This is a genomic window from Kitasatospora sp. NPDC086009 (assembly GCF_044540385.1).
Classification (GTDB): domain Bacteria; phylum Actinomycetota; class Actinomycetes; order Streptomycetales; family Streptomycetaceae; genus Kitasatospora.
In genome coordinates this window covers 7,366-238,051 of the sequence record NZ_JBITSA010000008.1, presented here as the reverse complement: position 1 = coordinate 238,051, position 230,686 = coordinate 7,366, and the positions used below count along the sequence as shown (strand labels likewise).

Here is a 230,686-nt window from a genome sequence, read left to right as displayed (position 1 = left end):
CCCGTCCGCTCCCTGCTCCGCGACGACAGCGGCCGCCCGGACGTCCGGCGCGGCGGACAGCACCGACTCGATCTCGTCGAGTTCGATCCGGACGCCCGAGATCTTGACCTGCCGGTCGAACCGGCCGACGAATTCGAGCGCGCCGTCCGGTCGGGTCCGCGCCCTGTCGCCGGTCCGGTACCACCGCCGCGGCACGGCACCGGCCTCCTCGACGAACCGCTCCCCGGTCTGCTCCGGCAGGCGGAAGTAGCCCGCGGCGACGCAGGGACCGCCGACCCACAGTTCGCCGACCTCGCCCGGTGCCACCGCGAAGCCGTCGTCGCCGACGACCCGGACGGACGCGTGGCGCAGTGGCCGCCCGATCGGGATCGCGGTGGACCGGGCCTCCTCCGGCGTCACCTCGTGCGTGGTGGCCCAGACCGTCGCCTCCGTCGGGCCGTACATGTTGTGGACCCGGATGCCCGGGAGGGCGGTCACCAGGCGCCGGGCGAGTCCCACCGGGAGCACCTCACCGCCGACGTGGAGCGCGCGCAGGTGCCGCAGGGACAGCAGGGCCTCCTCGGACGACGCGATCGCCGAAAGGAGCGAGGGGGTCGCCTGGAACAGCGTCGGCCGAAAGCGCCGCACCAGGCTCGGCAGACCGTCGTCACCGGGCGAGTCGAGCCGGTCCACCATCCTGGCCGGGCTCACGACGGTGGCTCCGCCGCGGGTGAGCGGCCAGAAGAGCTCCATGACCGCGATGTCGAACGCGACACTCGTCACGGCGAGGAACGTGTCGTCGAACGGGCTGCCGTAGGCCGTGTCGAGCGCGTCGAACAGCGCGGCCACGTTGGCGTGGGTGACCACGACGCCCTTGGGCCGACCGGTGGACCCGGACGTGTGGATGACGTAGGCGGGGTCCTGGGGGGAAGGCGAGGGCAGCACGATCTCGGCGAGGCCCGGTTCGGCCCGGCGCGGCGTGACCTCGACCGCGTGGACGTCGAACTCCCGCCCCCCGCCGTCCGTGACGAGGAGCGCGAGGTCGGCGTCCTCGACGACGGTCCGCCGGCGCTCGACCGGATAGCCCGGATCGAGGGGGACGTAGGCGGCCCCGGCGGCGGACACGCCGAGCAGGGCCACCACCAGGTCGACGCCCCGCTCGACCATGACGCCGACCCGGTCGCCCGGCCCGGCCCCCCGGGCGACGAGCCGGCGTCCCAGGGCCTCGGCCGCCAGCGCCAGTTCCGCGAAGGTGAGCGTGGTCGTCCGGTCGGACACGGCGGGCCTCGTCGGGTGGTCCAGCGCCACCGCCCTGACCTGGCCGAACAGGGCGGGCGTCACCGTGCCGATCCGAACGCGAGCAGCCGGGACACGCCTTCGCGGTCGTTCATCAGCCCCTCGTGGCTGTAGTCCGAGGAGAGCATCAGCCAGCAGGAGCCGATCCGCCGCGCGGTGCGGACCTGTTGCGTCCCCGGGAAGTACAGGTCGTCCGCGGCTGCCACGGCGTAGACGGGCACGGTGTTCCTCCCCAACTGGTCGAGGTCGTAGAGACTGGTCCATCCGGTGTACCGGGCGAGTTCGTCGGCCACCTCGGCGAACGGCGCCAGCGCGGCGAACTGACGGAACATCCACGGGAAGAACACCTCGCCGTAGAAGTGGAACGGACGGGCCCCGGCGGCGAACGCCGGCTCGTCCGCGTAGAGCCGGTCGGCGGCCCACCCGGTGGCGCGTCCGGGGTGTCCGTAGGTGTACTCCTGCAGGTAGAAGAGCGGGGAGTCGACCAGGTACGTCGCCGCCGCGACCGCGGCCAGGAAGTCCTCGGTGAGGTGGTCGCCGTCCCAGGCGCCCTGGAGGAGGTCGTGGACCGCGGCCATCCCGCCGGCGAAGCCGAACTTCAGACCGAGGAACCGGAACCGCTCGGGCGACAGCCGCTCTCCCGTCGGCAGCAGCACCTCGTGGTCGCCGAGGTGGTCGACGATCCGGTCGACGAGCCCCGCGTCCCCGGGATAGCGCCGGTAGTACTCGGCGTTCTTCCTCCTGCTCATCACCAAGGTGTCTCGCAGCAGGTCCTCGGCCGTGCTGACCGGGCCCAGGAGCCCGCTGGAGATGAACACCCGGTCGACGCACTCCGGGGAGAGGGAGAGGTAGGTCAGGGCGATGGAGCCGCCGTAGCTCTCCCCGAACAGCGTCCAGGCCGGGACCCGCAGCACCCGCTCCCGCAGGAACTCCGCGTCCCGGACGACGGCGTCCGCGCGGTAGCACCGGAGCCGCTCCAGCGCCTCGGCCGGCGTCATGCCCGCGATGGTGGCGGCGGTCACCGGCGAGCTGCGGCCGCCGCCGCGCTGGTCCAGCAGCACCACCCGGTACCGGTCCAGGGCGGCGTCCAGCCAGGCGGGGATCCTGGCGCGCGGATCGGGGCACTGTCCGCCGGGGCCGCCCTGGAGGAAGAGCAGGTACGGCAGGTCGCGGTCCACCGCGGCGCGGCGCACCACCGTCCTGGCGAACAGCTCGATCGACGGGCCGGCCGGGTCGTCGTGGTCGACCGGGACCTCGAAGCGGTGGTCCTCGACCACGACCTCGTCGTGCTCCCGGTCCGCACCGGTCGGCGCGGAGAAGGCCAGGATGTTGCGGACCGTGGGGTTGCGGCGCAGCCGGTGGCCGTCGACGCGCCTGCCCGTGCGGTCCGTCCACGCCGCGCAGGCCGTCGTCAGGAGCAGCGACGTCACCCCCAGGTGGGTGAGGTCCTCGTCGGGATCGAGGTCGGCCCGGGCCAGCTCCGCCGTGAACAGCCGCAGCAGGAAGTCGAGGTCGCCGATCGGTTCGTCGCCGGGCGGTTCGCCGCCGGGCGGTTCGCCGCCGGGCGCCGCCCCGGTCTCCGGGGACGACGGCGCGGACGCCGTCTCGGCGGCCAGCCGTTCGAGCGCGGCCCGGTCCGTCTTCCCGTTGGGCAGCACCGGCAGCGTGTCGACGAACACGAACCGCGTCGGGACCGCCTCGGGCGGCAGGACGGCCCCGAGGTGTGCCCGCAGCCGGGCGGTCACGTCCGCCGTGGTGTCCCGCTCGGTCCGCTCACTCATAGCGGCGCCGCAGCAGCGTCTCGTCGTACTTGGTGCGGAACAGCCCGCGCTCCTGCAGCAACGGCACCACCTCGTCCACGAAGTCGGCGAGGCCGGCCGGGAACACCGCGGGCATGAGGTTGAACCCGTCCGCCGCGCCCTCCCCGACCCAGGTCCCGATGACGTCCGCGATCCGCTCCGGGGTGCCCGCGACCACCAGGTGGCCTCGCCCGAAACCCTGGTGCGCGATGATGTCGCCGACGGTGGTGCCCGGCCGCCGGGCCATCCCGGTGATCAGCTCGTAGGTGGTGCGGTTGCCCTGGATGCTGTCGGCCGGGGGGAGGCGCTCCACGGGGAAGGGCGCGTCGACGGCGCAGTCGGTGATGTCCACGTTCAGCATCATCGAGATGTGTTCCAGGGCGTAGTCGACGGCCTGCAGGCCGGTGAGTTCGCGCTTCTTCTCGTCCGCCTCGGCCTGCGTGGCACCGACGATCGGGATCAGCCCCGGCAGCACCTTCACCGTTCGCCCGTTCGCGGCGGCGCGGCGGCGCATCTCGGTGCGGAACCGCGCGCCGTCGCGGACGTTCTCCTGCACGGTGAACACCGCGTCGGCGTGCCGGGCGGCGAACGACCTGCCCGCCTCCGACGCGCCGGCCTGGACCAGGAACGGGCGGGACTGGGGGCTGCGCTGGATGTTGAGCGGCCCGCGGACGGCGAAGTACTCCCCCTGGTGGTCGATCCGGTGGATCCGGTCCGGGTCGGTGTAGTGCCCGTTGGCGCGGTCGCGGACCACGGCGTCCTCGTCCCACGACTCCCAGAGCCGGTGGGCGACGGCCAGGAACTCGTCGGCGCGGTCGTACCGTTGCTGGTGCGGGAGCATCGCCGGCCGGTTGAAGTTCCTGGCCTCGTTGACGCTGTTGGACACGACGATGTTCCAGCCGACGCGGCCGCCCGAGATGTGGTCGAGCGAGGAGAACATCCGGGCGAGGTGGAACGGCTCGTAGTACGAGGTCGACGCGGTCGCGATCAGTCCGATGTGCTCGGTGCCCAGGGCGAGGCCGCTCAACACGGTGAGTGGTTCGAGCCCGCCGCAGTAGTTGCTGCGCGGCTTGTGCCAGAGCGCGTCGGCGATGAACACGGAGTCCAGCAGCCCTCGTTCCGCGAGTCGGGCGAGTTCGAGGTAGTAGTGGATGTCGGTGACCCGGGCCGAGTCGCACCCGGGATGCAGCCACGCGGAGTCATGGTGCCCGGGCAGCAGCATGAACAGGTTGAGGTGAATACTCAAGGCGCCTGACACTTTCGGCTGGTCGGAGCGGTGGTCGTCGTGGGAGCGGTGGTCGGCCGAGCGGTGGTCGGGGGAGCGGTGGTCGGGGGAGTGGTGGTCATGGCGCCGGCCTACGGCAGGCTCTTCGCCTCGTGCAGCTCGGTGACCAGCTGGATGGCCTCGTCCATGCGCTTCGCGCAGTGCTCGACGTCGTCCCCTTCGACGAGGGCCCAGGCGACGGCGATCGAAGTGGTCTTGAGCTTCTTCATGACCTCGCCCACCGGCGCCTTCATCCGGACGTGACGCACCCCGGGCAGGCTCTCCAGGTCCTCCTGCGTCACACCGTTGCGGAAACCGGACTTGACCGGCAGGCACACGAAGCCCATGACGCCGGTGGGTTCGAACGCGGGCGCCGGCACGGGCGCGTCGATGTGGACGAGGGCGTGTGCCGCCCAGAGGCTGACCCCGACGGTGTGCTGTGCGCTGATGCTGACCAGGCCGCCGGCCGGGCGCCAGGCGAGCTCACCGGCGACGAACCGGCCCGGGCCACCGAACACTTCGAGGTGGAAGACGGTGTTGCGGCCGCCGAGCGCCGACCGGCAGCGTTCGGCGAAGGCACGGGCCTCCTCGTAGAGTTCCGGGTACGCCTTGGGCGGGAGGGCGATCGAACGGAACGGGTTCCCGTTCTTCGCCTCGATGCACGGGTTCACGTCGCGCGACACCATGAAGGTCTCGATCCGGCCGTCGACGACGACGCCGTCGAAGTGCCACTCGTCCCCCGACTGCCACTCCTCCACCATGAAGGCGTCGAGTTCCGGTGTGGCGGTCAGCCGGTCGAATAACTCCTCGGCGGTTTCCGCCCGGAAGACGAGATGGGCGCCGCCGTCGGCCGTCGGCTTGACGATGTAGGGGGGAGCGAGGTCCCCGAGCGCGTCGCGGAACCCGGCGACCGAGGTCGGCCGCTCGGGGAACACCACGAACCGCGCCGTCGGTACGCCGTGCCGCTGCCAGAGGGTCTTCTGCAGCGGCTTGTCGCGACCGGCGAGCGCGACCCGGGCGTCCATCGGCTTCCGGCACCCGAGGATGTCGTTCAGGATGGCGGCGGTGGTCACCGCGAACTCGTGCCCCGAGACGACGACGTCGACCTGGTCGGCGACACCGAGGTGGATCAGGGCGGCCCAGGCGAGTTCCGGCCGGTCGAAGGAGGGGAGGAACGCGCGGTGCGTGATCAGGCCCTGGCAGGCCTCCATCACCACGCGGTCGTGCGCCACGTACAACACCGTGACGGTGTGGCCGAGGCGGGCCAGCTCCTCGATCGCTTCTTGTTCCGCACCTAGAAGAACGACGTTCACCTTGTACCAGATCCCTCGGTTCGACGGATGTGTCTGCTCAGCTCCGGTCAGCGCCGCTCTTGCCCGGGACTGCTCTGCGCTGTTCGGCGTCGCGCCGCGCTGCTCTGCTCTGTGGGGCGCCGCGCCGCGCTGCTCTGCTCTGTGGGACGCCGCGCCGCGCTGCCCCGCTCAGCGGTCGAGATACACCGGAAGGGTGTCCAGGCTCCGCACGGTGGCGGTGGTGCGGCGGGTGGGCTCCGCCGCGAGGCGCAGCCGTACGCCCTCGTCGCTCAGCGCGTTGATCACCGCGGTGACGCTCAGCTTGCCGAACTCGGAGCCGAAGCAGGCGTGCGGCCCCGAGCCGAAGCCCAGGTGCGGGTTCGGCCGGCGGTCCAGGTTGATGTCCTGCGGGTCGGCGAAGACCCGGGGGTCGCGGTTGGCGGCGGCCAGCAGCGTCACCACGTTGTCGCCCGCCGCGATGCGGGTGCCCTCGATCAGGGTGTCCGCGACCGCGATCCTGCTGGTTCCCTGCGCCGGCCCGTCGTACCGGATCAGCTCGTCGACGCCGGTCGCCGTGCGGGACGGGCGGGACAGCTCCGGCAGCAGGTCGGGCACGGTCGCCAGCAGGTGGGCCGCGTTGCCGACCATGGCGAAGATCGTCCCGTAGCTGGCGTTGAACATCATGGCGGCCGAGTTCCGGATGTAGTGGCTGCCGGAGAACTCCTTGTCCGCCCGCCGGATGAGGTTCGCGATCAGGCCGTTGTCGCCCTCGGGGCGCGGGAACCAGCTCTCGCCGAGGTCGTTCAGGCGCTTGCGCGCGGCATCTCCCTGCGGGATGTTCTCCGGCGCGAGGCCCGAATCCATCCGGAGCGCGATGCCGTGTGAGATCTCCGCGTAGTCCGCGTCGTCGGGTTCGGGGACGCCGAGCAGGGCCGCGGAGATGTGCAGGGCGAAGGGCGCGGACACGTCCGCCATCAGGTCGAACGGCTCGCCCGGCCGCTGGGCGGCCAGTCGCCCGCGCACGAAGTCGACCGCCTCGCGGAACAGCCGGTCCTTGTCCTGCGAGCGCATCGCGCTCACCAGGAGCTGGCGCAGCGGGTTCTGCTCCGGCGGGTCCATCATCTGCACGTTCTGGCGGAAGTCCGGGATCTTCTCCCCGACCCGGCTGGGGTCCCGCGCGAAGGTCGCGTGCTCGCGGAGCACGCGCACGCAGTCCGCGTGCCGGACGACCACCCACGCGCGCATGCCGGCATGCCAGTGGACGGGCTGCTCCTCAAGCATCCTGGTGTAGGTCGGATAGGGATCCCTGAGCATGGCCGGGGACAGCGGATCGTAGGTCGGGGTGGGGGTCACCAGGCTCCGCCTTCGTGTCATCGGGGTGGAGAACGCACGCCGCCGCGCGTTCGACGCGGGGCGGCGTGCGTCCGGTGTCTTTCACGAATTCCTTGTTCTCACCGCGGGATCACTCGACCCCGGGACCGGGCGTAGCTCACCGGTCCTCCGCCGTGTCTCAGTGGTTGTACGACATGGACGTCACCCCCTTTCCGCGAGCAGTGGCACGAGCCGGGCAGGTGTCGGGTGCTCGGACGCGGCCCCGCGTGGCAGGTCCGCACCGAGCGCCGCGGTGTCTCAGTGGTTGTAGGACATGGACGTCACCCCCGTTCGGCGAGCAGTTGCACAAGTCCGGCAGGCGTCGGGTGCTCGAACACGTCACGGAGCGGCAGGTCGACACCGAGCCGCCAGTGAATGTCGTGCGCGACCCGTACCATGCCGAGTGAATGGCCGCCAGTTGCGAAGAAGTTCTGGTGGACGTCGGCCACCGGCACTCCCAGCACCTCGGCGAACACGTCGCAGACGGTCTGCTCCGCCCCTTCGGCCGGCGGCCGGCCGGCGGACTCCTCGGTCAGTGCCGGCAGCGCCTTCCGGTCGAGCTTCCCGTTGGGAGTCAACGGCAGGGCCTCGACCATCCGGAATCCGGTGGGCACCATGTGGAGCGGCAGCGACTCGGCCGCGTGTCGGCGCAGGGCGGTCGGCGTCAGCGCCTCGGTCGCGGGCACGACGTAGGCGACCAGGCGGGTGGCCGGGGTGTGCTTGTTGACCGCGAGCACGGCGACCTGGACCACCTCGTCGTGACCGCGCAGCACGGCCTCGATCTCGCCGAGCTCGATGCGGAAGCCCCGGACCTTCAGCTGGTCGTCCACCCGGCCCATGAACACGAGCTGCCCGTCGGCGCGCCAGCGCACCACGTCTCCGGTCCGGTACATCCGGCTGCCCGGCGGGCCGAAGGGATCGGCGACGTACCGGTCGGCGGTGAGGCCGGGCCGGTTGAGGTACCCGCGGGCCAGCTGCACCCCCGCGATGTACAACTCGCCGGCGACGCCCGGCGGTACCGGCTGGAGCCACCGGTCGAGGACGTAGGTCCGCATGTTGTCGACCGGTCGGCCGATCGGCGCCTCCTCCGGCCAGTCGCCGGGATCGGCGGGCAGGGCGAACGAGGTGGCCACATGGGTTTCGGTGGGGCCGTAGTAGTTGGCCAGCCGGCGGTCCGGCACGGCGCGGTGGAACGCCGCCAGCTCGGGGGTCAGCGCCAGGCTCTCACCGCCCTGGATCACGTGCCGCAACCGGGGCAGTTCGGTCCCGGCGGCCTGACTGATGTCGACGATCGCGGCGAGGACGAGGTTGGGCACGAAGACCTCGTCGACCTCGCTCTTCTCCAGCCACGTCACGAGCTTGTCGAGGTCCCGGCGGGTCTCCTCGTCCGGGAGCTCGACGCAGCCGCCGCGCACCGTGGCGATCAGGATCTCCACCAGCGCCACGTCGAAGCTGATCGACGAGAAGTTGGCGATCCGGTGGGTGGCCGCGCCGTCCGACGTCGCGGACACCCGCTCGTACCACCTGATGAGGTTCACCAGGGCGGAGCCGGGCATCACCACCGCCTTCGGCAGCCCGGTCGACCCCGAGGTGTAGATCATGTAGCAGGGGTGGGCCGGCAGCAACGGCGTGACCCGGTCCGCGTCCGTCAGGTTGCCGTCCGCCATGCCCTGCTCGTCGACCGGTCCGGTCAGCACGAGTTGGGGATCGCTGTCCTTGAGCATGAACGCCACCCGCTCCGGCGGGTACTCCGGATCGACGGGACAGTAGGCCGCGCCGGCCTTCAGCGTGCCCCACACCGCGACGATCAGGTCCACGGACCGGGCCATCGACAACGCGACGACCGACTCCGGCCCGATGCCGCGGCCGGCCAGGTGACGGGCGACCCGGTTCGCCCGCGCGTTCAGCTCGCCGTAGGTCAGTGCCGAATCCCCGCACCGCACCGCCACCGCGTCCGGGGTCGCGGCGGCCCGCGCCTCCAGCAGTTCGGGCAGCGCGCTCTGCGCCACGTCCCTCGCCGTGTCGTTCCAGGCGGTGAGGACGTTCGAGAGCTCGGTCGCGGAGAGGATGGTGACGGCGCCGATGGTCCGGTGGGCGTCGGCCGCCATGGCTGTGAGCACGCGGACCAGCCGGGCCGCGATCGTCTGGGCGCTAGCGCGGTCGAACAGGTCGGTGTCGAACCGCAGGTCGCAGACGAGGCCTGCCGCCGTCCCGTCCGGCCCGTGGCGCGCGTCGACGTTCAGGTGCAGGTCGAACCCGGACGCTCCGAACCCGGGCGCTCCGAGGTCGGGCACGTCCGCGGTCGTGCGCAGCCCGGCCGGCCGCCACTCGACCGCGCGGGCTCCGGCGGTCACGAGGACCTGGCACAGCGGGTTCCGGCCCGGGACCCGTGCCGGATCGACGGCCCGCACGACGTGCTCGAACGGCACGTCCTGGTGCGCGAAGGCGGCCAGGTCGACCTCACGAACCCGGTCGAGCAGCTCCGCGAAGGTGGGGTTTCCCGCGAGACCGGTGCGCAGCACGACCGTGTTCGCCACGAGTCCGACGACGTCTTCCGACGCCTCGTCGGGGCGCCCCGGGGTGAGCGTGCCGATCGGCACGTCCACGTCGCCGGTGAGCCGGCTGAGGAGCACGGCCAGCGCGGCCTGGACGATCATGAACATCGTCGTCCCGGTACGGTGCGACAGCTCGACCAGCCGTGCGTGCTCCTCGGGGGGGACCTCGAAGCGCACCGAGTCCTCGCCGCGACTCGGCGTCGCCGGACGCGGGCGGTCGAACGGCAGCCCGATCTCGCCGCCCAGCCCTGACAACGTCGTCCGCCAGAAGGCCAGTTGCCGCGCCGCGAGGCTGTGCGGATCCGACGCGTCACCGAGGCGCCGCAGTTGCCGCAGCACGTGGTCGGCGTACTGCACGGGCGGCTTCGCCCAGTCGGGGGCGGTGCCCCGGCACCGTGCCTCGTACGCCAGGGTGAGATCGCGGCCGAGCGGGGCCATCGACCCGCCGTCGCAGGCCGTGCGGTGCAGTGACAGCACCAGGACGTGGTCGTCCGCGGCGATCCGGAGCAGGCCGGCGCGGACGGGTATCTCCGTCGCGAGGTCGAAGGTGTGCGCCGCGGCGGCGGCGACCTCCCGCTCCAGGGCGGAGGGTGCGACGGTGCGGGTGTCGAAGACCGGGCGGGCGTCCGGAAGCACGCGTTGGACCGGCACCCCCGCCACGGGCACGATCACGGTGCGCAGGCTCTCGTGACGCAGGACGACGTCGGTCAGTGCCGCTTCGAGCGCGGCCCGGTCCAGTGCGCCGTGGAGCCGCAGGACGAGCGGGATCTGGTGGGTCGACGTGGTGCCGTGCACCCGGTCGAGGAACCAGAGGCGGAACTGGCCGGAGGAGACCGGCAGCGGATCCGGCCGTCGCAGGGGTCCTGACTGCTCCGGCTCGGCCAACGGCGCGATGTCGTTCAATACTGCTCCTCTTCGGTGCGTTCTCGGACACCGTCAGCGGTTCCCCGTGTCCCCACCGGGCGGATCGCCCGCCGTTGGAGAGTCGCACACGACGACGATCGGTTCGAGTGGTCGACGAATGATTCCGGTCAGGAGAACACACGGAACACTCCACCAGCCTGGTGCCAGCGGCTTTGCTCGAGTTCCGGGCTGTCACCGCAGTCACGCCCGCCACGCGCTCCCCGCCGTGCTGGCCGGTCAGGAACACGAAAGGGCGAAGGCGAACGGGACTTGTCCGGCCCCATACTGGCCGAGATTCGTTGTCGACCGGCATCCGTTCTCATATCCCCCCCTCGGACCCGCCATCACATGGTGATACGGCCCCCCACTGCTACGGTCACCAGGCACGATCCCGCCGCGATGACCGTCCCGCGGCCGCGGTCACACTCCCACCCAACTGGCCTCGCACCATGACAAATTGACGGAGCGTGCGTGGATGGCCCGGCGGACGGGCCGGGTGGCCCCGCCGGCGTCACCGCCCGAACTCCCGCCGTAGTCGCCGCCCCGGCGGAAGAAGATCCATCACCAGCCCGACGTTGATCGACGACCTCATCGCCGGGCCCGGCGAATGCCCCGGCCGTGCCGTGGCGTCACCCCGAAGCGAAAGCCCGGAAGCGCTCTGCCGGCAGCCCGGACCCGTCAAGAGCTTGTACACGCCCTGGCTTGGTGCGAGACTGGCGCGGCCACGGAAGTCGCGATTAGGGGGTCGCATTGAACGTCCCAGAGAGCGTCCGCGCGGAGTACGAGGAGCAGGGCTTCAGCATTATCCGCGACGTCATTCCGAAGGATTTACTGGAGGAGATCAGAGCCCATGTCGGTTGGCTCACCGATCGCTATCCGGACCTCCGCCCGGAACATCTCCACCATCCGCTGATACGCAATGACGCATTCTGGGTGAGACTCGTCTCCGATCCCCGGCTGGTGGATATCGCCGAATTCTTCCTCGGCCCGGACGTCGCGTGCTTCACGGCGCACTACATCTGCAAGCCCCCCCAGGACGGCCAGCCGGTGCTCTGGCACCAGGACGGTTCCTACTGGAACCTCGACCCGATGCGCGCACTCACCGTCTGGCTGGCCGTCGACCGGTGCACCACCGAGAACGGCTGTCTGCGGGTCATCCCCGGCAGTCATCGCATGCCGCTCCACGCGCCGGTCCGCTCGGTCGACTCGCCGAACATGCTGTTCTCGGTCTCCGAGGAGGAGCTGGTGCGGGAGTGGTCGGAGCGCAACGGTGTCGTCGACATCGAACTCGACCCGGGCGACGTCGAGATCCACCACCCGAACATCCTGCACTGCTCGGGGCCGAACACCTCGCCGCGCCGCCGCTGCGGGCTGGACATCGGATACATTCCGGCGACCACCAGGATCACCAGCGACGGCCTCTATCTGAATCCGCTCCTGGTGCGGGGCGAGCCCGTCGCCGGAATCAACAGCTACCGGCGGTATCCCTCCTATGTTCCGGAGGAGACGATCCCGTTCGCGGGCATGGAGAGCTGGGGCGAGGAGATCGCGGCCCGCAACGCCAGGAACTCCGACGAAGCCGCCGATCCGGAGACGCCGCTCGACGCCACCCACCGGATGATCGACCGGCTCCACGAAGGCACCGTCAAGCGGTGAACCCGCCTCTGTGACCCAGGAGTCGGTCGAGGCGGTGTCCGGGGGCCGGATCCTCCCCGGACCGCCCGGGCGCCCTCCTGCGGGTCGATGTCCACGCGCAGGAGGGCGGTTGACGGGTGATCGGGCCGCTCGTCCCCGTGGGTCCGGGGCGCTCGCCCCCGTGGGGCCGGGGCGCTACGAGGCCGGCGCCGCCGGCGCTCCCTCCGCCCGCATGGCGCGGACTTCCCGACTCAGCAGCGGCAGCAGGCACAGGGCGATGTAGGCGACTCCGCAGGCGAGTACGACCTCGCGCGCCCCGTACGCCGCGGCGAGCGGCCCCACGGCGAGCTGCGAGAGCGGGATCGCCACGAAGGACAGCAGCTCGTCGTAGGCCGCGACCCGCGACAACGACTCCGCGGGGACGGCGGCCTGGAGCGTCGTCTCCCAGCCGATGGACGCCACGGTGAGGCCGAGCCCCCCGACGAATGCGGCCGCCGACACGATCCACGCGTTCCCGGTCAGACCGACCGCCAGCAGCGGTAGGCCCGCCAGGGTCCCCCAGACCGCGCCGTCACGCAGCGGCCGGCGCAGGACCACCTTGACGGCCACGACGCTCATCACCAGGAGCCCGATCGCGCGTACGGTCTGCACGGTGCCCCAGCCCATGGCGCCGTCGTTCCCCGACACCACCTGCGCCCCCAGCACGTTCCACGGCCCGACGTTGGCGGCGTTGACCAGGGCGAACGAGATGGTCATGATCACCACCCAGCGCATCGACCGGAAGGTGGCCCAGCCGTCGAGGAGGTCGTGCCAGAGCGGCTCGCGCGCCGCGGGCGGCCGGCTCTCTGCCGGGATGCGCGTGAAGGCCGCGGCGGCCAGGAGGTAGGAGGCCGCGTCGGCCGCGAGGGCCCACCCGCCGCCGACCGTGGCCACCAGGACGCTGGCGATCATGGGACCGATGATGCGCACGGTGTTCTGGCTGCTGGCCAGGAGCGCGTTGGCGCGCTGGAGGTCCTGCCGCTCGACGAGTTCGGGCACGATGCCGCGGAGCGCGGGCTGCGAGAACGCGTTCACGACGCCGCCGACGAGGGCGAGGCCGACGAACGCGACGAGGTGGTAGCGATCCGTGATCAGCAGGACGGCCATCGTGGTCATCACGGCCGCGGTGCAGAGGTTGGACAGGAGGAGCACGGTCCGCCGGCTCACCCGGTCGGCGACCGCGCCGCCCAGGAGCAGGAGCACGAGAGTGGGGATCATGTTGGCGGCCAGGACGATGCCAAGATCCGCCGCCCTGCCGGATGCCTGGAGCACGGAGAGGGCGAGCGCGACGGTGGTCATGGACGAGCCGGCCAGGTCGACGGTCCGGCCCACGAAGAACCAGCCGAACCGGCCCTTCAGGAGGCGTTTCGTCGGGGTTGGAACTGATGTCACGGTATCTGTCACGCGGACAATATCGAGCCCGGTGGGGGGCCGGGTGAATCCTTGCGACAACAGTCGCAACAACCGCCCGGCGTCCCCGCGGTGGGGGAAGCCGACGACGGGAAGGCCGCGCCGGCGGCGCGGCCGGACCGGCCCGGCCCATGGCGCCGACCTGTCCGGAACTCATGACCCCCGATGCGCCGTCGTCCGGCCGGCGCCCGTCCGCGAGCGCGGACGCGTTCTGCTCCGGACCGGTCGGCGGCGGCGCCGGCGCTCCACCGGAAAGGCCTGTCACCAGCCACGAAACCACGTCCGCGACGAATCGTGAGCGGAACTGCCGCCGCCGCCCCGGATCCCGGCGGACCACCGAATTGCGGCGAATCCGGACCGATCTCGGCGGCTGCCGGACTTGTACGCCAGTACAGAACTGGCAATTTCTGCTCCGTGGGCGTCTCTTGACACCGAAGTGAAGACCGGGGACTCTGATCACCGGAGCAACATATTGGTGCGTTTCCAGCTGTCGCACGGCCGACTGCCGCTCAGGAGAACGCGCGCGTTGCGGGGGTTCACGGCTCATGTCCGGTATGGACATATCCGCCGCACTCCGGCAGGTCGCACCGCTCAGGGCGGTTTCCCCTGGTGCCACACAGGGTCACGGCAAGGCGTTCCCTCGGACCGCCCGTGGACAGCGAGACTTCCGGCGAAAAGGGACACCTTGAATCCGACCGAAGCCAGGCTGGCAGAGATCTGGCGTACCGTACTGGGAATATCCGAAGTGGGTCGCGAGGACGACTTCTTCGCCATCGGCGGTGACTCCCTGCTGATGGCCAAGGCCGTCGGCCACATTCGGCGGACCTGGCTCATCGAGATCAATCTTCGGGACCTCATCGAGCGCCCGGTGCTCTCCGAACTCGCCCACTGGGTCGACCAGCGGGCGGCGGACGTCCCCGCGGCGTCGCACGCCGAGCGCGACTGACCCGGACCGGGCGGCAGGCGGGCCTTCGGCCCCACGGCCTGGGCGCCCGCGCGGAGACAGGGAACGACCCCGAGGTACGCCGAGCGAAAGGTCCTACGATGAAGTCGGTCGTGTTTGTCGACCTGCCGACCTACGAGAACATGCTTCCGCTTGCCGCCGGATACATGCAGGCGTACGCGCAGAACGACCCGAAGCTCAGGGCTTCCTACCGCTTCGAGATCGCCTCGTTCCCGGCCGCCATGGACCGTGGGCGCATCCTGGGCGAACTCCTCTCCCGGGAAGCGGACGTCTACGCCATCGGGTGCTACATCTGGAACTCGAAGCTGGTGCAGTGGCTGCTGCGTGAACTGGTCTCGAAGCGCCCCGACGCGCACTTCCTGCTCGGCGGTCCCCAGGTGATGAAGAACGCCCTGCGTTACCTGCCCGAACCCGTCGACCGGGTCTACGTCTGCAACGGCGAGGGAGAGCTGACGGTCCACGGGCTGCTCACCCAACTGGCGGCCGACCGGGCCGACCTGAGCCTCGTCCCGGGCCTGTCGTACTGGGAGGCGGGCGAGCTGGTGACGACGGAGGCGGCTCCGCGCGTCAAGAGCCTGACCGAGATCCCGTCACCGTTCCTCACCGGCGTCTTCGACGGGCACGAATTCAGCTTCGCGATCATGGAGACGAACCGGGGGTGCCCGTTCCGTTGCAGCTTCTGCTACTGGGGGGCCGCCACCAACGACAAGGTGCACAAGTTCGAGGTGGACCGCATCAAGGCCGAGCTCGACTGGATCACCGATCACGGGTTCGCCGGGCTCTTCATCGCCGACGCCAACTGGGGCCTCGCCCCGCGGGACGTCGAACTGAGCGAGTACCTGGTGGAACGCAAGAACCTGACCGGATTCCCGTTGATGGTGAACATGGCGGCGGCCAAGAACAAGCCGGACCGCATGGCCGAGATCACGGAGATCTTCGTGCGCGGCGGGCTGATGGCCGCCCAGCCGATCTCCCTGCAGAGCCTGAGCCCCGAAGCCCTCAAGATGGTCGAGCGCCAGAACATCCGGCAGGAGACGTACACCAGTCTGCAGCGGACGCTGCGCGAGAAGGGAATCAGCTCGTACGTCGAGCTGATCTGGCCGCTCCCGGGGGAATCGTACGCCTCGTTCAAGGAGGGCGTCACGAAACTGTGCCGGTCCGATGCGGACACCCTCATCATCTATCCGCAGCTGCTCCTCAACAACACCCCCATGTTCGGCCGGCAGGAGGAGTTCGGGCTCCAGGTGGAGTCCGCGCCCAGCGAGATCGCCGAGGCGGACGTGGTGGTCGCCACCAAATGGGTTTCCCGTCGTGAGTGCGAGGACGGGTTCTGGCTCTACTACGCGATTCACTGCCTGTACAACATGCGGGGCCTGCTGCTGGTCGCCAGGTACCTCGACCGGCAGGGCGTGGTGTCCTTCGGGGACCTCTTCGCCTCGTTCGCCGAATACCTCAAGAAGGGCGACGGCGAGATATGCGACTTCATCTCCCGGTCGATCGAGAACCTCGCGAACTATGACCTCATGAACACCGGTATCACCGCCCACATGATCCTGAGTTCGCACCGCGACGAGTTCGACCGGTTGCTCTTCGATTTCGTGAGCGGCCAGGAGTGGTGGGCCGATCCGGTGGCGCGCACGGCATTCGAGATGGATCTGCTGGTCCGGCCCTACGTCTACCGGGAGCCGTTCCGGCTGCCTTCCGTCGGATTCCGGGAGGTCGAGCCGGAGGCCGTGGACGACTACGCGGTGCAGGTGCGCTTGCCGCAGGACCTTACCGAGCTGGTCGCGGTGTTCGAGGACGGCGGGACACCGGCGGTGGGGAACGACGAGGGCACCGGCGGGACGACGGTGCGGATCGACCACCGGGGCCGGCAGAAGGTGCCCTACATGGCGCGCCGCAGTCTGGAGCACAACGCGAACTACTGCCAGGGCATCGTCCTGCGGTTCCGTGAGGTGCTTCCGACCCTGAGCCGCGTCAGGACCGAGTCGGTCTCCAGCAGGTGATGTCGATTCCCAGCAGGTGAACTCGATCCCCGGCAGGTGACGGAGTGCAGCGACAGGACGGAGCGTCCATGGAAACCCCAGCGGACAACGGCAAGGCCGGCGCGGCGGACCCCGCGGACGTCGCGGAGGCGCTCGTCGACTGGCTGCGCGGCGAACTCAACGACGGGACCATCTCGGCTTCGGACAACTTCCTCGACGTCGGCGGCTACTCGCTGTTGTTCTCGAAGCTGAACAGGTTCCTCGGCGCGACTTACGGCGTGGCCCTCGACATCCGGACGACCTACACCGAGCCGCTCGACGTGGCCGTGACGAAGATGCAGCCGGCGGAGAAGCGGTAGAGACGATGGAGGGGAAGGACATGAGCAGCTCCGAACGCACGGATTTCTCGCTCACACCCGACGAGTTGGCGTCGTTCCACCGGAGCGGCTTCCTCGGACCGGTGACCGTCTACGGCGAGGACGAGATGGACCGGATCTGGAGGACGGTCCAGCGCGAGTCGCTGGACCGGTCGCGGGCCGCGTACCCCGAGGCCGCGGGCAGCGGGGCCGGGAACATCGTCAACTACGACCGCCACCTCGACATCGACGTGCTGGCCCGGCACGTGCTGAACCGGAAGATCGTGGACCGGGTGGCGTCCATCCTCGGCCCGGACGTGCTCTGCTGGCGCACCGAGTTCTTCCCCAAGTACCCCGGCGACGAGGGCACCGACTGGCACCAGGCGGACACCTTCGCGAACGCCAGCGGCAAGCCCCAACTGCTGTGGCCCGGAGAGTCCGAGACCGAGTTCGGGGCGGGCACGCTCACGGTGTGGACCGCCTTCACGGACTCGACCCGTGAGAACGGCTGCCTGCAGATCATTCCCGGCACCCAGCACGAGCGGAACTACGACGAGACGCGGCGCATGGAGTACGACGCGCAGCGCATCAACACCGAGGTCAAGAACGGCGTCAGGCGGGGGTTCTTCGGGTACGACTACCGCCAGCTCCAGGTCGATCCCGACTGGCGGCCGAGCGAGGAGGACGCCGTCCCCCTGGTGATGAAGAAGGGCCAGAGCGTCATCTTCTGGTCGACGCTGATGCACGCCTCGCTGCCGAACAGCACCGAGGACAGCTACCGGATGGGGTTCGCCTGCCGGTACGTTCCGACGAAGGTGCGGATCTACCCGGACACGGATCACATCGAGGAGTACGGCGGTGCCATCTCCCTGGAGAAGTGGGCGGCCGTGCTGGTGAGCGGCGAGGACACCTTCGCCCACAACAGGATCGCCAAGGACGGCCGGTACGGCGGGCGGCGCGTCGGGTAGGCGGCCCGGGGCCGGGTGATTCCCTTGATCGCGGCGGTCGTCGTAGGCTGTCACGCCGTGACCCTCTTGCGCTTCGGACCGGACGCGTTGCAGGCGAGCCGGTTCGCCGTGTCCCCGCTCGCCGAGACGCTCAGCGAGATCACCCTGCTGCGGCAGGCGTGGGACCGCAGGGTCACGGGCCCCCGCGTCGAGGCGTTCGGCCGCTGGCTGACCGCGGGCCCGTTCGTCGGCGGTCTGCTGCGGCTGGTGACGGCCACCAAGTACCTGCCCGACTTCGTGGCCATTCCACCGCCCGGGGGGCTCACCGGCAGCCTGGCCGACGAACTGGCGGCCATGCGCGCGATCGACGACCCGGCGGCACGCGCCATGCTCGCCGAGGCGCAGCGGTTCGCCTGGACCAGCGACGGGATCGCCTGGGCCGAGGTCGACGGGATCACCCGCCGCACCGCCGACGTCTTCACCGACCTCTGGGCGCAGTTCGTGGAGCCGGACTGGCAGCGGCGCCGGGCCGTCATGGAACGCGACATCCGCCACCGGGCGGGCGTGATCGCGGTCAGCGGGTGGCGGCACGCGCTGGAGGGCATGGCGCCCGGCGTCCAGTGGGTCGGTCACGACGCGATCCAGTTCTCCACGCAGAACTACGCCGACCGCCACATCGGGAGCGACGGCCTCGTCTTCGTCCCGCACACCGGGCTGTCCGGCCAGTGGACCTGTGAGTCGCCCTCGCGGATCGCGTTCGTGTACCCGGCCAAGGGCGCCCTGGCCGCGGACTCGCGGGGAGACGGCGGGGTGGCCCGGCTGCTCGGTCGGGGCCGGGCCAGTGTCGTCGCCGAGTTGCGGATGTCGGCGACCCCGTCCCAACTGGCGGTTGTGCTCGGTGTCTCGCTCGGTACGGTCTCCGCCCACCTGGCGGCGCTGCGCGAGGCCGGGGTCGTGACCACCCGGCGGAGCGGCCGCGCGGTGTACTACGAGCTCACGCCGGTCGGCGACGAGCTCGCCCGTCTCGTCACGGCCGACAGCGGGGCCGGACCGGTCGGCCCGGCGGCCGCGGAGGCGGGCCGCTGAGGAGGCCGCGCGGTCACGGCGCCGGCGCCGGGCCGGCGGGTACGCGGACCCGCCGGCCGTCCGTCTCCGCGGGTCAGTCGTCGCCGAAGTCGAACGCCGCGGTGACGGGTGCGTGGTCGCTCCACCGCTCGGCGTGGGTGGCCGCTCGTTCGACGCGGGCCTCGACGCACTTCTCCGCCAGGCCCGGGGTCGTCACGATGAGGTCGATCCGCCAGCCCGAGTCGTTGTCGAAGGCGCGGCCGCGGTAGGACCACCAGGAGTAGGGGCCGGTGCGGTCGGGGTGGAGGCGGCGGACGACGTCGACGTAGCCGGCCTCCTCGTAGACCCGGGTGAGCCAGGCGCGCTCCTCGGGGAGGAATCCGGCCGACTTCTGGTTGGCCTTCCAGTTCTTGAGGTCCTCGGGGCGGTGGGCGATGTTCCAGTCGCCGCACACCACGACCTCGCGGCCCTCGGCGGCGGCGCGGGTGCGGAGTTTGCCGAGGTGCACCAGGAACTCCGCCATGAAGCGTTCCTTTTCCTCCTGGCGTTCGGTGCCGACTTCACCGGAGGGGAGATAGAGACTGGCCAGGGTGAGCCCCGGCAGGTCGATTTCTACATACCTGCCCGAATTGTCGAATTCTGCCGACTCGAATCCGACCACCGTGCGCTCCGGCTGCTGCCGCGACAGCACGGCCACTCCCGCGCGGCCCTTGGCGGAGGACGGCGCCCAGACCGCGTGCCACCCCTCCAGGTCGCGCAGTTCCACGGGCAGCTGCCCGGGCTCGGAGCGCACCTCCTGCAGGCAGATCACGTCCGCCTCGGTGGCCGCCAGCCACTCGATGAAGCCCTTCTTGGCCGCCGCCCGGATTCCGTTCACGTTCACACTCGTCACCACGATCACCCGGGCAGCCTACCGAGCCCCGTGCCCGGCCCGGCGCCCGACGCGGTGGGGCGCCGTCCGTTTGTCGGCCTGTCGTGAACGCGGCATGAATCCGCGCGACATCGGCACCAACCGCCGTCATTGGTCTTGACCATCTCCCGACACAGCCCCTAGGGTCACTTACTGCAAAGACCTTTAATAAAGAAGGACGGATAAAGCCCGCTCTCCCACCTGCCGCAACAGCGGACAGCGGGCCGGGTCCGCCCTCCTTTCGGCAGGGCGGACAGAGCAGGGTGGAGGCCACGGTGGGAACGACAGGGCAGCTCACGGCGGTACCGGAACCGAAGTACTGGCACCTGCGCACGGTGCTGCTCCGCGCGATCGACACGGAGTTCTCCACCGGACAGGTCCTCCCCAACGAGCGCGAGCTCTCGGCCCGCTTCGGCGTGGCCCGGGCCACCCTGCGCCAGGCGCTCGACCAGCTGGAGCTGGAGGGCCGGCTGGTCCGCCGCCGGGGCATCGGCACCCTGATCGCCGCCCCCCGGGTCGGCGTTCCGGTCAACCGCCACGAGGAGGGCTGGCCGGGCACCGCCCGCAGCCAGGCCTGGCGCACGGTCGACTGCACCACCGCCCCCGCCACCGCGCAGCTCGCCCAGGGCCTCGGCATCGCCGAGGGCGCCACCGTGCACACGGTGCGCCGGGTCCGGATGGTCCAGGGCAAGAACGTCGCCACCGAGTCGCTGCACGTACCTGCCTCCGCCCTGCCGCACCTGCCCGGCTTCCGCGCCGAGAGCGACCGGGCCCGCTCGGTGCTGCGCCAGCTGGAGCGCCTGGAGGTCGACGGCGAGTCCCGCTCGGTCGAGCTGGGCGTCGCCGAGGCCGAGCAGGCCGCCCTGCTGGAGCGTCCGCCGGGCTCGCCGGTGCTGGTGATGACCACCCAGTACGCGGCCGCCGGCCGGCTGGTCGCGCTGGCCGTCTCCACCTACCGCGCGGACACCTGCAAGCTCACCTTCGGCGAGACCGGTCTGGTGGAGGTCACCCCCGTCAGCGCCGGCACCGAGGTGCGCACCGCCTCCTGAACCATCTGTCGCACACCCTCAGGCCCAGGCCCGGACGCCCCCGCAGGCAGCCGGGCCTGAGTCGTTCCCGGCGGCGCCGGCCCCGGTCGGACCCTGGCACCGGGTGCGGGGCCGCCGGTTCCGCACCCGGACCGGGTGTCAGGCCCGGGCGGCGCCGCCGGTCGGCGGGTCGACGGCGAAGAGCTGCTCCTCCACCTGGTCCAGCGCCACCCGCAGGGCGCCCATCGCGACGACCTCCGAGCCGAGCGCCGCCAGCGCCACCTCGGGCGCGCGCAGGGTGAACTGGGCGAGGCGCTCGCGCAGCGGCTCCAGCACACCGTCGAGGCCGGCGGCCCAGCCGCCGACGACCACCAGCTGGGGGTCGATCGCCAGCACCAGGGCGGCCACGCTCTGCACCAGGCGGGTCAGGAAGCGGTCCATGGCGACCTTCGCCACCTCGTCGCCCTCGCGGGCGAGCCTCAGCACCCGGGCGACGGCCGCCTCGTCCAGCGGATTGAGCGGCTTGCCGGTGGTGGAGAGCAGCCGCTCCGGGGTGACTTCCTGGCCGAGCAGGTGCAGCGCGCCGATCTCGCCGGCCGCGCCGCCGTACCCGCGGTGCAGCCGGCCGTTGATGAGCGAGCCGGCGCCCGGGCTCAGACCGGCCATCACGAAGACGACGTCGTCCGCGCCGACCGCCGCGCCCTGCCAGTGCTCGGCGATGGCGGCCAGGTTGGCATCGTTCTCGATCATGACCGGGCAGCGGAAGGACCGGCGCAGCCGGGCGCCCAGGTCCAGGCCGGTCCAGCCGGGCATGGCGGTGCCGAGCTGGATGGTGCCGTCGCGGTCGACGATGCCGGGGGTGCCGACGCCGACCGCCCACAGGTTGTCGCGGGAGACGCCGGCCTTGCGCAGCACCTCCGCGACCGCGGTGCGGACGGCGCTCAGCCGCTCCTCCGCGTCCAGGGTCTCCTCGATCGGGCGGAAGTGACTGCCCACCACCTGGCCGGTGAGGTCGGCCAGCACGACCCGGAGGTCGTGCACGCCGATCTCGACGCCGAGGATGTGTCCGGCCTCGGCGCGGAACCGGAACCAGCGGGCCGGTCGCCCGCGCCGCCCGCCGCCCGGCTGGCCGCCGTTCTGGGGCTGGTCCACCTCGGCGACCAGGCCGGTCTCGACCAGGCCCTCGATCACGCCCTCCACCGTGGGCCGGGACAGCCCGGTGTCCCCGACCAGCTGAGTGAGGGTCACCGAGTGGCCGGCCCGCAGCGCCCGAAGCGTGACCGCCGCATTGATGCGCCGCAGCAGCGAGGAGTCTCCTCCGGTGAGCCGATCCGCCAAGATGCTGCCCTTCGCCGTTCGCGCGACAGCTCTGGCGCGCGGTGCCGAGTGCGCGGAGACCACCGAATGTCCCGCGAGAGTCCGCCACCCGGAACGCGGCGCGGCAGCGCTGGGCAGCCTGCGCCGGGCCCGGAGGGCACGTGCCGGATGCTACCCGGGCCCGGGGCAGGCGGGCGAGCATCTCCGCAGCTCATCCCGGCTTCGGTATCGAAATGGTACGCACCGGGTGGCGGTGCGTGACCCGGGGTTGCCTCGCGTCCCGGGGTGCTCGCGCGGGCCCGCTCCCGGGGGCCGGCCGGGCGGTCGGGGAGCGTGCTCCGGTGGCGCTCCGGGCGGGCGGGAAGCCTCTATGCTGCGGGCATGTTGAACGAGACGCACGCCGCTCGCCCGGCTGCGACGGCACTGTCCGACCGGGAGTTCGTGCGGAACGCGACCAGCCCGGCGCCCGTGCCCTTCGTCCCCGAGATCAGCCTGCGGATGGCCGACGACGCCATCGAACTCTGGGAGACCACCGAGTCGGCGCGCGGCGAGGTGGGGCTGGCGCCGCCGTTCTGGGCGTTCGCCTGGGCGGGCGGGGTCGGGGTGGCGCGCTATGTGCTCGACCACCCCGAGGTGGTGGCCGGGCGGACGGTGCTGGACCTGGCGGCCGGGTCCGGGCTGGTGGCGATCGCGGCGGCGATGCGCGGGGCGGAGTCGGTGCGCGCCGCCGAGATCGACGCGTACGCGGTGGCGGCCATCGGCCTCAACGCGGAGGCCAACGGCGTCCGGGTGGCGGCCGCGGTGGAGGACCTGCTGGACGGGGACGGTGCTCCGGCCGACGTGGTGCTGGCCGGGGACGTGTTCTACGAGCGGGCGATGGCCACGCGGTTCCTGCCCTTCCTGGAGCGGGCCCGGGCGCGCGGCGCGGTGGTGATCGTCGGCGACCCGGGGCGGGCGTACCTGCCGCGCGGGCACTTCACGGAGCTGGCCGCGTACCGGGTGCCGGTCGTGGCGGACCTGGAGGACGCCGCGCTCAAGACCACCACCGTCTGGGAGCTCGCCGCACCGGCCCGCTGAGGCGGGGCCGGGGCCGGTCCCGCGGTGCGGAATTCCCGGCGGCCCGGCCGGAGGTCCTGGTAGACAGACCGGCATGACCGCCGACATCGCGCTGCGCACCGCCACCCCCGACGAGATCCCCGCCCTGCTCGCGCTCTGGGCGCGCGCCGCCAAGGGGACGAGCATCACGGACGACGCCGACGGGGTGGCGGCCCTGCTCGCACGCGACCCGGAGTGCCTGATCGTCGCCACCCCGGCCGGTGATCCGGCGACCCTCGTCGGCACCGTGATCGCCGGCTGGGACGGGTGGCGCTGTCACCTCTACCGCCTCGCCGTCGACCCGCGGTACCGCCGCCGGGGGATCGGCGCGGCCCTGCTGGCGGCGGCGGAGGCCCGCTTCACCGCCGTCGGCGGCCGCCGGGCCGACGCGATGGTGCTCGACGACAACGCCGAGGGGCAGCGCACCTGGCGGACGGCCGGTTACGGGCCGCAGCCGCAGTGGACCCGCTGGGCCAAGCCGTTGACCGCCTGAGGCCGGTCGCCCGCGCAGCTGGTCGTCCGCCGGTCCGGCCGCGCGGGTGGGCCACGGTCGCGCCGACGGCGGGTGGTGATCCGGTGGCGCTCTGTTGCGTGCGGGGCGGGATGCGACTTGAATGGTCCAGACCACATGGGAGGGGAAGACCTATGGCCATTCCACAACGCACCATCGCCCTCGGCACCTTGGGCTTCGGCACGATCGTCGACGAGCGGACTTCGTTCGAGATCCTGGACCACTTCGTGGAGTCGGGCGGCACCGTGCTCGACACCGCGAACAACTACGCGTTCTGGCTGGACGGCGCCACCGGCGACGAGAGCGAGGAGGTGATCGGACGCTGGCTGGCCAGCCGGGGTGCCCGCGACCGCGTGGTGATCAGCACCAAGGTCGGGGCCCGGCCGACCGTCCCGGGGACCGGCCTGGAGACCGCCGAGGGCCTCTCGGACAAGGCCGTCCGGACGGCGCTGGAGGGCAGCCTGCGCCGGCTCGGCACCGACCGGGTCGAGGTCTACTGGACGCACATCGAGGACCGGTCGGTGCCGCTCGCCGAGACGGTCGACACCCTGGCCGACCTGGTGGCCGCCGGGAAGGCCGGCGAGGTCGGGGCCAGCAACCACGCCGTCTGGCGGGTCGAGCGGGCCCGGGCGCTCGCGGGGGACCGGGCCCGGTACACCCACATGCAGTACCGCTACTCCTACCTCCAGCCCCGCTTCGACATCCCGCTGCCCTCCTCCGCCCATGTCCACGTGACCGGTGAACTGCTGGACTACGTACGCTCCGAGGGGGACATCCGGCTCTGGGTCTACAGCCCGATCCTCTCCGGCGGCTACACCCGCGAGGACGTGGAGATCCCGGCCGCCTACGACCACCCGGGCACGCCCAGGCGGCTGGCGGCGCTCGGCGCGGTGGCCGAGGAGCTGGGGGTGACCAAGAACCAGGTCGCGCTCAGCTGGCTGCTGGACCACGACCCGCGGATCGTGCCGCTGGTCGGCGTCAGCAGGATCGCCCAACTGGACGAGGCGCTGGGCGCCCTGGCGGTGACCCTCTCCGCCGAGCAGCGCCGGCGCCTCGACGAGGCCGCGCTCTGACCACTGGCGATGCTCTGACCACCGGCCGTGCGCCGACCAACGGCCGTGCGCCGACCACTGGCCGGACCCGGCGGCGCCGGTAGGGCCGCCGGGGGCCGCCGGGGGGCCGTGCCGTTCGCGGTACGGCCCCCCGGCAGGCGCGCGGTCAGAACCAGTGCAGGCAGTGCGGGGAGCGCTCGCCCCGGAAGAGGGCGTCGGCGCGGGCGGCCGCCCCCGGATGGTGGGCGAGGACGTGGCCGGCCCGGACGAGCGTGCTCGGGGCGGTGCCGCCGAGGTAGAGCGAGCCCAGGTCGCGGATGTCCAGGGACAGGTCGGGCTCCCGGTCCGTCGGGACGCAGTCGGCCCTGCCGTTCCGCACGGTCAGCAGATAGCGGTCGTGCTCGCCGAGGAACGGGTCCTCGACGTCGAGGACGAGCTCGCCGTCCGCGCACCAGCCGCGCGCGGTCAGCGCCCGCGGCACGTCCAGCAGCCGCACCCAGAGCCAGTCGGTGTCCTGGTGCACCTCGCCGGCGCGGAAGTCGGTGAGCCGCCAGCGCAGCGGGTGGTCGGGCGGGACGTGCTTGAAGACGACCCGGTCCACCAGGTCGTGTTCGAGGACGAAGCGGGCCAGGGCGGTGAAGACGGCGTCGTCGGCGGCGATGACCTCGTCGACCGTCAGGCTGTCGGGCTTGTCCTTGGCGTAGCAGGCGTACCCGTCCGGGACGCCGTCGGCGTCCCGGTGCAGGGCGATGTAGCGCGGTGTCGGCGCGATCGGGGGCTGTCCGGCGCGCAGGGCCCACCAGCGGTGCGGCCGGGACAGCGCGCCGGGCTGGGTGTGGCGGTACCGGTCGTAGACCTGCTCCAGGAGCTCGCCGCAGTCGGCGTGCCGCAGCACCTCGACCGTGCCGCTGTCCGGGGCGGCCGGGCCGGTCGCGGCGGCGTCGGCCCGGCGGGCCCGGGGGGCGGCCAGGGCGGCCCGGTGGTGCGGCACCGTCAGCCGCGCCGTGTACGTCGCCGGTCCGTAGCCGAACCTGCCGTAGATCGTGGCCTCGGAGGCGAGCAGGACGGCGAGGAACTCCCCGCGGGCCCGGAACCCGGCGAGCTGGTGACGCATCAGCGCGGTCAGCACGCCCCGGCGCCGGTGGGAGGGCAGGACGCCGACGGCCGTCACCCCGGGGACCGGGACGAGGGCCCCGCCGGGCAGGGTGAGCTCGAAGGAGTACGCACCGGCGGTGCCGACGGGCCTCCCGTCGTCCGACACGGCGAGCAGGCCGCGGTCCATTTCGAGCGCCGACCACCAGGCCCCGCCGCCGTCCTCGGCCGTGGTCTCCCGGAAGAGCCCGAACGGGGCGAGCAGGGTGTCGACGAAGACGTCGTGGTCCTCGTCGGTCGTGGAACGGATCTCCATGGTCGCCGCCGCCTCCTCGCGTACCGGCACCACGGCTCGTGGCGCCCGGCCACATTGGAACGCCGACCCGCGGCCGGGGCAAGCGAATTTCGGCCCGGGCCCCGCGACGGCCGCGGCGGCCGTTCCGCCCCCGGGGTACTGACAGGGGTTCAGGGACCGGTAGCCTGGGCGGACTTCTGGACGTGCGGATCGACCGGCACCGGGCAAAGGGGGGGACCATGGCAGGTCAGGCCAGACGAACGGCCGCGGGGCGGCGGCGCGGTACGGCGGGCCTCGCCGTCGGAGCGCTCGCGCTGCTGCTCGCGGTCGCCGGCTGTTCGAGCAGCGGGACGGCCGCCGCGCCGTCGGCCTCCGCGCCGCCGGTCCGGCCCACGGAGCCCGCCACGCCCACGCCCACGCCCACGCCCACGCCGACGGCCACGTCCGCGGTCCCGTCCCCGCCCGCCGCCGTGCCGTCCGCCTCGGCCCCCGGGGCGCCGCCGGAGCCGTCCGAGGCACCCGGCTCCGTCTACGGGTGCGACGGGCAGCCGCTCATCTCGCCGAAGTCCCTGGCCCTGGCCTGCGACAAGGGCGCGTCGATGCTGGACGGGCTGGTCTGGACGGCGTGGGGCGGGCTGAGCCCCACCGCCACGGGCCGGCTCTGGGAGAAGAACGCGGCCGGCGGCGTGGCCGCCGTCCCCGCGACGGTGACCCTGGGCGGTCTGACCGGCGGCGACTACACGACGATGCGGATCTCCGCGCCGAAGGCCGAGCGGCCCAACCTCACCTTCACCCTGAGCCGTTCCGGCCCGGCGCCGAAGGACTGACGGCCGGGCGGCCGTCCCGCCCGGCCGGTGTCACGGCCGCAGCGCCACGCGCAGCTGCTGCGCCCGGTGGTCCGACATCCCCCGCTGGTCCGCGAAGGAGTACCGCTCCACCGCGACCCGGCGGTCGGTGAACGCCCAGTCCAGCCGCCACAGGTCGCTGCCCAGCAGGCCGCCCCAACTGCCCGGGTAGAGGTCGCCGGAGGCCGAGCGGGCGTCGCGGAAGCGGGCGCGCAGGCCGCTCAGGTCGCCCATCGCCGGGGTGGTGTTGAAGTCCCCGGCGATCAGCAGCGGGTGGTGGTTGGCGGCGGCGTCCGACTCCAGTGCCGTGTACTGCTCCCGGCGTGCGGCGTCCGCCGCGCGGACGGTGCGGTAGAAGTCGCCGCCGAACACCGACTGCCGGGTGTCCACCTGGACCGGGATGTGCACGTTGTAGAGGGACACCGCCCGGCCGTGGACGTCCACATCGGTGCGGAGGACCTTCTTCCTGGCGAAGGTCACCTCCCACGGCGTACCGGCCGGCAGCGCCGCGCCGACCGCCGGGGTGGCGAGCACCGGGAACCGCGAGAGCGTGACCAACTCGCCGAGCACCGCCACCCGGTAGCCGGGGAACTCCTGCCGGATCCGGTCGAGCCGGTCGATCCGGGTCGGCGTCTCCTGGACCCAGGCCAGGTACTCCTGGAGCAGGTAGATGTCCGCGTCCCTGCTCCGGAGGTAGCGGTAGAAGGCGTCCGGGTCGTCGGTGGTGTCCCAGTACTCGGTGTTCCAGGAGAACACCGTGAACGCCGGGCCGGGCGCGCGGTCCCGGCCGGGCAGCAGCGCCGCGGGGTTGAGCCCGGTGCGCGGCAGGCCGGCCAGCAGCAGGGCGACCACCACCGGGACGAGCCACCGCCGCGACGGCCGGGTGACCACCGCCAGGGCCAGCAGCAGCACCGGCACCGCCAGGAAGAGCAGCGGCGGCGCGAGGTCCGGTATCAGCCAGAACCACCAGCGGCCGCTCAGCAGGCGGTCGAGGAGGAGGAAAACACCCCAGCAGGCCGTGACGGCGACCAGCGACCGGGGCCCGAGCGAACGCGGGCGAGCGGAATCCATGGCGCGGAGAGTAGCAGGGCGGCGGCGCCCCGGATTTCACCCGGCCGCATTCCAATACCGAGACGATACCCGGCCGATACGCGGCCCGCCTGAAATGGCGGCATGACGTTTTCCGTATCGGTCGTCATACCGGCCCACAACTCCGCTCGTACCCTGGGTGCCTGTCTCGACTCGGTGTACGCCCAGACCGCCCCCGTCCACGAGGTCATCGTGGTGGACGACGGCTCCACCGACCGGACCGCCGAGGTGGCCGAGGGCTATCCGTGCACCCTGATCCGGCGCACTCCGAACCGCGGAGTGTCCGCCGCGCGAAATGCCGGAATCGCCGCGGCGACCGGTGACATTCTGTTCTTCCTCGATTCCGACGAGGCGCTGACGCCCGATTCGGTGGCCAACGCGCTGGAAATCCTGGCGGCCGACCCGGAGTGCGGCTGCGTACACGGAGTGATCGCACCGGATCCGCTGTTCGACGACGGTCCGGTGGAGCGCTACCGGGTGCTGCACGCGCACTGGTGGCGGGTGCGCGGCGCGGGCGTCGTGGAGACCGCCTTCTTCGCCCAGGCGGCCGTGCGCCGCGAGGTCTTCGAGCGCCTCGGCGGCTTCGACGAGCGGCTGCGGGACTCCGAGGACCTGGAGTTCAGCGACCGGCTGGCGCCGCACCACCGGATCGTCCTCACCGACCGGGTGGTCGCCCTGCACGACGAGGAGCACCGGCTCCGGCCGCTGCTGGCCGAGACCTTCCGGCGGGCGCTGGTGCTGGTGCCCGCGCTGGCCTCGGCGCGCCGCGGCGGGCGGCGCAACCTGACCGCCAACAGTCCGGCGTCGGTCGCCGCCGCCGCCCTCACCCTGGCCACCCTGCCGCTGGCGCCCTGGTACCCGGTGCTGCCGGCCCTCGGGGCGCTCGGGTTCTGCGCCGCCAACGGCCGGCTGCTGCGGTTCGTCGCGGGCCACCGGGGCCCGGGTTTCGTGCCGTTCTTCACCGGCGTCCACTTCCTGGTCATCACCGCCCTGGTGAGCGGCGCCGCCGTCGGCACGGTCCGGATGCTGCTCCCGGACCGTGCCGACGGCGCCGGGGCGGCCTCGGCGACGGCGGCCGAGTCCGGCGCCACACCCGGCACCGCACCCGGCACCGGGGCGGCCCGGTGATGCTGGACCGGCTGCGCAAGGTGCTCACCCCGCTGATCGTGCTCGCCGCCCTGGTCGGCCTCGGCCTGCTGCTCCGCCACGAAGGCCCGGTCGCCGTAGGGGCGTTCGCCCGGGCGGACGCCCTGCCGCCGCTCGCCGCCTCGCTCGCCGCCAACGTGGCCGGCCTGGTGCTCGCGGTGCACGCCTGGCGGGTACTGATCCCCGGCGACCACGCGATCCGGGGGGTCCACGCCGCCCGGATCTACTTCCTCGGGCAGCTCAGCAAGTACCTGCCGGGCCGGGTCTGGGGCGTGCTCACCCATGTCACGCACGGCCGGGCGGCTGGGGTGCCGGCCGCCCAGATGACCTCCGCCTACCTGCTCAGCCTGGCGCTGACCCTCCTCACCGGCGCGGGCGTCGGGCTGCTGGCGGCGCCGGCCGCGCTGCCGGGGCAGTGGGTCTGGCTCTGCCTGCCGGCCGCGGGCTTCCTGGCCTGCGTCGTCCGCCCGGCCCTGGCCACCCGGCCGGTCGCGGCCGCGGCCCGGCTGCTGCGGCGGCCGGTCGAGGCGCCGCCGGACGCCGCCGTCCGCCGCGCCGTCCTGCTGGCGATCGCCTCCTGGCTGGTCTCCGGACTGCATCTCTGGTTCCTGGCCCTGGCGTTGGGCGGGTCGGCCGGGGCCTCCCTCGGCCCGGCGGTCGGCGCCTTCGCGCTCGCCACCGTGGTCAGCAGCCTGGCCGTGATCGTGCCGGACGGCTGGGGGGTGCGCGAGCTGACCATCACGGCCGCGCTCGCCACCGTGCTGCCCGGGGGCGTCGCGGCCACCGCGGCGATCGCCAGCCGGGTCGTCTGCGTGCTGGCCGAGCTCGGTAGCTCGGCCGTCGTCCTGACCTGGGCCCGGCTCAGGTCCACCCCGATGCGAGAGGAAGCCCGTGTACACCCTTGACGACGCCGAACGGTTCCAGGTCCGTGAGGTGCACGACCTGTACCGGCGGTACGTGAACAAGAGCCAGGTCTCGCTGATGACCTCCTTCGGCTTCGGCCGGGAGCTGGTCGCCGAGGCCCGGGGCGCCCATCTGACCCTCACCGACGGCCGCCGGATCCTGGACGTCACCGGCGGGGTCGGCGTGCTCAACCACGGCCACAACCACCCGCGGATCCTGGCCGCCCGCGAGCGGTTCGCCCGGGCCGGCCGGATGGAGGTCCACAAGACGTACTTCTCGCCCTACCTCGCCGCGCTCGGCCACAACCTGGCCGAGGTGCTGCCCGGCGACCTCTCGATGTCCTTCCTGCCCAACTCCGGCGCCGAGGCGGTGGAAGGGGCCGTCAAGCTGGCGTACAAGTACCACGGCGGCAGGCGCGGGACGGTGCTGCGCGCCGACTGCGCCTTCCACGGCAAGCTGCTCGGCTCCGGCGGCCTGACCGGCCAGAGCCAGTTCGCCTTCCCCACCATCCCGGGCATCGACACCTTCGCCTACAACGACCTCGACTCGGTCCGCCGCGCCGTCGACGCCCACCCGGACGACGTCTACGCGATCCTGATCGAGCCGTTCAGCGCCTCCACCGTGCAGGCCTGCTCCGAGGAGTTCCTGCGCGGGCTGCGCGAGCTGTGCACCCGGAAGAAGATCGTGCTGATCTTCGACGAGATCTACACCGGCTGGGGCAAGACCGGCACCCTGTTCCACTTCATGCGCTACCCGGGCCTGATCCCGGACGTCCTCACCACCTCCAAGTCCTTCGGCGGCGGCAAGTCCTCGATCTCGGCGTTCGTCGCCCGCGAACCGGTCTTCCGCAAGGCCTACGACAACCTCGGCGACGCGCTGCTGCAGTCCACCTCGACGACGTACTACGGCTTCGGCGAGGAGTGCGCCACCGCGCTGGAGGCCGTCAACATCGCCATCGAGGACGACTACCCGGCGCGGGCCCGGGCGATCGGCGCCGTCCTGGAGCCCGGGCTGGCCCGGCTGGCCAAGGAGCACCCGGAGGCGGTCGGCCGGGTGACGGGCGCCGGGGCGCTCTGGGGAGTCTTCATCGAGGGCGGGCCGAAGATCCTCGACCTGGTCGCCAGGCTGGCGCCGGGCGGGATGGCCCGTGACCCGAGGTTCAAGACCAAGCTGGTCACCTGCGCGGTGATCAACGCCCTGTACCAGGACCACGACATCTTCGCCTACTACACCCTCAACGGGCTCAACCCGTTGGTCATCGGCCCCTCGCTGGTCACCGACCCGGCCGACGTGGAGCGCACGGTCGAGGCGCTCGGCGAGGTGCTCGGCAAGGGGCTCGGGCACCTGGTGACGCGGTTCCTCAAGCAGAAGGTGGGGTCCCAGTGGTGATCGCGATCACCGGCGCCGCGGGCATGCTCGGCTCGCGGCTCGCCGAACGGCTGCTCGCGGACGGCAAGGACGTCCGCGGGGTCGACCTGCGGCCCGGCCCCGGCGTGGCGGTGGTCGGCGACATCCGCGACCCGGCCGTGATGGCCCGGGCGCTGGACGGCGCCGAGGTGCTGGTCCACGCGGCGGCCGCGCTGCCCAGCTACCCGGACGAGCAGATCCGCTCGATCATCGTCGGCGGCACCGAGAACGTGTTCGCCGCCGCGCGCGCCGCCGGCACCCCCCGGGTGGTGCACATCTCCTCGACGGCCGTGTACGGCCTGCCCAAGGTCGTCCCGACGCCGGAGACGTATCCGCGCGAGCCGGTCGACACCTACAGCCGGGCCAAGGCCGCCGCCGAGGAGATCGCCGAGCGCCACCGCGCCGCCGGGATGTGCGTGCCGATCCTGCGGCCCAAGACCTTCGTCGGCCCGGGCCGGATGGGCCTTTTCTCGATGCTGTTCGAGTGGGCGGAGGAGGGCCGGAACTTCCCCGTGCTCGGCCGCGGCGACGTACGGATCCAGATGTTCGGCATCGACGACCTGGTGGATGCCGTGGTCACCGTGCTCACCGCGCCCGAGGACGTCGCCAACGACACCTACAACCTGGCGGCCGCCGAGTTCGGCACCCTGCGCCAGGACTTCCAGGCCGTCCTGGACGCGGCCGGCCACGGCAAGCGGGTCGTCGCGCTGCCCGCCCGGCCCGCGCTGACCGTGCTGAGCACTCTGCAGAAGGCCAGGCTCTCGCCGGTCTACGGGCGGCTGCTGCACAAGCTGATGGAGGACTCCTACGTCAGCATCGACAAGGCCGGGGAGCGGCTCGGCTTCGCACCCAGGCTGTCCAACCGGGACGCGATCCTGCGCACCTATGACTGGTGGCGCACCGCCCGCCACGACCGTCCGGCGGGCAGCCCGACCGGCCGGACCAGCCGGGACCCGTGGAGCCAGGGCCTGTTGTCCGCCGTGAAGATCTTCTTCTGAGGGAGTGCGCGATGACCTTCCTGAGCGAACAGACGGAGCCCCTCCGGCGCGGCCCCACCTCCCGGCTGCCGGCACCGCTGGAGCTGCTCCGGCCGGGCCAGTGGCCGAAGAACCTCCTGGTGGTGCCGCTCTCCCTGCTCGGCGCCGACCTGGACTGGGGCATGGTGGCCCGGGTCGCCGTCACCACCTGCGCCTTCGTGCTCGCCTCGTCGCTGGTGTACGTGGTCAACGACATCGCCGACATCGAACGGGACCGGCGCCACCCGGTCAAGCGCCACCGCCCCCTGGCCGCCGGCCGGGTGGGTCGGCGCACGGCCGTGGCGCTGATCCTGCTGCTGGCCGGGCTGCTCGCCCCCGTCCTGCTGCTCTCCCGGCCCGCCGCGGTCTGGCCGGTCCTGCTCTACCTGGTGGTGAACGCCGCCTACAGCTGGAAGCTCAAGCACCTGCCGCTGCTGGACGTGTTCATCGTCGCCACCGGGTTCGTCCTGCGGCTGTTCGGCGGGTACGGCGCCGGCGGCCGCCCGGTCGCCGCCTGGCTGGTGTTCACCGTGCTGACGCTCTGCCTGGTCCTGATCGTGGGCAAGCGGCGGCACGAACTGGGCGTCTCCGGCAGCGGCCACCGGCCCGCCCTGGTCGGCTACTCGGCGCACTTCCTGGACCTCGTCCTGGTGCTCTGCTCCGGGCTGACCGTGGTCGGCTACCTGCTCTTCCTGCGCACCGAGTCCGGCTACGCGGCCGGGGCGCTGCTCACCGCGCCCTGCGCCCTGCTCGCGCTCTTCCGCTACCTGCAGATCGTGGTGGTGCAGAGCGAGGGCGGCAACCCCGTCCGGACCCTGCTGCGGGACGGCGTGATGCTCACCAACTCCTCGCTCTGGGCCGGCCTGCTGCTGGCCTTCCAGCTGCTCTGACGTGCCATCAGGCAGCGGCCGCCGGATCCCGAAGTGCGAACCCCGAACTCCGAACTCCGAACTCCGAACGAGGTCCCATGCCCACACCCCCACCGCTCGTGTCGGTGGTCGTCCCGATGTACAACGACCGCCGCACCGTCGACCTCTGTCTGCGCTCGATCCTGGAGCAGAGCTACCCGGCCGTCGAAGTGATCGTCGTGGACGACGCCAGCACCGACGACTCCGCCGACCTGGCCGCCGCCCACCCCGTCACCCTGGTGCGGGCCGAGCGCAACGGCGGCCCGGGCGGCTCGCGCAACCTCGGGGTCCGGCACGCCGCCGGCGAGATCCTCTTCTTCCTGGACGCCGATCTGACCATGCACCCGGACGCCGTCGCCGAGGCGGTGCGGATCTTCACCGAACACCCTGAGTACGGCGCGGTGTTCGGCGTTCCCGACAAGGAGCCGCTGTTCCCCGAGGGCGCCGTCGGGCAGTACCGGATCCTCCAGTACCACTACTGGCGCAAGAGCGCCGAGGGCCTGGTCAGCGGCGGCTTCTACGCGCTCGGGGCGGTCCGCCGGTCGGCCTTCCTGGAGGCCGGCTGGTTCAACGGCGCGCTCCGCCAGACCGAGGAGATCGACCACGCCGAGCGGCTCGCCGCGCTCCACCCGATGGTGCTCACCTCCCGGGTCCGGGGCCGGCTCTCCGACGAGAGCCGGATGCGGCCGCTGCTCCGGAAGGCCTTCGTCCGCAGCCGGCTGCGGGTGCCGTTCTACCTGGGCCGGGGCCGGGCGATGCAGGGGATGGAGACCCCCGGCCGGGCGGTCGCCTCGGCGCTGGCCGGGCTGGCGGTGGCGAGCCTGCCGCTGATCGCCTGGCAGCCGCTGGCGGCGCTGGTCACGGCCCTGGCGGTGGCCGGCTTCGTGCTGACCGACCTCGGCCAGTACCGGTTCGTCCGGCAGGAGCGCGGACTCGGCTTCCTGGCCTTCTTCACCCTGGCGCACCTGCTGGTGAACGCCGTCGTGCTGGCCGGTCTGGTCGCCGGGCTGGCCCAGTTCGCCGTCAGCCGCCGGTTCCGCCGGATGTACGCCGCGGACGCCGTGGCCGCCGCGCCGGCCCGCGACGACGGAGCCGGCGGGAGCGCCGACGGCGACCGGGGGGCGACGGACCCGGACCCGCCGAGCCGGGCCCGCCGGATCGCCCGGCGGCTGCGCACCTGGTACGGGTGGGCCCTGATCGCCCTGGCCGGGCTCTGGCTCTGCTACGCCGTGCTGCGCCGGTCGGTCAGCGGCCGCTGGCACTGGGCCATCCTGCTGGACGCCACCCCGCCGGTGTTCCTGGTGGCGGTCCCGCTGGTGCTCCTGGCCGCCAGTGCCGCCGCCTGCGGCCCGCGCCGCCGCTGGGCCGCCGCCCTCGCACTGCCCCCGCTGCTGCTCGCCCTCCTCACCGGCTCCGGGCTGAACTGGCCCGCCCTCTGGCACGGGGGTCGCCCGGTGCCGCCCGGCGCCCTGCACGTGGTCTCCTTCAACACCCAGTACTGGGCCGCCGCCACCGACGTGAACCGGCTTTACGACCTGATCCACCGCCAGAACGCGGACGTGTACCTGTTCCAGGAGCACGTGGTCTGGCAGGCCGGCCGCGGTGAGGACGGCTATCTGCGGTTGGACGACGACGCGCGGCTGGCCGCCGAGTTCCCCGACTACCACATCGCCCGGCGGGGCGAGCTGCTCACCGTCTCCCGGTACCCGATCGTCGCCCAGCCGGCCGTCGGGACCGGCGCCGAGCTGGCGCCGGACGCCCCGTTCGGCACGGTCTTCGCCCGGGACAAGGTGCTGCGCACCGACCTCCAGGTCGGGTCGAAGGTGTTCAGCGTCTACAACGTGCACGTCACCGTGCCGCTCGCGCCCGACCTCGACCCGTTCTCGGACTTCGACTTCGACTCCTACTTCCGGCGCAAGTTCGACTGGCGCCGGGCGGAGATCCGCGGCCTGGAGCGGGACCTCGCCGGCAACCCCCACCAGGTGCTCGTCTCGGGCGACTTCAACGCCGGCGCGTCGATGCGCGACCTGGACGGCCTGCGCGACCGGGCGGACGACGCGATCCGGGCCAACAACGACTTCCTGCCGCTGAGTTGGAAGTTCTCCGCGCCGGCCGGCTTCGACTGGGACAGCGCGGTCAACCGCTCCTTCCCGTTCTGGCGGCTGGACTGGAGCTTCACCGCCGGCCCGGTCCGGGTGCACCGCTACGACTTCCGGCCGACCGACGGCATCTCCGAACACCGGCTGCAGGACCTGTGGCTCTCCCTCTGAAAGGAACAACGATGGTGCTCAAGGATCTGCGGACCGCCGTCCGGACCGCCTCCGGCGTCGAACTGCTGGAGCGGCTTCCCGTACTGCGCCGGCCGGTCGACTGGCTGGCGGAGCGGCCCGTCCTGCACGGCCTGACGCTCTGGGCGTTCGGGCTGCGCAAGCCGCTCTTCTGGGACCACGTCGTCACCCCCGAGCCGCGCGCCGAACTCACCGAGGTGCGGGCCCTGTTGGAGAAGAACCGGGAGCGCTACGCGCAGCGGCTGACCGGCTTCCTGGAGCTGACCGAGCTGCTCCGGGGGATCCCGCTGAGCGGCACCGCGGCGGGCTCCACCCCGTACTGGAACAACGGCTGGCTGCCTCCGCTGGACGCGCTCTCGCTCTACGGCTTCCTGGCCGAGGAGCGTCCGGCCCGGTACCTGGAGATCGGCTCCGGCAACTCCACCAAGTTCGCCCGCCGGGCGATCGAGGACCTCGGGCTGGCGACCCGGATCACCTCGATCGACCCGGCGCCGCGCGCCACCGTGGACCGGCTCTGCGACGAGGTGATCCGCACCCCGCTGCAACACGCGGACCTCGGGGTCTTCGCCGATCTGGAGCCCGGTGACATCGTCTTCTTCGACGGTTCGCACCGGCTGCACATGGGGTCGGACGTGGCGGTGTTCTTCTTCGAGGTGCTGCCCAGGCTCAAGCCCGGGGTGATCGTGCACGTCCACGACATCATGCTGCCTGCGGACTACCCGCACTCCTGGCGCTGGCGGCACTACTCCGAGCAGTACCTGCTCGCCGCCCTGCTGACGGCCGCCCCGGACCGCTTCGACCTGGAGTTGCCCGACGCCTTCGTGCACGCCGACCCGGAGCTGCGGAGGATCGCCGAACCGCTCTGGCGCGCCCTCGGCGTCCGGGACCACTACGAGCCGGGCTCGTTCTGGTGGCGCCACCGGGGCTGAGCCCCCGTCCGGCCCGCGCGGCGGTGCGGCTACACCGGGCACCAGGAGGAGTGGACGGCGTCGCCCGCCCTGGTCCGGCGCCGTACCGCCGGCTCCCCGGGGGGCGGCGCCGCGGCCACGCCGAGCAGGATCTCCCGTTCCAGCGAACGCAGTTCGGGCCCCGGCTCGATGCCCAGCTCCTCGATCAGGGCGGTCCGGAGCCTGCGGTACACCGCCAGCGCCTCGGCCGTGCGGCCCGACCGGTGCAGGGCGAGCATCAGCCGGCCGTGCAGGTGCTCGCGGAACGGGTGCGCGCAGACCAGCTGCTCCAGCTCGCCGACCAGGTCCTGGTGCCGGCCCAGCCCGAGCTCCAGCCGGATCCGCTCCTCGACGGCGCGCAGCCGGCTCTCCTCCAGTCGGCGGGCCCAGGCCTCCACGGGCGGGCAGGCGAGCCCGGCCATCGCCGGGCCGGTCCACCGCGCGAGGGCCCGGCGCAGGCCGGTGACGGCCTCCTCCGGCGCGCCCTGGGCGGCCAGCAGCCGGGCCCGGGCGACCTCCTCGTTGAACGCCGAGGCGTCCAACTCGCCCGGGCCGACCCGGAGTCGGTACCCGTTCGGATGGGTCTCGATCACGGTCGGCGCACCCGCCTCGGCGAAGGCCCGGCGCAGCTGGGAGACGCAGATCCGGATCTGCGTCCGGGCGCTGGCGGGTGGCGCGGGGCCCCAGACGGTGTCCACCAGCCGGTCGAGCGGCACGACCCAGTTCGGGGTCAGGGCGAGGGTCGCCAGGACGATCTGGGACCGCCTGCCACCGAGGGCCACGGCGGTTCCGTCGACGTCGACACGAAGCGGTCCCAGGACATGCACGAGCACAACGATCTCCCCCGTATGAAGCTGTCACCTGTGCCGAAGTCCCGCTGCGGAAGCGGAGTTCGCCCCGCCGCCGGGGCGCCGCTCGCAGCATGGTATAGACCTATAAACGTGTCAAGGGCATCTCAAGCCCGCTCCCCGGCGGAGTCCGCGGCCGCTGCGGAGCCCGGGGGAGGCAGGCCCCACGGGCGTCGGGCGGCCTCCGGCCGGCGTCCGGCCGGCGGGTGGGGGAGGGCGCGCGCGGGGCGTCGGCGGGCCGCTGGACGGGGGCGTCACGTCGAGGGCGTCGCGCCGGAGGCGTCACGGCGCGGTGGGGTGGGGCGGGGCGGAGTGGCACGGCGGGCCGGGGGCCGTGGTCACGGCGGCGCGGGCGGACCCGGCCGGGCGGGTCCGCCCGCCCCCGCCGAGGCCCCGCGCCGGGTCAGGACCGGGTGTACACCTTCGGGTCCCGGTACAGCGAGGCCAGCACCTGGCCCGGGATCAGGAGCTCCTCGGCCCGGCTGCCGTCCAGGGTGCTGATGGCGGCGAGCGAGGCGTCGAAGTCGTCGGTCTCGATCTCGATCAGCGTCAGATGGCGGTAGTGGGCCTGCGAGTGCCCTTTGTCGGCGCCGATCTGTTCGTCGTTGAGCACCAGCCGGCGGATCGAAAGAACTCCCGGAACTTCGAGAATCTCCGGAATGTGGGTGTTCTCGTACCAGTCGTGGAAGTCCTTCTCCCGACCCTCGTGCACGTTGCTCAGCACGGTGATGAGGTAAGTGGTCATGTCAATCCAACTCTCTTGCCACGCGCGGACATACCGTGAGGTCAGCCTCCCAGAAGGGTGGTGTTCCGGACGCCTTCGCGGGGGCGGGATAGGGGGTTCTTAGGGGGCCGGTTGACGGGTCCGCCGGACGTAGCATCATTTGGCCGAACGAGGTGGCCGGAATTCGACTTCGGGCCTTCTCGTGACATTCGGATGCGTGCTGGTGCCAGCAGGGGGATTTCATGGCGGAGTTGACTCGTCGACGCTTTACATTGGCCGGACTCGGGGCGGCCGGACTCGGGATCGCCGCGACGGATCTCGTCGTGGGCGGCGGGGTCGCGGCGGCCGCGCCGGTGCCGGACGCCGGCGCCGACCAGTCGTGGCCGTTCCTGACCCAGGGCTTCGGCCCGGTCAGTGTCGCGCCCGGCGACCGGCGCTACCCGGACCTGCTGCTGCGCGGGTACAACCGCCGCTTCACCGGCAACCCCGACGCGGTGAAGCTGGTCGGCACCACGAGCCAGGTCGTGCAGGCCGTCAACGAGGCCGTGGCGGCGGGCAAGCGGGTCACCGTGCGGGGCGGCGGCCACTGCCTGGAGAACTTCGTCGACGACCCGGACGTCCGGGTGGTCATCGACCTGTCCGAGATGCGCGCGGTGTACTTCGACGCCACGATGAACGCCTTCGCGGTCGAGGGCGGCGCGATCCTCTCGCAGGTCTACCGCACCCTCGACCTCGGCTGGGGCGTGACGATACCCGGCGGCTCCTGCCCGAGCGTCGGCGTCGGCGGCCACATCACCGGGGGCGGCTACGGCGTGCTGTCCCGCCTCTACGGCCTGGTCGCGGACAACCTCTACGCCGTCGAGGTCGTCGTGGTGGACGCCTTCGGCATGGCCCGCTCGGTGATCGCCACCTCCTCGGCGAACGACCCCAACCGGGACCTCTGGTGGGCCCACGCGGGCGGCGGCGGCGGGAACTTCGGCATCGTCACCCGGTTCTGGCTGCGCTCGCCCGGCGCGACCGGCACCGATCCGACCAAGCTGCTGCCCCCGACCCCGGGCGGCATCATGATCACCACGCTGTTCTGGGACTGGTCCCAGCTGGACGAGGCGGCGTTCACCACGCTCGTCACCAACTTCGGCACCTGGCACGAGCAGAACAGCGCACCGGGCGCCGCCGCCAACCAGCTCTGGGCCTCGCTCATCGCGATCCGCCAGGGCAAGGGCGGCGTCATCGTCCGGGCCCAGGTCGACCCGACCGTCACCGGCACCCAGCAGATGCTGACCGACTTCGCCGCCGCGATGACGAGGAACGTCGCCGCGGCCCCGGCGGCGAGCACCACGGGCAACCTGCCGTGGCTCTACACCACGACCACCAGTGCCTCCGAGGTGGCCGGCGTGTTCGGCATCCCGAGCCTGCTGCTGCGCTCGAAGACCAAGGGCGCCTACCACAAGAAGGGGTACACCCCCGACCAGCTGCGCACCGTCTACCGCTACCTGACCAGCCCCTCCTACACGTACGCCTCCGGTCTGATGGGCCTCTTCTCCTTCGGCGGGAAGGTCAACTCCTTCTCCCCGACCACGACCGCGGTGCCGCACCGCGATTCGGTGATGCTCGCCTCCTTCTCCAACTACTGGTCCGACGCCGCGGACGAGACCCGCCAGCTGCAGTGGGTCCGGGAGCTCTACCGGGACGTCTACGCGACCACCGGCGGCGTGCCGGTGCCCAACGGCGTCACCGACGGGAACTACGTCAACTGGCCCGACGTCGACCTCGCCGACCCGGCCTGGAACACCTCGTCCGCCCCCTGGTCGACGATCTACTACAAGGACAACTACGCGCGGCTGCAGCAGATCAAGGCCGCCCGGGACCCGCGCGACATCTTCCACCACGCGCTGTCGGTGCGCCCGCACTAGGGGGTGTTCGCAGGTGTTCGCAACCTCGCGTCGCGGACCGGGCGGGACTTTGCACACACTCCCTGGGGCCCGCCGGTCCGGCCGTTCCCGCCGCGCGACGATGCGACGCGAACGGCCGGACCGGCCCCGGGCCCGCTCAGACCCGCCCCAGGTCCCTCGGGGCCGGGCGCCCGGCCGGGCCGCGCCGTCGGTCCGGCCCGGCCGGGCGCCACCCGCCGGAGTGCCGCTGGAGCTGGTCGGCCAGCCGGTCGTGCTCATGGGCGGCGTCCGGCGCGCCGAGCGCCCGGTGGGCCGAGGCGAGGCCGCGGTGCGCCCGGCCCTGGCGGTGGCGGTCGCCGGTCTCCTGACTGATGGCCAGGGCCCGGCCGTGCAGGTCCAGCGCCGCGGCCGGGTCGCCCCGCCGGCAGGCGACCTCGCCGAGCCCGCCGAGCGCCTGCCCTTCGAGGTCGCGGGTGCCGGTCTCGCGGGCGAGCGCGAGCGCCTGGTGGAGGTGGGTCAGGGCGGTGTCGTGGTCGCCGAGGCGTTCGTGGACGAGCCCGAGGCCGCAGAGCGCGTGGCCTTCGAGGTCGCGGGTGCTGGTGTCGCGGGCGAGGCCGAGGGCCTCGTGCAGGTGGGCCAGCGCGAGGGCGTGGTGGCCGAGGCGTTCGTGGACGAGCCCGAGGCCGCAGAGCGCGTGGCCTTCGAGGTCGCGGGTGCCGGTCTCGCGGGCGAGCGCGAGCGCCTGGTGGAGGTGGGTCAGGGCGGTGTCGAAGTCGCCGAGACGCTGGTGCACGAGTCCGAGCCCGCAGAGGGTGTGGCCTTCGAGGTCGCGGGCGCCGGTCTCGCGGGCCAGGGCCAGGGCCCTGCGCAGGTCGTCGCAGGCCTGCTCGTAGTGGCCGGGGCCGCACTGCACCCGGCCGAGGTTGCTCAGCGCGTAGCCCTGGATGTCGCGGTCGTCGATCCGCTGGGCGATCACCAGGGCCTGGCGCAGGTGGATGACGGCGGTGGTGGAGCGGCCCAGGCGCTCGTGGACGAGGCCCAGACCGCACAGCGCGTAGCACTCCGCGCTCGGGGTGCCGGTGTCGCGGGCCAGGTCGAGGGCCTGGGCGAAGTGCGTGAGGGCGCTCTCGTAGCGGCCGAGCCGGTGGAGCACCAGGCCCATGTTGCTGAGCGTGCGGGCGTGCGTCACGTGGTCGCCGAGCTCGCGGGCGACGTCGAGGGCCTGGCGGAAGTGCGTGAGTGCGGTGTCGTAGCGGCCGAGCCGCTGGTTGGCCAGGCCCAGACCGTACCGGGCGAGGTTCTCCAGCTCCCGGTCGTCGGTGTCGCGGGCCAGGGCGACGGTGCGGCTGTGCAACGAGAGCGCCTCGGCGTGCTGGCCGCGCAGGTGCAGGTAGTGGCGCAGCACGCGGAACAGGTCGGCGCTCTGGTCCGGCCAGCCGCGCCGGGCCGTCTCCGCCGCCGACAGCAGGTTCGGCCACTGCGCCTCCAACCACTCGGTGGCCTGGTCGAGTCCGGCCGGCGAGGCCGCCGGCCCGCCGGGGAGGAGCAGCGGCGGGCGGTCGCACCGCCACGGCGGGGAGACGATGTCCATGGCCACCGCCGCGGTGCGGCGGTAGTGGTCGAACAACCTGGTCAGCGCCGCCTGCCGCTCGGCCTCACCGGCCTCGGTGGCGGCCAGGTGCACCGTGTAGGCGTGCAGCAGCGGGTGCAGCCGGTACTGCTCCTCGCGCGGCTGCTGGACCAGGTGCACGTCGAGCAGTTCCTCCAGCACGCGGTCCGCGGCCCGGCGGTCGATCCCGGCGGCGGCCGCCGCCGCGTCGGCGTCGAAGTCCGTCCCCGGGAGCACGCCCAGCAGGCGGAAGAGGTGCCGCGGTTCGGGTCCGAGCCGGCGGTAGGAGAGGTCGAAGGCGGCGGCGATGCCGCTCTCGGCGGTCTGCAGCTCGCCGAGCCGGCGCCGGTGGCTGCGCAGCCGGGAGGTGAGGTAGGCGACGGTCCAGGCGGGCCGGTGGCGCAGCCGGGCCGCCGTGACGTGGATGGCCAGCGGCAGGTACCCGCAGAGCCGGAGCAGCTCGGCGACGCCCTTGGGCTCGGCGGCCACCCGCCGGTCGCCCACGATCCGGTCGAGCAGGCGCCCCGCGTCGGCCGGCGGGAGCGGGTCCAGCGAGAGCACCGCGGCGGCGTCCAGGTCGGTGAGCCGGCTTCGGCTGGTGACCAGGATCAGGCAGTCGGCCGTCCCCGGCAGCAGCGGCCGGATCTGGGCGGAGCTGGCCGCGTCGTCCAGGACGAGGACCGCCCGCAGGCCGGCCAGCCTGGTGCGCCACAGCGCGGCCCGCTCCTCCAGGTCCTCGGGGACGGCGGCTCCCGTGACGTCCACCGAGCGCAGCAGCTTCTCCAGTGCCGCCCCCGGGTCGAGGGGGGCCAGGCCGGGGGAGTGCGCGTGCAGGTCGAGGTAGAGCTGGGCGTCGGGGTAGCGCCCGCTCATCCGGTGGGCCAGGTGGACGGCGAGCGAGGTCTTGCCGACCCCGGCCATGCCGTCCACGGCGGCGAGCAGGACGTTGCTGGGCGCCGCCTGGTCGTGGTGGCCGGTCACCCGGTCGGCGAGGGTGTGCAGCTCCTGCTCCCGCCCGGTGAAGTGGCTGATGTCCTTGGGCAGGCTGTGCGGGGCGGGCGGCGCGAACGTGAAGGTCCGGGGGCGGCCGAGGGCCGCGTCGTTGGTGAGGATGCGCTGGCGTAACTCGCGCAGCTCCGGAACTGGTTCGAGGCCGAGCGCGTCCGCGAGCCGGCGCCGGGTGGACTCGTACACGGTGAGCGCGTGCGACTGGCGGCCGGAGAGGTAGAGGGCGAGCATGAGCTGGCCCGCCAGCCGCTCGCGCAGCGGGTGGGCGCTGAGCCAGTCGGTCAGCTCGGGGACGACGGCCTGGTGGTGGCCCTGCGCGAGTTCGAGGTCGACGCACTCCTCGATCGCGGTGAGCCGCTGCTCCTCCAGTCGCGAGGTGTGCGGCTGCAGGGCCGAGTTGTCCAGGCCGGCCAGGGCCGGTCCGCGCCACAGGGCGAGCCCGGCCCGGAACTCCTCGACCGCCGCGGCGAACTGCCCGGCGGCGGCGTGGTGCCGGGCCGCCGCGAGCGCGTGGGCGAACGCGGCCGCGTCGAGCTGGTCGTCGGGGACGTCGAGGCGGTAGCCGGTGGCGCCGACGGCGGTCGGCAGGGTGGTGACCCCGGCGGACTTGAGCAGACCGCGCAGCATGGAGACCGCGTTGCGGACCTGCTTCTCGGCCGTCCGGGGCGGATCGTCCCAGAGCGCGTCGACGAGCTCGCCGAGCGGCACGCTCTGATTGGCCTTCAGCAGGAGGAGGGCGAGCACCAGGTGTTGCCGGGGGCCCGCCAGGGGCACCTTGCGGTGGTTCGCCCCGACCTCCAGCGGTCCGAGAATGCGGAATTTCACTCAGCCTCCCCCGTTCTGACGCGCCGTCACCCAGTCCGTCGCGGGCTGTTCGCCACGATGCTACTTGGATTCAAACGGATCTTCGAATGCCATATTCCACGGTCGACAGCCGCGGCTCCGGCACGGGCGCGCGGCCGGTTCGGACACCACCGGCCCGCTTCGGGCCTGCCGGCGCGGGCGTGCGGCCGGGCTGCCGGGCCCTCGGACCAACGCGCCGGACCGTCCCGGAGTTTCCGTCCGAACGATCGGATCGCACCGGCTCCGGGGGAGGACCGCGCGGGGACGGCCGGAGGACGGCCGGAGGACGGCATCGGCCATGATGAGCGTCCGTAGAGGTAGACAGGTACCAGTGACGACGGGGGCCGCCACATGACCGAGACTTCACGACCGCCCGACACCGCGGAAGGCCGGCCGTTCGGCCGCCCGGGCGCGAACCCGCCGCCGTGGCCGCAGGCCTCGTGACCGCGCGCCGCCGCCCGGCCTGACCGGCCCGGTACCGCACGGCAGGCCCGCCCGGCACGTTCGGCCCGTTCGGCCCGGTGCCCGTGCGCCCGGCGTCCGTCGGCCGCTTCCGCCCGGTCCGTCCGCGGCAGTCCTTCCTTCCGCTCCCGGCCACCCGTGGCCCGGCCCGGCGGCCCGACGTCCGCGTCGCGGCACCCGAGGCGCCGTCCCGGGGCGTCCTGGGAGCGTCCTCCCTCGTCCCTTCACCCCGATCGGCGGGCCGACCGCCGGACGACCGCCGCTTCCGGACGCCTTCGCGCCGGACGGCGGGTCCGTGCCGCACCCCGCCCCCGCCCGTACGTCACCCATGTCTGCCCCTGCGCGCCGGGCCGAGCCTGTGCTCCGGCCGGCCCGCGCCATGACCGGACCATGCGGCCCGTGGTCCCGGAGGGATGCGAACCACCGATGAATCTTGTCGAACGACCCGAGACGGCCCCCGAGTTGCTCTGGCAGGCGAAGGACCTGCTGGCGGTGCTGGAGCGGCGGCGCGACGCGGGCGGCGGCGCCCGGGACGGCCAGCGGCACCTGGACGCGGCGGCCGACCGGCTGCTCGTCGCCTGTGAGTTCCCGAGCCTGCTGCGCGCGGTGGCCGCGGACGCGGAGCGCGTCCCGTCCGGCGGCCCGGCGGCCGGTGCGGGCGGGGAGGAGGACAGCGGCCCGGTCCGCCATCGGGCGGCCTGGGCCCTGGCGAGCCGGCTGCTCGGCGACCCGGGCCTGCCGGACCCGGCGGACGGCGCGGCCTCCGCGCTCTCCGCCTGCGCCTTCCGCGAGGACACCGCCTCGGCGGTGCTCGCGGCGGTCACGGCCCTGGTGCACAGCAACCGGCCGGAGGCGGCGATCTCCTGGTGCGACGCGGTGCTGCCGGACGCCGTCCGACTCGCCGCCGACACCTGGGCGCCCCGGCTGCTGGCGGCCCGCGCGGAGGCCTCGCTGCACCGGGGCGACATCCTGGTCGGGCTGGCCCGGGCGGAGGCCGTGCTGGACATGGTCCCGCCGCAGCGCCGGGGCGCCTGGATCGGCGGGCCGCTGGCCTGCCTGGTCGCCGGGTACACCGACCTCGCGGAGCCCGGCGCCGCGAAGGAGTGGGTGCGCCGCCCGGTGCCCGCGCCGATGTACGAGACCCGGCACTGCCTCGGCTACCTGTACGCCCGCGGGCACTTCCACCTCGCCGCCGGCGAGCACCGGTCCGCGCTGGCCGACTTCATGAGCTGCGGCCGGCTGCTGGCGTCCTGGGGGCTGGACCCGGACCTCTACGCCTGGCGGCTCGCGGCCGCCGCGGCCTACCTGGGCGTCGGCGACCACGACAACGCGCTCACCATGGTCGACTCCCAGCTGGACCGGGCGGTGCCGGCCGGCGACCGGTCCCGGGTGTTCGGCCGGGCGACGGCCCGCGGCCGGCGCCGGCAGGAGCTGCGCGAGGAGCTGTTCGCCACCCTCCAGGACACCTCGGGGCGGCCCGGGTTCCTCTCCTCGCTGCGGGCCCTGCAGTGGGGCGAGCTGCCCGGCGCCGCCCCGCACCGGGTCGCCCGCTACAAGGTGACGGACCGCTACGCGGGGTTCCTGGACCAGCTCAGCCCGTCGGAGCAGCGGGTGGCCCTGCTGGCCGCCCAGGGCGAGACCAACCAGCGGATCGCGCGCTCCCTGTCGATCACGGTCAGCACGGTGGAACAGCACCTGACCCGTACCTACCGCAAGCTGCGGGTGGCCGGCCGGAGCGAGCTGCGCAGGAAGCTGGGGTGAGCCGGATCGCGGCGGGGGCCCGTCGTTCGACCACCGCCTGCGGCAGTCGGACGACGGGCCCCCTGGCGTTCCCGGCGGGTGGCGTCAGGGCAGCGGGATCGGGGCCGCCGTGGCGGGCAGTTCGTCCAGGACCTGCACGATCGCGCAGGCGAACGCCATGCCGACACCCGTGCCCAGCAGCATGACGTGGTCGCCCGGGTGGACCTCCCGTCCGGCGAGCAGCTGGTAGAGGCCGCAGACCTGGTCGCTGGCGCCGGTGTGGCCGAGCCGGCGGCCGAACTCCCACATGCCGAGCCGCAGATCGCCGTCGAAGGGCTCCAGGATGTGCTCGACGATGCTCCTGCGCCCGGCGCTCTGGTGGGTCACCCGGCTGATGTCACCGGGCTTCAGACCGGCCTCGTCGAGCGTGCGGCGGATCAGCCCGGCCTCGGCCTGCCCGATGAGCCTCGCCATCTCGGCCTGGTCGCCCTGGAACGCCTCGACCCGCTCGCGCAGCCTGACCCGGTGTCCGATGGTGGCCCCGGGCGGGAAGAGCGCCTCCCCGCCGCGGTTCAGTTCCTCCAGGTCCGGCAGCGAGGAGGCGCAGACGTTCACCACCCGGGCGAAGCCCTGCCGGCGGGAGAGGACGAGGGCCGAGGCGGCGTCCCCGAACAGCGCCCACTTGGTGCCGCGCCAGCGGTCCATGAGCGGATGCGCCCAGTTGTCGGCGGCGGTGACGAGGGCGGCGCCGCGGTCCGGGGCGGCGGTGAGGTAGCAGCCGGCCAGTTCCAGGGCGGCGACCATGCCGCTGCAGCCCTGCCGGACCTCCAGCGCGGGGCCGTACCCGCCGATGGTGTGCCGCTGGACGTAGTGCGCCGGGGACCAGATGTCGGGGCCCTGGTGCCCGGCGCTGGCGTGCATCAGCACGGCGATGTCCGCCGCGTCGTGGTGGGACATCGCCAGCGCGTCCCGCCCGGCCCGGGCGGCCATGTCGGGTGCGGAGACGTCACCGGCGACGGCCACCGAGAGCCAGTCCGTCCCGGTCGACAGCTCCTCGTCGCAGAGCCCCCGGGCGGCCGCGTCGGCGACGGTGACGAAGTCCGGGACGACGGCGGCGATGCCGTCCAGATAAAGGTCGTCGAATATCACGGAAACCTGCTCCCGGCGGGCTCGGACGGGTGATTCGAGGAAATGCCGGGACTTCCGGAATAATCCTGCTCGGAAGGCGGCGGACAGTAGCATAACCGGGGTGTCGCGGTACTGGCAGCCCCTAAACAACCCCTACCGGGCCTATTTCCCGCGGAAAGGAACGGGAGCGGTGTGCAGAATAGCGATCGGCCGTGTTCGACGGAAATGGCCGCAGGGGTACCACCACCGCAGCCCGGGAGTCTGACGTGGAAGAGTCCGCAGTCGTCATAGTCGGGGCGAGCAGCGGCTTCGGCGCCGCGCTGGCCGAGGACCTCGCCGGCGCCGGCCGGACGGTGATCGCGGGCGCCCGCAGCGCCCGCCCGTCCGGTGGCGGCGTGCTGTACCGGCAGGTCGACGTGACCGACGAGGAGAGCGTCGCGGCGTTCTTCGCCCAGGTGGCGGAGGTCTCGCCGGCCCCGTACGGCCTGGTCTACAGCGCGGGCGACGCCTCGGCGGTCGGGTACGGCTGGGAGGTCGGCGCCGACGAGCTGAACCGGGTCTTCGACGCCACGTTCTTCGGTTTCGTCCGCTGTCTGCGCTACGCGGTGCCGCCGATGCGCGCGGCCGGGCGGGGCAGCGTGCTGGCCCTCGGCTCGCACAGCGCCCGGGTGCCGGTCGACATGCTCGGCGCGTACGCCTCGGCCAAGGCGGCGCTGGAGCACTACGTGCGCACGCTCGCCAAGGAGCTCACCGGGTCGGGCGTGCGGGCCAACGCGCTGGGCATCGTCGCGGAGACGGCGCTCTCCCGCGACTTCCTCACCCGCAAGGCGGACGCCCTGGGGCGCGAGACCCCGTACCCCGCGCTGCCGGCGGTGCGGGACAACCTGCCGCTCGCCCGTTTCCTGCTCTCCGCCGAGTCCTCGCACGTCTCCGGCCAGGTGGTGGACGCGTTCCCGCCGGCCTGGTGAGGCGGGCGGGCCCGCCGGCCCGGCGGGCCGGCCGGTGGGCTCAGCCGGGGGCGGTGAGCACCGAGTCGGTGAGCGCCAGCACCCCGGCGCGGACGGCGTCCATGGTCATCCCGGTGCCGACGAGCAGGTCGACGAACTCCGCGCGCGGCACGCCCAGGACGGCGTGGGCCATGAAGCCGGCGTCCACGCCCGGCCGCGCCTCGGCGATCGCCCGGGCGAGGGCGTCGTGCCAGAGCAGGTACCGGCCCACGTTGGCGTGCGAGCGGGAGGCGTTCTCCAGGGCGCGCAGCAGTGGGCCGCCGGGCACCACGACCTCGTCGAAGAGCTCGCCGACGAAGCGCAGCACGCGCTCCCGGGCGGGCACCTCCGGGTCGGCCAGCCGGTCGAGCGCGCCGTCCTGCCAGTCCTCCGTGAGCTGGTCGAACAGGGCGCCGATGAGGCCCTCGCGGTTCCCGAAGCGCCGGAACAGGGTGCCCTTGCCGACCCCGGCCGCCTCGGCGATCTCCTCCATCGAGACGTGCTCGACGCCGCCGTCCCGGAACAGCTGCTGGGCCGTGGCCAGGATCTTGCGCCGGTTGTGCGCGGCGTCCGCGCGCTCCCTGACGGCCACATGAGCTCCCTTGACATCCAGCGGTGATCCGGGGCTACGCTATCGCAACCAAGCGGACCGCCGGTCCGCTTATGGTGAAGTTCACGGCAGCTGAGTCAAGGAGACGCACCCATGCGTTCTGTTCGGTTCCACGAGTACGGTTCGCCCGAGGTCCTCAAGGTCGACGAGGTCCCGGACCCGGAGCCGGGCGAGGGCCAGCTGCTGGTCCGGGTGAGCGCGGCCGGGATCAGCTACGCCGAGACCCAGATCCGGTCCGGCCTGATGCAGCAGTTCGCCTGGTTCCCGGACCCGCCGCTGCCGTACGCCCCCGGCTTCGAGGTCGCGGGCACGGTCGTGCGGGTCGGCGCCGGTGTCGGTGACGAGTGGGTCGGCCGGAAGGTCGTCGGCGCCGCCCCGACCGCCGGTGGCTACTCCGAGCTGGCCGTCCTGCCCGCCGGCGCCGTCCAGGCGATCCCCGACGGGCTGGGGGAGCACGAGGCGCTGGCGCTCTTCGGCCAGGGCGTGGTCGCCGTCGGCGTGGCCGAGGTCGCCGCGATCCAGCCCAAGGACGTCGTGCTGGTCCAGTCCGCCGCCGGCGGTGTCGGCAGCCTGCTGGTCCAGCTGGCCAAGAACGCCGGCGCCGAGGTGATCGCGCTGGCCCGCGGCGAGAAGAAGCTCACCCTGGCCCGGGAGCTCGGGGCGGACCACGTCCTCGACTACACCGAGGAGGGCTGGGAGCAGCGCGTCCGCGACCTCGCCCCCGGCGGCGTCCAGGTCGCCTTCGACGGCGTCGGCGGCGAGATCTCCAAGGCCTCGTTCGACCTGCTGGCGATGGGCTTCGGCCGGCTGGTCGTCTACGGCACCGCCGGCGGCACCGCCCCGCAGTTCGACCCCGAGATGCTGTACGTCCGCGGCGTCTCGGTCTCCGGCTTCGGCCCGCGGGTCTTCCTGCAGCCCGAGTACGGGGCCCGGCTGCGCCAGACGGCCTTCGACCTCGCCGCGGCCGGCTCGCTGAAGCCGGTCGTCGGCCAGGTGTTCCCGCTGGCCGAGGCCGCCGCCGCGCACCGCGCGTTCGAGGAGCGCACCACCCTCGGCAAGGCCGTCCTGGTCCCGTAGTCCCCCCGGTGCGGTGGTCACGGCGGCGGCCGTGACCACCGCACCGGTCACCCCTACGACGCATGCGCCCGGTCCGTTCCACGGACCGGGCGCATGCGTCGTTCCCGGCCCTTCGCCGGCGTCCTTTCCGCAGGTCGGAGCGGAACTCCCGGCGCCCCCCGGAGATATTCGAAAAGGGGTAAGGGGGACCCCTCCGGTAGGGGTTTGACAGGGGAGTGCCCGAACGGTTCTCACGCCTAGCATCGGTATCTGATCGTCTGTGCGGCCATTGTCCCGAACATATCGACGGTGGGAGAACCGGAAGCATGAGTGGCTCCGTGGGTGAGATCGAAGCGACGGACGGCGCGATAGCCGTCATCGGCATGTCCTGCCGCTTCCGCGGTGCGCAGGGCGGCGAGGAGTTCTGGCAGCTGCTGAGCACCGGCACCGACACGGTCGCCGCCGCCCCCGCCGGGCGCCCCGGCCGGGCCCGGGGCAGCTACCTCGACGGCGTCGACCGCTTCGACGCCGCGTTCTTCGGCATGACCCCGTCGGAGGCCGACGCCACCGACCCGCAGCAGCGGCTGGTGCTCGAAGTCGGCTGGGAGGCCCTGGAGAACGCCGGGATCCGCCCCGCCGACGCCGGCCGCCTCGGCGTCTTCGTCGGTGCGATCTGGGACGAGTACGGCGAGTTGAGCCGCCGGGCCGGCCCCGACACCTTCGGCCGGCACACCGCCACCGGGGTGCACCGCAGCGTCATCGCCAACCGGCTCTCCCACGTCCTCGGCGCGGGCGGCCCCAGCCTGGTCGTCGACACCGGACAGTCCTCCTCCCTGGTCGCCGTGCACCTGGCCTGCGAGAGCCTGCGCCGCGGCGAGTCCGAACTGGCCGTCGCCGCCGGCGTCAACCTGCTGCTCGGTCCCGACAACGAGGCGCTGCTCGCCGCCTGGGGCGGTCTGTCGCCCGACGGCGTCTGCCGCACGTTCGACGCCCGCGCCAACGGGTTCGTGCGCGGCGAGGGCGCCGCCGCTGTCCTGCTCAAGCCGCTGGCTGCGGCGATCGCCGACGGCGACACCGTGCTGGCCACCATCCTCGGCAGTGCCGTCAACCACGGCGGCGAGGAGAGCCTCGCCACCCCGAGCGTCGACGCCCAGCGCGCCGTGCTCGCCGCGGCGCACCGGGCCGCCGGGGTCACCCCCGCCGACCTCCAGTACGTCGAACTGCACGGCACCGGGACCCCGGTGGGCGACCCGGTCGAGGCGGCCGCGCTCGGCGCCGAACTCGCCGCCCCGCGCGCCGCCGAGGCTCCGCTGCTGGTCGGCTCCGTCAAGACCAACATCGGGCACCTCGAAGGCGCCGCCGGGATCGCCGGCCTGGTCAAGGCGGTGCTCGCGGTCCACCACCGCGCCATCCCGGCCACCCTGCACCACGAGACCCCGCACCCCGGCATCCCGCTCACCGAACTCCACCTGGAGGTCGCGCGCGAGCTGCGTCCGTGGCCCCGCCCCGACCGGCCGCTGGTGGCCGGGGTCAGCTCGTTCGGGATGGGCGGCACCAACTGCCACCTGGTCCTGACCGAGGCCCCGGCCCGGCCCGAGCGCCCCGCCGCCACCCCGATGCCGGCCGTGCCGTGGGTGGTGAGCGGCCACACCCCGGCGGCGCTGCGCGCCCAGGCGGGGAAGCTCACCGCACTGGCCGCCGCGGACCCGGTGGACGTCGGCCACTCGCTGGCCACCACCCGCTCGGTGTTCTCCCACCGCGCCGTGGTGGTCGGCGCCGGCCCGGCCGACCTGCTCGCCGGTCTGGACGGCCTCGCCGGGACCGGCGCGGTGGCGGACGAGCCGAGGCTCGCCCTGGTCTTCACCGGCCAGGGCGCCCAGCGCATCGGCATGGGGCGCGAACTCCGCGCCGCCTACCCGGAGTTCGCCCGGTCCTTCGAGGAGGTCTGCGCCCGGCTGGACGCCCTGCTCGGCGGCTCGCTGGCGGAGACGATCGACACCGGCGAGGGCCTCGACCGCACCGGCCGGACCCAGCCCGCGCTGTTCGCCGTCGAGGTCGCGCTGGCCGCGCTGCTGGACTCCTGGGGCGTCCGGCCGGACGTCGTCGTCGGCCACTCCGTCGGTGAGATCGCGGCCGCCCACGTGGCCGGGGTGCTCGACCTGTCCGACGCCTGCGCCCTGGTGGCGGCCCGCGCCACGCTGATGCAGGCGCTGCCCGCCGAGGGCGCGGCCATGGTCGCCGTCGAGGCCGCCGAGGACGAGGTCCGTGCCCTGCTCGGCGACCGGACCGGCGCCGCCGACATCGCCGCCGTCAACGGCCCGGAATCGGTCGTGCTGTCCGGCGTCGACACCGTGGTGGCCGAGGTGGCGGAGCAACTGCGCGCCCGGGGGCGGCGGGTCAGGCGGCTCGCCGTCAGCCACGCCTTCCACTCGCCCCTGATGGACCCGATGCTCCCGGACTTCCGCCAGGTGGTGGCCGGGCTCACCTTCCGCCCGCCGCGCGTCCCGATGGTCTCCACCGTCACCGGCGCCCCGCTCACGGCGGCCGAGGCGGCCTCGCCGGACCACTGGGTCCGCAACGTGCGGCAGCCGGTGCGGTTCGCGGACGCGGTCCGCGGCTGCGCCGCCACCGCCTTCCTGGAGATCGGCCCCGACGCCGCGCTCACCGGCGCGATCGGCGACACCCGGCCCGAGGCCCTCGCCCTGCCCGCGCTCCGGAGCGGCCAGGCCGAACCGCCGCGGCTGCTGAACTCCCTCGGCCGGCTCTTCGAGCACGGCATCGGCGTCGACTGGCCGCGCCTGTTCGAGGGCACCGGCGCCCGCCGGATCACCCTGCCCGGCTACGCCTTCCAGCGGGACCGGCACTGGCTCGGCATCCCGCGCGGCGACGACCCGGTGCACGAGCCCTCCCGCGCCGAAGCGCTGCGACAGCGGCTGGCCGACGCGCCCGACCCCGACGCCGCCACCACCGACCTGGTCACCCGCGCCCTCGCCCGGGTCCTCGGCACCGACGCGGCCGGTGTCGACGTCGACAGCGCCTTCCGCGACCTCGGCCTCACCTCGGTGACCTCGGTCGAACTGCGCGACGCCCTGGTCGCCGAGACCGGACTCCCGCTGCGCACGGGCCTGGTGTTCGACCACCCCACCCCGCGCCGGCTGGCCGCGCACGTGCACCGCTCGCTGTTCGACGCCGCCCCCGACCCGGTGGCCCCGGTCACCGTCCGGCCGGTGGCGGCGGACGACCCGGTGGTGATCGTCGGCATCGGCTGCCGCTTCCCCGGCGGAGTCTCCTCCCCGGCCGACCTCTGGGACGTGGTCGCCGGCGAGCGCGACGTCATCAGCGGCTCCCCGGCCGACCGGGGCTGGGCGCCCGGACCGGTCCGGCACGGCGGATTCCTGGACGGCGCCGCCGACTTCGACGCGGACTTCTTCGGCATCTCGCCGCGGGAGGCGCTGGCCATGGACCCGCAGCAGCGGCTGCTGTTGGAGACGGCGTGGGAGGCCTTCGAGCACGCCGGCATCGACCCGCACACCCTGCGCGGCAGCGCGACCGCCGTCTACGTCGGCGCCAGTGCCGAGGAGTACGGACCCCGGCGGCACGCGGCCCCCGAGCACCTGAACGGCTTCCTGCTGACCGGTGGTTCGCCGAGCGTCATGTCCGGCCGGATCGCGTACGCCTTCGGCTTCACCGGTCCGGCGCTGACCGTGGACACCGCCTGTTCCTCGTCACTGGTGGCGCTGCACCTGGCGGCGCAGGCCTTGCGCGGTGGTGAGTGTGCGTTGGGTGTGGTGGGCGGGGTGACGGTGATGTCGTCGCCGGGGACGTTCGTGGAGTTCTCGCGGCAGCGGGGGTTGGCGGCGGACGGTCGGTGCAAGTCGTTCTCGGCGGACGCGGACGGGACGGGTTGGTCGGAGGGTGTGGGGGTGCTGCTCGTGGAGCGGCTCTCGGATGCCCGTCGGTTGGGTCACCGGGTGTTGGCGGTGGTGCGGGGCAGTGCGGTGAATCAGGACGGTGCGTCGAACGGTCTGACGGCGCCGAACGGTCCTTCGCAGGAGCGGGTGATCCGGCAGGCGTTGGCGAGTGCGGGGTTGTCGGCTGCGGATGTGGACGCGGTGGAGGCGCACGGGACGGGGACGCGGTTGGGTGACCCGATCGAGGCGGAGGCGTTGCTGGCGACGTACGGGCGCGGGCGGGACGCGGACCGGCCGCTGTATCTGGGGTCGGTGAAGTCGAACATCGGGCATACGCAGGCGGCCGCGGGTGTGGCCGGTGTGATCAAGATGGTGATGGCGCTGCGCAGCGGTCTGCTGCCGCGTTCCCTGCACCTGGACACCCCGACACCCCACGTCGACTGGTCGGCCGGGGCGGTGGAGTTGCTGGGCGAGGCCCGGGAGTGGTCCGCGGGTGACCGTCCGCGTCGCGCCGGGGTCTCCTCGTTCGGGATCAGTGGCACGAACGCGCATGTGATCCTCGAAGAGGGGGATCCGGCGGCGGTCGCGGTGGGCGGTGACCGGGCGGCGATGCCGGTGGTGCCGTGGGTGGTGTCGGCGCGGTCGGCGGAGGCACTGGGCGGGCAGCTGGCCCGGGTGGCGGAGCTGGCTTCCTCGGGCGATGTCGACCCGGTGGATGTCGGGTGGTCGTTGGCGACGTCGCGGGCGGTGCTGGAGCACCGGGCGGTGCTGCTGGGCGCCGATGTCGTCACCGCCGGAGCGGGTGCGGTGCGGACCGGTGTGGGGTTCCTGTTCGCGGGCCAGGGTGGTCAGCGGGCGGGCATGGGGCGGGAGTTGTACGAGGCGTTCCCGGTGTTCCGGGCGGCGTTCGACGAGGTCTGTGCGGTGCTCGACGCGCCGGTGGCCGAGGTCGTCGCCTCGGGTGAGGGGCTGGGTCGTACCGGGTTGGCGCAGCCGGCGCTGTTCGCGCTGGAGGTGGCGCTGTTCCGGCTGCTGGCCTCCTGGGGTGTGGCTCCGCGTGTGCTGGTGGGGCATTCGGTGGGTGAGATCGCGGCGGCGCATGTGGCCGGGGTTCTGGATCTGGTGGACGCGTGTGCGTTGGTGTCGGCGCGGGCCCGGTTGATGGACGCGCTGCCCGCCGGTGGGGCGATGGTCGCGGTGGAGGCGGCCGAGGAGGAGGTCCTCGCGCTGCTCGCCGGGCTCGCGCAGGTGGGTGTCGCGGCGGTCAACTCGCCGACTTCGGTGGTGGTTTCGGGGGCGGAGGACGCGGTTCGTGCGGTTGTCGAGGCGCTGCCGGGCCGCCGCACCAAGCGGCTGGAGGTGAGTCACGCGTTTCACTCCCCGCTGATGGCCCCGATGCTGGAGGACTTCCGTGCGGTGGTGGCGGGTCTGGCCTTCCACCCGCCGCGCGTTGCGGCGGTCTCGACCGTCACCGGCCTGCCGGTCGACGGTGAGTGGTGCGACCCGGCCTACTGGGTGGAGCACGTGTCCCGCACGGTCCGCTTCGCGGACGCGGTCGAGGCGGCGGGTGTGGGCGCCTGGGTCGAACTCGGCCCGGACGGTGTGCTCTCCGCCCTCGTCGAGGCTGCCGCGCCCGCGCTGCGCGGGGACCGGCCGGAGGCCCGCCAGGTGGTGACGGCGCTCGCGCATGCCTTCGTCCACGGTGCCGATGTCGACTGGCCGGTGCTGTTCGCGGGGCATGACCCGCGTCTGGTCGAGCTGCCGACGTACGCCTTCCAGCGCGAGCGCTACTGGCTGGAGCCCGTCGCGGGTGACGTCGCCTCCGCCGGACTCACCGATGCCGCCCACCCGCTGCTCGCCGCCGTGGTCGAACTCCCGGACGGCGGGACGGTGCTGACCGGGCGGATCTCCCTCGCCACCCACCCCTGGCTGGCCGACCACGTGGTGCCCGGAGGACTGCTGCTCCCCGGGGCGGCCTTCGTCGAGCTGGCCGTCGCGGCCGGTGACCGCGTCGGCGCGCCCCGGATCGAGGACCTGACGGTGACCGCGCCGCTGCCCCTCGCCGAGCACGGCGTCGCTCTGATCCGGGTGACCGTGTCGGCCGAGGACGCCGCCGGGCGCCGGGACATCGCCGTCGACTCGCGGGCCGACGCCGAGGACGAGTGGACGCGCAACGCGAGCGGTCTGCTCGGCCGGGCCGTCGCCGAGCCGTCGGCCGCCGGGGCGTGGCCGCCGCCGGAGGCGGTCGAGGTCGACGCGACGGACGTCTACCGGCGGCTGGCCGAGCACGGCTACGCCTACGGACCGGCCTTCCGAGGGCTGCGGCGGCTCTGGCGGGCCGGTGCGGACCTCTGCGCCGAGGTCGAGCGGGCCGCGCCCGCCGAGGAGGCCTTCGTCGTCCACCCCGCGCTGCTCGACGCCGCCCTGCACCCGTGGCTGCCGGGCGCCACCACCGGGGACGGCCCGCGCCTGCTGCCGTTCGCCTGGCAGGGCGTGGAGGTCCACGCGACCGGCACCGGCCGGCTGCGGGTCCGGATCACCCCGGTGGGGCCCGACGCGGTGGCCCTGCACCTCGCCGACGCGGCCGGCCGGCCGGTGCTGACCGTCGACTCGCTCACCTGGCGCGAGGCACGCGGCCCCGCCGACGCCGCCGCCAGGCACCTCTTCCAGGTGGACTGGACCCCGGTCGGGACGGCCGGGGCCGAGGCCGCTGACCAGGTCGAGCTGGCCTGGGACGCCGATCCGGCCGCGCTGTCCGGTCCGGTGCCGGCGCTCGTCACGGTGTCGGTGCCCGCCGGTGGCGCGGACGTCGTCGCCTCGGCCCACGAGCTGACCCGGGGGGCGCTCCGACTGGTCCAGGGCTGGCTGGCGCAGGAGCGGTTCGCCGATGCCTGCCTGGCCTTCGTGCTCGACGAGACCGATGTGGCCGCGGCGGGCGTGCGCGGGCTGCTCCGGTCGGCGAGCACCGAGCACCCGGGGCGGTTCAGGATCGTCGCGGTGACCGGCCGGCCCGGCCCGGCGGCGCTGCCGCTGCCCGACGTGGCCGAGCCGGAACTGGCGCTGCGCGACGGCGTCGTCCTGGCGCCGCGGCTCGCCCGGCTGGCGCCCGCGGCGGACGCGCCGGAGCTCCGGTTCGACCCGGAGGGGACGCTGCTGCTCACCGGCGGCACCGGCGAGCTGGGCGCTTCGCTGGCCCGGCACCTGGTCCGCGTCCACGACGTCCGGCGGCTGCTGGTCCTGAGCCGCAGCGGCCCGGCGGCCCCGTCGGCGGCCCTGCTGCGGGACGAACTCGCCGAGCTGGGGGCCGAGGTGACCGTCGCCGCCTGCGACGCCGCCGACCGGGCGGCCCTGGACGCCGTGCTGCGCGACGTCCCGGCCGCGCATCCGGTACGGGCGGTGGTGCACGCCGCCGGTGTGCTGGACGACGGCATCGTCACCGCCCTGACCGCGGAGCGGGTGGACGCCGTCCTCCGGCCCAAGGTCGACGCCGCGTGGGCGCTGCACGAGGCGACCCGGGAGCTGGACCTCACCGCCTTCGTGCTCTACTCCTCGGTCTCGGCCCAGATCGGCGCGGCCGGCCAGGCCAACTACTCGGCCGCCAACGCCTTCCTCGACGCGCTGGCCGAGCACCGCGTCCGGCACGGCCTGCCGGCCACCTCCCTGGCCTGGGGCCTGTGGGCCCAGGCCGGCGGCATGGCCGAGAGCCTGACGGACACCGACATGGCGCGGATGGCCCGGACGGGCGTGCTCCCGCTGCCGCACGACACGGGGGTGCGGCTGTTCGACCTGGCGGTGCGGCAGAACCGCGCGCTGGTGGTGCCGATGCGCTTCGACTCCGCCGCCGTCCCGGGCGGCCCGGTGCCGCCACTGCTGCGCGGCCTGCTCCGCGCCGGAACCCCGGCGCGGCGCGGCGCCGCCGCCGGCCCGCTCGCCGGTGCGGCGGCGCTGCCGGTCGCCGACCGGGCGGCCGCCGTGACCGGGCTGGTGCGGGACACCACGGCCGCCGTGCTCGGCCACGCCGACGCCGACGCCCTCGACCTGGACCGGACCTTCCAGAGCCTCGGGCTGGACTCGCTGACCGCCGTCGAGCTCCGCAACGGCCTGGCCGCGGCGCTCGGCTCGCGGGTGCCGACCACGCTGGTCTTCGACTACCCGACGCCCCGGGCGGTGGTCGCCCACCTGCTGGCCGAGCTGACCGGCGAGCCCGCGGCCGAGGAGGCGCCGGGCCGGCCGGACCGGGCCACGGCCGACGAGCCGATCGCCATCGTCGCGATGGCCTGCCGCTACCCCGGTGAGGTGGACTCCCCGGAGGCCCTGTGGCGGGTCGTCGCCGAGGAGCGCGACGTGGTGTCCGGCTTCCCGCAGGACCGGGGCTGGCCGGCGGACCTGTACGACCCGGACCCCGAGCGGCCCGGCCACACCTACGCGACCGGCGGCGGCTTCCTGCACGGCGCCGCCGACTTCGACGCCGCGTTCTTCGACATCTCGCCGCGCGAGGCCCTGGGCATGGACCCGCAGCAGCGCCTGCTGCTGGAGACGGCCTGGGAGTCGCTGGAGCGTGCCGGGATCGACCCGGCCACCCTGCGCGGCAGCCGGACCGGCGTGTTCGCCGGGCAGATGTACCACGACTACGCGCCCAGCGTGGACCGGATGCCGGAGGACCTCGAAGGCATCCTGCTGACCGGCAACACCGGCAGCGTGCTGTCCGGCCGGCTCTCCTACGCCTTCGGTCTGACCGGCCCGGCGATCACGGTGGACACCGCCTGCTCCTCGTCCCTGGTGGCGGTGCACCTCGCCGCGCAGGCGCTGCGGGCGGGGGAGTGCACGATGGCCCTGGCCGGCGGCGTCACCGTGATGTCGACGCCCGGCACCTTCGTCGAGTTCGCCCGCCAGCGCGGCCTGGCCCCCGACGGCCGGTCCAAGCCGTTCTCGGCCGCGGCCGACGGCGTCGGCTGGTCCGAGGGCGTCGGGGTGCTCGTCCTGGAGCGGCTGTCGGACGCCCGGCGCAACGGGCACCAGGTGCTCGCGGTGGTGCGCGGCTCGGCGGTCAACCAGGACGGCGCGTCCAACGGCCTGACCGCGCCGAACGGCCCGTCGCAGCAGCGGGTGATCCGGCAGGCACTGGCGAACGCCGGGCTGACCCCGGCCGACGTGGACGTGGTCGAGGCGCACGGCACCGGCACCCGGCTCGGCGACCCGATCGAGGCGGAGGCCCTGCTGGCCACCTACGGCCGGGGCCGGGACGCGGACCGGCCGCTCTACCTCGGCTCGGTGAAGTCCAACCTCGGGCACACCCAGGCCGCCGCCGGCGTCGCGGGCATCATCAAGCTGGTCATGGCGCTGCGGCACGAGGTGCTGCCCCGGAGCCTGTACGCCGACGAGCCGTCCCCGCACGTGGACTGGACGGCGGGCGGGGTGGAGCTGCTCGCGGGCAGCCGGCCCTGGCCGGCCGGCGGCGCGGCCCGGCGCGGCGCGGTCTCGTCCTTCGGCATCAGCGGCACCAACGCCCACGTGATCATCGAGCAGCCGCCCGCCGCGGTGCCCGCCGTCCCCGTCGCCCCCGCCGCCCCGGCCGCCGTCCGGGCCCCGGGCGTCGTGCCGTGGGTGCTCTCGGCCCGGAGCCTGCCGGCCCTGCGGGCCCAGGCAGGCCTGCTCGCCGACCGACCGGCGGACGACCCGGCGCAGGTCGCCGCGGCCCTGCTCGCCACCCGGTCGGAGTTCGAGCACCGCGCCGTGGTGCTCGGCGACGGCGCCGAGGACCTGCGGGCGGCCCTGCGGGCCGTGGCCGCCGGGGAGCCGCACGCCCGGGCGGTGCTCGGCGAACGGACCGAGGAACCCGGCGACGTGGTGTTCGTCTTCCCCGGCCAGGGCTCCCAGTGGATCGGAATGGCCCGTGAACTGGTCGCCACCGCACCGGTGTTCGAGCAGGCCCTGCGAGCGTGCGACCGGGCGATCGGCGAGCTCACCGGCTGGTCGGTGCTGGCGGTCGTGACGGGCGCCGAGGACGCGCCCTCGCTGGACCGGGTCGACGTGGTGCAGCCCGCGCTGTTCGCGGTGATGGTGTCGCTGGCGGAGCTCTGGCGCTCGCTGGGCGTCCACCCCGCCGCCGTCGTCGGGCACTCCCAGGGCGAGATCGCGGCCGCCCACGTGGCGGGCGGCCTCTCGCTCGCGGACGCCGCCCGGATCGTGGTGCTGCGCAGCCGGGCCCTGACCGAACTGGCCGGCTCGGGCGGCATGCTGTCCGTCCCGCTGCCCGAGGCCGAGGTGACGGCCGCCCTGGCCGGCCGGGACGGCCGGCTCTCGGTCGCCGCGGTGAACGGACCGCGCGCGACCGTGGTGTCCGGCTGGGTCGACGCGCTGGACGCCTTCGAGGCCGAGCTGCTCGCGGCGGACGTCCAGGTGCGGCGGATCCCCGTCGACTACGGGTCGCACTCCGTCCAGGTCGAGCCGCTCCGGGAGCGGCTGCTCGCCGAACTCGGCCCGGTCGCCCCGGTCTCCGGCACCGTGCCGATGTGGTCCACCGTCACCGGCGGACGGCTCGACACGGCGGAGATGGGCGCCGCCTACTGGTACGAGAACCTCCGCCGCACCGTCCGCCTCGACGAGGTGGTCGGCGAGCTGCTGGCCACCGGGCACGGCGTGTTCGTGGAGTGCAGCCCGCACCCGGTGCTCACCGTCGGGATCCGCGACCGGGCCGAGAGCGGCGACCGGCCCGCGGTCGCGGTCACCGGATCGCTCCGGCGCGACCGGGGCGGCCTCGACCAGTTCCTGGGCAGCGCCGCCGAACTGTACGTGCGCGGGGTCCCGGTGGACTGGACGCGCCCGCTCGGCGCCGTCCCCGGCCGGCCGGTCGACCTGCCCACCTACCCGTTCCAGCGCGAGCGGTTCTGGCTCGGCCCCGTCACCGCCGCCACCGACGTCACCGCCGCCGGGCTGGCCGGCACCGGCCACCCGCTGGTCGGGACGGCCGTCGACCTGCCGGACGGCGGGCTGGTCCTGACCGGGCGGCTCGCCCTGGACACCCGGCCGTGGCTGGCCGACCACACCGTGTTCGACCGCGTCCTGGTACCCGGGACGGCCTTCGCCGACCTGCTGACCGCGATCGGCGACCGGGTCGGCGCACCCTGCCTGGAGGAGGTGACCATCACCGCCCCGCTGGTCGTGCCGGAGCGCGGCGGCGTCCTGGTCCGGGCCGTGGTGTCACCGGCCGACGAGGAGGGCCGCCGCCGGGTGAGCGTCCACTCCCGCACCGGGACGGACGAGGCCGCGCCGCCGTGGACCGACCACGTCGAGGCCGTACTCGGCTCGATCGGCGGCGCCCCGGTCGAGCTGCGCGCCTGGCCGCCCGCCGGCGCCGCCGAGGTGGACCTCGACGGGGCGTACGAGCGGCTCGCCGCCGACGGCTACCGGTACGGACCGGGCTTCCGCGGGCTGCGCCGGCTCTGGCGGCTGGGCGAGGACCTCTACGCCGAGGCCGTGCTGGAGGGCGAGCAGCCCGACGGCCACCTCGTGCACCCGGGCCTGTTCGACAGCGCGCTGCACCCCCTGCTGCTCGTCGACGACCGGGAGGGCGGACTGCCGTTCGCCTGGCAGGGCGTGCGGGTGCACGCCTCCGGCGCCACCCGGGTCCGTGCCCGGATCAGCCCGGTCGGCGCCGACGCGGTGTCGGTGGCGCTCGCCGACGGCACCGGCGCGCCGGTGCTGACCGTCGACTCGCTGGTCCTGCGGCCCGCCGCCCGCGCGGCGTTCGCCGCCGGGGCGGGGACGCCCGACGCGCTGCACCTGGTCGACCTGGTGCCGCTGCGGCCCGCGCCGGCGGACCCCGACACCACCGGCTGGGCCGTGCTCGGTGAGCTGCCCGACTGGTGGCCCGCCGAGCTGGGCCGGCCGGCCTCCTTCCCCGACCCGGCGGCCCTGGCCGCGTCGGCCGGCCCCCGCCCGGCCGTCGTCCTGGCGCCCGCGGACCTGCCGGCGGACCGGGCCGACGCGGGAGCGAGTGTCGCCGACGCCGCCCGCCGGGCCGTGCACCGGACGCTCGACCTGGTCCGGTCCTGGCTGGCGGACGAGCGGCTGGAGGGCACCGAACTCGTCGTGCTGACGGTCGACTCCCTCGCCGGCGACCCGGTCCAGGCCGGTGTCCGCGGCCTGCTGGCGACCGCCCAGACCGAGAACCCCGGGCGGTTCCGGCTGGTCGACCTCGACGGCGAGGCCGCCGCCCGGTCGCTGCCCGCCGCGCTGGCCACGGACGAGCCCCAGCTCGTGCTGCGCGGCGCCGAGTGCTTCGTCCCCCGGCTCGTCCCGGCGGCGAGCCGGCCGGCCCTCCCGGTGCCGGACTCCGCCGCCTGGCGGCTGGAGATCCCCGAGGTCGGCACGCTGGACAGCCTGGCGCTGGTGCCCGCCGACACCGCCGACCGGCCGCTGGAGCCGGGCCAGGTCCGGGTCGCCGTCCGGGCGGCCGGGCTGAACTTCCGGGACGTCCTGATGGCGCTCGGGATGTACCCGGGCGAGGTCGTCCTCGGCAGTGAAGGGGCCGGCATCGTCACCGAAGTGGCCCCGGACGTCACCGAGTTCGCTCCCGGGGACCGGGTGGTGGGGATGTTCTTCCACGCCTTCGGCCCGGTGGCCGTCGCCGACCGGCGCATGATCGCCCCGATGCCGGAGGGCTGGTCCTTCGCGGAGGCCGCGTCCGTCCCGGTCGTCCACCTCACCGCCTACTACGGCCTGGTGGACCTCGCCGGGCTGCGGGCCGGGGAGCGGGTGCTGATCCACGCGGCCACCGGCGGCGTCGGCATGGCCGCCGTCCAACTGGCCCGCCACCTCGGGGCGGAGGTCTACGGCACCACGAGCCCCGCCAAGCAGGGGGTGCTCCGTGACCTCGGCGTCGACGAGGCGCACCGCGCCTCCTCGCGGTCCCTCGACTTCGAGGAGCGCGTCCGCACCGCGACCGGCGGCCGGGGCGTCCACGTGGTGCTCAACTCGCTGGCCCGCGAGTACGTCGACGCGTCGCTGCGGCTGACGGTGCCGGGCGGCCGGTTCGTGGAGATGGGCAAGACCGACATCCGGGCCGCGGCCGACGTCGCACGCGACCACGAGGGCGTCACCTACCGCGCCTACGACCTCGTCGACGCCGGACCGGAGCGGATCGGGGTGATGCTGCGCGAGATCCTGGACCTCTTCCGGGCCGGCGCGCTGACCCTCTCACCGGTCCGGGCCTGGGACGTGCGCCGGGCCAGGGACGCCTTCCGGCACCTGCGCGAGGCCCGGCACGTGGGCAAGAACGTCCTGACCGTGGCGCCCGCGCTCGACCCCGACGGCACCGTCCTGATCACCGGCGCCACCGGGCTGCTCGGGGGGATGATCGCCCGCCACCTGGTGCACGCCCACGGTGTCCGGCACCTGCTGCTGGCGAGCCGCAGCGGCGCGGCCGCCGAGGGGGCCGGCCCGCTGGCCGCCGAACTCCGCGCGGCCGGTGCCCGGGTGACCCTCGCCGCCTGCGACACCGCCGACCGCGCGGCACTGGCCGGCCTGCTGGCCGACATCCCGGAGAAGCACCCGCTGACCGGCGTCGTCCACGCGGCCGGTGTCCTCGACGACGGGGTGCTCACCTCGCTCGACGCGGCCCAGGTCGACCGCGTCCTGCGGCCGAAGCTGGACGCCGCCTGGCACCTGCACGACCTCACCCGCGACCTCGACCTGGCCGCGTTCGTCCTCTACTCCTCCATCGCCGGCGTCAACGGCGCCGCCGGCCAGGCCAACTACGCCGCCGCCAACACCTTCCTCGACACCCTCGCCGCGCACCGCGCCGCGAGCGGCCGGGCCGGGCTCTCGCTCGCCTGGGGTCTGTGGGAGCAGGCCAGCGGAATGACCGGGCACCTCGCCGAGGCCGACCGCGCCCGGATGGCCCGCGGCGGGCTGGTGCCGATGACGGCGGAGGAGGGGCTGGCCCTCTTCGACGCCGCGCTCGCCGCCGGCGAGCCCGTGGTCGTCCCGGCCCGGCTCGACACCCGCACCCTGCGCGCCGACCCCGACGGCGTGCCCGCGCCGCTGCGCGACCTGGTGCGGACCGCGGTGGTCCGGCGCACCGCCGCGGCGGGCGGCGACGGATCGCAGTCCCTCGCCGAGCGCCTGGCCCGGCTGTCCGGGGCGGACCGGCGCAGCACGCTGCTCGACCTGGTCACCGCGCAGGTCGCCGCCGTCCTCGGGCACTCAGACCCGGCCCAGGTACGGGACGCCCGCGCCTTCAAGGAACTCGGCGTGGACTCGCTCACCGCGGTCGAACTGCGCAACCGGCTGGCCGCCCTGAGCGGCCTGCGGATGCCGGTGACCCTGGTCTTCGACCACCCCAGCCCGGCCCGGGTCACCGACCACATCCTCGGCGCGCTCGCGCTCCCCGAGGACGACGAGGACCCGGTGATGGCCGGCCTCCGGGCGGTCGGCGACTCCCTGGCGGGCGCCCTCACCGACGAGGAGTCGCGCCGCCGCGTCACCGCCCGTCTGCGGGAACTGCTGGACGCCTGCGCGGCGCCCGCCGCGGACGGCGCGGGGGACGACGACGACCTCGACGCGGCCACCGACGACGAGCTGTTCGCCCTGGTCGACCAGGACCGGCCCTAGGGCTTGTCGGACAAGGAGGGGTGTGCTTCCGCCGCCCACTGTTCCACCGCCCGATGCTCCACACCGCCTGTTCCACACCGCCTGCCGTATGCGACCGACCAGGGAGTGACCGCGCGTGTCCGACGAATCCAAGCTCCGCGAATACCTCAAGCGTTCGATCGCCGACGCGCGTGACGTGCGGAGGCAGCTCGAAGAGGTCCAGGAGAAGGCGAACGAGCCCATCGCCATCGTCGGCATGGCCTGCCGGTTCCCCGGCGGGGTCGACTCGCCCGAGGACCTGTGGCAGCTGGTCGCCGACGGCGTCGACGCCATCGGCGGGCTGCCGACCGACCGGGACTGGGAGCTCGACCGGCTCTACGACCCCGACCCGGAGGCCGCCGGTCACAGCTACGCCCGGGACGGCGGATTCCTCTACGACGCGGGCCTGTTCGACGCGGGCTTCTTCGGCATCTCGCCGCGGGAGGCGCTGGCCATGGACCCGCAGCAGCGGCTGCTGCTGGAGACGGCGTGGGAGGCCTTCGAGCACGGGGGCATCGACCCGGTTGCGCTGCACGGCAGCCGGACCGGGGTGTTCGTCGGGGCGAGCGGCCACGAGTACGGCCCCCGCGTCGACGAGACCCCGGCCGAGGTGGAGGGGCTCGTCCTCACCGGCGGCGCACCCAGCATCATGTCCGGCCGGGTCGCCTACACCTTCGGCTTCACCGGTCCGACCCTGACCGTCGACACCGCCTGCTCCTCCTCGCTGGTGGCCCTGCACCTGGCGGCGCAGGCCCTGCGCAACGAGGAGTGCCCGCTCGCGGTGGCCGCCGGGGTCACGGTCATGTCCACCCCCCGGACTTTCGTGGAGTTCTCGCGGCAGCGGGTCGGCGCGCCGGACGGCCGCTGCAAGTCGTTCTCGGCCGAGGCCGACGGCGCAGGCTGGTCGGAGGGTGTGGGGGTGCTGCTGCTGGAGCGGCTCTCGGACGCCCGGCGGCTCGGCCACCGGGTCTGGGCGGTGCTGCGCGGCAGTGCGGTGAACCAGGACGGTGCGTCGAACGGTCTGACGGCGCCGAACGGTCCTTCGCAGGAGCGGGTGATCCGGCAGGCGTTGGCGAGTGCGGGGTTGTCGGCGGCGGATGTGGACGCGGTGGAGGCGCACGGGACGGGGACGCGGTTGGGTGACCCGATCGAGGCGCACGCGCTGCTGGCGACGTACGGCCAGGACCGTGCCGAGGGCGAGCCGCTCTGGTTGGGCTCGGTGAAGTCGAACATCGGCCACACCCAGCACGCGGCGGGGATGGCCGGCGTGATCAAGATGGTGCTGGCGATGCAGCACGGGGAACTGCCCCGGAGCCTGTACGCGAAGGAACCGTCGCCGTTCATCGACTGGTCGGCCGGGGCGGTGGAGTTGCTGGGCGAGGCCCGGGAGTGGTTCCTGGGTGACCGTCCGCGTCGCGCCGGGGTCTCCTCGTTCGGGATCAGTGGCACGAACGCGCATGTGATCCTCGAAGAGGGGGATCCGGCGGCGGTCGCGGTGGGCGGTGACCGGGCGGCGATGCCGGTGGTGCCGTGGGTGGTGTCGGCGCGGTCGGCGGAGGCACTGGGCGGGCAGCTGGCCCGGGTGGCGGAGCTGGCTTCCTCGGGCGATGTCGACCCGGTGGATGTCGGGTGGTCGTTGGCGACGTCGCGGGCGGTGCTGGAGCACCGGGCGGTGGTGCTGGGTTCGGATGTCGTCACCGCCGGGGCGGGTGCGGTGCGGACCGGTGTGGGGTTCCTGTTCGCGGGCCAGGGTGGTCAGCGGGCGGGCATGGGGCGGGAGTTGTACGAGGCGTTCCCGGTGTTCCGGGCGGCGTTCGACGAGGTGTGCGCGGTGCTCGACGCGCCGGTGGCCGAGGTCGTCGCCTCGGGTGAGGGGCTGGGTCGTACGGGGTTGGCGCAGCCGGCGCTGTTCGCGCTGGAGGTGGCGCTGTTTCGGCTGCTCTCTTCCTGGGGTGTGGCACCGCGTGTGCTGGTGGGGCATTCGGTGGGTGAGATCGCGGCGGCGCATGTGGCCGGGGTTCTGGATCTGGTGGACGCGTGTGCGTTGGTGTTGGCGCGGGCGAGGTTGATGGACGCGCTGCCCGCCGGTGGGGCGATGGTCGCGGTGGAGGCGGCCGAGGAGGAGGTCCTCGCGCTGCTCGCCGGGCTCGCGCAGGTGGGTGTCGCGGCGGTCAACTCGCCGACGTCGGTGGTGGTTTCGGGCGTGGAGGGCGCGGTTCGTGCGGTTGTCGAGGCGCTGCCGGGCCGCCGGACCAAGCGGCTGGAGGTGAGTCACGCGTTCCACTCCCCGTTGATGGCTCCGATGCTGGAGGACTTCCGTGCGGTGGTGTCGGGTCTGGCCTTCCACCCGCCGCGTATTGCGGCGGTCTCGACCGTCACCGGCCTGCCGGTCGAGAACGAGTGGTGCGACCCGGCCTACTGGGTGGAGCACGTGTCCCGCACGGTCCGCTTCGCGGACGCGGTCGAGGCGGCGGGTGTGGGCGCCTGGGTCGAACTCGGCCCGGACGGTGTGCTCTCCGCCCTCGTCGAGGCTGCCGCGCCCGCGCTGCGCGGGGACCGGCCGGAGGCCCGCCAGGCGGTGACGGCCCTCGCGCACGCCTTCGTCCACGGTGCCGATGTCGACTGGCCGGCGCTGTTCGCGGGGCATGACCCGCGTCTGGTCGAGCTGCCGACGTACGCCTTCCAGCGCGAACGCTACTGGCTGAAGCCGGCGACACGCACCGGGGCGGGCAGCCCGGTCTCCCGCGATTCCCTGCTCTACCAGGTGGGTTGGCAACCACTCGACCTGCCGCTCCGGGATGCCGTGCCCGGCACCTGGCTGGTCGTCACATCGCCCGGACCGGACCGGGACGAGCTCCTGGCGGAGGCCGCCCGGCGCCTGGGGACCCTGGTCGAGAACGTCGTCCGGGTCGAGCTCGACCCCGCCGTCGAGCTCGACGAGCAGGCGGTCGCCGGGCTGCTGCGCCGGATCGCGGGCGAGGCGCCCCTCGCGGGCGCGGTGTCGCTGCTCGGTCCGCGTGCGGGGGCGCTGGTGGCGGTCGCCCGTGCGCTGGACACGATCCCGCTGTGGTGCCTCACGCGCAACGCCGTGGCGGCCACCGCCGAGGATCCGGCGGTGGATCCGGACGGCGCCGGCCCGTGGGCGGTCGCGCGTGTGCTCGGCTGGGAGCTGGCCGAGAGCTGGGGCGGAGTCGTCGACCTGCCCGCCGCGCCGACCGAGGAGGACTGGAACCGCCTGCGCGACGTGCTGGCCGCCGGCCAGGACGCGGACGATCAGCTTGCCGTGCGGGCCGGGCGGGTCCTCACCCGGCGGCTGCGGCCCGCGCGCGCCGGGGGCAGCGCGGTCGGCCTGAGCGGAACGGTCGCGGTCGTCGGTGACCTCGGGCCCCGGGCCGGTGTGCTCGCGGACTGGCTGCTGGGCGTCGGCGCCGACCGGGTCGTCCTGGTCGGCGCACCGGGCGGCACGGGCCGGGCGGACGAGGGAGTCGGCGAGCCCGGACTCCCGGACCGGGTCGAGCGCGCGGAGTGGAACGCCGCCACCCGGGCGGAGCTCGCCGGGAGCGCCGTCGTCCTGCTCGAAGAAGCACACGGCGACACCACGACCCTGACGGCCGAGCAGTGGCACCGGCTGGTCACCGCCCGGACGGAACAGCTGAAGGACCTGCACGAGTGGGCCGGGGCCGGGATGCTGCTGGTGCTCTGCTCCGCCGTCGGCGTCATCGGCGGCGCCGCGTCGCCCACAGTGACCCAGACCGCGGCGGAGGCCGTGGTCCGGCACCGCCGGTCCCTGGGCCTTCCCGGGCTGTCGGTGGCCGTCGGCCCGGACGAGGACGGGCCGGGCGCCCTCGGGTTCCGCCCGGTCGGTCTGCGCGAGGCGCTGGGGCTGGTGAGCACCGGCCGGGAGAACACCGTCGTCGCCGACGTCGACTGGGAGCAGGTGGTCTCGGCGCCGACCGTGGCGCGCGCCCACCGCTTCGTCGCCGAGCTGCCCGAGGTCAGGGCCCTGCTCGGGGCGGACGCCCGGGCACTGCGCGACCGGCTCGCCGGTCTGGCGGACGCGGACCGCCGCCAGGCGCTCGTCGCCCTGGTCCGGACCGAGGTCGCCGAGGTGCTCGGCTACGCGGAGTCCGGGCCCCTGGAGACCGCCCGCGCCTTCACCGAGCTCGGGCTGACCTCGCTGACCGCCGTCGACCTGCGCAATCGCCTGAACGCGCGGACCGGCCTCCGCCTGGCCGTCTCGCTCGCCTTCGACCGCCCCACGGTCGAGGCGGTCGCGGACCACCTGGCGGCGGAACTGCTCGGTGCGGACGACGACCGACTGCCCGTCGCACCGGCCGTGGTCACCGACGAACCGATGGCGATCGTCGGCATGGCGTGCCGCTTCCCCGGCGGGATCGGCTCGCCGGAGGACCTGTGGCGGGTCGTCGCCGACGGTGCCGACATGATCGAGCCGTTCCCCACCGACCGCGGCTGGAACATCGAGGACCTCTACGACCCGGACGCCGGCGCCCCGGGAAAGACCTACACCGCCGAGGGCGGCTTCCTCCGGGGGGCGACCGAGTTCGATGCCGGGTTCTTCGGGATCTCGCCGCGGGAGGCGCTGGGCATGGACCCGCAGCAGCGCCAACTGCTGGAGACGGCGTGGGAGGCGTTCGAGCAGGCCGGCATCGACCCCGCGGCGCTGCGCAACAGCCCGACCGGGGTGTTCGTCGGCGGCAACGGCCAGGACTACGCGACGTCCATGACCCGCGTCCCGGCCGGCGTCGACGGGTACCTGATGACCGGCAACGCGGCCAGTGTGCTGGCCGGCCGGATCGCCTACACCTTCGGCTTCACCGGTCCGACCCTGACCGTGGACACCGCCTGTTCTTCGTCGCTGGTGGCGCTGCACCTGGCGGTGCAGGCGTTGCGCGGTGGTGAGTGTGCGTTGGGTGTGGTGGGTGGGGTGACGGTGATGTCGTCGCCGGGGACGTTCGTGGAGTTCTCGCGGCAGCGGGGGTTGGCGGCGGACGGTCGGTGCAAGTCGTTCTCGGCGGACGCGGACGGGACGGGTTGGTCGGAGGGTGTGGGGGTGCTGCTCGTGGAGCGGCTGTCCGATGCCCGTCGGTTGGGTCACCGGGTGTTGGCGGTGGTGCGGGGCAGTGCGGTGAACCAGGACGGTGCGTCGAACGGTCTGACGGCGCCGAACGGTCCTTCGCAGGAGCGGGTGATCCGGCAGGCGTTGGCGAGTGCGGGGTTGTCGGCTGCGGATGTGGACGCGGTGGAGGCGCACGGGACGGGGACGCGGTTGGGTGACCCGATCGAGGCGGAGGCGTTGCTGGCGACGTACGGGCGCGGGCGGGATGCGGACCGGCCGCTGTATCTGGGGTCGGTGAAGTCGAACATCGGGCATACGCAGGCGGCCGCGGGTGTGGCCGGTGTGATCAAGATGGTGATGGCGCTGCGCAGCGGTCTGCTGCCGCGTTCCCTGCACCTGGACACCCCGACACCCCACGTCGACTGGTCCAAGGGCGCCGTCGAGCTGTTGAGCGAAGCCCGGGAGTGGGCTTCTGGCGAGCGTCCGCGTCGCGCCGGCATCTCCTCCTTCGGTGCGAGCGGCACGAACGCGCATGTGATCGTGGAGGAGGGGGATCCGGCGGCGGTCGCGGTGGACGGTGACCGGGCGGCGATGCCGGTGGTGCCGTGGGTGGTGTCGGCGCGCTCGCCGGAGGCACTGGGCGGGCAGCTGGCCCGGGTGACCGAGCTGGCCTCCTCGGGCGATGTCGACCCGGTGGACGTGGGCTTCTCGTTGGCGACGTCGCGGGCGGTATTCGAGCACCGGGCGGTGCTACTGGGCGCCGACGGCTCCGAACTCGTCGCGGCCGAGCCGGTGCTGTCCTCGCCGGGTGCGGTGCGGACCGGTGTGGGGTTCCTGTTCGCGGGCCAGGGTGGTCAGCGGGTAGGCATGGGGCGGGAGTTGTACGAGGCGTTCCCGGTGTTCCGGGCGGCGTTCGACGAGGTGTGTGCGGTGCTCGACGCGCCGGTGGCCGAGGTCGTCGCCTCGGGTGAGGGGCTGGGTCGCACCGGGTTGGCGCAGCCGGCGCTGTTCGCGCTGGAGGTGGCGCTGTTCCGGCTGCTCACCTCCTGGGGTGTGGCTCCCCGTGTGCTGGTGGGGCATTCGGTGGGTGAGATCGCGGCGGCGCATGTGGCCGGGGTTCTGGATCTGGTGGACGCGTGTGCGTTGGTGTCGGCGCGGGCGAGGTTGATGGACGCGCTGCCCGCCGGTGGGGCGATGGTCGCGGTGGAGGCGGCCGAGGAGGAGGTTCTCCCGCTGCTCGCCGGGCTCGCGGAGGTGGGTGTCGCGGCGGTCAACTCGCCGACGTCGGTGGTGGTTTCGGGTGAGGAGGACGCGGTTCGTGCGGTTGTCGAGGCGCTGCCGGGCCGCCGCACCAAGCGGCTGGAGGTGAGTCACGCGTTCCACTCCCCGTTGATGGCTCCGATGCTGGAGGACTTCCGTGCGGTGGTGTCGGGTCTGGCCTTCCACCCGCCGCGTATTGCGGCGGTCTCGACCGTCACCGGCCTGCCGGTCGACGGTGAGTGGTGCGACCCGGCCTACTGGGTGGAGCACGTGTCCCGCACGGTCCGCTTCGCGGACGCCGTCACCGAAGCCGGTGTGGACGCCTGGGTCGAACTCGGCCCGGACGGTGTGCTCTCCGCCCTCGTCGACGCTGCCGCGCCCGCGCTGCGCGGGGACCGGCCGGAGGCCCGCCAGGCGGTGACGGCCCTCGCGCATGCCTTCGTCCACGGTGCCGATGTCGACTGGCCGGCGCTGTTCGCGGGTCATGAACCGCGTCTGGTCGAGCTGCCGACGTACGCGTTCCAGCGCGAACGCTACTGGCTGGAGCCCGTCGCGGGTGACGTCGCCTCCGCCGGACTCACCGACGCCGCCCACCCGCTGCTCGCCGCCGTCGTCGAACTCCCCGACGGCGGAACGGTGCTGACCGGGCGGATCTCCCTCGCCACCCACCCCTGGCTCACCGGCCATGCGGTCCTGGGTTCGGTCCTGCTGCCGGGCTCGGCCTTCGTCGAGCTGGTGCTGACGGCCGGGCGGCGCGTCGGGTGCCCGAGGCTGGACGAGCTGGTGCTGTCCGCTCCGCTGGTGCTGCCGCGCTCGGGGGCCGTCCAGCTCCAGGTCGTGGTGGAGGCTCCGGACGGTTCGGGCAGCCGGGCCGTGGCGGTGTACTCGCGGCCGGCCGCCGACGACGCCGATCCCGAGTGGACCCAGCACGTGACGGGTTCGGTGGGTGCGGCCGAGGCGGAGCCCGGCGCGGGGGCCGACCAGCCGGCCGGCGATGCCGTCGAGCGCGATCTGACCGGCCTGTACGAGGAGTTGACCGATCGGGGCTATGCCTATGGCCCGGTGTTCCAGGGCCTGCGACGGCTCTGGAAGGCGGGTGACGAGGTCGTCGCGGAGATCGAGCTGCCCTCGGGCGCGCCCGGTGCGACCGGCGACTACGTCCTCCACCCCGCCCTGCTCGACGCGGTGGTGCACCCGTTGCTGCCGGGCGTGGTGGACGACGAGCGGGCGGCCGGGCTGCCGTTCGCCTGGAGCGGGGTGAGCGTGTTCGCGCCGGGGACGTCGCGGCTGCGGGTGCGGATCGTGCCGGTCGGTCCGGACACGGTGTCGCTGCACATGGCGGACGACGGCGGTCGGACGGTCGCCAGGATCGACTCCCTGGCGTGGCGGGAGGTGACCGCGGATGCCGTTCGGTCCGCCGGTCACGACGCGCTGTTCGAGGTGGTGTGGCAGCCGGTCGAGCCGGTGTCGGCGGCAGGCCCGGCGGAGTCCACCACGACGTGGGCGGTGCTCGGCGCACCGAGTGACGAACTCCCGCTCCACTACGCTGATGTGGCCGCGCTCGGTGCCGCGCTCGACGCGGGGGCGCCGCTGCCGCCGGTCGTGCTGGCCCGGCTGGCCGCCGGTGACCCGGCCGACCCGGCCACCACGGTGGGTGACGCGCTGGAGCTGGTCCAGGCCTGGTTGGCGGACACGCGGCTGACCGGGGCCCGGCTGGTGGTCGTCACCACCGGCGCCACCGGCGCCGCCGCTCCCGCCGCTCCCGCCGCTCCCGCCGGCCCGGACGCCACCGGCCCCACCGTCGTCGACCTGGCCGGAGCCGCGGCCTGGGGCCTGCTGAAGTCGGCGCAGACCGAGCACCCCGACCGGCTGGTGCTGGTCGACGTCGACGACCTGGACGCGGCCTGGCCGCTGCTGCCGGGCGCGGTGGCCTCCGGTGAGCCGCAACTGGCCCTGCGAGCAGGCACCGTACTGGCCCCCAGGGTGGCCCGGCCGTCGGCCGGGGGCGACGCCCCGGTGGCGTTCCCGGCCACGGGGACGACGCTGATCACCGGTGGTACCGGTGTGCTGGGCGGGATGTTCGCCCGCCACCTGGTGCGCACCCACGGCGTCCGCCGGCTGCTGCTGGCCGGCCGCCGGGGCCCGGACGGACCGGGCGTCGCCGAACTCGTCCGGGAGCTGGAGGAGTCGGGCGCCGAGGTCGAGGTGGCGGCCTGTGACGTGACCGACCGGGCGGCGCTGGCCGCGCTGCTGGCCGCCGTCCCCGCCGAGCACCCGCTGACCGCCGTCCTGCACCTGGCCGGGGTGGCCGACGACGGCGTCATCGACTCGCTGACCCGCCGCCGGGTCGCCGACGTGCTCGCGCCCAAGGCGGACACCGCCTGGCACCTGCACGAGCTGACCCTCGGCCTGGACCTGTCGGCGTTCGTCGTGTTCTCCTCGGTCGCCGCCACCTTCGGGGCGCCCGGACAGGGCAACTACGCGGCCGCCAACGGCTATCTGGACGCCCTGGCGCTGCACCGCCGGGCCCGGGGCCTCCCGGCGCTGGCCCTGTCCTGGGGCCTGTGGGCACGGGAGAGCGGCATCACCGGCCGGCTCGGCGCGGCGGACCTGCGCCGGCTCGCCCGGGCCGGGATCATCGCGCTGGACGACGCCACCGGCCTCGACCTGTTCGACGCGGCGCTCGCGGCGGGGCGGCCGTGGCTGCTGCCGATGCGGCTGGACACCAAGGCCCTGCGGGCCCAGGGCGAGGCGATGCCCGCGGTGCTGCGCGGCCTGGTCGGCCGGCCCCGGCGGGCCGGCGCGGCGGCCGGGGCGCCCGAGGAGACCCTGGTGGACCGGCTGGCGCGCACCGCGCCGGAGGACCGGGACGGGCTGATCGACGAGGTGGTGTGCCGCGAGATCGCGGTCGTCCTCGGCCACGCCGGGGCCGACGGGATCGACCGCGACCGGACCTTCGCGGAGCTGGGTTTCGACTCGCTGACCGCGGTGGACCTGCGCAACCGGCTGACCGCCCTGGCGGGGCGGCGCCTGCCGGCCACGCTGGCCTTCGACTACCCGACGCCGACCGCGCTGGTGGGCTATCTGCGCACCGAACTGCGGGCGCGGGTGCCGGAGGCCGGCCACCCGGTGCTGGACCGGCTGGAGGCGCTGGAGGCCACCACGGGCACGACCGGGCTCGACCCCGCCACCCGGGAGCAGGCGGTGGAGCGGCTGCGCGCGCTGCTCTCCCATTGGACGGCCGACACCGAGGCGGCCCAGGTCACCGAAAGGCTGGCCGACGCCTCCGCCGACGAGGTCTACGACTTTGTCACCAGGGAACTCGGGATCTCCCTCAGCTGAGCACGTCTGTACGCGACACCGATCGGGGCGGAAGAGATGGCGAACGACGAGAAGTTGCTGAACTACCTGAAGCAGGTCTCCGCGGACCTCTACCAGGCCCGGCACCAGCTGCGGGAGTTCGAGGAGCGAGACCAGGAGCCCATCGCGATCGTCGGGATGGGGTGCCGGTTCCCCGGTGGGGTGGCCTCGCCGGAGGACCTCTGGCGGCTGCTGGCCGACGGCGGTGACGCGATCACCCCGTTCCCCACCAACCGGGGCTGGCCGACCGACCTGTTCGACCCGGACCCGGACCGCACCGGCAAGACGTACAGCACGGACGGCGGATTCCTGCACGGCGCCGGGGAGTTCGACGCCGAGTTCTTCGGGATGAGCCCGCGGGAGGCGATGGGCGTCGACGCCCAGCAGCGGCTACTGCTGGAGACCGCCTGGGAGACGCTCGAACGGGCCGGGATCGACCCGACCTCCGTCCGCGACCAGCCGCTCGGGGTCTTCACCGGGGTGATGTACGCGGACTACGGGGCCCGCTTCCTGACCGCGCCGGAGGGTTTCGAGGGCTACCTCGGGCACGGCAGCGCGGCGAGCATCGCCTCCGGGCGGATCGCCTACAACCTGGGCCTGACCGGCCCCGCGATCACGGTGGACACCGCCTGCTCGTCGTCGCTGGTGGCGCTGCACCTGGCGATCCGGGCGCTGCGGGCGGGCGAGTGCTCGATGGCCCTGGCCGGCGGCGTCACCGTGATGTCCTCCCCGGCGGTCTTCGTCGAGTTCTCCCGCCAGCGCGGGCTCTCCTCCGACGGCCGCTGCAAGTCCTTCTCGGCCGCCGCGGACGGCGTCGGCTGGTCCGAGGGCGTCGGCCTGTTGCTGGTCGAGCGGTTGTCGGACGCCCGGCGCAACGGGCACCAGGTGCTCGCGGTGGTACGCGGCTCGGCCGTGAACCAGGACGGCGCGTCCAACGGTCTCACCGCGCCGAACGGCCCCGCCCAGCAGCGGGTGATCCGGCAGGCGCTGGCGAACGCCGGGCTGACCCCGGCCGACGTCGACGTCGTCGAGGCGCACGGCACCGGCACCCGGCTCGGCGACCCGATCGAGGCGGAGGCCCTGCTGGCCACCTACGGGCGCGAGCGCGCCGGGGACCGGCCGCTCTACCTCGGGTCGGTGAAGTCCAACATCGGGCACACCCAGGCCGCCGCCGGCGTCGCCGGCATCATCAAGCTGGTCATGGCCCTGCGCAACGGCGTCCTGCCCCGCACCCTGCACGTGGACGCCCCCTCCCCGCACATCGAGTGGGAGACCGGGGCCGTCCGGCTGCTCGACCGCGAGCAGGCCTGGGCGCCGGGGGACCGGCTCCGGCGGGGCGCCGTGTCCTCGTTCGGCATCAGCGGCACCAACGCGCACGTCGTGCTGGAGGAGGCACCCGAGGACGCGCCGGAGGCGGCCGAGGAGCCGGCCGCCGGGCCGGACCGGACGCCGGCCGTGCTGCCCTGGGTCCTCTCCGCCCGCAGCGCCGCCGCCCTGCGGGCACAGGCGGCCCGGCTGGCCGCCTGGCCCGCGCCCGACCTCGCCGACGCGGGCCGGTCGCTGCTCGCCACGCGCGCCGCGTTCGAGCACCGGGCGGTCGTGCTCGGGGCCGACCACGCGGAGCTGGTGGCCGGGCTCACCGCGGTGGCCGAGGACTCCGCCGGAGCGGTCGTGGGTACCGCCGGCGCGCCCGGCGGCACCGTCTTCGTCTTCCCCGGCCAGGGCTCGCAGTGGCTCGGCATGGCCGCCGAACTGCTCGACGGTTCACCGGCGTTCGCCGCCGCGATGGCCGAGTGCGACGAGGTGATCGGCGAGCTGACCGACTGGTCCGTGCTCGACCTGCTGGCCGAGACCGAGGACGAGTCCGCCCTGGCGCGCGTCGACGTGGTCCAGCCCGCCCTGTTCGCGGTCATGGTGTCGCTGGCGGCGGCCTGGCGGGCGATCGGGGTGGCCCCGGCCGCGGTGATCGGGCACTCGCAGGGCGAGATCGCGGCCGCCTGCGTCGCCGGCGCGCTGTCCCTGCGCGACGCGGCCCGCGTGGTGGTGCTGCGCAGCCGCGCGCTGACCGAACTGGCCGGCCTCGGCGGCATGGCGTCCGTCCCGCTGCCCCTCGCCGAGGTCGAGGAGCGGATCGCCGGGTACGGCGGGGCGCTCTCGGTGGCGGCCGTCAACGGCCCCCGGACGGTGGTCGTCTCCGGCTCCGCCGCCGAACTCGACGACCTGCTCGCCGTACTGACCGCCGAGGACGTCCGGGCCCGCCGCATCCCGGTGGACTACGCCTCGCACTCCGCGCACGTCGAGGGCATCCAGGACCGGCTGCTGGCCGAACTCGGCGACCTCGCACCGCGTTCCGCCGACACTCCGCTCTGGTCCACGGTGACCGGCGAGTGGCTGGACACCGCGGAGATGGACGCCCACTACTGGTACGAGAACCTGCGCCGCACGGTGCGCTTCGCCGACGGCACGGCGGCCCTGCTGGACTCCGGGCACCACGCCTTCGTGGAGCTCAGCCCCCACCCGGTGCTCACCATGGGCATCGGGGAGACGGCCGAGGAGCGCGGCGCCGAGCACGCCGTCGTGGTCGGCTCGCTGCGCCGCCACCACGGCGGCCTGCACCAGCTGCTGACCAACGCGGCCGCACTCCACGTGCGGGGCGTGCCGGTCGACTGGACGGCCCTGCTCGGCGGCCCGCGCCGACCGGTCGAGCTGCCCACCTACGCGTTCCAGCACACCGACTACTGGCTCCGCTCCGACGGCTCGGTGGGCGACGTCACGGCCGCCGGCCTCGGGCTCGCGGGCCACCCGTTGCTCGGCGCCTCGGTCGAACTGGCGGGCGGCGGCGTCGTCCTGACCGGTCGGCTCTCGCTGAGCAGCCACCCGTGGCTCGCCGACCACGCGGTGCTGGACACCGTGCTGCTGCCCGGTACCGGGCTGGTCGAGCTCGTCACCACGGCCGGCGACCGGGTCGGCTGCGGCCGGATCGAGGACCTCACGCTGACCGCACCGCTGCTGCTGCCCGCCCAGGGCGCCGTCCAGATCCAGGTCGTCATCGGCCCGGCCGACGAGCACGGCCAGCGCGAGGCGTCCGTGCACTCGCGGCCCGAACCGGCCGACGGGGCGGAGCCGGTCTGGACCGGCCACGCCACCGGGGTGGTCGCCCCCGGCGCCGGGGCACCCGCCGAGGTGGGCGCCTGGCCGCCGCCCGGCGCGGTCGAGGTGGACCTCGACGGCGTCTACGCCCGGCTGGCCGGGCTCGGCCACGGCTACGGACCGCAGTTCCAGGGCCTGCGCCGGGTGTGGCGGCGCGACGGCGAGCTGTTCGCCGAGACCGCGCTCAGCCCGGAACAGACCGCCGAGGCGGGCCGGTTCGTGCTCCACCCCGCCCTGTTCGACGCCGCCCTGCACCCGCTGCTGCGCGGTGTCGCCGACGACGGCCGGCACGGCGGCCTGCCGTTCGCGTGGAGCGGCGTCGAGGTGCACGCCTCCGGCGCCACCCGGCTCAGGGTCCGGCTCACCCCGACGGGGCCCGACTCCGTCGCGCTGGCCCTCGCCGACGCCGACGGCGCGCCCGTCGCCACCGTCGCCACGCTGACCTGGCGCGAGGTCGACCCGGCGGCGCTGCGCGGCGCGGCCCGCGACCACGACGCGCTGTTCCGGATCGACTGGCGTCCGGCCGCCGCCACCCGGCCGGCGCCCGAGCAGCCGGTCCTGCTGGCCGGCGCGGACCTGGCCGGGGCCTTCCCCACCGCCCCCGGGCACCCGGACCTGGCCGCGCTGCGCCGGGCACTGGACGACGGCGCACCCGTGCCCGAGCTGGTCCTGACCGGCCTCGCGCCGGGTACCGGCGACCCGCTCGCGGACACCCACACCGCCGTCACCGGGACGGCCGCCCTGCTCACCGACTGGCTGTCCGACGAGCGGCTGGCCGGTACCCGGCTCGCCGTGGTCACCCGGGGGGCCGTCGACGGCACCGACCTGGCGTCCGCGAGCGTCCGCGGCCTGGTGCGGGCCGCCGCCACCGAGCACCCCGGGCGCTTCCTGCTCGTCGACTCGGCCGACGGCTCCGCGCCGGGCGGCGAAACGGCCCAGGCGTCCTCCGACGCCTGGGCGGCGGCCCTGGCCGTCGACGAGCCGGAAGTCCTGCTCCGCGACGGCGCCGTCCTGGTGCCCCGCCTGGCCCGCCTGCCCGCCGCCGACACCGCCGCCGACACCGCTACCGACTCCGCTACCGACACCGGCACCGACACCGACTCCGTTACCGACACCGCCGGGGCCGGCCCGTTCGACCCCGACGGCACCGTGCTGGTCACCGGCGCCACCGGCGCCCTCGGCACCCGGCTCGCCCACCACCTGGTCCGCGAGCACGGGGTGCGGCACCTCCTGCTGGTCAGCCGCTCCGGCCCGGCCGCGCCCGGCGCCGCCGCCCTGCGGGACGAGCTGGCCGCGCTCGGCGCCGAGGCCACCGTGGCGGCCTGCGAAGTCGGCGACCGGGCCGCGCTCGCCGCCCTGCTCGCCGCCGTCCCCGCCGACCGGCCGCTGCGCGCGGTCGTGCACACCGCCGGCGTCCTCGACGACGGGCTCGTCACCTCGCTCACGCCGGAGCGGTTCGCCACCGTGCTGCGCCCGAAGGCCGACGCGGCCTGGCACCTGCACGAACTCACCCGGGAGCTCGATCTCACCGCCTTCGTCCTCTACTCCTCGGCCGCCGCCACCTTCGGCGGCGCGGGCCAGGCCAACTACGCGGCGGCCAACGCCTTCCTCGACGCCCTGGCCGCCCACCGGGGCCGACTCGGCCTGCCGGCGACGACGCTCGCGTGGGGGCTCTGGGAGTCCGGCGGCGCGATGACCGGCGAACTGACCGGCACCGACCGCGAGCGGATCGCCCGGGCCGGTATGCGCCCGCTCGGCGACGCGGACGGCCTCGCCCTGTTCGACACGGTGCTGCGGGAGCGCCGCGGCTGGGCGCTGCCCACCCGGCTCGACCTGGCCGCCCTGCGCGGCCTCGGCAGCCAACTCCCGCCCCTGCTCAGCGGACTGGTCCGGCCCACCGCGCGCCGCGGCACCGCCGGAACGGGCGAGAGCGCCTCCGCCCTGGCCGGCCGGCTGGCCGGGCTCGCTCCCGCCGACCGCACCCGGGCCCTGGCCGACCTCGTCCGCACCCAGGTCGCCGAGGTGCTCGGGCACCGCGACGGGTCAGCCATCGAGGCGGACCGGCCGTTCACCGAGCTGGGCTTCGACTCGCTGACCGCCGTCGAACTGCGCAACCGGCTCAGGAACGCGACCGGCCTGAAGCCCTCCGCCACCCTCGTCTTCGACTACCCGAGCGTGGCCGCGCTCACCGCCCACCTCGACGCCGAACTCGGCGGCGCGGCGGTGGCCGGCCCGGAGACCCTCCCGGTCCCGTCCGCGGCCTCGCCCGACGACGACCCGATCGTCATCGTCGGCATGGCCTGCCGCTACCCCGGCGGGGTCGACTCGCCGGAGGACCTGTGGCAGCTGGTCACCGACGGCGTGGACGCCATCCGGCCGTTCCCCGCCGAACGCGGCTGGAGCATCGAGGACCTGTACGACGCCGACCCGGACGCGCCCGGCAAGACCTACACGGTCGAGGGCGGCTTCCTGGACGACGTGGACCGGTTCGACGCCGGGTTCTTCGGGATCTCCCCGCGGGAGGCCCTCAGCATGGACCCGCAGCAGCGCCTGCTGCTGGAGACCACCTGGGAGGTGTTCGAGCACGCGGGCATCGACCCGCAGTCGCTGCGCGGCAGCCAGACCGGCGTCTTCGCCGGCATCAGCGGCCAGGACCACGCGGGGATCCTCGCCAAGGCCCCCGAGTTCGAGGGTTACCTGCTGACCGGCAGCGCGGGCGCGATCGCCTCCGGCCGGATCGCCTACACCTTCGGCTTCACCGGTCCGACGCTGACCGTCGACACCGCCTGCTCCTCCTCGCTGGTGGCCATCCACCTGGCGGCGCAGGCGCTGCGCAACGGCGAGTGCTCGATGGCGCTGGCGAGCGGTGTGATCGTGATGTCCACCCCGACCCTGTTCGTGGAGTTCTCACGGCAGCGGGTCGGCGCGCCGGACGGCCGCTGCAAGTCGTTCTCGGCGGCCGCCGACGGCGCGGGCTGGTCCGAGGGCGCCGGCGTGCTGCTGCTGGAGCGGCTCTCGGACGCCCGGCGGCTCGGCCACCGGGTCTGGGCGGTGCTGCGCGGCAGTGCGGTGAACCAGGACGGTGCGTCGAACGGTCTGACGGCGCCGAACGGTCCCTCGCAGGAGCGGGTGATCCGGCAGGCTCTGGCCAGCGCCGGGCTGTCGGCGGCGGACGTGGACGCGGTGGAGGCACACGGGACGGGCACCCGGCTGGGTGACCCGATCGAGGCGCAGGCCCTGCTGGCGACGTACGGGCGCGACCGCGACGCGGACCGGCCGCTCTACCTCGGGTCGGTGAAGTCGAACATCGGCCACACCCAGCACGCGGCGGGGATGGCCGGCGTGATCAAGATGGCGCTGGCGATGCGGCACGGCGTCCTGCCCCGGACGCTCCACCTGGACGAGCCCAGCCCCTACGTCGACTGGTCGGCCGGGGCGGTGGAGTTGCTGGGCGAGGCCCGGGAGTGGTCCGCGGGTGACCGGCCGCGTCGCGCCGGGGTCTCCTCGTTCGGGATCAGTGGCACGAACGCGCATGTGATCGTGGAGGAGGGGGATCCGGCGGCGGTCGCGGTGGGCGGTGACCGGGCGGCGATGCCGGTGGTGCCGTGGGTGGTGTCGGCGCGGTCGGCGGAGGCGCTGGGCGGGCAGCTGGCCCGGGTGGCGGAGCTGGCGTCCTCGGGTGATGTCGACCCGGTGGACGTGGGCTTCTCGTTGGCGACGTCGCGGGCGGTGTTCGAGCACCGGGCGGTGCTGCTGGGCGCCGACGGCTCCGAACTCGTCGCGGCCGAGCCGGTGTTGTCCTCGCCGGGTGCGGTGCGGACCGGTGTGGGGTTCCTGTTCGCGGGCCAGGGTGGTCAGCGGGTGGGGATGGGGCGGGAGTTGTACGGGGCGTTCCCGGTGTTCCGGGCGGCGTTCGACGAGGTGTGCGCGGTGCTCGACGCGCCGGTGGCGGAGGTCGTCGCCTCGGGTGAGGGGCTGGGTCGTACGGGGTTGGCGCAGCCGGCGCTGTTCGCGCTGGAGGTGGCGCTGTTTCGGCTGCTCTCTTCCTGGGGTGTGGCTCCGCGTGTGTTGGTGGGGCATTCGGTGGGTGAGATCGCGGCGGCGCATGTGGCCGGGGTTCTGGATCTGGTGGACGCGTGTGCGTTGGTGTCGGCGCGGGCGAGGTTGATGGACGCGCTGCCCGCCGGTGGGGCGATGGTCGCGGTGGAGGCGGCCGAGGAGGAGGTCCTCCCGCTGCTCGCCGGGCTCGCGGAGGTGGGCGTCGCGGCGGTCAACTCGCCGACGTCGGTGGTGGTTTCGGGGGCGGAGGACGCGGTTCGTGCGGTTGTCGAGGCGCTGCCGGGCCGCCGCACCAAGCGGCTCGAGGTCAGCCATGCGTTCCACTCCCCGCTGATGGCCCCGATGCTGGAGGACTTCCGTGCGGTGGTGTCGGGTCTGGCCTTCCACCCGCCGCGCCTTGCGGCGGTCTCGACCGTCACCGGCCTGCCGGTCGACGGCGAGTGGTGCGACCCGGCCTACTGGGTGGAGCACGTGTCCCGCACGGTCCGCTTCGCGGACGCCGTCACCGAAGCCGGTGTGGGCGCCTGGGTCGAACTCGGCCCGGACGGTGTGCTCTCCGCCCTCGTCGAGGCTGCCGCGCCCGCGCTGCGCGGGGACCGGCCGGAGGCCCGCCAGGCGGTGACGGCCCTCGCGCACGCCTTCGTCCACGGTACGGACGTCGACTGGCCCACCCTGTTCGCGGGGCATGACCCGCGTCTGGTCGAGCTGCCGACCTACGCCTTCCAGCGCGAGCGCTACTGGCTGGAGCCGGCGGCCGGGGGCGATGTGTCCTCGGCGGGGCTGTCCGACACCGGGCACCCGCTGCTCGCCGCCTCGGCCGAACTCCCGGACGGCGGAGCGCTGCTGACCGGGCGGATCTCCCTCGCCACGCACCCCTGGCTGGCCGACCACGCGATCGACGGGCTGGTCGTGCTCCCCGGTTCGCTGCTGCTCGACCTGGTGATCGCCGCCGGTGACCGGGCAGGCGCGCCCCGGGTGGCGGAGGCGACGGCGACGGCGCCGCTCGCCCTGCCGGAGCAGGGCGCGATCCGGGTCCAGGTGGTCGTCGGGGCGGCGGACGGCGCCGGCCTGCGGTCGGTCGTCGTGCGGTCGTGCCCCGAGGCGGGCGACGGCGAGGAGTGGACCGTCCATCTGACGGCCGCCGTCGGTGCCGAGCGGGAGCCGGCCGGTCCGGTGGTCTGGCGGCCGGGCACGGAGCTCGCCGCCGACACGGTGGCGGAGCGGATCGCCGACCAGGGCATCGCGTACGGACCGGCGTTCCCGGGGCCGCGGCGGGTCTGGCAGGAGGGGGCCCGGGTGTGGGCCGAGGTCGAACTGGCCGAACCGGGGGCGTTCGTCCTGCACCCGGCGCTGTTCGACGCGGCGGTCCGGGCGTGGACCGCCGCCCGGGACGCGTCGGGGCCGCTGGTGCCGGTGTCCTGGACGGAGGTGCAGGTGCACGCCGCCGGGGCCACCGCCGTCCGGGCCGTGATCGGCCGCGCGGAGGCGACGGGGGCGACGGAGTCGGGCCAGGACACGGACGCGGACACCGTGTCCGTGGTCCTGACGGACCACGACGGCATGGTGGTCGCCTCGGCCGGTTCGGTGCGGCTCGCGCCGGCGCCGTCCGCCGGGCGGCGTGGCGAGCCGGACGCCCTGTTCCGGCTGGAGTGGCAGCCGGCCGCCACCGCGGCGCCGGTGGACCGTGCCGACTGGGCGGTCCTCGGCGACCGGCCCGGCGGCCCGGAGGGCATCCGCGCGTTCGCCGGTCTCGGTGCGCTGGCCGCCGCGGTCGACACCGGCACGGCAGTGCCGCCGGTGGTGCTGGTCCGGGTGACGGCGCCCGCCGGGGACGTACCGGCCGCCGCCCACACGGCGGTCCGGGAGGCGCTGGCGCTCGTCCAGGAGTGGCTGGCCGACGAGCGGTTCGCCGAGTCCCGGCTGGTGTTCGTCTGCGCCGGGGCGACCGACGGCGGCGATCCGGTGGCCGCCGCCGTCTGGGGGCTGGTCCGCTCCGCGCGGTCGGAGCACCCGGGCCGGTTCGGGCTGCTGGACGCGGACCTGGACCGGGCGGCGGACGCGGCCGCACTGGCCGCGGCCCCGCTCAGGGCGGAGACGGAGGTGGCCGTCCGGGACGGCGCGCCGCTGGTGCCCCGGCTGGCCCCGGTGGTCCGGGCGGTCCCGGCCGAACAGGCCCCGGACCGGGCGTTCCCGGCCCTGGACCCGGCGGGCACGGTGCTGGTCACCGGCGCCACCGGTGTGCTGGGCCGCCTGGTGGCCCGTCATCTGGTGACGGCCCACGGGGCCCGCCGACTGCTGCTGATCAGCCGGAGCGGTCCGCGGGCCGAGGGCGCCGAGGAGCTGCGGGCCGAGCTGACCGGGCTGGGGGCGGAGGTCGTCCTCACGGCCTGCGACGCCGCCGACCGTGACGCGCTGGCCGGGCTGCTGGCCGCGATCCCGGCGGCGCACCCGCTCACGGCCGTCGTCCACACGGCGGGTGTGCTGGACGACAGCCTGATCACGTCGATGACCGCCGAGCAGGCGGCCGGGGTGCTGCGCCCGAAGGTGGACGCGGCCTGGCACCTGCACGAGCTGACCCGCGGGCTGGACCTCTCGGCCTTCGTGCTCTACTCCTCGGCCAGCGGTGTGCTGGGCGGCGTCGGCCAGGCCAACTACGCGGCGGCCAACGCCTTCCTGGACGCGCTCGCCGCCCACCGGGCCGGGCTCGGCCTGCCCGCGACCTCGCTGGCGTGGGGCCTGTGGGCCGACGCCAGCGCGATGACCGGGCACCTCTCGGAGCTGGACCTGCGCCGGCTGGCCCGGGGCGGGCTGGTGCCGCTGACCGCGCGGGACGGCATGGCGCTGTTCGACGAGGCCGTCGGCACCGGTGAGCCGCTGCTGGCGGCGGTCCGCTGGGACGTGGGCGCGCTGCGTGCGCAGGGGTCGGCCCTGCCGTCGGTGCTGCACGGTCTGGTCCGGGGCCCGTCCGGCCGTCGGCAGGCCTCGGCCGGCCGCTCCGGGGCGCTGCTGGACCGGCTCGCCGCGGTCGGCGGGGCGGAGCGCGACCGGATCCTGCTGGACGCCGTGCGGGAGGCGATCGCGACCGTGCTCGGTCACGACGGCACCCAGCGCGTCCAGCCGGACCGGGTCCTCTCGGAGCTGGGGTTCGACTCGCTGACCGCGGTCGAACTGCGCAACCGGCTAGGCCTGCTGACCGGGCTGCGGCTGCCCACGGCGCTGGTCTTCGACCACCCGACGGCCGCGGCGATCGCCGCCCACCTGGCCGAGCGCCTGGTGCTGCCCGGTACGCGGGAGGACCACCCGGTGGCGAGCGTCGGCGAGGAACTGGACCGGCTGGAGGCGGCACTGGCCGCCACCTCGGTGACGGACCTGGACGGCCGGGCGGTCGCGACCAGGCTGGAGACGCTGCTCGCCCGGTGGCGGGACGCCATGGCCCGCCCCGAGGAGGCGGCGGATTCGGAGCGGATCGCCAGCGTCTCGGTGGACGAGCTCTTCGACATCATCGACGCCGAACTCGACCCCCAGTGATCGGACCAGTGACCGGACCGGTGACCGGACCGGTGACCGCTCCGGTGACCGCTCCGGTGATCGGACCAACGGCCGAAGCGGTGACCGGACCAGTGACCGTCCCGGTCGCCGGCCCGGGGAACGACCCGCACACGACGCAGCACGGAAGGGAACGACAGGTGTCGGAGCAGGACAAGGTCGTCGAGTATCTGCGACGGGTGACCGCCGACCTCAAGCGGTCGCGCCAGCGGGTGCGCGAGCTGGAGGACCGCGAGCACGAGCCGATCGCGATCGTCGGCATGGCCTGCCGCTACCCCGGCGGGGTCCGGTCGCCGGAGGACCTCTGGCGGCTGGTGGAGGACGGGCGCGACGCGATGTCGGAGTTCCCGACCGACCGGGGCTGGCCGGCCGACCTCTACCACCCGGACCCGGACCACCCGGGCACCACCTATGCGCGGGCGGGCGGATTCCTCTACGGCGCACCGGAGTTCGACGCCGGGTTCTTCGACATCTCGCCGCGCGAGGCGCTCGCCATGGACCCCCAGCAGCGGCAGCTGCTGGAGACCGCGTGGACCGTCGCGGAGGGCGCCGGGATCGACCCGCTGACCCTGCGCGGCAGCGACACCGGGGTGTTCGTCGGGGCGATGTACCAGAACTACGCGCTGCGGCAGAGCACGGTGCCCGAGGAGGTGGCGGGTTACCTGATCAGCGGCAGCGCCGACAGCGTCGTCTCCGGCCGGATCTCCTACGCGATGGGGCTGGTGGGCCCGGCGGTCACCGTCGACACGGCGTGCTCCTCGTCGCTGGTGGCGATCCACCTGGCCGCCCGGGCCCTGCGGGCCGGCGAGTGCTCGCTGGCCATGGCGGGCGGCGTGACGGTGATGTCGACGCCGACGCTGTTCATGGAGTTCTCCCGCCAGCGCGGGCTGTCCGCCGACGGCCGCTGCAAGTCGTTCGCGGCGGCCGCCGACGGGACGGGCTGGTCCGAGGGCGTCGGCCTGGTGCTGCTGGAGCGGCTGTCCGAGGCGCGGCGCAACGGCCACCGGGTGCTCGCGGTGCTGCGCGGCAGCGCGGTGAACCAGGACGGTGCCAGCAACGGTCTCACCGCGCCGAACGGGCCGTCCCAGCGCCGGGTGATCCGCCGGGCCCTGGCCGACGCGCGGCTGACCACGCAGGACGTGGACGTGGTGGAGGCGCACGGCACCGGCACCCGGCTCGGCGACCCGATCGAGGCGGAGGCCCTGCTGGACACCTACGGCCGGGACCGCCCGGACGGCCCGCCGCTGTACCTGGGCTCGGTGAAGTCGAACATCGGGCACACCCAGGCCGCCGCCGGGGTCGCCGGGGTGATCAAGGCGGTCATGGCGATGCGGCACGGGGTGCTGCCCCGGACGCTGCACGTGGACGCGCCGTCCCCGCACGTGGACTGGGCCTCCGGCGCGGTGTCGCTGCTGGCCGAGCCGGTGGCGTGGCCGGAGACCGGGCGGCCGCGCCGGGCGGCGGTGTCGGCGTTCGGGATCAGCGGCACCAACGCGCACCTGGTGCTGGAGCAGGCCCCGGCGGTCGAGGAGCCGACCGGGGAGCCGACCAGGGAGCCGACCGGGGAACCGGCCGACGGGGCGGTGGCGCGCGGCACGCTGCCGTGGGTGGTGTCCGGGCGCGGTCCCGAGGCGCTGCGCACCCAGGCGGCCCGGCTCGCCGACTTCCTGACCGCCGGGTCCGCCGCCGGATCCGCGCCCGGACCGGTCGACGTCGCGTGGTCGCTGGCCACCAGCCGCCCGGCGCTGGAGGACCGGGCCGTGGTGCTGGGCGACAGCCCGCAGGAGTTGCTCGACGGCCTGCGGGCCGTCGCGGCCGGCACGGCCCACCCCGCCGTCGTGCGGGCCGAGGGCGTGGCCGGGACGGGCCGCGGCGTGGCGTTCCTGTTCACCGGCCAGGGCGCCCAGCGGGCCGGTATGGGCACCGGGGCGGCCGAGGCGTTCCCGGTGTTCGCGGCGGCGCTCGACGAGGTGTGCGCCGCGTTCGACCCGCTGCTGGGCGTCCCGCTGCGGGAGGCGATGGCCACCGGGGTCGCCGCCGACGGCCGGTCGCTGGACCGGACCGATCTGGCCCAGCCCGCGCTGTTCGCCCTCCAGGTCGCGCTGGTCCGGCTCGCGCGGTCGTGGGGCATCCGGCCGGCGGCCGTGGCCGGCCACTCGATCGGCGAGCTGACGGCCGCGTACGTCGCGGGCGTCTGGTCGCTCCCCGACGCCTGCGCGGTGGTGGCGGCCCGCGGCCGGCTGATGCAGGCGCTGCCGACGGGTGGCGCGATGCTCGCGGTGCAGGCCGAGCCGGACCGGGTGCTCGGCTGGGTGGCCGAGCAGGAGGCCCGGACCCCGGGGCAGCTGGCGGTCGCCGCGGTCAACGGCCCGACGTCGGTGGTGGTCTCCGGCCGGGCGGACGCGGTCGAGGGGGTCGGCCGGGTGGCCCGCGCGGCGGGCTGCCGGGTCAAGGCGCTCACGGTGAGCCACGCCTTCCACTCGCCGCTGATGCGGCCGATGCTCGACGCGTTCGGCGAGGTGCTGGCGGGGGTGACCACCCGCTCGCCCGAGCTGCCCGGGGTCGCCGCGGTGACCGGCCGGTGGAGTGACGGGGCGTCCTGGGGCTCGGCGGCCTACTGGGTGGACCAGGTCTGCGCGCCGGTCCGCTTCGCGGACGTGACGGCCACCCTGCTCGCGGACGGGTTCGACACCTGCCTGGAGGCCGGCCCGGACGGGGTGCTGTCGGCGCTGGTCGCGGAGTCCGCCTCGGCGGGGCGGCCCGCCGAGGCCGGCCCGGCGGGCGAGCTGCCGGGCGTCCCGCTGGCCGTCCCGCTGCTGCGCCGGGACCGCCCGGAGCGCGGCGCCGCGCTGACCGCCGCCGCGGCCCTGTTCACGGCCGGCGTCCCGGTCGACTGGGCCGGCGTGGTCTCGGCCGGGGCCGACGGCAGCCCCCGGCGGGTGGACCTGCCGACGTACACGTTCCGGTCCGACCGGTACTGGCTGTCCCACGAGGAGGGCGCCGACCCGGCCGCCCCGGCCGGGCGGACCGACCCGGAGTTCTGGCGGCTGGTGGACCAGGGCGACCTCGAAGAGCTCACCACCGCCCTGGAGTTGACGGGCGACGTGCCACTGAGCCGGGTGCTGCCCGCACTGTCGGCCTGGCACCGCTCGCGGCAGGCCGGCGAGCAGGCGGCCGACTGGCAGTACCGCACACGCTGGCAGCGGCTGCCCGAGGCCGCCCTGACCGACCAGGCTGCCCCGGCCGACCCCGCCACCGCGCCCGGCCGCTGGCTGGTCGTTGTCCCGGAGGGGGAGGGCGACCGGCCGTGGGCGGCGGAGGTGGTCGCGAGCCTGCGCGGGCGCGTCGAGCCGGTGATCGTGCCGGTGGCCGCTCGCGCGGAACTCGCCGACCGGATCCGCGGCGCCCTCGCCGACACCCCGGCCCGCGCCGCCGACGCCGCCCCCGCCGATGCCCCCGCCCTGCGCGGCGTGCTCTGCCTGGCGGGCGTCGACGAGCGGCCCGAGCCGGACCACCCCGAGATCACCCGCGGCCTCGCCGGCGCCCTCGCGGTCCAGCAGGCCGTCACCGACCTCGGCCTCGACGTCCCGCTCTGGACGGCGACCAGGGACGCCGTCCCGGCGACCCCGCAGGACGGCCTCGGCGGCTACGCCCAGGCCCCGCTCTGGGGGCTCGGCCAGGTCGCCCGGCTGGAACAGCCGCTGACCTGGGGCGGCCTGGTGGACCTCCCGGCCGCGCCGGACGGGCGGACCGGCGCCCGGCTCGCCGGCCTCCTCACCGGGGCGACGGGCGAGGACCAGGCCGCGATCCGCGGCGACGCGGTGTTCGCCCGCCGGCTGGTGCGGGCCCGGCCCGGCCCGACGCCGCCGCGCTGGCGGCCGTCCGGCACCGTCCTGGTGACCGGCGGCACGGGCGCGCTGGGCGCCGAAGTGGCCCGCTGGCTCGCCCGGGAGGGCGCCGGGCACCTGGTGCTCACCGGCCGCCGGGGCGCCGACGCACCGGGCGCCGAGGAGCTGGCCGCCGAACTGGCCGCGCTGGGCGCCGAGGTGAGCATCGAGGCGTGCGACGTGGCGGACCGCGCCGCGCTCGCCGCCCTGCTGGCCGGGCTCCCGGCCCCGGTCACGGCCGTGGTGCACGCCGCCGGGGTGCTCGACGACGGCGTGCTGACCGCGCTGACGCCCGGGCGGCTCGCCGAAGTGGCCCGGGCGAAGGCTGCCGCCGCGCTGAACCTGCACGAACTGACCCTCGGTACCGAGCTGTCGGCGTTCGTCCTCTTCTCCTCCGTGGCCGGCACACTGGGCAGCGCCGGCCAGGGCAACTACGCGGCGGCCAACGCGTTCCTCGACGCGCTGGCCGAGCGCCGGGTGCGGAACGGCCTGCCGGCCACCTCGATCGCGTGGGGGCCGTGGGCCGGCGCCGGGATGGCGGCGGGCGACGGCGCCCGGCAGAAGCTGGCCCGGCTCGCGGTCGAGCCGATGGCGGCCGGGCCCGCCCTCGCGGCGCTGCGCACGGCGGTGGACGCCGGCGCCGCCACCACCGTGGTCGCCGACGTCCGCTGGGCGCGGCTGGCCGCCGGGGGAGCGCCGCTGCCGCCGATGCTCGCGGACCTGACCGAAGCCCGGCCGGAGCCCGCCCCGAGCGGCGCGACGGCCGGCGCGGGCAGCGCCACGACCGGGCTCGCCGCCCTGCCGCCCGCCCAACTCGACCGGGCCCTGCGCGACTTGGTGGCGGCCACCACGGCCCGGGTGCTGGGCCACCGGGACGCCACGGCGGTCGTCGCCGACAAGCCGTTCCGGGAACTCGGCCTGGACTCGCTCACCGCGGTCGAACTGCGCAACGCACTGGGCACCGCCCTCGGCGTCACCCTGCCCCCGACCCTCGCGTTCGACCACCCGAACCCGCAGGCGCTCGCCGCCCATCTGCGCACCCGGCTGCGGGACGACACCGAGCAGCGGGCCGGCCGGTCCGCTGCCGGCGCCGATCCCGCGGAGGACCTCGTCGCGATCGTCTCGATGGACTGCCGGTTCCCCGGCGGGATCGCCGGGCCGGAGGACTTCTGGGAGCTGCTGCGCACCGGGCGTGACGCGGTGTCCGAGTTCCCGACCGACCGCGGGTGGGACCTCGCCACCCTGTACGACCCGGACCCGGAGCGGTCCGGCACCAGCTACACCCGCCACGGCGCCTTCCTGGACCGGCCCGACCGCTTCGACGCGGCGTTCTTCGGGATCGGCGAGCGCGAGGCGGCGGCGATGGACCCGCAGCAGCGGCTGCTGCTGGAGATCGCCTGGCGAGCGGTGGAACGCGCCGGCCTGGACCCGCTCGGTCTGCGGGAGAGCCGCACCGGGGTGTTCATCGGCACCAACGGGCAGGACTACCTGTCGTTCGTCCGGGAGATCCCGGACGGCCTGGACGGCTACCTGGGCACCGGCAACGCGGCCAGCGTGCTCTCCGGCCGGCTCGCCTACACCCTGGGCCTGCGCGGTCCGGCGCTCACCGTGGACACCGCGTGCTCGTCCTCGCTGGTGGCGCTGCACCTCGCCGCCCGGTCGCTGCGCCAGGGCGAGTGCTCGCTGGCGCTCGTCGGCGGGGCGACGGTGATGTCCGGCCCCGGAGTGTTCGTCGACTTCAGCCGCCAGCGCGGACTCGCCGAGGACGGCCGCTGCAAGGCGTTCGCCGCAGGGGCCGACGGCACCGGGTGGGGTGAGGGCGCGGGCGTCCTGGTGCTGGAGCGGCTCTCCGACGCGCGCCGCAACGGGCACCCGGTGCTCGCGGTGCTGCGCGGCAGCGCGGTGAACCAGGACGGCGCCAGCAACGGGCTGACCGCGCCGAACGGGCCCGCCCAGCAGCGGGTGATCGGCGAGGCGCTGGCCGACGCCGGTCTGACGCCGGCCGAGGTCGACGCGGTGGAGGCGCACGGCACCGGCACCCGGCTGGGCGACCCGATCGAGGCGCAGGCCCTGCTGGCCGCCTACGGGCAGGACCGACCGGCCGACCGGCCGCTGTACCTGGGCTCGGTGAAGTCGAACATCGGGCACACCCAGGCCGCCGCCGGCCTCGCCGGGCTGATCAAGATGGTGCTGGCGATGCGGCACGGGGTGCTGCCCCGCACGCTGCACGTGGACGCGCCGTCCCCGCACGTGGACTGGTCGTCCGGCGCGGTGTCACTGGTGACCGAGCCGGTGGCGTGGCCGCGGACCGGCCGGCCGCGCCGCGCCGGCGTGTCCTCCTTCGGTGTCAGCGGCACCAACGCGCACGCGATCATCGAAGAGGCCCCCGAGCCGGAGCCCGGCCCGGCCCCCGCCCCCGCGGCGGACCTCGCGACCGGCTCCGTCGCCACCACCGGCGCCGTCGCCGCCACCGGGACCGCCGCCGCGGCCGCCGGCGTCCTCGCGCTGCCGGTGTCCGCCCGGGGCGCGGACGCGCTGCGAGCCCAGGCCCGCTCGCTCCGCGCCCACCTCGGCACCCACCCCGACCAGACGCTCGCCGACCTCGGCTGGTCCCTCGCCACCGGCCGGGCCGCGCTGACCCACCGGGCGGTCGTCCTCGCCGAGGACCGGGCCGGCTTCGACGCCGGCCTCGCCGCACTCGCGGCGGACCGCCAGGTGCCCGGGGTGATCACCGGCCGGGTGGCCGCGGACGGCGCGGTGGCCTTCCTCTTCACCGGGCAGGGCAGCCAGCGCCCGGGAATGGGAAGGGAGTTGTACGAGGCGTTCCCGGTCTTCCGGGCGGCGTTCGACGAGGCCTGCGACGGGCTCGAAGAGCGGCTCGGCCACTCCGTCCGGGGCGTGCTGCAGGCCGGCCCCGGCTCCACCGGGGCCGCCCTGCTGGACCGGACCGGGCACGCCCAGGCGGCGCTGTTCGCGCTGGAGGTCGCCCTCTTCCGGCTCGTGGAGAGCCGGGGCCTGGTGCCGGACGTGGTGGCCGGGCACTCGATCGGGGAGCTCGCCGCCGCCCATGTGGCCGGTGTGTTCGACCTCGCGGACGCCACCGCACTGGTCGCGGCCCGGGCGCGGCTGATGGAGGAGCTGCCGCCCGGCGGCGCGATGACGGCCGTCGAGGCCGGGCCGGACGAGGTGGCGGAGCTCGTCGCCGAGCGTGCCGACCGGCTCGCGGTGGCCGCGGTCAACGGCCCCGCCGCCACCGTGCTCTCTGGCGACGAGGACGCCGTCCGGGAGGTCGCCGCCGTGCTGGCCGCCAGGGGCCGGCGGACCAAGCGGCTGCGGGTCAGCCACGCCTTCCACTCCCCGCACATGGCGGGCATGCTGGCCGCGTTCCGCGCCGAGGCCGAGCGGATCGCCTACCACCCGCCGGTGATCCCGCTGGTCTCCCACCTGACCGGTGCGGTGGTCGGTCCGGCCGAGGTGGCCGGTGCCGACTACTGGGTGCGGCACGTGCGGGAGCCGGTCCGGTTCGCCGACGGTGTCCGGACGCTGGAAGGGCGCGGGGTGCGCACCTTCGTCGAACTCGGGCCGGACGCCGTGCTCACCGCGATGGTCCAGGACTGCCTCACCGATCCCGGGGCCGCCGCGGCCGTCCCGCTGCTGCGGGCCGACCGCCCGGACCGCGCCGCGCTGACGGCCGCGTTCGCCCGCCTCCACGTACGGGGACTGCCGGTGGACCTGACCGCCCCGGGCGGCGGCCGCCGGGTGGACCTGCCGGTCTACCCGTTCCAGGGCCGCGGCCACTGGCTGTCCGCGACCCGCTCCACCGCCATGACCGGCCGGCCCGGGGCCGGGAACGGCACCGGCCGGGAGGCCTTCGCCGGACAGGAGCCGGCCGGCAGCCCGCACACGAGTCCGCACACGTATGTGCGGCCGGGGTCGAAGCCGGACGAGGCCGAGTCTGGGAGCGAGATGTTCCGCCGACGGCTCCGCGAAGCGCCGCCCGCGTCCCGGACCGCGCTGCTGACCGAGGTGGTGCTGGATCAGGTCGCCGCCGTGCTCGGCGATCCGGACGCGCCCGCCGGGCCGGCCGACACCTTCACCGAGCTTGGGCTCAACTCCTTGGGCGCGGCGGAGCTGCGCACCCGGCTGCACGAGGCGACCGGGGTCCGGCTGGCCCCGTCGGCGATCGTCGAGTGCCCGACGGGCGCGGCGCTGGCCGCCCTGCTGACCGAGCGGATCGTCGACGCGCCCCCGGTGGATCCGACTCCGACTCCCACTCAGGCTCCGACTCAGGCTCAGGCTCCGGCCCCGAACGGACCCGAGACCCCGCTGGTGGCGCTGTTCCGGCAGGCCAGCCTGGCCGGCCGGGCCGGCCAGGGGCTGCGCCTGCTCGCCGCCGCCGCCCACCTGCGCGACGAACCGGACGGCCCGGACCGCCCGGACGGACCGGACGCCCCGGCATCGGCGCCGCCCGCACCACGGAGCGCCCGCTTCGCCGAGGGACCGGCCCGACCGCCCCTGGTCTGCTTCCCCTCGCTGGTGGCACCCGCGCACGCCTACCAGTACGCCCGGTTCGCGACCGCGTTCCGGGGCCGCCGGGGCCTGACCGTGCTCGCGCCGTCCGGGTACGCGGCCGGTGAGGCACTGCCCCGCACCCTGGCGGAGTTCGTCGGCCGCCAGGCGGCCGCCGTCCGCGCGGAGCACGGCGACCGGCCCGTCGTCCTGGTGGGCTACTCGTCGGGCGGCTGGGTCGCGCACGCCGTGGCCGGAGCGCTGGCGCAGGAGGGAGCGGCCCCGGCCGCCGTGGTCCTGCTCGACAGTCACCTGCCGGGCAGCCCGGGTCTCACCGCCCTGGAGTCGACGCTGTTCACCGCCCTGGCGGACCGCGCCGAGCTGGTGGAGGCGACCACGGACGCCGGACTGAGCGCGATGGGCCGTCACTTCGACCTGTTCCGCGACTGGCGGCCGGCGCCGGTGGCGAGCCCGGTCCTGCTCGTCCGGGCGACCGAGTTCCTCCCCGGCACCGCGGCCGACCGACCGGTCCCCGCGGCGTCCTGGCCCACCCGGCACACGACGGTCGACGTGCCGGCAGATCACCTGACCATCATCGGAGACTCCGGACCCTCGACCGGCCGTGCCGTCGAGTCGTGGCTGTCCGGATCGGTACCGGAGGAAGAAGCACCGCGATGACCACCGAATCCACCCCGCCCGCACCGGCCCCGGAGGCCGACACCGTGTTCGGTCCGACGTTCATGCAGAACCCCTACCCCTCCTACGACGTCCTGCGCACCGAGGCGCCGGTCGGCCGGCACGTGGTGAAGACGCTCGCCTCGGAGGTCAACGCCTGGGTGGTGACCCGGCACGAGGACGTCCGGGCGCTGCTGGCCGACCAGTCGCTGTCCAAGGACGCGCTCGGCCTGCCCCGGATCATCGAGCGGCACGCCCTGCACCCCGACGGTTCGGCGGGCAGCAACCCGCGCAGCATGCTCTTCAGCGACCCCCCGGACCACACCCGGCTGCGGCGGATCGTCTCCAAGGCCTTCACCATGCGCCGGGTCGAGCAGATGCGGCCATGGATCGAGGAGTTGGCCGACGACCTGGTCGACGACATCGTGCCGGGCGCGGAGTTCGACCTGGTCGAGCAGATCGCCCTGGCCTTCCCGATCTACGTGATCGGCGCCCTGCTGGGCGTGCCGGTGTCCGACTTCGCCGATCTGCGCCGCTGGAACGGCGTGCTCACCAGCGTCCGGTCCACCGCCGCCGAGAAGCGGGAGGCGGTCGGGCTGGCGTACGGCCACCTGGCGGCGGTGGTCGAGGCCAAGCGCAAGGAGCCCGCCGACGACCTGGTGAGCGCGCTCATCGACGCCGAGGACGACGGCAACCGGCTGGACGGCGGCGAGCTGATCTCCAGCCTGTTCCTGCTGATGAACGCTGGCTACGAGACGACCGCGAACATGATCAGCAGTGGTGTGCTGGCGCTGATCCAGCACCCCGACCAGCTGGGCCGGCTCCGGGCCGACCCCACCCTGTTGGCCGGTGCGGTCGAGGAATTCCTGCGCTACGAGAGCCCGTTGAACCTCGCCACCATCCGCTGGACCACCAAGCCGGTCCAGGTGGGCGAGGTGACCATCCCCGCGGACGAGATCGTCTTCGTCTCGCTCTGCGCCGCCAACCGGGACCCGGCGGTCTTCGAGGACCCCCACCGGCTGGACGTGGGCCGCACCAGGAACCAACACCTGTCCTTCGGCCACGGCATCCACCACTGCATCGGCGCCCCGCTGGCCCGGCTGGAGGGCGAGGTGCTGTTCGGCCGCCTGCTGAGCCGCTTCCCCCGCTGGGAGCTCGCGGTGCCGGCCGACCGGCTGGTCTGGCGGCACAGCCTCCAGTTCCGCGGGCTGGAGAGCCTGCCCGTCCTGCTGTCCTGACCGGCACCCGCCCGGCCCGCCCGGCCCGTTCCGTACGACCGAGCGTGCCCGACACACCCCGACCGACACACCCCGACCGACACATCCCGACCGACACATCCCGAGCAACAGATTCCGACCGACAGATTCCGACCCGAGAGAGACGAGATCACGATGACCGACAACGCGGTAGCCGGCACGACGGTCGGCGAGGGCAAGGTCGCGGCCTTCTTCGACGCGTGCGCCCGGGACGCCTTCGACGAGGCGGTCGCCTGCTTCGCCGAGGACGGCGTCTGGAGCGTGGCCGAGGGGCCCGAGCCCGGCACCACCTACCGGCGCGACGAGATCCGGGCCTACCTGGTGGACCTGGTCAAGAAGCGCGAGGAGTTCGGCGACCAGGGGATCGCCCTGGTCTTCGAGCCGGCCGTGGTGGTGGGGGACCGGCAGATCATCGAGTTCACCCTGCGCGACGCCACCGGCCGGGTGCTGGACCGGGGCGTGGACCTCTTCACGCTCAAGGGCGGCCTGATCCTCGTCAAGGACGTGTTCCGCAAGGCCTGACATCCCCGGTACCCGACCGTCCCAGGGCACCCGACCCCACCCGTCATGACCGCCGGGAGCACCCGGCACCCCTACCGAAGGAACGATGGACAATGTTCGAGAACCTCAGTGAGCACCTGGTCACCTTCGCCAACGACATCGACTTCGAGGACCCGAAGGTCGGACAGAGCGGCACCTACGTGGCGGAGCTGCGCGACCCGTCGGGTGCCGCGATCGGTACGGTCGACGGCTTCTACAAGATCGTCACGCGCCGCGAGAGCGACGACGAGCTGATGACCTGCATCACCGAGAAGATCGCGCTCGCCGACGGCGACGTGCACGTCGAGGCCTGGGCACGGTTCAGCAACCTGGTCTCCGGCGAGTGGCTCTACTGCCCGGTGGTCGGCGTGAGCGGCAGCTACGCCGGGCGCACCGGGGTCCGCCAGTGGCGCCCGGTCGACCCCGGCAAGGTCGCCGAGGCCAAACTGGTCTTCTTCTCGACCCTGCTGTCCTGACCCGGACGCATGGACACGACTCCGGACACGGCCGGCCCCGCGGGCCCCGCGAGGTCCGCGGACCTCGCGGGCTTCGCGGGCAAGGTCGTACTGATCACCGGCGGGGGCGGCGGAATCGGTTCCGCCGCCGCCCGGCGGTTCACCGCCCAGGGGGGTCACGTCGTACTGGCCGACATCGACCGGGCCCGCGGCGAGGCGGTCGCCCGGGAGACCGGCGCCCTGTTCGTCCGGGCCGACACCGCCGAACTGGCCGACAACGAGCGGCTGGTGCGGGCCGCGGTCGACCGGTTCGGCGGCCTGGACGCCGTCTGGCTCAACTCCGGCGTCCTGGCCGGGAGCGCGATCGGCGACGGGTTCGATCCCGAGGCCTACCGGCGGCTGCTCGCGGTCAACGTCGACTCGGTGGTCTACGGGGTGCAGGCCGCGCTCCCGGCGCTGCGGGCCCGTGGCGGGGGCTCGATCACGGTCACCGCCAGTACCACCGGGCTGCGTCCCTCGCCCGACGTGTTCTACGCCGCCTCCAAGCACGCCGTGGTGGGGCTGGTCCGGTCGCTGGCGCCGGCGCTCGCGGGCGACGGCGTCACCCTCAACGTGCTCTGCCCGGGCGCGGTCGAGACGCCGCTGATCGCCGGGCGCCTCGCCGCCTGGCGGGCCGCCGGGGTGGCGGTGGCCGCCCCGGACCTCGTAGTGGACGCGATGGCCGTCGCCGTGCGGGACGGGCGCACCGGACAGGCGTGGGTCGTCGCGGCGGACACCGGCATCACCCGCTTCGAGTTCGCCGACCTGGTCGTCGCCGGGGAGGGCCGGCTGCGCTTCGCCGACGGCCGGGTGACCAGCACCACCGCCGGTCCGCACGACGGCGGCGGCCACGACGCTCCGGGCGACGCGCCCGGCGCCCGCCCCGGCGACCCGGCGGCGGCCCCCGCCGCCCCGCCGGCCCCGGGTCGGTGACCCGGGGCCGGCCCCTGCCCACCGTCATGAGAGAGGACCCGAATGCTGTCCATCAAGGCCGCCGTCGCCCGAGGCAAGGGCGGGCCGTTCACGGTCGAGGACGTCCTGCTGGAGCCGCCCCGGGCCGACGAGGTGCTGGTCCGGCTCGTCGCCACCGGCCTGTGCCACACCGACCTGCTGGCGCTGGACCAGATCCTCCCGCCGGGCCTGCCCGCCGTCCTCGGGCACGAGGGCAGCGGTGTGGTCGCGGCCGTCGGCGCGGGGGTGACCTCGGTCGCCCCCGGCGACCCGGTGGTGCTGGCCCCGATGAGCTGCGGCTCCTGCCGTCCCTGCCTCACCGGCCACCCGATGCACTGCGCGTCGTTCCTGCCGCTCAACCTGCGCGGCCGGCGGGCGGACGGCTCGACCGCCTACCGGGACGCGGACGGCACCGAGATCAACGGGCACTTCTTCGGCCAGTCTTCCTTCGGGGACCACGTCGTCGCCCACTGGCGCAGTGTCGTGAAGGTCCGTGAGGACGCCCCGCTCGAACTGCTCGGCCCGCTGGGCTGCGGGCTGCAGACCGGCGCGGGCGCGGTGCTCGGGGTGTTCGCGGCACCGCCCGGGAGCAGTCTCGTGGTGTTCGGCGCCGGGCCGGTGGGGCTGGCGGCGGTGATGGCGGCCAGGATCGCCGGCTGCTCACGGATCATCGCCGTCGACCTGAACCGCGCCCGGCTGGACCTCGCGCTCGAACTCGGTGCCACCGACGTGCTCGACGGCGCCCAGGACGGCGTGGCGGCCGCCGTGGTCCGGCTCAGCCGGGGCGGTGTCGACTTCGCGCTCGACGCGGTGGGCCTGCCGCGGACCGCCCGGGCCGCCGTGGAGTCGCTGGCGGTCGGCGGAACGGCCGGCATCGTCGGGTCGGCGGGCACCGGGCAGGACCTCTCGGTCGGACTGGTCCAGCTGCTCGGCCGCACGGTGAAGGGCATCCTCCAGGGCGACAGCGTCCCGCAGCTGCTGATCCCGCAGCTGCTGGACTTCTTCCTGGCGGGCCGCTTCCCGCTGGACCGGCTCGTCCGGTCGTACCCGCTGGCCGACATCAACCGCGCGGTCGCGGACTCGGTCGCCGGAGCGGCCGTCAAACCGGTACTGCTGCACGGCCCGGCGCCCGCCTGAGCGCGGTGCCCGCCCGCCCCCACGGGCCCGGGCGGGCACCCGCGCCTCCCGCGCGTCCTACAGCGCGTACGGCCGGTGCGTCCGGGCGAAGGCCGCGGCGTCCCAGTCGCCGCCCAGCTCGGGCGCCAGGGAGGCGACGGCCAGCGCGGCGAAGTCCGGCGCGCCGCCCGCGTGCGCCGGGAGGGCGCCGAGCAGCGGAGCGTCCGCCGACCGGGGCAGGTCGGCGAGGTTGCAGCGCTCGGCGAGCCCGGGGCGCTGCGGCCAGGAGCCGACGACGACGCCGGCCAGCGGCAGCTCGCGCGCCCGCAGGGCCTCCGCCGTGAGCGCGACGATGTTGAGCGTGCCCAGCCCCGCCGAGGCCACCAGCAGCACCTCGGCCGCGAGACCGGCCCGCCGCACCGCGCGCGCCTGGTCGGCCAGCGTCCGGCCCTCGTCGTCGTAGTGCACCAGCAGTCCGCCGGCGCCCTCGACCAGTACCAGCTCGTGCGACGCGGCCAGCGCCGCGACCTCCGCCGCCACCTCGTCGGGCGACACCGGGGGCAGTCCGGCGCGCCGCGCCGCCGTGTTCGGGGCCAGCGGCTCCGGGTACCGGGCCAGCTCGCGCGTGGTCAGCCGGCCGGCCGGCGCACCCGAGGCCGGGTCGGCGGCGAGGCGGCGGACGTCGTCCACGTCGCCCGGCTCGCCGGCGGCCAGACCGGTCTGGCCGGGCTTCAGCACCGCGACCCGCGCGCCGCCCCGCAGCGCCGCCGAGGCGACCGCGGCGGTGGCGACGGTCTTTCCGACCTCGGTGTTGGTCCCCGTGACGAACAGGATCCGCGCGCTCATCCGGCCACCGCCGCCGCCGTCACAGCCGCGGCGATCCGCGCCACGTCCTCGTCCCGCGTCACGTACGGCGGCATCGTGTAGAGGAGGTCGCGGAACGGCCGCAGCCAGACCCCCTCCCGGGCGGCGGCCTCGGTCGCCGCCGCCACGTCCACCGGGTGGTCGAGCTGCACCACCCCGATGGCCCCCTGCACCCGTACGTCCCGGACCCCGGGCAGCTCGGCGGCGTCCGCCAGGCCGTCCCGCAGACCGTCCTCGATCCGCTTCACCTCGACCTGCCAGTCCTGGCCCAGCAGCAGGTCGATCGAGGCGTTGGCGACCGCCGCGGCCAGCGGGTTGCCCATGAACGTCGGCCCGTGCGCCAGCACCGGCATCTCGCCCCGGCTGATCCCGTCCGCGACCTCGGCGGTGCAGAGCGTGGCCGCCATGGTCAGGTAGCCGCCGGTCATCGCCTTGCCCAGGCACATCACGTCCGGCGAGACGCCGGCGTGGTCGGCCGCGAACAGCGCGCCGCTGCGGCCGAACCCGGTGGCGATCTCGTCGAAGACGAGCAGCACCCCGTGCCGGTCGCAGAGTTCGCGCAGCATCCGCAGGTAGGCCGGGGAGTGGAACCGCATCCCGCCCGCGCCCTGCACCACCGGCTCGACGATCACGGCGGCCAGTTCGCCCGCGTGCCGCTCCATCAGTGACTCGAACTCCGCCGCGTACCCGGCGTCCGGCGGGGCGTCGAAGCCGGCCGGCGGCTGGGGTGCGAAGAGCTGGTCGGGCAGCACCCCGCCCCAGAGGTGGTGCATGCCGCCCTGCGGGTCGCAGACCGACATCGGGTGGAAGGTGTCCCCGTGGTAGCCGCCGCGCCAGGTGAGCAGCCGTCGCTTCTCCGGCCGCCCGACGGACTGCCAGTACTGCAGGCACATCTTCATCGCCACCTCGACCGCCACCGAGCCGGAGTCGCCCAGGAAGACGTGCCGCAGCGGTTCCGGGGTGATCTCGACCAGCCGCGCGGCGAGCCGTACGGCGGGCTCGTGGGTGAGCCCGCCGAACATCACGTGGCTCATCCGGCCCAGCTGGTCGCGCACCGCCTCGTCCAGCACCGGGTGCCCGTAGCCGTGGATCGCCGCCCACCAGGACGACATGCCGTCGACCAGCTCGCGGCGGCCCGCGACGGGTTCGGCGAGCCGCAGCCGCACCCCGGACGCCGATTCGACGACGTAAGGGGTGGCGGTGCCGGGCATCGGACCGTACGGGTGCCAGACGTGCGCGCGGTCGAGGGCGAGGAGGGTGTCGGTGGTCAGCTGAGCCATGGTGAGTCTTTCCCTGCGGACGGTCAGGCGTTGGGGGCCAGCTCGGTACCGGCACCGCGCCGGCGGACCCGGACGAGGTCGCTGCGCAGCCCGTCGCCGGTGTTCGCCCCGGCGACGGCCGTCCCGGCCCCGGCGGTCCCGGCGGCCTCGGCGGTCTCCGCCTCGACGGCCGGCGCGGTGTGCCCGCCGCAGGGCCCGCAGCCCCCGGCCTGCTCCGCGATCGGCTGTTCGGCCGGCGCGGCGTGCCCGCCGCACGGCCCGCAGCCGCCGCCCGTCCCGCACGCGCCGCCCTCGGCGGCGGCCGCGATGTCGGCCCGGTGCCGGGGCAGGGTGGCCTCGCCGGCGCCCTCCACCTCGAAGCCCGCGTCCTTGATCATGTCGAGGTCGGCCTGGCCGGCCTGGCCCTCACTGGTCAGGTAGTCGCCCAGGAAGATCGAGTTGGCGATGTGCAGGCCCAGCGGCTGCAGCGAGCGCAGGTGGACCTCGCGTCCGCCCGCGATCCGCACCTCGACGTCGGGGCAGACGAAGCGGACCATCGCCAGGATCCGCAGGCAGCGCTGCGGGGTGAGGTTCCACTCCTTGGCCAGCGGGGTGCCCTCGAACGGGATGAGGAAGTTGACCGGTACCGAGTCCGAGCCCAGCTCGCGCAGCGCGAAGACCACGTCGACCAGGTCGCCGTCGCTCTCGCCCATGCCCGCGATCAGGCCGGAGCAGGCGGACAGGCCCGCGCCGTGCGCCTTCTGCACGGTGTCCACCCGGTCCGCGTAGGTGTGGGTGGTGGTGATGTCCCCGTAGGTGCCCTCGGAGGTGTTGAGGTTGTGGTTGTACGCGTCGGCGCCGGCCGCCCGCAGCCGCTCGGCCTGGTTGTCGGAGAGCAGGCCGAGGCAGGCGCAGATCTCGACGGCCGGGTCGGCGTCCTTGATGGCCGAGATGGTGTCGGCCACCCGGTCGATGTCACGGTCCGTCGGGCCGCGGCCGCTGGCCACCAGGCAGACCCGCTTGGCGCCGCCGGCGACGCCCGCCTTCGCCGCCTCGGCGGCCTGGTCCGGCTTCAGCCAGGTGTACTTGAGGATCTCGGCCTTGGAGCCCAGCCGCTGCGAACAGTACGAGCAGTCCTCCGGGCAGAGCCCGCTCTTGAGGTTCACCAGGTAGTTGAGCTTGACCCGGCGGCCGAACCACTGCCGGCGCACCCGCCCGGCGGCCGCGACCACGTCCAGCAGCTCGTCGTCGGTGGTGGCGAGGACGGCCAGGGCCTCCTCGCGGGTGGGGATTTCCCCGCGCAGGCCCTTGGCGGTGAGGGTATCGAGCAGATCCATGAGGCTGATCCTGCCTGCTGGCCGTCGGGCGACGCCAGAGGGAACCCACCAGAAGATCTCCGGGAGGATGTGCGAGTTGTCACAGTGTCACAGCTCACGGTAGTGGTGCAGGTCACGTCCCCCGAGGGCCGGGGTTACCGACCGGTAGTACGGGTGATCGTCAACGGCCCGCCCCCGTGATCTCCACCACCCGCGCACTGCTTAGAATCTGCGCCATGACCACGCAGGGGGAGCGGACCCCGCCATCGGGTGACCAGGAACAGCACGGAGCCGCCCGGCCGGCCGAGGCCCATCGACAGCCGCCCGGGAGATTCGGCGCCCGCCGGGTCGTGGGCTGGGTCGTGGTGGTCGGCGTGGTGGCGGCCGGCGGCTGGATCATCACCCGCCCGGCGCCCGGCGACTGGATACCCGGCCTGGGCCCGGCCAGCAAGGACGCCTCCAGCACCCCGCGGGTGGTCGGCAGTCCGCCACCGCGCGCCGCGACCGACCCCGAGGGCCTCAACGTCGACACCCTCTTCCCCGCCCAGCGGGTGATCGAGGTCGGCGCCTACCGGGGCAAGCGCTCCGGTGTCCGGCAGGGCGAGAGCTGCGCCGAGACCCTCCAGGACCGCGCCGAGGACCTGCTGCGCGACAGCGGCTGCCAGGCCTACCTCGCCGTCAGTTTCGCCGGCCAGGCCCAGCCGGTGCTCAGCAGCGTCACCCTGCTGCGCTTCGCCGACCACGCCGCCGCCGCCAGGGCCGCCGAGACTTTGCGGGCCAAGCCGGGCGCGATCACCTTCATCCTCCCGGACGCCTCCACCGCCCCCGCCCAGCCCGCCGGCAGCGCCAAGCCCGGCTCGGAGCAGCGCGTCGCGGCGGTCGGCCAGTACGTGACGGTCACCAGCTCGCGGCCCGTCGAGCCGCACGGCACCGCGCCCGCCCCCTCCGGCCCGCCCACCCCGGTCGGCGCCCCGTCCACCGCCCCGGCCGGCGGCGAGCAGGCGCTCGACGAGGCCACCCGGGCGGTCTCCTACTCGGCGGGCGCGCCCTTCGTCTGGATGTGACGCGGCGGCGGGGCCCACCCGTGGTGGACCCCGCCGCCGTCGGGTGGTCAGCCGTCGAGCCGGTCCACCGAGGTGACCCGCAGGACCGCCCGGCCCTCCTCGTCGGAGCCGTACAGGTCGACCTCGGCGCTGATGCCCCAGTCGTGGTCACCGGCCGGGTCGTCGAAGATCTGCCGGACCTTCCAGGAGGAGTCCTCCTCCTCGATCAGCAGCATCTTCGGGCCACGCGCGTTCGGCCCGGTCCCGAGGTCGTCGTGCTCGTCCCAGTACCCGTCCATCGCCTCCGCCCAGCGGTCCGCGTTCCAGCCGTACTCGCCGTCCAGCTCGCCGAGGGCGTGGTAGTTCTCCAGCGCGGCCAGCTCGACCCGGCGGAACAGCTCGTTGCGCACCAGCACCCGGAACGCCCGCGCGTTGGCCGTCACCGGCGCCGGCTTGTCGTCCAGCGCGACCTCGGGGGCCTGCGGATCGGTCGGGTTGGCCAGCTGCTCCCACTCGTCCAGCAGGCTGGAGTCGACCTGGCGGACCAGCTCGCCGAGCCAGGCGATGACGTCCTTGAGGTCGTCGGTCTTGAGGTCGTCGGGCACGGTCTGCTCCAGCGCCTTGAAGGCGCCGGCCAGGTAGCGCAGCACGATGCCCTCGGTGCGCGCCAGGTCGTAGTGGCCGACGTAGTCCGAGAAGGTCATCGCCCGCTCGTACAGGTCGCGGACCACGGACTTCGGCCGCAGCTCGTGGTCGCCGATCCACGGGTGCGCCCGCCGGTACACCTCGTAGGCGTGGGTGAGCAGCTCCTCCAGCGGCTTCGGGTAGGTGATCTCCTGGAGCCGCTCCATCCGCTCCTCGTACTCGATGCCGTCGCGCTTCATCTCGCCGATGGCCTCGCCGCGGGCCTTGTTCTGCTGCGAGGCGAGGATCTGGCGCGGGTCGTCGAGGGTGGCCTCGACCACCGAGACGACATCCATCGCGTACGAGGGCGAGGCCGGGTCGAGCAGCTCGAAGGCGGCCAGCGCGAAGGTGGAGAGCGGCTGGTTGAGGGCGAAGTTCTCCTGGAGGTCGAGGGTCAGCCGGACGATCCGGCCCTCCGCGTCCGGCTCCGGGAGTCGCTCGACCACGCCGCCCTCCAGCAGCGAGCGGTAGATGGCGATCGTGGTGCGGATGTGCCGGCGCTGCGCGCCGCGCTCCTCGTGGTTGTCGGTGAGGAGCTTGCGCATCGCTTCGAAGGCGTTGCCGGGCCGGCCGATCACCGACAGCAGCATCGCGTGGCTCACCTTGAACCGGGAGACCAGCTGCTCCGGGTCGGCCCCGATCAGCCGCTCGAAGGTCTCCTCGGACCACCCGACGAAGCCCTCCGGCGCCTTCTTGCGGACGATCTTGCGCTTCTTCTTCGGGTCGTCGCCCGCCTTGGCGACGGCCTTGTCGTTCTCGATCACGTGCTCGGGCGCCTGCGCGACGACCTGCCCGACGGTGTCGAACCCGGCCCGCCCGGCCCGTCCGGCGATCTGGTGGAACTCCCGGGCCCGCAGCACCCGCACGCGCACGCCGTCGTACTTGGACAGCGCGGTGAACAGCACCGTGCGGATCGGCACGTTGACACCCACGCCGAGCGTGTCGGTACCGCAGATCACCTTCAACAGCCCCGCCTGGGCGAGCCGTTCGACCAACCGGCGGTACTTGGGCAGCATGCCCGCGTGGTGCACGCCGATCCCGTGCCGCACGAAGCGGGACAGGTTGCGACCGAACTTGGTGGTGAAGCGGAAGTTGCCGATGAGGGCGGCGATGGCGTCCTTCTCCGCCTTCGAGCACATGTTGATGCTCATCAGCGACTGCGCCCGCTCGACGGCTTCCTTCTGGGTGAAGTGCACGACGTAGACCGGGGCCTGACCGGTCTTCAGCAGCTCCTCCAGGGTGTCGTGCATGGTGGTGCGGCGGTACTCGTAGAACAGCGGGACGGGCCGGGTCGCCGAGCGGACCACGGTGGTCGGCCGGCCGGTGCGGCGGGTCAGGTCCTCCTCGAAACGACGGACGTCGCCGAGCGTCGCGGACATCAGCAGGAACTGCACCTGCGGGAGTTCCAGGATCGGGATCTGCCAGGCCCAGCCGCGGTCCGGCTCCGCGTAGAAGTGGAACTCGTCCATGACGACCTGGCCGACGTCGGCCCGGGCGCCGTCCCGCAGCGCGATCTGCGCCAGCACCTCGGCGGTGCAGCAGATGATCGGCGCGGTCGGGTTGACGCTCGCGTCACCGGTCATCATGCCGACCTGCTCGGTGCCGAACATCTTGCAGAGGTCGAAGAACTTCTCCGAGACCAGTGCCTTGATCGGCGCGGTGTAGAAGGTCCGCTTGCCCTCCGCCAGCGCGGCGAAGTGCGCACCGGCCGCCACCAGGCTCTTCCCCGACCCGGTCGGCGTCGCGAGGATGACGTTGTTCCCCGACACCAGCTCGATCAGGGCCTCCTCCTGCGCCGGGTACAGCGTGATCCCGCGCTCCTCCGCCCAGGCGGCGAACGTCTCGTACAGCGCGTCGGGGGTAGCGGGCTTCGGCATCAGATCAAGGAGGGTCACCCGGCTATCTTGCCTGCTCGCGCACACCCCGGGCAAAGCCCGGGGCTCAGCTCCTCCCCGGAGTCGCGGGCGCCCGCTCGGCGGGGCGCGCCCCGGCGCACCCCTCCTGCCGGACGGCCTCCCCGGCGGCCCGGTGCGCGAGGTCGACGAACGCCCGGGCCCGCTTCCGGTCCGAGAGCGCCGGCAGCCCGAGGCCCCCACCGGCCTCGATCCGCCGGTGGACGGCGTCGGAACGGCCGCCCGGGCGTGTGCCGCTTCGCACATTGCCCGGGTCGCGCCCGCCGTGCCAGAGTGCCGGGCATGGCCCACCGCACCGCGTCCGAACCGCCCGTCCGCACTCCGGCGGACGCCGTCCCCGCCCCCGCCGCCGTCTTCGACTGGCTCGACGAGACGGCCGAGCTGCGGGCCCGGGCAGGCCTCACCCGGACGCTGCGCAGCCGCCCGGCCGAGGACCCGGTGCTCGACCTCGCGGGCAACGACTACCTCGGGCTGACCCGGCACCCCGCCGTCACCCGGTCCGCCGCCGACGCGGCGCTGCGCTGGGGCGGCGGCGCCACCGGCTCCCGGCTGGTCACCGGAACCACCGCCCTGCACACCGAACTGGAGGGCGAGCTGGCCGAGTTCTGCGGGGTGGAGGCGGCCCTGGTGTTCTCCTCCGGCTACACCGCGAACCTGGCCGCGCTGACCGCGCTCACCGACCCGGACACCCTGATCGTCTCCGACGCCTACAACCACGCCTCGCTGATCGACGGCTGCCGGCTCGCCCGCGGCGACGTCCACCGCGCCCCGCACAGCGACCCGGACGCCGTCCGTGCCGCGCTCGCCGAACGCACCCACCGGCGGGCGCTGGTGGTCACCGACTCGGTCTTCTCCGTCGACGGCAACGCCGCCCCGCTGCCCGGACTCTCCGCCGCCGCCCGCGCCCACGGCGCCGCCCTGCTGGTGGACGACGCGCACGGCCTGGGCGTGCTCGGCCCCGGCGGCGCCGGTGCGCTGGCCGCCGCGGGCCTGGCCGGCGATCCCGACACCGTCGCCACCGTCACGCTGTCCAAGTCGCTCGGCTCGCAGGGCGGCGCGGTGCTCGGCCCGCGCCGGGTGATCCGCCACCTCACCGAGACGGCGCGCACCTTCATCTTCGACACCGGCCTGGCCCCGGCCGCCGCCGGCGCCGCCCTCGGCGCGCTGCGCCTGCTGCGGGCCGAGCCGCACCGCGCCGAGCGGGCCCGCGAGGTCGCCCGCACCCTCGCCGCCCGGCTCACCGCCGCCGGCCTGCGGGCCTCCACCCCGGACGCGGCGGTCGTCTCGGTCCGCGCCCCCGGCCCGGAGGCCGCCGTGGCCTGGGCCGCCGACTGCCGCCGGGCCGGTCTCGCGGTCGGCTGCTTCCGTCCGCCGTCCGTCCCGGACGGCGTCTCCCGGCTGCGCCTCACCGCCCGGGGGGACCTCACAGACGGCCAGATCGCCGACGCGGTCCGGATCATCGCCTCCCTCGCCCCGGCCGGCGCGCACTCCGCCTGACCGCGCCGCCCTTCCGCAACCACGCACCGGTCGGTCCGCGTCCCCTCCCGGGGGCAGTGCGCTCCGCCGGGGGGCGGAGCGAATTGCGGCGGAGCTTCGGCGCTCGTCTCCGGCGAGGCCGCGGAGCACTCCTGGCCGCCGCCCTTCCCGACCGCCGGCCTCCGGAGCCGAACCGGGCGGCCGGTCGGTGCGTCCCTGCAACCGGGGGCGACGGAACAGGGGTGGCGATGGATCCGGACATTCGGCGGGCACTGGTGAAGGCGCTGACGATCGCCGCCGCCGTGCTGGCGCTGCTCGGGGTGGGCGGCTGGGGCGCGGTGACGGCGGGGGACGGGCTCGGGTACGCGACCGGCCTCTCCGGCACCCCCGGGGTGCTGGTGGCGGACCGGTGCCTGCGGACCGACTCCGCCGAGGCCGTCCCGACCGAGACCGGCGACTGCCGGGGCACCTTCTACCCCGACGGCGGCGGCCTGCCGAACGAGTACGCCCGGATCGACTGGAAGGTCGACACCCACAACCGGGTCCGGGTCTCCTGCGAGGACGGCGAGTGCCGCCTGGCGGGCACGGCCGGGCTGTTCAAGTGGCTGAGCCTCTTCCTGTTCGCCCTCGCGGCGATCACCCTCGGCGCCTGCCTGGCCGCCCGGCTGCTGAAGTCGCTGATCCCCTGGAAGTGGCTGGTCACCGCCCTGGCGATCACCACCGGCGCCCTCCTCACCGGCGCCTTCGCCTTCCTCCTGGGCGGCCTCGCCGCAGGCTGAAGCCCCGCCCTCGGCGCTCGCACAGGAAGTCGGACCCGCCGACTTCCTGTGCGGACACGGCGGCCGCAGGACCCCGCCGCCGTCCGGTGCTGCGCCGCGGCCTCAGAACCCCGCCAGCTCCAGCAGGAACGCCGTCTCCGCGTCGTGCCGGCCCGCTGCCGCGCGGGGGGCGGCGACGGTCACCGCGAGGGCGCGGCACCAGGCCAGGACGCGGGCCGGATCGGCCCCGGGGACGCGGGCGCTCAGGTCGGCGATCGCCCGGTCCAGGGCGGGCCGGTCGGTGACGCCGTCGAGCACCCAGTCCACCAGGTCGAAGTCCGGGTCCCCGAGGGACGGGCGCGGGTCGATCGCGACCGGTCCGGCCGGGCCGTCCAGGACGTTGGCCGGGTGCAGGTCCCCGTGGACGAGCGCGAGCGGCCCGCCGGCTGCCAGTTCCCGGGCGAAGGCACGCGCCCCGGGCGGCACCGCGCCGGGCGCGCGCCGTTCGGTGAGGTCGAAGAGGAACTCCACCCGGTCGCCCAGCGGCCGCAGGGCCAGCCCGTCCACCGGCACCGAGCGCAGGGCGCCGAGCAGCGGCGCCACCTCCGCCGGCCGCCAGGCCCGCTGCCGCAGCGGCGCCCCGGGCTCCACGTCCGCCAGCAGCAGGGCGTTCGCCGCCGTGTCCGTCGCCAGGAGCCGCACCACGGACGGCAGCCCCGACCAGGCCCGCAGGGCCACCGCCTCCTGCGTGGCCACCTCGGGATCGGGCGTCAGCTTCAGCCAGACCGCGGCGCCGTCACCGCGCTCGCAGCGGAACACCCGGGACGTCCCGCCGCCGCCGGCCGCGCGCAGCTCCAGGCTCCAGCGCCGGGCCAGCTCCTCGACCACCGCCGGGAGGGCCGCGCACCACGCCTCGGCCGCCGGGCCGAAACGGACCGTCAGCCGATCCCGGACCTCGGCCGGCACCGTCACCAGGTCGCCCGGAACCACCTCGCCCGGAGCCACCTCGCCCGGAGCCACCTCGCCCGGAACCGCCCCGCCCCCGTTCACGGCTGCCCCACCACCAGCAGCGCCTCCGCGCCCACCGGCCGGTAGCCGGCCGCCTGGAACGCCCGCACGCTGGTGGCGTTGCCCGGCGCCTGCTGCGACCAGATCCACTCGCCCTCCGGGAGCAGATGCCGGGCGCTCGCCGCCAGCGCGCGCCCCAGGCCCCGGCCGCGCGCCTGTGGGTCCACCTCGATCGCGCACTCCCACCGTCCGGCCACCCCGCGCCCGAGCACCAGGACCCCGCCGTCGACCGTGAAGACCCGGACGTCCTCGCGGTAGCGCAGCGCGCGCACCACCCGGGGGTGCGCCCGGTCCCGGACCTCGGCCGGCGCCAGCGGGGGAGCACCGGGCAGCCGGCCGGCCACGGTCAGCAGGTCGATGGTGCCGGCCACCCGGCCGGTCCGCTCGGCGAGCGCGGTCAGGAAGGGCGGGGAGAGTGGTGCGGCCAGCGGGTCGCTCGGCACGGCGGCCAGCGCGGTCCGCACCCAGGCCGGGTCCTCGTCGGTGAACACCACGGCGTGCGCGGAGAACGCCAGCACCCCGGCCTCGCGCGCCGACGGCTGCGGCACCACCGTCACCGAGCCGTCCGGCGGCGGGAACAGTCCGCCCGCCGCGTCGGCCATGATCTCCCGCAGTCCGCGCCCGCCCACCCCGACGCCCCCCGTTCCACCCGTTCGAAGAGCGTCAGCCTATGCGACCGCCGCGCGGTGCCCGCCGCCCCGTCAGGTCTTCCGGGCCCGGCTCGGCTGCACCCGGCTCGGCTCGCCGGGGGCCTTCGGATGGTCGGGCGGGTACGGCAGCTCGCCCAGCCCCTCGTCCCGCAGCTGGCGCTCGTACAGCTCCAGCAGCCCGTCCAGCTGGTACGCCTTGTCGTCCATCTCCGCCTGGAGGTCGCCGAGTTCGGCGAACCGCGGTGGCACCGTCCGCAGGTCGAAGTCCTCCGGTGCGGCGTCGTCCAGCTCCTCCCAGCGCAGCGGCGTCGAGGCGGTCGCCCGGGGGCGGGCGCGCAGCGAGTAGGCGGAGGCGATGGTCCGGTCCCGGGCCATCTGGTTGTAGTCCACGAAGATCCGCTCGCCGCGCTCCTCCTTCCACCACGCGGTGGTCACCCGGCCCGGCATCCGCTGCTCCAGCACCCGGCCGAGCGCGATCACCGCGTGCCGGCCGTCGGTGAACGTCCACCGCGGCTCCAGCGGCACGTACACGTGCACCCCGCGTCCGCCGGAGGTCTTGGGCCAGCCGCGCAGTCCGTGCTCCTCCAGCACGGCGCGGAGTTCGTGGGCGGCCAGGGCGGCGTCGTGGAAGTCGGTGCCCGGCTGCGGGTCGAGGTCGATCCGCAGCTCGTCGATGTGGTCGGTGTCGGTCCGCCGCACCGGCCACGGGTGGAAGGTCAGACAGCCCAGGTTGGCGGCCCAGAGCACGGCGGCCGGCTCGGTGGGGCAGATCTCGTCGGCGGACCGCCCGCTCGGGAAGCTGATCCGGGCCGTCGGCAGCCACTCCGGCAGGCCCTTCGGCGCCCGCTTCTGGTAGAAGAACTCGCCCGTGACGCCGTCCGGGAACCGCTGCAGCGTGGTGGGCCGGTCCCGCAGCCCGCGCAGCACCCCGTCCGCGACGGCCAGGTAGTACTGCGCGACGTCCAGCTTGGTGAAGCCGCGCTCGGGGTAGTACACCTTGTCCGGATTCGACAGCCGTACGCTGCGCCCGGCGACATCCAGTTCCACGGCTGCGCCCATGCCTCTCACGCTAGACGCGCTCCGCCCGGCGCGCGCCCCGGAACGGTTGGCGCGAGGATCGGAGCCATGGACCTGCCCGTGATGCCGCCGGTGGCGCCGATGCTCGCCAAGTCGGTCGCCAAGATCCCGCCGGGAATGCAGTACGAGGCCAAGTGGGACGGCTTCCGGACCGTCGTCTTCCGCGACGGCGACGAGGTCGAGCTCGGCAGCCGCACCGGAAAGACGCTCACCAGGTACTTCCCCGAACTGGTGGAGGCCCTGAAGCGGGAGCTGCCGCCGCGCTGCGTGCTGGACGGCGAGGTGGTGATCGCCCGGGACGGCCGGCTGCGGTTCGAGGAGCTGCTGGAGCGGATCCACCCGGCGGCCAGCCGGGTGCGGCTGCTGGCCGAGCGCACCCCCGCCTCCTTCGTCGCCTTCGACCTGCTCGCGCTCGGCGACGTCTCGCTGCTCGACGAGCCGCTCTCGGTGCGCCGCCCGGCCCTGGAGGCGGCGCTAGGCGGGGCCGCCGACCCGGTCTTCACCGCCCCCGCGTCCACCGACCGCGAGCTGGCGCAGAGCTGGTTCGCCGAGTTCGAGGGAGCCGGACTGGACGGCGTGGTGGCCAAGCCGCTGGACCAGCCCTACCGGCCGGGGGAGCGGACCATGTTCAAGATCAAGCACGAGCGCACCGCCGACTGCGTGGTGGCCGGCTACCGCGAGCACAAGAGCGGACCGGTGGTCGGCTCGCTGCTGCTCGGCATCAACGACGCCGAGGGCCGCCTGCAGCACGTCGGCGTCTGCGCCGCCTTCTCGATGGCCCGCCGACGTGAACTCGTCGAGGAGCTGGCGCCGTTGCGGATGACGGACGTCTCCGCCCACCCGTGGGGCGGCTGGGCGGACGAGGCCGCCCACGCCGATGCCCGGCTGCCCGGCGCGGTCAGCCGCTGGACCGGCGGCAAAGACCTCTCCTGGGTGGCGCTGCGCCCCGAGCGGGTGGTCGAGGTGGCCTACGACCACATGGAGGGCACCCGGTTCCGGCACACCGCCCAGTTCCGCCGCTGGCGCCCGGACCGCACCCCGGAGAGCTGCACCTACGCGCAGCTGGAGGAGCCGGTCTCCTACGACCTGGCCCGGGTCCTCGGGAGCTGACCGGCCGACGGGGCCGCCGGCCGGTCAGCTCCCCGGGCCACCGGGGGGACCGCTCAGGTCACCGAGGCGGACGGCGACGAGCTCGCCGTCGCGGGCGGGAACGAGTAGACGTTCCCCGGCGAGACGATCTCGGTGATCGCCTTGGCGAAGAGCGTCGACGGCTCCTCGCCCTGGGACGAGATGTCCGTGTTCAGCAGCACCGCCAGGGTGGCCTGCGCCGACGGCAGGTAGACCACGGCGCTCTGGTAGCCGGGCAGCGAGCCGTTGTGCCCGACCCAGCCGTGGTTGACGAACAGCCCGAGCCCGTAGCCGACGTCCGGCAGCGGGGTGGGCGGCGTCACCAGCCGCTCCGCCTGGGTGGCCGGCTTGAGCAGCGTGCCGGTGGCCAGTACCTTCGCCCACTTCTGCATGTCGGCCAGGTCGGAGATGACCGCGCCCGCCGCCCAGGCCCAGGACGGGTTCCAGTCGGTGGCGTCCGCGATCGAGCCGTCCGGCGTCTGGTCGGTGTACCCGCGGGCGTGCGGCTGGGGGAACGCCGCGTCGGTCGGGAAGACCGTCCGGCCCAGCCCGGCCGGGTCGAACACCTGCTGCTTCAGGAAGACGTCGAGCGGCTGCCCGCTCAGCTTCTCCACCACCAGGCCGATCAGCACGGTGTTGGTGTTGCTGTACTCGAAGGCGCTGCCCGGGGCGAAGTCCGCGGGGTGGTCGAAGGCGTAGGAGAGCAGCTGCTGCGGGGTGAAGACGCGGTTCGGGTCGTTGACCACGGCCTGCTGGAAGTCCGGGTCCGCGCTGTAGTTGAAGAGGCCGCTGCGCATGTCGGCGAGCTGGCGCAGGGTGATCGTGTCCCCGCCGGGCACGCCCGCGATGTACTTGCCGACCGGGTCGTCCAGACCGGCCTTGCCCTGGTCGACCAGCCGGAGCAGCCCGGTGACGGTGAAGGTCTTGGTCTCGCTGCCGATCCGCATGTTCAGCCCGGTGACCATCGGCGTACCGGCGACCTTGTCGGAGACGCCGAAGGCCTTGAGGTAGCTGCCGTCGGGCGTGGTCAGAGCGACCATCACCCCGGGGACGGAGGCCTCGCTCAGCACCTTCTGCACCGCCGAGTCCAGCCGGGCGGTGACGTCCGGGGTGAGCGCGGCCACGGTGCCGCCGGACGTCGGCGAGGAGCCGGACGCGCTCGGCGAGCCGGAAGCGGAGCCCGAGGCGGAGGAGGCGGCGGAGGACGGGCCGGACGACGGACCCGACGACGGGCCGGACGGGCTCGCCGAGGGGCTGAGCGCGGCGGGGACGGCCGTGACCGCGCCGGCGGGCGGGGGGTCGGACGCCGTCCGGCCGGAGCAACCCGCGGCGGCCAGCAGACCGGTCAGGGCCAGTACCGCGGTGGCCGCCCGCACGGAGCGGCGGGGGAGCGGGGCGAGCGGCCGTCGTGTCTTCGTCATGATCGGAGCGCCTCTCTGGGCCGAACGGCCCCGGAGCGGCGCTCCACGGGGCCATGGGGGGAGCGATCGCCACCGTATGCGCGCCACGACCGGCCCGCGCGCGGGCCGCCGCCGCACTGGCCCGAACGGCCCCACCCCCGGTCGCCCCGGAACCGCCGGCGCGCCGAACCAGCCGAACCCCCAGTCACCCCGGCCCGGTTCACGCCCGGCCGGGCCGCCGCGCCCGTGCCGAGCGCCCCCAGCGCTCCGCCGAACGGGTGGCCACCGGCACGCCGCGCCGGTGGCCGGGCCCGGCTCGGGCACGATCGTTTAGCCCAGCTGTGGCGCCCCTTAAGAATTCCTCGATGGACCGCACCCCCTCCCACCAGGCAGATTGCTCCATGTTCGGTGCGAGGAGGCAGGAGCAGCCACCCCGCCGGGCCCCGTCGGCCTGCCCTCACCAGGCCGCCCCACCATGCGTCAGGAGCCGCCGCAGTGAAGGCACTCGTCAAGCAGAAGGCAGAGCCCGGACTCTGGCTGATGGACGTCCCGAAGCCTGCCATCGGCCCCGGCGAGGTGCTGATCAAGGTGCTGCGCACCGGGATCTGCGGCACCGACCTGCACATCCGCAAGTGGGACGGCTGGGCCCAGCAGACCATCCGGACCCCGCTCGTCCTCGGCCACGAGTTCGTCGGCGAGGTGGCCGAGATCGGCGCGGCCGTCGCGGACATCTCGGTCGGCGACCTGGTCAGCGGCGAGGGCCACCTGGTCTGCGGCAAGTGCCGCAACTGCCTGGCCGGCCGCCGTCACCTCTGCCGCAACACCGTCGGCCTCGGGGTCGGCCGGGACGGTGCCTTCGCCGAGTTCGTCGCGCTGCCCGCCTCCAACGTCTGGGTGCACCGGGTCCCGGTGGACCTCGACGTCGCGGCGATCTTCGACCCCTTCGGCAACGCCGTGCACACCGCGCTCTCCTTCCCGCTGGTCGGCGAGGACGTGCTGATCACCGGTGCCGGTCCGATCGGCATCATGGCCGCCGCCGTCGCCAAGCACGCCGGCGCGCGCAACGTGATGATCACCGACGTCTCGCCGTACCGCCTCGACCTGGCCCGCGAGGTCGGTGTCACGCTGGCCCTGAACGTGGCCGAGCACACCATCGAGGAGGGCCAGCAGAAGCTCGGCCTGCGCGAGGGCTTCGACGTCGGCCTGGAGATGTCCGGCCGCCCCGAGGCGATGCAGTCGATGATCGCCAACATGACCCACGGCGGGAAGATCGCCATGCTCGGCCTGCCCGCCGAGCAGTTCCCGGTCGACTGGGCCTCGGTCGTCACCTCGATGATCACCATCAAGGGCATCTACGGCCGCGAGATGTTCGAGACCTGGTACGCGATGTCCGTCCTGCTGGAGGGCGGGCTCGACCTCAGCCCCGTGATCACCGGCCGCTACGCCGCCGCCGACTTCGAGGCCGCCTTCGACGAGGCCGCGAGCGGCCGCTGCGGCAAGATCATCCTCGACTGGACCGTCTGAGACCGTCTGACCCCCTCTAGGGAGACACCGTGTTCGACAACGTGCGCGACGACCTGGCCGCCACCCTCGACGAGATCCGCGAGGCCGGCCTGTTCAAGCCGGAGCGGGTGATCGGCACCCCGCAGAGCGCCGCCGTCACCGTCACCGCCGGCGGGCAGCCCGGCGAGGTACTGAACTTCTGCGCCAACAACTACCTCGGCCTCGCCGACCACCCCGAGGTGCTCACCGCCGCCAAGGACGCCCTGGACCGCTGGGGCTACGGGATGGCCTCGGTCCGGTTCATCTGCGGCACCCAGGACGTCCACAAGGAGCTGGAGGACCGCCTCTCCGGGTTCCTCGGCCAGGAGGACACGATCCTCTACTCCTCCTGCTTCGACGCCAACGGCGGCGTCTTCGAGACCCTGCTCGACGAGCGCGACGCCGTCATCTCCGACGCGCTGAACCACGCGAGCATCATCGACGGCATCCGCCTCTGCAAGGCCCGCCGGCTGCGCTACGCCAACCGCGACCTGGCCGACCTGGAGCAGCAGCTCAAGGAGGCCCAGGGCGCCCGCCGCCGGCTGGTCGTCACCGACGGCGTCTTCTCGATGGACGGCTACGTCGCCCCGCTGCGCGAGATCTGCGACCTGGCCGAGCGCTACGACGCCATGGTCATGGTCGACGACTCGCACGCGGTCGGCTTCGTCGGCCCGAACGGGCGCGGCACCCCCGAGCTGCACGGCGTGATGGACCGCGTCGACATCATCACCGGCACCCTCGGCAAGGCCCTCGGCGGCGCCTCCGGCGGCTACGTCGCGGCGCGCCGCGAGATCGTCGCCCTGCTGCGCCAGCGCTCGCGGCCGTACCTGTTCTCCAACTCGCTCGCCCCGGTGATCGCCGCCGCCTCGCTGAAGGTGCTCGACCTGGTCGAGCGCTCGACCGAGCTGCGCGAGAAGCTGGCCGCCAACACGGCGCTGTTCCGCTCGCGGATGACCGAGGCCGGCTTCGAGATCCTGCCCGGCGACCACCCGATCGCCCCGGTCATGATCGGCGACGCGGCCGAGGCCGGCCGGCTCGCCGAGCTGCTGCTGGAGCGCGGCGTGTACGTGATCGGCTTCTCCTTCCCGGTCGTGCCGCACGGCGCGGCCCGGATCCGGGTGCAGCTGTCCGCCGCGCACTCCACCGAGGACGTCGAGCGAGTGGTGGCGGCCTTCGTCGACGCCCGCGCCGCCCTGGGGGAGTAGCACCCGGCCGGGGCACCTCCCGGGACCGCCCGTGGCCCGTCCGCCCGGAACCGGACGCGCCACGGGCACCCCCGGGCCGCCGTGCGGCGCACCACGTCCGCTCGGCACCCCGTCGCCGCACGGTGCGCCGCGGCGCACCACCAGAGACCAACTGCCCCACCCTCCCGCCCGGGAGTGGGACGTCGGCCCGGCCGACGTCCCACTCCCGTTCGCGGTTTCGGCGGACCCGCCCGCCCACGGCGCCGCCCGCTGTTCCGCCCACGGCGCCGCCGGACGTCCCCCCGGTGGCTCCGGCACCCCGCGGCACGCTGGCAGAATTGGCGTGTGATCGACGCACGACGGCTGCGGACCCTGCGGGCCGTGGCGGACCACCGCACGGTGACCGCCGCGGCGGCCGCCCTCTACCTCACCCCCTCGGCGGTGTCCCAGCAGCTGGCCGCGCTGGAGCAGGAGACCGGCCACCACCTGCTCGCCCGCGAGGGCCGGGGGGTGCGGCTCACCGCCGCCGGGGAGATCCTGCTCGGCCACGCCGACGCCGTCCTCGCCCAGCTGGAACGGGCCGAGGCCGATCTCGCCGCCTACAGCGCCGGTGTGGCCGGTGAGGTCACCGTGGCCTCCTTCGCCACCGGGATCTCCCTGGTGCTGGCGCCCGCCATCGGGACCCTCGCCGCCCGGGCGCCCGGCGTCCGCCTCAAGGTGCTGGACGCGGAGGGCGACGCCAGCCTGCCGATGGTCCTGGAGGGGCGGGCCGACCTGGCCGTGGCCGTCGAGTACCGGGGGGCGCCGCGGGCCGACGACGCCCGGCTCACCCGGGTGCCGCTGTACGCCGAACCGTTCGAGGCGGTGCTGCCGCTCGGCCATCCGCTGGCCGCCGGGGAGGGGCCGATCGCCGTCGCGGACCTGGCCGCCGAGCCGTGGATCGGGCCCTACCCGGGCAATCCCTGCCACGACGTGGTGCTGCTGGCCTGCGAGCACGCCGGGTTCCAGCCGCGTCTGGTGCACTCCTCGGACGACTTCCGCGCCGTCGTGGCGCTGGCCTCGGCCGGTGCGGGGGTGGCGCTGGTGCCCCGGTCCGCCCTGCTCGGGGTGGATCTCGGACGGGTCGCGGTGCGGCCGGTGGACAGCGCGCTCGCCACCCGCCGGGTCTTCGCCGCCGTCCGGGCCGGCGCCGACGGCCACCCGTTGATCCGCCCGGTGCTGGAGGCCCTCACCGAGGTGGCCGCCGCCACCGGCTGACCGCGCCCGGGGCGGCGGCCCCGGAAACCACCGGGACCCCGCCTCCCCCGGTGGGCCGGGGGAGGCGGGGTCCCGGGTGGGACTCAGATGCTGAGCAGACCGATGACGTGCCCGTCGTCGTCCACGACCGGCCAGGTGTCCAGACCGCGGGCGCGCATGGTGGCCGCCGCGGTGGCGGCCGGCATCCCGGCGGTGGCGAACGGCGCGCGGTCGTGCTTCACCGCCCGCACCGGAGTGCGCTCGGTGTACCAGGAGCGGGCCCGGAACGGCGCGAGGTGCAGACGGGTCAGCAGCCCGGCGCAGCGGCCCTCCTCGTCGCGGACCAGGGCGTGCGGGGCGCCGGAGCTGAGCAGGATGTCCAGCGCGGTGTCGACCATGACGTCGTCACTGATCTGCAGCTCGGGTCGGGTCATCACGTCCCCGACCGTGGTCAGGGCGTCGGCGGCGAAGTCGACGGGGTGTTCGAGGGCCATGGTCATGGGGCTCCTTCGGGTCGGTCCACCGGTGACGGCGGCGATCAGGGAGGTGCTCGACGGTGCTGCCGCGGCTGGGCCCGGCCCGCGGGTGTCCGGCCGGATCCGGCCGGTCCCGCCGTCGCGCGGCGGGACCGACCGGACGCGGGGCCTACGCCGCCAGGTCGACGCGCCGCGGCCCGCCACGGCGGGCGCCGCCGGTGCCGCCGCCCTGGCCGCGGCCGCCGGTGCCGCCGCCCTGCTGGCCGCGGTCGGCCGAGGTGGGGCGGCTGCGGCGGTTGCGACCGCCCGAGGCGCTGCGCCGGGGCCGCTCGACCACGGGGTCGGCGATCACCACGGGCACGCCGGTGGGCACGCGGGCGCCGGTGATGCGGGCCAGCTCGTCATCGGTGGAGTGGACCCGGGTGGACTCGGGGGTGATGCCGGCGGTGGCCATCATCCGGGCCGTCTCGCGGCGCTGGTTGGGCAGGACGAGGGTGACGACGGTGCCGGACTCGCCCGCCCGGGCGGTGCGGCCGCCGCGGTGCAGGTAGTCCTTGTGGTCGGTCGGCGGGTCCAGGTTGACGACCAGGTCGAGGCCGTCGACGTGGATGCCGCGGGCCGCGACGTTGGTCGCGATCAGCGCGGTGACCTGGCCGTTGCGGAACTGCTGGAGGGTGCGGGTGCGCTGGGGCTGGGACTTCCCGCCGTGCAGCGCGGCCGCCTTCACCCCGCTGGCGAGCAGCTCGTCCACCAGCCGGTCGGCGCCGTGCTTGGTGTCGGTGAACATGATCACGCCGCCCTCGCGCGAGGCGATGTGGGCGATCGTGGCGTTCTTGTCGCCGTTCTGCACGTGCAGGACGTGGTGCTCCATGGTGCTGACCGCGGCGGCGGACGGGTCCACCGAGTGGGTGACCGGGTCCTTGAGGAAGCGGCGCACCAGGCGGTCGACGTTGCGGTCCAGGGTGGCGGAGAACAGCATCGTCTGGCTGTCGGCCTCGACCTGGTCGAGCAGCTCGATGACCTGCGGCAGGAAGCCCATGTCGGCCATCTGGTCGGCCTCGTCGAGGACGGTGATCCCGACGCTGTCGAGCCGGCAGGCGCCGCGCTGGATCAGGTCCTTGAGGCGGCCGGGAGTGGCCACGACGACCTCCGCCCCCCGGCCCAGGATCTGGGCCTGGCGGCCGATCGAGACCCCGCCGACCACGGTGGCGAGCCGCAGCCGCACCGAGTGGGCGTAGGGGGTGAGCGCCTCGGTGACCTGCTGCGCGAGCTCACGGGTGGGCACCAGGACGAGAGCCAGCGGCCGGCCCGGCTCGGCCTGCCGGCCGGCGATGCGGGCCAGCAGCGCGAGGCCGAAGGCGATGGTCTTGCCGGAGCCGGTCCGGCCGCGGCCGAGGACGTCCCGGCCCGCCAGCGAGTTCGGCAGCGTCGCGGCCTGGATCGGGAACGGCGAGGTGACGCCCTGGCGGGTGAGCGTCGAGAGCAGGGCCTTCGGCATGTCGAGCTGGTCGAAGGCCTCGACGGCCGGCAGGGCCGGGGTGGTGCTGACCGGCATCGCGAACTCGCCCTGCACGGAGGAGCTCTGGCGTCGCCTCGGACCGCCGCCCGAGCGGGAGCCGTACGAGGAGCCACCACCGCCGGAACGCGAGCCGTAGGAGCCGCCGCCGCCACCCGAGCGGGAGCCGTACGAGGAACCGCCCCCGCCGGAACGGGAGCCGTACGAGCCGCCGCCGGAGCGGGACTCGGAATTCTGGTACGAGGAGCGACTGGAGCGATTCATCTGGAGACCTTCCTCAAGGTGGCACGTCACGAGGAAGGCTCCGCGCCCACGGGTAATCCGGGCGGAGGCTGCAAGGAACGGGCCGGAACTGGCGGAGCGTGGACGGTGAAACCGTGCGGCACGTCACCTACGGTCGGCGCTCACCGCGCTGGCGGGAGCGAAGAACCTCGAACCGTGAGTCATCACGGCGGGGCGCCGACCCGGACGCGGCGCGGAGCAGCTCGCGTGGGGAAGGCCGCCGGTGGCGGAGCCGGGAATGAAGCCCGGGCAGCGGTGGGTCCTGCGGAAAAGCCGAGGGGCCCGCACCAGGCATGAACGCGGTGCGGGCCCCTCGCTGCCGGGCGGGTGCCGTGGCAGAAACTACAGCGGACGAATGTTCTCGGCCTGCGGGCCCTTCTGGCCCTGCGTGACGTCGAACTCGACCTTCTGGCCCTCGAGCAGCTCACGGAAGCCGTTGGCGTTGATGTTCGAGTAGTGGGCGAAGACGTCGGGGCCGCCACCCTCCTGCTCGATGAAGCCGAAGCCCTTTTCCGCGTTGAACCACTTCACAGTGCCATTAGCCATAAAGAAATCTCCTTCAAGGGGCTGTCCGGAGCTCGCACGGTGCGTGCTCCGAGATGCCGCGATGATGACCCACCCGGGGAAGAGCCGGGAAACAAAAATGCGCCTGCGAGACCTCAGCAGGCCCACACAAAGTTCATGGGAACCACTACTGCAACTCATTCGACTCTAGCAGGCCGGGGGTCTCCGTGGTGGAGGGATTCACCCCCGGCGGCTCCGGAGCCCCGCCCGGGGTCGGCTGTCGCGGCGGCGGAAGCAACGCCAACCGGTCGGCCGCCCGGCGGAGTTGGCGTCCCGGTGGGCGGGGCCGGCCGGGCCTGCGAATCGCTCGAAAGAGCGGCGGGTACAGGTGTCCTGCCCGCCCCCGCCGACGCGGTTCGCGCCGGTGGCAGACCGTCCGCGGCCGCGAAATTCCGTCGGCGCGGTGGTGAACCGCACCATCCGGATTCCGGTTATGTGCGAATTCGAGACCTTCCGGAGGGCCCGCTGGGGCGAGTTCCGGCGCATACTGGGGGAGATGACGAAATCAGCAGCAGTCCGGCGTACTCTGCCCACCAGCCCCTTCAAGGCCCGGGTCGAAGCTCCTCTCAAACGGTTCGCCGTCGGCGACAGGGTCACCCACGACACGTACGGCCTAGGCCGGGCCATCGCCGTCGAGGGTGGCGGTGACATCGCGGTACTGGTCGACTTCGGTTCACGGCAGGAACGGATCACCCAGCCGTACACCGCCATGTTCAAGCTCTGATCCGCGGTTCGATCTCCACCCGGGGCGCCCCGGGGCCGTGCGGCCCCGGGGGCGCGGTGCTGTCCCGCCGCACCGGCCCGGCACCCGTGCCGCCGTGGAGTTCCGGCGGCCGGCCCGTCCGTCGGCCCTAGCGGCGCCGGGCACTCCCTCCATGCTCCGGCCGCGCTGTCTCTGCCGCCCCGGTCGCCCGTCCGGTGCGGCCGGTCACAGCCCTGTCCGCGCCCGGGTCAGCCGCCAGACCTTGTCCACCCCGGTCTGCGCGGGCGCCAGGCGCTCGGCGGGCCGGCAGAGGTGCTCGGCGAAGCCGAGGCGCGCCGGTACGGCGCCGCTCGCCCGGTTCGCCGGGTCGTGGACGATCTCGACGTGGTCGACGCCGGGCAGCAGGAACGCCTCGTCGACCAGGGCCCGGACGGCTCTGGTGGCCAGACCGCGGCCGGTGGCGGCGGGGTGCAGCCAGTAGCCGATCTCCAGGCCATCGCCCGGCAGGCCCTCGCGGCGGAACAGCTGGCAGGCGCCGACGATGCCCCGCTCCGTCACCATCGCGTAGGTGAACGCGGCGCCGCTCTCCCACTGCTCGGCGCGGCCGGCCAGGAAGGCACGGGTGGCGTCGGGGCTGTGCGTGGCGACCCAGGGCATCCACGGGCGGAGGTGCTCCAGGGACTCCTCGATGACCCGGAAGAGCTCGGGAAGGTCCGCCTCGCCGTCGAAGCGGCGCAGCGTGAGGTCGTCCAGCGTGATCGACTCGGGCGGAGTGGTCATGCCGAGAGCCTCGCCCACCAGCCGTCCCGGTCACAACCGGATTCTCCCGTCGGGGAGGCCCGGAGCGGGGGCGGAGTGAGGCCGACTCGCGGACGACCGTGCGCAAGCCCAGCACGTTCCGGGTGGCGGGCACCTGGTCGGGCTCGTTCAGCGACCGGGCGACCAGGGCGGCGAGTTCCTCCCCGCCCGGCAGGGCCGGAGGGCCGGTGGCCGGCCTCGGGCGGCCCGGCATGACCGTCTTCTCCGTGGTCAACGGACTGGCCTTCGGCCGCTTCACGGCCGTCGACACCGCGCCGGTCACCATGGTGCTGCCCGAGGCGGAGGACGCCGCCCGGGACATGGGCGGGCTCGACATCGCCGACGCCTGTCCGCGGATCCTGGTGCCCTTCGTCGCTTCCGTCGTGCCCGGCCTCGGCGGCCGCACTCCGCTGTTCCTGCTCGGCGCGGCCCTCGCCGGGCTCGGCGCCCTCGCGTTGAAGCCGGTCCGCGGTGTTCGCTGAGTACGCCGGCACCTCCCGGCACACCCACGACGTCCACCCGACCGAGTACGTCCGCCCACCCGAGCGTTCCCAGAAAGGTTTCCATCTCGTGAAGTTGCACACCCAGGAGTGGGGTTCCGGCGACCGCGTCGCCCTGCTGGTGCACGGCATCATGTCCGACCACCGCACCTGGCGGCGGGTCGGCCCGGCCCTGGCCGCGCGCGGATACCGCGTCATCGCCGTCGACCAGCGCGGCCACGGCCGGAGCCCGCGCGGTACCGGCGGGAGCCCGCAGGAGCGGTACGCCCTGGAGGCCTACGCCGAGGACCTCGTCGAGACTCTGCCGGCCAGCGCGGAGCTGGCCGTCGGCCACTCGCTCGGCGGCATCAGCCTGCTGGGCGCGGTGGAGCGGCTGAAGCCGGCCCGCGCCGTGTACGTCGACCCGGCCTGGCAGTTCGCCCGGATCGAGGGCGCCGACCCGCGGATGTTCGTGGAGTTCCGGCACGCCACCCGGGAGCAGATCGCCGGGTTCAACCCCCGCTGGGAGGCCGCCGACGTGGACGTCGAACTCGCCACCCTCGCGGCCTGGGACGAGGAGTCCGCGCTCGCCCTGTCCGGCCAGGAGTGCGGCCTGCCGGCCGCACCGGCCGTGCCCTCGCTGGTGCTCCTGGCCGACCGGAGCTTCCTGGTGAGCGCCGAGGACGCCGGACTGCTGCGCGCCCGGGGCTTCGAGGTGCGCACCGTGCCCGGCGCCGGCCACACCGTCCACCGGGACGATCACGACGGCTTCCTGGCCGGGCTCGACGGCTGGATCTGAACCATGACGAGGACGAGGAGTTCGCCGTGACCGCCGGCGCCAGGCGCGCGGCCGCCGTCGGGGCCGCCCTCGCGCGACTGGACCTCACCGCCAGGGCCGCCCTGCTGAGCGGGGCCGTCCTGTGGTCGCTGCCCGCCGGCGAGGCGATCGGCCTCGGCCGGCTGACCGCCCGGGTGAGCACCCCGCTGCGGCGGTGCGGACCCGGGACACCGCCGCGCGCACCCGGGCGGCCCGCCCCGGCGGGTCCACCGTCCCGGCCGGCCGCCACATGGCGGAGCGCCCGCTGACGCGGGCGCTCGACGTCGGCTGAGCGGGGGACGGTGGGGCCCCGGCCACCGGCCGGAGCCCCACCGCGCCGGCACCGCCGCACGCGTCCGCCGGGTGCGCCGGGCCACCCCGCCGGCCGCCGGGGGAGCGGCGAGTAGGGTGGGCCGGGCCGATGATCGTCCGGACCACTGGAGCACCGATGAGCCTGACCTCCGCCCCCGACGCTCTCCTCCCCGTCGGGGTGATCGGGCTCGGCGACATCGCCCAGAAGGCCTACCTCCCGGTCCTCGGCACGCTGCCCGGCCTCGACCTGCGCCTGATGACCCGGGACCGGGCCAAGCTGGACCGGATCGGCGAGGCCCACCGGATCGCGCCCGAGCACCGGTTCACCGACCTCGGCGCGCTGATCGGCAGCGGCATCCGGGCCGCCTTCGTGCACGCCGCCACCGACCAGCACGTCCCGATCGTCGAGCAGCTGCTGACGTCCGGGGTCGACGTCTACGTGGACAAGCCGCTCGACCAGACCCTGGACGGGTCCCGCCGGCTGGTTGACCTCGCCGACCGCACGGGCCGCTCGCTGATGGTCGGTTTCAACCGCCGCTACGCGCCGGGCTACGTGCAGGCGAAGGAGCGGCCGCGCGACCTGATCGTCCTGCAGAAGAACCGCGAGGGCCTGCCCGAGGCGCCCCGCTCGATGGTCTTCGACGACTTCATCCACGTGGTGGACCTGCTGCGCTTCCTGGCGCCCGGGGAGATCGAGCAGGTCGACGTCCGCTCCCGGGTGCGTGACGGCCTCGTCGAGCACGTCGTCCTCACCCTCTCCGGTGAGGGCTTCACCGCCCTGGGCATCATGAACCGCGTCTCCGGCTCCACCGAGGAGATCCTCCAGGTCTCCGGCGGGGACTCCAAGCGCGAGGTCCACAACCTCGCCGACGTGATCGACCACCGCGGCCAGCCCACGATCCGCCGTCGCGGCGACTGGGTCCCGGTGGCCCGCCAGCGCGGCATCGAGCAGGTCGTCCTCGCCTTCCTCGACGCCGTCCGGACCGGAAAGACGATCGACGCCCACGACGCCCTGCGCACCCATGAGCTCTGCGAGCTGATCGTCGGGCGCCTGGAGGAAACGGCGACGGCCGCCACCCGGTAGGAGCCGCCCCGCCCCGGCCCCGGCTGGTGAGCCTGCGGCCGCGATCCGGGCCGCGAGGTGACAATGGGGCATGCCCTCCAGCCCCCACCCGACGGATCCGCGGCGGGTGACGCCGGACCGGGCCGCGGTGAGCGGCGAGCACTGGTGGCCGGTGGTGCTGGCGGTTGCGGTCGTCGCGATGCTCCACGTGACGCTGCCGGCCCGCTACCGGGTCGACCCCGCCTGGGTGCTGCCGGTCGCCGTGGGCTCGTTGCTGGCGGTGCTGATCATCGGCGACCCGGGCCGGATCGACCGGCAGAAGGCCTGGCTCCGGGTCGTCACCCAGCTGCTGATCGGCGCCATCACGGTGGCCAACGTGTTCGCGGGCGTCCGTCTGGTGGTGGACATCCTGACCGACAACAAGCTGTTCGCGAACAATGCCGTCGGGCTGCTGGCGACCGGCGGCGTGGTCTGGGTGACGAACGTGGTGGCCTTCGCGCTCTGGTACTGGAGCCTGGACCGCGGCGGCGCCGCCGCCCGCGCCCACCGGCCCTTCGCGAACCCGGCGTTCGTGTTCCCCGAGATGCAGTACCCGGACCACGCGCCGGCCGCCTGGGTGCCGCGGTTCGCCGACTACCTGACGCTCTCCTTCTGGACCGCCACGGCCTTCAGCCCCACCGACGTCTCGGCGGTCAGACGGTGGGCCAAGCTGCTGATGATGGCGCAGGCGGCGACCTCCCTCGCGCTGGGCGCCCTGGTCGTCGCCCGGGCGATCAACATCCTGCAGTGAACGCGCTGTGAGCACGGTGCGACGGCACTGTTTCGGCCCGGCGTCGGCGTCCGGCGATTCGGAATTGCCCCTGGTCCCGGGCCGGTCGAGCGGTACTGTGGACCTTCACGGTTGCCGGACGCGAAACGGACGGGCGATGCACGCACGCCAACTGCGGGGCGGGCGGGTGGTCTTCGGACACCCGCTGCGGCCGCGCGCGGCGTTCCGCCCGCAGGCCGGAGCCCACGCACCAGCCGGGCACCACCGGACCGTCGGCATCCGGCCCGGTGGTGCCCGGCTGGTGCGGCGCCGCTGGATCGACGGGGTCGGCTCCCCGACCGGCCTCTGTCGCCCGTAACCGCCCGTAACCGCCCGTCGTCACGCGCGCCCGGCGCCCCGTTACGCCCGGCAGCCCCGCTCCGCCGTGGCCCGTCCCGGCTGCCCGGCCTCCCGGCAGCCGCCCGAGGTCCTGCCCCCGGCCGGCGACGCCCCGGGCCGAAGCGACCGAGAAGACCGAGATCGAGGAACGGCTCCCGCATGCCCCAGTACCCCGTGCTCACCCCCGACGACGCCCCGGACACCGCCGAGCGGCGCCACCCCCTGGACAACCCGGCCCGCGCCGCCCTGCTCGGCCCGCACGCCCACCTGGCCGAGCGAAGCGGTGACGTCCTGCGCTACCCGGCCGACGTGTCGCCGTTCGTCGCCCTCCCCGACCGGCCCGACCGGGAGACCTGGCGGGACGTCGCGGCGCTGTACGGCCCGGGCGCCGTCGTCGCCGCCACCGGCTCCCCGGACGCTGTACCGGCCGACTGGGAGATCCTGCTGCGGGGCCGGGGCGTCCAGCTGGTGGACGACGGCGTCCGGGCCCGGCCCGACGAGGAGGCCGTCCGGCTGGGCCCCGCCGACGTACCGGAGATGCTGGCGCTGGTGGAGCACGCCCGGCCCGGCCCGTTCCTGCCCCGGACCATCGAACTCGGCGGCTACCTGGGCATCCGCCGCGGCGGCGCGCTGGTCGCGATGGCGGGGGAGCGCCTGCGCCCGCCGGGCTGGACCGAGATCAGCGCCGTCTGCACGGCCGAGTCCCACCGGGGCCGGGGGCTCGGCTCCCGGCTGGTCCGGGCGGTCGCGGCCGGGATCCGTGAGCGGGGCGACACGCCGTTCCTGCACACCTCCGCCGAGAACACCACCGCGATCCGGCTCTACGAGTCGCTGGGGTTCCGGCTGCGCCGGCACGTCACCTTCCTGGGCCTGCGGACGCCCGGCGGGGGCCCGGGCGCGTGACGAAGCCCCGGCGCCCCGCCTCCGCACCGAGACCACCCGCCGAGCCGCACCGTTCCACCTTTCCGAGGAGTCCGAGGAGTTCGATGTGAGTCAGAACGTGCCCTACGCCAGCCCCGCCGACACCGCCGTCCACGGCGAGTACCGGATCACCAGGGCTCCCGGCGACGAGCGCCCGCTGTACCGCTTCACCGGGCGGATCACCGCCGACGGGAGCAGCGGCTTCGCCGCCGAGCCCGGCCGCTACCACATCTACGCCGGCTGGTTCTGCCCCTGGGCGCAGCGCACCACCATCCAGCGCGCTCTCAACGGGCTGGAGGACGTCGTCTCGGTCTCCTACGTCGACGGCCGCCGTGACGGCCGCGGCTGGGCCTTCCGGGAGACCTACGGGCCGGACCCGGTGAACGGGTTCACCCTGCTGCGCGACGCGTACGAGCGGACCGAGCCCGGTTTCGACGGGCACATCTCGGTGCCGACGCTCTGGGACCGCCGGACCGGTCGGGTGGTCAGCAACGACTTCCGGACCATAGGCATCGACCTGGCGACCCAGTTCGGCCGGTGGAGCAACGGCGCCGACACCTACCCGGAGGACCTCCGGGCCGAGATCGACGCGCTGGACGCCCGGCTGGGCCCGGCCGTGAACCACGGCGCGGGCGCGGCGGCCGGCACCGGGGACGCCGCGCTCGCGGCCCGCGCCCTGCTGCTGGAGACCTTCGCGGAGCTGGACGCCCGGCTGGCCACCAGCCGCTACCTGCTGGGCGACCGGCTGACCGAGGCCGATGTGCGGCTCTGGGTGACGCTGGTGCGCTACGACGTCGGGCCCAACCACGCGCGCGCGGTGAACCCCGGTCTGGCCGCGTACCCGCACCTGTGGGCGTACGCCCGCGATCTCTACCAGCGGAAGCCGTTCACCGGCACCACGGACTTCGCCGCCTTCACCGAGCCGGGCGCGAGCGTCCCGGACTGGCACGCCCCGGTGGAGCGTCCGCTTCCCGCCTGAGTCCGGCGGCCCGGGGCCGCGGACCCGAACGGCCGGTGCACCGGGAACCATCCCCGGTGCACCGGCCGTTCCGTCTGTGGTGGGCGCCGCTGACCAGGGCGCCGACCGGTCGCGGAGGCGCGGCGGCGGCGCCCTGACGGGCCGTCGGTCGACCTCCGGACGTCCGCCCGGTAGCGGTACGTGGATATGACATGTACGCTGCGTATCGCTGGTTGTACAGCATGCGGGCCTGGCCGCCGCTCCGTGGGGGGAGTCACGTCCAGGCCCGGTCGCCGGCCGGGGCCTCGGTTGCGCTCGTGGGGGAGCTTCAACCGGGGCCCTTCGGCGGGCTACTGACGGTATGCCCGCTCGGGGCCTGGTTCAGTCATGTCAAATTCGCCGGCGCCGCCCCGATGCCGGGGCGCGGCCGCCCGGACGGCCTCCGGCCCGCTCCGCACCGCCTCCCGCACCGCCTCCCGCGCCGCCCTCCATGCCGCCCGCAGGGGTGGCCGCCCGGCTGCTCCGAACGGCCCTCCCGGCTTGCGCTCCGTCCGGGTGCTCGCCCGGCCCTGCGGACCGGCGGGCCGCCGCAACCGCTGCTATGACTGGTTTGAGCCTTTTTGTCCGGCTCCCAGTTCCGAGGAGGCATCCTCATGGGTGCTGCAGCAACGAGCGCCACCGACGCTGACGTGGTGCACATTCTCTGGATCAACGCGGGCCTGAGCTGCGACGGTGACTCGGTCTCCCTGACCGCGGCCATGCAGCCGAGCATCGAGGAGATCGTCACCGGCGCGCTGCCGGGCCTGCCGAAGATCGCCGTCCACTGGCCGCTGATCGACTTCGAGTGCGGGCCGGTCCAGGGCGCGGACAACTTCGTGGAGTGGTTCTTCAAGGCGGACCGCGGGGAACTCGACCCGTTCGTCCTGGTCGTCGAGGGATCCATCCCGAACGAGAGCATCAAGGAGGAGGGCTACTGGTGCGGTTTCGGCGACGATCCGCGGACCGGTCAGCCGATCACCACCAGTGAGTGGCTGGACCGGCTCGCGCCCAAGGCCACGGCGGTTGTCGCGATCGGCACCTGCGCCACCTACGGCGGCATCCACGCCATGGCCGGCAACCCGACCGGCGCCATGGGCGTCCCCGACTACCTGGGCTGGGACTGGAAGTCCAAGGCCGGCCTGCCCATCGTCTGCGTGCCGGGCTGCCCCATCCAGCCCGACAACTTCTCCGAGACCCTGACCTACCTGCTCTACCAGCTGGCCGGCTCCGCGCCGATGATCCCGCTGGACGACAAGCTGCGCCCGACCTGGCTGTTCGGCGCCACCGTGCACGAGGGCTGCGACCGCGGCGGCTACTACGAGCAGGGCCAGTTCGCCACCGAGTACGGCACCCCGGAGTGCCTGGTGCGGCTGGGCTGTTGGGGCCCGGTCGTCAAGTGCAATGTCACCAAGCGCGGCTGGATCAACGGCATCGGCGGCTGTCCCAACGTGGGCGGCATCTGCATCGCCTGCACGATGCCCGGCTTCCCGGACAAGTTCATGCCCTTCATGGACCCGCCGCCGGGCTCGCACATCTCGGCCAACGCCAGCTCCGCGTACGGCGCGGTGATCCGGCGACTGCGCTCGATCACCATGAAGACCCTCGACAAGGAACCGAAGTGGCGCCACCCGGGGCGCACGCTGACGACCGGTTACCGCACACCGCGGTGACCAGGCGGGCCGCCGCACTCCCGTGCGGCGGCCCGCTCCGCCGCTGACCCTCCCCGCTTCCAGAAGGGCACGACAGACACGATGGCACCGACGACGAAGGCAGCCGGCGACGGCAGCGGCCTGGTGGAGATGTCCTGGGACCCGATCACCCGGATCGTGGGCAGCCTCGGCATCCACACGAAGATCGACTTCAAGCAGAAGAAGGTGGCGGAGTGCTACAGCACCTCGTCGGTCTTCCGCGGCTACAGCGTCTTCATGCGGGGCAAGGATCCGCGCGACGCGCACTTCATCACCAGCCGCATCTGCGGCATCTGCGGCGACAACCACGCCACCTGCTCCGTCTACGCGCAGAACATGGCGTACGGGGTGAAGCCGCCGCACCTCGGTGAGTGGATCATCAACCTCGGCGAGGCCGCCGAGTACATGTTCGACCACAACATCTTCCAGGAGAACCTGGTCGGGGTGGACTACTGCGAGAAGATGGTCCGCGAGACCAACCCCGGCGTCCTGGAGCTGGCCGAGCGCACCGCGGCCCCGCACGCCGGCGACCACGGGTACCGGACGATCGCCGACATCATGCGCTCGCTCAACCCGATCGAGGGCGAGTTCTACCGCGAGGCGCTGCAGGTCAGCCGCTACACCCGGGAGATGTTCTGCCTCATGGAGGGCCGCCACGTGCACCCCTCCACGCTCTACCCGGGCGGCGTCGGCACGGTGGCGACGGTCCAGCTCTTCACCGACTACCTGACCCGGCTGATGCGGTACGTGGAGTTCATGAAGAAGGTCGTGCCGCTCCATGACGACCTCTTCGACTTCTTCTACGAGGCGCTGCCCGGCTACGAGGAGGTCGGCCGGCGCCGCATCCTGCTCGGCTGCTGGGGGAGCCTCAACGACCCGGACCACTGCGACTTCACGTACCGGAACATGACCGACTGGGGCCGGAAGATGTTCGTCACCCCGGGCGTGGTCGTCGACGGCAAGCTGGTCACCAACGACCTGACCGAGATCAACCTCGGCATCCGCATCCTGCTCGGCAGCTCCTACTACGAGGACTGGGAGGGCAAGGAGCTCTTCGTCACCCACGACCCGCTGGGCAACCCGGTCGACCCCAGGCACCCCTGGAACCAGCACACCGTCCCCGCGCCGCAGAAGCGCGACTTCGACGACAAGTACAGCTGGGTGATGTCCCCCCGCTGGTTCGACGGCAAGGACCACCTCGCGCTCGACACCGGCGGCGGCCCGATCGCCCGCCTCTGGTCCACCGCGCTCTCCGGGCTGGTCGACATCGGCTACATCAAGGCCACCGGCCACAGCGTGCAGATCAACCTGCCGCGCTCGATGACCAAGCCGGAGACCACCTTCGAGTGGAAGATCCCGCGCTGGAGCAACGCCATCGAGCGCAACCGTGCCCGGACGTACTTCCAGGCCTACGCGGCCGCGGCGGCCCTGCACTTCGCGGAGAAGGCCCTCGCCGAGGTCCGGGCCGGGCGCAGCCAGACCTGGGAGCGCTTCGAGGTGCCGGACGAGTCGATCGGCTGCGGCTTCACCGAGGCCGTGCGCGGCGTGCTGTCGCACCACATGGTGATCCGCGACGGCAAGATCGCCAACTACCACCCGTACCCGCCGACGCCGTGGAACGCCAGCGTCCGCGACAGCTACGGCACGCCCGGCCCGTACGAGGACGCGGTGCAGAACACGCCGATCTTCGAGGAGAACTCGCCGGAGAACTTCAAGGGCATCGACATCATGCGGGCCGTGCGCAGCTTCGACCCCTGTCTGCCCTGCGGCGTCCACATGTACGTCGGCGGCGGCCGGACCGTGCAGAAGATGCACGTCCCCACGGGACTGAGCGGGCTCACCGCATGACGGCGGAGGAGACCGGGCTGCGGATCCAGGAGGCGCTGGACCAGCTGGCCGGCGGCGACGGGCAGGGGGCCGGCGAGCAGCTGGTCCGCGAGCTGATGGCCTTCTACGGGGACGGCCTCACCCGGCTCGTCCGGGCCCTGCCGCCGCAGACGCTGCGGCAGCTGCTGGACGACCAGGCGGTGGCCGGGCTGCTCGTCCTGCACGACCTGCACCCCGAGGACGTCACCGCCCGGATCGCCCGCGCGCTCGCCGCGCTGCCCGAGCCGGTCGAACTGCTCGGCTTCGACCCCGCGACCGGCACGCTGCGGCTGCGCCGGACCAGGAGCGGCTGCGGCTGCGGGGAGCAGGACGTCGAGGCCGTGCTGGCCTGTCACGCTCCCGAGGTGACGGCCGTGGAGCTCGAACGCGCGCCGCAGCTGCTGCAGATCGGCACCCGGCCGCCGGCCTCGGCGGAGGTGCGGTGAGCGCCCGTCAGCTCTCCCGCCCCGGCGCCGCCCTGCTGCGCCGGCTGCGCGAGCCCGCACCCCCGCAGCCGGAGCGCTGCACCTTCTGCGGCCAGCAGCTCCCGCGGGAGCACCGGCATCTGGTGGACACCGAGGAGCAGTCCCTCACCTGTGTCTGCACGGCCTGCGGGCTGCTGTTCCAGCAGCCCGGCGCGGCCGGCGGCCGCTACCGCGGCGTGCCCGACCGCTACCTCGCCGAGCCGGACCACCGGTTCGGCGAGGAGCAGTGGGCGGCGCTCGGCATCCCGGTCGAGACGGCGTTCCTGTTCCGCAACGCCCGGCAGGACCGGCTGGTGCTGCTCTACCCCGGCCCGGGCGGTGCGACCGAGAGCGAACCGGACGAGGCCGACTGGCGGGCCGCGCTCGGCGCGAGCCGGCTCGCCGCCGAACTGGAGCCCGACGTCGAGGCGTTGCTGCTGCGGCACCCGGCGGCCAGCCCGGTCCAGTGCTTCCTGGTGCCGATCGACGTCTGCTACGAGCTGGTCGGCCGGCTGCGGCGGTGCTGGAAGGGCTTCGACGGCGGGGCCGAGGCCCGGGCCGAACTCGACGCCTTCTTCGCCCGGGTGGCCGCCCGGGCCCGCGCGCTCCAACCGGAGGGGGCTTCGTGACCGCGCTGTCCTTCGCCTGCACCGGCGTGCGGCCCGACCCCCACGCGGCCGGACCGACGCTGGTCCTGCGGCTGCGGATCACCGCCCCCGAAGGGACCAGGGTGCACGCCCTGGCGCTCCGCTGCCAGCTGCGGATCGAGCCCGCGCGGCGCTCCTACGGCGAGGCCGAGGGCGAGCGGCTGGCCGACCTGTTCGGCGAGCGCTCCCGCTGGGGCGGCACGCTGCACCCGGTGCAGTTCGCCCAGGTGCCGCTGATGGTGCCCGGCTTCACCGGGGAGACCGAGGTGGACCTGCCCGTCCCGTGCACCTACGACATGGACGTGGCCTCCGCCCGCTACCTCGCGGCGCTGGACGGCGGCGACGTCCCGCTGCTGCTGCTCTTCTCCGGCACCGCGTTCACCGGCCCGGGCGGCTTCCAGGTGGCCCCGGTGCCCTGGGACCGGGAGGCGACGGTGCGGATGCCCGTGCGGGTGTGGCGGGAGATGATCGAGCAGCACTTCCCGGGCTGCGGGTGGCTGCGGCTGCCGGCCGAACTGATGGCGGAACTGCTCGCCTACCGTTCCCGGCGGGCCCTGCCGTCCTGGGACGCGACCGTGCGCGAGCTGCTCGACGCTGTCCGGACCGAGGAGGTCGCCCGGTGAACGCGAACGCCTTCACGGCCGAGACCGAGAGCCGGTTCGCGCAGGCCCGGCAGATCGCCGACGCCGTCCTCTTCGAGGGCTACGTGCTCTACCCCTACCGGGCCTCGGCGGCCAAGAACCGGCTGCGCTGGCAGTTCGGCGTCCTCGTCCCGCCCGGCTACGGCGAGGACAGCGGTGAGCACTCCCACCAGCGCACCGAGTGCCTGATCGAGCCGCGCCCCGGCGACCGGCTGGCGGTGGAGCTGCGGTTCCTCCGCGCGCAGCGGCGGACCGTCCAGCGCGCCACCCCGGGCGGCGGCTTCGAGCCGGTCGACGAGCTGGAGCTGGCCGACCGGGTGCTCGTCCCGTGGGACGAGGGCGTCGAGGAGCGCGTGGAACTCGTCCTCCCCGTCGACGAGCTGGCCGGCGACGGGATCGTCCGGCCGTTCCGGCTGCCGGCCTCCGAGGAGATGGAACTGCTCCGCGAGGACGGCGTGACGGTCGGCCGGCTGCTGCGTCGGCGCGAACAGGCCGACGGCCTCCTGCGGCTGACCGCCCGGGACGTCCCCGGACCGTACGAGGTGCGCAGGCTCGCGGTCGTGGTGGAGAACACCGCGCCGTGGCAGCCGGGGCCGGGCGACCGGCGGGAGGCGGCGCTGCCCCGCGCGCTGGTCTCGGCACACCTGCTGCTCGCCCTCGACCGGGGCACCTTCCTGTCGGTGACCGACCCGCCCGAATGGGCGAAGGCGGCCGTGGCCGAGTGCCGCAACGAGCACACCTGGCCCGTGCTGGCCGGCCCGCCCGGGCGCGACCAGGTGCTGCTCTCCTCGCCGATCATCCTGGAGGACCATCCGCTGGTCGCCCCGGAGAGCCTCGGCGCGCTCTACGACGCGACCGAGATCGACGAGATCCTCGCCCTGCGGACGGCGGCGCTGACCGAGCGCGAGAAGCGCGAGGCCCGGGGCACGGACGAGCGGGCGGGCGCCGTGATCGACCTCGCCGAGTCGATGCCCCCGGAGGTCCTGGAGCGGCTGCACGGCGCCGTCCGGGGCCTGCGCGAGATCACCGGGTCCACCGCCGAGCAACCCTGGTGGGACCCTGGCAACGACCCGGAGGTGGACCCGGACCGGGACCGGGTGGTGGTCGACGGCCGCGAGGTCGGGGCCGGCAGCCGCGTCCTGCTCCGGCCCGGCCGGCGGCGCACCGACGCCCAGGACCTCTTCCTGCACGGGCGGACCGCCGTGGTCGAGGCCGTGCTGCACGACGTCGACGGCTCGGTGCACCTCGCCGTCACGGTCGAGGACGACCCGGGCGCGGACCTGTGGCGCGCCCAGGGCCGGTTCCGGTACTTCCAGCCCGACGAGGTCACCCCGCTGGAGGACTCGTGAGCACGGGCCGGGTGCTGGTGGCCGGGGTGGGCAACATCTTCCTCGGTGACGACGGGTTCGGGGTGGAGACGGTCCGGCGGCTGGCCGGGCACCCGCTGCCGGCCGACGTCGAGCTGGTGGACATCGGGGTGCGCGGAGTGCACCTGGCCTACCAGCTGCTGGACGGCTACCGGACGCTCGTGCTGGTCGACGCCACCGCGCGCGGAGGCGAGCCGGGCACGGTGTACCTGATCGAGGCGGACGCCGGCCCGGTGGAGGCGCCCGTCATGGACGGGCACCGGATGGGGCCGGACGCCGTGCTCGCGCTGCTCGCCACGCTGGCCGCCGGGACGGGCGGATCCGCGCCCGAACGGGTGCTCGTGGTGGGGTGCGAGCCGGAGTCGCTGGAGGAGGGCATCGGGCTCAGTGCCCCGGTGGCCGCAGCCGTCGAGGAGGCGGTCGAAGTGGTCCTGCGGATCGTCGGATCGGACGCGCAGGCGCAGAGAGAGGCGTCACCATGCTGAAGAACCTGCTGTGCGCGGCCGTCGCGGCCGCGGTCGTGACCCTGGTCTGGCAGAGCCTGCCCGACCTGAAGCGCTACCTGCGGATCCTGCGGATGTGAGGCCGGATTGCGGCGAACGGTGTACTCCGGGCGCGGTGGCGGCGCGGCTGCGGCCGAGGCCGCCACCGCGCCCTTGTAATGAAGCCTGTCGCCTCCGGCGAGGGGAGGGAGTGGGCCCGATGCACGAGATGTCGATCGCGACGGCCGTCGTCGAGCAGGTGGACGCGGCAGCCCGGGACCACGGGGCGGTCGCGGTGGAGAAGGTGCGCCTCCAGGTCGGCGAACTCGCCGGGGTGGTGCCCTCCGCGCTGGACTTCTGCTTCGAACTGGCCTGCGCCGGAACGCTGGTGGAGGGCGCGAAGCTGGAGACCGAGGCCGTCGCGGCGCGTGCCAGGTGCACCCCGTGCGGCGTCGAGTGGGCCGTGGGCATGCCGCCCGACCTCGGGTGTCCGCGCTGTGGCGGCGCCCGGGTCGAGCTGCTCGCGGGCCGGGAGTTGCAGATCCTCGGCGTCCAGTGGGCCGAGCGCCCGGTGGGCGCGTCGGCCGACCAGGAAGGCTGAAACCGATGTGTCGCACGGTGGAACTCCGGCAGGCGGTCCTCGCCCGCAACGACGACGGCGCCCGCGAGCTGCGCGCCGAACTCGCCGCGCGCGGCACCGTTGTGGTGAACCTGCTGTCCAGCCCCGGCAGCGGGAAGACAGCGCTGCTGGAGGCCGAACTCGGGCTGGCCCGGGCCCGCGGCGTGCCGGTGGCCGCGCTCACCGCGGACCTCGCCACCGAGAACGACGCCCGGCGGCTGGCCCGTTCGGGCGCGCCGGTGAAGCAGGTGCTCACCGACGGGCTGTGCCACCTGGAGACGGCGATGCTCCGCGAGCACCTGGCGGGCTGGCTGCCGCCGGACACCCGGCTGCTCTTCGTCGAGAACGTCGGCAACCTGGTCTGCCCGGCCTCCTACGACCTCGGCGAATCCCTGCGGGTGGTGCTCGCCTCCGTCACGGAGGGGGAGGACAAGCCGCTCAAGTACCCGACGGCCTTCGGGCTGGCGAACCTGGTGCTGGTGACCAAGGCCGACCTCGCGGTGGCGGCGGAGTTCGACGAGGCCGCGTTCCTGGCGAGCGTCGCGCGGGTCAACCCGGGGGTGGAGGTGCTGTTCACCTCCGTCCGGACCGGGCAGGGGGCAGGGGTGCTGCTGGACCGGGCGCTCGCGGTGCTGGACGGCGCCGAGGCCCACCGGCCGGTGATGGCCGGCGCCCCGGGGCACGGGCACTCCCCCGGACACGCGCACGGGCCGGGTGAGGGGCACCGCCACGGGGACGACGGCGCGCACGCGCATCCGCACGCCCCGGTGGCGGAACGGTCGTGACGGCCGGTCGGCCGGCGGCCGGGCCGCAGCGGCGCCGGGTCGCCGTCCGCGGCCTCGTCCAGGGCGTCGGGTTCCGGCCGTTCGTCTTCACGCTCGCCGCCGAGCTCGGCCTGGCCGGCACCGTCACCAACACCGGGGACGGCGTGCTGGCCGAGGTCGAGGGGCCGCCGGAGTCGGTGGACGCCTTCTGCCGCCGGGTCGCCACCGACGCGCCGCCGCTGGCGCGGGTCGCCTCGGTCGAGCACGAGGCGCTGGCCCTCACCGGCGCGGCCGGGTTCGCCATCACCCCCTCCAGGACCGACGGCACCCGCCGCACACTGATCCCGCCCGACACCGCGACCTGCGCGGACTGCCTCGCCGAACTCGCCGACCCCGGCGACCGCCGCTACCGGCACCCGTTCATCAGCTGCACCAACTGCGGCCCCCGGCACACCATCGTGACCGGTCTGCCGTACGACCGGGCCAACACCACGATGGCCGGCTTCCCGCTCTGCCCGGACTGCGAGCGGGAGTACACCGATCCGGCCGACCGGCGCTTCCACGCCCAGCCGCTCTGTTGCCACGCGTGCGGACCGAGGCTCGCCCTGGTCGTGCCCGGGCTGCCGTCGCTCGACGGCGAGGCGGCGCTCACCGAGGCCCGGCGGCTGCTCGCCGACGGCGCGATCCTGGCCGTCAAGGGCATCGGCGGCTACCACCTGGCCTGCGACGCGCTGAACGAGCGGAGCGTGGCCCGGCTGCGCCGGCGCAAGCGGCGCGGCGCCAAGCCCTTCGCCCTGATGGCGCGCGACCTCGCCGAGATCGCGCCGCTGCTCCGCCCCGACCCGGTCGAGGAGGAACTGCTCACCGGCGCCGTCCGGCCGATCGTCCTGCTACGACGCCGGGGGCCGCTGCCGGCGGCGCTGGAGGCGGTGGCGCCGGGCAGCCCCGACCTCGGGGTGATGTTCCCCTACACCCCCCTGCACCAGCTGCTGATCGCCCCGCCCGGCCCCGGGCTGCTCGTGATGACCAGCGCCAACCTCTCCGGCGAACCGGTCGTGACGGAGGACCGGGACGCGTTCGCCCGGCTAGCACCGCTGGTCGACGCCTGGCTGACGCACGACCGGCCGATCCACGTCCCGTGCGAGGACTCGGTGGTGCGGGTGGTGGACGGCGAGCAGCTGCCGATCCGGCGCTCGCGCGGCCACGCACCGCTGCCGCTGCCGCTCCCGGCCCCCGTCCGGCCCGTGCTGGCCGTCGGCGGCGACCTCAAGAACACCTTCGCGCTGGCCCAGGACGGCTACGCCTGGCTGTCCGGCCACATCGGGGACATGGACGACCTCGCCACCCTGGAGGCCTTCGACCGGGCGGTGGCCCATCTCGGCGCGGTCACCGGCGTCCGGCCCGAGCTGCTGGCGGTGGACCGCCACCCCGGCTACCGGTCCGTGCGGCACGCCCGGAGCACCGCCGGCGGGCGGGAGGTGCGGACGGTGCAGCACCACCACGCGCACGTCGCCTCGGTGATGGCCGAACACGGCCTCGACGGCGGCCGGCCCGTTCTGGGGGTCGCCTTCGACGGCACCGGCTTCGGTGACGACGGTGCGGTGTGGGGCGGCGAGGTCCTGCTGGCCGACTACGACGGCTACCGCCGCCTCGCCCACCTCGCCTACGTCCCGCTGCCGGGCGGCGACGCGGCGGTGGCGCGGCCCTACCGGACGGCGCTTGCCCAGCTGTTCGCGGCCGGGCTCCCGTGGGCGCCCGAGCTGCCACCCGTCCTGGCCTGCCCGGAGAACGAACGGCTGGTACTGAAGCGGCAGTTGGAGCGCTCGCTGAACTGTGCGCCGACCTCCAGCATGGGGCGGCTGTTCGACGCGGTGTCCGCCCTCGCCGGGATCTGCCAGCGGGTCGAGTACGAGGCGCAGGCGGCGATCGAGCTGGAGGGCGCGGCGCTGGCGCACGGCCCGGCCGAGGGGGCCTACGCCTTCGGGCTGCGGCCGGTGGACGGGACGCTGGTCGCCGACCCGGCGCCGGTGCTGGCCGCGGTGGTGGCCGACCTGGCCGCCGGCGCCCCGGCCGGCCTGATCGCGGCGCGCTTCCACGACGCGGTCGCGGGGCTGGTCCGCCGGGTCTGCGCGGTGGCCCGGGAGGAGCACGGGACCGGGACGGTCGCGCTGACCGGCGGGGTCTTCGCCAACGCGCTGCTGTCCTCGGCCTGCGCGGAGGGCCTGCGGGCGGACGGATTCACCGTGTTGCGGCACCGCCGGGTGCCGCCCAACGACGGAGGGCTGGCGCTCGGGCAGCTGATGGTGGCCGCCCGGGCCGCCGGCCCGGCCGCCATCTGAGAGGAGAGACCCGGATGTGTCTGGCGGTGCCCGGAAGAGTGGTGGAGATCGCGGAACGCGACGGAGCCAGGATGGCGGTCGTCGACTTCGGCGGAGTCGTCAAGGACGTGTGCCTGGAGTACCTGCCGGACCTGCGGGTGGGTGAGTACGCCATCGTGCACGTCGGGTTCGCGCTGCAGCGCCTGGACGAGGAGTCGGCCCGCCGGACGCTGGAGCTCTTCGCCGAGATCGGCCTGCTGCAGGAGGAGTTCGGCGATCCGTGGGAAGCGGCGGCCGCGGCCGTACGGGAGGAGCAGCAGTGAAGTACCTGGAGGACTTCCAGAACCCGGAGCTGGCGGCCGGCCTGCTCGCGGACATCAGGGCGACGGTCACCAGGCCGTGGGCGCTGATGGAGGTGTGCGGCGGGCAGACGCACACCATCATCCGGCAGGGGATCGACCAACTCCTGCCGGAAGCGGTCGAGTTGATCCACGGGCCGGGTTGCCCGGTCTGTGTCACCCCGCTGGAGGTGATCGACCGGGCGCTGGCGATCGCGGCCCGGCCCGAGGTGATCTTCTGCTCGTTCGGCGACATGCTCCGGGTGCCGGGCAGCGACCGCGACCTCTTCCGGGTCCGGAGCGAGGGCGGTGACGTCCGGGTGGTCTACTCGCCGCTCGACGCGCTGAAGGTCGCCCGGGAGAACCCGCACCGCGAGGTCGTCTTCTTCGGCATCGGCTTCGAGACCACCGCTCCGCCCAACGCGATGGCCGTCCACCAGGCCCGGAAGCAGGGGCTGCGCAACTTCAGCATGCTCGTCTCGCACGTCCGGGTGCCCCCGGCCATCGAGGCCATCATGACCTCGCCGGACTGCCGGGTGCAGGGCTTCCTGGCCGCCGGGCACGTCTGCAGCGTGATGGGCACCGGTGAGTACCCCGAACTGGCCGAGCGCCACCGGGTGCCGATCGTGGTCACCGGCTTCGAGCCGCTCGACATCCTGGAGGGGATCCGGCGCACCGTGCGGCAGTTGGAGCGCGGCGAGCACACCGTGGAGAACGCCTACGCGCGGGCTGTCCGCCCGGAGGGCAACCCGGCGGCCCGGGCCATGCTGGAGGACGTCTTCGAGGTGGCCGACCGGGCCTGGCGCGGGATCGGGGTGATCCCGCGGAGCGGCTGGCGGCTCTCCCCGCGCTACCGCGACCACGACGCCGAGTACCGCTTCGACGTCACCGGCATCACCACCCGCGAGCCGGCGCAGTGCCGCAGCGGGGAGGTCCTCCAGGGGCTGCTGAAGCCCGACCAGTGCGAGGCCTTCGGCACCACCTGCACTCCGCGCACCCCGCTCGGCGCCACCATGGTGTCCAGCGAGGGGGCCTGCGCCGCGTACTACCTCTACCGCCGGCTGAGCACGCCGGCCGTTCCCCGGGAGGCGAGCCCCGTTGGCTGAGGCCGAGGTCCTGACCGGGTCGGGCGCCGTGCCGGTGGCCGTGCCCTCCGAGACGCCGTCCGAGGCGCCGGACTTCTCCGGGTGGAGCTGCCCGCTGCCCCTGCGCGACCACCCCCGGGTGGTGATGGGGCACGGCGGCGGCGGCGCGATGTCGGCCGAGCTGGTGGAGAACATCTTCGCCCCGGCCTTCGGCGGCGCCGCGCTCGCCGCCCTCGGGGACTCCGCCGTGCTGGAACTCGGCGGAGCGAGGCTCGCCTTCTCCACCGACTCCTACGTCGTGCGGCCGCTGTTCTTCCCCGGCGGCAGCATCGGGGACCTCGCCGTCAACGGGACGGTCAACGACCTCGCGATGAGCGGAGCCCGGGCGGCCTACCTGTCCTGCGGGTTCATCCTGGAGGAGGGCGTGGAGATGGCCGTGGTGGACCGGGTCGCCCGGGCGCTCGGGGCTGCCGCGCGACTGGCCGGGGTGGAGGTCGCCACCGGTGACACCAAGGTCGTCGAGGCCGGTCACGGCGACGGCGTCTACCTCAACACCGCCGGCATCGGCCTCGTCCCGGCCGGGGTGGACATCAGGCCGCAGCGGGCCGTCCCCGGGGACGTGGTGATCGTCAGCGGGGAGATCGGGCTGCACGGGGTCGCGATCATGAGCGTGCGCGAGGGTCTGGAGTTCGGCGTGGAGATCGAGAGCGACTGCGCCGCGCTCGGCGGCCTGGTGGACGCGATGCTGGCGGTCACCCCGGACCTGCACGTGCTGCGCGACCCCACCCGGGGCGGCCTGGCCGCGGCGCTCAACGAGATCGCGGCGGCGGCCGGGGTGGGCGTCAGGATCGGCGAACGTGCCGTGCCGGTGCCGCCGCAGGTCGCCAACGCCTGTGCGGTGCTGGGCCTCGACCCGATGTACGTCGCCAACGAGGGCAAGCTGGTGGCCTTCGTGCCGCGCGAGCAGGCGGACGCGGTGCTCGCCGCGATGCGGGCGCACCCGCTGGGCGCGGGAGCGACCGTGATCGGCGAGTGCGTGGCGGAGCACCCCGGCATGGTCGTCGCCCGCACGGCGCTCGGCGGCACCCGGGTGGTCGACCTGCCGATGGGCGAGCAACTGCCGCGCATCTGTTAGGTCCTGAGGGCTGGCCTGGCTCGCTCCGGCCAGGCTCGGCGGGCCCGGCCGGGTGTGCGCCCGGCCGGGCCCGGTCATGTCCGCCGGGCGCACCGGCGAAGGGCCGGACCGGTGGGGGCCCACCCGCCGGTGGGCCCCCACCGATCCGTCCGGCTGCCGCACCGTCAGCAGGTGACCGGGACCTCGGTGGTGACGGGCCTGGCGGGCCAGCCGGCGGACGAGACCGCGAACGAGGCGCGCACGGTCGAGCCGCACGGCACCGTGCCGCGTACGCCCTCGACCAGCACCGACCGGCTCTGGAAGGTCAGTGTCTGCCGCGTCGTCCCGAGGGTGATCCCGCCGGCGACGCTGCCGGTCAGGACCACCTCGACCTCCGTCGGCCGGGGGAGCGGGCTGCCGGGGCTCGGCGGGCCGGCCAGGCCGATGTGGCCGGAGAACTCGATGCTGTCGCCGCTCACGGTGGCGCACACCTTGGTCGCCAGACCGGCCTGCAGACCGTAGTTGTCGCAGATCACCGTGGGGGCGTCGGCGACGGCTGCCGCACCGGCCGGAGCCGCGACGACCGGAACCGTACCCAGGGCGACCGCTGCGGCGGCCGTCGTCAGGATCTTGCGAGTCATGGGAAGCCTTCTCCTGTGTGAAGGGGGCTCCTGGGCGGTCCAGGAGCTCGTTGCAATGTGATATTGCACTATGCTCCTTGAGCTGAGGCGTCGTCAAATTGAACGGGAGACGACGAGTTGGCATGGAGGATGTTCGTCCGAAACGCGCACCGTCCGCGCGGGGGTCCCGGAGCCGCTCCCGCCGACGCCGGGACGCCGCACCGGCCGGGTCCGTGAGGCCCCGGCCGGTGCGGCGTCCGCGGTTCAGGAGGCGATGCCGCAGTACTGCTGCTGCTTGCCGATCGCGCGGTACATGCAGTCGGCGGTCTCCACCAGGCGCAGCACCGCCTCGCGGTTGCGGCTGGTCTCGCGCCCGATCACCTCGTCGGGCGGGTAGAAGCCGCTGCTGCCGTTCGGACCGGGGTACATCTCGAAGGTGTAGGCGAAGACCCGCTGGGTGCCCCACAGCCAGTCGTCGATCGAGCCGTCGGTGATGTACAGGTCGCTCGACTGCTCGGGGGTGTAGCCGTTGGTGCCGGCCATGGCCCGGCCGAAGGTCGCGAAGGTGTTGTACTCGTCGGCCGTCATCCCGGTGGCGGTGTCGGCCGTGGTCCAGCCGAACGGCCAGAGCACCAGCTGGCTGTAGGTGTGGAAGTCGATGGCGGCGGTGATCTGCTGCTTGCCGCCGACCACGCGGGTGCGGACGAAGTCGGCGACCACCTTGGTCTCCTTGGCGGACTCCGGGGTGGCGCCCCGGTAGGTCTCGTTGGAGGTGGAGCCGGAGGAGCCGCCGCAGCAGCCCCACTTGTAGTCCCAGTTGCGGTTCAGGTCGGTGCCCACGCTGCTGCTGCCCGCGTTGGGCTGGCGGTCCTTGCGCCAGCTGCGGTAGCGGCCGGTGGCGATGTCGTACTCGCCGCCGTCCGGGTTGAGGTCGGGGATCACCCAGATCTCCCGGCTGTTGACGGCGTTGGCGATCCGGCTGTCGGTGGCGTACTTGTCGCCGAACTCGTGGAGCAGGTACAGCGCCATCTCGACGGTGAGGTGCTCGCGGGCGTGCTGGTGGGCGGTGAACAGCACTTCGGGTTCGTTCTCGTCGGTGCCGACGTTGTCGCTGATCTTGACGGCGACGATCGGCCGGCCCTCGTACGAGGTGCCGATGACCCGCTTGCTCATGATGTCGGGGTGCGCCGCCACGACGGCGTCGATGTCGGCGGTGGCCTCCGCGTAGTTGTGGTAACCGGAGTCGGCGGACGGGAAGTCGTACACCGCGGCGCCGACGCCCGGTGTGCCGGCCCCGTCGCCGTACACCGGCTCCGGCAGCGGGCTGGGGGACCAGCCGAGCGCCCGCAGCCGGTCGGCCTCGGCGGCGGTCGCGGTGACCACCACGGAATCGGAGCGCACGGCGTCGACGGACGCGCCGGTGGCGGCGACGGCGGTGCGTTCGGCGACGGTGCGGGGGCCGTCGAGGACGTACTGCCGGGCGGAGTCGGGGGCCGCGGCCGGGCCGGCGGTGACCGGCTGGGCGGCGACCTGGGTGGTGAGCGGGGAGGCGAGCGCGAGAGCCAGCACGGCGGCGGCGACCGCGGCGGGCTTCCCTCGGCGGGGCAGTCGCATGACTGTCCTCCTGTGGGGGGTCCGTAGGGACGGAACGGGGAGGAGGTGCGGCGCGCGCCAGCACGATGGTGCGCCGATGTCATGGATTCGTCAAGGAGTCGGGCGGCCACCGGTGCCCGGGGCCCCGGCCGGGCCCGGACCGGCCGGTGGGTATGTTGGGCCGCCACCGACCGAGGAGCCGCCACGTGCCCGCCCGCCCCAGCGTTCTGTTCGTGACCGACCTCGCCTACCAGGCCCGGGGCCGGCGGTACTGCGACGAGGACATCCGGCTCTCCGCCCGGCTCCGGGCCGACTTCGACATCGCGCTCTGCCACCCCTTGGACGCGGCCGCGCTGATGGACGGCTTCGACGCCGTGCTGGTCCGCAACAGCGGCCCCGTCCTGCACTACCAGGAGCGGTACGAGGCCTTCCGGGCCGCGGCGCAAGCACGCGGCACCCGGGTCTACAACCCGCTCACCGGGCGCGGTGACATGGCCGGCAAGCAGTACCTGCTGGACCTCACCGAGGCCGGGCACCCGGTGATCCCCACCGTCGACCGGCCCGAGGACCTGGACCGCCTGCCCGGCTGCGCCCAGTACGCCGTCAAGCCGAAGGCCGGTGCGGACTCCATCGGCCTGGCCTTCGTCGACCCGGACGGGCTGTCCGGCCTCGCGTACGGCGACATCCTCGTCCAGCCGCGCGTCGACTTCCGCTACGAGGTGTCGTTCTACTTCGTCGACGACGCCTTCCAGTACGCGCTGTACGCGCCGGATCCCGAGCGGCGCTGGATCCTGGAGCCGTACCACCCCACCGACGCGGACCTCGCCTTCGCCCGGGGGTTCATCGACTGGAACACGCTCGACCACGGGATCCAGCGGGTGGACGCCTGCCGCGCCCCGGAGGGGGAACTGCTGCTGGTCGAGCTGGAGGACCTCAACCCCTACCTGTCGCTGGACCGCGTGGCCGAACCGGTCCGGGAGGCCTTCGCCACCGCCCTGACGGCCTCGCTGCACCGGTTCCTGGCCGGCGCGCCCCGGGGCTGAGGCGGGCGGCCCGTGCCGTCCGGGACCAGGAGGGGCCGGGCCCGGACGGCACGGCTCAGCGCCGGACCAGCCGGACGTCGGAGACTTCGAGCAGGCCGTCGAGTTCGACCTTGCCGACGGTCTGCTCCGGGTTCACCACGAGACCGTCCCGGCGCACGATGTCGAGGAGCCGTTCGGCCAGCGGCATCACCATGTGCCGGCCCCAGCAGCGCTCGTTCACATGGCCGAACGGCAGGTACCCGGGGTGGTCGTCGGGGTCGAGGTCGGCCCAGCGCTCAGGGCGGTAGCTGTCCGGGTCCTCCCAGAGTCGCGGGTCGCGGTGGCTCACCAGCGGGAGGATCAGCAGGTCGTCCTTGGCCCCGATCCGGTCGTCCACCGCGGTGAACTCGGGGGAGGCCATCCGCAGGATGTTCCAGGACGGCGGCAGCAGCCGGAGGGACTCCAGCAGGACGTCCCGGTTCGACACGCCGTCCTCGAAAGGCGAACCGAGCCAGAGCGCATTCGTCACGAGGGCGGACACGGTGAAACAGATCGGGGCGGCGACCCGCCGGTAGAGGTACATCGCATACCGGCGGTCGTCATAGCTCTCGGCGTCCAGCACGCGGGCCGCCAGATTGGACAGCGGGATTTCCGTGCCGGGCTTTCCGAGCATGGCGGTGCCGGCCGCGACGGCCGCCCAGGTCAATTTTGGCGTGAGTTCCAGGCGGCGGTCCACCAGGACGCGGAAACGGAAACTCTCCCGGCCGAAGACGAGATCCCGGAGATAGACGTGCGCGACGTGCGGCCATTTCCCGGTGAGGTCGACCTCGTCACCGAGGGGCTTCTTCAGCGCCGCGCGGACGTCGGCGGAGACGGCCTGCATGAGCGCGGACGCGTCCGTCCGGGTGACGGACCGGCCCTGGACGGGCTTGAAGGTCGGGCGCTCGGAGTCGTTCGCGGGCCGGCTGCGGAGCAGGCTGTCCATCAGGTCGGCGCCGGCGACCCCGATGGTGTCGTGCTCCAGACGGAAGAGGTCCGCCCCGCGGTACCTGCGGAGAAGTTCCTCGATCCGCGGTGCGAAGACGGTGGCCCGGGCGCTCCTGCCGGTACTGGACATGGGCATCGGTGAACTCCAAGGGTGAAAGGCACGGGCCCGGTGAGACGACTGCTCACCGGGCCCGTGCCCGGTAGACGAACTACCCGACTAGATCCAGCCGTACCACGCGTAGGCCTTCAGGCTCTTCTCCGGCATGACCTTCTTCACGAAGTGGACGAGCTTCATGGCAGTACCTCCGTCTGACGGTGAACAGGACGAATGATGCAAAGGCTCGACGGGTGTGCGGTGATTACTCGCTGAATTCCGCGATCCGCTTTCTCGTCGCTCCGAAGTCAAGCCCGGGGCCAATAGAGCGTCAAGTGACGCAGCTCACTCGCCGCTCCGGCGGGCCAGTGGGTTTCACGGTCGACTGCTGCCGATTGCCGAGGGAAGGGGCGGAATGGTCCGACTTGGGCGGATCGTGCCCATCGGAGAAGTTGCGCGGCGGGGGCGGCCGGGCTTCCGCGCAGGTCGCGGCGCTGTTCCGGGTGGCGGCCGGGTGAACGGGGGGCGTCCGGCGCCCGGCGGGGCGAGGGCGGTCCGCCGCGTACGGAGGGCCGACCGAACGTTAGGTTTGCCCGTTCGGGCAAGGCGGGTGCCCCCGCGCTCCGGAGGGTGCCCGCAGGGTGGGCGGCGCGCTGTCATGGCATCGTCACCGACCGTCGACCGAGGGTCGGTCCCCATGGTCCGGCGCGCGACCGAGCGGTGACGGACAGTCAACATCTGTCACGCAGAGGCGATATGATCTTGGTCTGCGCGGACCCGCCGCGCGGGATGCCAACGAGACAGGGGACTTGTCGATGGTGACGATCGGGCTCACGCGCGCCGGAGCACTGGCGGCCGCCGCCGCGCTTATGGCGACCGCCTTCGGGACGGGGGCGGCCGCCGCGGCGCCGCGGGCCGCCGCACCGCCCCTCCCGGACACCACCGCCGTGCGGACCGCACTGCGGAACACCCTGGACGCGGGCGCCCCCGGCGCCTTCGCGGTGATCAGGGACCACGGCCCGGGCGAGCGCGAATGGTCGCTGACGATGGGCAAGGCCGACCTCGGCGGCGCCTCGATGAGGGCGGACCGGCAGTTCCGGGTGGGCAGCAACAGCAAGATGTTCGCCGCCGTGCTCGTGATGCGCCTGGCCGAACAGGGGCTCGTCGACCTGGACAGGCCGCTGCGCGACTACCTGCCGCAGGGCACCCTGCCCGAGGGCTGGACGATGACCGGCCGCCAGGTGATGCAGCACCGCGCGGGCATCTACGACCACACCGACGACCTGCTCGAACAGAACGGCGAGGAGACCACGAGCGCCTTCGAGGCGCGCATCCGCAACACCGTCTACACACCGCGGGACTTGGTGGCGCTCTCCGTCAAGCACGGTGTGCGGAGCGCCCCGGGGACGGCGTACGCGTACTCCAACACGGACTACGTACTGATGGGAATGGCGGTCGAGCACCTCACCGGCCGGGCCTACGCCGACGTGCTGCGCGAGCAGATCATCGAGCCGCTGAAGCTGCGGCAGACCTCCTTCGTGGTGCCCGAGAAGCGCATCGCGGGCCCGCACATCACCGGCTACCTGACCAACGACGACCGCGCCAAGCCGCTGCTGGACTCCACCGAGCAGACCGCGTCCTGGCTGTGGAGCGCCGGCGGCGTCATCTCCTCCGCCGCCGACATGGACCGCTTCCTCACCGCGCTGGTCGCGGGCCGCGCCGGCGGGCTCGTCTCGGACGACTCGCTGCGGCAGCTGACCGCCGTCCTCCCCACGACCACGGCGAAGGTCGGCTACGGACTCGGGATCCGCCAGATCGCGCTCTCCTGCGGGACCGTCCTCGGCCACGGAGGCATCGTCCAGGGCTTCCAGACCCAGAGTTTCGTCACCCCCGACGGCCGGCGCAGCGTGGTGGTGTTCGCCAACGCCTCCAACAACGGGGCCGTCACGACGGGGCTGATGAGCGCGCTGGAGCCGGCCTTCTGCGGAGAGCGGCCCGCCGCCCCGGCGGCCCGGACCGCGCCGGCCGCGGCCGGCGGCGGCGCGTCGGACCGCGTCGTCCCGGTGGTGGAGGACACCCGCGTCTGACCGGCCGCGGGCCCGGGCGGGCTGCGGCGGCCCGCCCGGCTCGGGCTCACTCCCAGGGCAGCGCGGCGCGGCTGCGCCAGTACGCCTCCGCGGGCTCGGCGAGCACGGTGAGCGCGGCGAGGTCCGCGGCGGCGAGGTCGAGCCCGGCCGCGGTGAGGTTGGAGGCCAGCTGCTCCGGGGTGGCCGCGCCGGAGAGCACGATGTCGGCCCAGGGCCGGGCGGCGGCGGCGGCAAGGGCGAGCGCGTCGCAGGAGGCGCCGGTGCGGGCGGCCAGCTCGCGCAGCGCGGCGGTCCCGGGCCCGGTCGCGTTGCGGTCGGCGAGCCGGCCGTTGGCCATGCCCTCCTTGACCACCACCAGCCAGCCCGCCGCGTGCGCCTCGGCCAGGGCGGGCCCGGCGGACGGCTCCAGCAGGTTCCAGGTGGACTGGACGGCGGCGAACAGCGGCCGCCCCGCCACGGTCACCTCCAGGGCCGCCCGGACGGTGGCGGCCTGCGCCGGTCCGCTGGTGGACAGGCCGATCCGGACGCCCTCGGCGGCCAGCGCCGCCAGCCGCTCGTGCAGCGCCCGGTCGCCGAGCGCCGGGCTGTCGGGGGTGACCGAGTGCACCAGGTACACCTGCGGCAGGCCACCCAACAGCTCCCTGGTCTCCTCGATCTGACGGTCGAACACCGCCGTCGAGTGCTCCTTGACCTCGTGCACGGGCACCCCGGAGGCCCGCCAGTCGGCGGTGTAGGTGTAACCCCACTTGCTGCCGATCACGACCTCGGGCGCGAGCCGCGGCCGGGCGGCGAGCCACCCGCCGACGAACTCCTCGGCGCGGCCGTAGGAGCGGGCGGTGTCGAAGTAGCGCACCCCCGCCGCGTAGGCGGCGTCGAGCAGGTCGTGCGTCCGCTCCCGCATCGCCTCGACGGTGCGCCCGGCCGGCAGGTCGAGCTCGCGCCCGAGCGTGATGTAGCCGGGCCGCCCGACGGCGGCGGTGCCCAGGCCGAACCGCGCGAGTGACGGTGCGGCGGCTGGTCCGGTGGCGGGTGCGGTCGGCATGGGCGGGGTCCCTTCGGCGGTCCGGGCGCGGCGGCGGTGGTCCGCCACCCGCATCCGAACCCTAACTTCCGCCGGGGGAGCGCCTCCGACCTGGCCCGATGCCGGCCGTCGACGCCGTCAGCCGTACCAGGAGACCTCGGTCGGTCCGGCCCGGCGCGGCACCTCGCGTTCGGGCATCGGCAGCCGGGTGTCGCCGTCGACCAGGGTGGCGGACGGGGCGCCGCGGACCGCGCCGGGCAGTTCGGCCTCGACGGTGACCGGGCGCGGCGGGGTGGTGGGCAGCGTGGCGCTGAGCGGGCACACCTGGGCGTGGTGGCCGGGGATCCGCTCGGCGGCGACCTCCTTGCCGTCGACCAGCAGCTCCACCGCCCGGGTGCCGCCCAGGTGGATGCCGACGGTGACCGAGCAGCCGGCGTACTCGCAGTGGAAGTGGTACTCGCGGCTCATGGGACCGCCTCCCTGTCGCGGCAGACCGGGGTTCACCGGCTGCGTCGGGGCACCGGCCGGGGCGAAGGCGCCCTCGCCGTGGCCGCCGGCCCGGGGTGCGGGCCGGCGCCGCCGGTCAGGAGCCGAGCAGACGGGACTTCTGTGCCGCGAACTCGGCGTCGGTGAGCACGCCCTGGTTCTTGAGCTCGGCCAGCTGCTTGAGCTGGTCGAGCCGGGTGGCCATGTCGTCGGGCTCGGCGGCGGGCGCGGCGGGCGCCGCCTGCGGTGCGGCGGGCTGGGCCTGGACCTGCGGTGCCTCCTGCTGGGCCCAGCGGCCGGCCTGCCGCCGGGAGACCCGGTTGGAGACGGCGGTCGCCGTTCCGGCGACGACGGCGGTTCGGGCGACGCCGCGAAGGAGTCCTGGCATGGCGAAACCTCCTTGACCTTCGGGGTGGGGCGAGCGGAGGGGCAGGGCGGGTTCAGCGTCCGTCCTTGCCCTCGGCCGCTTCGAGGGAGGCGAGGATCGCCTGGACGGGGATGCGGCCGTCCGCGACCAGCCGCGCCCCGCTGCGCCGGAGGGCGGCGGCCAGCGGGCCGGCCCAGACGTTCTCGTAGACGAGGACGGCGGCGGAGCTGCCCGGCTCCAGGACGGCGGCGGCGTCGGCGAGGTCCTCCTCGTCGAGCAGGCCGGAGGAGACGCCGTCGAAGACGGCGAGGTCGAGCACGCCGTCACCGGTGAGGTCGGCGAGTTCGAGGCCGGTGACCGAGCCGTCCGTCTCCTTGCGGACGAAGGTCAGGTCGAGGATCCGGATGATGCCCCGGTCGACCAGGTCGACCAGCAGTGGCAGCCCTTCGCCGGTCATCCGGCTGCCGGGGAACTCGACGACGATGTAGTCGATCGGTCCGGTCTCGTTCAGCTCGTTCAGCTCGTCGCTCATGTCGGGTCCTCTCCGGTCGGCCGGGCGGAGGCTGTCGGCCGATGCCGTGGCGGTACGCGCCCGGGAGGGCGGCACGGGGCGGACGGCGTCCGCCGCGGGCGGCTCCCGCTCCTGCCATTCCAGCAGTGCCCGCCGCACCGCGCATCCCGGCCCGGCGGGGCGGCCCGGGAGCCGGGCGGCGGGCGCTCAGGCGTGGGTCGGCGGCCCGGTACCGGAGACGGCGCCGGGGCCGGGGCCGGGCCCGGGGCCCGGGGCTCCGTCCGGGCCGGTGACGGTGCCCGGGCCCGGGCCGGTGTCGAGGAACTCCCGGATCAGGAAGGCGAGCAGGACCACCAGGGTGATCCACAGGACCACCGCCGTGGTCGGGTAGTTCCAGGTGGCCAGGACGACCGCTGCCACAGCGAGGATCAGGGCGCCGATCCACCGCTTGAAGCGGTGGACGAACGGGCCGACCGGGCCCAGCCGCATCCCGATGCCGAACAGCACCTCGCGCAGGGCGTCCACCATCCGGCGGCAGGCGGTGCGGATCGCGACGGCGGCTCGGGACGGCCCGATCAGGAGCGCGCCCAGGGCGGTGACGACGGCTACTGCGAAGACCACCCGGATGCTCGCGCGCATGAACCGGATCAGGGTGTCGTAGACGGCGCCCGCGGCCGCCTGGTTCGCACCCGGTGGCAGGCGGTCGAGGTAGTACGCGCGGAAGACGGTCAGGACGATGCCGAGCAGCAGCATGGCGAGTGCCACGCCGACGGCCGCGCCGACCAGGCCGCGGCGCCGGTTGGAGGCGAGGAAGACGCCGCCGGCGGCCACCAGGACGGTCACCAGCGGGAGCCACGAGCCCATGATCTCCAGCAGCCGGAAGTACGTCTTGACCTTGCCGATGTCCTCGGACTGGAAGACCACGAAGTCGGTGTGGACCTCCGGGATCTTGGAAGCGATCCCGAGGCCGGCGTCCACCAGCTCGGTCTTCACCTTCGCCACGATCGGCGCGATGTCGATGCCGACCTGATTGTTGGTCAGCGTCACCGCACCGCCGCCCTTGCCGGTGAGGGCCTTGTCGAGGGCGGTGTGGATCAGCCGGTTGGCGTCGACCCAGATCGACTCGAAGGCACTGCTGGTGACCACCCGGTCGACGGTGGTGTGCACCAGGTCGTTGAGGCCGCTGGTGATGGGCCCGCTCAGACCGCCGATCAGGGTCGCGAGCGGGGCCGGCACGCCCTGCTCGGCGGCCGCGTCGGAGAGCTGCTTGACCAGCCCGTTCACGTCGATCTGGTCCAGGACGACCTGGGTGACCCGGGTGGTGACGGCGTCCTGCACCGCCGGATCGGTGGCCAGTGGCGCGACCGTGGAGACGTAGCGGTCGGTGTTGCCGACGATGTCGCTCGTCCAGACCGCGAGGACGGAGATCAGCGAGAGCAGCGACGCGATGACGATGACCACCACGGATCCGGAGGTCCGCAGCCGGTGGTGTTCCCGGTGGCGGGGCGGGGCGGTGCGCTCCAGCGCGGCGATCCGGGCCTTCAGGTGCTCGACCTCGTCCGGCGGTTGCGGCGCGGGCCGTGGTGGTTCCACCGCAGGTCGTGTCGGTGGCTCCGGGGCGGAGGCAGCCGGCGGCGGAGCAGGGTGCGGGGCCCGGTCGCCGGGCGGTTCGGCGCCGTTCGCTCCTGCGGGATCCGCTCCGGAATCCGTCGGGGCCATCGCACTCTCCCTGGGGTCGGACGCTTGCCCCGCCGGGGAGCGCACGTGGTGACAGCTCCTCCCCAGCAGAGCCGCGCACGCCCCGGCCCACCAGCGGGAACGGCCGTACGGGTGGCGGCCGGGGCTCCGGCACGGGGCGCGCCCGCGGCGGGGGTGTGGAACGCTGGAACGTGGAGCCGCCGCCGGGTCCGGACCCATGGGCCTGCCGGCTCCCCGAGAGTTCGGAGGCCCTCATGGCCGGCAATCTCAACCCGCCCCAGCCGCCGCCCGTCGGCGCCGATCCGGCACCGTCCGCGCGCTCCTCGGGGCACCTGCTGCGATCCGGGTGGATCGTGCTCGCGGGGATCCTGATGGTCTTCGGCGGGACGATGGCGATCTTCGAGGGGATCGCGGCCATCGCCAAGGACGACCTGTTCGTCCGGACGAACGACTACGTGTTCCGCTTCAACCTGACCGGCTGGGGCTGGATCCACCTCATCCTCGGCCTCCTCGTCGTGCTGGCCGGGGTCATGGTGTTCACCGGGGCCGTCTGGGCGAGAGCCGTCGGCGTCGTCCTGGCGGGGTTCAGCCTGATCGCCAACTTCCTCTGGCTGCCGTACTACCCCTTCTGGGCCATCGTGCTGATCGCCGTGAACATCTTCATCATCTGGGCCCTGTGCGCGGGGACGCTGCGCGGGCGGGACGTGGTCTGACCCCGGGTGCGGCGCGCCCGGCGCGCCGCACCGCAGACCCGCTCCGACCGGCCGACTCCCGGGTGGCCGTGTCCCGCCGCCGCTGCGACGATGCGGCCCATGACACCCAGCGCAGGCACTTCCTCCGCGGTCGGCGGGTTCGTCCTGCCGACCCTCGCGGCCGGCCAGTTCCTGATGGCGCTCGACAGCTCCGTCATGAACGTCTCCATCGCGACGGTGGCCGACGACGTCGGGACGACGGTGGCCGGGATCCAGGGCGCCATCACGGCGTACACGCTCGTGATGGCGATGTTCATGATCCCGGGCGGCAAGGTCGGGAAGCTCATCGGCCGGCGACGGGCGTTCATGATCGGCTGCGTCATCTACGGCTGCGGTTCCCTGACCACCTCGCTCGCCCCCAACCTGGCCGTGCTGCTGTTCGGCTGGTCCTTCCTGGAGGGGGTCGGGGCGGCCCTCATCCTCCCGGCGATCGTGGCGCTGGTGGCCGGCAACTTCACTGCCGGGCGCCGACCGGCCGCCTACGGGTTCGTCGCCGCGGCGGGGGCGGTGGCGATCGCGCTGGGGCCGCTCATCGGCGGTGTCGCGACGACGTACTTCTCCTGGCGCTGGGTCTTCGCCGGCGAGGTCGTCATCGTCCTCGCCATCCTGGTGTTCGCGCGCCGGCTCGCCGACGCCCCGCCCGCCGACCGGGCCGGGCTCGACCTGGTCGGCGCCCTGCTGTCCGCGCTCGGGCTCGGGGTCTTCGTGTTCGGGGTGCTGCGCTCCAGCTCCTGGGGGTGGTTCGTGCCCAAGCCGGGTGCGCCCGGCTGGCTCGGCATCTCGCTCACCGTGTGGCTGCTGCTGGCCGGTGTGCTGCTGATCCGGTTCTTCCTGCACTGGGAGACGCGCGTCGTGGAGCGCGGCGGGGAGCCGCTCGTCGACCCGGACCTGCTCGGCAACCGCCGGCTCACCGGCGGTCTGACGATGTTCTTCTTCCAGTACTTCATCCAGATGGGCGTGTTCTTCGTCGTCCCGCTCTACCTGTCCGTCGCCCTCGGCCTGTCCGCCCTGCGGACCGGCGTCTGGCTGCTGCCGCTCTCGCTGACGCTGCTGGCCGCCGCGGTCCTGATCCCGCGCCTGTTCCCGGACGTCTCACCGCGCCGGGTGGTGCGGCTGGGGACGCTGGCCCTGCTCGCGGGCGCCGTCACCCTGCTCGCCGCGCTCGACGCGGACGCGGGTGCGGAGATCGTCACCCTGCCCCTGCTGCTGATCGGCCTCGGGATGGGCGCGATGGCCTCGCAGCTCGGCGCGGTCACCGTGTCGGCCGTCCCGGACGAGCAGAGCGCGGAGGTCGGCGGCATCCAGAACGCCGTGACCAACCTCGGGTCCTCGATCGGTACCGCGCTCGCCGGGTCGATCATGATCGCCGCCCTGACGGCCTCGTTCCTGACCGCCGTCGAGCAGAACCCGGCGGTCCCGGCCGAGGTCGCGGACCGGGCGGCCGTCCAACTGGAGAGCGGTGCGCCCTTCCTGTCGGACGTCCAGCTCACGGCGGCGCTGGACGAGGCGGGTACGAGCCCGGAGGTCGCGCGGGCGGCGCTCGACGCCAACGCGGCCGCTCGGCTGGACGGTCTGCGGGCGGCCCTCGCGATCCTCGCCCTGACCGCCGTCGTGGCGCTGTTCTTCACCCAGCGGATTCCGACCGTCCAGTCCGGCCGCGAGACGCCCGCGTAGTCCCGGGTGCCTCCTCGGGGTACCGGGGGCTTCTGTGCGGGGGTGTGGATGTGTGACATGTGAAATGGTAGTTTCCCCGTGCGGCCGACGTGCGGCCGACGTGCAGCGGGCGTGCGGCGGACTACGGCGAGCGGAGACGACGGGTGGAGCAGCAGGGCGGGACGCGCGGAGCCGGGGCGCAGGACCGCGCGGTGCCGGCCGCGCAGGCCGAGTGGTTCCACCACGGCTGGGCCGACACCGGGACGACGCTGCCGCTCCTGCCCGGTGCGGCCTTCGCCGCCGCGCGGCGCGCGGCGCTCTCCGAGCGGTTCCCCGGGGAGCGGATCGTCGTCCCCTCGGGCGGGCTCAAGGTCCGCAGCAACGACTTCGACCACACCTTCCGGCCGCACTCCGCGTTCGTCCACCTCACCGCGGAGCAGGGCACGAGTGCCGTCCCCGACAGCGTCCTCCTCTTCGAGCCCACCGGGACCGGGCACGAGGTCACCCTGTTCACCCGGCCGCGGTCGCCGCGCGACGGCGGGCCGAACGGCGCCGAGTTCCACAGCAGCCGCCGGCACGGCGAGTTCTGGGTCGGCCGGCGCCGGACACTGTCGGAGACCGCCGACGCGATCGGTGTCCGGGCCGCCGCCCGGGACGACCTGGAGCGGGCGCTCGCCGGACACGTCCCGACCCGGGTGGTGCGCGGCGAGGACGCGCTCGTCGACGCACTGGTCCGGCCGGCCCACCGGGCGGACGCCGAACTGCTGACCTTCCTCGCGGAGTCACGGCTGGTCAAGGACGCCTGGGAGGTCGAGCAGCTGCGCGCGGCCGTCCGGTCCACGGTGGCCGGGTTCCACGACGTGGTCGGCGAGCTGCGCCATGCCACGGGCCTCGCGCGGGGCGAGCGCTGGATCGAGGGCACCTTCAACCGCCGCGCCCGGCTGGACGGCTACGGCCTGGGCTTCGAGACCATCGCGGCGGCCGGCGCGCACGCCTGCGTCCTGCACTGGATGCACAACGACGGCCCGGTGCGGGACGGCGACCTCCTCCTGCTGGACGCCGGGGTCGAGGCCGACTCCTTCTACACCGGCGACGTCACCCGGACGCTGCCGGTCTCCGGCCACTACACCGATGTCCAGCGCCGGGTGTACGACCTGGTCTTCGCCGCCCAGTCGGCGGGGATCGCGGCCCTGCGGCCCGGCGCCCGCTACGGGGCCTTCCACGACGCGGCGATGCGCGTGATCGCGGACGGGCTCGACGCCTGGGGCCTGGCACCGGATGGCGGGCCGTCCCTCGCCGAGTCCGGCCGGTACCGCCGCTTCACCGTCTGCGGCTCGGGGCACATGCTGGGCCTGGACTGCCACGACTGCGCCGGTGCCCGCGGCCAGGCCTACCTGGACGGCGTCCTGGAGGCCGGCCAGGTGCTGACCGTCGAGCCCGGACTGTACTTCCAGCCCGACGATCTGACCGTCCCCGAGGAACTGCGCGGGATCGGCGTCCGGATCGAGGACGACTTCCTGATCACCACCGACGGCGCGCAGTGGCTGTCCTCGGGCCTGCCGCGCCAGGCGGACGAGGTCGAGGCCTGGATGGCGTCGTTGCGGTAGCCGTGGAGCGGGTCCGCGGTCAGGGCAGCCGGGCGGCGCCGCGGTGCGCGGGCGCGATCTCCGCCAGGACGTGCGCGGGCGTGGCGAACGGCCCGGACTCGCGCGGGTAGTGGACCACCAGCTCAGTGAAGCCGAGCTCCGCGCAGCGCCCCGCGACCTCCTCGAAGGCCGCCGCCGAGCGCATGGTGGGCAGCGGCGAGAACCCGGTCAGCAGGGTGCGGCCGAGTGACTTCGGGTCGCGGCCCTCCTGCTCGCAGGCCGCGTCGAGACTCTCCAGCCGCTGGGCGAGGCCGGCCCAGGTCGAGGCCTCGGTGAGGGTGTCCTTCGGCAGCTCCGCGTCGTCGGTGACGGCCCAGGACGCGCCGTACCGCGCCACGGTGCGCATGCCGAGCGGTCCGGTCGCCGCCAGCAGGAACGGCACCCGGGGCCGCTGGACGCACCCGGGCTCCAGCCGGGCGTCGATCGCGTCGAAGTAGCGGCCGCGGAAGGTGGTCCGCGGCCGGCCCTCGGGCGCCCCGGTGAGCAGCCGGTCCAGCAGTTCCACCGATTCGCGGAACCGGCCGCCGCGTTCCTTCACCGACCAGCCCGTGTCGGGCGCGCCCTGGCCGAGCACGATGCCGTCGGCGTCGGGCGCGCCGGCGCCGTAGCCGAGGACGAACCGGCCGCCGCTGATGGTGTCCAGCGTCATGACGTCCTGCGCGAGCGGCACGGGGTGGCGGAAGTTCGCCGAGGAGACCAGCGTGCCGAGGCGGATCCGGGAGGTGGCCCCGGCGGCGGCCGCCAGGGTGGGCACGGCGCCGTACCAGGCGCCGTCCGGCAGGCCGCCCCAGGTGAGGTGGTCGTAGGAGTAGGCGGCGTGGAAGCCCAGCTCCTCGGCGCGCCGCCAGAGCGGGGCCGCCTCGGGGAACGGCCGGTCGGGCAGGATGCAGACGCTGACGCGCACGGGGACTCCAGCCTGTCGGTTCGGTTCTGCCGCCGCGTGGCGGGGCGGCACCCGGCCGGGCGCCGTCGCCACCCGACCGGTCGCGGTCCGCGGGGGCGTACGGCAGGAGGAACGATCCGCGGCACCGCCCCGGTTCGACGGTGCCCGCGCCCGGGGCCTCCTCGATGCTCTCGCGCCCCGGCCGGTTGCGGCGACCGGGGCGCGGCCGAACCGGCGGGGCTGACAGGACGGCGGCCGGCGCGTACCCGCGTCGGCCGGGCGCTACTGGGCGTCGATCGCCCGCAGGGTGTTCAGGCGGGCCGCCCGCCGGGCCGGCCAGACCGCCGCCAGCACCCCGATCGCCGGGCCGAGCAGCAGGAACAGGCCGAGCCGCGCCCACGGCAGCACGATCCGGTACTGCGGGAGCGAGGCCCGGGCCAGGCTGCCGCAGGCCCAGGCCAGGAAGATCCCGGTGCCGATGCCGAGAACGGCGCCGAACAGCGAGATCACCACCGACTCCAGCCGCACCATCCGCCTGACGCCCCGGTCGTCCAGGCCGATCGCGCGCAGCAGCCCGATCTCCCTGGTCCGCTCGAAGACGGACATCGCCAAGGTGTTGACGACGCCGAAGACGGCGATCACGACCGTCATCCCGAGCAGGCCGTACATCATGGTGAGCATCGTGTCGATCTCGCCGGACTGCGCCTTCGTCAACTGCGCCCGGTCCCGCACCTGGAGGAGCGGGCTGTTGCCGAGGGCCTCGCGGATCCGCTGGTCGAGGCCGCCGGTGCGCCCGTCGGCCGCGGCTTCGACCAGGACGCTGTCGAGCCGGCCGCCGACGGCGTACGGCAGGACGTCGCCCAGGGTGCCCACGGCGCCGCCCACGGTGCGGGTCCGGCGGTAGACACCGGCGACGGTCAGCTCCCTGGTCTCGCGGCCGAAGCCCAGCGTGCCCGGGAAGGTGTCGCCCTTCGACAGGCCGGTCTCCTCGGCCAGCTGGTCCGAGAGCGCGACCCTGCCGGGGCCGAGGTCTGCGAGCGAGCCGCTGCTGAACTCCAGGTCGGAGACCGCGGCGAGCTGCCGCGGGTCCGCGCCGGTGAACGTGGCGGCCCGGCCCCGCACGCCCAGGGTCGAGGAGGCGACGGGCACCGCCCGCGCGACGCCGGGGACGTCGGCGACCTTGCCGGCGAGCGCGGGGTCGATGCCGCCGTACCCGGCGTTGGACACCTTGTAGTCGGCGGTCAGGCCGCGCACGGCCGCGTCCTGGAGGGCGGCGTCGGTGGAACCGCCGGTCACGCTCAGGCCGGTGATCAGGGCCAGCCCGATCATCAGGGCCGAGGCGGTGGCGGCGGTGCGGCGCGGATTGCGCAGCGCGTTCTCCTCGGCGAGCCTGCCGCTGACGCCGAAGAGCCGGGTGGTGACCGTGCCCGCGAGCCGGATCAGCGGGCGGGACAGCAGCGGGGCGATCACGATCAGGCCGGTCAGGGTGAGCAGCGAACCCAGGGCGGCGGCCTGGAGGTTGGCGTCGGCGCCGTCCCTCCGGGTGGAGACGTACAGCAGGGTGAGCAGGCCGAGGCCGGTGAGCAGCCCGCCGAGGCTGTTGCGCATGAGCATGCCGCGCCGGGGCGGTGCCTGGTCGACGCTGCTCAGCGCCTCCACCGGGGCGGTCTTCGCGGCCCTGCGGGACGGCAGCCAGGCGGCGAGCACGGTGACGCCGACACCGGTCAGGAGGGAGCGCAGGAGGGTGTCCGCGGAGATCACCAGGGGGCCGTCCGGCAGGCCCGCGCCGGCCGCGTCGAGGATCGGTCGCACGGCGGTCGCGATACCGGTCCCGAGCGCGATGCCGGCCGCCGAGGCGCCGAGGCCGAGGAGCGCGGCCTCGGCGAGGACGGCGCGGACGACCTGGCGGCGCGAGGCCCCGACGGCGCGCAGCAGCGCGGTCTCCCGGCTGCGCTGGGCGATCAGCATGGTGAAGGTGTTGGCGATGATGAAGGCGCCGACGAACAGGGCGATCCCGGCGAAGGCCAGGAGCATCCGGGTGAGCTCCTTGGTGCTCTCGGCGATCTGCGCGGCCTGCTCGCGCGCGAGCCGGGCTCCGCTGGTGACCGTGATGCCCTCGGGGGGCAGCAGCGCGCGGATCCTGCCGGTGAGTTCCTCGGGGTCGGTGCCGGGCGCGGAGCCGACGGCCAGCTCGTCGAAGCGGCCGTCCTGGAGGAAGAGCTGCTGGGCGGTCCTGGTGTCGAAAAGCGCGAGGCTGCCGCCGGCCCGTACCCGGGGGTCGTCGGTGTCGACGGTGCCGACCAGCTTCTTGGTCAGCGCGGGGCCCCGGGTGGCGAAGCGGACGGTGTCGCCGACGCGGTAGCCGGCCCGCTCGGCGGTCCCGCGGTCCAGGGCCAGTTCACCGCTGTCGACGGGGCCGCGGCCGGCGCTGAGCGGGAACCGGGCGTCCCGGTCGCCGTGGGCCGCGTCCGGTGCGTAGTTGGTCGCCAGGTTCTGCCAGCTGGTGTCGGCGTCGAGCGGCCGGCCGTCCTTGGCGGCCAGGGTGGCGGTGCCGTTGACGGTGGGGCGCACGGAGGTGACGCCGGGCACGGTGCGGACCTTGTCGGCGAGTTCACCGGTGAGCGCGGTGGACACGGTGTCGTCCGCCCCGGTGTCGGAGCCGCGCCGGGCCTCGGCCTGGACGGAGACGGCGACGTCCTTGAGGCTCCTGGCGGAGGCGCCGCGCAGGGCCTCCGCGACGGTGTCGCCGAAGACGAGCGTGCCGGAGACGAAGGCGACGCCGAGGGTGATCGCGAGGGCGGTCATGATCAGGCGGGCTCGGTGCGCGAAGACGTTGCGCAGGGCTGTTCGCAGCATGGCGGTGGTCCCAGTTAGGAGGTGCGAGGGGGCGGGTGGGGCGCGGGGAGCCTGGTCAGCTCGTGCGGGCGCCGGTGTCCAAGCGCCGCATCCGGTCCAGGACGGTCTCGGCGGTCGGGGCGAGCAGCTCGTCGGTGAGCCGGCCGTCGGCGAGGAAGACCACGCGGTCGGCGTGCGCGGCGGCCGCCGGGTCGTGGGTGACCATCACCACGGTCTGGCCCAACTCCCGTACGGACTCCCGCAGGAAGCCGAGGATCTCGGAGCCGGCGCGGGAGTCCAGGTTGCCGGTCGGTTCGTCGGCGAAGACGATCTCCGGCCGGGCGGCGAGGGCGCGGGCCACGGCGACCCGCTGCTGCTGGCCGCCGGACAGCTGGGCGGGGCGGTGGCCCAGCCGCCCGGCGAGGCCGACGGTCGCCACGACGGTCTCCAGCCACTTCCGGTCCGGCCGGCGGCCCGCGATGGCCATCGGCAGCGTGATGTTCTCCAGCGCCGTCAGGGTGGGGAGCAGGTTGAACGCCTGGAAGACGAAACCGACGCTGTCCCGGCGCAGCCGGGTGAGCTGCCGGTCGGTCAGGCCGGACAGTTCGGTGTCACCGATCCGCGCGGAGCCCGCGGTGACCGCGTCGAGACCGGCCATGCAGTGCATCAGCGTCGACTTGCCGGAGCCGGACGGCCCCATGATCGCGGTGAACCGGCCGCGTCCGAACTCGACCGAGACCGAGTCCAGGGCGACCACCCGGGCCTCGCCCCGGCCGTAGACCTTGCTCAGTCCGGTGGCCCGGGCGGCGGGGCCGGGGGAGACGGGGGCGGGTACGGCTTCCTGCGGTGACATGTCGGCTCCGGGCTACGGGGAGAGGGTCGGTGACTGACTCTCATCCTCGGCGCGCCGCGGCGCCCGACCGTCGGCCTCAGGGTGTGACCGGGGCGTCTGCCGAAGGTCGGGCCCGGGGTGGTGCCTCCTCCCCGCGGCGGACGGCCGTCTCCGTCGTCCGGCAGAGACGGCGTACCGGCCGGTGCTCAGGACAGCAGCCCCGCCCGGTGGGCGAGGACCGCCGCCTGGACGCGGCTGTCCGTGCCGGTCTTCACCAGGACGGCGCTGACGTGGGTCTTCACCGTGCCCACGCCGATGCCCAGTCGGCGGCCGATCTCCGCGTTGGCGAGACCCAGGCCGAGCAGCGCGAGGACGTCGCGCTCGCGGCCGGTGAGCGCCGCCAGCCGCTGGTCGGGGACGGCGCCAGGGGCCGGGGCGGCCGGCGTACCGGCACCGGTGTCGAGCATGCGGTCGATGACGCTCCGGGTGACCTTGGGCGAGAGGACGGCGTCGCCGCCGGCGGCGGCCCGGACCGCGCTGATCAGCTCCTGCGGGCCCTCGTCCTTGAGGAGGAAGCCGGTGGCGCCGGAGCGCAGCGCGCGCGTCACGTTCTGCTCGTCGCCGAACGTGGTGAGCATGACGACCTGCGGCCCGGGGTCCAGGGCGAGGAGCCGCTCGATGGTGGCGAGCCCGTCGAGCACGGGCATCCGGATGTCGATCAGGGCCACGTCCGGGCGGGTCTCGGCGGCGACCTGGACGGCCGCCTCGCCGTTCGCCGCCTCGCCGACCACCTCGATGCCCTCGGCGTGGCGCAGGATCAGCCGGACGCCGTGCCGGATCAGTTCCTCGTCGTCGGCGAGCAGGACCCGGATCGGGTGGTGGACGGCAGGGGGGAACTCGGTCACGGGGACTCCCACGGTGGTGTGCGCGACACCATGGGCACGGTGAAGCGGTCGATCGTGGCCAACGTATCGCCACGGAAGCAGAGCCGGGTGATGGTGAGCCGGTCGCCGCCCCGCGGGGCGGCCTCGTCCGTGGGGGTGCCCTCGGCAGCCGGGGCCGGCGGTGTCGGGTCGGCGTAGCGGAACGTCGGGTAGATGCAGCTCGTCACGGACTCCGCGCGGGCCGGCTCCCGGCCCGTCGCCGCCGCGCGCACCGCCGGGTCGTCCCCGTAGACGGCCCGCTCCACCATCGCGCGGGACATCCCGATCCTGGGCGGCTCGGGATCGCGGGGGGCGGGATCCGGGGACGCCTGGGAGACCAGCAGGAGACCGCACATCATCAGCACGCCGACGCCCGCGAGGCCGAGGAATCCGCTGAGGGCGTCCACGACGCGGCGTCGGAGACCGGCGGGCGGGTGGTCGGCGTGCGGCTCGGACGGCGTTTCGCGCGGTGGGGCGCCCGCGGCGGTGAGACTCGCTCCCGGGTCGGGGCGGGCCGGGATCCGCGCGGCGACCGCGAAGCCCCCGGCCGGCGTCGGGGCCGCCTCCAGGGCGCCGCCGAGCAGCGCCACCCGTTCCCGCAGCCCGACCAGTCCGCGCCCCGTGCCCAGGCCGGTCGCCGCCTCGGGGGCCACCGGCGGAAGGCCGTTGCGCACGAGCACCTCCACCCGGTCCTCGGTGTGCGTGACCGCCACGGTGACGCGGGCCCCGGCGGCGTAGCGGTGCACATTGGTCAGCGCCTCGCGCACCACGCGGTGCACCGCCCGCCGCACCTGGGCGGCGCGCTCGTGCAGGTCGGGGCCGTCCCAGGTGAGGTCGACGGGTATGCCGCCGGTGCGGGACTCCGCGGCCAGCGCCTCGACGTCGGATCTGGTCCCGGTGCTGTCGGTGAGCGCGTCCGTCCCGGTGTCCCGGCCCAACGGGCCCAGGACGCCGAGTACTTCGCGCAGCTCCCGCATCGCGTCCCCGGTGGCCCGGCGGACCAGGGCCGCCTCGTCCCGCAGGTCCGGCGCCTCCTTCCGCAGGGCCATCTCCAGGCCGCCCGCGTGCAGCGAGATCAGGCTGAGCCGGTGGCCGACCAGGTCGTGCATCTCGGCGGCGATCCGGGAGCGCTCGTGGATCCGGGACTCGCTCTCCGCGAGCCGGCGGGCCGCCTCCGCGGCGGCGGCCCGCTCCCGGAGCGCCCGCAGCAGCCGGTCCTCCTGCCCGCCCGAGCCGCCGAGGAGCCCCGGCACCACCAGGGTGGTCGCCGCGAGTACGGCGCCGAGCGCGAGCCCGAACGCGTGGCCGCCGAGCCCGATGGCCGGGGCGAGGACGGCGCAGACCAGCGCCGCCAGCACGGCGGAGGCGAGCAGCACGGTGCTCCGGCGCCGGGGGGCGGTCAGGTGCTTGGCCGAGGTGTACGCGGTCACGGCGGCCGGCAGCCCGGCGGGGGGCAGCAGCCCGACGACGGCGGAGGTGCCCAGCAGGCTCAGAACGGGGAAGCGGCGGCGGACGGCGAGCAGGACGAGGACGACGGTACCGAGGAGGAGCTGGATCTCGCCGGCCGGGCCGCGGCCGCCCAGGAGCAGCTGGGTCAGGAGCATCAGCGCCGCGCCGCCGGTCGTCTCCGCGAGGGCGCGCCACATCCCCCGGCCCGGTTCGCCGGGGGCCGTGAACGGATTTCGGGAGAGGGGGGCCATCGGCCCATTGTCGGGGGCGGTGCCGCGGGTCCTTGTGCGACCTGGGGATGAGCTGCGGCTCTGTCGAAAGTCGGAGAGCCGGTGTTCCGCCGTCACCGGGCAATTGGTCCAGACCTATTGACGGGCCTTGTCGCCCCTCCTACGATCCGGTTCGGCACAGCCCCACATGTCCCCACCTCACCCAGAGCCGGGCGTCACGCCCCCACGCGTCGGTCATGTCCATGACGCTCGGCGGGAAAGGGAGCACAGCATGTTCCGTCGAAGGTCGCGTACGCCACGTCCGTCGGGCGAGCCCCGATCCAGCCAGGACCACGGCCGCCTCGGAGGCGACCGGACCGGGAGCGAGCCGCTCGGGGCTCCCGGCCTCCAGCGGGCGACCGCGGCACGCGCGTCGCGGGCCGGGCGGCCCGGGCACGGACAGACCGTCATGATGCGTTCCCTCGCCGGGGTGAGCGTCGCCGCCGTCCTCGGGGCCGGCCTCGCCCTGACCGGCTCCGTCACGGCCGGGGCGGCCACCACCAACCTGGTGGCCAACCCCGGGTTCGAGAACGGACTCTCCGACTGGACCTGCACCGGCGGCTCCGGCGCGGCCGTCGGCGGCCCGGTCCACTCCGGCGCCTCCGCGCTCAAGGCCACGCCGACCGGCCTGGACAACGCCCAGTGCACCCAGACCGTCAGCGTGCAGCCCAACTCCCAGTACACGCTGAGCGCCTACGTCCAGGGCAGCTACGTCTACCTGGGCGCCACCGGCTCCGGCATCACCACGGCGCCGTCGACCTGGACGCCGAACAGCGCGACGTACAGCCAGCTCAGCGTCGGCTTCACCACCGGGGCGACCACCACCTCGGTGACCGTCTACCTGCACGGGTGGTACGGGCAGCCGGCGTTCTACGCGGACGACGTGTCGCTCGCCGGCCCCGGCGGCAGCAGCCCCACGCCGACCGCGACCCCGACGACCGCTCCGCCGACCACCGCTCCGCCGACGACGACGCCGCCGACGACCGCTCCGCCGACGACGACGCCGCCGACCACCACCCCGCCGACCACGACGCCGCCGGGTGACACCTGCCCGACGAAGCCGAAGCCCTCGGGCAAGGTCCTCCAGGGCTACTGGGAGAACTGGGACGGTGCCGCGAACGGCGTCCACCCGGGCATGGGCTGGGTGCCCATCACGGACAGCCGGATCGCCGCACACGGCTACAACGTCATCAACGCCGCGTTCCCGGTGATCCTCTCGGACGGCACCGTCCTGTGGCAGGACGGCATGGACGCCGGCGTGAAGGTCTCGACCCCCGCCGAGATGTGCCAGGCCAAGGCCGCCGGCGCGACGCTCCTGATGTCGATCGGCGGCGCCGCCGCGGGCATCGACCTGAGCTCCAGCACCGTCGCCGACAAGTTCGTGGCGACCGTCGTGCCGATCCTCAAGAAGTACAACTTCGACGGCATCGACATCGACATCGAGACCGGCCTGTCCGGCAGCGGCAGCATCACCACGCTGTCCGCCTCCCAGTCCAACCTGATCCGCATCATCGACGGTGTGCTGGCGCAGATGCCCGCGGGCTTCGGCCTGACGATGGCCCCCGAGACCGCCTACGTGACCGGCGGAAGCGTCACCTACGGGTCGATCTGGGGCTCCTACCTGCCGATCATCAAGAAGTACGTCGACAACGGCCGCCTCTGGTGGCTGAACATGCAGTACTACAACGGCAGCATGTACGGCTGCTCCGGCGACTCCTACCAGGCGGGCACCGTCCAGGGCTTCACCGCGCAGACCACCTGCCTGAACAACGGCCTGACCATCCAGGGCACCACCATCAAGGTGCCCTACGACAAGCAGGTGCCCGGTCTGCCGGCCCAGCCCGGTGCGGGCGGCGGCTACATGGCGCCGGGCCTGGTCAGCCAGTCGTGGAACGCCTTCAGCGGCTCGCTGAAGGGGCTCATGACGTGGTCGGTCAACTGGGACGGCTCGAAGGGCTGGAGCTTCGGCGACAACGTCAAGTCCCTCCAGGGGCGTTGATCTCCGCCGATCCGCTGCTGACAGCCCGCTGACCGCACGCGGGACGGACCCGGGAGCGCCCCCTGCTCCCGGGTCCGACCGGGCCGACCGGTCCGACCGGTCCGAGCGGCCCGAAAGGCGCTTGTCAGGGCGCTGTTAGCCTGGTCCGCATGATCACCGGGAAGAGTTTCGGCCCACGGACGTCCACCGCGCCGGAGTCGAGCCGCCCGCAGCGCGCCCTCATCCTCGCGAGCTTCGTCAGCCGGGTGGGCAACGGGCTGTTCAACACCGCCGCGGTGCTCTACTTCACGCTGGTGGTGCACCTGCCCGCCGCCCAGGTCGGCGCCGGCCTCACGGTCGCCGGTCTGGTCGGGCTGCTGGCCGGGATCCCGGCCGGGAACCTGGCCGACCGGTACGGCCCGCGCACGGTCTGGCTGACGGCCCTCGCGCTGCAGGCCGTGACGATGGCCGCCTTCGTGTTCATCCAGGACTGGGCCACCTTCACGCTCATCGCCACCCTGGACCGGCTGGCGGCAACCGCGGGCGGCGCCGCGGGCGGTGCGCTCATCGCCCGGACCGGCGGCGAACGCCCGGCCGCCTTCCGGGCGAGGCTCCGCACCTTCGTCAACCTCGGCGTGGTCCTGGGCACCCTGGGCGCGGCCTTCGCCGTCTCGGTCGACACCCGCGCGGCGTACACCGCGCTCATCCTCGCCAACGCCGCCAGTTTCGCCGGCGCCGGCCTCGTCGCCCTGGTCGGCGTCCCGAACTACCGGCCGCTGCCCCGGCCCGAGGAGCACCACCGCTGGGCCGTCCTGGCCGACCGCCCGTACGTGTCCTTCGTCGCGCTCTACGGTGCGATGGGCCTGCAGTACCAGACCGTCTCCCTGCTGCTGCCGATCTGGCTCTCCGCCCACACCGACGCGCCGCGCTGGACGGTGGCGGCGGTCTACGCGGCCAACAGCGGGGTGTGCGTGCTGCTCCAGAGCAGGATCGGCTCCCGGGTGGAGACGCCGCGCCAGGGCGGCCGGGCGTTCCGGCTGGCGGGGCTGCTCTTCCTGGTCAGCTGCCCCTTGATGGCCCTGACCGCGGACGTTCCGGTCTGGGTCGCGCCGGCGCTCGCCCTCCTCGCCGTCGCGGTGCACAGCCTCGGCGAGGTGTGGGAGTCCTCGGGCGGCTTCGCGCTCGGCTTCGGCCTGGCCCCCGACCACGCCCAGGGGCAGTACCAGGGTTTCCTCGGCATCGGCTTCGCCGCCGGGCAGGCGCTGGCTCCGCTGGTCCTGACGACCGCGGTCCTCGGCCTCGGGCACGCGGGCTGGCTGCTGCTCGGCGTGTTCTTCGCGGCCCTGGGCGCGGCAGGCCCGCCGGTGGCCGCCTGGGCCGAACGCACCCGCCGCCCGGCTCCCGACCCGGCCCACGCGACGCGGGACCGGCCCGAGGAGGCCGCGCTCCCGGACTCCGCCTGACGCCCTGCCGAGACCGTGCCGCAGACCGGGAGCGCGTGCCCCGGCGGGCATCTCGTGGCCCTCGGGACGCATCCGGGAGAACGAGGCCGCGACCGCCGACCATCGCCGGCAGTTGTGACTGGCAGGGATAGTTGGCCAGTCAACGCGAGCTCTGCGCGGGTGGTGGAGTGAGTTGGCAGTGATGGTTGGCCACTTTGGGCAGCGATAGTTGGCCAATGCCGCGGGTACTCGCTCACGGAAGGTAGCGGAGGCTGGGGGTGGTTGGCCGGCCGTGGCCGCTTCGAAGCTGAAGATGCTGATGTGCCGACCGGAGGTCATCGATGGCTGCCTCCCGGGCACTGACCTGCCCCTGGCCATTCGAGCGCCCCCGGCGTCGTTCACCTGAAGCGGTTCTGGCTCGACTTCCGTGAAGGGGACACGCTGAATGACGTAAATCTGTACCGCGCCGTCAGCCACGGCTCGACTCGGCAGGGCCTGTCGACCGGTGACCAGGTCACGGGCTAGAAGATACCTGCGCGATTGTGCTGAATGAGGCCATCGAGGATCTCGCGCAGCCACGGGCTGCGGACGGCCGGCAGCCGAACCAGGGTGCGCCGGAACACTTCCCAGTCAGCCCGGAACATGTGATGGGGGCGTAGCGCGGGCGGGTCGAAGTCGTCGCGGAGGACGCCGTCGGGTAGGCCGCCTGACGCGGGGACGGGCAGGTCCGGCTCGGGGAAGACTAGCCACAGCCACACCCCGAACGGCAACGGCACCAGGTAGTCCGCGGTGGCGGCTGGGGTCCAGACCTCCCCCGTCTGCGGATGGGATGGCACGAGGAGGATGTCGGCGCCCTCGCCAGGAGCCGGCCGTCCCGGTCCGGCCAGAACGGCGCGCCGCGCCAGCGGACCTGCGGGCAGCAGGGCGTCGAGGGTGCGTTGGAACACCTCCCCGACCAAGCCATCCGGGACCGTCACCGGCCAGCCCTCCGATGCCAGCAACAGATGGGCGAGTGCCCGGCCGGCCGCCGCCTCCCACTGCGGGCTCCACGACCACCAGTGGTTCGACCAGTGACCTGCCCGTATCCGCGACCCCCACGTGGCAATCGGCTCGAATGGGGGTGTGCCCTTCCCGTTCGCCATCAGCTCCGCCCAGGAGAGCGGTGTTCCGTCGGTGTCGTCGACGGGAAGGCGGCGAACGGCGTTCGGGGCGAGCCACATCGCTTGCCAGAGCGAACAGTCGTCAATCCGGCTGGCCACGGGCAGGGCACACTCCACGCAGGCCACGTTGGGGCCGTCGGCCCCGTCAAGGCCGCAACAGTAGCCGCCTCCACGATTCTCCGGGATCAGCACGGTTCCGCGGGCGTCGCCGGGCGCGATGACGATCGCGCCCGGCGCGCCGTCGGACAAGGCGTAGACCGGAGCGTAGACACCGCGGGCGGCCGCCTCGTCCGGATGGATCTCGTCCCACGTCCGCCACGGCGGCCCCCAGGGCTCCGAGTCCACGGCGAAGGTGCCCGACTCCATGAGTACCGGGAGCTGGATCCCGTTCCCGTACTTCTGATGGGCGTGGACCGGCAGTGCGACCTGGGACAACGGAGTGGTCAACTCGGCGCCGCACCCCGCACACACAAAAACGAACAAATGTCCTCCGTCTGGGAAACGGAGGCATCATCGCAGCTCGGCAGCGGCCAGCCAATTGGTTTTCCAGGACAGCATGAGGCACAGCAATCGTCACTCAGCTCTTGCAGGGCACGGAAGTTGAGCCAGAACCTCGTTTCACCCGTTGCCGACACACGGTCAACGAGCCGGGAGTGGCCGGAGCCAGAAGGTGCTGGTCAGCTACGGTGACGGCATGACCGAGAGCCTGCCTGATGACGTAGCCGAAGTGCTTGAGCTCGTCCTGAGCACGGACGAGCCAGTTCACGTTGCGCTTCGACAGCAGGTTCCACGACTTAGCGTGAAATCTCGTTGCACATGCGGGTGCGGTACCGCCTATTTCGAACTCGACACCAGCGAGGTGGCGCCCGCACCGACCGGCCCCGGCACCGTGGTAGCGGCTGATGCACAGCTCTTCACTGAATCCGGCGAGTGCCCTGGCGAGGTCCTGGTCTTCGCGCAGGGAGGCTACCTGTCGTGGCTGGAGGTCTGCTCATGGAGCGGTGACGTCGAGGTGAATCTTGCCGCAGCGCGTCGGTGGCTGCGGCCACCCTCTTGAGCCCGACATCGAGCTCAAGAGGTGGCGGCGGGGCGGCAATTGCCGATCCGGCAGCGTGTGGACCAGGAGCCGGCACGCCGGATCCGTTCACCGCTCGCGCGAGCGACGACGAGGTTGCTAGCCTCGAAGCTGACCCGATCGCCAACTGCCAAGAACAGTGGGCTGTCCAGCTCGAAGGCGTATCCGTCATCGGTTTCGAGTTCGTTCACGAGCACCAAGCGTGAGGCGGCTGTGGTCCCATCGGCGATCAGACGCATGACCGGATGGTCCCACGCGGCTGCAGCTGCGGCGAAGGGGACTGCTCAGGTGACGCCGAATTCGCGTCTCCGCCGGCCCTGGGACCACCTGCACAAATCCCGCTCGGCGCGCTCCTCGCGCCGCTATCCTTCCCGGATGCCTCTCCGCCAGTACGCGTACTTCGCCTTGTTCAGCCAGCACGTCTCCGCCGACGAGATGACCTCGCAACTGGGCATCACCCCTGACGAGGTGTCCGTCCGCGGCAGCCGCTTCACCGAGCCGAAGACGATTCCCGTCAGCCACCGCTGGAAGGTCGTCTGCCGGGACCCCGGCCTGAGCGTCGACGAACAGATCGCCCGGCTTCTCTACAGGCTCCGGCCCCACACGGCCCGCATAGCCGAGCTCGTGAGCCAACTGGCCGACGGCGGCGGGGCAGTCCTGCAGGTCGTGCGCTACTTCAACGACACTGACCACGACGAATCGCCCAGCCACCCGGACGCTCCCGACACGCCTAACCTCTTCGGCTGGCATCTGGATCGCGATGCCCTGGACTTCCTCGCCGCAGTCGACGCCGAGCTCGACGTGGACGAGTACGACATGACCCCAGGCGAGGACACCATCTGAGCGCGCGACCTTGTACTTAACTGGGCACAGGAGTCAGTGCCCCGACAACATCAGGAGTTCAAGTTCAGTAGGCTCCCGCTATGGGTGGTCCAGTATTGGTGATTGAGTTGGCCGAGGCGGTTCCTGTCGCGACAGTCGAGCGGCTCCGGGACGTCCTGGTGGGCTCGTCGGCCTGGTTCGTGGAGAAGCGTCCTGGTGGCTACGACCTCAACGTAGTCGCCGATCGAATCGGCGTCGCGGACCTGGGCGAAGTCGACGTGCGCCGGCCATTTCTGGTTTACATCATGGGGCCCGGAATCGGGGACGAGGAGATTTTCGAGGCCGAGCACGCGGATGGCCCCAATCTGGAACCGCTCATCGGCTTCAGCCCGACACACGCAGTGGACGTCATCGCCGGATGCAATAGGCTGATCGATCACATCACCACGGCCCTGTTGACGGCTGCCATCATGGACGTGGTCGGCGGCGTCGCTAATGCTGAGCTACTGGATGACCAGGTTGACGTGGTGGCAGGTCTTCCGGGTGTGATCGCTATGACGGACAGCCCGTGGCCGAACGTTTTCGGGACGGCAGAATTCCTGCGGGCATGGGCTGTTCAACCGAGCTTCCGACTCCTCAAATAATTAGCCGTGACGCCATGTTCGGATCGCGAGTCAGGATGCATTGTCGCAGGGAGTAGAAGGTCAACGCCTGCTTGGTCCTTCATTTGCCGACCACCATAACTCGTACATAAAGTAGTTCATGGAGATTTTGGGATCGACAGTGCCAGGTGGTGCGCATATGTGTCGAGGGCCTGTCGCAGGGCCTGGCAGTATTCCGAGGATTTCTCTGTGTAATAGATTCGACTGAGCATTCGGTATTCAGGGAGATTTGGATAGACAGGGCGGTCGCGGGTGGCGAAAGGAGGATGGAAGCACGGAGCCAGAGCCCATTCGCTGCCAGTGGCCTTGGCCCAGATGTAGGCCGACGCGCATTCACGAATGAGGCTGTCCTGTTTCGGCTTTGACGTGCTGCTGGTCAAAGGCGGAAGTTGGTCCGCGATGGTGTGCCACTCGTCAAGGCGGAGGTTCCAGAAGGCGAGCTGATGCCGGCGATGGCTGTAGTCGGGAGGGTCGGGGAGACGGGCGATGTGCTGTGCGAGGGTCTCGAAAGCTTCCGTGAGGTCCCGGCGTGGGGCGACCTGGCCGTCAGGGGAAGTGATTTGGGTTAGCGTGCGTCCGCGTCCGCTGAGGCAGTATGCCGGAATTCCGAGGAACTGGGCGGCACTGAACAGCGACGAGCCGGTTGCGGCCTGGACGAGGTGAACGGCGGCAGTCCTGCGGAACCTGTCATTACTTCCGAGTCGGGCTCTGGCGCCGTCGCTGATAAGAAGGCTGAGCCAGCCATCTGGCAGCCATTGGGGAATATGTTCGGGCAGGTACCCGCGTTCGCGGACGGGAATGATGGGTTTGGTGTCCGGTCCTGGCCTCATCGAGGGTTTGGGGAAGCGAAGGGTGAGGGCGTGTTCGACATCAAGTCTGGTCAGAGGCGTACATCCTGACGCGACGACGCCCCGGGTCTTGGTCCAGTTGCTGGCCATCACTGGTTCGACGACTTGGAGCAGGACGCCGAGGCTTCGCTGGAACGTCGGCCGTGGCTGGGCGAGGAGCGTGTCGGCAAGGGCAAGGAGGGCCGCGGTGAGAGTGCTGTTGGGCGGTGTCGCATCCCATCGCACTCGGCCCGAAGGACCTGTTCCGGCAGAGGAAAGGTAGGCATCCAGGGCGGGCGGGAGTTCGAAGGTTGCATGGGCTGCTGCCTTCGGCCAGGTTGCGCAGACCACGGCTGACATGACCTGCAGATCGCGTATTGCAGCGGAGGCGGCCGCCGGGTCATGGCTGGGTGCCAGCAGGCCGATGATCTTGCGCTGCAGCGACGCAAGCTCAGGCGTGAGCGGCCGGGCCGGCAGGACGGCTGCGGTGTCCAGTCGCTGGCCGCAGGGTTGGTGACCGTCCGGCCGCCGGATCTTGGTGCGGCATTGCGCGGGATGAAGACCCGCGACCCACTGGGAGGGAATCAGTGTCCGAGTCGCGCTCCAGTTGCCGCGGCTGTGAGCGGGTTGCACGCAGGACGGGCAGAGATCTTCCAGTAGAGCGTTGTGCTGGAGGCAGGCGAAGACCAGCCCAAAGTGCCACTCAACTTTCCAGGCGCCGCCGTGGCGGCGTTGGATCTCGCTGCCGTCGCCCGCAAGGCACTGCGGGCAGTAGCGGCTGGAGGTCAGGAAGAGCCAGTCCCGGGGCCTGCCGGTCGGGCGCAAGGTGGTGCCCCCTGGGCTGACCAGAGCCTCGGTGACAGCTGGATAGCGGCCCACGAAACGTCGCATGGAGAGCGCTTCTGCCTCGGCCTCGGTCAGGCGCGTGCAACGGGCGAAAGACTCCAGGACAGTGGGTTCCATCATCAGCAGGTGTCGCGCCTGGGAGGACTGATTGCCGACACCTGGAGTGGCCAGGCCGGCCTGGCGCATGAGAACGCTCGGAGCCAGGTCGAGGAGGTGCGCGAGCCGCAGGATGAAGCCGGGAAGACTCTCGCCCGGCAGCGGGTCGAGGCTTCTGGGCAGCGGGGCTGGCTCGTTGGCGGACACGGGCACTGATCACCCCTGGGCCTGAGCAGCCACTGGGCCGTCATCGTCGAAGACGGTGTTCCGTTTACGCCTCGGTTTGGCGGCGGCCTGGTTCTCCGCGCTGGGGAGCGGAGCCGGGATCGTGGGAACCTCACCGGCTTCCGGATCTCGTCCCGGGTCATCGAGGCTAATGATGATCTCGTCGAGGAGGTCCTCGTCCAGGAGTTCTCGGCCGCCGTCAATTGCTTCCTTGGCGCCGTCCTCGATAAGGCGGTTGAGGAGCCCGACGACGCCGCCGGTGCGGCGCATAAGGTATTCGGGCATGCCGCCTTCGGTGAGCATTCCGGGCTCGGCGTTGAACAGGCGGAGGCCGTCCTCCAGACCACCGAGGTAGTCATGGAAGGCTTGGATATCACGGGGAGTTGAGTAGCGGAAGCGGTCGAGCTCGACCAACTCGAAGCGACGCTCGGTCTGGGTGACCTCCAGGCCATGGATGCGCGCGTTTTCTGGAGGTGGCACCACCCACTGACGCTCCCGCTTGTCCCACTTCGCGCCCCGCAGCAGGCCCGAGCCGACGATGTCGACACCGATCAGGATGAGGGTGACATTCATGCTCATGAAAGCCCGGGCCAGGTCCAGTGCGTCCTGGTCGTCGGCCCGGTGCAATCGGAGCCGGGTAATGTCGTCGAGGATCAGGACTCTGACCCCATGGTCGTCCAGAGAACCGGCAACCTGCCGGACTAGCTGAGGCAGGGTCAGATTCCTGGTATTCGCGCCGAAGAAGTGCAGGATCGCCTCGCAGGTACTCTTCGGCTTCGCGGTGACCGGAGTCTGGACGTAGGCGACTGGCGAGTGCAGGGCGCGAGTTCCAGGCATCACACCAGGGTTCATGAACTCGTTGAGGTCTTGCCAGGAGTCCTCGAAGTCGGCAGCGACTTCACAGACCGTCTCGGTCTTCCCCTGATAGCCCCAACCGCTGATCATCACCCCGGGCCAGGTCGCGGCAGTCACCTTCAATGCGTTGTTGCTGATGCGCCGTTGGACCAGGCGAGCCACCTTGAGCGACATCGGGGTCTCCTGCAGCGGAAGGTTCACATGAGTCGCCGTGCGGAGCAGGTTATGAAGGGACCGCTGGCGCGGACTCATCGACCGCCACTCGTCAAGGCTCAACCTCGGCGCGGGGACGAAGGCGCGGCGCGTTCTGCGGTAGTACTGCCAGCCCTCGAAGGTGTCCCGGCGCGGTGGCTTGCTCGCCAGAAGTCCAGCAAGTGGGTTCAGTGGCACGGGCGCTGTCATTCGTCCTCCTTGATCTGCTGGTCACGCTCGCCCTCGTCGGGCGGCAACAGGAATACGTTTCGGCGCCGTAGGCTGTCGCCGAGCCGTGGCGGTGGGGTCGGTTGCTGGACAACCACCGCTTCGCGCCGGCGGCGCCGGTCGGCATCCACGGCCTTCTCGACAATGGCTGCTTCGACGGGCCAGGGGACCACCTCAGCCTCCGACGGTGGCTTGCGTGTCGGTGTCTGGTCGGCTGCTGCAGCCGCAGCCTGCGCGGCCCGTCGGGAACGGCTGGTCTTCTCGCGCTTGGTCATCTGGCTCGGCCATTCGCTGACGGGGATCGCCGATCCGAGGATTTCCAGCAGGACCGGTAGGAGATCGGCATCCGTCCGTGGGGCCAGCCGCTTCTGGCGGACTTCGGCGAGCAAGGCCTCGACGGTCTTGTCCGAGAACGCCGGAACCTCCCCCTCCGGCGGCAGCCCGGTCCAGCGAAGGACGTGCCAGCGCTCGACGTCGTCAGGGTCTTGGAAGAACACAGCGCGGCGGTCGCGCCGATCAGATCGGACCACCCACTTGCCTCGGTGTCGACCGCCCCGCCCGGACGGCTGCAGGAAGCGGTCTTCGTCCAGGGCCGGGTCGTGGTACCAAAGTCCGCGGATCTTCACCCCGCGACGGCGGTGGATCTTCACGTGATGGCTGGGCAGGAGTTTGTAGTAGAGCTCCGGCCCGGGAACCTCCAGGTCGAAGCCGCCCTGCTGCATCGACGCTGCGAACAGGGAGTTCGGGCTGTGGTGTTCCTCGGGGGCCCAGGACGGCGCGTACTCGCCCAGGATGCGGTTCTGCCAGATCTTGACGATCCAGGTAGCGATGACGTGCTCCATCTGGGACATCGTCAGGACGGCGTCGCTCTCCGGGTCAGCGCCCCGGTCGGCGACATCGGCTCCGGTGAATCCCAGCAGGTGTTCCAGGAGAAGGGAGTTGAATGCAGAAAAGGCCCGCTCGACAGCGGACTTGTCGGTGGCCCGTAGGGTTCGTGCGGGCAGGATGTTGCAGCCCAGCGTCCGCTGGACGTCCACGATGTGGTGATTCTTGTAGACGCTGCCATGGTCCGTGGTGACCGTCTCGGGTGCGAAGAACGGCAGTGCGGCGACCCGGTGCCCGGCAAACTCCGCAACAAGCGTCGCCGGGACCCCCGGGTAGGGCCACTCCATGTCCTCGCCCCAGCCTTCCCGCATCGGCAAGGGCATCATCACGTCCCGCAGCAGCATCGCGATGTCCAGCGAGGTGTCCGACACCAGCGTGAGGCGAAAGGCGACTACCGAGTGCGTGTAGAGGTCCAGCGCGAGCGAGAGCATCGCTGACACCGGCTCGCCGAAGACCGACTCGCGGATCTTGACCGGCAGAGGTGTGCTGTCCAGCGCGATCACTTGCCCCGGCCGGTGAACCACGACCCGCTGGCCGGTGTCCGCGGTCTGGGCCGTGCGGACGTAACGCTGACGCGACCCGTCCGGACCGAACCACTCTGTCCAGACCGCCGTCAGCGTCTTACGGCCGGGAATGTCCTCGGGCGGGAAGTCAGGAAAGACCTCGCGGACGTACTGGTGCAGCAGGCGGTGCCGGGCCAGCATGCTCATCCGCGAGCGCCGCAGGAACTCCTCCCTCACCGCGAAGATCGCTTCGCGGATCTCCTCGGTAATGCTGGGATGTCCGCCGCTCGCGCGCAACCACCGGCCGTCCGCGCAGGCGAGCACGATCTCTTCCGAACTCCGCCCGGCCAGGCGCCGCAGAGTCCGCTCGCTCATGTAGCGAAGCCCGAGAGCGGCTGCCTCGGCAGGGGCGAAGTTCTTCAGCTCCGCCGCCTTCACCTGCTGACGCTCGGTCAGTGTGGTCACCGCCGGATCGTAGATAGGCCGCGGTTCGTGAGGCAGGGCCCGGAAGGGATCTCCGCTCCGGTAGCCGGTCTCCGCTTCAAGTACATGCTCTGCACGAATGCGGGCCTGCTGAAGCTGTTGCGGAGTCAGGTCGGCAAGACCTGCCGGCTGGCGGGAACGGCTCTGGGACACGTCAGTCACGGCAACTGCCTGGACGTCTGGGTGATTCACGAGCCAGCGGAGTGAACGGCGCTCGCGCCGGCCTTCCACGGTGGCCAGCACGACCCGTCCGACATGTGGTTCCACCTCCTGCACCGTCCAGTTGAGATCACCCAGACGCAGCTGGACACCGCTGGCCAGGACAAGGACACCCCGGGTCATGCGCGCCCCTCCTGGTGTCGGGCGACGACGTTGCCCAGCCAGATCCGTGAGCCGTCCTGGAGCGGTTCATCCATGCTCATGCCCAACCGGCGCTGCCAGAGAAGACGGATGGCCTGAGCGCGGGCGAGGGCTGGCCATTGCGTTGACTCCACCAGGTCCCCAAAGGACATCGATCCGCCCGCCGCGGTTTCCAGCAACTGGGGCTGCAGGCCCAGCGGATCAGCTGCAGGCCGCCGCCGGGCCGACAACGCGTCCAGGAGGCTCATGACGTTCGGACGCCATCCCGTCACCACGGCGTACCGCCATCCGGCCGCAGCTGCGATCTCCCGCGTCGCGGCGAACTTCAGGGCGTCGTCGTCCTTGATGAGGTGGCCAGGGCGCACGTCCAACAGCCACCGGCTTCCACCCGGCATCAGAGCCAGGAAGTCCGGGACGTGAGCCGCGCGGCCCGAGGCGTGTTCAAAGTCCAGCAGGAACGGTTGCGGCAGCACCTCGGACACCTGCAGGAAGTCCAGCGCGAGCAGCAGGCGCCTTTCTTCCAGCGACTCGAAGCCGTGCTGGCGCCCGGTCGAGACCATGAACTCCAGCCCAGGGCGATGCATTTGCCGGGCTCGCCAGGTGAACCGGCGCATCGGCTGCGTCGCCAGCACAGGCACCGACTCGATGTTCCGGACTGGCCAGACCACCTGGTCCCCGTCGATCAGCCACGTCGTCACCCAGCGGCGGGGCCAGCCCTCGTCCAGTGCCAGCTGATGACGGAAAGCGCGATCATTGTCGTACGGCTCGATCAGGTGGACCAAGTTGCACTCGTCGGAACGACCCCGGGGTGCAGTCTGCGTACCCATGTGCACACGACACCATCCCCGCGTGCGGGTCGGTGATGGATCTCCGAACCTGTTCGTAACTCACAGTTACTTGATCGCCCTCTGGCCAACTATCTCCGCCAATGGCCAACTATCGCTGCCAGTCACAGCAGTCATCACGCCATCGGGCGGCGGTGTCGGCGAAAAACAAGCAGGCATGATTGCTTTTTCTCCGGGCCGGTGCCACGCTGCTGCCCGACGGCAAGCGTGGCGAGTGCGGGGCCACCGGTAGGGGAGGCGCACCTGTGGGGTCGCGTGCGGTACTGCGGATCGGCAATGCCTCGGGCTTCTACGGGGACCGCTTCTCGGCGGTGCGCGAGATGCTCACGGGCGGGCCGCTGGACGTCCTGACCGGGGACTACCTGGCCGAGCTCACCATGCTCATCCTGGCCCGGGACCGGCTGAAGGACCCCTCGCTCGGCTACGCGAGGACGTTCCCGCGGCAGTTGGAGGAGTGCCTCGGCCTGGCGCTGGAGCGCGGGGTGCGGATCGTGGTCAACGCCGGTGGCCTCAACCCGGCCCGACTCGCGGACGCGATCCGTGAACTGGCGCGGCGTCAGGGGCTTGATCCCGCCGTCGCCCATGTCGAGGGGGACGACCTGCTGCCCCGGCAGGCCGAACTCGGCCTTCCCGACGGACTGCTGGCCGCCAACGCCTATCTCGGCGCCTTCGGGATCGCCGAGTGCCTGACCGCCGGGGCCGACCTGGTGGTCACCGGCCGGGTCACCGACGCGGCGCTGGTCGTCGGCCCGGCGATCGCCCGGTTCGGCTGGGGGCCCGGGGACTTGGACGAGCTGGCCGGCGCCGTGGTGGCCGGGCACGTGCTGGAGTGCGGGGCGCAGGCGACCGGCGGCAACTACGCGTTCTTCCGCGAGCACGACGTCACCCGGCCCGGCTTCCCGATCGCCGAGCTGGCGGCGGACGGCTCCAGCGTCATCACCAAGCATCCGGGCACCGGCGGCGCCGTCACCACCGGTACCGTCACCGCCCAACTCCTCTACGAGACGGGCGACGCGCGCTACCTGGGCCCGGACGTCACGGCCCGGTTGGACACCGTGCGGCTCGCCGAGGAGGGGCCGGACCGGGTCCGGATCCACGGCGTGCGGGGCGAGGCGCCGCCGCCGACCCTCAAGGTCGGGCTGAACCGGCTCGGCGGCCACCGCAACGAGGTGGTGTTCGTCCTGACCGGCCTGGACATCGAGGCCAAGGCCGCCCTGGTCCAACGGCAGTTGGCCGAGGCCCTGCCGCCGGACGCCCGCCCCGCCGAACTCCGGTGGACGCTCGCCCGCACCGACCACCCCGACGCCGCCACCGAGGAGAGCGCCTCGGCGCTGCTGCGGCTCACCGCCCGGGACCGCGATCCGGCCAAGGTCGGGCGCGAACTCGGCAAGGTGGCCGTGGAGTTGGGGCTGGCCGGTTACCCCGGCTTCCATCTCACCGCGCCGCCCGGGGCGGGATCGCCGTACGGGGTGTTCACCGCCGCGTACGTCGATGCCAAGGCGGTGGAGCACACCGCGGTCCTGCCGGACGGGCGGCGGGTCGCCGTACCGCCCGCGCCGGTCACCGCCCCGGCGGAGCCGTCGACCCGGCCGTCGGAGCCGGGCCCGGCCCTGCCGGAGCCGCTGCCGCCCGGCCCGACCGTGCGGGCACCGCTCGGCCGGGTGGCCGGCGCCCGCAGCGGCGACAAGGGCGGTGACGCCAACCTCGGGGTCTGGGCCCGCGGCGCGGACGGCTGGCGCTGGCTCGCGCACACCCTCACCATCGATCTGCTGCGCGAACTCCTGCCGGAGACCGCCGGGTTGCCGATCAGCCGGCAGCTCCTCCCACATCTTCGCGCGGTCAACTTCACCATCACCGGCCTGCTCGGCGAGGGCGTCGCCGCCCAGCACCGCTTCGACCCGCAGGCCAAGGCGCTGGGGGAGTGGCTGCGCTCCCGCCACCTCGACGTCCCGGAGGCGCTGCTGTGACCGTCCTGCCCACCCGCCTCGACCCGGCCGGCGCCGACTACGCCGAGTACCGGACCGCGATGCTCGCCAAGCTCACCGAACTGGACGCCGAACACGCCAAGGCACTGGCCGGCGGCGGCCCCAAGTACGTCGAACGCCACCGCGGCCGGGGCAAGTTGCTGCCGCGCGAGCGGATCGAGCTGCTGATCGACCAGGACTCGCCGTTCCTGGAGCTCTCCCCGCTCGCCGCCTGGGGCAGTGACTACCCGGTCGGCGCGGCGCTCGTCACGGGGATCGGCGTGATCGAGGGCGTCGAGTGCCTCATCACGGCCAACGACCCCACCGTACGCGGCGGGGCCAGCAACCCCTGGACGCTGCGCAAGGCCCTGCGCGCCAACGAGATCGCGCTGCGGAACCGGCTCCCGGTGGTCAACCTGGTCGAGTCCGGCGGCGCCGACCTGCCCAGCCAGAAGGAGATCTTCATCCCCGGGGGCGCGCTCTTCCGCGACCTCACCCGGCTCTCCGCGGCGGGCATCCCCACCGTGGCCGTGGTGTTCGGCAACTCCACGGCCGGCGGCGCCTACGTGCCGGGGATGTCCGACCACACCGTGATGGTGAAGGAGCGGGCCAAGGTCTTCCTGGGCGGCCCGCCGCTGGTCAGGATGGCCACCGGCGAGGAGTCCGACGACGAGTCGCTCGGCGGCGCCGAGATGCACGCCCGCACCTCCGGCCTGGCCGACCACTTCGCGGTGGACGAACCGGACGCGCTGCGGCTGGCGCGGCGGATCGTCGCCCGGCTGAACCACCGCCGGCACGGCCCCGGCGCCGACCCGCTCGCCGAGCCGCCGAAGTACGCCGAGGAGGAACTGCTCGGCATCGTCCCGGGCGACCTCAAGATCCCGTTCGACCCGCGCGAGGTGATCGCCCGGATCGTCGACGGATCGGACTTCGACGAGTTCAAGCCGCTCTACGGCACCAGTCTCGCCACCGGCTGGGCCAGGCTGCACGGTTACCCGGTCGGCATCCTCGCCAACGCCCAGGGCGTGCTGTTCAGCCCGGAGTCGCAGAAGGCCGCCCAGTTCATCCAGTTGGCCAACCAGCGCGACATCCCGCTGGTGTTCCTGCACAACACCACCGGCTACATGGTCGGCAAGGACTACGAGCAGGGCGGCATCATCAAGCACGGCGCGATGATGATCAACGCCGTCGCCAACTCCACGGTGCCGCACCTGTCGGTGCTGATGGGCGCCTCCTACGGGGCCGGCCACTACGGCATGTGCGGGCGGGCCTACGAGCCCCGGTTCCTGTTCGCCTGGCCGAGCGCCAAGTCGGCCGTGATGGGACCGCAGCAGCTCGCCGGGGTGCTGTCGATCGTGGCCCGGCAGTCCGCGGCGGCCAAGGGGCAGCCCTACGACGAGGACGCGGACGCCGCGATCCGGGCGATGGTCGAGCAGCAGATCGAGGCGGAGTCGCTACCCGCCTTCCTCTCCGGCCGGCTCTACGACGACGGGGTGATCGATCCCCGCGACACCCGGACCGTCCTCGGCCTGTGCCTCTCCGCGATCCACAACGCGCCCGTCGAGGGCGCGCGCGGCTACGGCGTCTTCCGCATGTGATCCGACTCTGAGAGGGACCGACGTGATCGCCAACCTGCTGGTCGCCAACCGGGGCGAGATCGCCCGCCGGGTGTTCCGCACCTGCCGGAGCCTCGGCATCGCCACCACCGCCGTCTACGCCGACCCGGACGCCGACGCCCCGCACACCCGGGAGGCCGACGCCGCCGTCCGGCTCCCCGGCGCGGCACCCGCCGACACGTATCTGCGCGGCGACCTGATCGTCAAGGCCGCGCTGGCCGCCGGGGCCGACGCCGTCCACCCCGGCTACGGATTCCTCTCCGAGAACGAGGAGTTCGCGCAGGCGGTGCTCGACGCGGGCCTGACCTGGATCGGCCCGCCCCCGGCCGCGATCGCCGCGATGGGCTCCAAGACCGCCGCGAAGCGCCTGATGGCCGCCGCCGGCGTGCCCGTGCTGGAGGCCCTCACCGACCCCGTCGAGGCCGACCTGCCGCTGCTGGTGAAGGCGGCCGCGGGCGGCGGCGGGCGCGGCATGCGGGTGGTCCACCGGCTGGGCGAACTCGCGCCCCGGCTGGCCGAGGCCCGCGCCGAGGCGGCCCGGAGCTTCGGCTCGGACGAGGTGTTCTGCGAGCGCTACCTGCCCACCGGGCGGCACGTCGAGGTCCAGCTGCTCGCCGACACGCACGGCACGGTGTGGGCGGTCGGCGAACGCGACTGCTCGCTGCAGCGCCGCCACCAGAAGGTCATCGAGGAGGCCCCGGCCCCCGGCCTCGACGAGGAGGTGCGCACCGCGCTGCACGCCGCCGCCGTCGCCGCCGCCCGGGCGATCGGCTACACCGGCGCCGGCACGGCGGAGTTCCTGCTCGCCCCCGACGGCCGGTTCCACTTCCTGGAGATGAACACCCGCCTCCAGGTCGAGCACCCCGTCACCGAGTGCGTCACCGGGCTCGACCTGGTCGCGCTCCAGCTGCGCGTCGCCGAGGGCGAACCGCTGCCCGCCCCGGCGCCGCCCGCCCCGCGCGGCCACGCCATCGAGGCCCGCCTCTACGCCGAGGACCCGGCGCGCGACTGGCAGCCGCAGACCGGCACCCTGCACCGTCTCGAACTCCCCGGCACCACCGTCGAGTTCGCTACCGCCGACGGTGACACCGGGCTGCGCCTGGACGCCGGGGTGGCGGCCGGCAGCGTGATCGGCGCGCACTACGACCCGATGCTCGCCAAGGTCGTCGCCTGGGCGCCGACCAGGGCCGCCGCCGCCCGCCGGCTCGCCGACGCGCTCACCCGGGCCCGGATCCACGGGCCGGTCACCAACCGGGACCTGCTCGTCGCGGCGCTGCGCCACCCCGCCTTCCTGGCCGGCCGGGTGCACACCGCCTTCCTGGCCGAGCACGCCGCCGGTCTCGCCCCGGCCTCCGGCGGGGACGCGGCGGCGGCCCTCGCCGCCGCGCTGGCCGACGCCGCCGAACGCCGCGTCGGCTCGGCGCTGCCCTCCGGCTGGCGCAACCTGCCCTCGCAGCCGCAGAGCAAGCGGTACGCCGCCGCCGACGCCACCGTGTACGAGGTCCGCTACCGGTTCGGCCGGGCCGGGCTGGTCGCCGAGGACCACCCGGGCACCACGCTCGTCTCGGCGACGCCCACCCGGGTGGTCCTGGAGACCGACGGCGTCCGCAGTGGCTACGACATCGCGCGCCACGGCGACCGGGTCCACCTGGACAGCCCGGCCGGCGCCACCGTGCTGACCGCGCTGGAGCGCTTCCCCGACCCGGCCGCCCACGTCGATCAGGGGGCCCTGCTCGCCCCGATGCCCGGCACCGTGGCGCGCACCGCCGTCGCGGTCGGCGACACCGTCACCGCGGGCCAGCCGCTGCTCTGGCTGGAGGCGATGAAGATGGAGCACCGGGTCACCGCCCCCGCCGACGGCGTGCTCACCGAACTCCGGGCCGTCCCCGGCCAGCAGGTCGAACTCGGCGCCCTGCTCGCCGTCGTGCAGCCGGCGCCCTGAGGGAGCCTCCCGAGCCCGACTCCCGAGAAGGCACCCCCGACCCCCTGGGAGAGCACCGACTCCCACCCGATTCCCGTGCCAGCCCCGACCCGCCCGGAAGGACGACCGCATGTCCGCACCGCGCACCACCACCCCCGGAAGCCCGCTGATCGAGAGCCCCGAACGCCAGGCCCTGCGCCGCGCCGTGGCCGACCTCGGCAGCCGCTACGGCTCCGCGTACTACCTGGGCAAGGCCCGGGCCGGCCTGCCCGCCGACGAGCTCTGGGCCGAGGCCGGCAAGGCCGGCTACCTCGGGGTCAACCTGCCCGCCGAGTACGGCGGCGGAGGCGGCGGCATCGCCGACCTCTCCATCGTCCTGGAGGAACTCGGCACCGCCGGCTGCCCGTTGCTGATGCTGATCGTCTCCCCGGCGATCTGCGGCACGGTGATCGCCCGCTACGGCACCGAGCAGCAGAAGCGGCAGTGGCTGCCCGGCCTCGCCGACGGCACCCGGCGGATGGCCTTCGGCATCACCGAGCCGGACGCCGGCTCCAACTCCCACCGGATCTCCACGGTCGCCCGCCGCGACGGTGCGGACTGGCTGCTCACCGGCCGCAAGGTGTTCGTCTCCGGCATCGACCACAGCGACGCCGTGCTGTTCGTCGCCCGCACCGAGGACGCCCGGACCGGCAAGCTCCGGCCCGCGCTCTTCGTCGTCCCGCGCGAGACGGCCGGGTTCGAGTACCGCCCGATACCGATGGAACTCGTCTCCCCGGAGAAGCAGTTCCAGGTCTTCCTGGACGACGTCCGGCTGCCCGCCGACGCCCTGGTCGGTGACGAGAGCGCCGGGCTGCTGCAACTCTTCGCCGGCCTCAACCCCGAGCGGATCATGACCGCCGCCTTCTCGCTCGGCCTGGCCCGCCAGGCCCTCGGCCGAGCCGTCGAGTACGCCAAGGCCCGGACGGTCTGGTCGACCCCGATCGGCGCCCACCAGGGCCTGGCTCACCCGCTCGCCCAGTGCGCGGTGGAGATCGAACTCGCCCGGCTGATGACGCAGAAGGCCGCGCTGCTCTACGACGGGGGCGACGACCTAGCGGCGGGCGAGGCCGCCAACATGGCCAAGTACGCGGCCGGCGAGGCCGCCGCCCGCACCGTCGACCAGGCCGTCCAGACGCTGGGCGGCAACGGCCTGACCCAGGAGTACGGGCTCGGCGCGCTGCTCGCCGCCACCCGGGTCGGCCGGGTCGCCCCGGTCAGCCGGGAGATGGTGCTCAACTTCGTGGCCCAGCACACCCTCGGGCTGCCCAAGTCGTACTGACCGGGGCCCGGGCGGGCGCCCGGCTGGAGCGCTCCGCCGCCGAACTCCAGCGCGACGCCGGCGGCGCGGGCCACCGTCCGTGCGAGGCGGCGGCCCGCCGTCGCCCGTCGCCCGGCACCCCGGCCCGGCGGGCCGCCGGGCGACGTGTGCCCTGGTCGGGAGCGGGCGAGCGGAGCGGACCGGGTCCGCCGGGCACGGCGACCGGCCGGCACGGGATCCCACCGCCCTTCGTCACAATGGAGCAACGCTCCGCCACTGTCCGTATGCTCCTGTGCGCGCGCTCGGCCGACCGGCGGGCCGGACCACTCGCCGATCCCCTCGACCGGGCGTCAACTACCCCTTTGGAGGCACGCCTTGGTGTTCCACAGCGAGTTCCCGGACGTCGGCATCGTCGATCTGCCGATCCACGAGGCGGTGCTCGGCTCCGCCGCCCGCTACGGCGACCGGCCGGCCCTGATCGACGGGATCACGGGGGAGTCGGTCAGCCACGCGCGGCTCGCCACGGCCGTCCGCCGGGCGGCCGCCGGGCTGGCCGAGGCCGGCGTGCGCCGGGGCGACGTGGTGGCACTGTTCAGTCCCAACACGATCGCGTACCCGATGGCCTTCTACGGCGCCACCCGGGCCGGGGCCACCGTCACCACGGTGTCTTCCCTCGCCACCCCGGGCGAGCTGGCCGGCCAGCTGGCCGACAGCGGCGCGCGCTGGCTGATCACCGTCTCGCCGTTCCTGGACACCGCCCGGCAGGCCGCCGGGAAGCTCGCCGCCGAGGGCCGGGCGCTCGCCGAGATCATCGTGCTGGACGGCGCCGAGGGCCACCGCTCGCTGGCCGACCTGCTCGCCTCCGGCGGCCCCGACCCCGAGCCGGCGATCGACCCCGGCAGCGACCTCGCCGTCCTCCCCTATTCCAGCGGCACCACCGGCCTGCCCAAGGGCGTGATGCTCACCCACCGCTCGATCGCCACCAACCTCGCCCAGACGGACGCGCTGTACCGGCCGCGGGAGGGGGAGCGGATCCTCGCCGTCCTCCCCTTCTTCCACATCTACGGCCTGGCCGCCCTGCTCAACCAGCCGCTGCGGTGCGGCGCCACCGTGGTCGTCCTGCCGCGCTTCGAGCTGGAGCAGTTCTGCCGCACCATCGAGGAGCAGCGCGTCCAGGCCCTGATCGTGGCACCGCCGATCGCGCTCGCCCTGGCCAGGCACCCGGTGGTCGACCGCTTCGACCTCTCCTCGGTGGAGTACCTGCTCTGCGCGGCCGCCCCGCTGGACCCGGACCTGGCCGCCGCCTGCGCCCGGCGGCTCGGCCTGCCGCACATCCTCCAGGGCTACGGCATGACCGAGCTGTCCCCGGTCTCGCACGTCGTCTCCCCGACCGAGACCGACCCCCCGCCGGGCTCGGTCGGCCGGATGGTGCCCTCGACCGAACTGCGGGTGGTCGCCCTGGACGGCAGCGGAGCCGACCTCGGCCCCGGCGAGCCGGGCGAGCTGCTGCTCCGCGGCCCGCAGGTGATGAAGGGGTACTTCGGCCGGCCCTCCGACACCGCCGCCACCATCGACGCCGACGGCTGGCTGCACACCGGCGACGTCGGCCACGTCGACGGGCGCGGCTACCTGTACGTCGTCGACCGGGTCAAGGAACTGATCAAGTACAAGGGGTACCAGGTCGCCCCCGCCGAGCTGGAGGCCCTGCTGCTCAGCCACCCGCAGATCGCCGACGCCGCGGTGATCGGCGTCGTGGACGCGGACGGCACCGAGTACCCCAAGGCCTTCGTGGTCCGCGCCCCCGGCAGCGCGCTCACCGAGCAGGACGTCACCTCCTTCGTGGCGGCCGAGGTCGCCCCCTACAAGAAGGTGCGGGCGGTGGAGTTCCTGGACGCCGTCCCCAAGTCGGCCGCCGGCAAGATCCTGCGCCGGGAGCTGCGGGCCCGCGAGGCCGCCCGCTGAGGCGGGCGGCGGATCTGCGAGGATCGACCCCGCCCGGACCTCCCACGGACAGGACCAGTCGCCGCCGATGACCGCCCACCCCGCCGCCCGTACCCCCCAGCAGGACCGCAGCCGCGCCACCCGGCAGCGGCTGCTGGCGGCGGCCGTCGACTGTCTGGCCGAGGTCGGCTGGAACGGCGCCACCGTCTCCGTGGTCGCCGAACGCGCCGGAGTCTCCCGCGGCGCCGCCCAGCACCACTTCCCGACCCGCGAGGACCTCTTCACCGCGGCCGTCGAGCACGTCACCGCCGAGCGGCTGGCAGCCGTCCGCGCCCACGCGGACGAGCTGCCGGCCGCCGGACCGGACCGCACCGTGGCCGTGGTCGACATGATCGTGCGCCTCTACACCGGTCCGCTGTTCCGCGCGGCCCTGCACCTGTGGGTCGCCGCCGCCACCGACGAACCGCTGCGTGCGCGGATCGTCGCACTTGAGGGCAGGGTCGGCCGCGAGGCCCACCGGGCCGCCGTCGAGTTCCTGGACGCCGACGAAAGCCGCCCCGGAGTGCGCGAGACGGTGCAGGCGACCCTCGACATGGCACGCGGTCTCGGACTGGCCGACCTGCTCTCCGACGACAGCGCCAGACGATCCGGAGTGATCCGGCAGTGGGCGGGCCTTCTGGAGGGTACGCTGCGGCCGGTACGCCCATGACGCCCGTACGACAGGTCCGTCCGAGGAACCTCTGACCAAGGGGTCGCCGGGCGGCCGATGTCCGTGCAGTCTGGAGAAGAACCCCGGCCGGCACGGACCACGAGGCCCCGCCCGGCCGGACACGAGCCGAACGCGGGGTGCTGGCTGATCATGCACGGACACGAATGGGACGAGACCGACGCCGCCGGCCCCGCACCGGGCGGAGCCTCCGTACGCCTGGACGGCCATCGCCTCGTCCCGCTCGCCACCGCGCTGCTCCAGGAGGACGGCCTCATCCTCCACTGGAGCGAGGACGCCGAGGCGCTGCTCGGCTTCTCCTCGGAGGAGGCCGTCGGCAGCTACGCCGCCCAGCTGCTCACCGGCCGCACCGACCGTCCCGAGGTGCTCGCCCTGTTCGAGCGCATCATGAGCGGCAAGGGCTGGTCCGGCGTCTTCCCGGTCCGCCACCGCGACGGCCACGTGGTCGAGCTGGAGTTCCGCACCTACCCGATAGCCGGCCCCGGCGGCACCCTGCTGCTGCTCGCCACCGCCTCGGACACCCAGGCCCTGCACCGGGTCGAGGCCGACCTCGCCGTCCTCGACGGGATCTTCGGCCAGTCCCCGATAGGCATGGCCGTCTACGACACCGACCTGCGCTACGTCCGGCTCAACCTGGCGCTGGCCCGGATGAACGGCGTCCCCGTCGAGGACCACCTCGGACGCCGGATCAGCGGCGTCCTGCCCGGCATCAACAGCGCCGAGATCGAACAGACCATGAGACAGGTGCTCACCACCGGCCGTCCCGTGGTCGACGCCCGCTCGCACGGCCGCGTCCCCGGCGACCCGCGCCGCGACCGGGCCTGGTCCGCCTCCTACTTCCGGCTGGAGGACTCCACCGGCCGGGTCTTCGGCGTCTGTTCGTCCATCATCGACGTCACCGAGCGGTTCCAGGCCGAGGCCCGCGCCGCCCGCGCGCAGGAACGCCTCACCACCATCGCCGAGGCCACCGCCCGGATCGGCACCACGCTCGACCTCCAGCGCACCGCGGAGGAGCTGATCGAGGCCGTCGTCCCCCGGTTCGCCGACTTCGCCACCGTCGACCTGCTGGAGCCGGTGCTGCGCGGCGCCGAGCCCGCCGCGATCCCCGAGGACCGCTCCGTCCAGCTGCGCGCCGTGGCCGTCGGCGAGTCCTACGAATCCGGCCTGGTCCACGCCGTCGACACCGTCGGCGACGTCTCCGAGTACGCCCCCGACCGCAGCTACACCCAGTGCCTGCGCAGCGGCCGCCCGCTGCTGCGCGCCCAGGTGGACGAGGACGTGCTGCGCGGCCTGGTCGCCACCGAGGAGCGGGTCGCACCGGGCATCGGCGCCGGCATCCACTCGTACCTGATGGTGCCGCTGACCGCCCGGGGCATGGTGCTCGGCGGCTCCGAGTTCATCCGGATGCGCAACCCCGAGCCGTTCACCGACGCCGATGTCGCGCTCGCCGAGGAACTGGTCGCCCGTACCGCGATCGCGATCGACAACGCCCGGCTCTACCGGCGCGAGCGCGAGACCGCGCTGACCCTCCAGCGCAGCCTGCTGCCGCAGGAGATCCACCGCACGCTCGGCCTGGAGATCGCCTACCGGTACCTGCCCAGCAGCATGACCAGCGAGGTCGGCGGCGACTGGTTCGACGTCGTCCCGCTCTCCTGCGGCCGGGTCGCGCTGGTGGTCGGCGACGTGATGGGCCACGGCATCCGGGCTGCCGCCACGATGGGCCAGCTGCGCACCGTCGCCCGGACCCTCGCCACCCTGGACATGCCGCCCGAGCAGGTGCTGACCCGGCTGGACGAGACCGCCTCGGGGATCGGCGAGGGCCAGTTCGCCACCTGCATCTGCGCCGTCTACGACCCGCTGGAGCGGACGGTGCAGGTGGCCTCGGCGGGCCATCTGCCCCCGGTCTCGGTCGCGCCGGACGGCACCGCCCGCCGGATCGACGTGCCGCCCGGCGCCCCGCTGGGGGTCGGCGGCGTGGCCTTCGAGTCGATCGGCTTCACCCTCCCCGAGGGCGGCCTGCTGGCCCTCTACACCGACGGCCTGGTCGAGCGGCGCGGCCAGGACCTCGACGACGGCATCGACCTGCTCGCCCGCACGCTCGCCGGCCCCGGCCGCACCCTGGAGGAGAACTGCGACGCCGTCCTCGGCGCGCTGGTCACCGACGGCACCGACGACGACATCGCGATGATCATGGCCCGGGTGCTGCCGCTGCCCTCGGACCGGATCGCCACCCTCTCGCTCACCGGCGGCGGCCGGCTGCCCGGCACGGCCCGCCGTTTCACCCGCGCGACCCTGGACGGCTGGGGCCTGTCCGCGCTCTCCGACTACGCCGAGCTGCTGGTCAGCGAGCTGGTCACGAACGCCCTGCTCTACTCCGACACCCCGCGCCGGCTCCGGCTCTTCCGCGACCGGGTGCTCACCCTGGAGGTCGCCGACTCCGGCGGCCAGACGCCGCAGCTGCGCCCGTTCGCCGAGCAGGACGAGGGCGGCCGCGGGATGTTCCTGGTCAACGAGCTGGCCCAGCGCTGGGGCAGCCGCCTGACCAGGGACGGCAAGGTGGTCTGGGCGGAGCTGGAGCTGCCGTTCGGCACCGCTTGAGCGCACCGACGCGCGGGACCTCGCACCCCGGGGAGGGGTGCGAGGTCCCGCGCGCGGCCCGGGGTCAGGCCCGGGGTCAGCGCGCCGCCTTCTCGCGGTCGGGCTGCCGCGCCGCCGCCTCGGCCCGCTCCTGGTCGGCGGCCTTCGGCAGGCCCCGCAGCAGGCGCCAGGCGAGCGCCGAGGCGGCCAGTAGCAGCCCGCCGGCCAGGATCGCGGCGATGTTCATGCCGTGCACGAAGGAGTCGCGGGCGCTGTCCAACAGCGGACCGGCCAGCGTCTGCGGCAGACCGTGCGCCACCTCGACCGCGCCGCCGAGCGACTCGCCGGCCTGGGTGGCGGCGGCCTGGCCCGCCCCGGCCGGCACGGTCAGCCCGCTCGCGTAGAGCGAGCCGACCACCGAGCCCACCAGGGCGATGCCGAGCGCCGTCCCCAGCTCGTAGGCCGTCTCGGAGACCGCCGAGGCGGCACCGGACTTGTCGGCCGGCGCGGCGCCCAGCACCAGGTCGGCGCCGAGCGTGTAGACCACGCCCTCGGCGGTGCCGACGATCAGGAAGGCCGCGGCGAGCACCAGGTAGGTGGAGTCCTGCTGCACCCAGCCGAGCAGGCCGATGCCGGTGCCCATGGCCAGCAGGCCCAGCGTCAGGGTGGCCCGGGCTCCCGCCCGCCGCGCCAACCGAGCGGTCAGCAGACCGCCGACCACGGCTCCGGCGAAGGCCGGCAGCTCGGCCAGACCGGCCTTGAGCGGCTCGTAGCCGCGCACCAGCTGCAGGTACTGCGAGGTCACGAAGACCACGCCGGAGAGCCCGACCAGCGCGGTGAGCGAGGCCAGCACCGCCGCGGTGAAGCGCCGGTCCGAGAAGAGCCGGACGTCCAGCAGCGGGGTGGTCAGGCGCAACTGGCGGCGGACGAAGACGGTCAGTGCGGCGGCGCCCAGCACGGCCGCGACCGGGACGTCCCAGCGCGCCACGCCGTGGGCGGCGGCCTCCTTGATCGCGTAGACCGCGGCGATCACTCCGGTCAGCGAGAGCACCACGGACAGCACGTCCCAGCGGCCCGGCTTCGGGTCCTTGGACTCCGGCAGCAGCCAGGCCCCGAAGACCAGCAGCAGCACCAGGACGGGGATGTTCAGCAGGAACACCGAGCCCCACCAGAAGTGCTCCAGCAGCACCCCGCCGACCACCGGTCCGAGGGCGGCGCCGGCGGTGGCGGCCGCGCCCCAGATGCCGATCGCGGTGGCCCGCTCGCGGTCGTCCGGGAAGAGGCTGCGGATCAGCGACAGGGTGGACGGCATGATGGTCGCCCCGGCCACGCCGAGCAGCGCGCGGGCCAGGATCAGCCAGCCGGCGCTGGGCGCGTAGGCGGCCAGCAGCGAGGCGGCGCCGAACGCGGTGGAGCCGGCCAGCAGCAGCTTCTTGCGGCCGATCCGGTCGCTCAGCGAACCCATGCTGACCAGCAGGCCGGCCAGCACGAAGGAGTAGGCGTCGCCGATCCAGAGCAGCTGCGTGCCGCTGGGGCGCAGCGTCTCGCTGATCGACGGTATCGCGAGGGACAGGACGGTCGCGTCGACGGCGACCAGGGTCACGGCCAGGACGAGGACGGCGAGGCCGATCCAGCGCTGGCGGGGGCGGGTGAGGACGGTGCTGCTCATGGGTATCGGTTTCCGGCCGCTGGTGCGGGCCTGTGGTCCGAGGTGCTGTGGGTTGGGTGGAGGGCTCAGTGCGGCCGCGGCGGTCGCAGCGCGCCGCCGAGGAAGAGCTCGGCGAGCGAGAAGGCGCCGTCCCGGGGGGCGAGCCGGCCGTCCTGGACGGCCCAGCCGACGCCGGCCACCAGGTCGAAGAAGGCCTCGCTGAGCCAGCCGGCGGAGAGCTCGACGCGGAACACGCCCTGCTGCTGGCCGCGCAGGAAGAGCGCCTGCAGCCGGCTGATCTGGGCGTCCCAGAGCTCGTTGATGTCCTCGTCGTCGTACAGCTGGTTCTCGCCGGCCAGGAAGGCGCAGAGCGCGGCGTCCGGCACGATCCGGTCGACCAGGCGGCGCAGCGCGGCGTGCGCGTCGCCGTCCTCGACGGCGGCCGCGTCCAGGGCGGCGCCGAAGGTGCGCAGGCCGAGCAGGCCGACCTCGCGGATCAGCGCCTCGCGGCCGGGGAAGAGCCGGTGCAGCGTGGCGCGGCTGATGCCCGCGGCCCGGGCGATCTCGTCCAGATGGGCGGTCGGGCGGCGGGAGAGCACGCCCACGGCGGCTTCGAGGACGGAGTCGCGGTCGGTGGCCATGGGGCGAGTCTACGCCAAATGAGACGTCTGTGTCTCAATCTTTTCTTGGATGCCTCAGTCGAGGCCCCGGTGTCGTGGCGGGGTCCGTGGGGCCGGTGGGGCGGGTGGGGCACGGAGCCAGTGGGGCCGGGCCCGGTGGGCGTCCGGGCATGCAAAACCGGGGACGGCGGTGGCCGTCCCCGGTCGCGGGTCTGGTGCCGGCGATCGCTGCCGGTCAGCTCTGGTTGTAGAACCCGGTCTCGTCCAGCGGTCGGTCGATGACCATCACCTCGACGTCCGCCGGCGTGAGCAGGAAGACCCGGCGGGCGATCCGCTCGATCCCGCCGCAGGTGCCGAAGATCAGCCCGGAGGCGAAGTCGACCATGCGCTTGGCCTCGGCCTCGTCCATCTCGGTGAGGTCCATGACCACCGGGATGCTCGCCCGGATGTGCTCGCCGACCGTTCGCGCGGCCTCGAAGCCCGTCGGCCGCAGGGAGACGATCTTCGTGGGAGCCGGGGAGGACGGTACCGTCTCCTGCTCGATCCACTCGTCGTCGTACACCGCGGCCGGGTAGTTCCCGGAGGGCATCAGCCACCCGTTGTGGTGCTCGTCGCGAAGTGCTCCCATGCCGCGCCTCCCTGCCTCGTTCCGTACAGGTCCCCCGGTGCGCGTGTCCTTTTGACACGTCATCCACTCGTCGGAACTGTCCGAGTATCGCACTGATCACCGGTCCCGTGCCCGCTCGCGACCCCCGTACGAGTCGTGCCGCGCCGGAAACCCGGGCGAACCCGGGCAACAGTTGCGACGCAGCGGAACGGCGGACGGTTGCGCGCGTAGACCATATCGGTCGCGGTCACCGCCGAATTGACCTTCTGTCAACGATGTGGGAACGATTTCACTCGCCGGTGACGCCGTCGACCAATTCGCGCAGCAGATCCGCGTGACCGTTGTGCCGGGCGTACTCCTCGATCATGTGGACCAGGATCCAGCGGAGCGTCACCTCCCGTCCCTGGCGCGGTCGCTTGCCGACCGTCTCCGGCGGCAGGCCCTCGCAGGCGGCCCGGGCGGCCGTGATCTGCCCCTGCCAGGTGGCGAAGTCCTCCGCGGCGTCGGCGGAGTCGACGAAGTCGAAGTCGCCGTCCGGGTGCTGCTCGGTCCAGTAGAGGCCCGCGGTGCCGGGCTCCTCGCCGAGCAGGATGATCCGGAACCAGTAGCGCTCGACCTCCGCCATGTGCCGGACCAGGCCGAGCAGCGAGAGCGAGGACGGCGGGACGGCGCGCAGCCGCAGTTGGTCGGTGCCCAGCCCCTCGCACTTGCGGGCGAGGGTGGCGCGGTGGAACTCCAGCCACGCGGTGAGCATCGCCGTCTCGTCCGCCGCGAACGGGGGCTCGGGCCGGTCGACGGCGGGGATCGGGTCGTTGGTCATGGCGGCCATCCTGGCGCACCCGGTGGGGCCGGGGCGACCGAATAGTCGCCGGGCGCGCCGGGCGATCCGGGCCGCCGGTCGGGCTGTCCGGCTCAGGCCTGCGGGACGCGGCGGCGGGCGGCCGCCCGCCACACCGACACCAGGCTGCCGACGGCCAGGACGGCGATCGCGCCGGCCGACAGCAGGAAGGCGGCCGAACCCGGCTCCCCGGCGCTGGCCGCGGCCGTGACGTACACCGCCGTGGTCGGTACCACGCCGATCGCGGTGGCGGTCAGGAACGGCAGGAACCGCACGCCGGAGAACGCGGCGCCGTAGTTGCCGGCCTGGAACGGCAGCCCGGGCAGCAGGCGCAGCAGCAGCACGCTGCGGAACCCCTGCTCGGTGAACCGCCGGTCCAGCGCGGTCAGCAGGCGTCCGCGCAGATAGGGGCGGAGGGCGTCGCGGCCGAGCAGCCGGCCCAGGGCGAAGGCCGCCGCCGCGCCCAGGGTGGTGCCGAGCACGGCCAGCAGGATGCCCTGCTGGATGCCGAGCAGCAGTCCCGCCGCCGCGTTGAGCGCCGGGCGGGGTACGAAGGCCAGCGTGCCGACCGCGTAGACCGCGGTGAACGCGGGTGCCAGCCAGTACCCCGGCACCCCGGCCGGGAGCCCGTCGGAGAGCAGCGCCGACGGGCTCCAGAGCAGCAGCGAGCCGGCCGCCGCGGCGAGGATCACCACCAGCAGGGCGAACCGCGGCCAGGGCGCGCGCAGCCGCGACGCGGGCCGGGGCGGCATCGGGTCGGGCGTCGGCGGGGGCGCGGGCGATGCGGGTGCGGGTGCGGGCACCGCCCGAGCCTAACCGGACGGCTCGGCGCGCCGGGCGGTGGGTTCACCCCGGTGACCCCCCGGCGACCGGCCGGTCACCGGGCGGCCCGGAGGCGGCGGCTTCTGACGCGGCCGCCGGTCAGCTGTGCGTGCCGTGCTGGGCGGGGGAGTAGATCCAGGCCTGGTTGAAGCCGTAGTTGCGCTCCCACTGGATGATCGGGGTGCCGTCGGCGGGGTTGGTCCCGGGGAGGTCCAGCACGAGGCCGCTGCTGCGGTTGGTCAGCGAGCGGATGCCGCTGTGGTGGACGACGGTCTCCGACCAGATCTGGTTGAGCCCGCCGTTGCAGTCCCACTGGTCGGCCTGGACGCCCCAGGCGGTGCTGAAGCCGGGGATCTCCAGGCACTTGCCGCTGTGGACGTTGACGAGCTGGTTCGCGTCGGTCCAGGCCCACTTCTGGTTGTCGCCGCCGGTGCAGGTCCACTGGCGGATCGGGGCGCCGTCGTCGGTGCGCCAGTCGGTGACCTCCAGACACTTGTTGGTGATGGCGTTGCGGACCTCGGTCGGGCTGGTCACGACGACCGGGACGGAGGCCTGCGCCGTGGTCGGGACGGCGGCGGTGAGCACGCCGGCCGCGGCGAGCGCCGCGGTGGCCGCGCCGAGGCGCTGGAGCGGGGTGCGGAGCTGAGCGGTGTGGAGCGCGGTCATCGGATCCCCCTGGTGTCGGGTGGTCGGGCGGGCTTCGGCATGGTCAGTGGTGCGGTCCGGGCGGGAACGGCGAGTAGTACCAGACCTGGTTGTCCGCCCCGTTGAGGCCCCACTGGATCACCGGCGCGCCGTCGGCGGTGCTGCCACCGGCCACGTCGAGGTAGCGGCCGCTGTGGGCGTTGACGAGGTGGCGGAGCCCGCTGTGCAACCGGCTCGCGTCGCTCCAGACCTGGTTCGCGCCGCCGTTGCAGGTCCACTGGCCGACCGCGGTGCCGGGTTCGCCGCTGTACCCCGGGATCTCCAGGCACTTGCCGCTGTGGACGTTGACGAGCTGGTCGGCGTCGGTCCAGACCCACTTCTGGTTGTCGCCGCCGGTGCAGGTCCACTGGCGGACCGGGGCGCCGTCGTCGGTGCGCCAGTCGGCCGCCTCCAGGCACTTGTAGGTGGCGAGGTTCCCGATCTGGAAGGGGGCGGAGGTCGCCGCCCGGGCCGGGCCGGCCGGTGCGGCGACGGCCAGGCCGGTTGCGAGGGCGAGGGCGGTGACGGTCGGGACGAGGCGTCGCCCCGTGGTGGAGCGGTCGGTCATCTGGTCCCCCTGGTTCGGTGCGGTGCTCGGGTCTGCCGGGGTGCCCGGCGGGGTGGCGGTGCTCCCCGCCGGGGCGCCGGCTCTACAGCACCACGGACGGGTTGAAGTACCAGCGCTGGTTGGACACGCCGGTCGGGTACCACTGGATCACCGGGGCACCGTCGGCGGCGGTCCCGCTGTTGACGTCGAGCACGAGGTCGCTGTGGAAGTTGACGACGGCCAGCGAGCCCTGGCTGTCGTTGACGACCCCCCAGCGCTGGTTGGCGCCCTTGTCGCAGGTCCACTGGTCGGCCCGGGCGGCCGGGGCGGTGGAGTAGCCGGGGATCTCCAGGCACTTGCCGCTGTGGACGTTGACGGCGTAGCCGTCGGTGAACCGCCACTTCTGGTTGTCGCCGCCGGTGCAGGTCCACTGGCGGACCGGGGCGCCGTCGTCGGTGCGCCAGTCGGCGACCTCCAGGCACTTGCCGCTCGACTGCACCCGGACCTCGACGTCGGTGGCGGTGCTGATCGGCTTGTAGTTCATGCCCGCCGCCGAGGCGGGCGCGGCGGCCGCCAGGGCGCCGCCGAGGGCGAGGGTGACGACGGCGGCGGCGGAGCCGACGCGTCGCTTGCTGATGGTTCGGCCGGTCATGAGTCCCCCTGTGCTGTGGACGTGACGGTCGCCGGCCGGGTCAGGCCGCTCCGGACGGGCCCGGGGCGGCGGCGAAGGCCAGCAGGCGCAGCCAGGACTCCCTGGCCGCGTCGGTGTGTTCGACGGCGCCCAGTTCGAAAAAGTTGTGCGGCGCCTGAGGAAAAGTCATGAACTCGTGTGAACAGCCGGCTGCCGTGAGGGCCGCGTCGAAGGCGGCGACCGTCTCGGCGGGGATGTGCTCGTCGGCGCCGCCCCAGAAGGCGAGCACGGGGGCGGTCAGGCCGGGGGCGAGCTGGGTGGGGCCGGGGGCGCCGTTGATGGCGTCGGGGTAGCCGTAGTAGCCGATCACACCGGCGAGCCCGAACCGGGGGGCGGCGGCCCGGAACGCCTGGCGGCCGCCGAAGCAGAAGCCCAGGGCGACGACCTCGGTGACGCCGGTCGCGCGCAGCCGGCCGATGCCCGCGGTGAGGTCGGCGTCGAGGCCGTCCGGGGTGAGGGCGAGCAGGTGCGGCAGCAGGTGCGGGAGCTCGCCGAATTCCGGCCCGCGCTCCCGCGGCCCGGCGCCGGCGGTGCGCCCGTAGTAATCGACGGCGAGTGCCGGGTGGCCCTGTTCGGCGAGCCGGACGGCGGTCGCCCGGTAGAAATCGGAAAGGCCCCGGTTGTCCGGCAGGACGAGTACGCCGCGGCCGGTCGGCCGGACCGGCCGGGCCAGGAAGGCGGCGAATTCCGTGCCGTCGCCGGAAACGAGGGTGAGATCGGCGGATTCGGCCAGGGTGCTGCCGGCGGCGGTGAAGGCGGGGGGCGCGGAGTCGGCGTCGTAGCACACGGGAGAATTCCTCCACTGGTCGCGGAACTGCCGGATGCTCCATGCATCCGGCAGTCGGCGATATTAGCGAAGAATTCAATTGTGCGGTGCTACTATATCGCCCGAGAATTACCTTGGCAAGGCTATTTCGAGGACGGTGCGATCACATTTTCGGTGGCCCGCTTCCCGGTGGTCGGCGGGTGGTCGGTGGCCGCCGCCCCGGCGCCCGGCTCGGCCCGGCGCAGGGCGCCGGCGCTCAGCAGCAGGGCGAAGGCGAGCGCCGCGACCACGCCGAAGGAGACGGTGAGCGAGGTGGCCTGGGCGAGCGCCCCGATGATGGCCGGCGCCACCAGGCCCGAGGTGTAGGTGACCGTCGCGACGCCGGCGATGGCCTGGCTCGGGTTGGTACCGATCCGGCCGGCGGCCGCGAAGGCGAGCGGGACGACGACGGCGATGCCGATGCCGATCAGCGCGAACCCCGCGATGGCCGGGGCCGGGCTGTCGGCGAGGACCACCAGGACGCCGCCCGTGGTGGCGACCGCGCCGCTGATCCTGGTCGCCCGCACGGCGCCCAGGCGGCGGATCGCCGCGTCGCCCGCCAGCCGGCTGGCGGCCATGGTGAGCGCGAACGCGGTGTACGAGGCGGCCGCGACGGTGGCCGAGGCGCCGGTGACGTCCTTGAGGTAGACGCCGCTCCAGTCCATCGAGGCGCCCTCGGCGAACACCGCGCAGAAGCCCACCAGGCCGATCACGAGCGAGCTGCGCGGCGGCAGGGCGAAGCGCGGCGGGGCCTCGTCCTCCTCGGCCGCCCGCAGGTCGGGCAGGCCCCGGCAGACCGGCTGGGCCAGGCAGAGGAGCACCACGGCGGTGACGGCCAGCTGGAGCCGGGCGTCGAGGTCCTGGTGGGCGGCGAGGATGCCGAAGGCCGAGGCCACCAGCCCGCCCGCGCTCCACATCCCGTGCAGTCCGGACATGATCGAGCGGCCCAGCCGCTGTTCGACCTCCACGCCCTGGGCGTTCATCGCCACGTCCGCCATGCCCGCCGTCGCACCGTAGGCGAGCAGGAACAGGCAGAGCAGCGGCAGCGAGGGGGCGAGGGCGGGGAGGGTGAGCGCCAGGCACCAGATCGACAGCAGCCCGCGCACCGCGGCCCGGCCCCCGTAGCGGTGGACGAACCGGCCGGCCAGCGGCATCGCGAGGGAGGAGCCGATGGCCGGCATCACCAGGGCGAGCCCGAGCTGGCCGGGGGAGAGGTCCAGCCGGTCCTGGAGCCAGGGGATGCGGGTGACGAAGGTGCCGCCGACCGCGCCGTGCACGGCGAAGACCAGCGCGATGCTCGCCCTGGCGCGGCGCGGGTGCGCCAGGGGCCCGGCGGCCGGCCGGCCGTGGGGTGGTCCTGTGGTCAGGCTGTCGGTCATCCGGTGTTCCCTCCCGGCCGCGCCGTGGCGCGACGGTGCCCTGTGGGTGGTTCCTGTTGAGTGATGCCCGCCATCGCGTGGTTCGTGCGCGGGTGTCGTCGTCCGATAAATTATCAGGAAGGGACCCTGATAGAAACACTCTGGAAGGATGACGCCCATGACCACCGTGCGTACGGCCACGCCGAGCACCGCCCGGGCGATCAACGACCGGCTGGCGCTCAACCTGCTGCTCGACCAGGGGCCACTGACCGCCACCGAGCTCCGCGACCTCACCGGGCTCTCCCGCCCCACCGTCGCCGACCTGCTGGAACGACTGCAGCGGACCGGCCTGGTCGCCGTGGTCGGCGAGCGCGGCGAGCAGCGGCGCGGCCCCAACGCCCGGCTGTACGCGCTGGTCGCCTCGCGCGCCCACCTCGCCGCGATCGACGTCCGGGCGGGCGGGGTCAGCCTGGTCGTCGCCGACCTGACCGGGCACACCCTGGCCTCCGCCGAGCTGGCCGTCGAGGGCCGGGGCGACGCCGGTACGGCGGAACGGATCGTCCGCACCCTGCGCGAGACCGCGGGCCGGGCCGGGGTGGACCGGCTGCACACCGTCGCCGTCGGCGCCCCCGGGCTGGTCGCCCCCGCCACCGGCCGGCTCTACAGCACCGGTGCGCTGCCGAGCTGGCACGCCGAACTGCTCACCGCCCTGGAGGCACTGCCCGGCACCGAGGTGATCCTGGAGAACGAGGTCAACCTGGCCGGCCGCGCCGAGTACCGGATCGGCGTCGCCCGGGGGCAGCAGACCTTCGTCCTGATCTGGCTCGGCCACAGCGTCGGTGCCGCGGTGATCCTCGACGGGAGGCTGCGCCGCGGCGCCTCCGGCGGCACCGGCGAGATCTGCTTCCTGCCCGTCCCCGGCACCGCGGGCCTGCCCAGCGCCGCCGGGTGCGAGGGCGGGTTCCACGGCCTGGTCGGCAGCGCGGCGGTCTGCGGCCTCGCCCGCGCCCACGGTCTGCCCGCCGGCCCGGCCGACGACGCCGAGGCCGCCGAGGCCGCCGTCCGGACGGCGCTCGGCGCGTGCGGCGAGGGCGAGCCGGGCGGGCCGTTCCTGGACGAGCTGGCCGAGCGGATCGCGGTCGGCGCCTCGGCGGTCTGCGTCGTCCTCGACCCGGGCTGTGTCGTCCTCGGCGGCGAGGTCGGCCGGGCCGGCGGGGCCGAGCTCGCCGGCCGGGTCGAACGCCGCCTGGCCGGGCTCTCCCCGCTGCGCACCGAGGTCCGGGCCGGTACGGCGGGCGGCGGCGCGGTGCTCGCCGGCGCCGTCCTCACCGCCGGCGACGCCGTCCGGCGCGACCTCTTCGGCGAGCCCTAGGCGCACCGGACCGGGCGCGGGGGGCGGCCCCGGCGGGCGTACGGTGCTCCGCTTGGCCGGGCGGGCGGCCGGTACGGCAGGATGGCGGGGGCGGCCGGACCAGCGCCGCCGCCCCGCCGGGAAGCCGGACGGGGTGTCACACGTGACACCGCACGTGCCACCGGACGTGCTACCGAACCACCGTCAGGAGTCGCACATGGGCCAGTCCGACGCGCCGGTCAACCCGTACCGGATCGGCGAGGCCGCGGCGATGCTCGGTGTGAGCTCGGACACCATGCGGCGCTGGGTGGACGCCGGCCGGGTCGCCGCCGGGCGGGACGAGCACGGCCACCGGATCATCCCCGGCGCCCAGTTGGCCGCCTTCGCCCGGGAGCTCGCCCGGCCCGAGAACGCCGAGGCCGAGGGGCGGCCGTCCTCGGCCCGCAACCGGTTCCCCGGCATCGTCACCGATGTGGTGCTCGGTGACGTGGCCGCGCAGGTCGAGATCCAGGCCGGGCCGTTCCGGGTGGTCTCGCTGATCAGCCGGGAGTCGGCGGAGGAGCTCCGGCTGGTGCCCGGAGCGCCCGCGACGGCGGTCATCAAGTCGACCAATGTGATGGTCGAACTGCGCTGACCACCCGCCCGGGGAGAGCCGGGCGAGCGCACAGCCGAACCCCGCCGACGAGAGGACCGCCACTCGATGCCCCACCCGCCGCTGCCGTCCACCCAGAGCGCCGTGTTCGCGGTCGAGGCGATGGCCGCCCGGCACGGCCGCGAGGTGCGCGCCTCCCACGACATCGGGCGCGACCAGACCTTCGCCGGACTGGTCGGCGGCCACGACCGCGCCGAAGGACTCGACGCGATCCCGCACGAGGCCCTGCTGGAGATCACCGGCCGCCCCGGGCTCACCGTCCGGCTCTTCGTCCACGACGAGGCGGTCGTCACCGTCGAGGACATCGCCTTCGACGTACCGCGCGACAGCGTGCCCGCCTTCCTCGACGCGGTCTGGAGCGGGCTGGTCCACGTGAAGCAGCGGACCTTCCCGCCCTCCTGCACGCTGATCGTCACCGTGCCGGGCGAGCCGAGCTACCGCGAGTCCGTCACCCACCAGTACCTGTCCCCGTGGCTCGCGGGGCTGATCCGATGAGGGCCCCGATGAACCCCACCGCCGGCTCCAACGCCACCCGTCGCCCGGTGCTCGCCGTCGCCCACCGGGGCGACCCGTACCGGTACCGCGAGAACACCCTGCCCTCCGTCGAGTCCGCGCTGGCCGCCGGCGCCGACGCGGTGGAGGTCGACGTCCGGCTCACCCGCGACGGCGTGCCCGTCCTGCTGCACGACGCGACCCTCGAACGGCTCTGGGGCGATCCCCGCGCCCTCCGCCGGGTCACCCTCGACCAGCTCGACGAGCTGCGCGACGGCGACCTCGCCGTGCCCACGCTCGCCGAGGCGCTCAAGGCCGCGGCCGCCTCCCCGGCCGCCCGGCTGCTGATCGACCTGGACGACCCGCACCCCGTCGCCGCCGCCTGGGAGGCCGTCACCGGACTCGGCGCCGAGCACCGGGTCGGCTTCTGCGGCCCCGCCACCGCGATGCTCGCCGTCCGCGCGCTCGCCCCCGACGCCGAGATCGCGCTGACCTGGAAGCAGCCGCGACTGCCCGCCCGCGCCCTGCTGGACGACCTGCGCCCGCGCTACCTCAACCCGCCGTTCGGCCTGGCCACCGCCGAGTTCACCGCCGCCGCCCACGGCGCCGGCCTCGCCGTCTCCACCTGGACCGCGGACCTGCGCCGCACCATGCGCCGGCTGCGTGCCGCCGGGGTGGACTCGATCACCAGCAACCGGATCGGCGTGCTGCGCGACGTGCTGGACGGCCGCCGGTGACCGGACCGCCCGTCCTCGGGACCCGCGCGCTCGGCCGCGCCCTGCTGGCCCGTCAGCACCTGCTCGCCCGCAGCGCCATGACGCCGGCCGCGATGGTCGGCCACCTGGGCGGGCTGCAGGCCCAGGCCGTGCCGCAGCCGCCCTACCTGGGGCTGCTCAGCCGGCTGGCGGGCTTCACGCCCGACCTGCTCGACGACCTGTTCCAGCGGCGCGAGGTGGTCCGGATCGCCCTCCACCGCGGCACCATCCACCTGGTGACGGCGGACGACTGCCGGACGCTGCGCCCGCTCGTCCAGCCGGTGCTCGACCAGGGCCTGCGCTCCGCCTATGGCAAGCGGCTCGCCGGGCTGGACCTCACCGCGCTCGCCGACGAGGCGCGGGTGCTGCTGGAGGAGCGGCCGCTGACCTTCCAGCAGCTCGGCGGGGTGCTCGCCGCCGGCCGGCCCGACCGCGACCCCGCCGCCCTGGCCCAGGCCGCGCGCTGCCTGCTGCCGCTCGTTCAGGTGCCGCCGCGCGGCCTCTGGGGCCGGAGCGGGGCGGCGGCGCACACCACCGCCGAGTCCTGGCTGGGCCGGCCCTTGGACCGGGCGCCCTCGCTGGACGCGCTGGCCCTGCGCTACCTCGCCGCCTTCGGGCCGGCGACCGTCGCCGACCTGCAGAAGTGGTGCGGGCTCAGCCGGCTGGGCGCGGTGCTGAAGCGGCTCGCGCCGGAGCTGGTCACCTTCCGCGACGAGCACGGCCGGCTGCTGTACGACCTGCCGGGGGCGCCCCGGCCCGACCCGGCCGTCCCGGCGCCCGTCCGGTTGCTGGCGCCCTTCGACAACCTGCTGCTCTCGCACGCCGACCGCACCCGGGTGCTGCCCGAGGAGTACCGGCCCCGGGTGATGACCCAGAACGGCATCGTGCTCGGGACGGTGCTGGTCGACGGCCTGGTCGCCGGGAGCTGGCAGCTGACCGAGGGCCCGGCCGGTGAGCGGGCGGTGGCGGTCCGTCCGTTCGCGGCGCTCGGCCGGGATGACCGGCGGGCGGCGGAGGCGGAGGCCGAGCGGGTGCTGGCCTTCGCCGGCGGGGGCGGGGCGGTCCGCTTCGAGGAGGCCGGGTAGGTCCGGCGTTCGACCGGGCCACAGGGGTGCGAGGCGCCGTTCCCGATGGGGTGAGGCTCCGCGATTCCTCCGGGCCCGGCCGGGCCGGGGCCGGTTGAATCGGCTCTGCCGGTGGTCGGCGACGGGCGTGGACGTCCGGAAGCCCGATCCCGCCGTGCGGTCGCGCCGGGCACGCCAGGGGTCGGACATAACGGGCGATCGGTCAGATCATCTGCTGAGATGGGGAAATTGGACCGGTCGAGCCAGGCGGAGGTGGACATGGCGGGGGAGCTTCCGCCCGACAGGGCTCCCGGCGAGCGGTGGGCGGACCACCGCAGGCCCTATCTGATGCTGCCGCCCCCGGTCCGGGCGGCGGCCGCCTGGTCGGTCGCGGTCATCCTCCTGATCACCGTCGCCTCGCTGGTCGTCTTCGCCCTGGTCGAACTGCGCGCGGCGACCGTGCCGGTCATCCTGGCGCTGCTCGGCACCTCGCTGCTCTACCCCGTGATGCCGTGGCTGGTCCGCCGCGGGCTCGGCCGCGGCGCCGCCGCCGGGCTGACCTGCGCCCTCCTGGTCGCCGCCGTCGGCGGGGTGATCGCCCTGCTCGTCAACTCGCTGGTGCACAGCGCCCCGCAGATCGCCGAGTCGCTCCAGGAGGCCGGCGACCGGCTCGCCGACTGGCTCGGACCGGTCGGCGAGAAGATCCGCCACGCGCTGGACAACGCCTCGGGCGAGACCAGCTCGCTGATCTCCACGGTGACCAACGGCGTGCTCTCCGGCCTCGGCCTCGCCACCCAGATCCTCACCGGCGCCGTGCTGGCGCTCGCCCTGGTCTTCTTCTTCCTCCGCGACGGTCACCGCACCCCGGAGGCGCTCCGCGCGCACCTCCCGGGCGGCGGCGCCGAGACGGTCGTCGCCTGCGCGGACCGGGCGTTCGAGGCGATGGCCGGCTTCATGCGGGGCACCACCCTGATCGCCCTGATCGACGCCTTCTTCATCACCGTCGGCCTGCTCGTGCTCGACATCCCCGGGGCGCCCGGGCTCGGCGCGCTGGTGTTCATGGGCGCGTACATCCCGTTCGTCGGGGCCTTCCTCTCCGGGACGGTCGCCGTCCTGGTCGCGCTGGCCGACGGGGGGCTGGGGACGGCGCTCTGGGCGCTCGGCATCGTCCTCGCCGTCCAGGTCGTCGAGGGGAACATCCTCCAGCCCGTGATCCAGAGCCGCACCGTCGAGCTGCACCCGGCCACCATCATGGTCGCCGTGGTGGCGGGTGCCGGAATCGCGGGCATCCTGGGGGCGCTGCTGGCCGTCCCGATCTGCGCCGCCGGGGTGGGCGTGGTCTCCGTCCTGCGCGGCACCGCGGACCCCGTCGGCCGCGGCCTACGCGGGGCGGCTCCGGCCGGCGCGGGCGGGGACGACCGCGAGGACGGGGACGCCGGAGGGGAGCCGGGTCAGGAGTAGGCCACCGGGCAGCCGCGCCGGAGCGCGTGCTCGGCCGCCCGCAGGTAGACCGCGGTGTAGTAGGCGGCGTCCAGGTCCTCGCTCCAGGGGCCGGGGGCGGTGGCGGCCGCGACGGCCGCCGGGCCGTCGAACCAGCGGCCCAGGTCGAGGCCGTCGCAGTGCTCGGGTATCCCGGCGGGCAGCGCGAGCCGGTCGGCGAGGCGCCGGGCGGCGGCGAGCGCCCGCCGGGCGCCGCCGACCGTCGTCGGGTCGTCGTCCTCCGACCGCGCCGGCAGGACCACGGAGTCGGCGAGGTCGACCGGCAGCAGTACCTCCCAGCCGAGCAGCGCCTCGTGGGTGTCGTCGGACCGCGCCCGGCAGAGCCGGTCGAAGCTGCCGATCGGACGGTGGAGCTTCTCCTCGAACCGGGTGCCGGGGCGCCGTCGGGCCCGGACGGGCTCCGGACAGACGAACGGCGCCAGGCCGCGCCGGCCCAGCTCGGCGTCGACCGCCCCGGCCACCGGCCCGAGCACCTCCTCGTCGCGCCAGTCGTCGGCGGCCACGCTCACCAGGTAGATCCCCATGGCCCAGGACGGTAGACGACGCCACCGACAACGGCCGGTGACGGCGTGACAGCATGGAGACGATCACGTCGCGACAGTCGAGGAGCGGGGATGCGCGGGGAGTTCGAGCGGTTCCGGGTGGCGGACGGGAAGGCCGGTCCGTACGGCATCACGGTGGGGCCGGACGGCGGTGTCTGGTTCACGCTGGTGCACGCCGGGGAGATCGGGCGGCTGGCGGCGGACGGGTCGGTGCGGCGGTTCGGGACGGGCTCCGCGGCGTCCGGACCGTCGGTGATCACGACCGGGCCGGACGGCGCGCTCTGGTACGCGCGGATGCGGGACCACCGGATCGGACGGATCGGCACCGACGGCCGGGAGCGGTCGTTCGGGCTGCCGACCGAGGCCGCCGGGCCGTACGGGATCGCGGCCGGCCCGGACGGCGCGCTCTGGTTCACCGAGCTGAACGCGGACCGGATCGGACGGATCACCGTGGACGGCCGGGTGACGGAGTACCCGCTGCCGGTGACCGGCGCCTTCCCGTCGATGATCACGGCCGGGGCGGACGGCGCGCTCTGGTTCACCCTCAACCAGGCCGGGGCCGTCGGCCGGATCACCGTCGACGGCGAGATCACCGTCCACCCGCTGCTGACCGAGGGGGCCGCGCCCGTCGGCATCGCCGCCGGTGGCGACGGTGCGCTCTGGTTCGCCGAGATCGGCGCCGGCCAGGTCGGCCGGATCACGGTGGACGGCCGGGTGACGGAGCATCCGCTGCCCGACCGGGCCGCCCGGCCGCACGCCGTCGCGGCCGCCCCCGACGGCCGGCTCTGGTTCACCGAGTGGGCCGGCAACCGGCTCGGCTCGCTCACCGCCGACGGCCACTACGCCGGGTACGAGCTGCCGGTGCCGGCCGCCGAACCGCACGGCATCGCGGTGGCTCCGGACGGCGCGGTGTACGCGGCCCTGGAACTCGGCGAGATCGTCCGGCTCACCCCCTGAGCCGGGGGCCGGACCGGAGCCGTCACGGTCCGGCGGCGAGGCCGTGGAGAGCCGCGCGGTCCGCGAGGCGGGACCAGCGGGGCGGCCGGACCGTCACGGTCCGGCGCAGACCTCCGCGGCGAGGTCGCAGAGGGCCGCGCGGTCCGGGCGGCCGGTCTTGGCGAGCAGGTTGGCCACGTGCTTCTCCACCGTGCGGGGGGAGATGGAGAGCGTCCGGGCCAGCTGCTGGTTGCCGGGGCGGTCGGTGAGCAGGGCGAGGACCTCGTACTCGCGCAGCGTCACCCCGCAGCTGCGCAGCCCGGCGGGGACGGCGTCGCGGCCGCCGCGGTGCTGGGCGACGCTGGCGCCCGCCCGGCGCAGCAGGGCCCGGCAGGCGGCCGCCACCGGCTGGACGCCGGCCTCGTGGAAGTACTCCTCGGCGGTGCGCAGCCAGCCCACCGGGTCGCCCCAGCCGTCGGCGAGGGCGGCTTCGGCGGTCAGCCGCAGCGCCAGGTGGTGGGCGAGCGGGAAGGGCGCCGCCGCCGCGCGGGCCTCGTCGACCGCGCGGGCGGCGTCCCGCGGCCGGCCCTCGCGGCCGAGCAGCACGGCCTCCGCGAAGCCCAGGAACTGGCGGTTCCAGGCGAGTTCGGTGGCGGGCGCGGCCATGGCCCGGGTCAGGTCGGGGCGCTGCCAGTGGCCCTCGGCGACCTCCAGCAGCGGGTGCAGCCCGTGCCGGCCGGCCAGGTAGAAGACGTTGGGGTGCTCCTGCTCCCAGGCGAGGCCGGCCGCCAGTTCGGCCCGGGCCCCGGCGCGGTCCTCGGCGAGCAGCGCGCCGATGGCGCGGCAGAGGCCGTGCCGCAGGGGCATCAGGAAGGACTCCTCGCCGCCGGCCTGGCGGAACCGGACCAGTTCGCGCTCCATCTCCCGGCCCCGGCCGCGATGGGCGGCCAGGGTCGCCGAGCCGAGCAGCAGGTAGCGGTGCGCGGGGACGTTGTTCAGCCGGGCGGTGGCGTCGAGGCAGCGGTCGACGATCTCGCGGGCGGTCCGCCATTCGCCGCGCAGGACGGCGTTCATGGCGAGCAGGCCGTCGAGGGTCTGGGTGAGCACGATCGCGCCGAGGCCGGCGGCGGCCTCCCGGGCGCGTTCGAGGCGGGCGCCGTCGCCGGTGCGCATGAAGGCGTTGGCGCCCAGCCGCAGCAGCGCCTCCACCCGCCAGACGGGCAGGGCGTGGGCCTCGGCCACCGCGAGCATCCGCTCCAGGCAGGCGTCGGCGTCGTCGAAGCCGCGTTCGCGGGCCAGCAGGGCGAGCAACTGCCAGGCCTGGCAGGCGACCACCGGCAGTCCGGAGCGCTCGGCCACCTCGGCGGCCCGGCGGGCCAGGGCCTCGGTGCGGGCCAGCCGGGCCCGTCCGGGGTGCTCGTCGCCCGGGGCCCCGGCGGCGGTCGCGCCGCCCTCGGGCGCGGTGGGCGCGGTGGGCGCGGTGGGCGCGTGGTCGGGCAGGAGCGCCAGGTGGCCCTCGACCACGACGAGTGCGGCGTCCTGCTCGGGGCGCGGGTGCGCACCCGAGAGGGCGCGGGCGGCGGCGACCTGGGCGGCGGCCTCGGCGGCCCGTTCGGCCATCACGGCCGCCCAGGCGAGCCGGGTGTGCAGGTCGACCCGGCGGTCGGCGGCCGGGCTGCGGACCGCCGCGGCGCAGGCCGCCGCCGGCTCCGGCCGGACCGGGGGCAGCGTGCGGACCAGCTCGAAGGCCCGGTCCAGCTGGCCCGCCTCGGCCAGGGCCGGCAGCAACTGCTCGGTCACGGCGGCCCGTTCGGCGTCCCCGGCGAGTTCGTGCGCCCGCTCCAGCAGCACCACCGCCGAGCCGGCGGCGCCGGCCTCCAGCACGCGTCGGCCGGCCTCGGCGAAGTGCACGGCGGCGCCCGTCCGGTCCCCGCCGGCCAGCAGCAGGGAAGCGACCAACTGGCGTCGTTCGTCGGCGAGTTCCGGATCGGCGCGGAGGATCGCCCGGGCCGCCCGGCGGGCCACGGCGGCCCGCTCGGCCGGGGCCAGGGCGGCGGTGACGGCGGCGGCGGTGAGGGTGTGGCGGAAGGCGTAGCGGTCCGGGGCGGCGCCGTCGGGCACGATGACGTTGGCCTCGGAGGCCGACCGCAGGTGGCTGAAGAGCGTCCGGTCGTCGTACCCGGTGATCAGCTGGACGGTGGCCACCGAGAACCGGTTGCCCAGGGTGGCGGCGGTGAGCAGCAGGTCGCGCACGGGCGGGTCCAGCTGGTCGATCCGCCGGCCCCAGCTGCGGACGATGGTGCTCGGCACGCCGGTGCGCAGGCCCCCGGCCACCTCCCAGCGGCCGCCGGCCCGGTGCAGCGCGCCGCCGGCCAGCATGTCCGCGAGCAGTTCCTCGATCAGGTAGGGCGAGCCGTCGGCGCGGTCGGCCAGCGTCTCCAGGACGGCCGCCGGGACGTCGGCGGCGTCGCTCTCCAGGACGGCGGCGGCCATCGCCCGGACGTCGGCGGGCGGCAGCGGGCGCAGTTCGGTGACGGCGGCGGCACGGCGGCGTTCGGCGGCCCGGACCAGGTCCAGCGCCGGGCCCGGCTCGGCCCGCAGGGTGCCGACCAGCAGGACGGGCAGGCCGGCCAGGTTGTCGACCAGGTACTCCAGGACGGCGACCGTCTCCGCGTCGGTGTCGTGCAGGTCCTCCAGGAGCAGCACGCAGCCCGCGTCCCGGCCGAGCACCGCGAGCAGGCGCAGCAGTGCCTCGGCGAGCTCGACCACCGTCTCGGGGTACGCGCCGGCCCCGGCCGCCGAGGCCGCCGCCCCGCGCCATTCGGGCACCAGCCGGGCCAGGGCGGGCCGGTACGGGTCGAGTTCGGGGTCGGTGGGCGGGCCGGCGGCCCGGAAGCGGGAGGAGAGCGCCTCGATCAGCGGCCGGAACGGGGTGACCGTCCCGGTGGAGCTGCCGCGCCCGCGCAGGACCGGCAGGCCCAGCCCGTAGGCCTGGTAGGCGCACTCGCCGGCCAGCCGCGACTTGCCGATCCCGGCCTCGCCGAGCAGGAAGACCGCCCGTCCGGACCTCTGCCGGGCGGCGGCGAGCGCGCTGCCGAGCCGGCCGAGCTCGGCTGCCCGGCCGACGGTGATCGACGAAGTGGTCCGCATGGCCCGCAGGCTACTTGACGGCCTCTCCGATCTGTAGAGTGGTGAATCGGCCACGAAGCGAACACCTGTCCGGCACGGGCCGGTCACCGTACGGCCACATCGGCGAGACCCCGCTCCGGTCCGCCACCGGGGCGCTGCCCGGTCCCCGGTGGCGGCCGGCCGCGCCCTCAGGGGCGCACGGTCCGGCGTCGGTGGCGTGCGGCCCGTTCGCCGGGCCGTTCACGGCCGGGACGTGGCGATCGCTGTCGGGGTGTCACGGGCGGTGCCCGGTGCCCCCGGCCGCTCGGATCGGTCCGGTCAGATCGGGACGGTCATGGTGGGGAACTCGAAGGCCGGGGAGACGGAGCCGCCGGCGGCGGACAGGAGCTGCGAGCGCAGGCCCAGCCCGCCGCCGGCCCGCAGCCGGATGTCCCCGGCGGGATGGTCCACCGCTTCCTCGGGCCGGGCGTCCGGCTGGTTCCAGGTCTGTGCCAGGTCGGTGTCGTTCATGCGGTGCGGTACTCCCGTTCGTCGGTGGAGCGCGTGCGGCCGGGTTCGGCCCGGGCGAGCGGTGCTCGCCCGCCGCGCCGCTTCGGTCGTCGTGGACGGTACACGGCGTGCGGTCAGGGGGCCGGCCTTTCGGCCGGGGGGCGGGGGCGCAGCAGCAGGGCGGGCGGCACCCGCTCGGGGAAGCCCAGCCGGAGCAGCCCGTGGCCGATCCCGGCCAGGCCGGTGAGCAGGCCCGGGTGCGGGACGGACCCGGGGGTGCCGCAGCGCGGGCCGTCCTGGTCGACGCCGGCCAGCAGCGAGGCCGCCCGGCGCACCCACGGCGTCCGCCCGGTGGCCGGGCCGCCTCGGCCGAGCAGCTCCAGTACGCCCGACTCGCCGTGGCACAGGCTCTGATCGGCCGTCGGCGCGGCCCGCGCGGTGTTGCGGACGGCGCGCTGGGCCCACTCGGCGAGCCGCCGGTCCGCGCGGGCGGACGGGCTGTCGGCCACCGCGAGGGCGATCCCGGGGCGCCCTCGGCACCAGGAGGACTCCCGGGCGCGCGCGGCCGTGGCGGCGTGCAGGGCCGCCAGGCCCGCCCGGTGGTGCGGTCCGTCGGCGGGTTCGCCGACGGTGTCCGCGTACCGCAGCAGCGCCCAGCCGGTGCCCGCCGAGCCGTGGGCGAAGCCGGCGGCGGCGGGCACCGGCAGGGCGGCGAGCCGGTCGGCGCAGTCCGTCGCGGCGGCCAGCGCCCCGGGCCGGCCGGTGGCGGTGTGCACGGCGAGCAGCGCGGCCAGGCCGCCGGCGGTGCCGCTGTGCACACCGGGGTCCGTCTCGCGGGCGGCGGCGGCCGCGGTGAGCGCGACCGCCGGGCCGGTCCACTGCCGGATCAGCGGGTCGTCCAGGGTGCGGCCGATCTCGGTGAGCGCGTAGGCGATGCCGCCGAGCCCGGCGAAGCCGCCCGAGCCGACGGCGGCCGGCCGGTCGGGGTGCGCGCCGAGGGTGTCGAGCAGGCCGGGAACGGGTGCGAGGGTCCGGCGGGCCACCTCGGCGTAGCGGTCGGAGCCGGTGAGGGCGGCCAGTTGGGCGAGGAACAGCGCGGTGCCGGTGTACCCGCCGGCCAGGTCGGCGCCGAGCGGCCGGACCCGCCAGTAGCGGTCGGCGAGCAGCTCCAGGCCGAGCCAGTTGGTGCGGGACCGCCCCTGGTAGGCGGCCGCGACCAGCTGGTCGCCCACGCCCCGGGCGGCGGCGAGGAGTTGCTCGGGCTCGGGCGCGGTGGCCCAGACGTTCTCCGGCGCCGGCCGGCCGGGCCGGTGCGCGGGGGTCGGGGCGGCGCCGGCCATCGCGGCCCGGACGATCCACTCCTGGTCCTTGCGGTCGACCTCGCCGAGGGCCGCCAGCTTGGCCTCGACGCGGGCCAGCCCGGTCTCGGCGAGTTCGCCGGGGAGCCGGCGGCCGGTGGAGGTCCACAGGTCGCGGCTGCCGGGGCGGGTGGTGAACAGCGGGACGTCGCCGGAGCGGAGGTCGGCGAGCTCGTGGTCGGCGAGTTCCGGGCGGCCGGGGTCGGCGACGGCGTCGGTGCGCAGCAGTTCCAGGACGGCGCCCCGGGCGGCGGCGTCGCGCAGCACGTCCGGGTGGGTCGACTCGTCCAGCAGCCGTGCGTACACCCGGGTGGCGCGGGGCACCACCCGGACTTCGTCCTCGGCGAAGGAGCGCAGCAGGCCGTGGGCGCCGACGAGTTGGTGGCGCCCGCCGGTGATGGCGGTGTAGCCGGCCCGGAAGCCGGTCACCAGGGCGTCGGTGTACTCGGCCGGGTCGGCGGGCGCGCCGTCCAGCCGGGGCCGGTTGCGGGCCTCGGCGAGCGGGCGGGCGCGCCGGACCAGCCGCATCTCGTCGGTGCCGGCGCCCGTCCAGTCCACGCCCTCCACCGGGGAGGTGGACCGTCGGCCGCCGCCGATGCCGGAGACGTCCACGGCGCCCTCGTCGCCGAGCAGCAACTGCGGCAGCAGGCCGACCCGCTGGACCGACTCCTCCAGGGCCCGGGCCGCCGGGTCCGGTGCCGGGCAGGCCCGGGCCGGCGGGTGGAACAGTGTCTCGACGTCCACCAGGACGGGCTGGTCCCCGGCCGCGACGAGGTTCTCATAGTGCAGGTCGGTGCCGTCCAGGGCGTGCAGCAGTGCCAGCAGCGCGCCCTGGCGCCGGTAGAACCGCTCGACCTCGTAGCCGGTGCGGCAGGGGTGGGCCTCGGCGTACTCCGTCCAGCCGTAGTCGCCCCGGTCCAGCAGCCCGAGCGCGCGCAGCCGGGGCACGCCGGGCTGCGCGTTGAACCAGCCGAGCAGGGCGTTGAAGTGCCGGTGGGCGGCGGGCGGGCGGGGGCGGTGGACGACGGCGGAGCCGTTGGCGAAGTGCAGCACGCTGACGGCGCGGCCGCGCCGGTGGCGGTCGCCGGCCTCGGAGTCGACGGCCACCAGCGCCCCGGGGTCGGTGCCGTGCAGCAGGCCGGCGACCAGCAGCGGCCGGTCGGCGACGAAGCGGGTGAGCAGTTCGGCGTGCGCGTCGGCGGCGTCCAGGCAGGTCTGCGCGAGCAGCCGGGCCAGGACGGGGTACCCGCGGAGCAGCCCGGCGAGACCGTCGCGGCGCGCGGTCAGGGCGAGGAAGGAGCGGAACCGTTCCTGCGGGGTGGTGCCCGCGAGCCGCCCGCCGGTCCGCGCGGTGTGCAGTTCGAGGACCAGGGTGCGGGCGGCGATCCGGGCGAGGCGCCGGGCGAGGCGGGCGGTGAAGCCGGCCCGCAGGGCGGGGACGTCCAGCCGCCCGGGCCGGCCGGGGCGGTGGGCGGCGGGGTCGAGCACGGCCGGCAGCCGGACGAGGGCGCGCTCGGCGAACGGCGCCAGGACCAGGGCGAAGCCGGTCAGCCCCGGGTAGGCGGCGCGCGGCACGATCGGCCGCACAGGGGCGGCGGCGACGGCGGCCTCGGTGAACGCGGCCCAGTCGGGGCGGGCCGGCGGCCGGGGCAGACCGGGGGTCAGCGCCCGCTCCCACCAGACGGCCCGGTCCGCCCGGGTGCGCCGGACCCGGGGCGCCGTGGCGTGCGGCGGGGCCGGGGCAGCTGCGTGGAGCCGGGCCGGCGGGTCGCCGGGCATCGGAGGGTGCGGCGTCGTGGCGGCCTTGGCGGACGCCGGTGCGACCGGGCCCTGAACCGGTACGCCGCCCCCGTCGGGGTGCGCTCTGCGCACGGCGTCCACCTCTGCCACCACCGCACCTCCGATGCCGCGAGAGGGCCGCGTCGCCGTCGAAGCCGCCGCCCTCGTGCTGATCCTTGCCCTGCCCCGGCCGCCGGGGCATGGGGGACGGCCCCCCATCTTTGTGGCGCTCCGCCCGCATGATCCGGGCCGGGCGGCCCGCCCGCCGGGTGGGGTGCGCACGACCCGGGCCCCGGGGGGCCCGCGCGGGTGCGGCCCGGGCCCGGCCGGCGCGCGCGAACGGGCCCTTCGGCCCTTTCCGGCTCCGACCGCTGGCGGGATCGTGAGCGCCTGACGGGTGTGCGGGGCGTACCGGTGGGCAGACGTGACGGGACGGCGGACTTCGTGACGGGACAGGAGAGGCCTGAGGTGGGCGAGTTGGTCGCGATACAGGTGGACGAGGGGCTCGCGCGAGGGGTCGCGATCGACGCCAGGGCCCGGATCGCCGCGGTGGTGGGCGGGGCGGACGCGCTGGTCGAGGCGGTCCGGGTACGGATCCGGCCGGTCGGCGCGCGGGCCGTGCTGGCGCAGGTGAACGCCGAGGTGGACGGGCGGCGGATCCGCGTCCAGGAGGCCGCCGCCGACCGGGCCACCGCCCTGGACCGGCTGGCCGACGGGCTGCGCGCCCGGATCACGGCCGTCACCACCGGCTGGACGCCGCTGCCGTGGCCGCGCCGGGCGGCCGGGGCCGGTCTGCTCTCCGCCGTTCCCGCGCAGGGCGGGCCGTCGCGCGCCGGCCGGGCGCCGGTGGCCGCCGTGGCGGCGCCCTTCGCCGCGCACCCGTGCACCGGGTTGCCGCGCGCCGGCGTCCGGCCCGCCCTGACGGCGTCCTCGGCCGGCCCGCGCCACATCGCGCGGCGCAAGGAGGCCCACCTGGTGTGGTGCTCGCCCGACGCGGCGGCCCGGACCATGGACGCGATGGACTTCGACATCCACCTGTTCACCGACCCGGCCACCGAGACCGACGCCGTCGTCTACCGGACCGGCCCCACCGGCTACCGGCTCGCGCGCACCGGCGCCGCCGGGCCGCCCACCCGCCCGGCCGTCCCGTTCACCCTCAGCCCGGTCGGTGCACCCGAACTGACGGAGGCCGGAGCCGTCGACCGGCTCTGCGCCGCCGACCTGCCGTTCCTGTTCTTCGCCCAGCCCGGGACGCGGCGCGGCCGGGTGCTCTACCGGCGCTTCGACGGCCTGCTCGGCCTGATCGCGGCCACCTCGTGAGAGCCGGGGCCGTCCGCCACCGGCTGCGGACGCTGCGCCGCCTCGCGGGGCAGCCGGCCGGCGGCGGTCGGCCGCCGCACACCGGGGCCCCGCCGCGCCGGCTGGTGCCGATCGACCGGGCCGAGGCGCTGCGGCTGCTCGGCAGCGCGCCGTTCGGGCGGATCGTCTTCACGCTGCGGGCGCTGCCCGCCGTCCGCCCGGTCAACCACCTGCTGGTCGACGACACCGTGGTGATCCGGACGGACGACGCGGCGGCGCTGGGCGCGGCCACGCTCGGGGCCGACGCGGCGGGCGTGGTGGTCGCCTACGAGGCCGACGCCATCGACCCGCGGACCAGGCGCGGCTGGAGCGTGGTCGTCACCGGCTACGCCCGCCCGGTCACCGACCCGGTCCTGCTGGCCCGGTACCGGGCGCTGCTGACGCCCTGGGTGGACGCCGGTACGGACCACATCGTGGCCATCCGGCCGGAGCTGGTGACGGGCTACCGGCTGACCCCGGCCGGGGCCGCCGGCCGGTAGCGCCGGTCCGCCGCCGGTGCGGTGTCGCGGTGGCCCCCGGGCCCCGCGGCGGCGCACCGGCGCTTCGGCCTGTCCGGCTTCCGGCCCGCACCGGCGCTTCGGTGCGTCCTGGTCCGGGCCCCGGCGGGATGCCCGGGCCCGGGTCCCGGCGGGAGCCGGCGAGCGCCGGACGCCCGTCGGAGGTCCCTGGCCCCGGCCCGGGACGGAGGCCCACCGACCCGGGACCGCCGGGCCCAACGGCCCTGGGGTGCCGGGCCGTCGAGTTCTGATCATGGATCACCATCCATTCGCAGAACTTCGAAGGAGTGCGTCCTTGAGCGCCATCGAGGCACCGGGCGACAGCGCGCCGCCGCCGTCGCCGCCGTCGGCCGCCCGGCCGGCCGGAGTGCGGGCCCGCCGGCCCGGCTCGGCCCTGGTCAGGCTGCTGACGACCACCGACCACAAGACGATCGGCTCGATGTACCTGGTGTCGGCGTTCGGGTTCTTCCTGATCGGCGGCGTCCTGGCGCTGGTGATGCGGGCCGAACTCGCCCGGCCGGGGACGCAGATCCTCTCCAACGAACAGTTCAACCAGGCCTTCACCATGCACGGTTCGGTGATGCTGCTGCTGTTCGCGATGCCGCTGTTCACCGGCTTCGCCAACTGGATCATGCCGCTGCAGATCGGCGCGCCGGACGTCGCGTTCCCCCGGTTGAACATGCTGGCCTACTGGCTGTTCATGTTCGGCTCGCTGATCGCCGCCGCCGGCTTCGCGACCCCGCAGGGCGCGGCCGACTTCGGCTGGTTCCTCTACGCGCCGCTCTCGGACGCGATCCACTCGCCGGGCGTCGGCGCCGACATGTGGATCATGGGCGTCACGCTGTCCGGCTTCGGCAGCATCCTGGGCGCGGTCAACTTCATCACCACCATCATCTGCATGCGCGCCCCGGGCCTGACCATGTTCCGGATGTCCATCTTCTGCTGGAACGTTCTGCTCACCTCCGTCCTGGTGCTGATGGTCTTCCCGGTGCTGGCAGCCGCGCTGCTGGCGCTGGAGTGCGACCGCAAGTTCGGCTCGCACGTCTTCGACCCGGCCAACGGCGGTGCGATGCTCTGGCAGCACCTGTTCTGGTTCTTCGGCCACCCCGAGGTGTACATCCTGGCGCTGCCGTTCTTCGGGATCGTCTCCGAGGTCATCCCGGTCTTCTCCCGCAAGCCGATGTTCGGCTACGCGGGTCTGATCGCCGCCACCGTGGCGATCGCGGGCCTCTCGGTGACGGTCTGGGCGCACCACATGTACGTCACCGGCCAGGTGCTGCTGCCGTTCTTCTCCTTCATGACCTTCCTGATCGCGGTGCCGACCGGGGTGAAGTTCTTCAACTGGGTCGGCACCATGTGGAAGGGCTCGCTGAGCTTCGAGACGCCGATGCTCTGGACGGTCGGGTTCCTGGTCACCTTCCTGTTCGGCGGGCTGACCGGGGTGCTGCTGGCGGCGCCGCCGATCGACTTCCACGTCTCCGACTCGTACTTCGTCGTCGCCCACTTCCATTACACGCTGTTCGGCACGGTCGTCTACGCCATGATGGCCGGCTTCCACTTCTGGTGGCCGAAGATGACGGGGAAGATGCTGGACGAGCGGCTCGGGCGGATCAGCTTCTGGACCCTCACCATCGGCTTCCACAGCACCTTCCTGGTGCAGCACTGGCTGGGCGCCGAGGGCATGCCGCGCCGCTATGCCGACTACCTGGCCTCGGACGGCTTCACCCTCCTCAACACCGTGTCCACCCTCGGCTCGTTCCTGCTCGGCCTGTCGATCCTGCCGTTCCTCTACAACGTCTGGAAGACCGCCAAGTACGGCGAGCGCGTCACCACCGACGACCCGTGGGGCTACGGACGCTCGCTGGAGTGGGCCACCTCCTGCCCGCCGCCGCGGCACAACTTCGCCACCCTGCCCCGGATCCGCTCGGAGTCCCCGGCGTTCGACCTGCACCACCCCGGGATCGCGGCGCTGGACTTCGTGGAGAACAACGGCGAACCGGCCAAGCACCTGGCCGGCGTCACCCCGGCCCGGTACGACGTCCCCGCCCCGCGGGCCCGCCGGGCGGTGCGGCGCGGCGACGGGCCACCGGACCGGTCGCCGGACCGGTGACGGCCTGCTGACGGCCTGCTGACGGCCCGCGCCTGCTGACGGCCCGCGCCTGCTGACGGCCCGCGCCCGCCGCCGCCCGCGCCGCCCCGAACGCCGGTCCCGCCCGTTCCGCTGCCCCCGGGCGGGCGGGGCCGGTCCCACCCCTTCCCTTCCACCCGCTTCGGAGCGGCCCCCGGCGACCCGGGGGAGGCCCGCCCGGTCGAGGAGCACCCGGTATGTCCCACCCCGTTCTGGCCCTCGGTACCGCCGCGCTCACCGCGGCCGGCTGCGTCTGGTACCTGCCCGCCGTCGCCGACCTCCGGGCGGGCGAGGACCGCCCCCGGTCCGTCCGCACCGCCGCCGCGGCCTGCGTGGTCTGCTGGGCGGGGCTCGCGCTCGCCGGGGGAGTGCTGCCGGCCGTCCCCGACTGGCGGCCCGCCGCCGGGTTCGCCCTGACGGGCCTGGTCGCCGGGGCGGTCCTGCGGGTCCGCGCGTACCGCCACCGGCGGGGCGAGCAGCGTGAGTCCGGGCGGCGCTGGGCGATGCTCGACGCCGGCCCCGTGCCACGCGGCCCGCGCCCGGCGGCCCGGATCCTGGCGGGCTGGCTGCTCGTCGGGCTCGCCGTCGCCGCGCTCGGTGCGCTGTCCCTGCTGCTCACCGTCGGCGGGCCGTTCGCCTCCCGGCTGGGCGGAGCGGCAGCCGGCGCGGGGGCGGTCTCGACGGCGTTCCTGCTGATCGGTCTCGCCAACGCCCGCCGCCACCGGCCCTGACCGGGCGCCGCGCCGGGCCCGCGTCGGCCGGGAGGCGCCGGGTGGGAGGCGCCGGGTGGGCCGTGCCGTCGGTGGGCCGCTTCGGGGCAGCCGGCCCGAATGGGGTCGTTGGGCCCTGGGCCGGCACCCTCCGGTCGGCGATGATGCGGTGGGCCCGCGGCAGTGTGCCGGGCGCGAGGAAGGTGGAGCCGCGAGATGGCGAGCGAGACGGCCGGTACCGACACCCCGGCACCGGTCAGGGTGTTCCTGCTGGACGACCACGAGGTGGTGCGCCGCGGCGTCCACGACCTGCTGGACGGCGAACCCGACCTGGAGGTGGTCGGCGAGGCCGCCACCGCCGCGCAGGCCCTCGTCCGCGTCCCCGCCCTGCGCCCCGACGTCGCCGTCCTGGACGTCCGCCTCGGCGACGGTGACGGGGTGTCCGTCTGCCGCGAACTGCGCTCCCGGATGCCCGACCTGGCCTGCCTGATGCTCACCTCCTTCGACGACGAGGAGGCGCTCCTCGACGCCGTGATGGCGGGCGCGGCCGGCTACGTGCTGAAGCAGATCAGCGGCACCGACCTGGTCACCGCCGTCCGTACGGTCGCCTCCGGCCGGTCGATGCTCGACCCGGGCGCCGCCACCCGGCTGCTCAACCGGCTGCGCAAGGACGCGGCCCCGCCGCCGCCCGCCGCCACCGGGCCGGAGCTGACGGGGCGCGAGCAGGAGGTGCTGGCGCTGATCGGCGAGGGCCTGACCAACCGGCAGATCGGCGAGCGCCTCTACCTCGCCGAGAAGACGGTGAAGAACCACGTCTCCCGGCTGCTGGCCAAGCTCGGCGTGGAGCGGCGCGTCCAGGCCGCGCTGATCGCCACCGAGCTGCGCCAGTCCGCCGCCGCCCAGCCGGCCTACCCGCGCACCCTCGGCGGCGGGCGGGGATAGCCCCGCGCTTCGGGAAGGTGGGACCCGCGGCGGGACCATCGGCCCTCGCCCGGGCCCGGTCCGGCGGGTGACCATCGCTGGCATGAACCCCGATCCTCAAGCGCCGTCCGCGCCGTCCGTGCAGGTGGAACCGGAGGGTCGGCGGCCGCCCGGCCCGCCGGAGCTCGACCGGACCAGGGCGCTGGAGCTGCTGGCCGGGGCGGCGGTCGGCCGGGTGGTCTACACCGTCGGCGCGCTGCCCGCCGTGCTCCCGGTGCCCTTCCGGCTGGACGCGGCCGGCGGCGTGCTGCTGTCCGCCCGGGCCGGCTCCGAGCTGGCCCGGGCGGTGGACGGCGCGGTGGTCGCCTTCGAGGCCGACGAGTGGGACGGCACCGATGGCACCGGCTGGTGCGTCACCGTCCTCGGCCGTGCGGAGGTGCGCCCGGCCCCGGCCCCGGCCCCGGGCGACGCACCGGACCGGCACACGGACCGGGGGCGGGTGCTGATCCGGGTCGGTCCGGAGCTGGTGGTGGGCCGGCGGCTGACCACCGAGGGCTGAGGCCCCGCCGCCCGGCGGTATACGGACCGACCCGTCAGACCCCCAGCGGGGCCTCCCAGACCACCCGGGTGCCGCCGCCCTCCGCCTCCCGCAGGGCGAAGCTCCCACCGGCCCGTTCCGCCCGCTCGGCCAGGTTGCGCAGGCCGCTGCGCCGCCCGCCCGCCGGTACGCCCACCCCGTCGTCCGTGACGGTGAGCGTCACCCGCCCGCCGAGCGCCCGCAGCGCGACCTCCACCCGGCTCGCCCGGGCGTGCCGGGCCGCGTTGCTGAGCGACTCGCCGAGGACGGCCAGCACGTGCTCGGCCAGCTCCTGCGGGACGTCGGTGTCCAGCAGGCCCTCCATGCTGAGCCGCGGGGCGAAGCCCAGGGTGGTCTGCGCGTCGCCGACGGCCCGGGTCGCGCGGGCCCGCAGGCTCCGGTCGGGTTCCCCGTGGGCGCGCAGTCCGAAGATCGTCGAGCGGATGATCTTGATCGTCTCGTCCAGGTCCGCGACCGCGCGGCCGACCCGGTCGGCCGCGCCCGGGCTCTCGATCAGCCGGCCCGCGCTCTGCAGCGTCATCCCGGTGGCGAAGAGCCGCTGGATGGCCAGGTCGTGCAGGTCCCGGGCGATCCGGTCACGGTCCTCCAGCAGCGTCAACTGCTCGGCGTCCCGGCGGCGTTCGGCCAGCTCCAGGGCGAGCGCCGCCTGGTCGGCGAAGCCCAGCAGCGGGCCGGTCTCCTCGGCGGTGAACGGCGGCCGCCCGCACTCCCGGGCCAGCAGCAGCACGCCCCGGCCGTACCCGGGCCCCGTGCCCAGCGGCACCGCCACCGCCGGGCCGAGGCCGTCGAAGCGCCCGGGCGGCCCGGCCGCGAACCGGGCGTCGACCGCCAGCCCCTCACTGGTCACCGGCGAGCCGGAGGCGTACGCGGCGCCGGAGAGCGTGCCGTCGACGGGGACCGTCACCCCGAGGCGGGCGCCCGGCTCACGGCCCAGCGCCACCTCCACGGTGAGCTCGCCGGCCCGCTCGCCGGGCTCGGCCAGCGCGACCGAGACGTCCGCCAGCTCCGCGCCGGCGATCTCCCGGGCCCGGCGCGCGATCAGCTCCACCACGGCGAGCCGGGGCGCGCCCGACAGCAGGCTCCGGGTGATCTCGGCGCTCGCCCGCAGCCAGCGCTGCTGGCGCTGCGCCTCCTCGTACAGCCGGGCGTTGTCGATGGCCACCCCGGCGGCCACCGCCAGGGTGGAGATGACCGCCTCGTCGTCGGCGTCGAAGTCCACGCCGCCGCGCTTGTCGGTGAGGTACAGGTTGCCGAACACCTCGCCGCGCACCCGCACCGGTACCCCGAGGAAGGTGTGCATCGGCGGGTGGTGGGCGGGGAAGCCGACCGAGGCCGGGTGCTCGGAGAGCACCGGGCAGCGCAGCGGCTCCGGGTGGCGGATCAGCTCGCCGAGGATCCCGTGGCCGGCCGGCAGCGGGCCGATCGCCGCGATCTCCTGCTCCGTCAGGCCGACCGTGAGGAACTGCGAGAGGGTGTGGCCGTCGGCGCCGATCACGCCGAGCGCCGCGTACCGGGCGTCGACCAGGTCGGCGGCGGCCGCCACGATCCGGTGCAGCGCCTGGGAGAGGTCGAGTTCGCGGCCGACCGCCAGCACCGCCTCCAGCAGGCTGTGCACCCGGTCCCGGGTGCCGCGCGCCGCGTCGATCCGCCATTGGAGCTCCTCCAGCAGCTCGTCCAGGCGCAGTTGCGGCATCCGCGCGCCGGCGCCCGCGCCGCCGCCGGGCGACCTGTCCGCCGAAGGGCCGGCGCCTGTCCGCGTACCGTCCGCGCTGCCCACCGGCGTCCTCCTCAGGTCCCGTTCCAGCTGTGCCGTCCCCGGTCGAGCAACCGGGAGGATTGTCGGATTTCACGGTAGTGCCCGTGCACACCCGCCCGGGACGCCGGGGTCCGTCGTGTACACACCCGGCGGGACTTCCGGCCCCGGTGCCGGGGCCCGCCGGTCCCTGGCACCGGGGCCGCTCCCGGGACGAGGGTGGGGGAGTCGGCGGCGGGTCAGGACGCACCGCCCCCGGCCGCAGTGGTCCGTGATCCGCAACGGAAGGAAGACCGATGACGCCACCCGTTCTGGCCGGAGTCGACGGCTCGCCCGCGAGCACCGCCGCCGCCCACTGGGCTGCCGAGGAGGCGCTGCGCCGGGGCGTCCCGCTGCGCCTGGTGCACGCCTGGCCCTGGCTGACCGACGGCCGGGCCGGGTTCGCCACCGCCGAGGCGCCGCCCGCCGCCGCCCAGCAGGTGGTGCAGGGCGCCGCCGAGGCGATCCGCCGCCGCCACCGCGGCCTGGCCGTGCACGCCGACGTGGTCCTCGACGGCGCGGTGGACGGTCTGGTCGCCGAGAGCGCCGACGCGGGCCTGCTGGTCCTCGGCTCGCGCGGACTCGGCGGCTTCGCCGGGCTGCTGCTCGGCTCGGTGAGCACGGCGACGGTCGCCCGCAGCGCGTCACCGGTGGTCGTGGTCCGGCCGCCGGCCGCGAACGGCGGGCCGCCCGAGGTGCCCGAGGTCGTCGTCGGCGTCGACACCCGGGCGGTGGACGAAGCCCTGCTGGCCTTCGCGTTCGACGCGGCGGAGCTGCGCGGCGCCCGGGTGCGGGCCGTCCACGGCTGGGAGCTGCCGGCCGCGTTCGCGACCGTGGGCGTCGTCCCGTCCCAGCCCGAACTCGCGGAACTCGAAGCACTGGAGGCGAAGGAGCTCTCGCTCGCCCTCGCCGAGTGGCGCGAGCGCCGCCCGGGCACGGAACTCGTCGAGCAGGTCGGGCTCGGCGCCGCCCGCACCCTGGTGGCGGTCTCCGGGGCGGCCGACCTCGTGGTGGTCGGCCGGCGCCACCGCCCGTACGACCTCGGCCGGCGGCTCGGCCCGGTCACCAGCGCCGTCCTCCCGTACGCGGACGCCCCCGTCGCGGTGGTGCCGCACCCGTGAGGGCCCGGCCGGGCGGCCCGCCCGCCGCCCGGCCCCGGCCCGTCGCCTGACTCAGCCCGCCGCCCGGGCTCAGCCCGCGCGCCGCCCGCCGGGCGGTACGACCTCGGCCCGCACCCGCAGGTCCGGACTGTGGCGGAAGTTGAGGGTGAACTCCACCCACTGCCCCGCGCGCAGCTCCGGCGGGTCGACGATCATCAGGTCGGCGTCCTCCGGCGCCATCGCCAGCTCGCCGCGCTCCGGCACGGGCAGCACGGCGGCCGGCTCCCAGCGGCCCGCCGCGCCCTCGTGCCGATGCCGCTTCAGCGTGATCCGGCCGCCGAACTCCCAGCTCGCACCGGTGAGTTCGTCGGGTATGTCGCCCGGGTTGCGGACGGTGAAGAACGCCGCCGTGGCGCTCGCCCCGCTGGTCGCCGGCAGCAGCACCCAGCCCGGGCCCGCCTCCACCGGCCGCTGGCGCCCGGCCCCGCCGACCGCCGTCCAGCCGGCGAGCAGGGCCAGCGCCACCGCGGCCGCGGCCACCGGCGGCCCGACCACCCGCAGCCGTGCGGCCCTCCGGCCGCCGGACCGGGCGCTCACCCGGCCACCCCCGCGGCGCCCCGGCGCGGCCCGCCGCCCGGACGGCCCGCGCCGCGCCCCGGCTGCCACGTCCGCAGCCGCAGGCTGTTGCCCACCACGAGCAGCGAACTCAGCGACATCGCCACCGCCGCCAGCATCGGGTTCAGCAGCCCGACCGCCGCCAGCGGGATCAGCACCAGGTTGTAGCCGAATGCCCAGAGCAGATTGACCCGGATGGTGGCCAGCGTCCGCCGGGCCAGCCGGACGGCGTCCACCACCGCCTCGATGTCGCCCCGCACCAGGGTGAGCCCGGCCGCCCCGATCGCGGCGTCACTGCCCGAGGCGAGCGCCACCCCGAGGTCCGCCGAGGCCAGCGCGACGGCGTCGTTGACCCCGTCGCCGACCACCGCCGTGGTCCGCCCGGCGGCCCGCAACTCGGCGACCAGCTCGGCCTTGCGCGCCGGAGAGGCTGAGCAGTGCACCCGCTCGATGCCCAGCTCGGCGGCCACCGCCCGGGCCGCCCCCGGACCGTCCCCGGTCAGCAGGACGGTCTCCAACCCCAGCGCGCGCAGCCGGTGCAGCGCCCGCCAGCTGCCGGAGCGCAGGGTGTCCCCGACCGCGAGCAGGGCCACCGCACGGCCGTCCAGTTCCACCAGGACCGGTGTCCGGCCGGCCGCCCCGGCGCGGTCCCGCGCTCCGGCCAGGACGGCGGGCAGCTCCGCCGAGGAGTCCTCCGGCCGAACCACCCGGACGGCCCGCCCCTCGACGCTGCCCGTGACACCCACCCCGGCGGTGGCCGCGAAGGCCGCCACCGCCGGCAGCGACCCGCAGCGCGCCCGGGCCGCCGACAGGACGGCCCTGCCCACCGGGTGCTCGGAGCGTTGCTCGACCGCGCCCGCGAGCCGCAGCACCTCGTCCGCCTCCACCCCGGGCACGACGGTGAGTTCACCGAGCTCGGTGCGCCCGGTCGTGAGCGTCCCGGTCTTGTCCAGGACCACGGTGTCGATCCGGCGCAGGCTCTCCAGCACCTCCGGCCCGCGCACCAGGACGCCCAGCTCCGCGCCCCGGCCGGTCGCCGCCAGCAGCGCGGTCGGCGTGGCCAGGCCCAGCGCGCACGGACAGGCCACCACCAGGACCGCGACCGCGGCCGTCACCGCCGCCTGCGGGTCGGCGCCCGCCCCCAGCCAGAAGCCGAGCACCGCGACCGCCACCGCCAGGACGCACGGCACGAACACCCCGGCCACCGCGTCCGCGAGCCGCTGCGCCCGCGCCTTGCCGGCCTGCGCGTCCGCCACCAGGGCGGTGATCCGGGCCAGTTGGGTGTCCGCACCGACGGCCGTGGCCCGGACCACCAGCGCGCCGCCGACGTTCACCGTGGCACCCGCCACGGCATCGCCGGGGCCGACCTCCACCGGCGCGCTCTCGCCGGTGAGCAGACTGAGGTCCAGCGCCGAGCCGCCCTCCACCACCACCCCGTCGGTGGCCACCCGCTCGCCCGGGCGGACCACGAACTCCCCGCCGGGCAGCAGCTGTTCGATCGGGATCAGCCGCTCCTGCCCGGACCGCGGATCCCGGACGCACACCTCCTTGGCCCCCAGCTCGGCCAGCGCCCGCAGCGCCGAACCGGTGCGCCGCCGCACCTGGCCCTCCAGCAGCCGGCCCGCCAGCACGAACAGCGGCACCCCGACGGCCGCCTCCAGATAGACGTGCGCGCCGCCCCCGCCGTCGGCGGTCAGCGAGAACGGCATCCGCATGCCGAGCCCGCCCGCCCCGCCGAACACCAGCGCGTACGCGGACCAGCCGAAGGACGCCACCACGCCGAGGCTGACGAGCGTGTCCATGGTCGCCGTGCCGTGCCGCAGCCCCTGCCGGGCCCGCCGGTGGAAGCCGGCCGACCCCCACGTCACCACCGGGACGGCCAGCGCGAAGCACACCCACTGCCAGGCCGGGAACTGCAGCGCCGGCACCATCGACAGCACCACCACCGGCACCGCCGCCAGCGCGGTCACCAGCAGTCGCCACCGCTCCGCGGGCTCCTCGGCGCGGTCCACCGGCGGCTGCCCGGCCCCGGCCGGCGCGGCCGTGAACCCGGCCCGCTCGACCGCGGCGACCAAGTCCCCGACCGCCACCCCGGCCGGGTGCAGCACCCGCGCCCGCCCGGTGGCGAGATTGACGCCGGCCGTGACCCCGTCGATCCGCGCCAGCGTCCGCTCCACCCGGCCGACGCAGGCCGCGCAGGTCATCCCGCCGACCGTCAGGTCGGTGCTGACCGGCGCCCCGGCCGGCGCGTCCGCGACGGCGCTCACCGGCCCGCCCCCATGTCGTGCCCGCTCATCCCCGGCGCGCCCCCGCCCCCGCCGCTCCCGGGCGTCAGCCCCGGCGACACCGGCCCGGCCCCGCGCCCCAGCGCGAACGCCGCCACGAACACCACCACCAACAGCAGGGCGAACCCCGCCACCACACTCCACGGCCGGCCACCCGGCGTCATCTCACTCACCCCCCACCAGTCGGCCCGCCACCCCCACCGGTTCCCACCACCCGCACATCACCCCGGAACACCACGCCCGAACCATCACCCCGGCCCTCACCCCCGGGACCGCGCCGGGGCCGGAACCGCGGGTGCGGTTCCGGCCCCGGCGCAGGGTGTGCGGCGGTCAGCGACGGGCCACCCGCTGGTCGAGGTGGGTGATCACCGCGGTGTGGAACCGCTCGACGGCGGCGTCGACACTGCGGATGAAGCCCGACTCGGCGTTGCCCCGGGTGCTGCCCATGGTCTTCGAGAGCGAGAGCCGGAACCCGGTGATCTTCGAGGAGTCCTTCGGCAGCAGGTCACCGGGCTCCGGACGGAGCTTCTCCAGGGTGCCCCGGGGTCCGGGCGCGGCGCCGTCCGTCAGGGTCTCGACATGCAGGTCCGCCGGGGCCTCGGCGAGCTGGCGGACCAGGCGCTTGACCCAGCTGAGCGGGTAGCCCTGCTCCGGGGCGGGGATCTCGATGGAGGTGCGCAGCTTGCCGACCCGCAGATCGGCCGTCAGCTCGAAGCTGCCGACGGTGTCGTCGACCCGGATCTCGGCGACCAGCCGGCCGTCCGCGCAGAGCCGGTCGGCCAGCGCGGTCCGGCGGGTGAGCGGGTCGTCGCCGCGTCGGGCCCGCTGGACGGGCAGGACCTTGACGCCCAGCGAGCCGCCGAGCTGGAGGCAGACCTGCCGGATGAGCCGCTCCCAGCTCTCGACGACCTGGACGGCGCGGCCGTCCCCCGGGGCCAGCGTCTCGTCGTCGATGCCGTTGCGCACCGGCACCCAGGCCGGGCCCATGTTCTGGAAGCCGTGGCAGCCCGAGTTCTCGTGCTGGAGGTAGTGCAGGAGCTCCTCCAGCAGCCACCGGTGGGCGGGGTTGGCGAGGTCGTCGTGGTGCAGCAGCATCTGCGCCTGGTTGGTGACGTCGGCCCAGGACAGGTGGCAGAGCAGCACCTTGTGCTTGCGGCGGCCGTCGATCTTGACGGTGACGAGCGGGCTGCCCTCCAGCGCCACGTCGTTGGAGAGCGTGATGACCGCCTCGTAGCCGCGCCGGGCGGCGATGTCCATGTAGTCCTGGACCTGGTCGGCCTTCAGCGGGTTGCCGTTGGTCTTGCTCTCGATCAGGGCCGTCCAGAGCCGCCCGGCACGTTCCACCCGGATCACGCCGTCGGGACGCTTGGGGGTGTCGCCGTGCGGCAGCGATACCTCGGTGAAGGTCTCCATCCGGCCGGCGGGCGCGCCGAACGCCGCGGTGAGCCGGCGGCCGAACGCGGGGACCTGCGCCATCACGGACAGCAGGAGGGACGTGGCCCGGACCTCGCGCTCGCGGTCGTTCTTGAGGCTCGTCGCGGGGAAGAGCCGGGCGGTGCGCCAGGCGTCGTTCTCGGCCAGCGAGGGCTTGGGGGTCTTCGGGCGGGCCACCCGCTTCTTCGCGGTACGCAGGCGCTTGGGCGCGGCCGCCTCGGCGGGCGCCCCCTCGGGAGCCTGGGCCTGGGCGGGCACCAGGGCCTTGGCGGCGGGTGCGGCCGCGGGTGCTTCGGCCGTGTCGGCCGCGGTGGGAGCGTCGGCGGGGGCCACCGCCGGGGCTGCGGCGATGTCCGCCGCGTCGGGACCGGACCCGGTCTCGTCCTCGCCTCCGTCGGGTGCGCTCCCGTCGCCGGCGTCGTCCTCGATGTCGATGCCGAAGTCGGTGGCCAGCCCGGCCAGGCCGGTGTCGTAGCCCTGCCCGACGGCGCGGAACTTCCATTCCTGGTTGCGTCGGTAGATCTCGCCGAAGACGAAGGCGCTCTCCGAGTCCGCGTCGGTGATGGCGAAGCCCAGCAGCGGCTCCCCGGTGCTGTCGGCGAGTTCGAGGCGCAGGCCCTCCAGTCGGCCGAACGCCGCGCGCTGGTGCCGGCTGGCCGCGACGACCAGGCGTTCGACGTCGGCGGGCACGGCGGTGAGATCGAGCTGGATCCGGTCCTCGGTACCGACCTCGGTCGGCGTCTGGCCGAGCAACTGGACGCTGCCGTCGGTGGCCGCCGGGTTGTTGTAGAAGAAGAAGTCGGCGTTGCTCCGCACCTTGCCGTCCCCGGTCAGGAGCAGCACGGACACGTCGGCGTCCCCGTCGCCGCCGGGGCTGCTCCAGCCCAGGCTCACGATGACGGAGTCGGCGCTGTCGCTCAGCGCCGCCAGGCCGACGTTGGCGCCCTTGACCATTTCCTGCACGAACGTCCCCCGGAGGACCAGGGCCGCCCCTCGGGGCAGCCGTCGACTGTGTGGGGCCGCCGACCGGTGCGCAGGGCGGCCAGCAGGGAGCCTAGCGGCTTTCAGGGGCGCTCCTACCAGGCTTTGAGCAGATTGTGTGCATGCAACCGGAACGTGATCTTCTGCCGCCGGCGACGGTGTCGGTGGAGGCCGGGGGTACCCGAACGGGGGAGCAGGTTTCGCGGCGGGGGCGGTCGTTGCGAAGCATGGGGACGTAGCGGTCGTCGGCCGCTGGACGCCGATCAGAAGAGGGAACTCCGGTGCGTGAACTCCATAGCTTCCCGAACCGTCCTGCCGAGGGTGCTCGCCGGGGGTGGTCCGGGCCGCGGGCCGTGGCGCTGGTGGCCGCGCTGACCGGGGCCGCGGTGCTGGCCGCGTGCAGCAGTTCGTCGACCAATCCGTCGGTCACCCGCTCGGAGGCCTCGACGCTGAGTACGGCGCCCAACCCGTCGTCGTTCTCGGGGGAGCCGCCGTCCGCGCTGGCCTCGACCGCGGAGTCGGCGCTCGCGTCGGCGTCGGCGGCCGCCGAGTCCGGCTCGGCCGCCGCCGCCTCGTTCGCGGCCTCCGCCTCGGCACAGGGCGAGCAGGCGCGGCAGAACGCGGCGGCCGCGCTGGGCACGCTGGAGAACGGCGGCAACGCGCTGGGCGACGTCACCATCACCGGGGTGCCGCGGGCGCAGACCGGTGGGCTGCACGCCGTCGTGGTCACCATCACCAACGACGGGGTGAACACCGCCTCGTACGCGGTGCAGGTCGACTTCACCGACACCAGCGGGAAGACCGTGGACAGTTCGATCGTCGGCGCGGAGCACCTCGCCGTCGGGGCGCAGGCCTCCCCGGTCGCGTTCAGCCGCCGGCCGGCGGAGGAGACGCTGCTGCCGGTGGTGGTCAGGGCCGTCCGGTACTGAGCGGCCGGCAGGGCGCACCTCTTGCCGGGCGGGCTACTCGTCGGTAATCCTTGCTGACATCGCGTCCAGCAGAGGAGCCGCATGCCCGCCGACGTCACCTTCGCGCTGCCCGCCCCGCACGGACCGGGGGAGGTGACCGTCCGCTACCAGCGGCTCGGGTCCGGCAGCCCGCTCCTGCTGCTGCACGGCGTGGGCCACCACTGGCAGGCCTGGGAGCCCGTGCTGCCCGCGCTGGCCGAGCGGCACGAGGTGATCGCCGTCGACCTGCCGGGCTTCGGCGCCTCGCCCGCCCTGCCGCCGGGCGTGCCGTACGGGCTGGAGGCGGTGGTGCCGGTACTCGGCAGGCTCTGCGCCGAACTCGGGATCGAACGCCCGCACGTCGCCGGGAACTCCCTCGGCGGACTGCTCGCCCTCGGCCTCGGCCGGGCCGGCCTGGCCCGCTCGGTGACGGCGCTCGCCCCGGCCGGGTTCTGGACCGAGGCCGAACGCCGCTACGCCTACGCGGTGCTGGGCGGGATGCGGCTCGGAGCGCGGCTGCTGCCGCCGCCCGCCGTCGGCCGGATCGCCCGCTCCGCGGCCGGCCGCGCGCTCCTGGTCAGCTCCATCTACGCCCGCCCCGGCCGCCGGGAGCCCGCCGCCGCCGTCGCCGAGACCAGGGCGCTGCGCGAGGCGACCGGCTTCGGCCCCACCCTCGCGGCCGGCCGCGGGCTGCGGTTCACCGGGGCCGCCGGCGACGTGCCGGTCACCGTCGCCTGGGGCAGCCGGGACCGCATCCTGCTGCGCCGTCAGGGCGTGCGCGCGCTGCGGGAACTCCCGGCGGCCCGGCTGGTCCGGCTGCCGGGCTGCGGGCACGTGCCGATGAACGACGACCCGGAGCTGGTCGCCCGGGTGGTCCTGGACACCTGCGCCCGGGCGCAGGACCGGCCGGCCCTGCCGGAGCCGCTCAGTCCGTCAGCGTGATCCGGATGCCGACCGTGCCGCGCTCGCCGCGCCGCACCCGGCTGCCGAGCAGGGTGAGCACACCCAGCAGGCCGTACTTCTGCCGCAGCAGCGTCCGGTAGGCGGCGGTCCGCTCGGGGCCGAGGACCTCGGCGGTGGCCGGGTACTGCTCGCCGGTCGGCCGGCCCTTGACGTCGCACGGGCCGACCAGGACGTCGGCGCGGTTGCGGATCCGCTTGACCTTCCAGGAGTCGGCGACGGTCCAGACGCCCAGCGCGTCGCCGTCGCGGACCACCCAGACCGGGGTCGGTACCGTGCTGCCGTCCTTCTTGTAGGTGGTGACCAGCAGGTAGTTCCCGGCGGAGAGCCGGACCAGGCGTGCGAGCCGGTCCTGCGAGGCGGGGTCGGGGGTGGCGGCGCTCATGGCCGCATTCTAGGCCGCGCCGTGGGCCGGGGGAGTGACCGTCGTCAGGGGGTGACCACCGGAAACGCCCGCTCCGGGGTGGTGACGAGGGCGAACAGCCGCGGCAGCAGCCCCGGGTCGCCCTCGTGCCGGACGGTGTCGAGGGCCTGGCCGGCCAGCAGGCCGAGCAACTGCGGCCTGGTCAGGGTGAGCGTCAGCCCGGCCGGCGACCGGGGCGCGTCCCCGGCCGGGAACGACCGGTGGGTGAGGGCGCCGTGCCGCAGTGTCACCCGGTACCGCAGCCGCTCGTCGGTCAGCACCAGGTCGATGGTCAGCGCCTCGTCCCAGGCGCGCGGCCCGTCGATCCGGATCGCGATCGAGTCGAGCAGCATGGCGGTGGTCAGGGCCGCCGTCATCCCGGGGTTGGCGGCGTCGAGCAGGACCGTCCCGGGGCCGTCCAGCAGTTCGCCCGCGGCCGCCAGGTAGAAGTTGCGCCAGGGGCCGTTCTCCGCGCCGTGGCCGAGCTGCCGGTAGACGCCGGCCAGCGCCTCCCTGGCCGCCCGGTTCGACGGGTCGGCGAACACCACGTGGTTGAGCAGGGTGGCCGCGAAGCGGAGGTCCCCCGAGTCCGCGTAGCCCCGGGCCTTGGCCAGCGCGGCGTCGCCGCCGCCGGCCACCTCGACGTACCGCTGCGCCTGGGCCACCGGCGGGTGCTCCCACAGGTGCGCCACGTTGCCGTCGAACCAGCCGAGGTAGCGCTGGTAGACGGCCTTGACGTTGTGGTTCAGCGAGCCGTAGTAGCCGCGCGCGTGCCAGCGCCGCTCCAGCGCGGGCGGCAGCCGCAGCTCCTCGGCGATCTCCGTCCCGGTGAGCCCGTCGTTGAGCCGGCGCAGGGTCTGGTCGTGCAGGTACGCGTAGAGGTCGCGCTGCTCGGAGAGGAAGGCGACCACGTTGTCGTGGCCCCAGGTCGGCCAGTGGTGCGAGGCGAACGCGACGTCGTACCGGCCGTGGAAGTACTCGATCGCCTCGTCCAGGTAGCGGGCCCAGATCCGGGCGTCGCGGACCACCGCGCCGCGCAGCGTCAGGATGTTGTGCATGGTGTGGGTGGCGTTCTCGGCCAGGCAGAGTGCCCGCAGGTCGGGGAAGAGGAAGTTCATCTCGGCCGGGGCCTCGGTGCCCGGGGTGAGCTGGAAGACGATCCGCACGCCGTCGACGGTCTCCTCCTGGCCGGTGCGGGTGACGTCCACCGTCGGCGGGACGAGCGTGATGGTGCCGGTGGAGGTGGTCATGCCGAGGCCGGCGCCGATCTGCCCGTCGGGGGCCTTCGGCAGCCGGTCGCCGTACATGAACATGGCCCGCCGGGTCATCGCGTTGCCCGCGTAGACGTTCTCGCTGACGGCGTGCTCCAGGAAGCCGGCGGGCGCGATGACCGGGACGCCCTCCTCACTGCCCGGCGGCAGGACGCCGCGGGCGCCGCCGAAGTGGTCGCCGTGGGAGTGGGTGTAGACGAGGCCGGTGACGGGCCGGTCGCCGCGGTGCTCCCGGTAGAGCGCGAGGGCGGCGGCGGCCGTCTCGGTGGAGATCAAGGGGTCGATCACGATCACCCCGCGCTCACCCTCGACCAGCGTCATGTTGGACAGGTCGAGGCCGCGCACCTGGTAGACCCGCTCGGCCACCTCGTAGAGCCCCTGCCGGGCACAGAGCCGGGCCTGGCGCCAGAGGCTCGGACGGGCGGTGTCCGGGCAGTCGGCGGCGAGGAAGCCGTACGCGTCGTTGTCCCAGACCACCCGCCCGTCGGCGGCCCGGACCACGGCGGGCACCAGTGCGCCGAGGAAACCCCGGTCGGCGTCCTCGAAGTCCGTGGTGTCGTCGAAGGGCAGGTCGGTCATCGCAGGCTCCGTTCCATCGGTGGTGTGCGGGCGGCGCCCGGCCGCACGCCGGGCCGGCGGAGCACCGCCGACGGACGACGCGGTCCGAACGGCCGCGGTCGGCGGCGCGGTGGCCGCCGGGGAGTCAGGCCCGGTGGTTGTGCAGCCGCCGACGGGCCGACCGCACCGTCGACCGCAGGGCGCGGGCCGCCCGCCGGCGGCCGCGACCGCCCACCGCCGTCGAGCCGCCCAGCGCGGTGGCACCCGTCCGGGCGAACGCGAGCGGGGCGGCGGCGGCCTCGGCGGCAGCCGGGCGCAGCCGCAGCCGCCGGGCCCGGGTCCGGCCCGCCGCCCACAGCGCCAGCGCCCCGCCGAGCACGAGCGCCGTCCACCCGGCCGGGCCGAGCGCGTGGTGGGCCTGCTGGATCGCGTGCGGCACGACGCCCGTCGCGGGGGCCTCGGCGGGGGCGGACGCGGCGGCGGCCGGCTCGTCCACCAGGTGGCCGACCGGTTCCACCCGGCCCGCCGCGGCGAAGCCCCAGTCGAGCAGGCTCGCCGCCTCGTCGTACACCTTGGTCTGCGACTCCGGGTGCATCACCGTCACCAGCAGGGTGCGGCCGCCGCGTTCGGCGGCGCCGGTGAAGGTGGCACCGGCGCCGGTGGTGTAGCCGTTCTTCACCCCGATCAGGCCCGGGTACTTGCCGAGCAACCGGTCGGTGTTGGCGATGTCGAAGGCGGTGCGCTGACCGGTCGTCTTGTCCACCCCGCCGGGGAAGCGCGCGGTGCGGGTGGAGCAGTAGGAGCGGAAGTCCTGGTTGCGCAGCCCGGCCCGGGCGAACAGCGTCAGGTCGTAGGCCGAGGAGACCTGCCCCTCCTGGTCGTAGCCCTCGGGCGAGACCACGTGGGTGTCGCGGGCCTGGAGGGCCACCGCGCGGTCCTGCATCTGGGCCACGGTCCGGGCGAGGCCGCCGTTCATGTGGGCCAGGACGTGCACCGCGTCGTTGCCGGAGCTGAGGAAGACGCCCCGCCAGAGGTCCTCCACCCGGTAGGGCAGGTTCTCCTTGATGCCGACCAGGCTGCTGCCCACGCCCAGGTTGGCCAGCTCGGCCGGGGCGACCTTGTGCTCCAGGGAGCGGTCCAGCTTGGGCAGCACGGTATCCGCGAAGAGCATCTTCAGGGTGCTCGCGGGCGGCAGCGGCAGATGGGCGTTGCGGGCGGCCAGGACGTCACCGGTGGTCGCGTCGGCGACCAGCCAGGACCGGCCGGTGAGTTCGACCGGCAGCGCGGGCGCCCCGGCCAGCGGGGCCACCTGGACGGCGGGGCGGCCCAGCCGCTCGCCGCCGACCACGGTGGTCGCGTCCTGCGCGACGGCCGCGGACGCCGCGGTGGCGAGCACCAGCGCGGCGGCGACGGCACCGGCCGCGGCCGGTCCTCTGACATGGTGTGACCTCTGCTGCACACCGCGAACGTACCCGCGGCGCGGCCGGGGCGCCGTGTGCGCTGCTCCGTCCGGGCCCCGGCACCCGAACGGGGCGGGCCGGCCCGGACGCGCCGGACCCGCCGGAGCAGAGGGTGCTCCGGCGGGTCCGGCGTACCGGGCGCCGCGCCCGGGGGGCGGCAGCCGTTCGGCTAGCAGTCGTCGTCGTGGTGGTGCCGCTTGTTGGTGAGGTCCACGGTGACGCAGTCATCGGCGTCCACCCGGTACGGGCCGGTCACCGGGTCGTGCGGGAGCTGGTAGCCGTCGGGCGCGGCGGTCTCCCGGAGGTAGTACTGGCCGGCCGGCAGGTGCGTGAAGGCGCAGTCGCCCTCGGCCGAGGTGGTGCAGCCCGGGCCCGTGCGGGTGTCCGGGTTCGCTCCGCCGGTCTGCAGGCCGGCGACTCCGTTGGTCTCCCGCCAGAGCTGGAACTGCGCGCCGCCCAGCGGTTCGCCGGTCTTGGCGTCCCGCTTGGTCAGGTGGATCGAGCCGTCCGGCGGTGGCGTCGGCGAGGGGCAGTCGCCGGCCGTCACCTGGACGCCGGTGGTGGCGTTCTGGGGGGTGAGGAGGAGGGGGCCGAAGACGGGGTCGGTGGGGAGGTCGTAGCCGGTGGGTGCGGTGGTTTCG

165 protein-coding genes and 1 pseudogene (1 of these 166 cut by a window edge) are annotated in these 230,686 nt (G+C 74.4%); 95 read left to right on the top strand and 71 right to left on the bottom strand.

Going from position 1 to position 230,686, the window contains the following annotated elements:
* From ACIF6L_RS21430 to ACIF6L_RS21405, 6 genes are all read right to left on the bottom strand, one after another.
* Positions 1–1,320, bottom strand: partial view of an amino acid adenylation domain-containing protein gene (locus ACIF6L_RS21430; protein ID WP_396486538.1) — the 5' portion only. The gene continues 72 nt to the left of window position 1, outside the view; the window shows 1,320 of its 1,392 coding nt (coding positions 1–1,320); it begins with the start codon at positions 1,318–1,320; its stop codon lies off the left edge, out of view.
* Entirely contained in the window at positions 1,317–3,056 is a 1,740-nt protein-coding gene (locus ACIF6L_RS21425; RefSeq protein WP_396486537.1) for an alpha/beta fold hydrolase, read from the bottom strand. The genes ACIF6L_RS21430 and ACIF6L_RS21425 overlap by 4 nt, the downstream gene beginning before the upstream one ends.
* A complete protein-coding gene (locus ACIF6L_RS21420) occupies positions 3,049–4,320 on the bottom strand; it encodes an LLM class flavin-dependent oxidoreductase (protein WP_352294768.1) in 1,272 nt (423 codons plus the stop codon). Before ACIF6L_RS21420 ends, ACIF6L_RS21425 begins: the two co-directional genes overlap by 8 nt.
* Before the next feature lie 110 nt (positions 4,321–4,430).
* Positions 4,431–5,651, bottom strand: coding sequence for an acetyl-CoA carboxylase biotin carboxylase subunit family protein (locus ACIF6L_RS21415; protein WP_396486536.1), 1,221 nt, complete (start codon positions 5,649–5,651; stop codon positions 4,431–4,433).
* Positions 5,652–5,819: 168 nt separating this feature from the next.
* Positions 5,820–6,983 (bottom strand): cytochrome P450, encoded by a 1,164-nt coding sequence (locus ACIF6L_RS21410; protein ID WP_396486535.1) that lies wholly within the window; start codon positions 6,981–6,983, stop codon positions 5,820–5,822.
* A gap of 299 nt (positions 6,984–7,282) precedes the next feature.
* Positions 7,283–10,459, bottom strand: a complete 3,177-nt coding sequence (locus ACIF6L_RS21405) for an amino acid adenylation domain-containing protein (protein WP_396486534.1) — start codon at positions 10,457–10,459, stop codon at positions 7,283–7,285.
* A gap of 750 nt (positions 10,460–11,209) precedes the next feature.
* Here ACIF6L_RS21405 and ACIF6L_RS21400 point away from each other — a divergent pair.
* A complete protein-coding gene (locus tag ACIF6L_RS21400) occupies positions 11,210–12,115 on the top strand; it encodes a phytanoyl-CoA dioxygenase family protein (RefSeq protein WP_352294776.1) in 906 nt (301 codons plus the stop codon).
* A 174-nt stretch (positions 12,116–12,289) separates the two neighbouring features.
* Here the strand turns inward: ACIF6L_RS21400 and ACIF6L_RS21395 are convergent, their stop codons facing one another.
* Entirely contained in the window at positions 12,290–13,525 is a 1,236-nt protein-coding gene (locus ACIF6L_RS21395; RefSeq protein WP_396486533.1) for an MFS transporter, read from the bottom strand.
* Positions 13,526–13,979: 454 nt separating this feature from the next.
* On the opposite strand from ACIF6L_RS21395, the gene ACIF6L_RS21390 reads away from it, so the two are divergent.
* The 5 genes from ACIF6L_RS21390 (at position 13,980) to ACIF6L_RS21370 (ending at position 18,881) form a co-directional block, all read left to right on the top strand.
* Positions 13,980–14,489, top strand: coding sequence for a phosphopantetheine-binding protein (locus ACIF6L_RS21390; RefSeq protein WP_396486747.1), 510 nt, complete (start codon positions 13,980–13,982; stop codon positions 14,487–14,489).
* Positions 14,490–14,587: 98 nt separating this feature from the next.
* Positions 14,588–16,513 (top strand): B12-binding domain-containing radical SAM protein, encoded by a 1,926-nt coding sequence (locus ACIF6L_RS21385; RefSeq protein ID WP_396486532.1) that lies wholly within the window; start codon positions 14,588–14,590, stop codon positions 16,511–16,513.
* Positions 16,514–16,581: 68 nt separating this feature from the next.
* The gene (locus ACIF6L_RS21380; protein ID WP_396486531.1) at positions 16,582–16,851 is read left to right on the top strand and encodes a hypothetical protein; all 270 of its coding nucleotides are present in this window, start codon (positions 16,582–16,584) and stop codon (positions 16,849–16,851) included.
* Positions 16,852–16,871: 20 nt separating this feature from the next.
* Complete coding sequence (locus ACIF6L_RS21375; RefSeq protein WP_329486254.1) at positions 16,872–17,816, top strand: chlorinating enzyme; 945 nt, start codon at positions 16,872–16,874, stop codon at positions 17,814–17,816.
* Positions 17,817–17,873: 57 nt separating this feature from the next.
* Complete coding sequence (locus ACIF6L_RS21370; protein WP_359804013.1) at positions 17,874–18,881, top strand: helix-turn-helix domain-containing protein; 1,008 nt, start codon at positions 17,874–17,876, stop codon at positions 18,879–18,881.
* A gap of 73 nt (positions 18,882–18,954) precedes the next feature.
* Here ACIF6L_RS21370 and ACIF6L_RS21365 read toward each other — a convergent pair whose 3' ends face one another.
* Positions 18,955–19,761 (bottom strand): exodeoxyribonuclease III, encoded by an 807-nt coding sequence (locus ACIF6L_RS21365; protein ID WP_359804014.1) that lies wholly within the window; start codon positions 19,759–19,761, stop codon positions 18,955–18,957.
* Between the two features lie 284 nt (positions 19,762–20,045).
* Here ACIF6L_RS21365 and ACIF6L_RS21360 point away from each other — a divergent pair, with 284 nt between their 5' ends.
* Positions 20,046–20,819: a GntR family transcriptional regulator gene (locus tag ACIF6L_RS21360; protein WP_329486249.1), complete on the top strand. Its 774-nt coding sequence runs from the start codon at positions 20,046–20,048 to the stop codon at positions 20,817–20,819.
* 138 nt (positions 20,820–20,957) lie between these two features.
* Here the strand turns inward: ACIF6L_RS21360 and ACIF6L_RS21355 are convergent, their stop codons facing one another.
* The gene (locus tag ACIF6L_RS21355) at positions 20,958–22,136 is read right to left on the bottom strand and encodes an ROK family protein (protein WP_329486247.1); all 1,179 of its coding nucleotides are present in this window, start codon (positions 22,134–22,136) and stop codon (positions 20,958–20,960) included.
* Positions 22,137–22,496: 360 nt separating this feature from the next.
* Between ACIF6L_RS21355 and ACIF6L_RS21350 the strand changes: the two genes are divergently transcribed.
* The 3 genes from ACIF6L_RS21350 (at position 22,497) to ACIF6L_RS21340 (ending at position 24,794) form a co-directional block, all read left to right on the top strand.
* Positions 22,497–23,192: a class I SAM-dependent methyltransferase gene (locus ACIF6L_RS21350; protein ID WP_396486530.1), complete on the top strand. Its 696-nt coding sequence runs from the start codon at positions 22,497–22,499 to the stop codon at positions 23,190–23,192.
* 73 nt (positions 23,193–23,265) lie between these two features.
* Positions 23,266–23,703 carry a GNAT family N-acetyltransferase gene (locus ACIF6L_RS21345; protein WP_396486529.1) on the top strand — a complete coding sequence of 146 codons (438 nt, stop codon included), beginning with the start codon at positions 23,266–23,268 and terminating at the stop codon, positions 23,701–23,703.
* A gap of 152 nt (positions 23,704–23,855) precedes the next feature.
* Complete coding sequence (locus tag ACIF6L_RS21340; RefSeq protein ID WP_329486244.1) at positions 23,856–24,794, top strand: aldo/keto reductase; 939 nt, start codon at positions 23,856–23,858, stop codon at positions 24,792–24,794.
* A gap of 145 nt (positions 24,795–24,939) precedes the next feature.
* Here the strand turns inward: ACIF6L_RS21340 and ACIF6L_RS21335 are convergent, their stop codons facing one another.
* Positions 24,940–26,181, bottom strand: coding sequence for a GNAT family N-acetyltransferase (locus ACIF6L_RS21335; protein WP_396486528.1), 1,242 nt, complete (start codon positions 26,179–26,181; stop codon positions 24,940–24,942).
* A 218-nt stretch (positions 26,182–26,399) separates the two neighbouring features.
* Here ACIF6L_RS21335 and ACIF6L_RS21330 point away from each other — a divergent pair, with 218 nt between their 5' ends.
* Entirely contained in the window at positions 26,400–26,987 is a 588-nt protein-coding gene (locus tag ACIF6L_RS21330) for a hypothetical protein (protein ID WP_396486527.1), read from the top strand.
* A 30-nt stretch (positions 26,988–27,017) separates the two neighbouring features.
* On the opposite strand, the gene ACIF6L_RS21325 is transcribed toward ACIF6L_RS21330, so the two are convergent.
* A complete protein-coding gene (locus ACIF6L_RS21325; protein ID WP_396486526.1) occupies positions 27,018–28,076 on the bottom strand; it encodes an endonuclease/exonuclease/phosphatase family protein in 1,059 nt (352 codons plus the stop codon).
* Positions 28,077–28,178: 102 nt separating this feature from the next.
* On the opposite strand from ACIF6L_RS21325, the gene ACIF6L_RS21320 reads away from it, so the two are divergent.
* The 8 genes from ACIF6L_RS21320 to ACIF6L_RS21285 all read left to right on the top strand — a co-directional run bounded on the left by ACIF6L_RS21320 (position 28,179) and on the right by ACIF6L_RS21285 (position 36,691).
* Complete coding sequence (locus ACIF6L_RS21320) at positions 28,179–29,222, top strand: glycosyltransferase family 2 protein (RefSeq protein WP_396486525.1); 1,044 nt, start codon at positions 28,179–28,181, stop codon at positions 29,220–29,222.
* Positions 29,222–30,145 (top strand): lysylphosphatidylglycerol synthase domain-containing protein, encoded by a 924-nt coding sequence (locus ACIF6L_RS21315; protein WP_396486746.1) that lies wholly within the window; start codon positions 29,222–29,224, stop codon positions 30,143–30,145. The genes ACIF6L_RS21320 and ACIF6L_RS21315 overlap by 1 nt, the downstream gene beginning before the upstream one ends.
* Positions 30,142–30,201 (top strand): hypothetical protein, encoded by a 60-nt coding sequence (locus tag ACIF6L_RS21310; protein WP_352294817.1) that lies wholly within the window; start codon positions 30,142–30,144, stop codon positions 30,199–30,201. Before ACIF6L_RS21315 ends, ACIF6L_RS21310 begins: the two co-directional genes overlap by 4 nt.
* Positions 30,183–31,532 (top strand): aminotransferase class III-fold pyridoxal phosphate-dependent enzyme, encoded by a 1,350-nt coding sequence (locus ACIF6L_RS21305; protein WP_352294819.1) that lies wholly within the window; start codon positions 30,183–30,185, stop codon positions 31,530–31,532. The genes ACIF6L_RS21310 and ACIF6L_RS21305 overlap by 19 nt, the downstream gene beginning before the upstream one ends.
* Positions 31,526–32,548: an NAD-dependent epimerase/dehydratase family protein gene (locus ACIF6L_RS21300; protein WP_329486236.1), complete on the top strand. Its 1,023-nt coding sequence runs from the start codon at positions 31,526–31,528 to the stop codon at positions 32,546–32,548. Before ACIF6L_RS21305 ends, ACIF6L_RS21300 begins: the two co-directional genes overlap by 7 nt.
* A gap of 11 nt (positions 32,549–32,559) precedes the next feature.
* Positions 32,560–33,456: a UbiA prenyltransferase family protein gene (locus ACIF6L_RS21295; RefSeq protein WP_352294808.1), complete on the top strand. Its 897-nt coding sequence runs from the start codon at positions 32,560–32,562 to the stop codon at positions 33,454–33,456.
* 77 nt (positions 33,457–33,533) lie between these two features.
* A complete protein-coding gene (locus ACIF6L_RS21290) occupies positions 33,534–35,744 on the top strand; it encodes a glycosyltransferase (protein WP_396486524.1) in 2,211 nt (736 codons plus the stop codon).
* 11 nt (positions 35,745–35,755) lie between these two features.
* On the top strand, positions 35,756–36,691 hold the full coding sequence (locus ACIF6L_RS21285) for a class I SAM-dependent methyltransferase (RefSeq protein WP_396486523.1): 936 nt from the start codon (positions 35,756–35,758) through the stop codon (positions 36,689–36,691).
* A 29-nt stretch (positions 36,692–36,720) separates the two neighbouring features.
* Here the strand turns inward: ACIF6L_RS21285 and ACIF6L_RS21280 are convergent, their stop codons facing one another.
* Both ACIF6L_RS21280 and ACIF6L_RS21275 read right to left on the bottom strand, forming a co-directional pair.
* Complete coding sequence (locus tag ACIF6L_RS21280) at positions 36,721–37,542, bottom strand: AfsR/SARP family transcriptional regulator (RefSeq protein ID WP_352294813.1); 822 nt, start codon at positions 37,540–37,542, stop codon at positions 36,721–36,723.
* 418 nt (positions 37,543–37,960) lie between these two features.
* Entirely contained in the window at positions 37,961–38,302 is a 342-nt protein-coding gene (locus ACIF6L_RS21275) for a hypothetical protein (protein WP_329486231.1), read from the bottom strand.
* A gap of 221 nt (positions 38,303–38,523) precedes the next feature.
* On the opposite strand from ACIF6L_RS21275, the gene ACIF6L_RS21270 reads away from it, so the two are divergent.
* A complete protein-coding gene (locus ACIF6L_RS21270; protein ID WP_396486522.1) occupies positions 38,524–40,194 on the top strand; it encodes an FAD-binding oxidoreductase in 1,671 nt (556 codons plus the stop codon).
* Positions 40,195–40,330: 136 nt separating this feature from the next.
* On the opposite strand, the gene ACIF6L_RS21265 is transcribed toward ACIF6L_RS21270, so the two are convergent.
* Complete coding sequence (locus ACIF6L_RS21265; RefSeq protein WP_396486521.1) at positions 40,331–43,615, bottom strand: AfsR/SARP family transcriptional regulator; 3,285 nt, start codon at positions 43,613–43,615, stop codon at positions 40,331–40,333.
* A 906-nt stretch (positions 43,616–44,521) separates the two neighbouring features.
* Between ACIF6L_RS21265 and ACIF6L_RS21260 the strand changes: the two genes are divergently transcribed.
* Complete coding sequence (locus ACIF6L_RS21260) at positions 44,522–45,856, top strand: LuxR C-terminal-related transcriptional regulator (protein WP_396486520.1); 1,335 nt, start codon at positions 44,522–44,524, stop codon at positions 45,854–45,856.
* 84 nt (positions 45,857–45,940) lie between these two features.
* On the opposite strand, the gene ACIF6L_RS21255 is transcribed toward ACIF6L_RS21260, so the two are convergent.
* Entirely contained in the window at positions 45,941–46,984 is a 1,044-nt protein-coding gene (locus ACIF6L_RS21255) for a ketoacyl-ACP synthase III family protein (RefSeq protein WP_396486519.1), read from the bottom strand.
* Between the two features lie 245 nt (positions 46,985–47,229).
* Here ACIF6L_RS21255 and ACIF6L_RS21250 point away from each other — a divergent pair, with 245 nt between their 5' ends.
* Positions 47,230–47,931 (top strand): SDR family oxidoreductase, encoded by a 702-nt coding sequence (locus ACIF6L_RS21250; protein ID WP_329486226.1) that lies wholly within the window; start codon positions 47,230–47,232, stop codon positions 47,929–47,931.
* A gap of 40 nt (positions 47,932–47,971) precedes the next feature.
* On the opposite strand, the gene ACIF6L_RS21245 is transcribed toward ACIF6L_RS21250, so the two are convergent.
* Positions 47,972–48,541 carry a TetR/AcrR family transcriptional regulator gene (locus ACIF6L_RS21245; protein WP_329486225.1) on the bottom strand — a complete coding sequence of 190 codons (570 nt, stop codon included), beginning with the start codon at positions 48,539–48,541 and terminating at the stop codon, positions 47,972–47,974.
* A gap of 111 nt (positions 48,542–48,652) precedes the next feature.
* Here ACIF6L_RS21245 and ACIF6L_RS21240 point away from each other — a divergent pair, with 111 nt between their 5' ends.
* The 10 genes and pseudogenes from ACIF6L_RS21240 to ACIF6L_RS21195 all read left to right on the top strand — a co-directional run bounded on the left by ACIF6L_RS21240 (position 48,653) and on the right by ACIF6L_RS21195 (position 98,059).
* Positions 48,653–49,636 carry a zinc-binding dehydrogenase gene (locus ACIF6L_RS21240; protein ID WP_329486224.1) on the top strand — a complete coding sequence of 328 codons (984 nt, stop codon included), beginning with the start codon at positions 48,653–48,655 and terminating at the stop codon, positions 49,634–49,636.
* Between the two features lie 317 nt (positions 49,637–49,953).
* Positions 49,954–64,140, top strand: coding sequence for an SDR family NAD(P)-dependent oxidoreductase (locus tag ACIF6L_RS21235; RefSeq protein ID WP_396486518.1), 14,187 nt, complete (start codon positions 49,954–49,956; stop codon positions 64,138–64,140).
* Positions 64,141–64,273: 133 nt separating this feature from the next.
* A pseudogene (locus ACIF6L_RS21230) lies at positions 64,274–73,837 on the top strand (type I polyketide synthase); the annotation flags it as partial.
* A gap of 36 nt (positions 73,838–73,873) precedes the next feature.
* Positions 73,874–84,592 (top strand): SDR family NAD(P)-dependent oxidoreductase, encoded by a 10,719-nt coding sequence (locus tag ACIF6L_RS21225; RefSeq protein WP_396486517.1) that lies wholly within the window; start codon positions 73,874–73,876, stop codon positions 84,590–84,592.
* 158 nt (positions 84,593–84,750) lie between these two features.
* The gene (locus ACIF6L_RS21220; RefSeq protein ID WP_396486516.1) at positions 84,751–93,684 is read left to right on the top strand and encodes a type I polyketide synthase; all 8,934 of its coding nucleotides are present in this window, start codon (positions 84,751–84,753) and stop codon (positions 93,682–93,684) included.
* Positions 93,681–94,919 carry a cytochrome P450 gene (locus tag ACIF6L_RS21215; protein ID WP_396486515.1) on the top strand — a complete coding sequence of 413 codons (1,239 nt, stop codon included), beginning with the start codon at positions 93,681–93,683 and terminating at the stop codon, positions 94,917–94,919. The genes ACIF6L_RS21220 and ACIF6L_RS21215 overlap by 4 nt, the downstream gene beginning before the upstream one ends.
* Positions 94,920–95,072: 153 nt before the next feature.
* The gene (locus ACIF6L_RS21210; protein WP_396486514.1) at positions 95,073–95,459 is read left to right on the top strand and encodes a nuclear transport factor 2 family protein; all 387 of its coding nucleotides are present in this window, start codon (positions 95,073–95,075) and stop codon (positions 95,457–95,459) included.
* A 92-nt stretch (positions 95,460–95,551) separates the two neighbouring features.
* On the top strand, positions 95,552–95,953 hold the full coding sequence (locus ACIF6L_RS21205; RefSeq protein ID WP_329486217.1) for a hypothetical protein: 402 nt from the start codon (positions 95,552–95,554) through the stop codon (positions 95,951–95,953).
* Positions 95,954–95,962: 9 nt separating this feature from the next.
* Positions 95,963–96,904 carry an SDR family NAD(P)-dependent oxidoreductase gene (locus tag ACIF6L_RS21200; protein WP_396486513.1) on the top strand — a complete coding sequence of 314 codons (942 nt, stop codon included), beginning with the start codon at positions 95,963–95,965 and terminating at the stop codon, positions 96,902–96,904.
* A 42-nt stretch (positions 96,905–96,946) separates the two neighbouring features.
* Complete coding sequence (locus tag ACIF6L_RS21195; RefSeq protein ID WP_359810875.1) at positions 96,947–98,059, top strand: NAD(P)-dependent alcohol dehydrogenase; 1,113 nt, start codon at positions 96,947–96,949, stop codon at positions 98,057–98,059.
* Positions 98,060–98,116: 57 nt separating this feature from the next.
* Here ACIF6L_RS21195 and bioD read toward each other — a convergent pair whose 3' ends face one another.
* The 3 genes from bioD to bioB are packed head-to-tail and all read right to left on the bottom strand — an operon-like array spanning position 98,117 to position 101,498.
* Positions 98,117–98,884, bottom strand: coding sequence for a dethiobiotin synthase (bioD, locus tag ACIF6L_RS21190; RefSeq protein ID WP_396486512.1), 768 nt, complete (start codon positions 98,882–98,884; stop codon positions 98,117–98,119).
* Positions 98,881–100,182, bottom strand: coding sequence for an adenosylmethionine--8-amino-7-oxononanoate transaminase (locus ACIF6L_RS21185; RefSeq protein ID WP_359810869.1), 1,302 nt, complete (start codon positions 100,180–100,182; stop codon positions 98,881–98,883). The genes bioD and ACIF6L_RS21185 overlap by 4 nt, the downstream gene beginning before the upstream one ends.
* A gap of 23 nt (positions 100,183–100,205) precedes the next feature.
* The gene (bioB, locus tag ACIF6L_RS21180; RefSeq protein ID WP_396486511.1) at positions 100,206–101,498 is read right to left on the bottom strand and encodes a biotin synthase BioB; all 1,293 of its coding nucleotides are present in this window, start codon (positions 101,496–101,498) and stop codon (positions 100,206–100,208) included.
* Positions 101,499–101,713: 215 nt separating this feature from the next.
* Between bioB and ACIF6L_RS21175 the strand changes: the two genes are divergently transcribed.
* The gene (locus ACIF6L_RS21175; RefSeq protein ID WP_396486510.1) at positions 101,714–102,541 is read left to right on the top strand and encodes a hypothetical protein; all 828 of its coding nucleotides are present in this window, start codon (positions 101,714–101,716) and stop codon (positions 102,539–102,541) included.
* Between the two features lie 47 nt (positions 102,542–102,588).
* Here ACIF6L_RS21175 and ACIF6L_RS21170 read toward each other — a convergent pair whose 3' ends face one another.
* Complete coding sequence (locus tag ACIF6L_RS21170; RefSeq protein WP_396486745.1) at positions 102,589–105,081, bottom strand: DEAD/DEAH box helicase; 2,493 nt, start codon at positions 105,079–105,081, stop codon at positions 102,589–102,591.
* Between the two features lie 318 nt (positions 105,082–105,399).
* Here ACIF6L_RS21170 and ACIF6L_RS21165 point away from each other — a divergent pair, with 318 nt between their 5' ends.
* Both ACIF6L_RS21165 and ACIF6L_RS21160 read left to right on the top strand, forming a co-directional pair.
* Entirely contained in the window at positions 105,400–106,614 is a 1,215-nt protein-coding gene (locus ACIF6L_RS21165) for an 8-amino-7-oxononanoate synthase (RefSeq protein WP_396486509.1), read from the top strand.
* Between the two features lie 227 nt (positions 106,615–106,841).
* Positions 106,842–107,372: a hypothetical protein gene (locus ACIF6L_RS21160; RefSeq protein WP_396486508.1), complete on the top strand. Its 531-nt coding sequence runs from the start codon at positions 106,842–106,844 to the stop codon at positions 107,370–107,372.
* A 102-nt stretch (positions 107,373–107,474) separates the two neighbouring features.
* Here ACIF6L_RS21160 and ACIF6L_RS21155 read toward each other — a convergent pair whose 3' ends face one another.
* The 3 genes from ACIF6L_RS21155 to ligD form a co-directional block, all read right to left on the bottom strand.
* Entirely contained in the window at positions 107,475–108,356 is an 882-nt protein-coding gene (locus ACIF6L_RS21155; RefSeq protein WP_396486507.1) for an aminoglycoside phosphotransferase family protein, read from the bottom strand.
* A 41-nt stretch (positions 108,357–108,397) separates the two neighbouring features.
* Positions 108,398–109,021: a GNAT family N-acetyltransferase gene (locus ACIF6L_RS21150; RefSeq protein ID WP_396486744.1), complete on the bottom strand. Its 624-nt coding sequence runs from the start codon at positions 109,019–109,021 to the stop codon at positions 108,398–108,400.
* A 99-nt stretch (positions 109,022–109,120) separates the two neighbouring features.
* Positions 109,121–110,128: a non-homologous end-joining DNA ligase gene (gene ligD / locus ACIF6L_RS21145; RefSeq protein ID WP_396486506.1), complete on the bottom strand. Its 1,008-nt coding sequence runs from the start codon at positions 110,126–110,128 to the stop codon at positions 109,121–109,123.
* Positions 110,129–110,194: 66 nt separating this feature from the next.
* Here ligD and ACIF6L_RS21140 point away from each other — a divergent pair, with 66 nt between their 5' ends.
* Complete coding sequence (locus ACIF6L_RS21140) at positions 110,195–111,256, top strand: ATP-dependent DNA ligase (protein WP_359839077.1); 1,062 nt, start codon at positions 110,195–110,197, stop codon at positions 111,254–111,256.
* 53 nt (positions 111,257–111,309) lie between these two features.
* On the opposite strand, the gene ACIF6L_RS21135 is transcribed toward ACIF6L_RS21140, so the two are convergent.
* Positions 111,310–112,695, bottom strand: a complete 1,386-nt coding sequence (locus ACIF6L_RS21135) for a serine hydrolase domain-containing protein (protein WP_396486505.1) — start codon at positions 112,693–112,695, stop codon at positions 111,310–111,312.
* 474 nt (positions 112,696–113,169) lie between these two features.
* Between ACIF6L_RS21135 and tdh the strand changes: the two genes are divergently transcribed.
* The 3 genes from tdh (at position 113,170) to ACIF6L_RS21120 (ending at position 116,657) form a co-directional block, all read left to right on the top strand.
* The gene (gene tdh, locus ACIF6L_RS21130; protein WP_329486201.1) at positions 113,170–114,198 is read left to right on the top strand and encodes an L-threonine 3-dehydrogenase; all 1,029 of its coding nucleotides are present in this window, start codon (positions 113,170–113,172) and stop codon (positions 114,196–114,198) included.
* Positions 114,199–114,227: 29 nt separating this feature from the next.
* The gene (locus ACIF6L_RS21125) at positions 114,228–115,421 is read left to right on the top strand and encodes a glycine C-acetyltransferase (protein WP_359839075.1); all 1,194 of its coding nucleotides are present in this window, start codon (positions 114,228–114,230) and stop codon (positions 115,419–115,421) included.
* Positions 115,422–115,745: 324 nt separating this feature from the next.
* Positions 115,746–116,657 (top strand): LysR family transcriptional regulator, encoded by a 912-nt coding sequence (locus ACIF6L_RS21120; protein WP_329486199.1) that lies wholly within the window; start codon positions 115,746–115,748, stop codon positions 116,655–116,657.
* Between the two features lie 83 nt (positions 116,658–116,740).
* Here ACIF6L_RS21120 and ACIF6L_RS21115 read toward each other — a convergent pair whose 3' ends face one another.
* From ACIF6L_RS21115 to ACIF6L_RS21105, 3 genes are all read right to left on the bottom strand, one after another.
* Entirely contained in the window at positions 116,741–117,136 is a 396-nt protein-coding gene (locus ACIF6L_RS21115; protein ID WP_359807320.1) for a CBS domain-containing protein, read from the bottom strand.
* Between the two features lie 145 nt (positions 117,137–117,281).
* Positions 117,282–118,892: a DEAD/DEAH box helicase gene (locus ACIF6L_RS21110; RefSeq protein WP_396486504.1), complete on the bottom strand. Its 1,611-nt coding sequence runs from the start codon at positions 118,890–118,892 to the stop codon at positions 117,282–117,284.
* Positions 118,893–119,252: 360 nt separating this feature from the next.
* Positions 119,253–119,456 (bottom strand): cold-shock protein, encoded by a 204-nt coding sequence (locus ACIF6L_RS21105; protein ID WP_030918248.1) that lies wholly within the window; start codon positions 119,454–119,456, stop codon positions 119,253–119,255.
* A gap of 514 nt (positions 119,457–119,970) precedes the next feature.
* On the opposite strand from ACIF6L_RS21105, the gene ACIF6L_RS21100 reads away from it, so the two are divergent.
* A complete protein-coding gene (locus tag ACIF6L_RS21100; protein WP_329486196.1) occupies positions 119,971–120,198 on the top strand; it encodes a hypothetical protein in 228 nt (75 codons plus the stop codon).
* 204 nt (positions 120,199–120,402) lie between these two features.
* Here ACIF6L_RS21100 and ACIF6L_RS21095 read toward each other — a convergent pair whose 3' ends face one another.
* Positions 120,403–120,957, bottom strand: coding sequence for a GNAT family N-acetyltransferase (locus tag ACIF6L_RS21095; RefSeq protein WP_329486195.1), 555 nt, complete (start codon positions 120,955–120,957; stop codon positions 120,403–120,405).
* Positions 120,958–121,055: 98 nt separating this feature from the next.
* Here ACIF6L_RS21095 and ACIF6L_RS21090 point away from each other — a divergent pair, with 98 nt between their 5' ends.
* From ACIF6L_RS21090 to hypE, 22 genes are all read left to right on the top strand, one after another.
* Entirely contained in the window at positions 121,056–121,457 is a 402-nt protein-coding gene (locus ACIF6L_RS21090) for a hypothetical protein (RefSeq protein ID WP_396486503.1), read from the top strand.
* 88 nt (positions 121,458–121,545) lie between these two features.
* On the top strand, positions 121,546–122,253 hold the full coding sequence (locus ACIF6L_RS21085; protein ID WP_396486502.1) for an alpha/beta fold hydrolase: 708 nt from the start codon (positions 121,546–121,548) through the stop codon (positions 122,251–122,253).
* A 26-nt stretch (positions 122,254–122,279) separates the two neighbouring features.
* On the top strand, positions 122,280–122,540 hold the full coding sequence (locus ACIF6L_RS21080; protein WP_396486501.1) for a hypothetical protein: 261 nt from the start codon (positions 122,280–122,282) through the stop codon (positions 122,538–122,540).
* A 179-nt stretch (positions 122,541–122,719) separates the two neighbouring features.
* The gene (locus ACIF6L_RS21075) at positions 122,720–123,667 is read left to right on the top strand and encodes a Gfo/Idh/MocA family protein (protein WP_396486500.1); all 948 of its coding nucleotides are present in this window, start codon (positions 122,720–122,722) and stop codon (positions 123,665–123,667) included.
* Between the two features lie 70 nt (positions 123,668–123,737).
* Positions 123,738–124,436 (top strand): hypothetical protein, encoded by a 699-nt coding sequence (locus ACIF6L_RS21070; RefSeq protein WP_359807334.1) that lies wholly within the window; start codon positions 123,738–123,740, stop codon positions 124,434–124,436.
* Positions 124,437–124,572: 136 nt separating this feature from the next.
* The gene (locus tag ACIF6L_RS21065; protein WP_396486499.1) at positions 124,573–124,773 is read left to right on the top strand and encodes a hypothetical protein; all 201 of its coding nucleotides are present in this window, start codon (positions 124,573–124,575) and stop codon (positions 124,771–124,773) included.
* A gap of 179 nt (positions 124,774–124,952) precedes the next feature.
* On the top strand, positions 124,953–125,696 hold the full coding sequence (locus tag ACIF6L_RS21060) for a GNAT family N-acetyltransferase (protein ID WP_396486498.1): 744 nt from the start codon (positions 124,953–124,955) through the stop codon (positions 125,694–125,696).
* A gap of 85 nt (positions 125,697–125,781) precedes the next feature.
* Complete coding sequence (locus ACIF6L_RS21055) at positions 125,782–126,693, top strand: glutathione S-transferase C-terminal domain-containing protein (protein ID WP_396486497.1); 912 nt, start codon at positions 125,782–125,784, stop codon at positions 126,691–126,693.
* 632 nt (positions 126,694–127,325) lie between these two features.
* Entirely contained in the window at positions 127,326–128,381 is a 1,056-nt protein-coding gene (locus ACIF6L_RS21050; RefSeq protein ID WP_352294821.1) for a hydrogenase expression protein HypE, read from the top strand.
* Positions 128,382–128,462: 81 nt separating this feature from the next.
* Positions 128,463–130,247 carry a nickel-dependent hydrogenase large subunit gene (locus tag ACIF6L_RS21045; RefSeq protein ID WP_329486183.1) on the top strand — a complete coding sequence of 595 codons (1,785 nt, stop codon included), beginning with the start codon at positions 128,463–128,465 and terminating at the stop codon, positions 130,245–130,247.
* Complete coding sequence (locus tag ACIF6L_RS21040; RefSeq protein WP_352292395.1) at positions 130,244–130,711, top strand: thioredoxin; 468 nt, start codon at positions 130,244–130,246, stop codon at positions 130,709–130,711. The genes ACIF6L_RS21045 and ACIF6L_RS21040 overlap by 4 nt, the downstream gene beginning before the upstream one ends.
* Positions 130,708–131,358, top strand: a complete 651-nt coding sequence (locus ACIF6L_RS21035) for a DUF5947 family protein (RefSeq protein ID WP_329486181.1) — start codon at positions 130,708–130,710, stop codon at positions 131,356–131,358. The genes ACIF6L_RS21040 and ACIF6L_RS21035 overlap by 4 nt, the downstream gene beginning before the upstream one ends.
* Complete coding sequence (locus ACIF6L_RS21030; RefSeq protein ID WP_329486180.1) at positions 131,355–131,999, top strand: DUF6084 family protein; 645 nt, start codon at positions 131,355–131,357, stop codon at positions 131,997–131,999. Before ACIF6L_RS21035 ends, ACIF6L_RS21030 begins: the two co-directional genes overlap by 4 nt.
* Positions 131,996–133,366, top strand: coding sequence for a hypothetical protein (locus ACIF6L_RS21025; RefSeq protein ID WP_396486496.1), 1,371 nt, complete (start codon positions 131,996–131,998; stop codon positions 133,364–133,366). The genes ACIF6L_RS21030 and ACIF6L_RS21025 overlap by 4 nt, the downstream gene beginning before the upstream one ends.
* On the top strand, positions 133,363–133,869 hold the full coding sequence (locus ACIF6L_RS21020) for a hydrogenase maturation protease (protein WP_329486178.1): 507 nt from the start codon (positions 133,363–133,365) through the stop codon (positions 133,867–133,869). The genes ACIF6L_RS21025 and ACIF6L_RS21020 overlap by 4 nt, the downstream gene beginning before the upstream one ends.
* Entirely contained in the window at positions 133,863–133,967 is a 105-nt protein-coding gene (locus tag ACIF6L_RS21015) for a DUF6893 family small protein (protein ID WP_396486495.1), read from the top strand. The genes ACIF6L_RS21020 and ACIF6L_RS21015 overlap by 7 nt, the downstream gene beginning before the upstream one ends.
* Positions 133,968–134,086: 119 nt before the next feature.
* Positions 134,087–134,467, top strand: coding sequence for a hydrogenase maturation nickel metallochaperone HypA (gene hypA / locus ACIF6L_RS21010; RefSeq protein ID WP_329486177.1), 381 nt, complete (start codon positions 134,087–134,089; stop codon positions 134,465–134,467).
* A 5-nt stretch (positions 134,468–134,472) separates the two neighbouring features.
* The gene (hypB, locus tag ACIF6L_RS21005; protein WP_396486494.1) at positions 134,473–135,270 is read left to right on the top strand and encodes a hydrogenase nickel incorporation protein HypB; all 798 of its coding nucleotides are present in this window, start codon (positions 134,473–134,475) and stop codon (positions 135,268–135,270) included.
* Entirely contained in the window at positions 135,267–137,588 is a 2,322-nt protein-coding gene (gene hypF / locus ACIF6L_RS21000; RefSeq protein ID WP_396486493.1) for a carbamoyltransferase HypF, read from the top strand. The genes hypB and hypF overlap by 4 nt, the downstream gene beginning before the upstream one ends.
* A gap of 14 nt (positions 137,589–137,602) precedes the next feature.
* Positions 137,603–137,890 carry a HypC/HybG/HupF family hydrogenase formation chaperone gene (locus ACIF6L_RS20995; protein WP_352292380.1) on the top strand — a complete coding sequence of 96 codons (288 nt, stop codon included), beginning with the start codon at positions 137,603–137,605 and terminating at the stop codon, positions 137,888–137,890.
* Positions 137,887–139,011 (top strand): hydrogenase formation protein HypD, encoded by a 1,125-nt coding sequence (gene hypD, locus ACIF6L_RS20990; RefSeq protein WP_396486492.1) that lies wholly within the window; start codon positions 137,887–137,889, stop codon positions 139,009–139,011. Before ACIF6L_RS20995 ends, hypD begins: the two co-directional genes overlap by 4 nt.
* 40 nt (positions 139,012–139,051) lie before the next feature.
* Positions 139,052–140,125 carry a hydrogenase expression/formation protein HypE gene (gene hypE, locus ACIF6L_RS20985; protein WP_396486743.1) on the top strand — a complete coding sequence of 358 codons (1,074 nt, stop codon included), beginning with the start codon at positions 139,052–139,054 and terminating at the stop codon, positions 140,123–140,125.
* A gap of 164 nt (positions 140,126–140,289) precedes the next feature.
* On the opposite strand, the gene ACIF6L_RS20980 is transcribed toward hypE, so the two are convergent.
* Together ACIF6L_RS20980 and ACIF6L_RS20975 are read right to left on the bottom strand one after the other, a co-directional pair.
* Complete coding sequence (locus ACIF6L_RS20980) at positions 140,290–140,745, bottom strand: hypothetical protein (protein ID WP_380393653.1); 456 nt, start codon at positions 140,743–140,745, stop codon at positions 140,290–140,292.
* Between the two features lie 243 nt (positions 140,746–140,988).
* Positions 140,989–142,338: a M14 family metallopeptidase gene (locus tag ACIF6L_RS20975; protein ID WP_396486491.1), complete on the bottom strand. Its 1,350-nt coding sequence runs from the start codon at positions 142,336–142,338 to the stop codon at positions 140,989–140,991.
* A gap of 185 nt (positions 142,339–142,523) precedes the next feature.
* Here ACIF6L_RS20975 and ACIF6L_RS20970 point away from each other — a divergent pair, with 185 nt between their 5' ends.
* The gene (locus tag ACIF6L_RS20970; protein ID WP_359836889.1) at positions 142,524–143,360 is read left to right on the top strand and encodes a hypothetical protein; all 837 of its coding nucleotides are present in this window, start codon (positions 142,524–142,526) and stop codon (positions 143,358–143,360) included.
* Between the two features lie 55 nt (positions 143,361–143,415).
* Here ACIF6L_RS20970 and ACIF6L_RS20965 read toward each other — a convergent pair whose 3' ends face one another.
* Together ACIF6L_RS20965 and ACIF6L_RS20960 are read right to left on the bottom strand one after the other, a co-directional pair.
* A complete protein-coding gene (locus tag ACIF6L_RS20965) occupies positions 143,416–144,462 on the bottom strand; it encodes a cytochrome P450 (protein ID WP_329486168.1) in 1,047 nt (348 codons plus the stop codon).
* Between the two features lie 81 nt (positions 144,463–144,543).
* On the bottom strand, positions 144,544–144,621 hold the full coding sequence (locus ACIF6L_RS20960; protein WP_350540985.1) for a tryptorubin family RiPP precursor: 78 nt from the start codon (positions 144,619–144,621) through the stop codon (positions 144,544–144,546).
* Between the two features lie 614 nt (positions 144,622–145,235).
* On the opposite strand from ACIF6L_RS20960, the gene ACIF6L_RS20955 reads away from it, so the two are divergent.
* Positions 145,236–146,507, top strand: coding sequence for a serine hydrolase domain-containing protein (locus ACIF6L_RS20955; RefSeq protein WP_396486490.1), 1,272 nt, complete (start codon positions 145,236–145,238; stop codon positions 146,505–146,507).
* A 46-nt stretch (positions 146,508–146,553) separates the two neighbouring features.
* On the opposite strand, the gene ACIF6L_RS20950 is transcribed toward ACIF6L_RS20955, so the two are convergent.
* The 5 genes from ACIF6L_RS20950 to ACIF6L_RS20930 form a co-directional block, all read right to left on the bottom strand.
* On the bottom strand, positions 146,554–147,549 hold the full coding sequence (locus tag ACIF6L_RS20950; protein WP_396486489.1) for an aldo/keto reductase: 996 nt from the start codon (positions 147,547–147,549) through the stop codon (positions 146,554–146,556).
* A gap of 117 nt (positions 147,550–147,666) precedes the next feature.
* A complete protein-coding gene (locus ACIF6L_RS20945) occupies positions 147,667–147,996 on the bottom strand; it encodes a hypothetical protein (RefSeq protein ID WP_396486488.1) in 330 nt (109 codons plus the stop codon).
* 115 nt (positions 147,997–148,111) lie between these two features.
* Positions 148,112–148,402, bottom strand: coding sequence for an SHOCT domain-containing protein (locus ACIF6L_RS20940; RefSeq protein WP_396486487.1), 291 nt, complete (start codon positions 148,400–148,402; stop codon positions 148,112–148,114).
* A gap of 52 nt (positions 148,403–148,454) precedes the next feature.
* Positions 148,455–148,913 carry a DUF6325 family protein gene (locus ACIF6L_RS20935; RefSeq protein ID WP_359807371.1) on the bottom strand — a complete coding sequence of 153 codons (459 nt, stop codon included), beginning with the start codon at positions 148,911–148,913 and terminating at the stop codon, positions 148,455–148,457.
* 186 nt (positions 148,914–149,099) lie between these two features.
* Positions 149,100–150,485, bottom strand: a complete 1,386-nt coding sequence (locus tag ACIF6L_RS20930) for a hypothetical protein (RefSeq protein WP_396486486.1) — start codon at positions 150,483–150,485, stop codon at positions 149,100–149,102.
* A 476-nt stretch (positions 150,486–150,961) separates the two neighbouring features.
* On the opposite strand from ACIF6L_RS20930, the gene ACIF6L_RS20925 reads away from it, so the two are divergent.
* The 3 genes from ACIF6L_RS20925 to ACIF6L_RS20915 all read left to right on the top strand — a co-directional run bounded on the left by ACIF6L_RS20925 (position 150,962) and on the right by ACIF6L_RS20915 (position 154,602).
* Positions 150,962–151,303, top strand: coding sequence for a hypothetical protein (locus tag ACIF6L_RS20925; RefSeq protein WP_329492025.1), 342 nt, complete (start codon positions 150,962–150,964; stop codon positions 151,301–151,303).
* A gap of 99 nt (positions 151,304–151,402) precedes the next feature.
* Entirely contained in the window at positions 151,403–153,016 is a 1,614-nt protein-coding gene (locus tag ACIF6L_RS20920) for an MFS transporter (protein ID WP_396486485.1), read from the top strand.
* Between the two features lie 191 nt (positions 153,017–153,207).
* Entirely contained in the window at positions 153,208–154,602 is a 1,395-nt protein-coding gene (locus ACIF6L_RS20915; RefSeq protein ID WP_396486742.1) for an aminopeptidase P family protein, read from the top strand.
* Between the two features lie 19 nt (positions 154,603–154,621).
* Here ACIF6L_RS20915 and ACIF6L_RS20910 read toward each other — a convergent pair whose 3' ends face one another.
* The 5 genes from ACIF6L_RS20910 to ACIF6L_RS20890 form a co-directional block, all read right to left on the bottom strand.
* Entirely contained in the window at positions 154,622–155,545 is a 924-nt protein-coding gene (locus ACIF6L_RS20910; RefSeq protein ID WP_359836905.1) for an LLM class flavin-dependent oxidoreductase, read from the bottom strand.
* Between the two features lie 261 nt (positions 155,546–155,806).
* The gene (locus ACIF6L_RS20905; protein ID WP_396486484.1) at positions 155,807–158,380 is read right to left on the bottom strand and encodes an ABC transporter permease; all 2,574 of its coding nucleotides are present in this window, start codon (positions 158,378–158,380) and stop codon (positions 155,807–155,809) included.
* A gap of 55 nt (positions 158,381–158,435) precedes the next feature.
* Positions 158,436–159,212, bottom strand: coding sequence for an ABC transporter ATP-binding protein (locus ACIF6L_RS20900; RefSeq protein ID WP_396486483.1), 777 nt, complete (start codon positions 159,210–159,212; stop codon positions 158,436–158,438).
* A 185-nt stretch (positions 159,213–159,397) separates the two neighbouring features.
* Positions 159,398–160,096: a response regulator gene (locus ACIF6L_RS20895; RefSeq protein WP_396486482.1), complete on the bottom strand. Its 699-nt coding sequence runs from the start codon at positions 160,094–160,096 to the stop codon at positions 159,398–159,400.
* Positions 160,093–161,814 carry a histidine kinase gene (locus ACIF6L_RS20890; RefSeq protein WP_396486481.1) on the bottom strand — a complete coding sequence of 574 codons (1,722 nt, stop codon included), beginning with the start codon at positions 161,812–161,814 and terminating at the stop codon, positions 160,093–160,095. The genes ACIF6L_RS20895 and ACIF6L_RS20890 overlap by 4 nt, the downstream gene beginning before the upstream one ends.
* A gap of 427 nt (positions 161,815–162,241) precedes the next feature.
* On the opposite strand from ACIF6L_RS20890, the gene ACIF6L_RS20885 reads away from it, so the two are divergent.
* Both ACIF6L_RS20885 and ACIF6L_RS20880 read left to right on the top strand, forming a co-directional pair.
* On the top strand, positions 162,242–163,831 hold the full coding sequence (locus ACIF6L_RS20885; protein ID WP_396486480.1) for a carbohydrate binding domain-containing protein: 1,590 nt from the start codon (positions 162,242–162,244) through the stop codon (positions 163,829–163,831).
* A 149-nt stretch (positions 163,832–163,980) separates the two neighbouring features.
* Positions 163,981–165,273, top strand: coding sequence for an MFS transporter (locus ACIF6L_RS20880; RefSeq protein ID WP_396486479.1), 1,293 nt, complete (start codon positions 163,981–163,983; stop codon positions 165,271–165,273).
* 500 nt (positions 165,274–165,773) lie between these two features.
* Here ACIF6L_RS20880 and ACIF6L_RS20875 read toward each other — a convergent pair whose 3' ends face one another.
* Positions 165,774–166,895, bottom strand: coding sequence for a hypothetical protein (locus tag ACIF6L_RS20875; RefSeq protein WP_396486478.1), 1,122 nt, complete (start codon positions 166,893–166,895; stop codon positions 165,774–165,776).
* A 211-nt stretch (positions 166,896–167,106) separates the two neighbouring features.
* On the opposite strand from ACIF6L_RS20875, the gene ACIF6L_RS20870 reads away from it, so the two are divergent.
* Positions 167,107–167,469: a hypothetical protein gene (locus ACIF6L_RS20870; protein WP_396486477.1), complete on the top strand. Its 363-nt coding sequence runs from the start codon at positions 167,107–167,109 to the stop codon at positions 167,467–167,469.
* A gap of 14 nt (positions 167,470–167,483) precedes the next feature.
* Here ACIF6L_RS20870 and ACIF6L_RS20865 read toward each other — a convergent pair whose 3' ends face one another.
* Positions 167,484–167,726 carry a hypothetical protein gene (locus ACIF6L_RS20865; RefSeq protein WP_396486476.1) on the bottom strand — a complete coding sequence of 81 codons (243 nt, stop codon included), beginning with the start codon at positions 167,724–167,726 and terminating at the stop codon, positions 167,484–167,486.
* A 136-nt stretch (positions 167,727–167,862) separates the two neighbouring features.
* On the opposite strand from ACIF6L_RS20865, the gene ACIF6L_RS20860 reads away from it, so the two are divergent.
* Both ACIF6L_RS20860 and ACIF6L_RS20855 read left to right on the top strand, forming a co-directional pair.
* Complete coding sequence (locus ACIF6L_RS20860) at positions 167,863–168,330, top strand: DUF4279 domain-containing protein (protein WP_396486475.1); 468 nt, start codon at positions 167,863–167,865, stop codon at positions 168,328–168,330.
* Between the two features lie 80 nt (positions 168,331–168,410).
* On the top strand, positions 168,411–168,953 hold the full coding sequence (locus ACIF6L_RS20855; RefSeq protein ID WP_396486474.1) for a DUF6368 family protein: 543 nt from the start codon (positions 168,411–168,413) through the stop codon (positions 168,951–168,953).
* A gap of 116 nt (positions 168,954–169,069) precedes the next feature.
* Here ACIF6L_RS20855 and ACIF6L_RS20850 read toward each other — a convergent pair whose 3' ends face one another.
* Genes ACIF6L_RS20850 through ACIF6L_RS20835 form a run of 4 tightly spaced genes read right to left on the bottom strand, consistent with a single transcriptional unit; the run spans position 169,070 to position 175,253 of the window.
* The gene (locus ACIF6L_RS20850; protein ID WP_396486473.1) at positions 169,070–170,947 is read right to left on the bottom strand and encodes a TniQ family protein; all 1,878 of its coding nucleotides are present in this window, start codon (positions 170,945–170,947) and stop codon (positions 169,070–169,072) included.
* 9 nt (positions 170,948–170,956) lie between these two features.
* Positions 170,957–172,222 carry an AAA family ATPase gene (locus ACIF6L_RS20845; RefSeq protein WP_396486472.1) on the bottom strand — a complete coding sequence of 422 codons (1,266 nt, stop codon included), beginning with the start codon at positions 172,220–172,222 and terminating at the stop codon, positions 170,957–170,959.
* On the bottom strand, positions 172,219–174,453 hold the full coding sequence (locus tag ACIF6L_RS20840; RefSeq protein WP_396486471.1) for a transposase: 2,235 nt from the start codon (positions 174,451–174,453) through the stop codon (positions 172,219–172,221). Before ACIF6L_RS20840 ends, ACIF6L_RS20845 begins: the two co-directional genes overlap by 4 nt.
* On the bottom strand, positions 174,450–175,253 hold the full coding sequence (locus ACIF6L_RS20835) for a TnsA-like heteromeric transposase endonuclease subunit (protein ID WP_396486470.1): 804 nt from the start codon (positions 175,251–175,253) through the stop codon (positions 174,450–174,452). The genes ACIF6L_RS20840 and ACIF6L_RS20835 overlap by 4 nt, the downstream gene beginning before the upstream one ends.
* Positions 175,254–175,561: 308 nt before the next feature.
* On the opposite strand from ACIF6L_RS20835, the gene ACIF6L_RS20830 reads away from it, so the two are divergent.
* The 7 genes from ACIF6L_RS20830 to ACIF6L_RS20800 all read left to right on the top strand — a co-directional run bounded on the left by ACIF6L_RS20830 (position 175,562) and on the right by ACIF6L_RS20800 (position 187,380).
* Positions 175,562–177,283: an acyclic terpene utilization AtuA family protein gene (locus ACIF6L_RS20830; protein ID WP_396486469.1), complete on the top strand. Its 1,722-nt coding sequence runs from the start codon at positions 175,562–175,564 to the stop codon at positions 177,281–177,283.
* Positions 177,280–178,878 (top strand): acyl-CoA carboxylase subunit beta, encoded by a 1,599-nt coding sequence (locus ACIF6L_RS20825; RefSeq protein WP_396486468.1) that lies wholly within the window; start codon positions 177,280–177,282, stop codon positions 178,876–178,878. The genes ACIF6L_RS20830 and ACIF6L_RS20825 overlap by 4 nt, the downstream gene beginning before the upstream one ends.
* A gap of 22 nt (positions 178,879–178,900) precedes the next feature.
* A complete protein-coding gene (locus ACIF6L_RS20820) occupies positions 178,901–180,838 on the top strand; it encodes an acetyl/propionyl/methylcrotonyl-CoA carboxylase subunit alpha (protein ID WP_396486467.1) in 1,938 nt (645 codons plus the stop codon).
* A gap of 109 nt (positions 180,839–180,947) precedes the next feature.
* Positions 180,948–182,135 (top strand): acyl-CoA dehydrogenase family protein, encoded by a 1,188-nt coding sequence (locus tag ACIF6L_RS20815; protein WP_359836918.1) that lies wholly within the window; start codon positions 180,948–180,950, stop codon positions 182,133–182,135.
* 354 nt (positions 182,136–182,489) lie between these two features.
* Entirely contained in the window at positions 182,490–184,076 is a 1,587-nt protein-coding gene (locus tag ACIF6L_RS20810; RefSeq protein ID WP_329486145.1) for a 4-coumarate--CoA ligase family protein, read from the top strand.
* A 67-nt stretch (positions 184,077–184,143) separates the two neighbouring features.
* Entirely contained in the window at positions 184,144–184,764 is a 621-nt protein-coding gene (locus tag ACIF6L_RS20805) for a TetR/AcrR family transcriptional regulator (RefSeq protein WP_329486144.1), read from the top strand.
* A gap of 150 nt (positions 184,765–184,914) precedes the next feature.
* Complete coding sequence (locus ACIF6L_RS20800; RefSeq protein ID WP_396486466.1) at positions 184,915–187,380, top strand: SpoIIE family protein phosphatase; 2,466 nt, start codon at positions 184,915–184,917, stop codon at positions 187,378–187,380.
* A gap of 76 nt (positions 187,381–187,456) precedes the next feature.
* Here ACIF6L_RS20800 and ACIF6L_RS20795 read toward each other — a convergent pair whose 3' ends face one another.
* The 10 genes from ACIF6L_RS20795 to ACIF6L_RS20750 all read right to left on the bottom strand — a co-directional run bounded on the left by ACIF6L_RS20795 (position 187,457) and on the right by ACIF6L_RS20750 (position 196,000).
* On the bottom strand, positions 187,457–189,028 hold the full coding sequence (locus tag ACIF6L_RS20795; RefSeq protein WP_359807402.1) for an MFS transporter: 1,572 nt from the start codon (positions 189,026–189,028) through the stop codon (positions 187,457–187,459).
* A 65-nt stretch (positions 189,029–189,093) separates the two neighbouring features.
* Positions 189,094–189,648, bottom strand: a complete 555-nt coding sequence (locus ACIF6L_RS20790; RefSeq protein ID WP_352292334.1) for a helix-turn-helix domain-containing protein — start codon at positions 189,646–189,648, stop codon at positions 189,094–189,096.
* 214 nt (positions 189,649–189,862) lie between these two features.
* Entirely contained in the window at positions 189,863–190,255 is a 393-nt protein-coding gene (locus tag ACIF6L_RS20785) for a cell division protein SepF (protein WP_329486140.1), read from the bottom strand.
* Positions 190,256–190,523: 268 nt separating this feature from the next.
* Entirely contained in the window at positions 190,524–191,054 is a 531-nt protein-coding gene (locus tag ACIF6L_RS20780) for a DinB family protein (protein ID WP_396486465.1), read from the bottom strand.
* Between the two features lie 92 nt (positions 191,055–191,146).
* The gene (locus ACIF6L_RS20775) at positions 191,147–191,875 is read right to left on the bottom strand and encodes a TVP38/TMEM64 family protein (RefSeq protein ID WP_396486464.1); all 729 of its coding nucleotides are present in this window, start codon (positions 191,873–191,875) and stop codon (positions 191,147–191,149) included.
* Positions 191,876–191,993: 118 nt separating this feature from the next.
* Positions 191,994–192,560, bottom strand: a complete 567-nt coding sequence (locus ACIF6L_RS20770; RefSeq protein WP_396486463.1) for an RICIN domain-containing protein — start codon at positions 192,558–192,560, stop codon at positions 191,994–191,996.
* A 43-nt stretch (positions 192,561–192,603) separates the two neighbouring features.
* Entirely contained in the window at positions 192,604–193,146 is a 543-nt protein-coding gene (locus ACIF6L_RS20765) for an RICIN domain-containing protein (RefSeq protein WP_396486462.1), read from the bottom strand.
* 82 nt (positions 193,147–193,228) lie between these two features.
* Positions 193,229–193,777, bottom strand: a complete 549-nt coding sequence (locus ACIF6L_RS20760; protein ID WP_396486461.1) for an RICIN domain-containing protein — start codon at positions 193,775–193,777, stop codon at positions 193,229–193,231.
* A gap of 40 nt (positions 193,778–193,817) precedes the next feature.
* Positions 193,818–194,603 carry a dienelactone hydrolase family protein gene (locus ACIF6L_RS20755; protein WP_396486460.1) on the bottom strand — a complete coding sequence of 262 codons (786 nt, stop codon included), beginning with the start codon at positions 194,601–194,603 and terminating at the stop codon, positions 193,818–193,820.
* A gap of 122 nt (positions 194,604–194,725) precedes the next feature.
* Positions 194,726–196,000: an MFS transporter gene (locus tag ACIF6L_RS20750; RefSeq protein ID WP_396486459.1), complete on the bottom strand. Its 1,275-nt coding sequence runs from the start codon at positions 195,998–196,000 to the stop codon at positions 194,726–194,728.
* 157 nt (positions 196,001–196,157) lie between these two features.
* Here ACIF6L_RS20750 and ACIF6L_RS20745 point away from each other — a divergent pair, with 157 nt between their 5' ends.
* The 6 genes from ACIF6L_RS20745 to ACIF6L_RS20720 all read left to right on the top strand — a co-directional run bounded on the left by ACIF6L_RS20745 (position 196,158) and on the right by ACIF6L_RS20720 (position 201,754).
* The gene (locus ACIF6L_RS20745) at positions 196,158–197,351 is read left to right on the top strand and encodes an ROK family transcriptional regulator (protein ID WP_396486458.1); all 1,194 of its coding nucleotides are present in this window, start codon (positions 196,158–196,160) and stop codon (positions 197,349–197,351) included.
* 196 nt (positions 197,352–197,547) lie between these two features.
* Entirely contained in the window at positions 197,548–197,964 is a 417-nt protein-coding gene (locus ACIF6L_RS20740; RefSeq protein ID WP_396486457.1) for a molybdopterin-binding protein, read from the top strand.
* A gap of 66 nt (positions 197,965–198,030) precedes the next feature.
* The gene (locus ACIF6L_RS20735; RefSeq protein WP_352292314.1) at positions 198,031–198,477 is read left to right on the top strand and encodes a hypothetical protein; all 447 of its coding nucleotides are present in this window, start codon (positions 198,031–198,033) and stop codon (positions 198,475–198,477) included.
* Between the two features lie 8 nt (positions 198,478–198,485).
* Positions 198,486–199,211, top strand: coding sequence for a glycerophosphodiester phosphodiesterase (locus ACIF6L_RS20730; RefSeq protein ID WP_359807422.1), 726 nt, complete (start codon positions 198,486–198,488; stop codon positions 199,209–199,211).
* Positions 199,208–200,314 carry a winged helix DNA-binding domain-containing protein gene (locus ACIF6L_RS20725; RefSeq protein WP_396486456.1) on the top strand — a complete coding sequence of 369 codons (1,107 nt, stop codon included), beginning with the start codon at positions 199,208–199,210 and terminating at the stop codon, positions 200,312–200,314. Before ACIF6L_RS20730 ends, ACIF6L_RS20725 begins: the two co-directional genes overlap by 4 nt.
* Before the next feature lie 258 nt (positions 200,315–200,572).
* Positions 200,573–201,754, top strand: a complete 1,182-nt coding sequence (locus ACIF6L_RS20720; protein WP_396486455.1) for an AI-2E family transporter — start codon at positions 200,573–200,575, stop codon at positions 201,752–201,754.
* Here ACIF6L_RS20720 and ACIF6L_RS20715 read toward each other — a convergent pair.
* Complete coding sequence (locus ACIF6L_RS20715) at positions 201,745–202,317, bottom strand: hypothetical protein (protein ID WP_396486454.1); 573 nt, start codon at positions 202,315–202,317, stop codon at positions 201,745–201,747. The genes ACIF6L_RS20720 and ACIF6L_RS20715 overlap by 10 nt on opposite strands.
* Positions 202,318–202,407: 90 nt before the next feature.
* Here ACIF6L_RS20715 and ACIF6L_RS20710 point away from each other — a divergent pair, with 90 nt between their 5' ends.
* Positions 202,408–203,292, top strand: coding sequence for a virginiamycin B lyase (locus tag ACIF6L_RS20710; protein ID WP_396486453.1), 885 nt, complete (start codon positions 202,408–202,410; stop codon positions 203,290–203,292).
* A gap of 93 nt (positions 203,293–203,385) precedes the next feature.
* On the opposite strand, the gene ACIF6L_RS20705 is transcribed toward ACIF6L_RS20710, so the two are convergent.
* From ACIF6L_RS20705 to ACIF6L_RS20695, 3 genes are all read right to left on the bottom strand, one after another.
* Positions 203,386–206,421: an AAA family ATPase gene (locus ACIF6L_RS20705; protein WP_396486452.1), complete on the bottom strand. Its 3,036-nt coding sequence runs from the start codon at positions 206,419–206,421 to the stop codon at positions 203,386–203,388.
* Positions 206,422–206,718: 297 nt separating this feature from the next.
* Positions 206,719–206,910, bottom strand: coding sequence for a hypothetical protein (locus tag ACIF6L_RS20700; protein ID WP_359807438.1), 192 nt, complete (start codon positions 206,908–206,910; stop codon positions 206,719–206,721).
* 113 nt (positions 206,911–207,023) lie between these two features.
* Positions 207,024–210,137 carry a type 2 lanthipeptide synthetase LanM family protein gene (locus ACIF6L_RS20695; protein WP_396486451.1) on the bottom strand — a complete coding sequence of 1,038 codons (3,114 nt, stop codon included), beginning with the start codon at positions 210,135–210,137 and terminating at the stop codon, positions 207,024–207,026.
* Between the two features lie 357 nt (positions 210,138–210,494).
* Here ACIF6L_RS20695 and ACIF6L_RS20690 point away from each other — a divergent pair, with 357 nt between their 5' ends.
* The 6 genes from ACIF6L_RS20690 to ACIF6L_RS20665 all read left to right on the top strand — a co-directional run bounded on the left by ACIF6L_RS20690 (position 210,495) and on the right by ACIF6L_RS20665 (position 216,200).
* Positions 210,495–211,346, top strand: coding sequence for a sigma 54 modulation/S30EA ribosomal C-terminal domain-containing protein (locus tag ACIF6L_RS20690; RefSeq protein ID WP_396486450.1), 852 nt, complete (start codon positions 210,495–210,497; stop codon positions 211,344–211,346).
* A gap of 32 nt (positions 211,347–211,378) precedes the next feature.
* The gene (locus ACIF6L_RS20685) at positions 211,379–211,864 is read left to right on the top strand and encodes a pyridoxamine 5'-phosphate oxidase family protein (protein ID WP_396486741.1); all 486 of its coding nucleotides are present in this window, start codon (positions 211,379–211,381) and stop codon (positions 211,862–211,864) included.
* Positions 211,865–212,321: 457 nt separating this feature from the next.
* Positions 212,322–213,992, top strand: coding sequence for a cytochrome c oxidase subunit I (ctaD, locus tag ACIF6L_RS20680; protein WP_396486740.1), 1,671 nt, complete (start codon positions 212,322–212,324; stop codon positions 213,990–213,992).
* A gap of 215 nt (positions 213,993–214,207) precedes the next feature.
* Complete coding sequence (locus ACIF6L_RS20675; RefSeq protein WP_396486449.1) at positions 214,208–214,741, top strand: hypothetical protein; 534 nt, start codon at positions 214,208–214,210, stop codon at positions 214,739–214,741.
* Positions 214,742–214,936: 195 nt separating this feature from the next.
* Positions 214,937–215,662, top strand: coding sequence for a response regulator (locus ACIF6L_RS20670; RefSeq protein ID WP_396486448.1), 726 nt, complete (start codon positions 214,937–214,939; stop codon positions 215,660–215,662).
* Between the two features lie 82 nt (positions 215,663–215,744).
* Positions 215,745–216,200 carry a pyridoxamine 5'-phosphate oxidase family protein gene (locus tag ACIF6L_RS20665; protein WP_396486447.1) on the top strand — a complete coding sequence of 152 codons (456 nt, stop codon included), beginning with the start codon at positions 215,745–215,747 and terminating at the stop codon, positions 216,198–216,200.
* A gap of 34 nt (positions 216,201–216,234) precedes the next feature.
* Here the strand turns inward: ACIF6L_RS20665 and ACIF6L_RS20660 are convergent, their stop codons facing one another.
* Positions 216,235–217,932, bottom strand: a complete 1,698-nt coding sequence (locus tag ACIF6L_RS20660; RefSeq protein ID WP_396486446.1) for a GAF domain-containing protein — start codon at positions 217,930–217,932, stop codon at positions 216,235–216,237.
* A 356-nt stretch (positions 217,933–218,288) separates the two neighbouring features.
* Between ACIF6L_RS20660 and ACIF6L_RS20655 the strand changes: the two genes are divergently transcribed.
* Positions 218,289–219,152 (top strand): universal stress protein, encoded by an 864-nt coding sequence (locus tag ACIF6L_RS20655; RefSeq protein ID WP_396486445.1) that lies wholly within the window; start codon positions 218,289–218,291, stop codon positions 219,150–219,152.
* 69 nt (positions 219,153–219,221) lie between these two features.
* Here ACIF6L_RS20655 and ACIF6L_RS20650 read toward each other — a convergent pair whose 3' ends face one another.
* From ACIF6L_RS20650 to ACIF6L_RS20635, 4 genes are all read right to left on the bottom strand, one after another.
* Positions 219,222–219,728: a copper chaperone PCu(A)C gene (locus ACIF6L_RS20650; RefSeq protein ID WP_396486444.1), complete on the bottom strand. Its 507-nt coding sequence runs from the start codon at positions 219,726–219,728 to the stop codon at positions 219,222–219,224.
* Complete coding sequence (locus ACIF6L_RS20645) at positions 219,725–222,013, bottom strand: heavy metal translocating P-type ATPase (RefSeq protein ID WP_396486443.1); 2,289 nt, start codon at positions 222,011–222,013, stop codon at positions 219,725–219,727. Before ACIF6L_RS20645 ends, ACIF6L_RS20650 begins: the two co-directional genes overlap by 4 nt.
* Positions 222,010–222,204, bottom strand: coding sequence for a hypothetical protein (locus tag ACIF6L_RS20640; RefSeq protein WP_329486113.1), 195 nt, complete (start codon positions 222,202–222,204; stop codon positions 222,010–222,012). The genes ACIF6L_RS20645 and ACIF6L_RS20640 overlap by 4 nt, the downstream gene beginning before the upstream one ends.
* Before the next feature lie 157 nt (positions 222,205–222,361).
* Positions 222,362–224,419 (bottom strand): TerD family protein, encoded by a 2,058-nt coding sequence (locus ACIF6L_RS20635; protein WP_396486739.1) that lies wholly within the window; start codon positions 224,417–224,419, stop codon positions 222,362–222,364.
* 308 nt (positions 224,420–224,727) lie between these two features.
* On the opposite strand from ACIF6L_RS20635, the gene ACIF6L_RS20630 reads away from it, so the two are divergent.
* Both ACIF6L_RS20630 and ACIF6L_RS20625 read left to right on the top strand, forming a co-directional pair.
* Positions 224,728–225,375 carry a hypothetical protein gene (locus tag ACIF6L_RS20630; RefSeq protein WP_359836969.1) on the top strand — a complete coding sequence of 216 codons (648 nt, stop codon included), beginning with the start codon at positions 224,728–224,730 and terminating at the stop codon, positions 225,373–225,375.
* A gap of 81 nt (positions 225,376–225,456) precedes the next feature.
* Positions 225,457–226,335, top strand: coding sequence for an alpha/beta fold hydrolase (locus ACIF6L_RS20625; protein ID WP_396486442.1), 879 nt, complete (start codon positions 225,457–225,459; stop codon positions 226,333–226,335).
* On the opposite strand, the gene ACIF6L_RS20620 is transcribed toward ACIF6L_RS20625, so the two are convergent.
* From ACIF6L_RS20620 to ACIF6L_RS20605, 4 genes are all read right to left on the bottom strand, one after another.
* Positions 226,319–226,738, bottom strand: a complete 420-nt coding sequence (locus ACIF6L_RS20620) for a PPOX class F420-dependent oxidoreductase (protein WP_359807468.1) — start codon at positions 226,736–226,738, stop codon at positions 226,319–226,321. The genes ACIF6L_RS20625 and ACIF6L_RS20620 overlap by 17 nt on opposite strands.
* Positions 226,739–226,782: 44 nt before the next feature.
* Entirely contained in the window at positions 226,783–228,606 is a 1,824-nt protein-coding gene (locus tag ACIF6L_RS20615; RefSeq protein ID WP_396486441.1) for an alkyl/aryl-sulfatase, read from the bottom strand.
* A 124-nt stretch (positions 228,607–228,730) separates the two neighbouring features.
* The gene (locus ACIF6L_RS20610) at positions 228,731–230,044 is read right to left on the bottom strand and encodes a D-alanyl-D-alanine carboxypeptidase family protein (RefSeq protein WP_396486440.1); all 1,314 of its coding nucleotides are present in this window, start codon (positions 230,042–230,044) and stop codon (positions 228,731–228,733) included.
* A 170-nt stretch (positions 230,045–230,214) separates the two neighbouring features.
* Positions 230,215–230,686 (bottom strand): collagen binding domain-containing protein (locus tag ACIF6L_RS20605; protein ID WP_396492559.1); only part of this gene is annotated, 472 nt, incomplete at its 5' end.

Excerpts from the sequence above, each read along its gene's own strand:
- ACIF6L_RS21425 (WP_396486537.1), bottom strand. The coding sequence starts at position 3,056 with ATGAGTGAGCGGACCGAGCGGGACACCACGGCGGACGTGACCGCCCGG.
- ACIF6L_RS21385 (WP_396486532.1), top strand. The coding sequence starts at position 14,588 with ATGAAGTCGGTCGTGTTTGTCGACCTGCCGACCTACGAGAACATGCTT.
- ACIF6L_RS21380 (WP_396486531.1), top strand. The coding sequence starts at position 16,582 with ATGGAAACCCCAGCGGACAACGGCAAGGCCGGCGCGGCGGACCCCGCG.
- ACIF6L_RS21375 (WP_329486254.1), top strand. The coding sequence starts at position 16,872 with ATGAGCAGCTCCGAACGCACGGATTTCTCGCTCACACCCGACGAGTTG.
- ACIF6L_RS21350 (WP_396486530.1), top strand. The coding sequence starts at position 22,497 with ATGTTGAACGAGACGCACGCCGCTCGCCCGGCTGCGACGGCACTGTCC.
- ACIF6L_RS21345 (WP_396486529.1), top strand. The coding sequence starts at position 23,266 with ATGACCGCCGACATCGCGCTGCGCACCGCCACCCCCGACGAGATCCCC.
- ACIF6L_RS21340 (WP_329486244.1), top strand. The coding sequence starts at position 23,856 with ATGGCCATTCCACAACGCACCATCGCCCTCGGCACCTTGGGCTTCGGC.
- ACIF6L_RS21335 (WP_396486528.1), bottom strand. The coding sequence starts at position 26,181 with ATGGAGATCCGTTCCACGACCGACGAGGACCACGACGTCTTCGTCGAC.
- ACIF6L_RS21330 (WP_396486527.1), top strand. The coding sequence starts at position 26,400 with ATGGCAGGTCAGGCCAGACGAACGGCCGCGGGGCGGCGGCGCGGTACG.
- ACIF6L_RS21325 (WP_396486526.1), bottom strand. The coding sequence starts at position 28,076 with ATGGATTCCGCTCGCCCGCGTTCGCTCGGGCCCCGGTCGCTGGTCGCC.
- ACIF6L_RS21320 (WP_396486525.1), top strand. The coding sequence starts at position 28,179 with ATGACGTTTTCCGTATCGGTCGTCATACCGGCCCACAACTCCGCTCGT.
- ACIF6L_RS21315 (WP_396486746.1), top strand. The coding sequence starts at position 29,222 with ATGCTGGACCGGCTGCGCAAGGTGCTCACCCCGCTGATCGTGCTCGCC.
- ACIF6L_RS21295 (WP_352294808.1), top strand. The coding sequence starts at position 32,560 with ATGACCTTCCTGAGCGAACAGACGGAGCCCCTCCGGCGCGGCCCCACC.
- ACIF6L_RS21290 (WP_396486524.1), top strand. The coding sequence starts at position 33,534 with ATGCCCACACCCCCACCGCTCGTGTCGGTGGTCGTCCCGATGTACAAC.
- ACIF6L_RS21285 (WP_396486523.1), top strand. The coding sequence starts at position 35,756 with ATGGTGCTCAAGGATCTGCGGACCGCCGTCCGGACCGCCTCCGGCGTC.
- ACIF6L_RS21275 (WP_329486231.1), bottom strand. The coding sequence starts at position 38,302 with ATGACCACTTACCTCATCACCGTGCTGAGCAACGTGCACGAGGGTCGG.
- ACIF6L_RS21270 (WP_396486522.1), top strand. The coding sequence starts at position 38,524 with ATGGCGGAGTTGACTCGTCGACGCTTTACATTGGCCGGACTCGGGGCG.
- ACIF6L_RS21260 (WP_396486520.1), top strand. The coding sequence starts at position 44,522 with ATGAATCTTGTCGAACGACCCGAGACGGCCCCCGAGTTGCTCTGGCAG.
- ACIF6L_RS21240 (WP_329486224.1), top strand. The coding sequence starts at position 48,653 with ATGCGTTCTGTTCGGTTCCACGAGTACGGTTCGCCCGAGGTCCTCAAG.
- ACIF6L_RS21225 (WP_396486517.1), top strand. The coding sequence starts at position 73,874 with ATGGCGAACGACGAGAAGTTGCTGAACTACCTGAAGCAGGTCTCCGCG.
- ACIF6L_RS21215 (WP_396486515.1), top strand. The coding sequence starts at position 93,681 with ATGACCACCGAATCCACCCCGCCCGCACCGGCCCCGGAGGCCGACACC.
- ACIF6L_RS21210 (WP_396486514.1), top strand. The coding sequence starts at position 95,073 with ATGACCGACAACGCGGTAGCCGGCACGACGGTCGGCGAGGGCAAGGTC.
- ACIF6L_RS21205 (WP_329486217.1), top strand. The coding sequence starts at position 95,552 with ATGTTCGAGAACCTCAGTGAGCACCTGGTCACCTTCGCCAACGACATC.
- ACIF6L_RS21200 (WP_396486513.1), top strand. The coding sequence starts at position 95,963 with ATGGACACGACTCCGGACACGGCCGGCCCCGCGGGCCCCGCGAGGTCC.
- ACIF6L_RS21195 (WP_359810875.1), top strand. The coding sequence starts at position 96,947 with ATGCTGTCCATCAAGGCCGCCGTCGCCCGAGGCAAGGGCGGGCCGTTC.
- bioD (WP_396486512.1), bottom strand. The coding sequence starts at position 98,884 with ATGAGCGCGCGGATCCTGTTCGTCACGGGGACCAACACCGAGGTCGGA.
- ACIF6L_RS21185 (WP_359810869.1), bottom strand. The coding sequence starts at position 100,182 with ATGGCTCAGCTGACCACCGACACCCTCCTCGCCCTCGACCGCGCGCAC.
- bioB (WP_396486511.1), bottom strand. The coding sequence starts at position 101,498 with ATGGATCTGCTCGATACCCTCACCGCCAAGGGCCTGCGCGGGGAAATC.
- ACIF6L_RS21175 (WP_396486510.1), top strand. The coding sequence starts at position 101,714 with ATGACCACGCAGGGGGAGCGGACCCCGCCATCGGGTGACCAGGAACAG.
- ACIF6L_RS21170 (WP_396486745.1), bottom strand. The coding sequence starts at position 105,081 with ATGCCGAAGCCCGCTACCCCCGACGCGCTGTACGAGACGTTCGCCGCC.
- ACIF6L_RS21165 (WP_396486509.1), top strand. The coding sequence starts at position 105,400 with ATGGCCCACCGCACCGCGTCCGAACCGCCCGTCCGCACTCCGGCGGAC.
- ACIF6L_RS21160 (WP_396486508.1), top strand. The coding sequence starts at position 106,842 with ATGGATCCGGACATTCGGCGGGCACTGGTGAAGGCGCTGACGATCGCC.
- ACIF6L_RS21150 (WP_396486744.1), bottom strand. The coding sequence starts at position 109,021 with ATGGCCGACGCGGCGGGCGGACTGTTCCCGCCGCCGGACGGCTCGGTG.
- ligD (WP_396486506.1), bottom strand. The coding sequence starts at position 110,128 with ATGGGCGCAGCCGTGGAACTGGATGTCGCCGGGCGCAGCGTACGGCTG.
- ACIF6L_RS21140 (WP_359839077.1), top strand. The coding sequence starts at position 110,195 with ATGGACCTGCCCGTGATGCCGCCGGTGGCGCCGATGCTCGCCAAGTCG.
- ACIF6L_RS21135 (WP_396486505.1), bottom strand. The coding sequence starts at position 112,695 with ATGACGAAGACACGACGGCCGCTCGCCCCGCTCCCCCGCCGCTCCGTG.
- ACIF6L_RS21115 (WP_359807320.1), bottom strand. The coding sequence starts at position 117,136 with ATGACCATGGCCCTCGAACACCCCGTCGACTTCGCCGCCGACGCCCTG.
- ACIF6L_RS21110 (WP_396486504.1), bottom strand. The coding sequence starts at position 118,892 with ATGAATCGCTCCAGTCGCTCCTCGTACCAGAATTCCGAGTCCCGCTCC.
- ACIF6L_RS21105 (WP_030918248.1), bottom strand. The coding sequence starts at position 119,456 with ATGGCTAATGGCACTGTGAAGTGGTTCAACGCGGAAAAGGGCTTCGGC.
- ACIF6L_RS21100 (WP_329486196.1), top strand. The coding sequence starts at position 119,971 with ATGACGAAATCAGCAGCAGTCCGGCGTACTCTGCCCACCAGCCCCTTC.
- ACIF6L_RS21095 (WP_329486195.1), bottom strand. The coding sequence starts at position 120,957 with ATGACCACTCCGCCCGAGTCGATCACGCTGGACGACCTCACGCTGCGC.
- ACIF6L_RS21075 (WP_396486500.1), top strand. The coding sequence starts at position 122,720 with ATGAGCCTGACCTCCGCCCCCGACGCTCTCCTCCCCGTCGGGGTGATC.
- ACIF6L_RS21070 (WP_359807334.1), top strand. The coding sequence starts at position 123,738 with ATGCCCTCCAGCCCCCACCCGACGGATCCGCGGCGGGTGACGCCGGAC.
- ACIF6L_RS21065 (WP_396486499.1), top strand. The coding sequence starts at position 124,573 with ATGCACGCACGCCAACTGCGGGGCGGGCGGGTGGTCTTCGGACACCCG.
- ACIF6L_RS21060 (WP_396486498.1), top strand. The coding sequence starts at position 124,953 with ATGCCCCAGTACCCCGTGCTCACCCCCGACGACGCCCCGGACACCGCC.
- ACIF6L_RS21050 (WP_352294821.1), top strand. The coding sequence starts at position 127,326 with ATGGGTGCTGCAGCAACGAGCGCCACCGACGCTGACGTGGTGCACATT.
- ACIF6L_RS21045 (WP_329486183.1), top strand. The coding sequence starts at position 128,463 with ATGGCACCGACGACGAAGGCAGCCGGCGACGGCAGCGGCCTGGTGGAG.
- ACIF6L_RS21040 (WP_352292395.1), top strand. The coding sequence starts at position 130,244 with ATGACGGCGGAGGAGACCGGGCTGCGGATCCAGGAGGCGCTGGACCAG.
- ACIF6L_RS21015 (WP_396486495.1), top strand. The coding sequence starts at position 133,863 with ATGCTGAAGAACCTGCTGTGCGCGGCCGTCGCGGCCGCGGTCGTGACC.
- hypA (WP_329486177.1), top strand. The coding sequence starts at position 134,087 with ATGCACGAGATGTCGATCGCGACGGCCGTCGTCGAGCAGGTGGACGCG.
- hypB (WP_396486494.1), top strand. The coding sequence starts at position 134,473 with ATGTGTCGCACGGTGGAACTCCGGCAGGCGGTCCTCGCCCGCAACGAC.
- ACIF6L_RS20995 (WP_352292380.1), top strand. The coding sequence starts at position 137,603 with ATGTGTCTGGCGGTGCCCGGAAGAGTGGTGGAGATCGCGGAACGCGAC.
- ACIF6L_RS20980 (WP_380393653.1), bottom strand. The coding sequence starts at position 140,745 with ATGACTCGCAAGATCCTGACGACGGCCGCCGCAGCGGTCGCCCTGGGT.
- ACIF6L_RS20975 (WP_396486491.1), bottom strand. The coding sequence starts at position 142,338 with ATGCGACTGCCCCGCCGAGGGAAGCCCGCCGCGGTCGCCGCCGCCGTG.
- ACIF6L_RS20965 (WP_329486168.1), bottom strand. The coding sequence starts at position 144,462 with ATGCCCATGTCCAGTACCGGCAGGAGCGCCCGGGCCACCGTCTTCGCA.
- ACIF6L_RS20960 (WP_350540985.1), bottom strand. The coding sequence starts at position 144,621 with ATGAAGCTCGTCCACTTCGTGAAGAAGGTCATGCCGGAGAAGAGCCTG.
- ACIF6L_RS20955 (WP_396486490.1), top strand. The coding sequence starts at position 145,236 with ATGGTGACGATCGGGCTCACGCGCGCCGGAGCACTGGCGGCCGCCGCC.
- ACIF6L_RS20950 (WP_396486489.1), bottom strand. The coding sequence starts at position 147,549 with ATGCCGACCGCACCCGCCACCGGACCAGCCGCCGCACCGTCACTCGCG.
- ACIF6L_RS20945 (WP_396486488.1), bottom strand. The coding sequence starts at position 147,996 with ATGAGCCGCGAGTACCACTTCCACTGCGAGTACGCCGGCTGCTCGGTC.
- ACIF6L_RS20940 (WP_396486487.1), bottom strand. The coding sequence starts at position 148,402 with ATGCCAGGACTCCTTCGCGGCGTCGCCCGAACCGCCGTCGTCGCCGGA.
- ACIF6L_RS20935 (WP_359807371.1), bottom strand. The coding sequence starts at position 148,913 with ATGAGCGACGAGCTGAACGAGCTGAACGAGACCGGACCGATCGACTAC.
- ACIF6L_RS20925 (WP_329492025.1), top strand. The coding sequence starts at position 150,962 with ATGGTCTTCGGCGGGACGATGGCGATCTTCGAGGGGATCGCGGCCATC.
- ACIF6L_RS20920 (WP_396486485.1), top strand. The coding sequence starts at position 151,403 with ATGACACCCAGCGCAGGCACTTCCTCCGCGGTCGGCGGGTTCGTCCTG.
- ACIF6L_RS20905 (WP_396486484.1), bottom strand. The coding sequence starts at position 158,380 with ATGCTGCGAACAGCCCTGCGCAACGTCTTCGCGCACCGAGCCCGCCTG.
- ACIF6L_RS20900 (WP_396486483.1), bottom strand. The coding sequence starts at position 159,212 with ATGTCACCGCAGGAAGCCGTACCCGCCCCCGTCTCCCCCGGCCCCGCC.
- ACIF6L_RS20890 (WP_396486481.1), bottom strand. The coding sequence starts at position 161,814 with ATGGCCCCCCTCTCCCGAAATCCGTTCACGGCCCCCGGCGAACCGGGC.
- ACIF6L_RS20885 (WP_396486480.1), top strand. The coding sequence starts at position 162,242 with ATGATGCGTTCCCTCGCCGGGGTGAGCGTCGCCGCCGTCCTCGGGGCC.
- ACIF6L_RS20880 (WP_396486479.1), top strand. The coding sequence starts at position 163,981 with ATGATCACCGGGAAGAGTTTCGGCCCACGGACGTCCACCGCGCCGGAG.
- ACIF6L_RS20870 (WP_396486477.1), top strand. The coding sequence starts at position 167,107 with ATGACCGAGAGCCTGCCTGATGACGTAGCCGAAGTGCTTGAGCTCGTC.
- ACIF6L_RS20865 (WP_396486476.1), bottom strand. The coding sequence starts at position 167,726 with ATGCGTCTGATCGCCGATGGGACCACAGCCGCCTCACGCTTGGTGCTC.
- ACIF6L_RS20860 (WP_396486475.1), top strand. The coding sequence starts at position 167,863 with ATGCCTCTCCGCCAGTACGCGTACTTCGCCTTGTTCAGCCAGCACGTC.
- ACIF6L_RS20855 (WP_396486474.1), top strand. The coding sequence starts at position 168,411 with ATGGGTGGTCCAGTATTGGTGATTGAGTTGGCCGAGGCGGTTCCTGTC.
- ACIF6L_RS20845 (WP_396486472.1), bottom strand. The coding sequence starts at position 172,222 with ATGACAGCGCCCGTGCCACTGAACCCACTTGCTGGACTTCTGGCGAGC.
- ACIF6L_RS20840 (WP_396486471.1), bottom strand. The coding sequence starts at position 174,453 with ATGACCCGGGGTGTCCTTGTCCTGGCCAGCGGTGTCCAGCTGCGTCTG.
- ACIF6L_RS20815 (WP_359836918.1), top strand. The coding sequence starts at position 180,948 with ATGTCCGCACCGCGCACCACCACCCCCGGAAGCCCGCTGATCGAGAGC.
- ACIF6L_RS20805 (WP_329486144.1), top strand. The coding sequence starts at position 184,144 with ATGACCGCCCACCCCGCCGCCCGTACCCCCCAGCAGGACCGCAGCCGC.
- ACIF6L_RS20800 (WP_396486466.1), top strand. The coding sequence starts at position 184,915 with ATGCACGGACACGAATGGGACGAGACCGACGCCGCCGGCCCCGCACCG.
- ACIF6L_RS20795 (WP_359807402.1), bottom strand. The coding sequence starts at position 189,028 with ATGAGCAGCACCGTCCTCACCCGCCCCCGCCAGCGCTGGATCGGCCTC.
- ACIF6L_RS20790 (WP_352292334.1), bottom strand. The coding sequence starts at position 189,648 with ATGGCCACCGACCGCGACTCCGTCCTCGAAGCCGCCGTGGGCGTGCTC.
- ACIF6L_RS20785 (WP_329486140.1), bottom strand. The coding sequence starts at position 190,255 with ATGGGAGCACTTCGCGACGAGCACCACAACGGGTGGCTGATGCCCTCC.
- ACIF6L_RS20780 (WP_396486465.1), bottom strand. The coding sequence starts at position 191,054 with ATGACCAACGACCCGATCCCCGCCGTCGACCGGCCCGAGCCCCCGTTC.
- ACIF6L_RS20770 (WP_396486463.1), bottom strand. The coding sequence starts at position 192,560 with ATGACCGCGCTCCACACCGCTCAGCTCCGCACCCCGCTCCAGCGCCTC.
- ACIF6L_RS20765 (WP_396486462.1), bottom strand. The coding sequence starts at position 193,146 with ATGACCGACCGCTCCACCACGGGGCGACGCCTCGTCCCGACCGTCACC.
- ACIF6L_RS20760 (WP_396486461.1), bottom strand. The coding sequence starts at position 193,777 with ATGACCGGCCGAACCATCAGCAAGCGACGCGTCGGCTCCGCCGCCGCC.
- ACIF6L_RS20750 (WP_396486459.1), bottom strand. The coding sequence starts at position 196,000 with ATGACCGACAGCCTGACCACAGGACCACCCCACGGCCGGCCGGCCGCC.
- ACIF6L_RS20745 (WP_396486458.1), top strand. The coding sequence starts at position 196,158 with ATGACCACCGTGCGTACGGCCACGCCGAGCACCGCCCGGGCGATCAAC.
- ACIF6L_RS20740 (WP_396486457.1), top strand. The coding sequence starts at position 197,548 with ATGGGCCAGTCCGACGCGCCGGTCAACCCGTACCGGATCGGCGAGGCC.
- ACIF6L_RS20735 (WP_352292314.1), top strand. The coding sequence starts at position 198,031 with ATGCCCCACCCGCCGCTGCCGTCCACCCAGAGCGCCGTGTTCGCGGTC.
- ACIF6L_RS20730 (WP_359807422.1), top strand. The coding sequence starts at position 198,486 with ATGAACCCCACCGCCGGCTCCAACGCCACCCGTCGCCCGGTGCTCGCC.
- ACIF6L_RS20720 (WP_396486455.1), top strand. The coding sequence starts at position 200,573 with ATGGCGGGGGAGCTTCCGCCCGACAGGGCTCCCGGCGAGCGGTGGGCG.
- ACIF6L_RS20715 (WP_396486454.1), bottom strand. The coding sequence starts at position 202,317 with ATGGGGATCTACCTGGTGAGCGTGGCCGCCGACGACTGGCGCGACGAG.
- ACIF6L_RS20710 (WP_396486453.1), top strand. The coding sequence starts at position 202,408 with ATGCGCGGGGAGTTCGAGCGGTTCCGGGTGGCGGACGGGAAGGCCGGT.
- ACIF6L_RS20705 (WP_396486452.1), bottom strand. The coding sequence starts at position 206,421 with ATGCGGACCACTTCGTCGATCACCGTCGGCCGGGCAGCCGAGCTCGGC.
- ACIF6L_RS20700 (WP_359807438.1), bottom strand. The coding sequence starts at position 206,910 with ATGAACGACACCGACCTGGCACAGACCTGGAACCAGCCGGACGCCCGG.
- ctaD (WP_396486740.1), top strand. The coding sequence starts at position 212,322 with ATGTACCTGGTGTCGGCGTTCGGGTTCTTCCTGATCGGCGGCGTCCTG.
- ACIF6L_RS20675 (WP_396486449.1), top strand. The coding sequence starts at position 214,208 with ATGTCCCACCCCGTTCTGGCCCTCGGTACCGCCGCGCTCACCGCGGCC.
- ACIF6L_RS20670 (WP_396486448.1), top strand. The coding sequence starts at position 214,937 with ATGGCGAGCGAGACGGCCGGTACCGACACCCCGGCACCGGTCAGGGTG.
- ACIF6L_RS20665 (WP_396486447.1), top strand. The coding sequence starts at position 215,745 with ATGAACCCCGATCCTCAAGCGCCGTCCGCGCCGTCCGTGCAGGTGGAA.
- ACIF6L_RS20660 (WP_396486446.1), bottom strand. The coding sequence starts at position 217,932 with ATGCCGCAACTGCGCCTGGACGAGCTGCTGGAGGAGCTCCAATGGCGG.
- ACIF6L_RS20655 (WP_396486445.1), top strand. The coding sequence starts at position 218,289 with ATGACGCCACCCGTTCTGGCCGGAGTCGACGGCTCGCCCGCGAGCACC.
- ACIF6L_RS20635 (WP_396486739.1), bottom strand. The coding sequence starts at position 224,419 with ATGGTCAAGGGCGCCAACGTCGGCCTGGCGGCGCTGAGCGACAGCGCC.
- ACIF6L_RS20625 (WP_396486442.1), top strand. The coding sequence starts at position 225,457 with ATGCCCGCCGACGTCACCTTCGCGCTGCCCGCCCCGCACGGACCGGGG.
- ACIF6L_RS20620 (WP_359807468.1), bottom strand. The coding sequence starts at position 226,738 with ATGAGCGCCGCCACCCCCGACCCCGCCTCGCAGGACCGGCTCGCACGC.
- ACIF6L_RS20615 (WP_396486441.1), bottom strand. The coding sequence starts at position 228,606 with ATGACCGACCTGCCCTTCGACGACACCACGGACTTCGAGGACGCCGAC.